This window comes from Mesosutterella faecium (assembly GCF_022809315.2).
Lineage (GTDB): Bacteria > Pseudomonadota > Gammaproteobacteria > Burkholderiales > Burkholderiaceae_F > Mesosutterella > Mesosutterella faecium.
Genome location: NZ_JAKZJU020000001.1, coordinates 1,862,499 through 2,093,184 on the forward strand (window position 1 = coordinate 1,862,499; position 230,686 = coordinate 2,093,184).

The following is a 230,686-nucleotide window of genomic DNA, read 5'->3' on the forward strand; positions in this document are numbered from 1 at the left end:
ATCTGGTAGATCGTGATGCCGATGAACACGAGAGCGAGCGGCGAGGAGATCTGGCCGATCATCTTCGTGGCGGCCGCGATCGGGCGCGGGACCGTGAGCCCGATCAGCACGACCGCGGCGCCCAGCAGGAAGCCGATGAGGGGCTTCGTGAAAATCATCTTCAGGCTTTTGACCGAGAAGAGCTTCGGGCGCGCCCCGCCGCGCTTCGTGACGCCGTCGAGCTGGATGCCGTAAAGGCCGATCGTCCAGATGAAGATCACGTTCGGGATGAAATAGACCAGGAGATAGGGAATGCCTTTCTCGCCGATCATCGCCAGTGTCACCGGAATGCCGACGAAAAGGAGCGACGCGCCCGAGAACTGCGCGATGAAGGTGCCCTGCCACTCTTTGCGCACGAGTCCCAGGCGGCAGAGGAGGACGGAGACCGCGATGAAGACGGCGAAGGCGAGGAAGGGCACCCCGGTGATCCCCAGCAGGTCGAGCAGCTCGCTGTGGGTGAAGCGCGAGGTGATGGTGGAAAAGAGGTAGAACGGGATGGTGATGCCGACGATTTTGGAGACGAGCTTCTTGCCCGACTCGTCGTACCAGCCCTGGGAGGCCGAATAGTAGCCGATCCCCGCCACGCAGCCCAGAATGAAGACGGCCGTCACCGCCTGAAGAAACGCTTCCAGCATAGATCCCTCTTACCGGCTTTTTCCTTTTCCCGCGGAGGGCGGGAAGGAATCCGTTTTATTTTTTTCGGGCTGCCCCGCGCCGCCTTCTGCCTTTCGGCTGATTCCGCGCGGCCCGGGCACCCTCCTTTGAGCCGAAAAATTATACTGCCCGGGCCCCTCCCTTCTCTCCGGGGCCCCGGATCTGCGCCCTTCCTCCCCCGCGCAGATACCTCTTAAGAGAAATAGAACTTCTGCGCATGCCGGGGTCTCCGCCCGGGCTGCGGGCTGCGCCTCGGGGGCCCTCCGGAGGCCGGCCCGCGCCCGGCCCCGCAGGCCCCGCCACAGCCTCCCGGCGGGATGTCCGGCCGCCTTCCGGGCCCGGTCTTTACTTTCTGATCTTAAGCAAGCCCCGGATAAAAAAATTTCTTTTTTGGCGCAAATCGGCCATAATACGCCGTATCCCAAACGGCTAGTCCGCTTCCGCATAAAGGATTAGGCAGCGTCGGGGCTTTTCGTTTTTCTTGCGACTACCTCCTGATAGGTAAAGCTCTTTCAATAGGAGAAAGACATGGAATTTCGCATTGAGCATGACTCCCTGGGTGAAGTGAAGGTCGACAATTCGAAATACTGGGCCGCGCAGACCCAGCGTTCGTATGAAAACTTCAAGATCGGCACGGAAAAGATGCCGCCGGAAATCACCCGGGCGTTCATGTATCTCAAGCGCTCCTGCGCCATTGTGAACAATGAGCTCGGCAACCTCGACGAGCGCCGCAAGAATGCGATCGTCCAGGCCTGCGACGAAGTCCTCGCCGGCAAGCTCGCCGACAACTTCCCGCTCGCCATCTGGCAGACCGGCTCGGGCACGCAGTCCAACATGAACATGAACGAGGTGATCGCCAACCGCGCCACCGAGATCCTGGGCGGGAACTTCCGCAACAAGGCCGCCGAAAGCAAGGACAAGCTCGTGCACCCGAACGACCACGTGAACCGCGGCCAGTCCTCGAACGACACCTTCCCGACCGCCCTGCACATCATGGCCGTCTACGAGGTCGAAAAGCTCCTCGTGCCGGCGATCGACCGCCTGCGCGCCTCCCTGCAGTCCCGTGTTGACGCCTTCAAGGACATCATCAAGTGCGGCCGCACCCACCTGCAGGACGCCACCCCGCTCACGCTGGGTCAGGAGTTCTCGGGCTATGTCTCCATGCTCGACCACAGCAAGGAGCAGATCCTGAAGGCCCTCGATTCCTGCCGCGAGCTGCCGATCGGCGGCACCGCGGTCGGCACGGGCCTGAACGCCCCGGCGGGCTTTGACAAGCTCGTGGCCGCTGAAATCTCCAAGGCGACCGGCCTCAAGTTCGTCTCCAACCCGAACAAGTTCCACGGCCTCACCTCCCACGACGCGGTGGTCTTCCTCGAGGGCGCCCTCAAGGGCCTCGCCGCCGACCTGATGAAGATCGCGAACGACATCCGCTGGCTCGCCTCCGGCCCGCGCTGCGGCCTGGGCGAACTGAACATTCCGGCCAACGAGCCGGGCTCCTCCATCATGCCGGGCAAGGTGAACCCGACGCAGTGCGAGGCGGTCACGATGGTGGCCGTGCAGGTGATGGGCAACGACGCCGCGATCGGCTTCGCCGCGAGCCAGGGCAACTTCGAGCTGAACGTCTTCAAGCCCGTGATCGCCTACAACCTGCTGCAGAGCATCCGCCTGCTCGCCGACGTCCAGGTCTCCTTCGCCACGCACTGCGTGAACGGCATCACCGCCAACAAGGAGAAGATCGACTACTTCCTTAAGCGCTCCCTGATGCTGGTCACCGCCCTCTCGCCCGTGATCGGCTACGAGAACGCCGCGAAGGTCGCCCACTACGCCCACGTGCACAACCTGTCGCTGCGCGAGGCGGCCCTCGAGCTCAAGGTCTGCACGCCTGAAGTGTTCGACGCGACCGTGGTGCCGGCCAACATGACCCACCCGCTCGAGAAGAAGTAATCTCTTCCTGACGCAGCGTCATTAGCAGAGGCGCCGGGGCGGAAGCTCCGGTGCCTTTTCTTTGCCCGCACGCCGCGCGAGCGGCCCAAGGGCCCCTCTTTCAGCGAAGCAGCTCCGCCATCCCAACGAGGTGAACGGACGGGTCCTTCGCTGCCGCCTCCTGCAGCGCGTCCTCAAATCCCGCGCGGGAGAAGATCCAGTAGTCGAACCGGGCGTCCTCCTCTACCGGCAGCTGGCTGCATTTGGCCTGGAGGGTACGCAGAACCTTCACGCCGGTTTTCTGGCTGCGGTATTTGCATTCTCCAGCGAGGCACTGGCGTCGTTCGTGGTCGGCGCCGACGATATCGATCTCTGTGCCGCCCTTCCACCACCGCCCCAGGGCGGCAGGCCTGAACGGGAGTCTCCCCTCCAGACGCTTCCGGTTCAGGTACTGGCGGCAGACTTCCTCAAACGTATCTGAAGCAAATTCAGCAAAAAAAGGCTCAACCGAAGCGTCCCATTCCGCAAGAGCCTCCTGTCTAGTCATGATGAGGGCGGGAGGGGTAGATAAAAATCGGAACCAGAATTTAAGGTAGGGATCGGAAATTCGGTAGATTCCCCGTGACGTATTGCCTAAATCACCATGTCCGGAAAAAACAGGAAATTCCTTCACGACAAAATCCATGTCCTCCAGGACAGACAGGTATTTGGTGAGGATACGCGGATCTACGAGGCTTTTCTGCGAGATCTCGCCTCGAGTTGTCGCACCAAACGCAATGGACCGCAGGATAGCGTTGTACGTCCCTGGATCCCGAAATTCCTGCCTGAGAACAGACTGCGCCTCATCATTGAGGAAGCCGTTGGAACGAAGAAGGTTCACTGCGAGGTTTTCCGTCATTGACTTGCGGGGATCCACGGCCTGCCAGAAATAAGGAATCCCGCCCAATGCAGCGTAACCCCTGAAGATGTCCTCAGCCGTATAAGCGGGGACGAACTCGGCCACTGTCTGAAAGGGCAGCGGACGAACTTTCATAAGTGTTCTGGCTCTTCCGTAAAGTGGATTTTTCTCGCCCAAAACTTCTTTAGCTATAAAAGAAACGGCGCTGCCGCAGAGAATAAGCAGGATATTTTCATGCGAAAGAACCTCATCCCACAGTACCTGCAGTTCCGACAGGATGCTCGGGCGCTCTTTGGCAATATACTGAAACTCATCAATGACAAGCACCTTGCGGTCTTTCTCAGGGCGGGTCGCGGCGGCCTTAAGCGCCGCAGCCCAGTTAAGAAAGACCAGCTGAGGATTTCCGCAGAAAATGCCGACAGCTCGGGAAAACTGCTCCAGCTGGTAGGAATCTTTCCAGGATTTGGCCGTATAAAAGAATACTGGCTTTCCTTCGCAAAATTTCTGGATAAGTGCGGTCTTGCCAATCCGCCGCCGGCCATAAATGATGGCCATTTCCGCCGACCTGCTCTCATAGGCATCCTGAAGGGATTCAAGTTCACCGGTTCGACCGAAAAAGGCAGGATCACTCATAGCAATTTCCTTGAAAATCTATCGAATACCTTTTAAAGCCAGTGATTTGTGAATAATCAATTTAGCTTTTCAGATTATAAGACTGTAAGATCGTAATATGTAAGATCATAATATGCCATATTATAATATGGCATATCATAATATGCAAGATCGTAATATGGCAGATTATGATCTTCTGATTTGGAAAACTAGTGCAGCACTAGAAAAAATCAGAAAAAGACTCTGTCCCGCTTTAAAAGAAAGTAACGAATCGAGGAACTCGGATCCATAAACCGGAGATTCCGAAGTGAAACCGTTCCTGATGCAATACGTGGTCAGCCCAAACTGTTGAGGCGTAGTTTCCCTAACGGGGCATGCGCAAGCATGCCCCAACTTTAAAAATCTCAATTAAAAAGCTCAAATCGAAGAATCAGCATCGAGCCGCCGCACCAGTGCGCGCATGATCAACACTTGCGCGCACCCATTATTGCGGCGGCGAGCGTCGAATTTCATCTGCCGCCACAACCTGATTCCCATAACCATTCCTGCCGATGCACTTGTAGCGCCAGCTCTTCGTGTGATGAGGAGGCTTCACAGCAATACGTCCGCGGTCGTCATGAGAAAGGTTTTCTCTTCCTCGCCGCCTAGTGATATTCGGGTGCGGCGGGAGCGCACTATAAAAAACGCAGTTTCATAGACTTGAACTATTGCATTTTCCTGCGTTTTCCCGCCGCCTTGAGCCGGATCGTCACTACAACATTGGCCTTCGTGGTCCTGAGAAAATATTCTTAGCTGCTCTCCGACTTAAGCCGCAGCCCTCGATCTGCCGGCTTTGATAGGCTGAGGCCTGTATTCCATGCCTTTCTCACAGAGTATTCTCCAGGCGATGCGGGCGAGCTTTGGCGCGATGGCGCAGACCTTGACGCCGTATTTCTTTCCGGACGCCTTGATCTTCCGGACCCATTCGCCAAGAGTTCCCTCGAGCCTGTCAGCCATGATCATCAAAGCCGCGGCCCCCTGAACTAACATGGATCTGGGGTGTTTCGGCCCTCTCTTCGTAATGTGGCCCAGGGTGTCCCTGTCTCCGGTCGAGTTCTGGCGGGGCACAAGGCCGAGAGACGCCGCAAACTGCCGACTGTCGCGGAAGCGGGAGGCTTCCCCGCAGTGCGTGAGGAGAGCGCCGGCGCATTTGGGGCCAATGCCCGGAATTGTCATCAGACGCTTCGAGTCCTCGTTTGCACGCACGAGTTCGTCATACTTTTGTCCGGCCTTTTTCTCCCATTCAGAGGCCTCGAGCCAGGAGTCCCGCAGCATCAGGAGGGCTTCCTCGGCCAAAGGCGTCAGATCTTTCGTATGCGTCTCTATGAACTCCGGAAGGTGTTCGGCTATGAACCGGCTGGTTTGAGGACTGCTTAAACCATATTCGAGCAGCAGGGCGTGAATTCTGTTTCCGAATTCTATGCGGGTCTTCATGTAGCCCTGATAGATGCGCTGCAGGGACTGGAGATCCTGCTGCGCCAGGGTTTTCGGGACCACATAGCTGAAGCTTGGAATGTACCAGGCCCAGGCGATGTAGGCGGCGTCAAGCATGTTGTTCTTCTGATGCCCGCATCGTATGCGCTTCACATCCCCGGGGTTCAGGAGGCGTCCGTCGTGCCCCAGCGCTTTCACCTTGCGGACGAAGCAGTGGCTTCCGCCGCAGGCCTCCATCAGAACGGAGGCCCGGGGCATGTTCGCAAGCTTTTCCAGCAGCTTTTCCTTCGAAATGCGGGGCAGCTTCAGGGCTATCTTCCGATCTTTGTCAAACCCAACAACATCACAGTGGGTTTTGGCAAGGTCGATGCCGATGACAACAGCGGGATTGTTTGAGAGGGTAGAATTCATGGCGGAGCGCTCCTTGGTTTTGGATACCTCAGTTATAACCCCGGGCGGGGTTGTGTTCTGAGAAGCAAGGGCGCTCTTTTTGTTTTCAGCTACAGTTTTCATGATGGATGGTCACCGCGAGTAAGGCCCCGCTGTAGGGGCTGACCATCTCATTAAAAACGCCTGGCCCTCAGGAGAGGAGCTTGACCGCGGGATTGAAGCTGCAGAGCTTTCTCCCACGCTGGAAGCCCTCGCCGCAAACGGATATTCCGCACACTCCTCACTGGCTGATCGAAGCCCGGCTTCGAGCATATTTTGGAGAGGGCCGGGAGGCCCTCCCCGAATGTCCCTTCACTCCGCTTTCAGCGGGGCAGCCTCGGGAAGAGAACCGAAGGCGTCCGGCAGGAGGCCTCGACCTCCGGGGTGAGGCGCGTCGCGATCTCGGAACCGCGGCCCGAGCGGATCAGCTCGCCCAGCTCCGGGTTCAGCATCAGGGCGCGGGCCGTGGCCGTGAAATCAACCCACCCGGTCGCAAGCGCCCGGGCAAAGTCCTCCGCGGTCATGAGGTTTCCCACCCCCATGAGCGCCGTGCGGCCGCGGATCACCCGCCGGATGATCTCAAGCCTCGAGAGCGCCGGGTCCGCACCGCGTCTGGCCTTGCGGAAGAAGTCCTTCTGAGAGACGTGGATGTACTGCAGGGGGCGGGCTGCGAGCTGCTCGACCAGCGCCGTCGTGTCCTCCATGGTGAGCCCGTTCTCATCGGGCTCCTCGGGCGAGAGCCTGTAGCCCACGACAAAGTCGGGCCGTCCGGCCTCCTCGCGGACCCTGAGCACCGCGTCCGTCACGACAAGCGGGAAGCGCATCCGCTTTTCGCGGCTTCCGCCCCACTCGTCCGTGCGGCGGTTGGTCTTCGCGGAGTAGAACTGCTGGATCAGGTACTGGTTCGCGCCGTGGATCTCGACCCCGTCATAGCCCGCCTCGAGGCAGAGCCGGGCCGCCCTGGCAAAGGCCTCGACAAGTTCCTTCACTTCGGAGCCCGACAGCGCCTCGGCGCCCTTTTCCTCATTGTCCGAGGGCCCCACGACGCGGTGCCCGGGCAGGAACTCGGCGCGCCCGAGGATCCCCGCGTGATGGATCTGCGCGATTGCGAGCGCCCCCTCCTTCTTTACGAGCTCGGCCCGCTCGCGCAGCGCCGGCAGGTCGGAGCGGCGGATGGCGCGGGGCTGGCCGGGAAAACCTGGCCGTTGTCCGCGACCAGCGTGGCCCCGAGCACGTAGATCCCGAAGCCCCTCGCGCGGCCCCTGAGAAACTGCCGCTCGGCCTCGCTCACCGACCCGTCGGGGTTCTGGCAGTAAAGCGTGATCGGCGCGGCGGCGAGCCGCCCCGGGGCCGTCACCCCGTTGTTGAGCAGAAAGGGCTCAAAAAGCGCGGAAGTCTTCTCTGGCATTTTCGCTTGCTCCTTAAAAAGAATGACTGTGACTCACGCCATCATAGGCTCGAAGCCCGCGCAGGAGAAAGGCCCGGGTGCCCCGGGGCGTTTCGCAATAGAATCCTGCCTTGAAAGCCCGCCGCCCTTATTTTTTCTACGGGGGCCGGAGGCTGCCTTTCTTCCCCCGCCGTGAGCGATGACTGAAAACATCACCCAAAAACTGATCTCGAGGATCCGCTCGGGCGGTTCCTTCACCCGCTCCGAAGAGCTCGCGCTTGTCGTGCGGCTCAGCCTCCCGGCGATCGTCGCCCAGATCGCAGCGGTCATGATGCAGTACATCGACGCCGCGATGGTGGGCAACCTCGGGGCGGTGGAAGCGGCCGCCGTGGGACTTGTCGCCTCGACCACGTGGCTGTTCTGGGGTCTGGGCAGCGCGGGGCTCACGGGCTACACGGTGCTCGCGAGCCACCGGATCGGAGCCCGGGACTACAGTGCGGCCCGCTCGCTGCTTCGCCAGGGCTTCGTCGTCGCGCTCGCGACCGGGCTCATCCTGGGCGGCGCGGGGCTTGCGATCTCGCCCTTCCTGCCGGAGTTCCTCGGCGCCTCGCCCGAGGTCGCCCCGGAGGCGCGCATTTACTTCGCGCTCTACACGGCCGCCTTCCCGATCTTCTTCCTCAGCGCTTTCGCGGGCGGGATGCTGCGCGCGAGCGGCAACATCCGGGTGCCCTCGCTGCTGAGCGTGCTCATGTGCCTCGAGGACGTCGTCTTCAACTTCCTTCTCATCTTCCCCACGCGCGAGGTACAGTTCGCGGGACTTTCCTTCACGGCCCCTGGCGCAGGGCTCGGGGTCGCGGGAGCGGCGGTCGGCACCGTGCTCGCCGAATTCCTCACGGCGCTTCCCATGCTCTGGTTCGTCTGCACGAAGTCGCCGGAACTGCGGATCCGCGGCGAGCGGGGGCGCTTCAGGCCCGAGGCGGCGCGGCTTAAGGAGGCCTTCCGGATCGGGATCCCGATCGGCTGCCAGCACACCGTCATGTGCTGCGCGCAGGTCGCCTCAACGATGATCGTCGCACCGCTTGGCACCGTCGCCCTCGCGGCGAACTCGCTTGCGATCACTGCCGAGGGCCTGTGCTACATGCCGGGCTACGGAATCGCCGACGCCGCCTCGTCGCTCACCGGCCAGTGCATCGGGGCGAGGCGGCCCGCGCTGGCCAGGCGCTTCGCCTACCTCACGGTGGGCTCGGGGATTGCCGTGATGACCCTGATGGGCGCCTTCATGTACGCAGCAGCGCCCTTCATGATGGGGCTCATGTCGAACGTGGACGCGATCATCGAGCTCGGCAGCACCGTGCTTCGGATCGAGGCGTTCGCCGAGCCGATGTTCGCCGCCTCGATCGTCGCCTACGGCGTCTTCATGGGCGCGGGCGACACGCTCGCGCCCTGCCTCATGAACCTGGGGAGCATGTGGCTCGTGAGGATCCCGGCCGCGTGGCTGCTTTCCCAGTCGATGGGGCTTCGGGGCGTGTGGATCGCGATGTGCGGCGAGCTCATCCTGCGCGGCCTCATCTTCCTCGCGAGGCTGCGCTTCGGGAACTGGCAGAAAGAGCCCCGGGGTTGAAACGTCCGTCCGGCCCCTCAGGCCTTTTCGACCGCGGCCCGGCCCGCGGCTTCCGGCCCGCTGTCCCCGCCCTTCGGGAGCGAACCCCTAAGGAGCTCCTCCGCCTCGGCCAGCCCCCGCTCGGAGGCGGCCCTGAGGCACCTCATGCCCCGCCTGAGGCCTGAAGCGCCGCCCCGGCCGGACAGCAGAAGCCGCCCCTGCTCGAGCAGCCCCTCCGCGCTTCCCTCCCGGGCCGCGAGCGCAAACCAGCGCAGGGCCTCGCGCCCGCTTTTCCGAACGAGCCGCCCCTCAAGCCTCATCCGCCCGAGCTCGAGCGCGGCCTGGGGGAACCCGTGCCGCGCGGCGCTCGTGAGCCACGCCATCCCCTTTTTCAGGTCGAGCGCGTAGCCCTCGTCGCCTTCAAGGCAGCGAAGCCCCGCCCGGTACTGGACCGAGGGCAGGCCGCAGGCGGCCGCGCGCTCAAAGCAGCGCAGCGCTTCGGCGCGGGAGACCTCGCAGCCGACGCCCTTCAGGCAGCACTCGCCTTTGAGCAGCAGGCAGACCGCGTCGCCCGTTCCAGCGCCGCGCTCGAGGAAGGCGATTCCCCGCGCGACGTCCCGCCGCCCCGCGAGCCCCTCGAGGCAGTAAAGCGCCGCCTTCGAGCAGGCCGGCCCGTAGCCCGCCTGAGCCGAGCGGCAGAACCACTCGAAGGCCTTCGCTCTGTCGGCCTCCACGCCGTCGCCGCGCTCAAGCCGCGAGCCCGCCTCGTACTGCGCCCTGCGGTCTCCCATCGCGGCGCGCCCGAGGCACTCGCGCGCCGCCTCCCTGCGGGTTCTGGGGTAGACGAACTCAAGGCCCTCCCCCGCCCGCCGCGCGCCCCTCGCGCGCCATTCTCCCTTTTCTGTTTTTGAAGTCATTTTCTTTTCTTCCATTCGTCTTGCTTCCATGACTTAATGATGCACCCGTTTCACCCCTGCCGGATCAAAATAAAAAACTGGAAAAAATAACCCTATAGTGATAGAAGACAGAGAAAACCCCGGATCTGCGGGGTTCTCGGCAAGGGATCTGCCGCGGGAAAAAGGAAAAAGAAGCGCCGCAGCCGCATCCGACGGGCCCGGGCTTCGCTCAGGGCGTGTTTTGAAAAAATCATTGGCTCTCAGGCGGGACGAAAACGCTTTTTTGAAGGAAGCGGGAAAAGACGGGGACTAGAAGGAAAGGGTGGCCGGCAGGGCGGGCGAAGGCCCTGGATGGCCCCGCCCGGAGCCCCCTGCCTCTGAAAAGGCCTCCGGATCCTTAAGGAGGCGGCCAGAGCCGCCCCCTTTGGATGCGGTTTCGATCCTTTTACATCCAGGGCTTCTGCGCCGCGGCCTGCTCTCCCGCGATGCGGCCGTAGATCAGGGCGTCGGCCGTGCCGCAGGAGCCCAGGCGCACCGCGCCGTGGACGCCGCCCGTCGCCTCGCCCGCCGCATAAAGCCCCGGGATGAGCCGCCCCATGACGTGGTAGACCTGAGCCTTGTTGTTCGTGTAGAGCCCGCCCATGCAGTGGTGGACCTTGGGCGACATCCGGGCCACGTACCAGGGGCCCTGGCCCAGGGGCTTTGCCTTCGCGTTGACAGGACGTCCGATAGGATCGCGCCGGGTCTTCACCGTCTCATTCATCTCCGCGATCGTCTGCTTCAGGGCCTCAAGCGGCACCTTCCGGGCCCGCGCGAGGTCCTCGAGCGTGTCGTACTTGAAAACGCAGCCGCGCTGCAGCTCCTTCTGGAGCATGCCGGGGCGGATTTCGGCAAAGCTCGCCGCGGTGCCCGCGTCCCCGATCGCGAGGCAGTCGTGCCCCTGGGAGAGGCGCTCGAGGATGGCGAGCGACCTCACCTTGCGGTTCGCCAGCTCGTTCACGAACCGCCGCCCCGTGACGGCGTCGATCCAGACGCCGAACATCGACACGTGGCCCGACCAGGCGAACCCGATGCCGAAGCCCTTCTCGTCGGGCGAGGTCTGGGGCAGGATCTGAATCTGGTCGTTCTGGATCATCTGCGCGCCGATGTCCATCGCGGCGCGCCACGAGTCCCCCGTGGCCCCGGGCTGGTTGGTGCTCTGGAACTTTTCCGTGAGCTTCGGGTCGTACATCTCGCGGAAGGCCGGGTCGGCGGCGAATCCCCCGTAGGCGAGCACGACGGCCCGCCGGGCGGCGATGCAGCGCACCCGCCCGGAGTTCCGGTCGGGGAAGCGGTAGCCCTCGCGGACCCGCAGCCCCACGACGCGCCCCGAGGGATCGACGATGATCGACTCCATCATCGCGCGAAGCCGCGGCTTCACGCCGAGCTTCTCAAGGGCCGCGAGCTCCTTCGTGACGATCTCGGAGCCCGAGCCGTTCGCGGTGAAGAGGCTTCTCGGGACGCTGTGGCCGCCCTCCTGCTTGATGTTCCTGCTCTGGAACTTCACGCCGATCTCTTCCACGGCCCAGTGGTAGGTCGGAAGCGCCTGCTCGCAGAGCGTGCGGACCTTCTCGACGTGGTTGAGGCCGTCGCCCGCCCGCATCATGTCCTTTTCCATGAGTTCGGGCGAGTCCTTGATGCCGAGCTTCTTCTGCTCGGGGGAGCCCGGAACCGCGAAAATGCCGCCGTTGATGATGGAGTTGCCCCCGGGCGTCCTCATTTTCTCGAGGATGAGCACGTCGCTGCCCGCCTTCTTCGCCTCATAAGCCGCTGCGAGCCCCGCAAACCCCGAGCCCACGACGATCACGTCGCGGACCTCGTCCCATTTTTCGGGCACCGCCGTGACGGCCGCCGCCCCGAGCGGGAAGGTTCCGGCCGCAGCCGCAAGCGCGCTCCAGGCCAGCAGCCGCCGCCTGGACAGTCTGAGTTCTGACATGGACATGTTTTTCTCTCCTTTTTGGTGCAGAAACGCTTTTGCTTTTCGTCCCCCGGGAAGCGCCACCCCGGGGGCTCACCGGCCACTTTAAGCGCGGCGGGACCCGGAGAGACTGCCGCGGAAATCAAACTTCATTGACTGAAAGGTCAACACGTCAGAGCTTCGACTCGTCAAGCCCGAGGAGCTCGAAGCCCCTGCGGCGCCGCTCCTCGATCTCCCGGGTGGCGCGCCTCGCGTACCAGGCGGCGAAGCGCCCGATCTGCGTGTCCGCTCCGTCCGCCTCGCGGGTGACGACGCTGTAGTACCAGAAGTCCCGGTGCCAGCCGTCCAGCACCTGCACGAGCCCGCCCGAGCGGATTTCCTCGAGCGCCATCCCGAGCGGCAGGTCGAGCGCGATCCCGTAGCCCTTCACGACCACGTCCTTGATGTTGAGCATGTCGGTGTGGCGCACCATGCGCTTCCAGAAGACGAGCCGCCGCTCGGTGCCGCGCACCAGGTGGTCTGCGGCGGGAAAGCCCTCGCCGCACTTCACGATCCCGGTGTGGGAGACGAGCTCCTCGGGGCTGCGGGGCAGGCCCCGCCGGGCGATGTAGCGCGGAGCGGCCAGCGGCATCGTGAACCCCGTCATCGCCGGGTAGACGGCAAGGCCGGGCTCGCGCGGAATGCAGGGCAGGAAGGCGACGTCCACCTTCCCCGCGAGCACGTCGCCCGCCCCCGCGTTCACCGAGGCCTCGATGGTCACGCCCGGGACCGCCTCGGCGTACTCCGCGATCTGGCGGTTGAGATAGAAGCGCCCGATCCCCACGGGGGTGGAAAGCCGGATCACCCGCCGTCCGCCCTCAGGGCTGAGCGCGAACCGCTCGAAGCCGTCCCACTGGGCAAGCAGCGGCCGCAGCCTCGAGATCACGGCCCGCCCTTCCGGCGTGGGGACGATGGGCCGGACCGCGCGGTCGAGCAGCCTCACGCCCAGGTCGCGCTCGAGCGAGGCGACCGTGCGGCTCACGTAGGCCGCGTCCGCGTCGAGCTCGAGCGAGGCGCAGCTCACGCTGCCGCAGTCCGCGACGCGCAGAAAGATGCGCCAGGGGCGAAGGGAGCTGAAGGGATCCGCCATGGATGCGCCAGAAATCCTTCCACTTGAAAGGAAGGGAGAAAGGGAAATACGCTTTGAGGCGATCTTAACGCCGGAAGCCGGGAGCCGAAGCGCCCTTTTTTCCCTTTTCGACTTCCCCCGCCGCGGCCCCGCCCCTTTCTCCTGCAGGAACTCTCAGAGCCGCAGCCTCTGCCCCGCCGCATGCACGCGCTCGAGGAAAAGAGCGTGGATGCGGGAGTCGCGCCCGAGCTCGGGGTGGAAGGCGAGCCCGATCTGGTTTCCGAAAGCGACGGCCGCGATCCGGCCGTTCACCGTGGCGAGCGTTTCCACTCCGGGCCCCGTCGAAACCACCTCGGGGGCGCGGATGAAGATCATTTCGACAGTGCCCAGCCCCTTGAAGGGGGCTTCCGCCGTAAAGCTCCCGAGCTGCCGCCCGTAGGCGTTCCTGCGGACCACCACGGGCATCGTCCCCAGCCACACCGCGGGGTCGTTCTCAAGCTTCTCTGCCAGGAGGATAAGGCCCGCGCAGGTCGCGAGCACCGGCAGGCCCGAGGCGACCGCCGCCTTAAGCGGCTCCATCATCCCGAGCTCCGTGAGGAGCTTGCCCTGCACGGTGCTCTCGCCCCCGGGCAGCACCAGGCCCTCGATCCCCTCGAGGTCCTTTCTCTCGCGCAGCTCCACGGGCTGCGCGCCGAGGCCGCGCAGCACCGCCTCGTGCTCCGCAAACGCCCCCTGAACCGCCAGAACGCCGATTTTCGACATCAGATGCCCCGCTTTTCCATGATGAGCTTGATCTCGTTCTCGTTGATGCCCACCATCGCCTCGCCCAGGTTCTTGGAGAGCTCGGCGATCATCTTCGCGTCGGTGTAGTTCGTGACCGCCTTCACGATCGCCGCGGCGCGCTTGGCGGGGTTTCCGGACTTGAAGATGCCCGAGCCCACGAAGACGCCCTCGGCACCCAGCTGCATCATGAGCGCCGCGTCGGCCGGGGTGGCGATGCCGCCGGCGGCGAAATTGACCACCGGGAGCCTGCCCTTCTCGTGGACGCTGCGCAGCAGCTCCACGGGCACCTGCAGCGCCTTGGCCGCCTCGAAGAGCTCGTCCTCGCGCATGGAGACGACGCGGGCGATCTCGGAGTTCATCTTCCTCATGTGGCGCACGGCCTGGATCACGTCGCCGGTGCCGGGCTCGCCCTTCGTGCGGATCATGGAGGCGCCCTCGGCGATGCGGCGCAGCGCCTCGCCCAGGTCTCTCGCGCCGCACACGAAAGGCACGCGGAACTTCGTCTTGTCGATGTGGTAGGTGTCGTCGGCGGGCGAGAGCACCTCCGACTCGTCGATGTAGTCGATCTCGATTGCCTCGAGCACCTGGGCCTCGACGAAGTGCCCGATGCGGCACTTCGCCATCACCGGGATCGAGACCGCCTTCTGGATGCCTTCGATCATGGCCGGGTCGCTCATGCGCGAGACGCCGCCCGCGGCACGGATGTCGGCCGGAATGCGCTCGAGCGCCATCACGGCGCACGCCCCGGCGTCCTCGGCGATCTTCGCCTGCTCGGGGGTCGTCACGTCCATGATCACGCCGCCCTTGAGCATCTGGGCGAGCCCGCGGTTCAGTTCAATGCGATTCTGCTCCATGACTTTCCTTCTTCAAATAAGATGAAAAAACGGTCGAATGAGGAAAATCCTAGGCGCACTCTGGCTATATTAAAATACTCAAAAAATATATTTTTAAAATGCCAGAAGAGGATGCGAAAGCCCCATGCTCACCTACAGCCTCGCGGGACAGGAGGGGCCGCTTTACGAGCGGCTCTACCGCGCGATCAAAAAGGACATCGAAGCCGGGACGCTCGCGGCCGGCGAGCGGCTGCCTTCGAAGCGCAGCTTCGCGCTCAACCTGGGCGTAAGCACCATCACGGTCGAGGGAGCTTATCGCCAGCTTGCGCTCGAAGGCTATATCCACTCCGAGGCGAAGCGCGGCTACTTCGTGGAGGCGCGGCTGCGGGTGAAGCCGCGCCCGGCCCTGCAGCCCGCGCCTCCGCCCCCCGCCCGGCCCCGCGCGGAGCGCCCCTGGCGCATCGAGCTCTCGGGCAACCACACGGACCCCGACTGCTTTCCCTTTTCCGTCTGGTCGCGGCTCATGCGCGAGACCGTCTCGGACCGCCGCTCCTTCCTGTCGCGCCCGCCCGCGGCCGGCGCTCCGGAGCTGCGCGAGGCGATCGCCTCGCACCTCGCCGCGTTCCGCGGCATGACGGTCTCCCCCTCACAGATCGTCGTGGGCGCGGGCTCGGAGAGCCTCTACGTCCGGCTCGTGCAGCTGCTCGGCCGCAGCCGCCGGATCTGCCTTGAGGACCCGGGCTACCGGACGCTTGAGCGCGTCTACGCGAGCCTCGGGATCACCTGCGCCTGCGCGGGCCTCGACGAGGCGGGCATGAAGGTCTCCGACCTGCGCGCGAGCGGCGCGGACACCGCCCACACGAGCCCTGCGCACCAGTTTCCGACCGGGATCACGATGCCCGCCGCGCGCCGCTACGAGCTGCTGGCCTGGGTGAGCGAGCAGCCCGGACGGCTTATCATCGAGGACGACTACGACAGCGAGTTCAGGCTCGAAGGGCGGCCCGTGCCGCCGCTGCAGAGCCTCGACAGCGAGGGCCGGGTGATTTACCTCAACACCTTCACGAAGTCGCTTGCGAGCACGGTGCGGCTCGCCTACATGGTGCTTCCGCCGGAGCTTGCTGAGCGGTTCGAGGAAAAGATGCGCTTTTCGGCCTGCCCGGTTTCCAACTTCGAGCAGTACGCGCTCGCGAAGTTCATCTCGAGGGGCTACTTCGAAAAGCACATCAACCGGATGCGAAGCCTCTACAGCAGGCGGCGCGAGGCGGTGCTGCGCGCCTTTGCGGAAAGCCCGCTCGCCGGCCGGTGCGAGACGATCGAAAACCGCTCGGGGCTGCATTTCCTGATCAGGCTCAGGACCGCCCGCAGCGACGGGGAGATCGTCCGCGCGCTGGAGGCGCAGGGGATCCACCTCGCGCCGCTCTCCTCGTTCTCCTCCGGGCGCGAGCCCGCTCCGCCCCACACTTTCCTTTTCTGCTATTCGAACATCAGGCTCGAGACCCTGCCCGAGGCGCTTTCGGCGATCGCGCAGTCCCTCGGGCCCGGGGCCTGAGCGGAAAACCGGTCCAAAATACTACCTTTAAGGAACTACCTCCATCCTCGCAAATTCTGAAGCATTCCTTCTTTAACATGTCCCCTCATTCACTATTTTGTTTATCTAATACAAGAAATATGCTTTTTTAGGCCATTATTGAAGCCATTCTGTTTATAAAAGGGACATACCTCCTTTTGCGACACTGATTACCTATATCCTCAGTGCCATAGATTTTGGCGCTTCGGCGAGAAAGAATGCATCCTGACCTGCCGCCCCTCAGCGGATTTCGCATTCTTCAGGGAAAAGACATGAAACTGCATCTGCTTCTCACCACCGCGGCGCTTGCCGCCGCGATCAGTCTCTCGGGCTGCTCGAAGGACGAGGCCGCGGCCGGCGCGGACAAAAACGAGATCCGCTACGCGAGCATGAAGGACATCCGCGACATCAACCCGCATCTTTATTCGGGCGAGATGGCCGCGCAGAACATGCTCTTCGAGTCGCTTGTGATCGACACCCCGGAAGGCGTCAAGCCGTGGCTTGCCGAGTCCTGGAGCATTTCGCCCGACGGAAAGGTCTACACGTTCCGCCTGAGGCAGGGCGTGAAGTACAGCGACGGCGAGCCCTTCACCGCCGAGTCCGTGAAGAAGAACTTCGACGCGGTGATCAGCAACAAAATGCGCCACGCCTGGCTCGACATGGTGAACGAGATCGAGAAGACCGAAGCGCCCGACCCCCGCACGTTCCGGCTCACGCTGAAGCACCCCTACTACCCGACCCTGATCGAGCTCGGGCTCACGCGGCCCTTCCGCTTCATCTCCCCCAAATGCATGAAGGACGGCGAAACGAAGAACGGCGTCAGCTGCCTTGCGGGCACCGGCCCCTGGGTGCTTGCCGAGCACAAGGACAACCAGTACGCGCTTTTCAAGCAGAACCCCTCCTACTGGGGTGAAAAGCCGAAGGCGCAAAGCGTGCGCTGGAAGGTGATGCCCGACGCGCAGACGTTGCTGCTCGCGCTGCAGAAAAACGAGATTGACCTCATCTTCGGCGCCGACGGCGACCAGATCAACCTCGACTCCTTCGAAAAACTGAAGAAGGACGGAAAGTACGTGACCGAGATCTCCAGCCCGATCGCCTCGCGCGCGATCCTGCTCAACGCCCACCAGCCGATCACGAAGGACCCCGTCATCCGCGAGGCGATCCAGCACGCGGTGAACAAGAAGTCGATCACCGAAGGAATTCTGAACGGCACCGAAACGGTGGCCGACACCCTGATGTCGCCCAGCGTTCAGTACTGCGACGTGGGACTCAAGCCCCGCGCCTACGACCCGGCCGCCTCCGAGGCGATGCTCGAAAAGGACGGCTGGAAGAAGGGCGCGGACGGCATCCGCGTGAAGGACGGCCGGCGCTGCTCGGTCACCCTCTACTTCAACTCCAGGAACGCCCAGGAAAAAACGATTTCCGAGTCCATCCAGAGCGACCTGAAGAAAATCGGCATCGAGATGAAGATTGTGGGCGAGGAGAAGCAGGCGTTCCTCGACCGCCAGAGGTCCGGGAACTTCGACCTGCAGTATTCGCTCTCCTGGGGCACGCCCTACGATCCCCAGAGCTACATTTCCTCCTGGCGCATCCCGGCCCACGGCGACTACCAGGCTCAGGTGGGGCTGCCGCGCAAGGCCTGGCTTGACAAGCAGATCACGGCCCTCATGATCGAGCCCTCGGAGGCGAAGCGCCGCGCGATGTACAGGGAGCTGCTCACCTATGTGCACGACAGCGGCGTCTACGTTCCGATCTCCTACTCGCGCACGAAAGCCGTGCACAATCCCCTTCTGAAGGGCGTGGGCTTCAGCCTCTCTCAGTACGAGATCCCGTTTGAGAAGATGTACTTCGAGAAGCAGAAAAGGTAACATCCCCGTCTTTCATCCCGCCGCCGGGCGCTTTAAAAAAAGCCCTGGGGCTTTGACAAGGAGTCCGAAACAGAGAGCATGGGCGCGTACGTTTTGCGAAGGCTGCTGCACATGGTGCCGATCCTGCTCGGCATCACCTTCCTCGCCTTCATCCTGATCAGCCTTTCGCCCTCGGACCCCGCCGAAGTGGCGCTGCGGCTGAACGACGTCGAGATCACCCCGGAGGTTCTCGAGCACACGAGGCACGAGCTCGGGCTCGACCGGCCGTTCCTCGAGCGCTACGCGAGCTGGCTCGGCGCGGCGCTGCAGGGCGACTTCGGCCGGCGCTACAGCGACGGGCACCTTGTATCCGCGGAAATCGCAGCCGCCTTCCCCGCGACGCTGAAGCTCGCCCTGGCCGCCCTCGCCATCATCGCCGCGGGCTCGGCCGCAGGCGGCTGGCTCTGCGCGAAGTACGAGGGCCGGGCGCTCGACCACTTCATCCGCGCCACGCTCTTTGCCTCCACCTCGATGCCCTCCTTCTGGGCGGGGCTGCTGCTCATGTGGCTCTTCTCCGTGAAGCTCGGGTGGCTGCCCACTTCCGGCATGGAGGGCCGCGGCTCCGTCATCCTGCCCGCGGTCACGCTCTCTCTTGCCTACATCGGCACCTACACGAGGCTCATCCGCGCCAACCTCATCGCGAACAAGACCGAGGGCTACGTGCTCTGGGAGCGCGCGATGGGGCTGCCCGCGCGCCGCGTCGGGATGCACATGCTCAAAAACTCGCTCCAGAGCTCGATCACGGCGCTCGGCATGAGCATCGCCAAGCTCATCGCCGGGGCCTTCGTCGTCGAGTCGATCTTCGCCTGGCCGGGACTCGGGCGGCTCGCGGTCACCGCGATCTTCAACCGCGACTACCCGGTGGTCCAGGCCTACGTGCTCATCATGGCCGTGCTGTTCGTGGGCCTCAACTTCCTCTCCGACCTCATCAACGCCTGGCTGGACCCCAGGCAGCGCGAGGAGAACTGATCATGTCGCCCGCCTGCCGGAAAATACTGCACAGCCGCTCGGCGATGGCCTGCATCGGGTTTCTCGCCTTCCTCTCCCTGCTCGGCCTTCTCGCCCCGGTCCTGCCGCTGCAAAGCCCGACCGAGGTGAACCTCGCCCAGAAGCTCGCCCCCTGGGGGTCCGGGCACCTTTTCGGCACGGACCAGCTCGGGCGCGACGTCTTCTCGCGCCTGATCTTCGGCATCCGCACCACGCTCTTCTGGTCGCTCGCGGCCATGGCGGGCACGCTCGCCGCTGGGGCCCTGTACGGAGCCGCGGCCGGCTTTTTCCGCGGCCGCACCGACTCCGTCATGATGCGGATCTGCGACGTCTTCATGTCGTTTCCGAGCGAGGTGCTCACCCTTGCGATCGTGGGCCTCATGGGCCCGGGCATCACGAACATGGTCCTCGCCTGCATTCTCGCCAAATGGGCCTGGTACGCCCGCATGACCCGCGGGATCGTGCGCCGCTACACCTCCTGCGGCTACACGGACTTCGCCCGCGTGGCGGGCGCGGGGCCGCTCGCGATCATCACCGGGCACCTGCTGCCCGGGGCGGCCGGGGAGCTGCTCGTGCTCTGCACGGTGGACGCGGGCAGCGTCATCCTGCTCATCTCGACGCTGTCGTTTCTCGGGCTCGGAGTCCAGCCGCCTGATCCCGAGTGGGGCATGATGCTCGCCGAGGCGAAGGAAGTGCTCTCGCTCTACCCCGGGCAGATGGTGCCCCCGGGACTCACCGTGATGGCCACGGTGGCCGCCTTCAACTACCTGGGCGACGCACTCCGCGACGCGCTCGACCCGAAGCACGTCTCAGGAGGAGCCTCTCATGACGCTGCTTGAAGTCCGGGGCCTCGGCGTCGCGCTCGAGCGCACGGGGCGGCCCCTCGTCGAGGACGTTTCCTACGACCTCTCCGAGCACGAGTGCCTGGGCGTCGTGGGCGAAAGCGGCAGCGGCAAGTCGCTCGCGTCGCTCGCGCTTCTGGGGCTGCTCCCCGCGGGGCTGCGCGCCTCGGGGCGCGCCCGGTTTGAAGGCCGGGAGATCCTTGAGGCGCCCGCGGCCGCCCGCGCGGCCCTGCGCGGCAGAGTGTTCGGCTACATCCCGCAGCAGGCCTCCGGGGCGTTCGACCCCCTCACCCGCGTGGGCCCGCAGCTCCTTGAGGCGGCGCGCTTCGCCTTTCCGGACAAAACCGAGGCGGAGCTGCGCGAAGAGGCCGAGTCGCTGCTTTCCCGCCTGAAGTTCAAGAATCCCAGGGAGACGCTCGCGCACTATCCCTTCGAGCTTTCGGGCGGCATGGCGCAGCGCGCGCTCATCGCCGCGGCGCTGCTGCTGCACCCCCGGGTCCTCGTGGCCGACGAACCCACCTCGGCGCTTGACGCCGTGAGCCAGAAGAGCGTGATCGACATCCTCGGGCGCGTCCGCGCGGAAACGGGCTGCGCGCTCGTCTTCATCTCCCACGACCTCGCGGCGGTCCAGGCGCTCGCTGACCGGGTGATCGTCATGGAAAAAGGCCGGGTTGTGGAGTCGGGCGGCGTCGAGCTCTTCGGCCATCCCTCGCATCCCTATACGCGGCGGCTTGTCGAAACCCGGCGGGCCCTGTCGCGGCATTTCCTGGAGGCCCTGCGATGAGCGCCTTCATTCAGGTCTCGCACCTTGCCAAGTCCCGGAGGCTGCCCGGAGGCTTTTTTTCCAACCGCCGCAGGCCCGTGCTCAGAGACGTGAGCTTTGAGATCGGCCGGGGCGAGGCCCTCGCGCTCCTCGGCCCCTCGGGAGAGGGCAAGAGCACCATCTCGCGGATTCTGCTCGGGCTCGAGGAGCACGACTCCGGCTCGATTCTGATCGAAGGCGTCGAGGCCCCGCGCTGGAGAAAGGAACACCCGGGCGAAATGAGCGCGGTCTTCCAGGACTACACCTCTTCGTCCGATCCCCGCTGGAGCATCGGGCGCATCATCGCCGAGCCGCTCGCCGTGCGGGGCGAAAAGGCGGACAAGGCCGTGCCCGGGCTCCTCGCCCGGGTGGGGCTGGCCGCGGAGATCGCCCGGCGCCGGCCCCACGAGCTCTCGGGCGGGCAGATGCAGCGCGTCTGCATCGCCCGCGCGATCTCGACGCGCCCCCGCTTCATCGTCTTCGACGAGGCGGTGAGCTCGCTCGACGCCTCGGTGCAGACCGACATCCTCGAGCTGATCGCGGGCCTCAAGGGCGACATGACGTTTCTCTTCATCACGCACGACATCCAGGCCGCGGCCTTCCTCTGCCCGAGGCTCCTTTTCCTCGAGGGCGGCTCGATCGCGGAGTCGCTCACGCTCTCCGAGCTCCGGAACGCCCGCAGCCGCTGCGCCCGTGAGCTGATCGACTCGGCCCTGCCCTTCAGGTGACCGGAGCCCTCCTTTCCCGCACAATCAGGCAAAAACCGCGCCGCTTTGCGCCGCCGGCCCCGGGCCGCAGCCCCTAGACTTCTTTTGAGTCAGCCGGCCGGGGCGCGCTCCGGCCGGCCTTCGCAATCCTTTTTCCGCCCGGGCAGGGGGCGGACAGACGCTGGGAGGCCCTTTCGGCATGGCAGTGAAACCGAGTTCCCGGACGGGGAGAAAATTTTCGCGGCGCGCGGCGGGCAGGCTCCTGCTGGCGGCGGCTGCAATTTTGGGAGGAGGAAGAGGCATGATGCAGGAAGCGGCGGCTTCACGCGCGGCAGCGCGCTGGAGGAGGTATTCCGGGACCGGACGCTCGGCCCCTATGCGGCGCTGCTCTTTCCCCCGGAAGGCTTTCGAAGCGGCCGCACGCTGGGCAGCCTGCAGCTGCTCTGGTACAGCGAAATCGACCCCGATGCGACGGTCGAGATCGTGAACACGCTGAAAAAGCGCGCCGCAGCGGGCGAACCCGTGTTCCTTCCCCTTTACTCCGAAGAGGAGATCCGGCGCGACCCCGCAAAGCGCGGCACCTCGCTCGTCTTTTTCAAGGGGCGTCCGGGAGCGCCCTTCGCCCTTTGCTGCGCGGGCGGGGGCTTTGCCTACGTGGGCGCGATGCACGACAGCTTCCCGCACGCCCTCGAGCTCTCGAAGAGGGGCTTCAACGCCTTCGCGATCATTTACAGGCCGGACGCCCGCAGGGCGATGGAAGACCTCGCCCGGGCGCTTTCCGTCATCTTCAGCCGCGCGAAGGAGCTCAGGGTCGACACCCGGGGCTACTCGCTCTGGGGCGGCTCGGCCGGGGCGCGCATGGCCGCCTGGGCCGGCACCTACGGCACGGCGCCCTTCGGGGGGCCGCAGCTGCCGCGCCCGGCCGCGGTGATCATGCAGTACACGGGGCTCTCGGGCGACGTGGACGGGCGCACCCCGCCCACCTACGCGAACGTGGGCGACGAGGACGCGATCGCGGACTGGCGCGTGATGAGGCTGCGGATCGAGTCTATCCGCGCGCTGGGGATCCCGGCGGTCCTGCGGGTCTACCGGGGCCTGAGGCACGGCTTCGGGCTCGGGCGCGGGACGGCCGCGGAGGGCTGGATCGACGAGGCGGCCGCCTTCTGGGAGCAGCAGCGAAAAACCGCACGGTCCTGAAGCGGACGCCCTCTATAATGCTTTGACAGCACAAAACCTCTTTTTTATCACCGGCCCCCTTTCTTCCGGGTCCGGCCTTTTTCTGAACAAGGAGAAGCCGATGGCTGAGCAGCTTCTGAGAGAAGGCGCGGCGGATTTCGCCCGCAAAGTGTTCGATGACGTGAGGGAGTTCTCTAAGGACCCCGTGATCGGCATCTCGCGCCAGGGCTACAGCGAGAAGGAAAACAAGGTCCACGAGTACGTGAAGGCCTGGGGCCGCAGCATGGGGCTTGAGGAGAAGGTGGACCGCTGCGGCAACCTCTTTCTCACGCTGCCCGGGCGCGACCGGTCGCTGCCCTGCTACATGACGGGCTCGCACGGCGACAGCGTCCCGCAGGGCGGGCACTACGACGGGCTCGCGGGCGTCGTGGCCGGCATGACCGTGATCTACTGGCTTAAAAAGAAGGGCGTGACGCTGAAGCGCGACCTCACGCTCGTCGTCTTCCGCATGGAGGAGAGCTCCTGGTTCGGCAAGGCCTACGTGGGGTCGCTTGCGATGACCGGGCAGCTCACCCGCGCCGACCTCGCGCTGCGGCACCGCAGCAAGGACCAGACGCTCGCCGACGCGGTGCGCGAGGCGGGCTTTGACCCCGAGGACATGGTGAAGACCGAGCCCTCGATCGACCTGTCGAGGATCGCCGCCTTCACGGAGCTGCACATCGAGCAGGGCCCGACCCTCGACTCGAACCCGAAGGCGCGCGTGGGGATCGTGACCGGAATCCGCGGCAACCTCCGCCACAAGCTCTGCCGCTGTCTTGGCGTCACGGCCCATTCCGGCGCGGTCGACAAGCGCTACCGCCACGACGCGGTCATGGCCACCGCGGAACTTCTGTCCCGGATGGAGCGGCACTGGGACGCCTGGCTCGCGCGCGGCGAGGACCTCGTCTTCACCACCGGGGTGCTCAGCACCGCAAAGTCCGCGGCTATCTCCGTGATCCCGGGCGAGGTGAGCTTCACGCTCGACATCCGCAGCCTCTCGATGGACACGCTCAAACGCTTCCTCGCGCTCTTTGAGGCCGAGGCGGCCGCCGTCGGGGCCGACCGGGGCGTGAAGTTCGAGTTCGACAAGACGCTTGCCACGCAGCCCTCGAAGCTCGACCCGGAGCTCGCCGCGCACCTCGAGGAGTCGGCCCGCAGGGCCGGGGTCGCCGTGGTGCGGCTGCCTTCCGGCGCGGGCCACGACACGGCCGTGCTCTCGAACAAGGGCATCCCCGCCTCGATGATCTTCGTCGCGAACCAGGACGGCTCGCACAACCCCTATGAAAAGATGAAGCTCGAGGACTTCATGCTGGGGGTCGAGGTGCTCTACGCCTCGATCGCCTCCTACGACGACTAAAGCCCTCTGGCTTTCAAGGGCTTCAGGCCCGGGTTCCGGATCGCTCCGGCCCGGGCCTTTCTGCGCTCCGGGCTTTTCATTGATATTTTTATTGTATTTTTCAAAAAAAGATTAATATAAGGATATCCGCGTTTTCTCCCAATGAGGAATTCAACATGGATGGAAAGCCAGACAACGCCCCCTCCCCTCGCGGGGGAAGCCGCCCGGGGGCCGGGCGCAAGAAAGGCGGGGGGCTGCACCTGACCGAGTCGATCCAGGTGAGCGTCACCCCGGAGCAGAAGAAGGTCTTCACGGCGCTCGGGGGCACCAAGTGGATCCGCTCGGTGATCGACCGGAGGCTCAACGCCCTGCCGCCCGGGGCGGCGAGGCTCTCGCGAAGCCCCACGAGGCTGCGCATCCGGCTCATGGACTCGCCCGTGCACGCGGGGTTCCCGTCGCCCGCGACCGACTACGTCCAGGACGAGATCGACCCGGTCTCGATGCTGACCGATCACGCCGAGAGCACCTTTTTCCTGCGCACCGAGGGCGAGTCCATGATCGGCGCGGGCATCTTCCCGGGCGACCTGCTCGTCGTGGACCGGGCGCTCGAGCCGCGCAGCGGCGACGTCGTGATCGCGAACGTGAACAACGAGTTCACGGTGAAGCGCTACTACCGCAGGGGCGGCGTCCTGGAGCTGCGGCCTGAGAACCCGGACTTCCCGGTGCTGCGGCCCCGGGAGGGCGACGAGTGGTCGATCGTGGGCGTGGTCACCCGCTCGGTGCACCCGTTCCGCAAATGAAGGAGGCGGGGCTGCGGCCCGTCTTCGCGCTCGTCGACGCGAACTCGTTTTACGCCTCCTGCGAGCGGGTGTTCAGGCCGGACCTCGCGGGCCGGCCGCTCGTGGTGCTCTCCAACAACGACGGGTGCGTCGTCACGCGCTCGGCGGAAGCCAAGAAGATGGGCATCAAAAACGGGACCCCGGCCTTCAGGCTCGCCGGCCTCATCCGCTCGGGGGCGCTGGTCGCCTTCTCCTCGAACTACGAGCTCTACGGCGACCTCTCGGCGCGGATGATGAGGACGGTGGCGGGGATGGTGCCGCGCATCGAGCCCTACTCGATCGACGAGTGCTTCGCCGACCTCACGGGGATGCCGGGCGACCTCGCGCCGCTGCTCGTGCAGATCAGGGCCCGGGTGCTCAAGTGGATCGGGATCCCCACCTGCGTGTCCTGCGCGCAGACCAAGACGCTCGCGAAGCTCGCCAACCACCTTGCGAAGACCTACCCGGCGCTTGGCGGCACGCTCGACTGGACGGCGCTTGCCGCCCCGCGGCGCGAAAAGGCGCTCTCGCTCGTGCCCGTGGGGGAGGTCTGGGGCGTGGGAGGCCGCAGCGCCGAGGCGCTGCGGCAGATGGGGGCCCGCACGGCGCTCGAGTTTGCGAGGCTTCCCGCCTCGGCCGTGCGCCGCAGGTTCGGGGTCGTGCTCGCGCGTACCCACGCGGAGCTCAACGGCCTGCCCTGCATCGAGCTCGAAAGCGCCCCGCCGCCGCGCCGGCAGATCATGCGCTCGCGCTCCTTCGCCCGCCCGTGCGGCGAGTTCCAGGACGTGGCGGCGGCTCTGGCCTCGCACACCGCGGCCGCCTGCCGGCAGCTGCGCTCCCAGCGGCTCGCCGCCCGCGCCGTGAGCGTCTTTTTCCAGACCAACGTCTTCGACCCGAAGGCTCGGCAGTGCTTCGCGGAGCAAAGCTGCGGGCTCTCGCGGCCTTCGGCCGACACGCTCGTGCTCACGGAGGCCGCGGTGAAGGCCGCGCGCCGGGCCTGGCGCGAGGGGTTCGCCTGGAAAAAGGCGGGCGTGATGCTCTCCGGGCTCGAGCCCGAGGACGAGGCCCAGCCGGACCTCTTCGAGGCGCAGTCCGACGCGCGCTCGAAAAGCCTCATGGCCACGCTCGACCGGCTCTCCGGGCGCTACGGGCGCGATGTGCTGCAGACCGGCACCGAGAGGGCCTCGAACGGCTGGGCCATGGCCCGCGCGCTCAAGTCGCCCTGCTACACCACGCGCCTTTCCGACCTTCCCCGGGTGAGCTAGGCGCGGGCCGCGATGCGCTTCTTCACGTCCCGCAGCGGCGGCTGGCCGAAGAGCCTCTTGTACTCGCGCACGAACTGCGTGGGGCTCTCGTAGCCCACCTCGTAGGCGGCGGAGGAGACGTTCGCGCGGCCGGCCATCAGGAGGCGCTGCGCCTCGTAGAGCCGCAGCCGCTTCACGTACTGCAGGGGCGAGAGCCCGGTGACCGACTTGAACTGGCGGCGGAAGGCCGAGGGCGACATGTGGACGCGCTCGGCGATCTCCTCGATCCTGTGCTCGCTTGCGAAGCTGCCGCGCAGCCACGAGAGCGCCGTGTACACCGCGTGGCTGCGGGTGCCCGCGGTGAGCAGCGACCGCAGCTGCGGGCCGCACTCCGAGCGGGTGAGCAGGTAGTGGATCTCGCGGCTGTAGACCGGGGCGAGCGCCCGGATGTCCCCGGGCCGCTCGATGAGCTCGAGCAGCCGCAGCGTCGCGTCAAGGAGCCGCTCCCCGGACTTGAAGACGAAAACGCCCGAGTCGACCGAGGCGGGCGGCGGCTGCAGGTCTTCGGAGCCCCCGAAATCGGCGAGCATCTGGGGGTCGAGCGCGAGGCTTGCCGCATAGAATGGCCGCCCGGCGCTCGCTCCCACCGCGTGGAAGGTCGAGGGAACGGCCGCCCCGCACACGAGGCACTCGCCCTCGCGGTAGCGGTAGACGCGGTCGCCCACGGTCGTCATCTTCTCGCCCTGGACCACCACGGAAAAGGAGACATAGCCCAGGCTGCTGCCCAGGGTGTTCGAGTTCTCCGCCCGGTAGACCGAAAGTCCCGGCACCGGCGAGGCCTTCGTCACCACCGCCTCCGGGCCGAAGTCCATGCGGCCGAGGATCTGCAGCATGGCGCGGATTTTCGGGCTCAAGGCGCTCTCTGTCATGGCTTTCTCCCCCTCCCCAGAAAAGGCGCGGCCTTTCCTCCTGCGCTTCCCGGGAAAGGCGGGAATGAGAAAAGAACCGCTTCAACCGGGTTCATTTTAGGCAGAATTCATAGGGGAAAGAAGCCTGAAACGATTTCATTTTTATCAAAAATGGCAAGCCCGGGGCCGGCCCGGGGCGACGGCGGCGCTGCGGCAGGACAGGCTTCCTCTGGATTTTCAGGCAAAACTCCCTTCCAAAAACGCTCACCTTTTCCCCCCGGCCCGCCTATAGTTCCAGTCACTCGCCCGGCGGGATCCGTCCCATCCGGACGCCGGGGACGGGCGGTGGATTCCGCTTCATGCCCTCCGCCCTGCGGTCTTTCAGTTGATTAAAAGGAAAGAAAACATGCATTCCTACAATCTTTACCTCCCCACGCGTCTCGTCTTCGGCGAGGGCGCGATTGAAAAGCTCCCCGAACTCACGAAGGGCTTCGGAAAGAAGGTTCTCATCGTCATGGGCGGCGGCAGCGTCAAAAGAAACGGGATTCTGGACCGCGCCAAAGAGCTCCTGAAAGACCGCAAGGTCTTCGAGCTCTCCGGGGTCGAGCCCAACCCCCGCATCACGACGATCCGGAAGGGGGTCGAGATCTGCAAAAAAGAGGGAATCGAGTGGCTGCTTCCGATCGGCGCGGGCAGCGTCATCGACTCCGCCAAGGCGATCGCGGCCGGAGCCTTCTACGAGGGCGACGCCTGGGACCTCGTGCTCGATTCCTCGAAGATCAAAAAGGCGCTCCCGATCTTCGTCGTCCTCACCAATGCCGCGACCGGCAGCGAATATGACGCGGGCGGCGTGATCTCCAACCTCGAGACCGACGAGAAGCTGCCCATCATGTCGCCGCTGCTCTTCCCCGTCGCCTCGATCATGGATCCGGCCTACACCTGCACGGTGCCCCCGAAGCACACCGCCGCGGGCGCGGCCGACATCTTCTCGCACACGATCGAGCAGTACATCGTGATGGACGGCAACATCCTCACCGACGCGATGTGCGAGGGGATGCTCAAGACCGTGATCGAGTGCACGCCGCGGGTGCTCAAAAACCCGAACGATCTTGACGCGCGCGGCCAGCTCATGATGGCGAGCTCCTTTGGCTGCTGCGGGCTGCTCTCGATCGGGCGCTCCCCCTCGCCCTGGCCCTGCCACGGCATCGAGCACGAAATCTCCGCCTGGCACGACATCACGCACGGCGAGGGGCTTGCCGTGATCACCCCGCACTGGATGCGCTGGAGCCTCACCGAAAAGACCGCTCCGCGGCTCGCCCAGTACGGCGTGCGCGTTTTCGGCCTTGACCCGAAGGCCCCCGCGATGGAAAACGCGGAAAAAGCGATCGAGAAGACAAGCGAATTCTTCCGCTCGATCGGCATTCCGGCGACCTTGTCCGAGCTCGGGGTCACCGACGAGCACTTCGAAGCGATGGCCGACCACGTGATCAGCCACTGGCATCCGCTCTCCGCCGCCTTCCGCCCGATCGACCGCGAGGGGATCCTTGCGATCCTGCGCGCCTCGCTTTAAAAAGCGCCTGAAAAAAGCGTCCTTCCGGGGCGCTTCTGACTCAAGGCCGCCCCCTGGGGAATCAGCCCCCGCGGGACGGCCTTTGGCGTTCTGGCGCTTTCTTTTTTCCTCTGGCAGCGTTCAAGGCAAAAAGGGCTGCGGCCTCAGACCGCCCGCCTGCCGCAAAGACATTTGCCCTATCATCACTTCCCGCAGGCCCGCCCCCAAAGAGAGAGAGGGGGCGGCGCCCTAAGACAGGCAGCCGGCCCTCCGGCCTTCATCGGATTCAGCCATTTAAGGAAAACGCTTTGCATCCCTACGGTCTTTACCTCCCCACGCGACTCGTTTTCGGCGAAAACGCGATTGAAAGGCTCCCCGAGCTCACGAAGGGCTTCGGAAAGAAGGTTCTCATCGTCACGGGCGGCGGGAGCGCCAGAAGAAACGGGATCCTCGGCCGCGCCAGAGAGCTGCTGCGGGACCGCGAGATCTTCGAGCTCTCCGGGGTCGAGCCCAACCCCAGGATCACGACGATCCGGAAAGGGGTTGAAATCTGCAAAAAGGAAGGCATCGAGTGGCTGCTTCCGATCGGAGGAGGCAGCGTCATCGACTCCGCCAAGGCGATCGCGGCCGGAGCCTTCTACGAGGGGGACGCCTGGGACCTCGTGCTCGACTCCTCGAAGATCAAAAAGGCGCTTCCGATTCTCGTCGTCCTCACCAACGCCGCGGCCGGCAGCGAATACGACGACTCGGGCGTGATCTCCTGCCTCGAAACCCATGAGAAGCTGCCGTTCGGCTCGCCCCTTCTCGCCCCGGCCGCCTCCGTGATGGACCCGGCCTACACCTGCACGGTGCCCGCAAAGCACACCGCCGCCGGGGCGGCCGACATCTTTTCGCACACGCTCGAGCAGTACCTCGTGGCAGACGGCAGCATCCTCACCGACGCTATGTGCGAGGGGATGCTGCGGACCGTGATCGAGTGCACGCGGCGGGTGCTCAAAAACCCGAACGACCTTGACGCGCGCGGGCAGCTCATGATGGCGAGCTCCTTTGGCTGCTGCGGGCTGCTCTCGATCGGGCGCACGCCCTCGCCCTGGCCCTGCCACGCGATTGAGCACGAGCTCTCCGCCTGGCACGACATCACGCACGGCGAGGGGCTTGCCGTGATCACCCCGCACTGGATGCGCTGGAGCCTTACCGAAAAGACCGCCCCGCGGCTCGCGCAGTACGGGGTGCGGGTCTTCGGGCTGGATCCCAAGGCCCCCGCGATGGAAAACGCGGGAAAAGCGATCGAAAAGACGAGCGGGTTCTTCCGCTCGATCGGCATGCCCGCGGCGCTTTCCGAGCTCGGGGTCACGGACGAGCACTTCGAAGCGATGGCTGACCACGCGGTCCTCCACAGGCCCCTTCTTTCCACAGCCTTCCGGCCGCTTGACCGCGGGGGGATCCTCGCGATCCTGCGCGCTTCGCTTTAAAACAATCCTTCAGGGCCGCGGCCCTGAACGGACGCCTGCGGGCGGCCGGGAAACCGGGGGCTTCTGCCGGGACGCCCGGCCGCCCGCGGTGTTTCAGCCGCTTTCCCTTCTCTTCGAAAAATATCCAAAAAAGTCGTTTCAGGCAGTTTTCAGCGCACAATCTGTCATTTTTAAGGCTCCGGCTCACCTATATTGTTCACATCGAAAAAAGAAGAGCGCCCCCTTTCCGGAGTGCGCCACGCACAGGAGCCCATTCCATGAAACACAGGTTCTCACCTTCCCGCAGAAGCCTTCTCAAGGCCGCCTGCGGCGCGCTTGCCGCCGCGGGACTCCCGGGCCTTGCCCAGGCCGCCCCGGGCAAAAGCATCGTCATCCTTTTCAGCCGCACGGGCAACACCGCGCTCCTCGCCGAGACCGTGGCGAAGGAAAAGGGCTTTCCGCTGCTGCGGCTGCAGCTCCAGAAGCCCTACGCCGCGAACTACGGCGACATGACCGACATCGCCCGCGAGGAGCTGCGAGTCGACGCGCGGCGCGAGATCGCGACCCGAATCCCGGACCTCTCGGGCTACAGGAACGTGTTCATCGCGACGCCGCTCTGGTGGGGGCACGCCTCGATCCCGATGAGGACGTTCCTCAAGGACCATCCGCTTGCGGGCAAGAACATCTACCCCATCATCACCTCCGGCAGCTCCACCCCGGAGGACGTGGTCTCCGACATCCGGCGCTTCTGCCCGAAAGCCTCCGTGCAGAAGGAGTTCTGGGTGCCGGGCTCGCAGGCCGCGGGCTCCCGAAAGGAGCTCCTTGCCTGGCTCAAGGCCGTGGGGTTCTGACTGAAGCCCCCCGGACTGCGGCCGCTCACACGATTCATTCGAAATTGATTTCATGAGGAAAAACACCATGCATCCCTATACGCTTCACCTTCCCACGCGGCTCGTCTTTGGCGAGGGCGCGATTGAAAAGCTTCCCGAGCTCACGAAGGACTTCGGAAAGAAGGTTCTCATCGTCATGGGCGGCGGCAGCGTCAAAAGAAACGGGATTCTGGGCCGCGCCAGAGAGCTGCTGCGGGACCGCAGGATCTTCGAGCTCTCCGGAGTCGAGCCCAACCCCCGCATCTCGACGATCCGGAAGGGGGTCGAGATCTGCAAAAAGGAAGGGATCGAGTGGCTGCTTCCGATCGGGGCGGGGAGCGTCATCGACTCCGCCAAGGCGATCGCGGCCGGAGCCTTCTACGAGGGCGACGCCTGGGGCCTCGTGCTCGACTCCTCGAAGATCAAAAAGGCGCTCCCGATCTTCGTCGTCCTCACCAACGCCGCGACCGGCAGCGAATACGACGACTCGGGCGTGATCTCGAACCTCGAGACCGACGAGAAGCTGCCGATCGGCTCGCCCCTTCTCGCCCCCGTCGCCTCGATCATGGACCCCGCCTACACCTGCACGGTGCCCCCGAAGCACACCGCCGCGGGCGCGGCCGACATCTTCTCGCACACGATCGAGCAGTACATCGTGGCGGACGGCAACATCCTCACCGACGCGATGTGCGAGGGGATGCTGAAGACCGTGATCGAGTGCACGCCGCGGGTGCTCAAAAACCCGAACGACCTCGACGCGCGCGGGCAGCTCATGATGGCTAGCTCCTTTGGCTGCTGCGGGCTGCTCACGATCGGGCGCACGCCCACGCCCTGGCCCTGCCACGCGATCGAGCACGAGATTTCCGCCTGGCACGACATCACGCACGGCGAGGGACTTGCGGTGATCACCCCGCACTGGATGCGCTGGAGCCTCACGGAAAAGACCGCCCCGAGGCTCGCCCAGTACGGGGTGCGCATCTTCGGGCTGGATCCAAGGGCCCCCGCGATGGAAAATGCGGAAAAAGCGATCGAGAAGACGAGCGGGTTCTTCCGCTCGATCGGAATCCCGGCGACGCTTTCCGAGCTCGGGGTCACCGACGAGCACTTCGAAGCGATGGCCGACCACGTGCTCAGCCACTGGTGGCCGCTTTCCGGGGCCTTCCGGCCGCTCGACCGCGAAGGAATTCTCGCGATCCTGCGCGCCTCGCTCTGAATCCGAAGGAGGAGCTCTTCCATGAAGCGCACGTTCTTCCTCCGCGCGGCGGCGGCCGCAGCCGCCGCGGCGCTCATTTCAGGAGCAGCCATGGCTGAAAACATACTGATGCAGACGGGCGGAAAGACTTATTCCATCGCCCTGCTTGATAACGACGCGGCGCGAAGCTTCGCCTCGCAGCTGCCCCTGAAGCTCCGGTTCGAGGACTACGGAGAGGTGGAGCGAGTCGCCTACCTCAAAGAAAAGCTTGCCACCGGTTCCGCGCCGAAAATCCACACCCCGAGCCGGGGCGAGCTCAACTACTACGCCCCCTGGGGCAACCTCTGCGCCTTCACCGGCCCCTTCAGGCGCTCGCCGGGCCTCGTGCCGCTCGGCCGCATGAGCGGGGAGGCGATCGAGGCGCTGCGCGGCAGCGGCAGCTCCGAAGTCGTGTTCAGAAAGCCCTGAAGCGCAGCCATTGAGAAAGGGAAGCGCCGCCAGCCAAGGCTCACGGGCTTTTCAAAACTGACGGCAGGCCGCCCGCATCCGGCAGGAAGGAGGACATCATGAACAGAAGCTTTGCGGAACAAAGAAGGGAGGTGCTTCGCGCGCTTCTCGCCCTGGGGCTGTCCGCTGCGTCCGCTCCGGCCGCGAGGGCCGCCTCTGCCCTTCGGAGCCCGGTGCGGGCGAAGCGAGGAATCATGGGAAAATTCAACTTTCAGACCCGCCGGGTTCTCCTGAACAGCGGCTGGGAAATGCCGATTCTGGGGCTCGGAACCTACGCCCTCTCGGACCGGGAGTGCGAGGCCTCTATCAACGCCCTGCTTGAAGCGGGCGGAAGGCTGATCGACACGGCCCACGCCTACGGCAACGAGGCGGCCGTCGGCCGCGCCGTGAGGCGCTCCTCCGTCCCCCGCGGCGAGATCTTCGTCACGACGAAGATCTACCCCGACCAGTTCAGCCGCCCCGGGCAGGCGATCAGGGAGGCCTTTGAGAAGACCGGGCTCGACTACATCGACATGATCCTGCTGCACCATCCGGGTCCCGGCGACCTCGAGGTCTACAAGGCTCTTGAAAAGGAGGTCGACGCCGGGCGCGTCCGCTCGATCGGGCTCTCGAACTGGTACGTGAAGGAGCTGAAGAGCTTCCTGCCGAAGGTGAGGATCCGCCCCGCCCTCGTGCAAAACGAAATCCATCCCTACTACCAGGAAAACGATGTGATCCCCTTCATCCAGCAGCAGGGCATCGTCGTGCAGGGCTGGTATCCGCTCGGCGGCCGGGGCTACGTGCATCAGCTCCTCGCCGACCCGGTCCTCACCGGGATCGCCAGGGCTCACGGCGTTTCGGCCGCCCAGGTGGTGCTGCGCTGGAACCTGCAGAAAGGCGTCATCGTGATCCCGGGCTCGAGAAAGCCCGCCAAAATCCGTGAGAACCTGGATCTTTTCGGCTTTTCGCTCAGCAGCGAAGAAATGGAGCGGATCCGGGGGCTCGACCGGGGCGAAAAGCACGACTGGTACTAAAGGTGCAGATAAAAAAAGGGCCGCGCCGAAAGGGCCTTCACGGGCCCGGAGCCCGGGCCGCGGCCTCCTTCGCTCTTAAACAAAGGGCGAAGCGGGCAGTCACAGCAGGGCGTAGCTGCCGCCGCCCATCACCATGAGGGCGAGGGCCATGCCGGCGTAAAGATAAGGAATTTCAGCCACGAAGCCGCCGTAGGCATCGCGCTTGACAAGGCTGTTCCTGTAAGCCACGAAGAGGATCGTCAGGGTGTTGCCGAGAATGACGAAGGCCGCAAGCGGCGTCAGGATGCCAAGGATCAGCATGACGGGGGCGGCGACTTCGCCCAGGTAGGCGCCGTAGGCCGCAAAGGCCGGAATGCCAAGCGGGGTGATCATCGACTTCACCGCGCCGACGCCGTGGCGGACCTTGGCAGCCCCGTGCATCAGCAGGCAGATGCCGAGCGCGAGGCGAAGGAAAAGAAGCCCGAGGTCGGGATTGAAGTAGTGGAGCATGATTGCTGTTCTCCTGAAAAGGGGCCCGGTGCGCGCGGAATGCGGGGCGCCCTCCGGGCGCCTTCTGGAGGGAAGAGCGGGCGGCGGGGGCCGGCAGCTTTCCCCGGACAGAGCCGGGGCATCCGCCGCCGGAGCCTTAGGCTTAAGAGATCCCCACGGTCAGACGGAGATCCCGGAAAAAAAGATGTTAGTCTCCGGCCCGGCAGGCCGTGAGGCCCGGCCCCTGGCCTCAGGAGAGTCTTCCCCTCGGAAACGCGGGCATAAAAAAGGCATCGCAGAACAATTCCGCGATGCCTCTTTCTCTCTCCATGCTGCGGCGGCCGCGCCGAAGGGCGGGCCGGGCCGCAGTCCTGCTGCCCGCGCCGCCAGAGACCTCCGGCGGCGCGGGGATGCTGCTGTTACTGAATCGCAATCATCTTGTGTTCAGGCTTCTGGGCCGCGACTTTCGGAACGTTGATCGTGAGGATGCCGTCCGCAAAGGAGGCGCTGCAGTCGCCCTGCTTCACGCCCTCGCCCACATAGAACGTCCTGCTGCAGGAGCCGGTGCTGCGCTCAGAGCGGATGAGCCGCCCTTCCTTCTTGTCCTCGTGCTTCTCGTCCTTCTTGGCCGAAACCGTGAGATAGCCGTCCTTCAGCTCCGCGCTGATCTCATCCTTCTTGAAGCCAGGCAGATCCATCAGCAGCGTGTAGCCCTTGTCGGTCTCGCGCACATCGGTCTTCATCAGACGGTCGGCGTGCTTGCCAAAGACCGCGGTGGAAGGATCCGGGAAGCGGATCCCGGAAAACACATCAAACGGATCGAAAACGCTGAACGGGGTTTCATCAAAGATAGTCGGAACATTAGCCATAATTCATACCTCCATTAAGGCCGTCGTCCGAGCGGTCTGTTCTTTTTCGGGAAGCCCTTGCTGCTGCCGGCTTCCCGAAGGGGGAAGCCGTCTGGTCTTCGTCCTTTCGGACTCTCCCGGGGGCTTTCCCCTTTGCTAACTTCTATATGGGGGCGGTTGACCGGTTTTCAAGGGCCGTCCTCCAAAAAATATTTTCCCCATTGAACGGGAGAGCCCCTGATTCCGGGGCTTCATTTCCGGCGGGCCGAGCACGCCCCGGCGGTCCCGCAAAAGCTTAGAAGCCGGAGGCAAAACGAGGAAAGCCGTTTTCAATCACCCGTCACTGCTGCCGGATCCAGGCCTTGATGAGACCGACCACATCCCTCTCGATTCCCGCAAAGCCGTGGTGCGAGAACGGCTGGCAGGCCGGCCCGTCGTCGGTGCCGCCGTCAACGGCGATGAAGTCCGTCCCGTATTTCTCAGCTGAGCGCCGGGCGGACTCAAAGTCCGTGGCTTCGCAGCCGTCCCTGCGGTGATGCACGATGAGCTGGCGGTTTTTCAGCTCCCGCGTGTCAAAATCCGCGATCATCGAAAGGCTCGAGGTATGGATCACGCCCTTCACAACGTCCTGGATGTCCGGGGCGAGACTCATCGTTGAGCGGGTTCCCCGGCTCGTGCCGACAAGGTAGAGGTCCGCGGCGGGAAAGCGGGCCTTCAGATCGGAGGCGAGGCACTTAAAGCGCCTCAGATTCGTGGTCGAGTCCGCGGCCGCGGCGGCGAACTCCTCATCCACCGCGGCAGGGCGGGCCCGAAGCAGAAAATTGTCCTTCTTGCGGTAGACGATCCGGCCTTCGCCGTCCCGGTGCGGGTTCACGATGCCGTCGCCGCCTGGGAAAAGGATCAGCACATAGCGGGGAGAGCCTTCCTCCGCGCGGTCCAGCACATAAGGAACTGTCAGGCCGGGGCAGGACGCGGTCTCGAGGGACTCCGACAGGCCCTGCGCGCCCGCCAGGGCGCAGGCCGACAGTCCCGCCAGCAGGAAAATCGCGCGCATAGAAAAAATCTCCGGCATCAGCCACAGAGGCCGGCCCGCTTTGCCGGTGGGCCGGCCTCCAGGGAGACCTTCAGGCCGCATTCCCCCGCGGCCTTGAGGCTACCTGATCAGTACTCGTCGAAGATCCTCTGGATTTCCTTCGGGTCATGCGTCCGGGTCAGGGCGAGCTGCAGCAGGATGCGGGCCTTCTGCGGGTTGAGCGTGCCGCCGTTCAGGAACCCCTCGTCGGTGTAGCGCTTCACGGAAACCGTGACGGGGCCGTTGCCCACGCGGGAAGAGCGCACGACGACCACGCCGTTCTTAATCGCCTCCGCGGCGCCCTTTTCCTCCCATTCGTGCAGCGAGCCGTTGCCCGAGCCCGCCATCACGAGCCCCCTGGCCCCGGCCTTCACAAAGGCGTCGACCGGAACGCGGTCCGCGTTCGCGTGCGAATAGACGATGTCGACCCTCGGCAGGGCGTCAAGCTTTGTGACATCGAATTCGCTCGCCGAGGTATGGCGGCGGGTGGACTGATTGAAGAAATAGTTCTTCCCGGCCGCGATGTAGCCCATCGCGCCAAGCTCCGGGGCCTTGAAGGTCGCGACGTTTGTTGTGTTGGTCTTCGTCGTGTCGCGCGCCCCGCCGATCGTGTCATTCATCGCGATCAGGACGCCCCGGCCTTTGGCCTGCGGGTCGGCGGCGAGCTTGACCGCATTGAGGAGGTTGAGCGGCCCGTCGGCGGAAATCGCGGTGGCCGGGCGCATCGCGCCCACCAGGACCACCGGCTTGTCGCTGTGGACCGTGAGGTTGAGGAAGTACGCCGTCTCTTCCAGCGTGTCGGTGCCGTGGGTAATCACGATGCCCGAAACCTTGGGATCCGCCAGGAGTTCATTGCACCGTTTCGCGAGCCGGAGCAGGACCGCGTCCGTCATGTTGTTCGAGCTGATTTTGACGATCTGCTCGCCGGACACCTCGGCGAAATCCTTCATCTGAGGGACGGCGTTGATGAGGACCTGGATTCCCAGGTCACCCGCCTTGTAGCCCGTCATCTGGGTCGAGCTCGAAGCGGTTCCGGCAATGGTGCCGCCTGTTGCCAGAATTTTCACCTGCGGCAGGGCCTGAGCTCCGGCGGCCAGAGCCAGACCAACGCCTAAAGTTATGATCCTGCGATACAAAGCTGACATTTTCTTCTCCTTGTTTGCCCCAAAATGGGGCAGAACTAATTAAAACTCCCTAGACAGTTTTTTGCAAGCATTGAATAGCCCAAGAGCCGGGGCAAGGCTGCTCCCCGGCTCTTTCACAGCCTCCTCCCGTTAAGGAGGAAAACTAGATTTTCCCCAGTGCAATCAATCGAGATAGGCTTTAAAGTCCTTGTCGAGCCTCGCGAGGGATTCGTTGATTTTCGCCGTTTCAGACTTCGTCCACTTCCTGTTCTGTTCAATGACGCCGTCCGTACGCGCCAGCGCCTTCTGGAGCTCTGCCTTCTGAGGGCCGCCGGCAGTCTTGCGGTTTGCAATGATGGCCGCAGGATCCAGCGCCTTCCTCAGGTCGGCTTCGCTCATCGGGCACTCGCGGGAGGCTGCCGGATATTCCTTGTCTATGACTTCGGCGTAAATCTGCTGCATCCTTGCGTAGGGGAATTCCGTCGGCTTGATATTGTGAGCCTTGGCGTAAGACACCATTTTGCTGGCGACATGGTGCCCGACGCGGAACGGCAGCTTGTAGTTGCGCATCAGCTCGTCTGCAATTTCCTGCGAAGCCGTCCAGTCGCTGTTGAGCTCTTCAAGAGAGCGCTGCGGGTCGATGCGAAGAGCCTTCAATACGCGCATGTACTGATCCAGCATCTTGATGGTGTCGTTCACCATCCGGGAATTCGGTGCAACGCGCTTCGGATCGATCATTCCCGGGACAATGTTGTGGGCGAGGATAACAGGCGACAGGCCCTCGCTGATGACGTTGCTCGCCGATTCGCGCACGTTGATCATCAGTCCGGGATTGCGTTTCTGCGGCATAGCCGACGAGACGTAGGTATTGTCGCCGCCCTCCTGAAGCAGAATCCAGGGGCGGGGCTGGGCGTACTGCACGGACACGTCCTGAATGAAGCTACCTACATGCAGGGCAATGGAAACAAGGATGGAGCCGAGCTCGACAGGCTTGATCTGCGCGGCGTCATAAGCATTGGGCACCGGAGCGCTGAAACCGAGGTAGTTCGACATGCGCTCGCGGTTCAGAGGCCAGCCCGTGCCGTTGAGCACCGTCGTGCCCATCGGGCAAAGGTTCAGGCGGGCATAAAACTGGCGCAGCCGTTCGGCATCGCGCGCAAAGCCGGACTGGAACCCCTGGAGGTAATGCGCGTAGCTGTTCGGCTGCGCCGCCACCCCGTTGGTGTAGTTGGGCACGATGGTGCCGACGTTGCTTTTGGCCAGTTCGTTGATCACCGCCATGGTGTCGGCGAGCTTGCCGGAAAGCCGCAGGACGTTGTCGCGCATGATGGCCGAATAATAAGTGGCGTGCATATCCTGGCTGGACCTGCCGACATGAAGCATTGTGGCGTCCATGCCCGCCTCTTTGATGAGATAGGGCTCGAATTTGATCACACGGTTCGGGCGCGGGCCGCCTTTCTTATTGCCATTGTCCAGCACCCTCTCTAGGCCGCCGGCTATTTTCCGGCTCACGTCTTTGGGCAGCAGTCCCTGCTCGGCATTGATGACAAGCGAGGCCTTGTTGATTTCACCAAGCCAAAAAAATTCATCACGCTGCTGCGCGGCTTCCGCAGCGTACCCCATCTGTGCGAACAGCGCCGCTGACACGGAAAAAGCAATAAGCCCGAGTTTCATCTGTCAATCTCCTTTTTTGGCCCCGCCGTCATCGACGGGCGTCTGCGCAGCATAGTAGCGGCCGGTCATAAGCCCATAAAAAGCATTTACAGCAATTATTTATTTGCTTTTTATGCAATAATCAAAGCGAATTTGATCCGTGCAGGAGAGCCTGAATCCTAAAACAAGATAGTTCCGGGGACAGCCGCCCCTCGGCCGTTCCCTGTTGCCCGGGATCTGCCCGGGGACAAGGTTCGAGAACATGAAACTTCAGAGCATTACCGCCTGGCGCTACCTGACAGCCTTTGGCTCTTTCGGCCGCATCAGCGATGTGGCGTCCCATTTCGACGTCAATGCATCCAGCGTGAGCCGCGCCCTCAGAGAGCTCGAAGCCTCCCTAGGCTATCCGCTGTTTCGCGCCGAAGGCAGGAATCTGCGCCTGACAGAGCGCGGGAAAGCCGCTGTCAAGCTAATGAAGCCTGCCATTGACATGTTTGACCGCCAGATCGCGCAGATTTCAAAACTTAACGCCGGCGTAAGCGGCCCTATCCGCCTTTCTGTCGCCGGCGGCTTCGCCGCCAGCTTTCTGCTGGACTACCTTGACCGCTTCAAGGCCCTGTACCCGGATATTGTTTTTGAAGTTTCATCCGGACGAAAAATTCCGGCCCTTCGCAGCGGCACCTGCGACATCGTCACAGTAACAGGCAGACCCGAGAACGAGCATGTGGTCTTTCTGCCGCGAGGCGTCAATCACTATGTGCCCGTTGCAAGCCCCGCCTTTCTCGACAGGAACAAACAGCTCTCCTCCCCTGATGACCTCCGCCGGGTCCGCGTCTTCGCCTACGGCGGAGCAGAAAGGACCCCCACCCGGGTTCTAGTGCGCGGAAGGGAAAAATGCGAGCTGGAGCTCAAGGAATACCTGCGCATCGACAGCGTCTCGGCCATCAAGCAGGCCGTCCTGCAGGGCAAGGGCATGGCCATCGACCTTCCTGTCCTGCACTGCGCCGCGGAACTTGCTGCAGGGAACCTCGTTCCGGTCCTCTCGGGCTGGCACCGTCCCGACGAAGAGCTTTACGTCGTAACGAGCCGGATTGGCTGGCAGGCTCCCCGGATCCGGATTTTTGCCCAGTGGTTTGCGGAGGAATCCCGGAAGGAATACGAGCGCTGTTGGAAAGAGATCGAGCCTGTCCTCAAACGCTGCAGACTGAAATCCGGCAGTCAGGGGCTCACGGACTCTCCATGAACGCCGGGCTCTCTTGAAGGCAGGCGCTTCATCACCGGCAGACCAGCTGAAAAGGGATCGCTTTTGATGACTTCATTCATAGCCTGCGCCGTGCAGTAAAGCAGGTCCCGAAACGCAGCAGGCGGGGAGATCCATCGATTTCCCCGCCTGCCTGCTTCATGCCCTAAGCGGCCCCCCAGAACTCAAGGAAGCCGCCCGGCCAAACACGCGTTACTTCAGCCCGAGAGCGGTCTTCGCAGCGATGCGGCCGAAGGTGGTCACATCAGCCGTGGCGTTGCCGCCCAGACGGTTGGAGCCGTGGATGCCGCCGGTCACTTCACCCGCGGCATAAAGGCCCGGGATCACGCGTCCCTTCGTGTCCAGCACCTGCGCGCGGCTGTTGATCGTGAGGCCGCCCATCGTGTGGTGGATGGACGGAGCGCGCGGCGTCGCGTAGAACGGGCCCTTCTCGATCTTCTTGTCGAAGAGCTTGCGTCCGAACTTCGGATCGTTCTTCGCCTCGACCTGCTTGTTGTACTCAGCCACAGTCGCCTCGAGGTTCTTCGGCGGGACGCCGATCTGCTTGGCGAGGTCCGCGAGCGTGTCGGCCTTATAGATGCGGCCGAGGCTCACGAGCGTATCCACGTCCTCGTTGAAGCTGTTCCTCTTCTGCACGATCTGGCTGTCGTTGATGTCGTAGCACATGGCGCCGGGCTGCTTCTTGATCGCGGCGACGAACTCGTCGCGGCGGGCGTCTTCCTTCACGAAGCGCTCGCCGTTCTTGTTCACGTCAATCACGTCGTCGAGGCCCGACATCTTGCGGGCGCGGCCCTGCAGGGTGCCCGAGCCAGGCGTGGCGAGCGGGTAGACCTGGACGTAGTTCATGCCGGTGGTGCCCGCGCCGATCTTCGTGGCCATGATGATGCCGTCGCCGGTCGCACCGGGCTGGTTCGTGGAGACCATGTCAGGCGTGAGGTTCGGGGCGGACTTCTGCCGCATCTGCTTGTTCTGGGAGTAGCCGCCGGTGGCGAGAATCACGCCGTGCCTGCTGTTGAAGACATACTTGTCGCCCAACGTATCGGTCGCCCGCACGCCCACCACCTTGCCGTTCTTCACGATGAGGCTCTGGGCGCGCATGCCGGTGACGATCTTCACGCCCTGCTTATTCGCCGCCTTGAGCAACGGCTCAATCAGGGCATTGCCCGCCGGGGCGTCAAACTGGTGGGTGCGCTGCCAGAGCGCGCCCGCGCCCTGGGAGACGCGGTCGAGAACCGGCGCGCCCAGGCTCTGCAGCCAGTCGAGCGTGCCCTTCACATTGGTCGCGTAAGTGCGGATCAGCGGAATCTTGCCCACTTTGTCGCCGCCGTTGTAGGTCTGAAGGGCGTGCCACTCGGGGCAGTCGAAGAGGCTCTTGGAGCCGGACTTGAGATAGGCCTCGTACTTCGCCTTCACGTCGGCCTGCAGCTTCGCGTGCTCCGGATTGGCGGGCTTCTCGTTGATCGCCTTGACGACCGCGTCCTTGAGGGTGTCGGTCATCGGCAGACGCGCCTGGCGCTCCGGGTCGGCCGCGTTGAAGGCCGAGGCGCAGCGCAGCGTGTTGCCGCCGATCACCGGCATCTTTTCGATCACGATCACGTGCCGGCCGCCCTTTTCAGTCGCGGTCACGGCCGCGGACAGGCCCGCGCCGCCCGAACCGACGATCACGAGGTCATAGGCCTCGGTCTTCGTGCCCTTGAACTTCTTCTTCATCGGCGGAACCGGAGTCTGCAGCAGGGCGAGGCCGCCGCCCGCCTTGCTCAGCGCTTCGCCCACCGCCTTCTTAAAGGCCGCGGAGGTGACCGTGGCGCCCGAGACGCTGTCGACGTTGAGCGTCTGGTAGCGCAGGATCTGGTCGGTGAGCTTTTCCACCGCCATGCCGCCCATCAGCCGGGTCTCGCGGAAGTCCGGAGTCTTAATGGATTTGATCCGATGCTCGTCGACCGTCACTTCGACGTTCACCCAGCCGTTCGAGCCATAGGCCCTGGCCGTATAGGTGCCGGGCTTGAAGGTGACCTTCTGGGCGCGGCCGCCGTTCTTATCTTTGGCAAGCGCTCCTTCGACCGCGGTCATGATCGCCTTCGAAGTCACCGTGGCGCCGCTCACCGCCTGCACTTTGGGGGAGCCCGCCTTTACGATCTCACCGGGAACCTTCGCGATCGCGCGGCTTCCGATGCCCTGGGTCTCCTTGTTCTCGGTGACCTGAACCGCAGTGACGCGCCCCTGGTCGACCGTGACCTTGACGGTCATGGGGCCGTTGTGGCCGGCCACCTTCTCGGTGTAAGTGGCGGCAGTCGCTGAGCCTGTCGCGAAGACTGCCGCGAGCACTACCGGCAGGATTGTCTTGAGTTTGAGCTGCATAGTTTTCCCTCCTATGCAAAGAAGCGGCAAAACGCCCTATCTGCAGTTTAAATGCCGCTATCTTCGTGCAGAAGAGGGTATTTACTACCTTTTTCAGCCCGGCCTGAGAGCCGGCTGAGCCTTTTCCTCAACCGCAGGCTTTCAAGAAGTAGAACCTAATCTATTGCTGTATTTTGTGAAAAATGCGCTGACGAACCGCGGAAAATCAACCCCGCCGAATAAATCCGTGCGCCCTCGGTTCAATCCACTTTCAAATGAATGCAGCGGCATTTATTGTTGCCTGAAAGCAACAGATGGCTCACGGCTGTGACGTAAATGCTGAATCTGGGCATGCGGCGGGATCTGTCGGTTTCAATTTCATGCGGCACAGCTTAGCCACAGCGCTGACCGGCGGCCTTGCCGGCCAAAAGTCTGATCTGGCCGGCATTGGGGATCAAAGCGGGGGCATTCTCGTCAAAAAGCGGCGCAAGACCGGGCTTTCAGGCCGGAAGCGGCCCGACTCCGCCGCTTCTAGTCCTTCCGGTCCGCAAGGAGCTTGCCCGGGTTCATGATTCCCCTCGGGTCGATCGCCCGGCTGATGCGTTCCATGATCTCGAGCTCCAGCGGATCCTTGAGTGCGAGGAAGTGCCCGCGCTTCAGCTGTCCGATGCCGTGCTCGGCGGAAATCGAGCCGTTTCTCTTCACCACTTCCTCGTAGGTGATCCTGCGGATCCCCTCTTCGTTTTCAAACGCGAGGTTCGAGGGAATGGAGCCGATGTTGAAGTGGATGTTCCCGTCCCCGAGGTGCCCGTAAAGCGAAGGGTCGAGCCACGGATAGGCCTCGTAGAGGCGCTTTACCGTCACTTCGAGGAATTCCGGGATAAGGGAAATCTTGAGCGACACGTCGTTGTGGAGGTTGTTGCCGACGCTCGCGTCGGCCTCCGGGATCGACTCCCGGATCCGCCAGAAGGCTTCGGAGTCGGAAAGCGACTGCGCGAGGTAGGCGTTCGCGACTTCGCCCGCTTCGAACGCCTCCGCCAGAATCGCCTCAAGCGAAGCGCCTTGTTCCGCCTGGCTCGAGAGCTCCGCGAGAATCCACCACGGGCAGTCGTCGACCGGCCCCGGAAGCTCGACGCCGGGCAGCTGCTCGGCCACCCGCTCGATGCACTTTCTCTGGATCAGCTCAAAGCCCGTGAGTTCGGAGCCCGCCGCGGCCTTCACGCGGTCCAGCAGCTTCACCGAGGACTCGAGGTCCGGAATCCCGACCAGGGCCGTCTGGCGGCCGCGCGGAATGGGAAAGAGCTTCAGCACGGCGCGCGTAATGACCCCGAGGGTGCCTTCCGACCCGATGAAAAGCTGCTTCAGGTCGTAGCCGGTGTTGTCCTTTCTCAGGCCGCGCAGCGCCGTCATCACGCGCCCGTCGGGCAGCACCACCTCAAGCCCGAGGCAGAGGTCGCGCATGTTGCCGTAGCGAAGCACCGCCGTGCCGCCCGCGTTCGTCGCGAGGGCCCCGCCGATCTGGGCCGATCCCTGGGCGCCGAAGGAAAGCGGGAAAAACCTCCCTTTCTCCTCCACCGCCCTGTGAAGCTGCTCCAGGATGAGCCCGGCCTGCACCGTGACGGTGTCGTTGCCGGTGTCGATTTCCTCGACCTTGTTCATCCGGCCCAGCGAAAGGAGGATGGCCCGGCCCGAATCATCCGGAATGGAGCCCCCGACCAGGGTCGTGCCGCCCGACTGCGGGACGACCGGCGTGCGGGTGTCGTAGGCGATCGCCATGACCCGGGAGACTTCCTCGGTGCTGCCCGGGCGGACGACGACCGCCCTGCCCCTGAAGCGCTTCGTCCAGTCAATGAGGAAGGGCCGCGCCTTTTCCTCGTCCGTGATCACATAGTCGCTTCCGACCGCTTCCTTCAGCCGGCTGATGATTTCGCTGTCCATTTCTTTTCCGCTCGACACTTAAAGACTGCACTGCAGGCCGCCCCCGGCTGCCTTAAGCCGGAGCCGCCGCGGCGGGCCCGGCTTAAAGGCGGGAGAAGCCCCCTTCCCTGCCGGAAGATCTCAGAACGCCGGGACGACGGCTCCCTTGTACTTCTTCAGGATGAAATTCTTTGTTTCCTTCGAAGTGAGCGCCTGCACGAGCTTCTGGATCTTCGGATTCTTCTCGTCGCCCTGGCGGGAGGCGACCACGACCGCATAGGGGCTCTCCTTGTTTTCAATCAAAATCGCGTCCTTCAGAGGATTGAGCCCCACGCCGAGCGCGTAGTTTGAATTGACGACGGCGAGATCCACGTCCCTGATGGAGCGCGGCACCTGGGCCGCGTCAAGCTCCACGAACTTCAGCTTCTTCGGATTTGAGGCCACGTCGAGCGGGGTCGCCTCGTAGCCCACCCCCGGACGCAGCTTGATCAGGCCCGCAGACTGCAGGAGCAGGAGCGCGCGGCCGCCGTTCGTCGGGTCGTTCGGGATCGATACGCGGCCGCCCTGCGGCACCTTCTTCACGTCCTTCAGGTTTTTGGAATAAACGGCAATCGGGAGGATGTGCACCGGAGCGACCTTCGCGATCTTCAGGCGGCGCTGCCGCACGGCGTTGTCGAGGAACGGGACGTGCTGGTAGAAGTTCGCGTCCACTTCCTTCGCATCAAGCGCCGCGTTCGGGGCGACAAAGTCCGTGAACTCCACGATTTGAAGGTCGATGCCCTGCTTCGCGAGAATGGGCTTCACGAATTTCAGAAGCTCGCCGGAAGGCACCGGGGTGCAGGCGACCCGAAGCTTCTGGGCGGGAGCGGCAAAAGCCGGAAGGGAGGCCGAGGCGAAAAGGGCGGCTGCGGCGGCGGAAGCGATGAAGGTGCGGCGGTTCATTTGTTTTTCCTTTTGTCTTTCAGTGAGAGAGTTCCCAGCGCCCGGAGGAATTCCCCTCGCAGCCGGATTTTTTTGTAAAAAGCGTAGGAAAAGCATATCTGGCGGAAGGAAAAAATGACGCCGCAAATGAAGGTTCGTTGAGGTATTACTTTCAGGGCCGGCGTTTTCCCCGGCTTTTTCCGGGGAAACGCGGGTGAACGCGCGCCCGGAGGGCTGCGGGCCGAAGCGGATCCTGAAGGATCGGGCGGGAGGGACGGGAAAAAAGGGGAAAAAGAAAAGGCGGCGGCACAGGAAAACCGGCGCTGCCGCCTGGATCGGAGAAGCAAAGAGAGCCTCCTCCCCGCCCTTTGGTCCTCCCGGAGACCTCCTTTAAGGGGGAGCTGCCAGGGAAGGACCGGCGGGGAGGCTCTCCGGGTCAGCCGAGAATCGCCTTCAGGTCGGCCTCGGGCGTGGTGACAAGCTTCAGGCCGTAGCGATCGGAGAGGACCTTCAGGATCGTCGGGCTGATGAAGGCAGGGAGCGACGGTCCGATGCGGACGTTCTTCACACCGAGGTAGAGGAGCGAGAGGAGAATGGCCGCGGCCTTCTGCTCGTACCAGGAGAGAACGAGGGAAAGCGGCAGGTCGTTCACCGTGCACTTCAGGGTCTCGGCAAGCTTCAGCGCAAGGACCACAGCGGCGTAGGCGTCGTTGCACTGGCCGACGTCAAGAAGACGGGGAAAGGGACCGATATTGCCGAGCTGCTTCTTGAAGAACTTGTACTTTCCGCAGCCCAGAGTCAGGATCAGCGTGTCCTTCGGGGTCTGCTCGACGAAGTCGGCGTAGTACTGGCGCTCCTTTTTGATGCCGTCGCAGCCGCCCACGAGGAAGACGTGCTTCACGGCGCCCGCCTTCACCGCGTCGATGATCGCGGGGACGGCATCAAGAAGAGTCTTGCGGCCGAAGCCCACCGTCACGCTCTGGCCTTCCTCGTCCTCGGCATAGCCCGGCATTTCGAGCGCCTTCCGGATGACAGGAGACCAGTCGCCGTTGGAAATGTGGACGCAGCCCGGCCACTGGACGACGCCCGAAGTGAAGACCTTGTCCTGGTAGAGGCCCGGGTACTGGATGCAGTTCGTCGTGAAGACGACCGGCCCGGGGAAGGCCGGAAGTTCGGCGATCTGGTTCTGCCAGGCGGTGCCGAAGTGGCCGGCGAAGTTCTTGAACGCGCGCAGCTTCGGGTACGCGTGCGTCGGGATCATCTCGCCGTGGGTGTAGACGTAGATGTCGGTGCCTTCAACGGCTTTGAGGATCTCGTAGAGATCCTTGAGGTCGTGGCCGGAAACGAGGATCGCATGGCCCTTCCTGTGCCCGAGGGAAACCGGCGTGGGCGTGGGGTCGCCGTAGGTCTTCGTGTTGCCTTCGTCCAGGAGCTGCATCGCGCGGACGTTAATGCGGCCCACTTCGAGGGCGAGAGCGAGCCAGTCCTCGAGCGAGCGCGAAACGCCGTCAGTCGCGGAGGCGGCAAGGCACTTCGCGGCGGAGACGACCATCGCGTGGTCGCGGCAGCCGAGCTCCTGCGCATGGTAGGCGTAGGCGGCGACGCCTTTCAGCCCGAAGAGAATCGTCTGCAGCGCCGAGCGGACGTCTTCGTTTTCCGCAAACGCATCGGGAGACGGGGCGGTGAGCAGCAGCTCGTCGGCCAGTGACGCGGCCGTGCGGCCGGACTTTTCGCAGCCCGCCTTCGCGCGCAGGTTCTCGGCGGTCTCAAGCACCCGCACCAGCATCGCCTTCAGGGCCGCGGAGTCAAAGTCCACGTTGGTGAGGGTCGAAAAGAGAGCCGAGAAAAGGAGGTCGTCCGCAGAGACGTCGACGACGCCCGCCTTGTCCGCGCAGAGGATCGCCTCGGCGAGCTTTCTCGCGCCCACCACCAGAGTGTCCTGCATGTGGGCGACGGCTTCCGTCTTCCCGCAGACCCCGCCCATCGTGCAGCCGGTGCCGTTCATCGTCTGCTCACACTGATTGCAAAACATGTATTCCTGTCTCCAAAAAAAGCGGCGGGTGCTCCCGCCTGTATAAGATGTATTTTAAATACATATTATCAGAAACTCCGGCGCTTTTCCTTAACAAGCGGACAGAAACGGGACAGACTCCGGCCTTATTCAAATAATTCAATGGACAACAAGCCGTCTTCAACCCGGCGCGAAGGCACGGTCCCCCCTCGCGCAGCCCACGGGCAGACAAGAAGGAGACCGCTGAAATGCAAAATCAGCTGCCCGCCCCGGCGGACAGGGCTGTTTCGAATGCGGCGGCAAGCACGATGTGACCTGCGCCAAATGAATCCCTGCCGCGGGACCGGCCGGTCCGGCAGACCGCCCGCCGGTGAGGAGGCAAAGCCTCCGGTCAGCGGCTCTTCACGGTGTCCGAAAAGCTTATGATGGGCCTTAAGCGCGGGGCACAGAGAAGCGTCCCTCACGAACCGCAAAAGAAACGCAAAACTCAAGGACTAAGGCCGTGCTCACTAATCCCACTGAGACCGCCCGGGCCGTCTCGAACTGGATCCGGGACTATTTCGACCAAAACTGCCCGAAGGGCCGGGCCGTCGTCGGCATTTCCGGCGGCAAGGACTCTGCCGTGACTGCGGCGCTTTGCGCGTGGGCCCTCGGGAAAGACCGGGTGGCGGGCGTGCTGATGCCCGACGGCGCGCAAAAGGACATCGCCGACAGCGAGGCGGTGGTGCGTCTGCTCGGCATTTCCTCGGTCACGATCAACATCGCCGGGATGCACCAGGCCTTCCGGGACGAGATCGCCGCAAACAGCGGCTTTGCGGCTCTCGCCGGCCGGGAGTCGCTTTCCCGCGACTCGGAGATCAACTTTCCTGCAAGGCTTCGCATGGCCACGCTCTATGCGGTCGCACAGTCTCTGCCGGGCGGAGCGCTTGTCATCAACACCTGCAACAAGTCCGAGGACTGGGTCGGCTACTCCACGAAGTTCGGCGACTCGGCCGGGGACCTGAGCCCGCTTGCCGTCTTCACGGTCACCGAGGTGCGGCAGCTTGGAAGCGCCCTGGGGCTGCCCGACTCGATCGTCCGCAAGACCCCCTCGGACGGCTTAAGCGGCCTGAGCGACGAGGCAAAACTCGGCTTCACCTATGAGCAGCTCGACCGGCTGATCGAGACCGGCGAATGCGAGGACCCGGCCCTGAAGGCGAAGATCGACCGGATGCATGCGGCGAACCTCCACAAGCTGCAGCCCATGCCGCATTTCCCGAGAAAAGACTAAAAGGGCCCAAAGACGCCAGAAGGGGCTCTTCCGGTTCGGGAGAGCCTTTTTTTAAGGCCGCCTGGGCGAGCACCGCAATCAGTGCTTCAGGAGGAAATGCGCCGTTCCTGAACTGCGCAGCCGAAGCGAAAAGCGCGCCGCACGGAAGAAGTCAGCGCGGCAGGAAGTCCCAGGCCGTCTTGAGGAACAGCACGGCGAGCACCGCGAGAATGATCGGGCGCACGACGCGACTGCCGTTTTTCATGACGAGCCCCGCGCCGATGTAGTGGCCCGCAATGCCGAAGGCGCCCGCGATGAGTCCGAGGATCCAGTCGACCTCGCCCGCAAGGGCGAACGTGGCCAGAGCGGCGATGCCGCTCGAGAAGTTGACGATCTTCATCTGGCCCGCGGCGTCCCTCACCCCGAGTCCTGCGGCCGCGGCGAACCCAAGCAGCATGAAGGTGCCGGCCCCCGGGCCGTAGAAGCCGTCGTAGGCTCCGCAGGCGAAACCGACGAGGGCGAGCATCCGGCGCCTTCTGCCCTCGTCCATCGGCCGGGAGTCGGGCGAGAGCGTGCGGCGCCGCATCACGAGAACGGCCGCCACCGGCAGGCAGAGCACCAGGAGAATCTGAAAGACCTGCGCGGGGACCATGAGCGCGATGCGGGCTCCCGCGAGACTCCCGGCAAAGGCCGCCGCGATCGGGACGAGGGCGAGCCGCAGGTCGATGAACCCGCCCCGGTAGAGCCTCACGGTCGAAATGCACATGCCCATGCCGCTTGAGAGTTTGTTGGTCCCGATCGCGAGGTGCGGCGGGACGCCGGCCAGAAGATAACCGGGCAGCGTGATGAGGCCGCCGCCTCCCGCGATGGCGTCTACAAGCCCCCCTAAGAAAACGAGCGGGCAGACGATGAGAAGCGTGGTGAAGTCAGGCAGCATGGGCTTTTCTTAAAAAAATCGGGTTCGGACCGCAAGCTCCCCGAAAGGGCGCGGTCCCGCGGCCTGCAGGCGGCAGGCCTGTCCCGAAAGCGGCGGCGCCTAAGGCTTCAGCCGCCGCGGGGCCAGGTCCCTTCCCCGGGGCCTGACCCGTATTGTAGTTAAAGAAAACCACGGCCCCTGCCCGGGCTCCCGGAAGTCCGGGGACAAAAAAGGGCGCCGGCCGATTGAGGCCTGTGCCCTGAGAGAAAAAAACGGGGCCGCCCGCCGGGCGGTCCCGCATCCGCTATTACCGCGGCCCGCAAGGGGTGCGCGCATCAGCGGATTTTCCAGTGCTCACTGGATTGAAATCATCTTGCGTTCAGGCTTCTGAGCCTCGGCTTTCGGAACGTTGATCGTGAGGATGCCGTCCGCGAAGGACGCGCTGCAGTCGCCCTGCTTCACGCCCTCGCCCACATAGAACGTCCTGCTGCAGGAGCCGGTGCTGCGCTCCGAGCGGATGAGCCGCCCCTCCTTCTTGTCCTCATGCTTCTCGTCCTTCCTGGCCGAAACCGTGAGGTAGCCGTCCTTCAGCTCCGCGCTGATCTCATCCTTCTTAAAGCCAGGCAGATCCATCAGCAGCGTGTAGCCCTTGTCGGTCTCGCGCACATCGGTCTTCATCAGACGGTCGGCATTTTTACCGAAAACACTGGCAGCCGGATCCGGGAAGCGGACGCCGGAGAAAACATCAAACGGATCGAAAACGCTGAACGGAGTTTCATCAAAGATAGTCGGAACATTAGCCATAATTCTTACCTCCATTAGGGCCGTCGTCCGAGCGGTCTGTTCTTTTCCGGGAAGCCCTCGCTGCAACCGGCTTCCCGAAGGGGGAAGCGCCTGGTCTTCGTCCTTTCGGACTCCCCCGGGGGCTTTCCCCTTTGCTAACTTTTATATGGGGGCTGACTTTCAATTTTCAAGAGCCCGCCTAAAATTTTTTTCCTCCTAAGCTCTGCCCAGAGCCGCAGCGGAAAGTCCGGCCTGATTCGGCGTGGAACGCTCCCAACCGCTGATCTCGTGCGGACGCTTCTTCCGGCTGCAGAATCCCGCCCGGACCCGCGCCCGCTGAAAATCTTCCTGATGTCCATCGGATCCTTCGTCCTGGTCAGGGCGCGGCGCTGCAGAATGCGGGCTTACGGCGGCTTGGCTGTGCCGCCGTAAGCCCCCTTGCCCGTGCAGCGCTTCATGAAAACCACAGCGCTCCGAGTCCTGGCACAGGATGAGCGGCTGACGGGAACCCCCGGGCGAAGAGCGCTCCCAGACGCCCAAGCGAAGTAAACAGGTGCCGGACGGCTCTTCCCGCTGGCCGCCGAAAGTGAGCCTTGTTATCCTTTACTGGCAGAACGGCAAAGCGTTCGGGCAGCACCGAGGGGAGGGGCGTTTTCAACGGCACCCCGGATTCGGGCGATGCTTTCCAAAAAATCAAATCGACAAAAGGAGTTTCTCAGGATGGCTAAGCCCTATATCGTCTGCCACATGATGATGTCCGCAGACGGCCGCATTGACTGCGCGATGACCTCGAAGATCAGAGGCGTCGATGAATATTACGGGACTCTCCGGGCGCTCGAGGCCGACAGCACCGTAAGCGGCCGGACCACCGCAGAGCTTGAAATGGCGCTGCCGGGAAAGTTTGAATCAAAGTCGGGCGAGCCCTACGGCCACTCGGGCTTTTCAAGGAACCGCAGCGCCGGAGGCTACGAGATCGTTGCGGACAGCGAGGGGACGCTTCTCTGGCCGGATCAGGTGAATGCGGCAAAGCCGCTTCTAGTTCTTACGAGCGAAAAAGTCGGGAAAGAGTACCTCGATTACCTGGACTCGCGGCGGATTTCCTGGATCGCCTGCGGGAAAAGCAAAGTCGATCTCGTCCACGCGATGGATATCCTCACCCGAGAATTCGCGGTCAGGCGGCTGGCCGTCGTAGGCGGCGGCACGATCAACGGAGCGTTCCTCGACGCTGGTCTTCTAGATGAAGTGAGCCTTCTCATCGGCCCCGCGATCGACGGGAGAAAAGGGATGGCCTCCGTGTTCGACGGCATTGCCGGGGACCGGGAGCCCTTCGGGCTCACGCTCAAGTCTCTCAAGCAGTATGGAGACGGCGCGGTCTGGCTTCGCTACGAAGTGGAGAAATGAAAACGAGAGAAGGCGCTCAGGCCTTCCCTTCCGGAGATGAGAAAAGCGCCGCGATTGCTCGCGGCGCTTTTTCCTTTCGGCTTTCCTCGAAAACCCGGGCGAACCCGGCTCCCCGGGGGAGCCTCAGCCGAACCTTTGAACTTACTGAATCGCGATCTTCTGGGTCTGAGGCTGCAGAGCAGAAGCCTTCGGGACATTGATCGTCAGGATGCCGTCTTCAAAGGAAGCGCTGCAGTCCTCCTGCTTCACGCCCTCGCCCACGTAGAACGTGCGGCTACAGGCGCCGGTGCTGCGCTCCGAGCGGATAAGCCGCCCTTCCATCTTTTCCTCGCGGCTCTTGTCTTTCTGAGCCGAGATCGTGAGATAGCCGTCCTTGAGCTCAGCGGAAATTTCGTCTTTCTTGAATCCGGGCAGATCCATCATGAGGGTATAGCCCTTGTCGGTCTCGCGAACATCCGTTTTCATCACGCGGTCAGCATGCTTGCCAAAAACGCTCTCGGCAGGATCCGGGAACCGAACGCCGGAGAAAACATCAAAGGGGTCAAAAGCGCCGAACGGAGAATCTTCAAAGATAGTCGGAACTGAAGCCATAATAGCTACTCCTCATTATGGACCGTCGTCCGAGCGGTCAGGAAATCTGGCGGCCGGGCGGAATCCCCGGCCTATCTGGGGAGAAAGTCCATCGCTCGCGGGGCTCTTTTCGAACCCCCCGGGCTTTCGCCCCTCACACTTTTCAATATGGGGGCCCTTTCGGAGATTTCAAGTCCCGGTCAGATTTTTTCCATCGCGATGAGAAAAAGCCGGGACACATGCCCCTTCGCCCCGGTGACGATCACCATCTGGTCAGGATCGCTCAGTCTGAGCGACAGATCCCGGTCCAGGGCGCGAAGCCTGAGTCCCGCCTTTTTAAGAACGCTGATGTCCCAGTCAGGACGATCCCGATCCGTGACGGGGAGACGCTCGGCGATGTCGTTTCGCTCGCGAAGCTGAGCGGCGGTCTGTCCCGGATGCACGGGCGGCTCTCCGGCCTGATCCGCCACCCGGAATGTCCTGCCGTAGTTTGCGTCGATGTTGACGAAGACGCCGCCGCGCTTCAGGACGCGCGCAACGCCTTCATAGGCGAGTTCAGGCCGCGGCAAGGTCCATGTCACGTTGCGCGAGAAGACGAAATCAAAGCTCTCGTCAGGAAAATCAAGCGCCTGCGCGTCCATCTGCCGAAACTCAATGGAAAGGCCACGCGCCCGGGCATTGCAGCGCGCCTGCTCGAGCATGGCCTCGGAATAGTCGACCCCGGTCACCCGCAGGCCTTTCTGCGCAAGAAGCAGCGCGAAAAATCCCGCGCCCGTGCCCAGGTCGAGCGCGAACTTCGCCCCGGAAGGAACAAGCGGCAGGATCACCTCCTCGTAGAGACCGCGCAGTCTTCCGCCGTACTCCTTCATGCGGGTCGAGCTGAACTCGCGGGCGCGGCCCGACCAGTAGGCGTCGATCCGACGCATGAGCCCGGACTGCGGGCCTTCGGGGTTCTTCATCTCACATCTCCTTTCCTTTTTTCCTCTTTCAAAGCTCCCCGGGCACGCAGGTCCTGCGGCTCGAGCCCGGAATTCCGACCACCGTCACGGGCAGCCCGTAGAGCGACGTGAGCCGCTCCGTGGTGATCGCCTCCGACGAGGGCCCGCAGAAGGCGAAGACCCCGTCCTTGAGCACAGCGGTCATGCCGCCCAGATAGAGCGCGTGGTCCGGAAAGTGGCTCGTCATGATGACGCCCATGCCTTCGTTGACCAGGCGCTGGAGCACCATGAGGAAGCGGTGCTGGTTGCCGAAGTCGAGGTGCGCGGTCGGCTCGTCAAGAAGCAGCAGCTTCGGCTCCTGGGTAAGAGCCGCGGCGAGCATCACGAGCTGCCGCTCGCCGCCCGAGATCTCGGTGTAGAGCTTCTTTTCAAGGTACCCGATCTTCAGGAACTCGAGCTTCTCGCGGGCGATCTCGAAATCGCGCGGCCCCGGGGTCGCAAACCGCGGCAGATAGGCCGCGCGCCCCATCACCGCGACGTCGAGCACGGAAAAGGGGAAGGTCGGGTTGTGCGACTGCGGAATGTAGGCCACGCGGCGCGCGAATTCGGCGACCGAAAACTCCCGGATCGGCCGGCCGTCGATCAGGACGCGGCCCGAGCCGGGCTTTTCCTGCCCGGCCATGCACTTTAAAAGCGTCGACTTGCCTGCGCCGTTCACGCCGAGGACGCAGCACTCGCCCGGGGTTTCGCACTGGAGGGAAAGCCCCTTCAGGATCTCCCGGCTGCTGCCGGGATAGGAAAAATGCAGATTCTCAACAGAAATTTTCATCGCCCGCTCCTACCAGTTCACCTTTTCCTTCACCATGAACCAGGCAAAGACCGGCGTGCCGATGAGCGCCGTCACGACGCCCAGCGGGATCTCCGCCGAGGAAAGCGTCCTGCAGAGGTCGTCGATCGTGAGCAGGTAGGCGCCGCCCAGCAGGATCGACACCGGCAGCAGCCGCCTGAAGTCCGGGCCGGTGAAGCAGCGCGACAGATGCGGGATCACGAGCCCGATCCAGCCGATCACGCCCGCCATTCCGACGGAGACCGCAGCGAGCACGCTGCAGCAGGCGATCACGATCGTGCGGTCCCGCGATACGTCGACGCCGTAGGAGCGCGCCTCGGCATCGCCCACGCAGAGGATGTTGAGCCTCCAGGCGTAGAGCATCAGAAGCGCCATCGCGATGAGCAGCACCGGAATCGAGGCGAGCAGCGCGGTGTTGTTCACCGCGGAGAGGCTGCCCATCAGCCAGAAGACGATCGCCGGGAGCTTGTCAAACGGGTCGGCCAGAAACTTGAGCAGCGAAATCAGCGCCGCAAAGAGGCTTCCCACCACGACGCCGGCGAGAATGAGAGTCACGGTGGAGTTGCGGGCGCGGCCGCCGAACTTAAGGGCGAGCCAGACCGCGAGCAGCGCGAAAAGCATCGCCGAGCCCTGCACGGCCACCGTGGTGCCCACCAGCATGATGGCAAGCGCCGCGCCAAAGCCCGCGCCGTTGGAGACCCCGAGCGTATAGGGGGAGGCCAGCGGGTTGCGGAAGATGCCCTGGAAGACCGCGCCTGCGGCCGAGAGCGCCCCGCCCACCACGATCGCGGCCACCGCCCGCGGCAGCCTCACCGAGACGATGACGTTGTGGTCGAGCTCGCTCCAGGTGGGATCGGGAAACGCGCTGGGGAAGACGCAGGAGGCGAGGATTTTGAAAACCTGGGAAACCGGCACGTGGTACTGGCCAACCGAAAGCGAGACGAGGAGCACCACGACCAGCAGCGCGGCAAAGACCGCGTTCATGAGTCCGGCGCCCCGCTTTGCTGTGGAAAAGCGTGAATTCTTCATATCAAGGGAAAACGGCCGGCCCGCAGAGGCCTGCGGCCGGCCAGGCTCAGAGGGTAAAGGAGCGCTTCAGGCTCCCGTCCGGGGGAAACAGCAGAAACCCCCGGCCCTGCCCGGCCGCCCTTTTTTAAGGGCGGGAAGGCATCAGTGCTTCTTGTAGGAAATGCCGTAGAACTTCTTGTAGAAGTCGTTCACCATCCGGTCGAGGTTCACGTCGCGGAAATGCTCCGGATAGAGCGTCTTCGCGAGCCACACCTCGCCCAGCGCCATGGACTCGGGCGCGGGATTGCCCCAGGGCTTGGTGTAGTCGGGGGCGAGCACGAGGCGGTTGTTCTTCACCGTGTCGATTCCCTTCCAGGCCGGGTCCCTGCGGATCTGGTCCAGGATCTCGCGGTAGCGGCTCTGCACGAAGATCACCTGCGGGTTCCAGGCCGCGACCTGCTCGGGGGTCACCTGCTTGTAGCCCTTGAGCGTCTCGGCCACGTTCTTCGCGCCGGCGCGGGCCATGGCGGCCCCGACGTACTTGCCGGTGCCGTAGGTGAAGCCCTTCTCGTTTGCCATGAAGACGCGGATGCGCTTGTTCTCGGGCACGCGCTTCAGGTGCGAGGTCACGATCCGGCGGTTGGTCTCAACCGTCTTCCAGAGCTCCGCGCCGCGCTTTTCGGTGCCGGTCGCGCGGGCGAGGAGTTCGATCGCCTGCTTGAGGCCCTCGGTGTAAGCCGCGTCCGGATTCACGAGACTCGGGTGGATGGTGGAGGCCTGCTCCTTGTCGGCGACGTAGAGCGTGATCGCCATCACGGGGATGCCAAGCGCGGTCAGGCGGTCGACCGTCTCCCTGGGCATCTGGTTGGAGACCACGACGAGGTCGGGCTTGAGGGCCGCCACCTGCTCGACGCTCGCGCTCTTGAGCGACCCGGGCTCGGGCAGCGTCTTGATCCGCGGCATGATGTCGGCGAAGCTCGAGTCGAGGAGGTTGTCCCACTTCTGCATGACGCCCACGACGCGGTCGGTCGCGCCAAGCTCCGCGAGGATGTCCAGGGAGTGGTGCTGCAGGACCACGATCCGGTTCACGCGGGCGGGGAGCTTCACCGTGCGGTGCATCTGGTCGACGAGCGTGCAGCTGCCGGCGGCCGGGGCCGCGGCGGCGGGAACGCCCGAGAAGGCGATCCCCAGGGAGAACGCGGCGGCAAGCCCGCTTAAAAGCACACGGCGCGAGATTTTAAGCGTCATAGTTTACATTTCCTTAAAAAAATTAAAGAGATATTTCGTTATTCTTAATATGAAGAACGATTATTGAATAGCGGATTGTACTCACTCGCCGGTGTTTTGGAACAGGGCTTCCCCCTAAAACAGGCTTTTCAGGGGCGAAGTGAGTCAACTCACTTTCGCTCTCCGGCCTCGAAGGCCGGTCTTTACCACTAAAGAGATAGATTGATGAGTCCATCCGCCCGGCCGTCCCGCCTGGGACAGAGAATCGCTCAAAAGGGGGATGGCCGGGCTGGACAAAAAGGCATCCTTCTGTTTTAATTTAAGTGTCAGGGCCATTGCTGTGGCTTTTACACGCTCCTTTAAGTGTTTCTTTCGCAGCCCGCGGCTTTTACCGCGGGCTTTTTTTGCCCCTGTTCTATACCTTTATGGGTATTTTTCTTATTTTTCTGCCTCAAGGGCCCTTCCTTTACAATGGGTCAAAAAACGGAGGTGCAGGCAATGAAGCGGCACTTTGGAACCACACTTGCGGCCGCCCTCGCGCTCCTTGCGGCGGGCTGCTCCAGCGTTTCGCTCGGAGGGGGCTACGGCGGCTGGGGCGGCAGCCACGGCGGCTGGGGCGGAGTCGGCGTCGGCATCAGCCTGGACGATCTCTTTTCGGGCCCGAAGGACGCGGCCCTGCCTGAGCTTCGGTCCGGAAAGGCTGAAATCACGGGCCTGAAGCTGCGGAAGGCCTCCGACGCCGAATACCGCCTCACCGGCACGGGCGGCAGCGGCGGGGACAAGGCGCTTCCCGCCCTCGTCTCCATTCCCTGCGGGGATCCGGCGCTTTCGGGCACCCCCGCCCTGCGCTTCAGCTTCCTGCTGCAGCCCGGGCGCGGGAGCCGCGTGGAGGCGGTGACGCGCGAGATCCCGCAGGGCTGCAGGCCCGATCCCTCCCGCGCCGCGCTTGAGATTCAGGCCGAAAGCGCGCCCCCCTCTAGCGCTGGGGACCGCTGAGGGCCCGCTCCCGCTTCTTTTCCGCAGGCGTCTCCTCCCGAAGCGCCTCCTGCTCCCGCTGCCTTGCGAGGCGCTCCACGGTCGCCTCCACGATCGAGCGCACGGGAGGCAGCGCTCTGTAGTATTCGGCGAGCCGCCCCGCGAGCTCCAGGTCCCCAGGGCTGCCGCTTTCCCGAAGCTCCCTGATGAACCCCGCGGCGTATCCCAGCACCTTCACTCTGTTGCGCCGCATCATATCGGCCACGGGATCGGGCTCGGGCCTGCCCTCAAGGGCCTCGCCCACCTGGCGCAGCACCTCCCTGCGGCCCGAAGGCGACATGTAAAATCCCCCGGACTTGTTCGCGGCGTAGGCCCGCCGCAGAAGAAACTGACGGCGCCTCCCCCGCGTGCAGGGCCGGGTTGCGTTCGCCTCGATCCCCCGCTCGATGAGCCTGGAGGCGAAGTCCTCCCGCAGCAGCCTCAGGCCGCCAGGACCCACTCTGAGGACCCGTCCCCCGCGCCAGCTGCGGTGTCGGCAGAGCAGGTGGGCGTGAGGCCTTCCCTCGTGGTCGTAGTGGAAGCACACGACCCAGGGCCGCTCCCGGATGTGCTCCCGGGCCCAGTCGAGCACGGCCGGCTCAAAGCGCTCGCGCGGCACCTCCCCTGATATTCCGAGAATCACCTGGTCCAGCGCCCGCTCTTCCGGGCGGAGCTTCGCGTCGCCGGAGCGCCAGGCGAGAATCGTCTTTTCAAGAGCCTCGCCCGTCCTGTAGACGCAGCCTTCCTCGTCATAGGCCGGGACCCGGCCGCTGCGCGAGATGTACCTCGTGTAGTGCAGGACCTGGGCTGCGCTCGAGCAGACCGGAACCGCGTAGGCGCTCGTAGGAATGTTGCAGAGCACAGAGACCTCGGGCCAGCCCTGCACCATGCCCCAGGCCTTCTGCCGGGCTGAAAGCCTTCTGAATTCACCCAGCCCGGCCGGAGCAGGGAGGACGGCGCGGTCGTCGAACTCGTTTTCGGGATCGCGCAAAGCGCCCCTCACCACTCCTTTTGCCCTTCTCATCACGCCTCCCTGCGCGGCAGAAGCCGCGCCCTGCTCTCCGCGGCCTCGGTCACGCGGCGCGCGGCCGCCGCGCAGGCTTCGAGCATCGCAAGCATGTTGGGCACCCCGGCCAGGCAGCGCTCGAACCCCCGCGGGGCCTGCCCGCAGTCCAGCGCCATGATCGCGGCGGCCGAGGTCTGCGTGAGGCCCGCCGCGCATTTGCTGAGCTCGAGCTGCACGGAGCGCAGGAGCGCCGCCTCCTCGCGCGTGAGGTACGGCCTCGAGAGGAAATACCCCCGCAGCACCCGAACGACAAGATCCGACCGGCTGATGCCATCCTCGTGCGCCCTCGACTTCAGAAGCTCATACTCGGAGCCGGTGAGCGTGAGCTTCAGCCTCACATGCTCCCGCGTGTGCTCGGGCGCTGAGCCAAGCCTCGCCGCGGGCTTGTCTCCCTTCATTTCCCTCATGGATTCAACTTCCTGCATTCCGGAATTCCTTCAAAGATTTCACAAAATCTGTCTAATTTTCTACACATAGAAAAGCTTCTTTTCTCCGGGCCGCCCCGCCCTGATCAGGCCCTTTTGGGCTTCGCTGCGGGCTGAACCGGCCCGGAAGGCTTTCGCCTGCGTCCTCACTTCGAGTCCCGGCCGCTTCCCGGCTCTTCAACGCGCGCGAGCAGCGCCTCGTTTCGGGAGGCAAGGGCCGCGAACTGCGCCTTCAGGTCCCGCAGCTCCACGGCCTGGTCCGCGAGCTTTTCGCGAAGCGAGGCCGCGCTCTCGGATTTGGCCGAGGGGCCGCCGAAGCGCCAGGACACGCCCAGGTTCACCATGTGGTTGTCGGACGCGGAGGCCGCGTAGCCCGCCGAAAACATCAGGTTTTCGGTCGGGCGCAGGAACGCCCCCACGGCGACCCCTTCCCGGCTCTTGAAGTGGCCGAGCCCCGCCGCGATGCTGAAGCGGTGGCTTTCGTCGTAGTCCTGGGGATGAAGGGCGGCCAGAGCCGCAGCCCCCGCTCCCACCTTGGCGAGGTCTTCCTGCAGCCCCGAGATGCTGTGCCGCAGGCCGCTCTGCGCTTCATAGAGCTGAGAGCCGTTCACCGCGTCGGTCGACCCGGGGGCGACGCGCCCCGCCCCCAGCCCGGTGATCCGGCCGCCGCCCGCGTCGATCCCCTCGCCCGTGATCACCACGGAGCGGCCCGAGCCGCCCACGGAAAGGCTCTGGAGCGAGAGGTTGGGATTCACGGCCAGGCCGTAGGCGCGGCCGCCTTTGCCGTTCACGCCTTCGCTCACGACAAGCGTGTCGTCCGCAGATTCAAGAGTCGTGTGCGCTTCGGCGACCTTTCGCACGCCTTCAAGCGCCGTATAGACCGTGCCGCCGCTCACGACTCCGGGGTTTTTATCCGCCACCTCGCCGTCCGTGACGACGGAGACCCGGTAGCTGTCGGGGGCGGCTCCCGCGCCCGCGGTCTTCTCGACCGAAATGTGGCTGCCCGGGGCCACTTCAACCGCGCTTCGGGCGATGTCCCGCACGGTCTGCGCGCTCTCGTCCGAAAGCTGCAGCCCGCCCTGAACCTCAAGGCCGCCCTTCACCGCGAGGTTTCCTGTTGCGGTGTCGCCCAGCGTCGACTTCCCCGCCTCAAGGCTTCCCGTCGTTGTTTTGCCCGCGGTCGTGGTGTTCCCCGAGACCGAGGCGTCGCCGTTTACTGCAAGGTTTCCGGTTGTGGTGTCGCCCAGCGTCGAATTCCCCGCTTCAAGGCTTCCCGTCGTGGTTTTGCCCGCGGTCGTGGTGTTCCCGGAGACCGAGGCGCCGCCGTTCACTGCAAGGTTTCCGGTCGTGGTGTCGCCCAGGGTCGAGTTCCCCGCCTCAAGCGTTCCCGTTGTGGTTTTGCCCGCGGTCGTGGTGTTCCCGGAGACCGAGGCGTCGCCGTTCACCGTGAGGTTTCCGGTCGCGGTGTCGCCGAGCGTCGAGTTCCCCGCCTCGAGGCTCCCCGTCGTGGTTTTGCCCGCGGTCGTGGTGTTCCCGGAGACGGAGGCGTCGCCGTTCACCGCGAAGTTTCCGGTCGTGGTGTCACCAAGGGTCGAGTTCCCCGCTTCAAGCGTTCCCGTCGTTGTTTTGCCCGCGGTCGTGGTGTTCCCCGAGACCGAGGCGTCGCCGTTGACCGTGAGGTTTCCGGTCGTGGTGTCGCCCAGCGTCGACTTCCCCGCCTCGAGGCTTCCCGTCGTCGTTTTGCCCGCGGTCGTGGTGCTGCCAGTGACCGTCTCATTGCCGTTCACCGTGAGGTTCCCGGTCGTGGTGTCGCCCAAGGTCGAATTCCCCGCCTCGAGGCTTCCCGTGGTGGTTTTCCCGCCGATCGAGGCGTCCCCGCTCACGCTGAGCGTCTGCCCTGAGAGGGCGCTCCCGCCCGAACCCGAGCCGGTGCCGAAGAGGGCCTGCGCCGACCCCAGCAGCTGCGCCGCCTCGTAGGTGACGCTGATGTTCTTCGTGTCGGTGCTGCCGCCCGTGTTCACGCTTTCCGTGTAGGTCTTGGAAAGGAGGTAGACGTTGCCGCCCTTGAGCGTGGTCGTGGTGCCGCCCGAGCGGTTGTCGCGCGGCGTCACCGTGATCGTCTTGTCATTGGCGAGGTAGACGAGGACGTTCTGCGTGCCGACGAGGTCCCCGTAGCCGCTCACCTCCATGTTTCCGCCAAGCGCGATGGAAAAGTCCTGCGAAAAGTCGGGGCCCGAGTCCGCGCTCCAGTGGCTCGAGATGTAGCTCGCAAGCTCGGACTGCTTCACGCTGCTGTTCACGAGCGAGGGCAGCGGATTGGCGGAGCTTAAGCCCCCGTCGTTGGAAATCTGGATCTGGGAGGCCTGCGCCGCGCCCGACAGCGCGATGGCCGCAGCGGCGGCTGCGGCGGCGGCAGACAGAATCGCTCGGGGGAGAGCAGCCTTGCGGCTTTTGTTTTTCTGCATGTTCGTCTCTTTTGTCTTCAGGGGCCGGGCCGGGGGAAATCAGGGCTTCACGCCCTCCCCTCCCGCACCCCGGGTGGTTGGTAAAAAAGCAGAGCTGGTATAACTCTGCAACGGAATTATGGTTTATTTTATACATATGCGGCGCAGTTTATAGTCATTGTTTGACTAAAATCAAATTAGAAAATATAGAAGCGCAGAGCGCACCCGCGGCCGGGCTGCGCGAAAAAAGGCTTTATCGGCTTTACCCGAAGAAAGCGCCGGGGGCGCAGCCCGCAGCTGCGCCCCCGGTTTTTGAGAAGTGAGTTCCCGGAGGAAACCGGGAGAAAAGAGACTGCTCTTTTTTTTCAGAAGACCCGCAGGCGGCTCACGGCGAGCACGGCCCCGAGCACCACAAGGCCTTTTTCAGCCATCGCGGCCGGGATCTGCTCGCGGGGAAAGCGCGTGTTTTCGTAGCTGATCGAAAGCGTGCCGTCGAGCAGCGTCTGCAGCCTGCAGCAGCGCAGCCGGCCGTTGTAGAGGACGGCATAGATGCCGCCCGCAAAGGGTCCCGCGGCGTCTTCCGCCGCCCGCTCGATCACCACCGCGTCGCCTTTTTGAATGAGGGGATCCATCGCGTCGTCTTCCGAGAGCGCCGCGACGCACCCCTCCGCGCTGATCCCGCGCTCGGCGGCCCAGGAGGCCTCGAGAAGCACGGACCGGGGCGCGGCCTGAGGGTCTTCGCTCCAGCCGGCCCTGCCGTCGGTGAGCGCGGGCCTGGAGATCGCAAGCCTCAGCACGCGCTCCTCGGGGGCCTTGTCGGCCCCGTGCTCGTGGTCCATCCAGCCGCGCTCGAGCCGCAGCTTGTCCTCGATCTCGCGCGCCACCGCATCGCCCATGAGCCTGATGTGCCCGTTCGAGAAGCGCGTCCCGCTCTTGATCTGCCTTAAGGTCGAATCCGCCCTCGGCCGCCCGATCGCGACATTGAGGTCTCCTACGCTCTTGAACTGCCGCAGCAGCTCCATCAGGTTTTCATAACGGATTTCAGAGGCGGTTTTCATTTTGGTCGCGGCCGCCGTTGGCAGGGGCGGCAAGAAAGTCCTGGTTGCCCGCATTTTAACAAAGCGCCGGCCTTTGTGTTTGAAAATCTACTTCTCACTCGTTTGACTTTGCGCGATCGAGATATATAATTTCTAACGATGAAAAGTTATAAATAGATTTTAAACTCGTCAAAAAACAACCCTCCGCAGGAGGAGCTGCCCCCGCGCGGAAGGAAGGAGGAAAAAAGCATGAAGTCAGTCGGATCAAAGGCGGCCTGGGCCGCCTCAGGGCTTCTCGCCCTCAGCGGGAGCGCCGGGGCGGCAGGCCCCGCAGAGCTGCTCACGGGCGAAGAGCGCTGGGGGTGCGAGGTGCTGCTCTGCCTCTCGGACCCGCGCGGGCCCGAGGCCGAAGCCGAGTGCCGGCCGCCTGTCGAAAGGCTCTACCGGTCGCTGCGGTCGCGGCACCCGCACTTTCCGAAGTGCCCCCAGGCGGGCGCAGGAAACTACGCCGAGCGGGTCTCGGACCCCTTCGACCCCTGCGGGCCCGAGGGGCTCGAGGACGCCCCCGAGGGCTATGTGGCCGAGGGCCGGCCCGAAGGCCGGGGGAAATGGATTTTGTCCTCCCCGCCCGCCTGGAACAGCGCGGGAGGCGGCCGCGGGGCGCTGCGCACCAAAGCCTGCGTCTCGGGACGCGAGGGGATTTACAGATGGAGCGAAGACAATGGAGACAGCCATGAAGAGAAAACAGCCGTCGTCTACCGGAAGGTCGTCTGGATGCGGGAGCAGTCCCCGCGCGCGATCGACCTCTACCGCGGGGGAGACCTTGTGCGGCGGCTCCGCTACTAGCCGCAGGCCGCCGCCCCGCGGCGGGCTCATAAGAGAAAAGGGATCCGCCCAGCCCGAAGCGTTCGCGCGCTTCGACACTCCCCCGAGCTTTTTTGGCCTGGCAGATCCCCGCCTCATTATGAAGCTTTTCGCGCCGGCCGTGGCCTGCGCGCTGCTCTGCTCAAACCCGGCCCCGGCCGCCCCGCGGCTTCAGGGCCCGGAGCTCTCGCGCCTCATCCGCTCCTGCGCCCCGGGGGCCGCCCCCGACACGATGGCGGCGCTCGTGCGGGTCGAGTCCGGCGGCCGCCCCTTCGCGGTGGGCGTGCGCGGGGCCCCGGTCCCGCAGCCCGAAAACCTGGGCGAGGCCCTCGCGGCCGCCTCGAGGCTCGCGCGCGAAGGACGGGTCTTCGCGCTGGGGATTGCCCAGATCAGCGCGCGGAACCTGAAGCGGCTGGGACTCGACTTCGAAGCCGCCTTCGACCCCTGCAGGAGCCTTGAGGCCGGCTCGCGGATCCTCTCGGAGTGCTTCGCGCGCTCGAAGGCGCCCACGCAGGCCCGCAGGCTCTCGGAGGCCTTCTCCTGCTACTACTCGGGCGACCTGAAGCGCGGCATTGCGCTGGGCTACAGCGAGCGGGTCGCCCGTGCGGCGGGCCTCGTCCCGGGCGCGGCCTGGAAACCCGCCCCGGCCGCCCCCGAGGCTCCGCCAGGCGCCGCGCTCCGGACCTCTGCGCCCCTTTTCTGAACTTTTTTTTCAGTCAGACAACACAAGGACTTTCCCATGAAAAACCGCATTGACGCGGTCCAAAGGACCGCACTCGCCCTTTTTTCGGCCGCGGCCGCCTCTCCGGCCTGGGCCGCGAGCGGCACGAACAACGTGAACACGCTCTTTACGACGATCCTCACCACGATGCAGGACGTCTCCTCGGTCATCGCGACGATCGCCTTCGTCTACGCCGGCATCAAGATCCTCTTCATCCAGGCGCCGCTGCGCGAGGTGGCGGGCCCCATCATCGGGGGCGTCGTGATCGGGGCCGCGGGCTGGCTTGCGAGCCTGCTGGTGTCGTGAAGGGAGGGCTGCGCCATGGACATCACCTCCCCCATCTTCAAGGGGGCGACCCGGCCCGCCTGCCTCTTTGGCGTGCCGATCAAACCCTTCATCGGGGTCACGCTCGGCTGCTTCATCGCCGGGATGTGGACCTGGATCCCGGCCGCGCTCGCCTGCGTGCCGCTCATCGCCCTCATGCGCGAGGTCACGCGCGAGGACGACCAGAAGTTCCGCGCGATCGCGATCCGGCTGCGGCTTTTCGGGCTGCGGAGCGGCATCGTGCGCTTTGCGCCTACGGCGCGAAGGAGGCTCCCGTGAAAAGCCTAAATCCGCACACGGGCCCCGCGCTCGAGGACTTCATCCCCTACTCCTCCCAGCCCGCCCCCGGGATCGTGATCGGGCGCGGGGGCGAGCTCTACGCCTCCTGGCAGCTCGAGGGCGTGCCCTTCGAGGGCGAGGACGACGCCGAGCTCGACCGGGGCGCCTCGGAGCTGAACCTCCTCTACCGGAGCCTCCCGCCGGGCAGCGCCGTCACCTGCCACAGGATCCGCCGCGCGTTCGAGGACGAGCTTTCGGCCCCCACCGAGCCGGGGTTCGCGCGCGACTTCGCCCGAAGCCTCGCGGCTGCGACCCGCAGCCTCATGAAGACCGAGCTCTTCGTCACGCTCGAGGGCCCCGCCCCGGCGGCCCCCGGCCGGACCCTGAGGCTCATCCCCGCACCCGTCCGCGCCGAGGCGCTGCGGGCCCGGATCGAGGCCTTTTCCGAGCTCGCCCGCGGGTTCGAGCGGGCGCTCTCGCGCTTCGGGCCGCGCCGCCTCACCGAATACCGCCGGGGAGGCCGCCTCTTTTCTTCCCAGCTCGGGCTCTACAACGCGCTTCTCACCCTCGAGCGCCAGCCGGTGAGAATCCCTCCGGGCCCGATATACGGCGCGCTCGGGAACGCGACGCTTTTTGCAGGCAGCGACCTCCTCGAAGTGGAGTCCGCCACCGGCCGGCGCTTCGCCTGCGGCCTTGAGATCAAGGACTTCTGCGAGGCCTCGGACCCGGGGCTGCTCGACGCGCTCCTTTTCCCCGCCGCAGGACCCGCGGGCTCCAGGAGCGGCTTTATCGAGACCCAGGCCTTCAGGATCCTCGGCCGCGCCGAGGGCGGGCGCTTCCTCAAGACCCAGCAGAGGCGCCTCATCGCCTCGTCGGATGCCGGGGTGACGCAGGTCTCGGAGCTCTCCGAGGCGATGGACGGGCTCGCCTGCGGCTCTTTCGTGATGGGCGAGTACGGCTACGGGCTGCTCCTTTTAGGCGAGAGCGCCGATGCGGCCCGGCGCGCCGCGCTCGACGCTGCCGAAAAGATGAAGGGCGAGGGGCTGCTGCCCTACCGCTCGACGCTCGCGCTTCCGGGGCTTTACTTCGCGGGGCTGCCCGGGAACTTCTCCCTCATGCCCCGCGCGGCCACCCTCACGTCGGTGAACTTCGCGCACCTCGCGCCCTTTCACCGGCTCAGCTCGGGCAAGCGCGACGGGAACCCCTGGGGCGAGGCGCTCATGCTGCTTCGGACGCCCTCCTGCGAGCCCTTTTACTTCAGCTTTCACGCGAGCCGCGCGGACCGCTCGAGCCTGGGCGAGAAGTCGCTCGGAAACACGGTCGTGATCGGCTCCTCGGGCAGCGGCAAGACCGTTTTTCTCAACGCCTGCGCGGCGCTCGCGCAGAAGTACAGAACCGAAAAAGAGCCTTTCTCCCTGGTCTTCTTCGACAAGGACCGCGGAGCGGAGGCGGCGGTCCGGGCGCTGCCCGAAAGCGCCTATCTCAGCTTCACAGCGGGCGAGCCCACGGGGCTCAACCCCTTTGCGATGGAGCCCACCGAGGAGAACCTGTCCTTTCTCTTCGAGCTCGTGCGGCAGCTGCTCGAGTCCGAGGGCGGGCCCTTAAGCCCCGCCGAAGGGGCGCTCTGCTCGCGCTCGATCCGGGCCGTGATGGCGCTGCCCGCGGGCTGCAGGCGTCTTGCCGCCGTGCGCCAGAGCCTGGTGAGCCGCAGCGGCTCGGGCGGAGAGGAGGACCTGGCGCTGCGGCTCGCGCCCTGGATCGAAGGCGGCGAATTCGCCTGGGTCTTCGACAACGACCGCGACACGCTCGACTTCACGGAGCACGAGAACATCGGGATCGACGGCACGGCCTTTCTCGACCGCCCGAAGATCTGCGGCCCGATCGCCTTCTATCTCCTTTACCGCATGGAGCAGGCCCTGGACGGCCGCCGCTTCGTGTTCTTCATGGACGAGTTCTGGAAGTGGCTTCGCTCCGAGTCCTTCTCGGGCTTTGCCGTGAACAAGCTCAAGACCGTCCGCAAGCAGAACGGGCTCGGGGTCTTCGCCACACAGTCGCCCGCCGACGTCCTCACCTCGAAGGCCGCCCGGGACGTGATCGAGCAGTCGGCGACCCAGGTGTTCCTGCCGAACCCCCGGGCGACGGAGGCCGACTACGTGGAGGGCTTCAAGGTGCCGCGCGACCAGTTCGAGATCATCCGGGGACTCCCGGAGAGCTCGCACCGGATGCTCGTACGGCAGGACGGGCGCGCATCGCTTTGCAGCTTCGACCTCTCGGATCTCCCCGAGGCGCTTTTCGTCCTCTCGGGGAGCACCCGCGGCGTGAAGACGCTCGAGGGTCTCATCGGGCGGGATCCGGTTTCGCCCGTTCCGGCCGAGAAGTGGCTCCCTGCATACCTGCGCGCCATGAAATCCCAAAAGGAGGAAGAGAAATGAAAAAAGCCTGGTTTTTACCGCTTCTTCTTGCGGCCTCGCTTGAAGCGCGCGCCTCCGGCATCCCGGTGGTGGACGCCGCGGCGCTCTCCCAGTCGCTGCAGAACTACCTGCAGCTCGCGCAGCAGTACCAGATGCTCGTGAGCCAGTACGAGCAGCAGCTGCGCGCCTACCGCTCCATGAACGGGACGCGGGCCCTGGGGCGGCTGCTCTGGAACCCGGCGCTGCAAAGCGCGCTGCCGGAGGACTTCCGGGAGACGCTGCGCGCGGCGGCGAGGTTGGGCGAGGCGGGACTCACCGCCTCGGCGCGCCGCCTCTACGACGAGTCGGGGGCGGGGCAGCGCTGCGAGGCCTACGCCGCGCGGGAGCGCCTCTCCTGCCTGCGCGAGGCCGCGGCCTCGGCCCAGGCGCTCGACCTCTTCGGCCGGGAGGCGGAGACGATGTCGCGCCGCGCAAAGACGATCGAGTCCCTGATGGACGCGATCAACGGGGCGCAGGACGCGAAGTCGACCGCGGACCTCACGGCCCGGATCGCCGCCGAATCGGCCGCGCTGCAGGCCGAAAAGCTCCGGGTAGACGCGCTTCGGGCAATCGCAGAGGAAACCCGGCTCGAGGCCGGCCGGGAGGCGCGCGAGGCCGCCCGCAGCCGCTTTGCCGTGCGCGCGGACTGGAAAAAGCATCTGGAGTGAAGCCATGGGAGCGTTCGAAAGCTTCGGACTCGCGGTCGAGTCCCAGATCTCGGGCTTTTCCGAGAGCGTCTCCACGCAGCTCATCGCGGGGCTCGGCCCCATCGCCGCCGCCTCGATCACGATCTACGTGACCGCGCGGGCCTGGGCGATCCTGATGGGGCGCGAAAACGGCGCGATCGGAGGCCTCATCCTCTCGGCGGCGCGCTGCGCGCTCGTCGCCTTCTTCGCGCTCAACGCCGGGAACTACGTCTCCTACGCGATTTCGGCCGTGCAGGGGCTGGAGGCCTGGCTCCTGCAGACGCTCCCCGGAGCTCCGAAGAGCGCCTGGGCCGCGATCGACGCGCTCTGGGCGGCCTGCGCGGGTGGGATCGAGTCGCTCTGGGGGCTGCTCGACGCCTACGGGATGACGCACCTGGGGGAGGAAATCCTCACCGCGCTCTGCGTGGTCGCGATGACGGTGCTCGGGGTGCTCCTCACCTCGGCCTCGCTCGGGGTGCTGCTCCTCGCGAAGATCGCGCTCGCCCTCACGCTGGGGTTCGGGCCGGCGTTCCTGTGCTGCCTCATGTTCCCCGCGGCCCGCGGCTGGTTCGACCCGTGGCTGCGCTCGACCCTCACCTACGTCTTCACCGTCGTGATGGCCGGGGCCGTGCTCCTCTTCTTTTCGGGGCTTTTCACCGAGCGGATCGCGCGCATCTCGGCCGCGGCCTCGGGCAGCGGCGGTCCCGACGTCTTCGGGGTCTGGCTCGAGCTCGGGGTGACGCTCGTGATCACGCTCACCGCGAGCTCGATCATCCGGCTCATTCCCTCGATCGCGGCCGGGCTCGCGGGCGGGGCCTCGATGCAGGCCGTGGGGCTGGGCTCGATGCTGGCCGGCGCCTTCGGGCCCGCCCGGGCGGCGGCCGGCGCCGCAGCAGCAGGCTTTGGATTCGCAGCCGGAAGCAGTTCAATCGCCGCTGCCGGCCGAATGATCCTCGGCCGTCGGGGGCTCGAGCAGACAGGGGCCCTTCCGATGGCGGCACTCGGCGCCGCGGCGGGCGGCGCGGGACGGCTCTCCGCCGCAGCGGCCAGACGCCTCTCGCGCACCCTCCGGGGCGCGGGAGGAGGCGGCCCGTGATTCCGCCCCCCTTTCCACCTCTTTCCCGCTTTTTTCAAAGACAAAAAGACACTTAAAGGAGAAACCCAATGAAATCGCCACTTCTTCACTTCGCCGCCGCGGCCCTCGCGGCAGTGCTCCTCGCGGGCTGCGCCTCAGGCGCCCCCGCGCTTCCGGAGCCTGCAGGCGAACGCATTCCCGTCAATGTTCCCTCGGGAGGCGCGTCATGAAGCTGCCCCGCATTTTCCAAAGAAAGGCCTGCGAGGAAAAGGCTGCCGCTGCGGCCTCTCCGCGCCCGTCCGGCGCCGAAGCCTTCACATTTGAAGCCGCCCGTGAGGACCTCGCCGCAAAAAGCGAAGCCCGGGCGTGGCGCTGCGCCGCGGGGCTCGGAGTGCTTCTCGCGCTCGAGGCGGCGGCGCTAATTGCGCTCCTCCCGCTTAAAAGCTCGGTGCCCTTCGTGGTCCAGGTCGACCGCAGCACAGGCGAGTCCGTGGTGCTGCCGATCGCGAACACGCGCGAGATCCCCGCCTCCGAAGCGCAGGACAAGTACTGGCTCGGCCAGTACGTGCTCGCCCGCGAGTCCTACGACTACCGGACGCTTGAAAACGACTACATCAAAACCCGTGAGCTTTCGACCCGCTCGGTCTTCGAGCCCTACGCCTCGCAGTTCGGGCAGAAGGAGGGGTCGCTTGAGAAGCTCTACGGCGACAGCCGGGAAATCCGCGTGAAGCTCCTCTCGGTGGTCCCCAACGGCAACGGCGTGGCCACCGTGCGGTTTTCCAAGACCCTGCGCAGCACCCGCAGCGGCCTCGAGGAAAAAGAGTCGCGCTGGACCGCGACCCTGGGCTACGAGTACCACCCCGAGTTCAAGGCGACCGAGGCCTCGAGGCTCGTGAACCCGTTCGGCTTCCGCGTGACCTCCTACCGGGTGGACGAGGAGGTGGGGCGCGAGCCCGAGGCCCCGAAGGAGGCGTCATGAAGCGCGCGCTTTTCCCGCTGCCCGCCGCCCTGGCGCTCGCTTTTTCGGCAGCCGGGGCGATGGCGGGGCCCCGGGTCGAGGAGCGGCTCTACGACCCGGGCGAAGTGGTCCCGCTTGTGGCCGCCGGGGGTGTTGTGACCACGGTGGTCTTCGAGCAGGGCGAAGTGATCCGGAGCTTTGTCTCGGGCTACAGCTCGGCCTGGTCGTTCGCGGCCGAGGGCAGCCGCCTCTACCTCAAGCCCAAAAGCCCGAAGGCCGCCACAAACCTCACGGTGGCAACCGACCGGCGCATCTACCTCTTCGACCTCCGGGTCGCGAAGAACCCCGCGAAGGCGCTCTACCGGCTCACCTTCCTCTACCCCGCGTCCAAGGCGAAGCGCGCCGCACAAGGCGCCGCAGGAGGTGCGGCCCGCCTACCCGCGCCGGGCGCGGCCCTCAACGGGAACTGGTCGATGCGCCTCGGGCGCGGCCCGCAGTCCCGGGCCATCGCCCCGGTCTGGATGGCGGACGACGGGCGCTTCACCTACCTCAGGTTCGCGCCGGGCGCGGATCTTCCCGCGGCCTTCTGCCGTCGGGGGGAAGAGGAGTCGATCGCGAACTTCCACCTCGAGGAGGACGGGACGCTCGTTATACACGGCGTGTGCAGCGAAATGAGGCTGAGGGCCGGCCAGGCCGTGGTCGGGCTCTATGCGGAGGGCGAGCACGGAATGAAGAGCCGGAAGCCGGCCGCGCTCAAAGCCGAAGCCTCGGAAAAAGCAAAGGAGGACGACGATGAAAGCGGAAGATGAAAAGGCGGGCAAGCCCCTGCCCGACCAGGCCGGAGTGACGCACCTTGACGCGCGGGCGAAAAACCTGAGGGCCGCGGCAGCGGCGGCGGCCGCCGTGGCGGTCCTCGGCGCGGCCGCAGGGCTCGTCTTCTGGAAATGGGCGGGAAGGAGCGGGGCCGCCGCGCAGGGCCCCTCCTCCGGCGCCGGGACCGGAGCGCTCGAGACCAGCAGCAGGACGCTGAAGCTCGAGCCCCTGCCGGAAAGCGCCCTCGCCCCGGGGAGGAACGCGCGGGTAAAGCCCGCTTCAAGTCCCGCGGCGGAGACTCCACCCTCAGGGGAAAAGCCCGCGCAGAGGGCTCCGGCGCACGCTTCGGTTCCCGCTCCGCTCCGCGTCCCCAGCATCCGCGGGGCCGCGGAGCGGGAGGCTTCGGAGGCCGGCCCTCGCTTTACCGATCCGCTCGAGGCCGGAAGGGGACAAGCCCCGGGCGGAGCGGCAGCCCCGGCTCTCAGGCCCGGGGGAAAGACCGCTTCGGCGGCCGCCCCGCGGGACGACGACGCGAGGTTGCAGGCCACGGCCGCGCCCGGAGCGAAAGCCGGGCTCGTGCGCGGCCGCAGCCTCAGGATCGCGCGCGGCACGGCAATCGAGTGCCTCCTCACCACCCGGATCGACACCACGGTGCCGGGGCCCGCGGCCTGCGTGATACCGCGCGACGTTTATTCGAAGGACGGCAGGACGCTGCTGCTCGAAAAAGGCTCGAAGGCCTTCGGCGAGTACCGCGGCGCGGTCCAGCACGGGCTGGCCCGCATCTTCCTCCTCTGGACCCGGATCGAGACCCCGCGCGGCGTCGCCGTGAACCTCAACTCGCCCGCGGCCGACGCGCTGGGCGGGGCGGGCCTTGACGGCACGGTCGACCGCCACTGGTGGGAGCGCTTCGGAAGCGCCCTGCTCTTTTCGCTCGTCTCCGACGCCTTCGACTTCGGGGTCGCGCGCGAGACGGACGCAAACGGAGGCGTCAACTACTACGCGAACACCTCGGAGAGCATGTCGGGGCTCATCGCCGAGGCGATGCGGCACGCGGGCGACATCCCGCCCACGCTCACGCGAGCCCAGGGCACGAGGCTCACGATCATCGCCGCGCGCGACCTCGACTTCAGCGGCGTGTATGCCGCAGCGGGGCCCCGGCCATGAGCCGCAGCCTTGCGCGCGACGCGACGCTCACCTTCGAGCTCGAGCCCCTCGCGCCCTTTCTCGAAGACCCGGCCGCAACCGAAATCTGCGTGAACGGCCCGGGCGCGGCCTTCGTTCTTGCGGGCGGCCTCTGGCGCGAAGAGCCCTGCCCCGGACTCACGTCCGGGCGGCTCTCGGACCTCGCCAACGCGGCCGCGGTCTACGCGGGCCGGCCCTTCGGGAGCCTCTCGCCGCTGCTTTCGATGACGCTGCCGGGCGGCGAGCGGGCGCAGTTCGCGGGGCCCCCGGCCGCGCCCGAAGGCCGGCTCTACGTCTCGATCCGCCGCCCCGCGGACCGGGTGCGCACCGTGGACGAATTCCTGCGCGAGGGCTTTTTCGACGCGCCGGAGCCGCTGAGTCGGGAGGATCCGGGAGAGCTCGGCCGGCTTTTCTCGCGCGCCGAGGCCGGAGGTCCCGGGGCGCCCGCGGCCCGGGCGCAGTTTCTCAAGCTTGCCGTGGCGCTTCAGAAAAACATCGTGATCGCGGGCGAGACGGGCTCGGGCAAGACCACCTTCATGAAGGCGCTCATGCAGGAGATCCCCGCCTCGGAGCGGATCCTCACGATCGAGGACGTCCCGGAGCTTCGCGCGGGGCTGCCGCGGCACCGCAACCAGGTGAACCTCTTCTACCCGCCGGAGGCGCGCGACGGCGACCCGCTTTCGGCCGGGCGGCTGCTGCGGGCCGCGCTTCGCATGAAGCCCGACCGGATTCTCATCGCGGAGCTGCGGGGCGCTGAGACCTACGAGTTCCTGAACGCCTGCCTCACCGGGCACGGGGGCTCGATCACCTCCTGCCACGCCGGAGGCTGCGAGGAGGCCCTCGAGTACCTGCTGCTCAAGGTGCTGCAGTCCGAGGCGGGCTCGAGGCTCACCGAGCCGGCGATCCGGCGCCTGATCGGCCTCACGGTGGACGTGATCGTGCACGTGAGCGCCCGCGGCCCCCGCCGCCGGGCCGACGAGATCTGGTACCGGAACGCGCCGGGAGGCGAAGGGAATTCCAAACAGGGCGCATCAATTTAATTCAACAAATTTTGTACATAAAAACGCTTTTAAAGGAGCTTCATCAATGCCAAACCACGTGAAAAACATCCTTGACTTCGAGGGAGATGAGGCCGAGATCGAGCGCCTCAAGTCCGAAACCCAGTCCCCGGGAGGCCCGGGGGAAGAGGACCTCGTGCTCGACTTCAACCGGCTCATCCCCATGCCCGCCTCGCTCGAGATGGAAGGCGACGGGGTGCCGGGGCTGTCGACCGCGGCGCTTCTGCTGATGAAAGGCAGCCCCGTCCCGGAGTCCCTGTCCTGGGACGCGGATCTCATCCTGAGGCGCTTCGGCGATGACGGCCCGAAGGCGGGGCTCGAGGGCCCCGGGGCGCTCCCCGAATTCATCCGGCGCGCGTCGCTCGACCACAGCTACGGGATCGATCTGCGGCTGGGCGAGGCCGGGCTCGAGAACCTCCGCCGCTACGGCGCCGTGAGCTGGTACGAGTGGCGGGTCGAGCACTGGGGGACGAAGTGGAACAGCTACATGCCCACCGAGGACGGCAGGAGGATCTCCTTTCTCACGGCCTGGACGCCGCCCGAGCCCGTCTACAAGGTGCTTTCCGAGCGCTTTCCGCGGGTCGCCTTCACGCTTCGGTGTGCGATCGAGGGCGAGGACCGCACGTACTGGGAGGGCCGCTACGAAAAAGGCGCCTGCCGCTCGATGCGCGCGATCGAGGACCCCGCGCGGCTCGAGGCGGTCTGGGCCGAAGCGGGCACGCCCTTTGTCTTTCGGGAGCGGACGCTCGAGAAATCGGCGGAGCCCTCCCCCGCCCCCCGCGGCGGCCGGGGCCGCTCGCGCTGAAATGAGGAGGAACCGGCCATGAAAGCAAGGCTTACGCGCGGGCAGATCCTCTTTGGGGCGCTCGGCGCGGCGGGCTCGGCCGCCGCGATCCTCACGATGCTCACCGTCTCGGGGGCGCTTTTCCTGCGCGCCTACGGGCTCGGCCCCCGGGCGGCCCGACCCGGCACGATTCCCGCCTACTGGCGGGCCTACGGGAACAGCGCGCCGCCGAGGCTTCGCGCCGCGATGGCGTTTTTCCTCCTTCTGCCCTGGGGCGCCGCGGCGGGGCTGGGGTGGCTTGCTGTCTCGGAGCGCCGGCGGCGGCCGCTGCACGGCGACGCGCGCTTTGCGGGCCGCGCGGAGATCCGCCGCGCGGGACTCCTGGGCAGCGCCTCGGACCCGCGCTCGATCCTCGTCGGGAAGTGGCGGGGCGAGTTTCTCGCCTTCGCCGGGAGCCAGTTCGCGCTGCTTGCCGCCCCGACCCGCTCGGGCAAGGGGGTCGGGGTAGTGATTCCCAACTGTCTGCACTACGGCGAGAGCCTCGTCGTGCTCGACATCAAGGAGGAGAACTTCGACCTCACCTCGCGCTACCGCCGCGACGTCCTGGGCGAGGAGGTCTATCTCTTCGCCCCCTTCGATGCCGAGGGACGCACCCACCAGTGGAACCCCCTCTCCTACGTCTCGGAGGATCCCGCGGACCGGATCGGGGACCTCGACTCGATCGCGGCCTCGCTTTTCTCCACCACCTCGGAAAAGGAGCGGTTCTGGTCCGAGAACGCGAAGGACCTCTTCCGCGGGCTCGCGCTTTTCGTGCTGGAGACCCCCGGGATCCCCCACACGATGGGCGAGATCCTGCGCCAGGCCTCGGGCTGCGGCAAACCCTTGAAGGAGCACGTCGAGGAGGAGGCGAAGCGGGCCGAGGAGGAGGGCCGGCCCCACAGCCGCGCCTGCCTTGACTCGCTCAACCGCGTGCTCCAGAACGGCGAGAACACGCTCACCTCGATCCTGTCGACCTTCAACGTGCCGATGCTCGCCTTCCAGAACCCGCGGGTCGACGCCGCCACCTCGGCCGACACCCCGGGGTTCGACCTGCGGGAGGTGAGGCGCCGCCGCATGACGGTCTACCTCGGGATCTCGCCCGACCGGCTCTCCCAGGCGCGCGTGATCGTGAACCTCTTTTTCGAGCAGCTGCTCAACCTCAACACGCGGCGGCTCCCCGCCCAGGACCCGGCGCTGCGCTACCAGTGCCTGCTCATCCTGGACGAGTTCACCTCGATCGGCCGGATCCCGATGATCGCGCAGGCGGTCGCCTACATGGCGGGCTACAACATGCGGCTGCTCACCGTGATCCAGAACAAGAGCCAGCTGGAGAGCGCCTACGGGCGGGCCCAGGCGGTCACCCTGATGGCAAACCACGCCCTGCAGGTGATCTACGCGCCTTCGCCCGTCGTGATGGACGACGCGCGCGAGTACAGCGAGATGCTGGGCTACAGCACGGTGCCCGCCCGCTCGAGGACGAGAAGCCTGGGCTCGCTCAAGGGCAGCCGCTCGGAGAGCACGTCCGAGCAGCGCCGCGCCCTGATGCTGCCCCAGGAGATGCGCGAGCTCGGGGCCGCGCGCGAGATCGTCGCCTGCGAGAACACGCGCCCGGTCCTCGCGCAAAAGATCCGCTACTACGAGGAGCCGCTCTTCAAGGCGAGGCTCATGGGCTCGATCCGAAGCGACATCCCGAGGATCGCGCCGCGCGCGGACCCGCCGCCCGCGCCGAAACCGGCCCCGCCCCCGAATCCCCCACCGCAGGCCCCGGAGACAACGGCCCCGGAGGCTTCCCGCGGGGAGGCCGCCGCCCGCAGCCCCGCGCGGGCCTACTGCGAAGGCCTCCGCGCGAAGGACGAGGAGATGGAGCGGGCGCTCTCCGACACGGCCTTTTCCTATTTCGAAGGCCTCCGGGGGAAGCCCCCTGCGGCCTCCGGGCCGGGCCCCGCGCAGGGCGCCGGATCCGCCCCGGAAAACCAAACACCTTAAAGGACGCAAAACATGGAAACCAAAGACCAGGGCGCGGCAACGCCCGCCCTTTTAAGCGCGCAGCTCACGGGCTCGCCCAAGAGGCTCCCCGCCGGGGAGGGGCTCGAGGCGGACGGCCGCGCGCTTCTCACTGACGGCACGGTGACCCCCTTCCGGGTCCGCGTGAGCCGCTACGAGGAGCGGGCGCTGCTGCTCGCCCCCGAAGACCTGCCCGCGGACCTGCGGCCCGAAGCGCTCGAAGAGGAGCTCATCGAGCGGGTGCAGGGCGACCTGCAGTGGCTGCGTCGCGCCGCGGTTCACGAAAGCCCCGGGCCCCTGCCCCCGCCCCGGGGGCCCGCCGCCGGGGTGAGGCTCTCCGGCATCGAGCTCGTGGAGGCGGCCGAGGAGCTTCGCGACGAGCTCGTGGCCCGCACCCTCGCCCTCGCCTCGGGGATCGAGGAAGAAGAGTCGGACGCCTGTTTCGACGAGCCCGCGGCCTGGGACGAGAACGACGCCGAGCAGGCGCTTGAGGCGGAGAAGGCCTACAGCAGGGAGGAGTAAAGCCATGGAAAACGGAAAGAATCGCAGTGAACCGGGCGACTTCCAGCTCGCCTACGCGCGCGAGACCGCGCGGCAGCTCATCGCCCAGTTCGAGCGGGGCACCTCGCCCTACCAGAAGAGCTGGGCCGGGGAGAGCCTTCGCCTGCCCTACAACCCGAAGACCGGCACGCGCTACCAGGGCATCAACGCGCTCAAGCTCCTGATGCAGGGACGAGCCGACAGCCGCTGGCTCACGCTGCGGCAGATCAACGAGCTCGGGGGCCGGGTGCGCCGCGGCGAGCACGGCGTGCGCTGCTTTTACTTCGCGCAGAAGATGGTCCCGCGCGGGGAGTGGCTGCGCGCCCGAGGCAGGACTGAGGAGGCGGCCGCGGCCGACCGCTCGGAGCGGGTGCGGGTGCTGATCCCCTGCCCCTTCACGGTCTTCAACGCCGAGCAGGCCGAGTCTCTGGAGCTTGGCGGCGCGGAAAAAGACGAGCGCGCGGGCTGGACCCCGGTCGAGCGGGCCGAGCAGCTGCTTCGCAACTCCGGCGCGGTGTTTCGCTGCGAAAAGGGCGACCGCGCCTGCTACAACGCCTCCGAGGACGTCATCGTGCTGCCGCTTCGCAGCCAGTTCGCGGCCCCCTCCGAGTTCTACGACGCGGCGCTGCACGAGCTCGGCCACTGGACGGGGCACGAGAGCCGGCTCAACCGCTTCTCGGGCGGCGCCCCGGTCGCCTTCGGCTCGCCCGAATACGCAAAGGAGGAGCTGCGGGCCGAAACCGCCTCGCTCATGGTGGCCGCGCAGATCGGCCTCCCCCACCACCTGAAGAACCACGCCTCCTACATCGCGGGCTGGGTGGGGGTGCTGCGCGACGACCCGAAGGAGCTGCTGCGCGCCTGCTCGGACGCCCAGCGCATCACCGACTACCTGCTGCAGTACGACCGCGAGCAGGTCTGGGTCGTGAACTACGACCGCAGGATCGCCTTCCGCGAGGACGCCGACCAAGCGATCCGGCGCTGCGAGGCCTTCATCAACGAACACGCGCTGCTGCCCGAGCGCTTCCGCGCATCGGTCGTGCGCCTGATGGGCGAGAGGTCGATCGTAAAGCGAGACGCCGAGTGGGAGGTGGCCCGAAAGGCGCTCTCGCCCGACACGAACGGCCCGATCCTCGAGCGCTCGGGGCTCAAAGGGATCGCGCTCGTGCGCGAGCCCCACCGCTTCATCTCGTGGGCGAGGGCGGCCGACCCGGAGCTGGGCGAGTACGCGCTGCGGCAGGTGCGCCGCGCACTCGGCCCCCGGAGGGCCGAGTCGGCCCTGCGCCGCTCGATGCTCCCTGAGGCGAGGACAGCGGAGGCGGGGCTCTCGGCCCGGCTGCGGCTGCACTTCGCGCGGGCCGCGCAAAACGCCCGCGACGCGCTCACGAAGCTTCGCGAGGCGCCGGCCGGGCAGCAGCGCGAGGCGCTCGGGAAGGCGCGCGAAAAAGCGGCCCGAAGCCTCGGGGTCGCGCCCGGGAAAGAGCGCCCGAAAGAGCCCGAAGCGCCTGAAGCGCCCCGGAAGAAGGCGCTGCAGAAGGAGATCACAAGATGAGGACCTACATCGCGGACAACGCCGCGGCCGCCGCCGCGATCGGCCGGCGGCTCGGCATCAGGCAGGAGCGGGACGGGCTGCTCCTTTGCGAAGGGGGCGAGGCCGTGTGCTGGTGCGCGGGCCCCCTTTTCAGGATCGCCCCGCCCGAGCGCTTCCTCGAAGCGGGCGAGCCCGAGGCGGTTCCGGGCACGGGGATCGTCTTTCCGCGCCGCTGGATCCTCGAGCCCGTGGAGGGCCGGGGAAGGGACATCCTGCGCGGGGCGCTCCGGAGCGCGCTCGAGCGCTCGGACGAGGCGGTCGTCGCGACCGCCGCCGGGCGCGAGGGCGCGAGAAAGGGCTGGGAGATCCTCGAAGCGCTCGGGTTCGGGGGACGGAGGCTGAGGCTCCTGCCCGAAGAGATCGAGGAGCGCTCAGGCCCCGGGCTCCCCGCGGCCCGGCCCCTCGCGGCGTCGGACCCGGAGCTTGCCGCGGGGCTCGCCCGCGCCCGCGCCGACTGGATTCTCGGCACGGGGCTCAGCCGCGCCGCGGGGCTTGCGGCCCGGACTTCCGACCCGGTCTTTCCCGACCGGATCGCGGCCGGGCGGCTCACCGCGCCGGTCCTCCAGGCGGTCGCAGACCGCGACGAGGACGTCGCGCGGCAGCGCGCTCACCCGCGGATCATCGTCACCGCCGGCATCCGTCACGCGCGCGGCGACTGGACGGCCGCTCTCATCCCCCCGGGCGGGGGCTTTTCGATCGGCTGCGCGGAGGACGTCGAGCGGCTCTGCTCGCGGGTGGAGCTGCACACCGGGGAGGTGACCGAGTGGTTTTCCTGCGAGCGGGAAGCCCCTCCCCCGCCTCCCGCGACCGCGGCCGAGGCCGCGCTCTGGGCGGAGAAAAAACTGCGGCTGATGCCGGAAGAGTCCCTGCGCTCGATCGCCTCCCTCGAAAAGAAGGGCCTGCTCACGCGGGGCGCGCCGCCCGGGCTCAGGGCCCCGCGCTGGGAGGGCGCGCAGGCAGCGCTGTCCGCCGCCTCGGAGTTCGAGCCCCGCCTGCGGCCGCTCCTTGCCCTGGCCGATTTCAGCCGCAGGCGCGCGGGCTTTGCCTCCTTTCCCTGGCGCGAGGGCGGCCTTTTCCCCACGGGGGCCGCGCCCGAAGAGCCTCTGGCGGAGCCGGAAAAGAGCCTCTTTTTCTTCGCTTCGAGACTCGTGCTCGCGCAGTTCTTCCCGGACTGCCGCTACCGCGAAAGCCGCGCCCGGGCGGCGATCCGGGGCTTCGCCTTCGAAGGGCGGACGAGAACCCTCGTGCGGGCTGGCTGGGCCGCGCTTTTCGATCATGGGCTCGCCCGCTCCGACGAGCGGGGGCTGCCTCCCATGGAGCGGGGCGACCGCGTCACGGCGCGGCGCCTCTCGGCCCGCTTCAGTCGCGGGCGCCCCCTCTACAGCTCGGCCGCCTCGGTCGCCCGAACCCTTCTCGAAACCTCGGGCGAACCCCGGCTTGCCTTCTGCGAGGCTAACCGGGCGGCCCTGCTTCTCGAGTTGCTTCGGGAGAAAAAGCTGGTCCTCAGGCTCACTTCGGGCCGCTACCGGGCGACCGACAGAGGCCGGGCTCTCCTTGCAGCGCTCCCCGAGGAGTTCCGCGAACCCCGCTTCTGCGCGCGCTTTGAAGCGACACTGCACGGGATCGAGTCGGGAAGGCAAAGCGAAACGGAGCTCGAGCAGGAAGCAAAGGAGATGGTCCTCCTGGCCGCCGGGCAGCTTCCCCGACCCGCTCCGGCGCTTTCCTGATCCCCCTCGGGAAAAAGCCTTTTTCCCGAGGGGCTCCGGACTTTCCGCTTCCGGCTTTTGCACAAGGTCTTCCCGACCCGTCGATTTTCGAGTCCGAATCAATAAGGGTTTCCCCTCCATTTTTTCGGTTACAATTTTCTTTGCCAATACCTTTTATACCTACGATATTTCACTTAAGATATTTTATCTATTCATAATCAAATATTAAAAGAAAACAAACCTTAGCCTGAACCGCATACGTCATAAAAAATCAACTAAGGAAAACACTGTAGGTATTTATACTTAAGAATGTTGACCTAGTTCCTGGAGTCGGGAAAACTGCGCCCGGGTACCTCCACCGATGCACCCGGAGGGCTGCCCTGTTTCTTTTGTCAAACCAAAAGGAAATACTCCAATGAATAAAATCTACAAGACCATCTGGAGCGACGCCCGTCGCTGCTTCATGGTTGTGAACGAAACACAAAAGGCGCATGTCAAAACCACGAGATCGGCGGTGTTCGCGGCGGTCGCTTCCGCCGTCCTCCTTCTGCCGGGAGCGGCAACAGCCGCCTATACGGAGCCCGGCCAGGTCGCCTCAAGCGCCCAGGCCGTGAGCGAGGCCGTCGCCTCCTGGGAAACCGACGAATACAAAAAGGACTGGGGCCTTGCGGCCATGCACGCCTCCAAGGCTTATGCGCTCGGCTTCCACGGCCAGGGCACGACCGTTGGAATCATGGACTCCGGGGCACTCATCCAGATTCACCCGCAGCTCACGGGTGACCGTTTTCACGCCTCGACGGCCGACGCCGAGTACGGCTCGAGCGGCGAGCGCTATCCGCAGCACTCCGAGGAGGATGGCCGCGGGGAGTACACGCCTGGCCTGGGCGCAGGCACGACCATCAGCGGCAGCTGGGTGAAGGGCGTGAACGACAGCCACGGCACCCATGTGACGGGCACGGTGGGCGCTAACCGCGACGGCGAGGAATTCCACGGCGTCGCCTGGGGCGCCGACCTCTGGATAGGCAACACCGGCGGCACCGACGACACAAACTACGGGCCGTTCCAGGACTATAAATTCTTCAAGTCGGGCTGGAGCGCCCTGGCCGACAACGTTGTGAAGGCAAACGGCGAGGAACGCGGGGGCTTCATCAACAACTCCTTCGGAACCAACACCCGCAGGGTCGTGACTGATCCCAACGCCAAAGGCCCGGACGGCGGCAACATTGCGGCCCATAACCCGACCAACACTGTGTCGGAAACCGAATACGAGTATTTCCTCTTCAACAACCGCTACGTCGGCACGGGCGGCACGGTAAGCTGGAACCAGTCCTTCGTCGACGCGGCCTATGAGGCGGTGAAGGACAAGAACGTCGTACAGGTGATCACCACAGGCAACCGCGACTTTGACAACCCGTTCTACCGTCCGCTCTACCCCTACTTCAACCCGGACGCGGAAAGCCGCTGGGTGGCCGTGGCCGGTCTGCAGCAAAGCCAGGAGGGAGGCTACGAGCTCATCGGCCGCTTCAACGAAGCGGGCAACGCCAAGTGGTGGACCGTGGCAGCTCCCGGCAGCAAGATTTACAGCTCAACGGTGTCCGATGACGGCGAGGCAGGCTATGCGAGCTGGGGCGGCACTTCAATGGCTGCGCCCCACGTCACGGGCGCACTCACGGTGCTCATGTCGCGCTACCAGGACATGAACGCGCTGCAGGTCCGCGACGTCATGTTCACGACTGCAAACCACAAGAACCCCGATGGCTCGAACATGAAGGGATGGGACAACCATGACGGGACCACGCCCGCGGACGGGCAGGTCTCCGACCGCATGGGCTGGGGCGTTCCGGACCTTGACAAGGGCATGTACGGCCCCGGGCAGTTCCTCGGGCACTTCGACTACAACATGGCCCGCACCCCGCTCGATGTCTGGACCAATGACATTACGCAGGCAGCCCTTGATCAAAGGAAAACCGAGGACGCCGCCTGGAAGGCTGCGGCCGAGAAGTGGTTGGCCAACCCGACTCTCACTCTGGGCGAAGAATACTCCGACGCTGAAAGAAGGCTCCTTGGCGACATTCTCCTCGAGACCGATGACGACATCGTGGGCATCAGCGATGAAAACGAGAAGATTGACAAGTCCGACGCCATTGCCTGGCGCAAGGCCTACTACGGCAAGCGGCTCGAGGCAATCAAGGCGAAGATCGAGCAGGGGCTCTACAACGGCTCGCTCACGAAGCGCGGCGAGGGCACGCTGGTCATGACCGGCAACAACACCTATCGCGGCGGCACGGTCATCGAGGCGGGCACGCTGCTCGGCTTCAATGACTCGTTCGGCGTCACCGAGCTCGAGTCTGGCGCGGCAGCCGGAAGCGCCGCGGCGCCCGCGGCAGCCGCCCCCGGCTACGGCAACGGCAAAGTCACGGTCAACGGCGGCACCTTCGGTCTGCTCAGCTCCTATGACGACGGCTTCACGAAGACCGGCGTGAACACCGACACGAACAGCGACCACTCCGTCGACGTCACCGTGAACAACGGCGGCACGCTGGGCGTGGCGGCCGGCCAGAGCGTCGAGGCGGGCAGCCTCACCTTTAATAAAGGCGCCAAGGTCTCTGTTATCTCCACGGACCGCGACACGGCGGCCGAGGCTCTGCGCGGCCAGGCTCAGAGCGGCACGATCAGCGCGGACTCCATCACGGGGGCCGCGAACCTCTCTGCCGCAACGGACTACGCTCTCCTCAAGACCGACGTGAAGGTCGAGGGAAGCACCCTGACGGCCACGCTCTCGCGTGACGAAACGAAGACCCTGGGCTCGTACGCGAGCACCGGCATCGGACGCTCCATTGCGAAGCAGATTGAAAGCGCGCCCGACAGCGTTGCGTTCAACGCTCTCGGCGTTTCGACCAAGAAGGAAGTGAGCAGCGTACTCGACGCCCTGGACAGCGACTTCTATCTGTCGGCCCGCAACGCGACCGTCACCAACGCGCTCACGCTCGCGCGCACGGTGAAGGACCAGGCCAACGGCATTGGCGACGCCCGCGTGGTGGAAATGAAGGACGGAACCGCCCGGATCTGGGCGACCGGCATGGGGGCCTGGGCTGACCTCGACTACAACGCCGACTTTGACTCCGACTACTACGTCGGGCTCGTGGGCGGCGAAGTCGACGTGGGCAGCACCACCAAGCTCGGCGCCTTCTTCGGCTACGGCCAGTCGAAGTACGACAGCAGCGAGGGCAAGATCGACAGCGACGACCTGCACCTCGGGCTCTACGGCGTCACGAACCTCGAGCCGGTGAAGCTCACCTACGGCGCGTCCTACACCTGGCAGGACCGCGACAACACCCGCAAGTTCCGCCTGGGCGACCTGCGCGAGGACAGCAAGCACAGCACCGACGCCCATGTCTTCCAGGTCTTCGGCGAGGCGGCCTGGACGGGCCTGAACACCGCCGGCTACGCGATCGAGCCCTACTTCGGCCTCTCCTACATGCGGGTCGACTCCGACCGGGTGAAGGACGAGGCCGCGGGACTGCCGCTTGCAACCGCGGTTGACGACTCGAACATCGGCATCACCACGCTCGGGCTGCGCGCAGCCGCGAACTTCAAGGCGGGCAGCGTCGACCTGCAGCTCAAGGGCGACGTCGCCTGGAACCACTTCTTCGGCGACAACCGCCCCGAGGCGCAGTTCCAGGTGCTCGATGCCGGCTGGACGAAGATCAAGGGCGAGAAGCTCTCCGACATGGCGACCGTGGGCGTGGGGCTCGAGGCGAAGTTCACGAAGAACGCGACCCTCGGGATCTTCTACACGGGAGCCTTCGACGGCGACGTGACCTCGCACGGAGCGGGTGCGCACCTGCGCATCAACTTCTAACCTCGTCTGCCGGGGCTTCTCTTCTCAGAGAACTCCGGCAGCGCCGGGCATGACAGGCATCGCGGACACCTTTGCGATGCCTGTTTTGACAGCCTCCGTCTGCCCGGGATGATCCGCCCTGCTCCGCAGCGATGCGGCAACAGGGGGACGGATCCCGGGTTTTCACATTCTTTTTATGATATAAGTAAATTATCTTAAGTATTTTTACGTACCATTCGTTGCTGTCCGAACGTTCAAAGCTGACCGCTGCACAGGCTCCCCATCCACAGCCCGTGCCGCTTTTTTCCAAGTAAGGAGAGACAGATGAAAGTTCGCACTACGCTGCTTGCGGCCGCCCTCACCGGCGCGCTCGCGGCTTTTTCCCTGCAGGCCCTCGCCTGCTCGACGGTGATCGTCGGCAAGGCGGCTTCCGCCACCGGCAACATCCTCATCGGCCACAACGAGGACAACGGCGGGCGCATCTTCAACCCGCAGTACTACGTTCCGCCCGCGACCCACAAGGCGGGAGAAATGATCACGTTCGAGCCCGCTGCGGCTCAAATCCCGCAGGTCGGGAAAACTCTCGGCTTCTACTGGTCGCAGACGCTTTCCTCGAAGGGTTCGTCCTTTTCTGACGGATTTGTAAACGACGCGGGCGTGATCATCGTCTCGAACGCCTGCACTGGCATCTACGACACCGACCAGAAGCTCACTGACGGGGGCGTGGGCTACGGCATTCGGCGCCTCATGGCCGAACGCGCGCATTCCGCCCGCGAGGCGGTCCAGATCGCAATCGACCTGCTCGGCAAATACGGCTACTTCTCCGAGGGCCGCACCTATACGGTGGCCGACGCGAAGGAAGCCTGGCAGATCGCCATCCATAAAGGCGACACCTGGGTCGCGCGCCGCGTGAAGGACAGCGAGGTGGTCTACATCCCCAACAACTTCATGATCGGAGTGGTGGACGCGACCGACAAGGACAACGTGATCGTGTCGCCGGGGCTGATCGAACGCTCGATCAAAAACGGCCGCTACAAGCCCGCAAAGCCCGGCGTCTACACCGACTTCAACTACCGGCTCGCCGTGCAGCCGCCGGAGCGCCGCGCAGCCCAGTACAACTTCAGCCGCAACCAGCTCGCCTGGAACTATATCCTCGGGCAGAAGATCACCGACCCGGAGTCCTTCCCCTATTCGGCCACGCCTTCGCGCAAGTTCACGCTCGACGACGTGAAGGCGATTCTGAGGCTGCACGAGGAGAAGTTCGGCGCCGAGGACGACGGCTGGCTGCACTACCGGGGATTCGGGACCTGCCGCGTCACCTCGCACGAATCGCTCGTGCTCGAGCAGAACAAGAACCCGAAGCTCATCTCGGGCTACCGCACTTACTCGCGTCCCTGCGAATCGCCCTACATCCCGTTCTTCCCGCTCGCGAAGCCTGATCGGAGTCTGTCCTACATGACGCCCGCCGAGGCCACCGCGGAGCAGTTCCACGCCCTTGACAAGCGCTTCGACTACCGGCCCTCCTACGGCGCGACCGCCTTTGTGAACAACGCGAATGCGGTCGACTATCTCGCGGGCAGCGCCTACGAGGCAAACCGGGAAATGATCGCGAAGCTTGAAAAACGCTGGGAAGGCGAGCGCGCCTCGATGCTCTCCAGAGCGCGGAAAGGCTTCGTGAAGAAGGACTCTTCGGCCACGATGAGGACGCTGCACCGCTTCAACAGCGCGAAGCTCCATGAGGCGCAGGCCGCCGTCAGGGAGCAGCTGCGCAGGATCACGCCCTGGCGCGTTCAGGCGATGAGCCGCGAACTCGATCCCGCGAGCGAAGGGCCCGTCACCTTCGTGCTCTTCAGCAGCAAAGGGTTCGACGCGAGGAAGATCGACAAGGACCACACCTGGGCAGGCCTGAGCCACGAGTCGATCACGAACGGCAGGACCCTCTCGGAGAGCACTGGAAAAGCGGTGGGATTTGAGGAAAAGGACGTGAACGGCGACGGGCTGCCCGACATGGCGATCACGTTCCGCCAGAAGGATGTCGCAAAGAACATGCTCCCGGGCGTGGCGTACGACACCTACCTCTACACCCGGGCGGGCGGCACGCGCATCACCGGCTTTGACGTCCTTCGGGTGAAGGGCGAGACCCGGACGAGCATCGAGAAGTAAGAAAGCGCAGGCCCCCGGCCGCTGCGCTCTTTTCTCACCTTCCGGGGTTCCCTGCCCTGGCGGCCCCCGGGAGAAAGAGTCCCGGCGGGCATCACGCCCCATCGCGATGCCCGCTTCTTTCTGCCTTTTGCCGCGTCTGGGACCGGGCCGCGCCGTCCGGACCGGCCGCTCTCCTTCTGGCGGCCTCAGGGACAGGTTCGAAAATGTGTCGGAGGCCCCTGGTCTGCCCGCCCGATTCTCCGCCTCCTTTCGCTTCCGGCGGACGCAGGGTCCCCGGCTGAACGCAAAAAGGCCTCGCGCTCCTGCCTTTTCAGGGTTCTTTTTTTCTAGAAGCCGCAGAATCTCTGCTTCAGGCCAGCATTATTTATTCACAAAAAACTATAGAACAAATAACAAATAAACGTTAAAATAATAATTAGGTAATAAATCCCATCCGGGCTCCGGCCCGCCGCCCTGTCGCGGGCCACGAGGCTGAGAGCCCTCTTCAAGATTAAGGGGGTGCATCATGAGAATCCTGCTTCCGGTCGACGGCAGCCTCTACAGTTCCTATGCCGCGGATTTCATCGCTTCCCGCACTTCGCTTCTTGCCGAAAAACCCGAAGTCGAAGTCTTCAATGTCCAGAAGCTGAGCTCCGGGCTCGTCACCGACCTCTGGAACACGAAGTCCTATGAAATGTTCTGCCGCACGGGCGCGGCCAAGGCCTTCTCGGCCGTGCGCCGGGCGCTCGAGTCCTGCGGCGTGAAGATCTCCGAGAAGTACGCCAAGGGCCCGGCCGTCGAGCTGATCGCAAAGGAGATCGAGACCTACAAGCCCGACCTCGTCGTGATGGGCACCAAGGGCAAGACCGACTTCGACCGCATCGCGCTCGGGTCGGTCACCACGGGCGTCATCGCCCGCAACTCCTGCCCGATCCTGCTCATCCGCTCCGAGCCCGGCGCGATTCCCGACGCGCTCAAGGTGGGGCTGCCGGTGGACGGCTCCTCCCACAGCCTCGCCGCGGCGAAGTTCGTCGCGAAACACTCGGTTTTCTTCGGCCGCAGCCCCGAGATCCTGCTCATCCACGTCGCGAACCTGGGCGAGGAGGTCTTCTACTGCGACCTCGACAACCCGCTGCCCGAGACGCCCGGCGAGCGCTTCGGCGCCGAGGCCTATTTCGACAAGGTGAACAAGGAGCGCATCGCCCTAGAGAAGATAGACGCCGAGAAAGCCTTCGAGTCCGTCCGCCCGGCGTTTGCGGGCAGCGGCCTGCTCGTGCGCGAAGTCCCGCTCACGGGCGAAGTGGCACCCGCGATCAGCCGCTGCGCCCGCACCGAGGGGCTGCATCTGCTCGTGATGGGCACGCGCGGCCTCGACAACGCCGCCTCCGTGACGCTGGGCTCGGTCACGAGCCGCGTGCTCGCGGAGGGCACGATCCCGGTTCTGGTGGTGAAGGGCTGAAAAAGGAGGGAGCCCTCCCCTCTCTCTATATATAAGACAAGGACAACCAAAAAAGCGGGAAAAAGCCGCAGCGGCGGGCCCAGGGGCCCCGCCCCGCAAGGCCGCTTCCCGCGAGGAGTTCGAAAACCATGAAAATCCTGCTACCCGTCGACGGCAGCCTCTACAGCGCCTACGCGGCCTCCTTTCTCAAGGCCTGCGCGCCATTCCTCAGCACCACGCCCGAAATCGAAGTCTTCAACGTCCAGCGCCTGAGCTCGGGCCTTTTGACCGATCTGTGGGACACGAAGGCCTACCAGAACTTCTGCCGCGCCGGAGCGGCCCGCGCCTTCGCGGGCGTGCGCCGCGCCTTTGACAGCCTGCACGTGCCGGTGCACGAGAAATACGCAACGGGCCCCGTGATCGAAACGATCCTCAAGGAGGCCGAGGCCTTCGGGCCGGACCTGATCGTGATGGGCACCAAGGGCAAGACCAACTTCGACCGGCTCGTGATGGGCTCGGTCACCACCGGGGTCATCGCCGGAGCGAAGTGCCCGTTGCTTCTCATCCGCAGCCCCTACCTTCCGAAGGGGCGCGACCTCAAGGTGGGGCTTGCCGTGGACGGCTCCGAGTACGGCGTCCAGGCGGCCCGGTTCCTCGCCCGCAGCGCGGACCGGCTCGGCGCCCAGACCAAGGTGAGCCTCATCCACGTCTCCGATGACGTGGACGACGTCTTCTACTACAACCTCGTGAATCCGGGCTACTTCAAGGCGGTGGAGACCGCGCCGGACAAAGGCGGGGACTTCTTCGAGCAGTTCAACGCGAAGCGCGTCGCCTTTGAAAAAGAGGAAAGCGACAAGGCCTTCGCCACGGTGCTGCCGGTGCTTGAGCCCACGGGGCTGCCGCTCGAGGAGGTGACGCTCTCGGGCGACGTGGGGCCGATCCTCGCGCGATACGCCGAGCAGATGGGACTCGACCTCCTCGTGATGGGCTCAAGGGGCCTCGATAACGGCGAGGCCGCGACCACGGGCTCGATCACGACCAGGGTGCTCGCCGAGGGGAAGATCCCGGTGCTCATCGTGAAATCCTGAAAAAATCTTCTGAAAGGACCATAGAAGCGGAAAGCGGGTCCGCGGCCCAAGCGCCGCGGGCCTTTTTTTCGCCCCCCCGCGCGGGGCCTCAGAGGACGTGCATCAGGAGCGCGTCCACGCCCACGGCGGCCGCCACCGAGAGGATGAGGCTCTTTTTCGCGGCAACCAGGAGCGCCGCGGCAAGCCCTCCCAGGTCCGGGATCGAGGTCGTCATGAAGCTCGGCGCGACCACCGAGACCATCACGCAGCAGGGCATCATCTCAAAAAGCTTCTTCACGTCGGGCGAGAAGCCCCGGCCCCGCAGGAACAGGTAGGAGAGGGCCCGGGTCGAGTAGGTCGCGGCCGCCATGCCGAGAATCGTGAGGAGCTGGAGCAGCGTTATTTCCATCTGAGGCCTCCCTTGATGAAGAACCAGGCCGAGGCGAGGCCCGCGATGATGCCCAGCATCACGGCAAGCGGCGTCGAGAGCGCGAGCGAGGAGAGGCCGGCCGCCGCACCGCTTACAAGAACCGGCATGCACCTCCTGCGGCCGGGCCACATCATCGCGGTGAGCGTGATGAAAAGCGCGGGGAAGGCCGCCTGGAAGCCCCACTGCCGAAGGTCTCCGAGCAGGCCGCTCAGTGCGCAGCCGATCACGGCAGAGGTCCACCAGGACAGCCAGAGCGAGCCGCCGACGCCCATGTAGAAGGGAAGCGAGAAGGCCTCATCCTCCGGCACGCCCGCCTTTTTCCTCTCGTAGCAGTCCCGGATCGAGAGCGACCAGCACTCGTCGCACATGAAGAAAAGCGCCGCGAGGGCGCGGCTCCGGGGCTGGCTTTGAAGCCAGGGGGTGAGCGCGGCGCTTAAGACGATGTGGCGCGAGTTGACGAGCCAGGCCGTGAGCACGATCGCCGCGGCCGGGGGCACCGAGGACCAGAGCGAGAGCGCCGCGAACTCCGAGCCGCCCGCGAAGTTAAGCCCTCCCATCAGGCCCGCGGCCAGGGGCGAGAGCCCCACGAAGGCGCAGGTCGCCCCCATGATGAGGCCCACCGGCACCATGCCGACCAAAATCGGCGAGACCGTCCTCACTCCCCGCAGAAACTCGGCCGCCGCCGAGGCTGGCGCCAGTGACATGAAAAACCTCTCTTCAGACTAAAAAAAGGCGGAGGCCCCGCCCTTCCCCCGCTTTCAGGGCCGCAGCCCCGGCTTCCCGCCCCTTCCCGTCCTCAAGTGGCGGCGGGGCGGAGGCGTCCGCCCATTCTAGACACTTTTCCCGACCCCCTTCTTTCTCAGGACGGGCGGCTCACGAGCACCCCGAGCCCGAGCAGCCAGTAGACGAGCCCGGAGCCGCGGACCGCGCGGAGCCGGGCCGAGGGGCTGCGGTTCAGGGCGGACAGCAGGCTCCCCGAGAGCACGGCAAGCAGCACGTTCCAGACCGTGCTCGTCGCGAGAAACGTGAGCCCGAGCAGCAGAAAGGGAACGGGGCTCGATTCCGCCCCGGGCGCGACGAAGGCGGGCAGGAAGGCTAAGAAAAAGAGAGCCACCTTGGGATTGAGCGCGTTGGTGAGCGCGCCGTCGCGCCAGGAGCGCAGGAGGCTTGCCGGGCGGGCGCGCCCCGCCGCGTCGCCCAGGGCGCTGCCGCTTTCGCGGAAAGCCTTCACGCCCAGATAAAAGAGATAGCCCACCCCCAGGCACTTCAGCGCGAAAAATGCGGAAGGGGCGCTCGCGAGCACCGCGGCGAGCCCCAGCGAGACGAGCGTCAGGTGAAAGAGGATGCCCGTTGAAATGCCCAGCGCCGAGGCCACGCCGACCCGTCTGCCTCCCGTGCAGGAGCGGGTGAGGATGTAAAGCGTGTCGACCCCGGGGGTGAGGTTGAGCAGGATCCCTGCCGTGATGAAAGCCCCGTAGTTCACAATGCCGGTCATGGCTGCGGCCTCCTTTGGAGAAATTGAAATTTTCAAAGCGATTCTAGGAACTGAGGGCCTTTGTTTTGGCAAAAACGCGGCATAAAATGTCACTATTCGCTTATCTTGAGGCTAAAAGGATGAAAAAGAGCCGCCCGGTCGACCCCATGAGCCTAGCCGCGGCCTTTCCGCCGCGGGTAGAAAGCGGCCGCGAGACCACCGAGCACGGCGGCGCGGACTTTCCGCTCGCCCTTTACCGCAGGGAGCCCGCTGCGCTGCCCTTCGGCCGCACGGGCTGGCACTGGCACGAGGAGCTGCAGGTCTGCGTCGTGGAGGAGGGATGCGTCCTTTTCCGGGTGGGGGAGGAAGAGCTCGAGGCGGGCAAAGGCAGCCTTCTTTTCATCAACTCGCGGATCCCGCACACCGCCCGCCCAAAACTGCCTGAGGGGAGCACCGGCCCCGCGCGGTACCTCTGCGTCGACTTCAAGCCGCGGCTTCTCGCGGGGCTGCCCTCGAGCCTGATCGGAAAGCGCTACGTGAGCCCCTTTGAGGGGGAGCGGGGGCCGGAGTCCGCGCTGCTGCCCCGGGCGCAGGCGGCCGCCGAACTCTCGCGCGCGGCCGACGCGAAGGAAAGGAAGCAGGCGGGCTGGGAGCTGCGGGCCCTCGGGGCCCTTCTCCTGCTCTGGGCAGAACTGCTCCCGGAGCTCTCGCGCAGGGCCCGCGCGGGAGGAAAGCGCGCGGCCTCCTCGGCCCGCGCGAGCCGGTGCGCCGCGGCCATGATCGACTTCATCGAGGCGCACGCCGGAGAACCCCTGAAGCTCTCCGCGGTCGCCCGGGCCGCAAACCTTTCGGAGTCCGAAGCGAGGCGGGTCTTCACCCGCACGACGGGCGAGAGCCCCATGGCGTACCTGCGCCGCAGGCGGCTCGAGCGGGCCGCTGCGCTTCTCGAGCAGCCGGGGCTTTCGGTGGAGGAGGCGGCCGCCGCCTGCGGCTTTTCATCCGCCTCCTACTTCGTGAGGGCCTTCAGGAAGGAAAAGGGGCTGCCTCCCCTCAGGTGGAGGCGTGCGGGCCGAGAGCCCTGAGGGGAAGCGAGGCCAGGGGTCAGGCCTCGAAGGTCCCCTTCACGATGATTTCGCCCGAGCGCATCATCTGGCGGCCCTTCGAGAAGACGTCGGTCAGGCTGAAGTCCTCGTCGAAAAGGAGGGCGTTCGCGACCGCGCCCTCTTCCACCCGGCCCTGGCCGGCGAGCCCGTGGGAGTCGGCGACGTTGCGGGTGATGAAGCCCAGCACCGTCGGGACCGGCAGCCGGTAGTCGCGGATCAGCTTCTGCACGGTCGAGAGGTTGCACTCGATGCCGCAGACCGCGAGCCCCACCATGTTGCCCTTGTCGTCAAAGCGCGGCTTCGAGCCGTGGCCGTCGGAGCTCATCGTGATCAGCTTCGGGTCGACGCCGGCCTCGAGCGCCTCGGCGAAGGCCTCGGCCGGGCCCTCCTTGAAGCAGCACGAGCCCCCGGTCGTGATGTCGATGTAGCCGCCCGCCTTCGCAAAGGCCACGGCCGAGTCGAACACGTGGCGGATGCGCGCGCAGTGGGTGGGGCGGATGTGCTTGATCGGGAAACCCCGCGAGACGATTTCCCTGTACATGTCGAAGGCCCCGGGGATGTTGCCCGAGTGGATGTGCAGGACCCCGACCTTGCCCGTGATCATGCCGGCAAGGCGGATGTCGGCAAGCAGGTGGATCACCTCGTCCACGGTCGGAAACGAGCTCCTGTGGTCCCCCAACGCAATCTTCACGCCGAGGCACTCGGGCACCATGAAGATGTCCTTCGCGGCCTCCCCGCTCATCGTGGTGGGCGGGAAGCGGTAGTTGCTCGTGTACATCCAGGCGTTCGCGCCCTCGGCCGAAAGAGCGCGCACCTTGGCGAGCAGGTTCTCGATCGAGCGGGTGATGAAGTCGGTTCCCGAGACCCCGACGAGGCTCGTGGTGCCGCAGGCGATGAGCTCCGAGAGCACGAGTTCCGGCGTCCTTGAGACCGGGCCGCCCTCGCCGCCGCCTCCGGTCACGTGGATGTGCTGGTCGAAAAAGCCGGGCGCGAGGATTTTGCCCTTCGCGTCGATCGTCTCGAGCCCGGGGAGGCTTACCGAGAGGTCCGGCCCCACCGCGAGGAAGCGGCCTGCGGCCATGAGGACGTCGTTCACGCCGAGGTCGTCGGGAGAGTAGACGCGGGCGTTCTTGATCAAAATGGGCTTCATGTTCATGTCTCCTTAGGGGAAGGGGCGCCCCCTTTTAAGCCCGGGGCGCCCGTCTGTCTGGTCGTCAGAGGAAAACGGCCGAGGCCGCGATGTTGGTGATCAGCGCGAGCACCATCACGGGAATCGTGCGCCGCACGAGCTGGAAGGGGCTGATGCCCGCAATCGAGGACACGGCGATTGTGACGCCCGCGATCGGGCACATCGTGCGGGCGATGCCCGCGGAGAGCTGCACCGGCACGGCGAGCACGGCCGCGTTCATGCCGACAGAGGCCGCGGCCTCGGGCAGCAGGGGCGAAAAGGCGAAGAAGGCGGCGTTGCCCGAGCCGGTGACGAGGGTCGCGATCACCATGATCGCGATCATCACGAGCAGCATCAGCCACACGCCCGCCGACTCCATGGAGGCCGCGGCCTGGATCATCGTGGTGATGCCCCCGACCTTGGTCATGCCGAGCGCGAAGAGCTCGGCGCAGCAGATGAGCGAGACCGTCGAGGTGAAGACCTTGCCCATGCCCTCGAAGACGGACTTCGTGCGAAGGATCGCCTCCTTCACCTGGCGGTGCGTCACGAGGTCCACCACGAAGGCGAGCAGGATCGAGAGGATGATCGCGGTCTGCAGCGACAGCTTCACGCCCTTGTAGACCATGGGCGAGAAGACGATGAGAAGCACAAGCGGCACCATCGGGAGCACCGCGTACCAGCCCGGGCCCGCGCCTTCGAAGGCCTTGGAGACATCGCGCTTTTCAGCGGGCCCGGCGGCCTCAGCGGCGCCGGCGGCCGCGTCCCTGCGGTCAAACCACCGCTGCACGAAGAAGTGCCCGACCGCGACCACCGCGATCACGCAGACCGCCACCGGGATCTGGTTCTGCACGAAGTAGGTGACCACGTCCGTGTTGAGGAGGTCGGCCGCCCGCATGGCGTTGGAGGACGAGGGCCCGAGGTCGAGGCAGCAGGTCGAGCCGATCACCGCCGCGGCCGAGGTCTTCGAGACCCCGAGCGCGATGAGCAGAGGATAGATCGAGGCCATCAGCAGCAGCCCCAGCCCCACCGCGGAGTTGATGAACAGCGCCATGAACTGCCCGATCACGTAGGTGACGGCCAGCAGCACGTAAGGCGAGCGGATCGCCGAGAGCGGCCGCACGCAGGCTTTCACGAGCGCCTTGGAGGCGCCGATCTTGTCCATGTAGTAGGAAAAGCCCGCGATCCACATGATGTTGAGGCCGAGCCCCGGGAGCCTGCCCTTCATCTTGTCGGTGAAGGCCTGCGCGAAGTCAAACCCGATGAAGTGCGTGGAGGCCTTGGGCGAGACCGGATCGACGCCGAAGCAGGCTGCGATCACTAGAAAGACCAGGCCCGCGAGGAGAAGGACCGTGGGGGATAGTAGCTTTTGAAGATGCACCAGGCGACGACCGCGATCACCGCCAGCGTGATGATGACTCCGAGCATAGAGACTCCTTTGGCGTGGGTAACCGGGGGGAGCCTGCGGCCGCAGGGAAGGCCGGCCCTCCCCTTCTCTTTTTTCTTTGAGCGGCGCGCAGACGGGACGTTCCGGGCGCGCCAGCCCTGATTATCGGCCGATGAAGGCAAAAAATCACTTGGAATCGTCAAGCGGCCATTTACGCGACATTGCCCGCTTTTGCAAAATAATTAGGGAAAAATGCATATTTTCCCGATAAGATCAAGGTTGCAGCACTCTTTGAAAAACAGCCTGAATTAGGTATTATTGCCTAGTATCCACCAGCGGCCGTCCCGACCCGGGCTCGCAAGGATGCCCTTTGAGGGAACAGAGAAGCCCGGAAGCGGGGCCGGTCCGCCATCCTGAGGAGAAATCATGACAATACTGTGCTGGGTCGCGGTCGCGGTGATCATCGCGACCATCTACGGCCTGATCAAACGCTGGGAGACGCGCCTGGTGCTGATCGCGGCGGGCTTCCTGCTCTGCTGCGTGAGCCTGCAGCCGATGGCCGCGCTCAACGCCTTTGCCAAATCGATGACGAACAACTCGCTCATCATGGCAATCTGCGGCTCGATGGGCTTTGCCTTCGTCGCGAGCTACACGAAGTGCGACCGCTCGCTCGTCTATTACCTGTCCTCCCCGATCAAGGGGCTCGGCATTTTCCTGATCCCGATCTGCACCCTGATCACGTTCCTCGTGAACATCGCGATCCCCTCGGCCGCGGGCTGCGCCGCGGCCGTGGGCTCGACCCTGATCCCGGTGATGCTGCGCGCGAGGATCAAGCCCGCGGCGGCCGCCGCCGCAGTGCTCGCCGGCACGATCGGCTCGTACCTGTCGCCCGGCACCTCGCACAACCCCTTCGTTGCCAAAATGGCCGGCATCAGCGTGATGGACTTCATCGGCACGCACATGTGGTACTCCATCATGTGCGGCGTGATCCTCATCGTGGGCACGGCGATCGTCTGCTTCATCCTGGGCGACGGCAAGGGCGATGAGAACGCCCAGGTTGACCAGAGCAAGCTCATGAGCAACGACGGCTTCAAGCCCAACCCGCTCGGCGCCCTGGTGATGATCGTCCCGATCGCGATCCTCGTGGTCGGCAACGTCTGGGTCCCGGCGATCAAGACCGGCGTCGCGCAGGCCATGCTGATCGGCGCGATCTGCGCCCTGCTGGTGGCCCGCGCCGACCCGCAGCAGTTCTCCCGCGAGTTCTTCAAGGGCATGGGCAAGGGCTACGCCGACGTGCTGGGCATCATCATCGCCGCGGGCGTCTTCGCCGCGGGCCTTCGCACCTCGGGCCTCATTGACGCGGGCATCGCCGCGCTGAAGGAATCGAACGAATTCGCCCGCTGGGGCGGCTCCCTCGGCCCCTGGATCATGGGCGTGCTCTCCGGCTCGGGCGACGCTGCGACCCTTGCCTTCAACGAGACCGTCACTCCGCACGCGAAGGAATTCGGCATGACGATCGAGAGCCTGGGCGGCCTCGCGTTCCTCTCGGGCGCCCTCGGTCGCACGATGTCCCCGATCGCGGGCGTCACGATCCTCGTGTCCGGCATCGCGATGGTGAATCCGCTTGAGGTCGTGAAGCGCACCTGCATCCCCTGCGTGATCGCGGTGATCGCCTGCGCGCTGCTCATGGTCTAGAGCCAGCCGATCCAAACAACTGATTCATCAGTGAAGCCGGCCGTTCAACTGAACGACCGGCTTTTCGTTTTAAAGCTTCTCCCGGACCACGGCCCCGACAGCATCTGCCGCTTTCATCTCTTCGCCGCTGCCCGAAAGCCGTGCGCTGCCCGCCTATAATCGACAGGCATCTGCCCGGCGGATCGATGAAACCGCGCAATCTGATGTTTCAACTGCTTATTTCATGATTCCATGATTCTTGAACCGCCGGGTCTCGCCGGACGAATCTTCCCGGCTTCATCAGATGAGCTCAGGATAAAAAATGAAGAATGAACCAGGGCTGAGGGCTGGAATTGTGGAGTCGGGGCAGGTTGAAAGCTCCTTTCCTGAACTTATTCCGTCCATTAGAAGAATCATTTTTGAGGACGGCGGGTTCTTTGGCGGCTACAGAAGGACGGCGGTTCACTTTTCCGGCGACAAGGCCCTCTTCGATGTGGAAAAAACAATAGGCACCGCGCCGGACGAGGCCCTGGGGCGATGCGCAGAAATGGCGAAATCCGAGTTTCTCGCCGAGGTTCGGCAGCTTCACATTGAACAATGGGCGAAAAACTACCGCTCCCCTGATTTGGACGGAGAACAATGGACACTGGAAATCCGCTTCTCCGGCGGGCGCAGGCCTCTGAAGATTGAGGGCAGCAACGCCTTCCCGCCGAACTTTGAAAACCTGCAGCGGCCCATGGCCCCTAAAAAGGACAGGGCCGGCAAGGCGTAAAGGGCGGCAGGCTGCGCTTGAATGAGCCGGCTTTAGGCCCCGGGGCTGCGGCTCCGCCCCCCCTGCTCCAGAAGAGCGCGGGAAGCGCCGGATCCTTTCCCAGAATGAACCAGCGCTTCGCCGGATGCGCAGAGGACGGCGCTCGGAATCACCCCGCAATTTCAGCTGCCGCCGCCGCGGAGCAGCAGGCGCGGGGATTTCCTTTGGCGGAGAGCTCCCGGGCCTCCATCTTCATGGACACCACCGTGAGAAGCACGGCCGCAGCGGCCATGCCGGCAGCGGCAAGCGGCGTGCAGGCAAGGCCCGCGTGGTCGATCACCAGGCCGCCCAGGGTGGCGCCGACGGTGATGCCGAGGCTGAAGGAAGCGATGTTCAGGGAAGACGCAAGGTCCACGGCCGAAGGAACATTCCGCTTGGCAAGAACCAGGATGTAGGACTGGAGGCTGGGAATGCTCATGAAGGCCATGATGCCCATCAGGCTGACGGCGGCAAGGGCGGGAACGGTGTGTGGAAGCGCAAAGTAGAGGCCGGCGAGCACCAGGGCCTGGACGATGAAAATGAAGAACAGGGCGTGAAGCTGGTTCCCGTTTCCGATTCTGCCGCCGGCGGTGTTTCCGATCGCCACGGTCACGCCGTAGAGGACGAGCACCGCGCTCACCATGGGGGCGTCAATGCCGGTGACTTCCGTGAGCAGCGGCGAGAGATAGGTGAAGGCGGCGAAGGTGGAGCCGTAGCCCAGGATGGTGACCGCCATCATGAGAAGAACGTGCGGGTGGGTGACGAGCCGGAGCTGATCCCTCGCCGAGGGCGGGTTGGACGAGGTCCGGATGTCGTCGGGAAGCGCGAGCTTATTGAGCGCCAGAGCGACGACGCCCACCAGCGCGATGCCGAAGAACGGAATCCGCCAGCCGGCCAGGCTGGAAATATAGGTGCCGAGCGGCGCTGCGAAGGCTGTGGCAACGGTAAAGCCGCTGAAGATGAAGGCCACGGCGCCGGCCGCCTTGCTGGGGGGCACCATGCTCACGGCCGCCGCCGAGGCGATCGAGAAGAAGAGGCCGTGGGCCGCGGCGGAGATGATACGGGCCGCCAGGAGCGTGAAGAAGGTGGGGGCGAGAGCCGTGAGCACGTGGCCCGCGATGAAAAGGACGATGGAGGCAAGGAGCACCTTTTTGCGCGCCTGCCGGGACGTCAGGGAGGTGAGCAGGATGCCGCCGATGCCCTGCCCCAGCGCATAAAGGGACACAATCAGGCCCGCGGTGGATGTGGAAACGGAAAACTCCTCGGAAATCTCCGGCAGGATCCCGACGCCGATGAACTCCGTAATGCCGATGCCGAAAAAGGTGGACGCCAGGGCGATCAGGGCAAAGGTTGTCTTTGACATGAACTTCACTTGAAACACCTCAATGAGTCAAAAAAGTCGTTGTGCTTGCAATGCCTGAAACGCCGCAAGTACCCGGGATCAGCGGCTTTCAGAACTTTCGATGGCGAAAATATACAGACGGACTTAAGCCCTGAAAAGTACGCACTTCATGGTGCTATAGGCACTAAAAAGTGCCAATTAAGGCAAAATAAGAAAAAACCAAGAGGAAAATTTTTTTGAAAAAAATTTATCATCTCGCGGTCGACGCCACCCTCGATGTCATCCGCGGCAAATGGAAGCTGCGGATCCTCTGCCATTTGGGAAACGGAACGCTCCGCACCGGGGAGCTCCGCCGCCTCATGCCCGGCATTTCGCAGAAAATGCTGACTCAGTCCTTAAAAGAGCTGGAAAACGCCCATATCGTGAGCCGCCGCTCCTATAACGAAGTGCCGCCCCGCGTCGAATACAGCCTCACGGAGCGGGGCATGAGCCTGCGCGACATCCTGGTGGAAATGTCCGACTGGGGCTCGGCCCTTGTGAAGGCGAGGCAGGAAGAAGGCGACGACGTCCGGATCCTGAATTCGGACGACGAGGGATTCAAGAATATGGGGAGTCAGGCCAATAAATAATGCGGGGCCGCGGGCTCGGACGCTTCGCTGGGAATCGCCCTCTGCCGCCTGTTCCGATGTCGCCAGGGCTGCGCCCCGAAAAAGAGCTCTCCGCAGGGAAAAGGAGCGCAAGTCTTTCCAAGGGCGGCTCCGGACCGCCCTGCTTTCTCTCTATCCGTCCTTTCCACTGGGCTTCAGTCTTTCAGACCGCGAGCTCCCAGTAGCCCACATCCAGATAGCGGCCCTTCTTGAAGCCCGCCTCGGTGATGGTGCCCGCGTACCGGAAGCCGAATTTTTTATGCAGCGCGATCGAGGCCTCGTTCGTCCCCGTGATGATGGAGACCACGCGGTGCGTGCGGGGGTCTTCCTTCGCGAGCGCGATGATCGCGCCCATCAGCTCCCGGCCCACGTGCCGGCCGCGGCACTCCGGGGCCACATAAATGGAAAGCTCCACGGTCGAATCGTAGGCGGCCTTGCTGTTGAAGGTGGAAAGCGTCGCGTAGCCCGCCGGAACCCCGTCCGCCTCTGCGACGATGAGGGGGTGGTTCCCGACGTTGTGGGCGTCGAACCACGCCTGGCGCTCTTTGAGCGTGAGGGGCTCCGTGTCGAAGGTGGCCACGCCGTTCACCACCTCGTAGTTATAGATTTCAAGCAACTTTGGCAGGTCGGCCTGCACCGCGCGTCTGATGTTCATTTTTTTTGCAGAAGAAGGCTGTGGCTGGATAAAAAAGCGGGCATTTGCTGAAAACGGTCCGGCAGTCCCCGCCTCCTGTTCCCTTCCAAAGGACGGACTCCGCTCATCGGAAGCAGCGCGGGAAGCGCCGATACAAGCTGAACGGTAAGCCTAATCCGAAGTTGCCGCAAGCGGGCTGCCGCCGGTCCATCATGGCCGCCGGAATTCCGGCTCCGCAGGACTTCTTCTCATCCGCGGCATCCCGGCCGCCTGAACGGCTGCATTTCAAGACAAATTGCAGGCTGTCCGCGTCTTACGTGTTGCAAGCCCCTGTCTGACAGGGCAGATTGTGTCTTAGCGCGTTTCATTAGAAATCGCAGTGATTCTAATTTAATTATTAAGTTAACGGTTTTTAACAATAAACAAAATGTTATTTTAGGTTAAGTATTATCATATTTATGTAAAAAAGGGGTGTGTTTTGCCTTAGCTTCCGCTCTCAAAAAATACGGTGGTCCAGGGTTTGATCCGCCCCCGTTGTCTGAAGCAAGAGAAAGGCTCAAGGCATGAGAGAAAATTCGCAAACGCTCGCTGCCGGCCGAGTCCGCCTGACGCTCTGCCTCCTGTGCACCCCGCCGCCGGCTCCCGCCCCGCGTTTTACGCCTGTTTTTTCCTCTGCCCCACTCCCTGCAGCCCCTTTCCTTCGTACTTCCCGACACAAGCGCCTAACGCGCTGCTTTCCGGCTTTTTCCCTCCGTCCCCTCCCCGGCAGCAGAGAAACACCAGCAAGCCCCGGTTGCGTGCCTTCCAAATTCCGCGGCAGCGCCCCGGCCGACTCTGCTTCAGAGCACGGCCTGAGGGCGCGAGGAGAGCGGCGAGTCCCGGCCCAAGGAAACTTTTATCAACAAGCCTGAGGAGATTTTGTAATGAACACGATCTACAAGGTCATCTGGGACGCTTCCAGAAGCATGTTCGTCGTCGCCAGCGAATTCGCGAGATCGCACCGGAAGGCTGCCCGCAGAGCAGCCTCTGCAGTCCTTCTTGGAGGAATCGCCGCAGCCGGGGCCGGGGGAGCGGCTTATGCCGCAGACGTGACCCAGACCTACGACTCCAGCCTGACTACATACGTGGTCAGCCCAAACTGTTGAGGCGTAGTTTCCCTAACGGGGCATGCGCAAGCATGCCCCAACTTTAAAAATCTCAATTAAAAAGCTCAAATCGAAGAATCAGCATCGAGCCGCCGCACCAGCGCGCGCATGATCAAAACACTTGCGCGCGCCCATTATTGCGGCGGCGAGCACCGAATTCCATCTGCCGCCACAACCTGATTCTCATAACCATCCCTGCCGATGCACTTGTAGCGCCAGCTCTTCGTGTGATGAGGAGGCTTCACAGCAATACGTCCGCGGTCGTCATGAGGAAGGTTTTCTCTTCCTCGCCGCCTAGTGATATTCGGGTGCGGCGGGATCGCACTATAAACGTCGCAGTTTCATAAACTTAAACTATTGTATTCACCTGCGTTTTCCCGCCGCCTTGAGCCGGATCGTCACTACATCATTGGCCTTCGTGGTCCTGAGAAAATATTCTTAGCTGTTCTCCGGTTTAAGCCGCAGCCCTCGATCTGCCGGCTTTGATGGGCTGAGGTCTGTATTCCATGCCTTTCTCACAGAGTATTCTCCAGGCGATGCGGGCGAGCTTTGCCGCGATGGCGCAGACCTTGACGCCGTATTTCTTTCCGGACGCCTTGATCTTCCGGACCCATTCGCCAAGAGCTCCCTCGAGCCTGTCAGCCATGATCATCAAAGCCGAGGCCCCCTGAACTAACATGGATCTGGGGTGTTTCGGTCCTCTCTTCGTAATGTGGCCCAGGGTGTCCCTGTCTCCAGTCGAGTTCTGGCGGGGCACAAGGCCGAGAGAAGCCGCAAACTGCCGGCTGTCGCGGAAGCGGGAGGCTTCCCCGCAGTGCGTGAGGAGAGCGCCGGCGCATTTGGGGCCAATGCCCGGAATTGTCATCAGACGCTTCGAGGCCTCGTTTGCACGCACGAGTTCGTCATATTTCTGTCCGGCCTTTTTCTCCCATTCAGAGGCCTCGAGCCAGGAGTCCCGTAGCATCAGGAGGGCTTCCCCTGCCAAAGGCGTCAGATCCTTCGTATGCGTCTCTATGAACTCCGGCAGCTGTTCGGCTATGAACCGGCTTGTTTGAGGACTGCTTAAACCATATTCGAGCAGCAGGGCGTGAATTCTGTTTCCGAATTCTATGCGGGTCTTCATGTAGCCCTGATAGATGCGCTGCAGGGACTGGAGATCCTGCTGCGCCTGGGTTTTCGGGACCACATAGCTGATGCCTGGAATGTACCAGGCCCAGGCGATGTAGGCGGCGTCAAGCATGTTGTTCTTCTGATGCCCGCACCGTATGCGCTTCACATCCCCGGGGTTCAGGAGGCGTCCGTCGTGCCCCAGCGCTTTCACCTTGCGGACGAAGCAGTGGCTTCCGCCGCAGGCCTCCATCAGAACGGAGGCCCGGGGCATGTTCGCAAGCCTTTCCAGCAGCTTTTCCTTCGAAATGCGGGGCAGCTTCAGGGCTATCTTCCGATCTTTGTCAAAACCAACAACATCACACTGAGTTTTGGCAAGGTCGATGCCGATGACAACAGCGGGATTGTTTGAGAGGGTAGAATTCATGGCGGAGCGCTCCTTGGTTGGGTATACCTCAGTTATAGCCCCGGGCGGGGTTATGTTCTGAGAAGCAAGGGCGCTCTTTTTGTTTTCAGCTACGGTTTTCATGATGGACGGTCACCGCGAGTAAGGCCCCGCTGTAGGGGGCTGACCATCTCATTAACATTGCCGGCACCCAGCGCAGCACGGTGGGCGGCGAGCTCTACGAGACGGTCACAAGCACCGTGCGCGAAACATACAAGCAAAACCAGGAAACCCACGTCGGGAAAAACCAGGTCAACGAGATCGGCAACCAGAGCAACACAATCCACGGTAACCAGAGCACCAGCATCGGCGGACAGGTTACGGAAACAGTCGGCGGCAACGTACACGAAACCTACAACGCTGATCAGGACACCTATGTCAAGGGAACACGGACCCTCCGGGCCGGAACCCAAAACAACCAGATCAGAGGCCAGCAGATCAACAACATCGGCACCCACTTGACCACCACTGTCGGAGGCCGGCTCACGGAAACCGTGACCGGGGGCGTCGCGGAGTACTACAACGGCGGCCAGGAGACTTCGGTTCAAGGCCATCAGAACAACCTTGTCTACGGCGAAGAGTACAACTATGTCGGCGGAAGGCTTCGTGAAACCGTCAAGGGGGACGTGCTTGAAAACTACGAGGGCGGCCAAAAGACTACGGTCAAAGGGCTTCAGACCAACCTCCTCGACCGCCAAAGCAACAAAATTGCACTCGACCAGTCCACAGAAGTCGGCCGCGACCAGAGCAATGTCGTTGGCGGCGAGCTCTATGAGAAGGTCACTGGCGATGTCCACGAAATCTACAAGGCCAACCAGGGCACCGACGTCACGGGCTCCCAGACTACTACTGCCGGCGGCCAGCTTTCGGAGACTGTAGCGGGCAACGTGGAAGAAGTTTACAAGGGGCACCAAAGGACTGCAGTCACTGGGAATCAAACTAACGTTGCAGGCGGCTTTCAGATCAACAATGTTGGCGGCTTCCTCACCGAGGAAGTTGGCGGCGACGTGGACGAAACCTACAAGAAAAATCAAAGAACCAAGGTCACGGGAGACCAGACCAATGTCGTCGGCGGCGTCCAGCGCAACACTGTCAACGGCTATGTCCAGGAGACTGTTGAGGGAGTCGTTGACGAAACCTACAAGGGCGGCCAAAGAACGACCGTCACCGGGCTGCAGACAACCATCACAGACAAACAGACCAACAAAATTGCACTCGACCAGTCCACAGAAGTCGGCCGCAACCAGAACAATACTGTTGGCGGCGAGCTCTATGAGAAGGTCACTGGCGACGTCCACGAAATATACAAGTCCAATCAGGCCACTGATGTCAAGGGCACTCAGATCAATACTGTCGGCGGCCAGCTTCAGGAGACTGTAACCGGGCTGGTCACCGAAAACTACAACGGAGGCCAGACGACCACGGTCAAGGGAACCCAGAACAATACTGCTGATGACCAGAACAACAAAACCACCGGTTATCAGCACAACATGGTCGGGGGATTCCTCCAGGAGGACGTCACCGGCAACGTAATTGAAAACTACCAAAGCAATCAGACAACCACGGTTAAAGGAACCCAGAGCAACAATATCGGCAGCCAGAACAATACGATCAGCGGTTATCAGCACAACACCGTTGGAGGCTGGCGCCTGGACGAAGTCACGGGCAATGTGACTGAAAATTACAAAGGCGGCCAGTCGACCACGGTCTACGGCGGCCAGAACAACACGGCCAACGGCTACCAGCACAACACTGTCAACGGCTTCCTTCTGGAGGATGTCACCGGCAACGTGACCGAAAACTACCAGGCCAATCAGACAACCACGGTCAAAGGAACCCAGAGCAACAATATCGGCAGCCAGAACAATACGATCAGCGATTATCAGCACAACACCGTTGGAGGCTGGCGCCTGGACGAAGTCACGGGCAAAGTGACTGAAAATTACAACGGGGGCCAGGAGACCAACGTCACCGGAGACCAGTCCAACAAAGTCACAGGAAACCAGAGCAATACGGTCACCGGAACTCTCAAGGAGACTGTGACCGGAAAGGTGACGGAGAACTACAACGGCGGGCAGGAGACGAAAGTCGAAGGCGACCGGGTCAGCACGGTCACGGGCGAACTCAAGGAAACGGTGGGGAAAGACGTGACCGAAGACTACCGTTCCAACCAAACCACTACCGTCGCCAAGGATCAGACTGTCAACGTCAAGGGTAATCAGACGAACAACGTCGAGGGCCAGCTCCAGGAGACCGTCAAGGGCGATGTGACTGAGGATTACAAGTCCAATCAGACCACTACCATCGCCAAGGATCAGACTGTCAACGTCAAGGGTAATCAGACGAACAACGTCGAGGGCCAGCTCCAGGAGACCGTCAAGGGCGATGTGACTGAGGATTACAAGTCCAATCAGACCACTACCGTCGCCAAGGATCAGACTGTCAACATCAAGGGCAGCCAGGCAACCACCGTAGCCCTGAACCAGTCCAACACGGTGAGCGGGAACCAGACCAATACGGTCGGAGGCACCCTCACAGAGACTGTAGCGGGGCTCGTGACTGAAAACTACAACGGCGGCCAGACGACGAACGTCGCCGGCGACCGGACGGTCTCCGTCACCGGCAGTCAAAGCTCCACGATCGGCGGCAATCTCGACACCCGGGTGAGCGGCGCCATGACGAACAGCGCCCGCTCGATCTCCAATACAACGACGGGCGACCTCACCAACACGGTGGGCGGCAGCCTCACCAGCAGCGTCACCGGAGCCTACGGCCTCAGCGCGGGATCCATCAGCACCGAGGCCGGCACGACGATTCTCCAGCAGGCCGGGCAGTCCATCACGCAAAGGGTGGGATCGACCAGCTTCGTGATGACCGAGGGCCGGCTCGACGCGGGCGGGGCCAAGTTCACCAACCTCGCCCCGGCCCGCATAGCCCCGGACTCCACGGACGCCGTGATCGGCAGCCAGCTCTGGGCGGCGAACAACCGCATCAACAACCTGAGCGAAGACATCGCGAAGTCCGGCGCCGCCGCGGCGGCCCTGGCCGCCCTGCACCCGCTTGACTTCGACCCGAACCACAGGTTCTCGATCTCCGCGGGCCTCGGCCACTACAAGAGCAGGGAAGGCGTTTCAGTCGGCGCCTTCCTGTACCCGACCGACACGGGCAACCTGCTCCTTTCGGCGGGCTACGCCGCATCGGCTTCCGACAGCCACATGGTGAACGTGGGCCTTTCCTACCGCTTCGGCGGCAGCTACACGCATCCGGCCGACTTAAAGGCGGAGCTCGCTGAAGAAAAAGCGAAGAACCGCGATCTCGCGGCCAGGCTTGACGCCCTGCAGACGAAGTTCGACGCTATCGCCGCAAGGCTCGACTCGCTCGAGGCCAGAAAGTAACCGCGGGGAAGAGCCGCTGCCGGCCCCGGCCGATCCGAAGCGATCGAATCCAGCCGCCCCGGCAGGGGCCGCGGTTCGGGAAGCCCTTCAGACAGCCCTGCCTGAAGGGCTTTTTTAAAGCGCCCGCGCGTGAAGCACGGCTCTGAAGCCTCTGAGGCGGGCCCCGGGCCCGTGCGGGGGCAAGGACCGGGCCGGGCGTCCGGCACCCGGCGGACCAAAAGAGGGAAGCCCGCTTCTACTGCCGCCTTACTTGCGGCCGATCAGGAGCTCGGAGCCCGAGAGGTTGAGCTTCCAGGATTCCTTTTTCGTGATGAACAGGCCGTCGGTCGTGTCGAGGAGCTCGACCTTCTCAAAGCCCGCCTTCTTCAGCTTTTCAACGTAGGCGTTCATGTCCCCGAACTTCTCCTTTCGGCCGAAGTAGTCGTGGAGCACGAAATGCCCGCCCTTTTTGAGCACCCGCATCGTCTCGTCGATCAGCTTTCCCTTGTTGAGGATGGAGGAGCTGCTGTAGAGGTAGTTGCTCACGACGAGATCGAAGGACTCGTCGGGATAAGGCAGCTTCGCGGCGTCGGCCTTTTCGAAAGTCACGTTGGGGACGTTCTCGGCTCGCGCGTTGGACTCGCAGAGCGCGAGGCTGCCGCTGCCGCCGGAAAACACCCGCGGCCAGGTGTCGATGCCCACCATGCTCGAGCGCGGGTGGCGCCGGGCGACCTCGATCGCGAGAGCGCCGGTTCCGGTCCCGAGGTCAAGCCCCTTTCCTCCCTCGGCCAGCTTCGCGCGGGCGGCGATGTCGTCGATGATCCGGCGCGCGTAAGAGCCTGAATCATTCAGGTCGAAGGCGCGGGTGAGCCTGATCATCACCGCACAGGCCCCGGCGAGAATCACCAGCGCAATGCCGAAAAAGAACAGGGAGAAGGTCCGAATCGCCCCGGGCGCGAGGCTCGAAAACGCCGTGACCACCCCGGTGAGCGAGACCGCGGTCGCAAAGCCGGTCGCGTAAAGAAGGCTGCGGGGGATCCAGTTTTTATAGTCGGGCTTCATCGCTTGCTCCGGTCGAAAATGAACCCTTTATTATCTCTCGGCCGGAGGAAACGGTCCCGCGGCCCCGGAAAGCGGGAAAAGCCCCCGGGCCTGGCCCGCCCCGGCCCCGTCCCAGGGAGAGAGAGTGAGACGCAGGCGGCGGGGCCGGGGTGCAGCCGGGAGTAAAGCCCCTTTCCCCGGGCTTACCGGGCGGCCGAGGCGATCCTGCCCACAATGAGCCCCGAGGCGACGACGTCGCAGAGCCTCGTGGAGATGGACCCGCAGGTGGAGCCCGCCGCATAGAGTCCGGGGATCGGGGCGTCGTCCGAGGCGCGCAGGGCCTGGAAGTCGGGGTTCACCTCGAGCCCGCCCTCCGTCTTGTAGGCCAGCGGCCAGTTCGCCGCCGTGATGTAGTACGGGGGAGTCATCGCGCGAAACAGCGGATCGGTGCGGCCGAACTCGGTGTCCCTGCCCGTCTTCCCGTCCCGGTTGATGCGGTCGATCGTCTCGCGCAGCCCCTTCGGGTCGACTCCCACTTTGGCCGCGAGCTCTTCGGGCGTGTCCGCCTTGAAAAGCCCGTGCCCCGCCAGCGCCTTGTCGAACTGCCAGCGGTCGCGGTTGGGGCCGCGGAAGGTCTTCTCGTCAAAGACCGCGTAGCCCACCTCGTTGTGCGTCGACAGGAGCTTGAGCGCGCAGCCCGAATAGCGCGACTCGTGCTCGTTGGTGATGCGCCGCCCGGCCTTCGTGACGAGAAAGGCCGTGTCCACGTCGAACATGATCCAGGAAACCCCGGGCGTGCCCTTCCTGGGGCCTGCGTAGAGCTTGGGCATCGACTCCATGTCTTCGATCGCGGCCCCTGCCCTGCGGCCCATCACGATGCCGTCGCCCGTGTGGTCCGTCGGCACTCCGTCGCCCACGGCGGTAAAGCCCGTCTGGATCCCGGACCAGAAGCGCTTGTAGCGCTTCATCATCGCCTTGTTGTTGAGGAATCCCCCGGTGGCGATCACGATCGAGCGGGCTCGGATCGCGACCGGGCTGCCGCCCGAGACCGGGCGGGCGATGACGCCCACCGCGCGGCCGCCGTCCATCACAATTTCCGAGGCCCTCGTGAGCGGGAGGATCTTTCCGCCGCGGCGCTCGATCTCGGAGACCATGCCTTCGGCGAATTTGCTCATCGAGCCGTTTTCAGTCGGGCACTGGAAGGGCTTCGCAGGGTTCATCCTGCGGAACTTGATCCCGTAGCTCTGCACGAAGGCGACCACCCGGGGCGAATATTCGGCCGAGCGGTGCAGGACCTCGGGGTTGTGCTTGTTCACGCCCGAGTAGATCACCGAGAGGCGCAGGTTGTCGCGGACCTTGGAAAGCGGCTCGTCGTCGACCCCGGACTCGATCTGCTTCCAGTAGTCCTCGACCTCGACGTGCTGCGTGATGCCGGCCGCGTCGTGCAGCGGCGTGCGGGCGCTGTAGAACTGGCCGGCCGAGAGCACCCCGTCGCCCCCGAACCAGGCGCGCTTGTCGATCAGCATCACCTTCGCGCCGGCCCTCAGAGCCGTGACGCCTGCCGTGAGGCCCGCAAGCCCCGCGCCTACGATGAGCACGTCGGTCGTGCGGTCCCAGCGCCGGGGCGACGAAGCCGAGGCGCTGCGAACCGGGAGGGCCGCCGCGGCGCCAAGGGCTGCGGCCGAGGCGAAGAAGCTCCTTCTGTTCATGATCTTAATGTTTTCTCTCCTTGATGGAAAAACGAAACGACAATCCCTGCGTGCCGGAGAAAATATAAAGAAAGAGATTAAAAAACAAATATATGAAATGCCTTTCGCTTCGTTAGCCAAAAGCTAGCGAACAAGCCCCCGGGGCCGCTTTCCCCGCTTTCCCGGTGGCGCAAATCCCGCGCGGGAGGCATCATGCAGGGAGGCGCCGCCCCAAGGCCGCCCGCCGATTACCGCCAGAAGGAAAAAGCCCATGACCCCTGCGAGCCCCCGCAGCCCCGGACGAACCCTCGCGCTTTTGTGCCTCATCGGCTTTTGCGCGGGCTCGATCTACGCCTGGAGCGTGCTCGCGGCCGCAAAGGCCGAAGCGCTTGCCGCAGCCGGCGCCGCGGCGGGCGCCTCGGGGCTCTCGCTCGCCTTCGGGATCGCAAACGGCATCGGCCCGGTCCCGATGATCGCGGGGGGCCTCGCGAACGACCGCTTCGGGCCCCGCCCGGTGATCATCGCGGGGGCGCTTCTCATCGGCTCGGGGCTTGCCGTCTGCGGGCTCGCGCAGGAGGCGGCCCAGGTCATCGCGGGCTACGGGGTCCTCTTTGGCCTGGGGCTCGGGCTCTCCTACGGGGCGGTGGTAAGCACCGCCGTCCGCCTTTTCCCCGGGCGCCGGGGACTCGCCTCCGGGCTCGTCACCGCCTCCTACGGCCTGAGCTCCGTGCTCGTGCCCCCGGCCGCCCAGGCGCTGATCGAATCGGTCGGCATTGCCGGCACGTTCTTCACGCTCGGGGCGGTCTTCGCCGCCGTGATGACCGCATGCGCCCTCGCCGCGGATCTTCCGGGGGCCCGAAGCGCCGCGGCCGGCCCCCGCTCCGGCGGGCTTTCCCCGCGGGAGATGCTCCGAGCCCCCGAGTTCCTCCCGATGATCCTGGTGCTTCTTACCGGAGCGCTCGCGGCGATGATGGTTCTCTCGCAGGCCGCCTCGATCGCGAGGGACCTGATCGGGGCCGGCGCGAAGGAGGCCGCGCTCGCGGTTTCCTTCATCGCCCTCTTCAACATGGCCTCGAGGCTCGCCGCCGGACACCTTTCCGACCGCCTCGGGCGCCTTCCGGTGCTCGCGGGCGCGCTGGCCGCGGCCTTCGCCGCGCTGGTTCTGCTACTTTTTGCCGGCCGCGGCGACTACGCCCTCTTTCTTCTCTCCGGGGCCCTCACCGGGGCGTCGCTTGGCAGCTTCATGGCCGTCTACCCGGGGCTTACCGTCGACCGGTTCGGTCCCGCCCACGCCGGGGTGAACTACGGGATCGTCTTCTGCGGCTTTTCCGCCGCGGGGCTGCTCGGCCCCGTGATCGCGGGGGCTTTCGGCGCGGCGGGGGCCGGCGGCCGCGCGGGCACCGCGCTCGCCCTGGCCGTCACGGCGGCGAGCTTTCCCTGCCTCGCGCTGCTTTCCCGGGCAATCCGGCGAAGCGGACGGCCGGTTTAAAGGGATCGGGTTCAGCCCCGGGACTTCGAAAAGTCCCGGGCGAGGGCGAGCTTTGCCTTCAGGTAGTCGGAAAGCGCCTTGTCCTCGCAGTAGACCCGGGCCCCGCGGATCCCGCGCGAAAGCAGCACCCGGTAGCAGCGCTGCACGTACTTGAGGACGAGGCCGCTTCTCAGGCGGCGCTTTTCTGCGCCCTTGAGGCCGCAGCCGCTTCCAAAGAGCCCTGCCTTTCCCGCCGAGTCCTTAAAGGAGTCGTAGTCCGCGAAGACTTCCTTTTTCACCGGGTCGTAGCGCAGGTCGCGCCCGATCAGGACCCCGACATAGTCGAATTCGAGCCCCTGACAGGTGTGCACGCAGCCCACCTGGCCGCGGGTGCTGTCGAGGATGGCCCACTCCGTGGAGCTTTTCCGGCTGTTCCAGGGCAGCGACACCGCCACCCGCCCCTCGTGGTCGTGAACCTCGACGTCGTTGACCTGGGCGTCCGGGTTCACGCCCTCAGGCGACCAGTCCCAGGCGTAGCCCGCGAGAAGCCTCGCGCCCTCGAGCACGCCGCCTTTCTGGAGGCTGTGCCCGGCGGGCAGCTTCGCATTGATGTCCTCGACCCAGCGCACGAGCTCCCGCGGATCGTCAAGGACATCGAAATCGAAAGCGCTCCTGTCCCACCCCTCCTCGTTTGCCGTGGCCCCGCTCCGGCGCGGCATCTGAAGCGCGTCCGAGAGCCAGTTGAGGAACCCTTCGGCTCCCTGGCAGCGAAACTGCGCCTCGAGCCTGAGCGGCCCCACGACCTCGGCCCCGTAGTGCGAGGCCACCTCGCGGATGCGCTCGACGCTGCCCTCGTCGACCGGCCGCAGGCTCTGCTCCTCGTCGAGGAAGAACACGCAGACCGCGGCCGCGCGGATCACGTCCTGCACCATGGAGCTGCCGCGGTACATGTTGGTCCGGGTGTTGAGCCTGTGGGCCTCGTCGACCACCAGCACCGAATAATCCGGAGCGATGAGCGCGGGGTCGAATCCGGGGCCGGAGTCGCTGCGCGACTCGGGCTTGAAGAAGGTGGTCGCCCCGCGGAAGAAGCAGTTCACGTCGCCCGCGCGCCGCAGGCTCTCGAACCGCTCGGAGGGCTTCACGCCCTTTAAGACCGCGAGCAGCGCGTTGCGGTACGAGGCGGTGGGCGAGACGAAGCGGATGTTGCGGGCGAAGGAGTCGGACGAGAGGCTTCGCAGCAGCTCCGCAAACACCGTGAGCGCCACCACGGACTTGCCCGTTCCAGGGCCCCCTTCAACGATGATGGCCTTCCGGGCGAAGCGCCGCTGCCCTTCTGGCTTTTCGAAGGCCTCGCAGTCGCGCTCGACCGTGAGCTTCGCCTGCGTGAGGATCCGCCGGTAGGCCACGTACTGGTCCTCGATCAGAACAAAGCCCTCGCGCTTAGTCTTTGAAAAGAGCCGGCCGACCTCTTCGATGAGGCGCGGGGAGGGCGTGAGGCGCCCGTTGAGGAGCTCCCAGGAGATCGCCCGGCCGCGGCCGGCTCCGACGGCCCGTTTCAGGTAGCCCGCAAGGCGCGACTGGTCCCGCGCGTCAAAAAGCGGGGCCTGCCTCACGTACACGTCGTTGGGCGGCGCGGACAGGCTCGCCTTGTCCGTGTAGTCGTTGTGCAGGTACGCGCAGGCGCGCGGGCGGATCTTCCCCTCGTAGACCGGCGCGCACATCGAGCGAAGGAACCGCTCGTAGGAAGAGGCCTGGAGGCTCGGGTGCGTGAGCACGCGGTCCCTTCCTCCCACCCGCGTCTCCACGAGCCCCGGATCCTCGGGCAGGGGCCTTGCGCTACTCCACTGCTTGAGCTCGATGATGACGAAGTTCGCAGCGCCCTTCTCGTCGTGCCCGGTCACGATCACGTCCACCCGGCGGCTCGTGCGCGGCAGCCGGTACTCGAGCAGCACCCCGCAGTCGTCCGGCAGAGCGCCCATGGCAAGGGCTTTCTCGACGTAGCCCAGGGAGTTGGACCAGGAACGGAACTCGCTCGTGCGGGTGCGCTGCGCCTCCTCGGGCGAGAGCGGCGCGCCCGAACGGAAGATGTCCGCGAGCATGAGCGGGATGAGGTGCGGATCGCGCATGTCGGCGCGGAACCGGCCAAGCGAATTGTGGTAGACGACGGGCATGCCGGGCTTCTCGCCTCCTTAAAAGGGGGCCCTGATTCCGAAAAAAAGGAAAAGGGAAAACAGAGTCCTATCATAGCCTGCGGAAAGCCGCTTTCCGCCCGAGGCCCGGGTGCTTCCTTCAGATCCCCGCTTTTCCCTGGCGCCTTCAGGCCGCGCCGCCCTTTTTCACGAGCTCCGCGCGGTCGAACTCTCGGCCGTCGGGCAGGAAGCACTTCACCGAGAGCCTTCCGCTGTCCGCCTCAAGGAGGAGGTAGTTGCCGAGCTCGGGGCGCGTCCCCCGGACAATGTCGAGCTTGTGCACGGCCGCGATGTCGTGGGGAAGGTTCCCCGCCACGCCGCAGACGAAGTAGCAGGGGCCGGAGGCCGCGCGGCGGAAATTTCGGATGTGCCCGCGGCGGCGGTAGGTGTGAAGGTGGCCGGCGAGGACCAGGTCCACCCCGCTGTCTTCGAAAAGCGGCATCAGCGCGCGGCCGGTCTTCGAGAAGCCCACCTTGAGGCCGGGCTTTTTCGCGCTCGGGTAGTGCATGATGTCCTTGTGCATGAGAACCACGGTCCAGGGGCGGTCGGTCTTCCTGCCCTTTTCGAGGAACCAGGCCTTCATCGAGGCGAGGAGCCCGGGCCTGAAGTCCTCCGCATCGAGCCACTGGGTGTTGAGGACCACGAAGTGCACGGGGCCGGAATCGAACGTGTAGAACCAGCGTTCGAGCCCCGGCACGCCGTTGCCGGGGACGGTGAAGAACTCAAGGTAGGGCGCGGGGAAGGTCCGGCTGAAATGCCGCTCGCCGGGCCGCATCCGGTAGCACTCGTGGTTGCCCATCACGGGGGCGATCGGCTGGCTCATCGCGCCGGGCCGCACCGCCGCGAACCAGTCCTCCCAGTAGCCGAGCTTCGAGCCCATGTCGACGAGATCCCCGAGGACGGTTGAAAAGTCGGCCCCGGGCTGCTGCTTCTGAGCCGCGCGGTAGATCTTCTTCCATGTTTTGAAGAGGTCCTTCGACTGGGTGTCGGTGAAGACAAGCGCCCGCACGGCCGAGTCCGACGCGGTCCGAAAACCGTGCCAGCGGCCGCTCTCCCCGATCCGGTACTCGTAGGAAGCCGCAGGATCCAGGCCCGTGAGCTGCACGGCGTGCAGCGGGAACCCGAGTCCCTCGAGCGTCACGCCGCGGGCGGGGCTCTCGATCGACTTGAGAAGCGTGCCGGAGCCCGCCGCCCGAAGCTCCAGCCGGTCGACTCCGGGGTTCACCCATTCGACCGTGACGCTGCGGGCCGTGTCCGCCCCCACCGTGAGATGGGGCGTGTGAAAGGCGCCAGCGAGCCCGCCCTTCTTCCCGTCCGGTTCCGCGCGGACTGCGCCTTCGCCCGAGGCACAGCCGGCAAGCAGCGCCGCGGAGCCCGCCGCCGCTCCCGTGAGGAGCCGGCGCCTCGTAATCGCCAAGAGCCCTTTGTCCATGTCCCTCTCCTTTAAGACGACGGCCTTTCTTCCTTTTCAAGGCCTGGGAGCGGTCGCGCGGAGATTCCGCTGGCGGCGGCAGGGCGCGCCCCGGGAGCTCATTTTAGATTTTTGGCCGAAAAATCCCATTTCAGAAAAAGCCCGCGGTTCCGGGCTGCGGCCCCGCTTTCGTCCTTGCCGCCTGCCCCGCCCGCCTGGGCGCTTGATCTGGCGCTCTTCCGGGCCTGGATGGTTCGGGGCCGCCATCCAGAGGCATCCTCCGGCTCCTGCTGCCCGCGGGGAAGAGGGGCGCGGCATTTCGCGAAGCGGCAGGCAGAAAATAAAAAACTGCGGGAATTCAACAGACATTGAATTCTTCCGCAGTTCCTTTTTAAAAAGGTCCACAAAACTTATTCATATTATCAAAAAATATTCGTTTTAAAAGAAAACACCCTCTTTTTATGGGATGGCTTTCTTAAATTGCTTAAAAAATAGGCAGTACGACAAATCACTGAATCCGAAACAGGATTTTCGAAAAAGGGCCGAGTTATCCAAAGGAGCTGTGGAAAAATCGAAAGGGGGTTTCCGGATTAAAAGCTTTAATTTAAATTTATTTTGCAATCTATTGATTTTTAACATTTTCATATTATTTTTATTTTCTCTTCGAAAAAGGGGCTCCCGGCCCCTTCCGGGGCTTTCCGGGGCCTGGCCCTGAAGTCCCTGATTTGCCGAAGCTTTCCTGAAAGAACGGGCGTGCGCAGCCTCCAGGGACTTAAGCATGCGGGGACCGCCTCCGCGGCCGGCGGGCCCGCCCCAGGTCCCGGACATATTCACCCCGTCTCTGGAACATAAGGCACGGGCCGGGAGAACGACAAAATTCGTCAACCGCAGTGAACGATTTTTACGAAAAATTCGTTCAACGGACTTTACGAATTTTTTAGGAGCGGAGCATGGAGACGGCCGAAACTGCTGAGGCTGATCCGGTTCCGCGGCCGCTCCTCCGCCCCAGGGCTCCTCCTGCCCGCCGCCAGCCAGGAGCACCGCGTTCAATACCTGACGCCCTCCGCCGAACCCGGGGAACAGGAAAATCAAAGGAATTCCTGGAACTAAAATTTTGGAAAAGCCTGACCATTCACCCTTTTTGAACTTTCCTTATGTCTTTCATTGAGCGCTCGGTTGCCGCGCTCCTGCAGAGCAGCAGGCCTTCCAAAGCCTGCGTGCTCCTGGGGCCCCGCCAGGCTGGGAAAACGACTCTGCTGAGCATGCTCTCCGGCCGGGGTTCTGCCGCCTGGTACAGCGGTGACGACTGCGCCTCTGCCGCTGCCCTCCTTGGCCTGCAGGCCTCCTCCGACATCAGGACCCTGCTGTTGAGCGCGGATACCGTCATTATTGATGAGGCGCAGCGCATACCGGGGATCGGGCTCCTCATCAAGCGCCTGGCAGACGCAGATGCCTGGCTAGAGAAACCTGTCAGACTGTTCGCTGCCGCCTCCTCCTCTCTGGAACTTTCTGCCGGCGTCAGAGAATCGGCGCTGGGTCGCATCGAAGAAATCTGCGTCTGGCCCCTGTCAACGGCAGAGCTCGCCGGCTCGAGCAGCTGGGGAACGACCCTGCAGAACCTGGGCACCCGCATTGTTTACGGAACTTACCCGGAAGTCTGCACTCACCCGGAAGACGCAAAGAAAATTCTCATCAACCACTGCGGAGCGATGCTTTACAAGGATCTGTTTGATCTTTCCGGCATCCGCTTCAGCATCAAATTTGAGAATCTGGTCCGGCTGCTTGCAAGGAGCATAGGCTCCGTCGTCACTTACGAAGGACTGGGCCGGGAAACCGGCCTGGCAAAAGCTACGGTCATGGACTACATCCGGCTGCTTGAGGAGTGCTTCATCATCAAGGTCTGCCCCTCTTTCTCAAAGAACCTGGGCAATGAAATGAAAAAAGGCAAAAAGATTTACTTCTGCGACACAGGAATCCGAAACGCCGTCATCCGGGACTTCTCCCCTCTGTCGTCCCGCGCCGATGCCGGCGCACTCTGGGAAAATTTCTTCTTCATGGAGCGGGTCAAGTACCACAGCCTGCAGCAGGACTTCTCAGAAATCTATTTTTGGAAAACAACCGGACACAAGCCGCAGACAGTCGACTTCATTGAACTGACGGATCAGAAAATGCGCGCCTTTGACTGCAGGCTGTCTCCAAAGGCCCGTGCTAAGTCTTCGGAAGCGTTTATCAAAACCTACCCAGACTGCCCGCTGGAAGTTGTCTCTCCCAATGATCTGATGCGGCTCTGGCAGCCCAAACTCCCATTTAACTGATCAAGAAAAAGGATGACGTAAGTCAAACAACCTCTTATTAAAGTTGATAACTCCGTGATTTCTTTGAAAAAGAAATTGTGGAGTTTTCTTTTATAATGTAAAATGATCCATATTTTATTAATAATGATCATAAAGGCTGTCCCATGCGCCGAAACAACCCTGACAGATGGCATTTCACTGTTGAAACAAACGCCCAAGGACTTTCTTACGTCTATGCCTATCAGACACGCTGGGATCCAGTGAAAAAGCAGTCCCGCCGCAGCGCGAAACGCTATGCGGGGCGGCTGCATGAGGATGGCAGAGTGTCGTTTGGGAAGCGCTTCCTGGCTGATTTTCCCGCCTATGCCGAAGGTGACTTCTTTTACGGAGTCGACAAAACCCTCGTGGATGAAGTGACCTACCGGCAGGACTTTCCGGCCGCACCCGGACCCAAGCCAGAGGAAGATCCGGAGCTGGATGAGACGCTCAGCGCCGGCGTGACCTGGGCGGCCGAGTCCATTGCCGATCAATCCGGGATGCGCAGCGATTTGAAAGCAGTCTTCGGAGACGATGCCAATGACCTGCTGGCGCTTGCCATTTACAAGCTTGACAACGGGGGATCAATGGCCGCCTGCGAGGACTGGCGGCGCAACGTTTACCTCCAGACCCGCAGCCGGCTCAGCTCCCAGCGCATCAGCGAACTGATGGAAAGCGTGAAGCAGAAGAATGTCGAGAGTTACTTTGCCCTGCGGCACCAGAGGATTCTCGAGCAGGCGAGAAGCCGGCAGGAGAAGACTTTTTACGCCTTGGACAACACTTCCGTCTCCACGTACTCGACTACCATCGATGATGCTGAATTCGGGCATGCCAAACGCGATCCAGAGCTCAGGCAGATCAACTACACCTTTGTCTGCGACCAGGCCACCGGCGACATTGCCTATGCGCATGCCTATGCGGGCTCCGTCAATGACGTCACCGCCCTGAGCGACATTCTTTACCGGATGAAAAGCGCCGGATTTGACCTTGAAGACACGGTTCTTGTGACGGACCGAGGCTATGGGAGCCTCTATAACGTGCAGAAGATGCTCGATCTCGAGCTGCGCTTCATTCAAGGCGTCCGCAGGGCCGAAGACTCAGTCCTGCGTGCGCTTGACCGCTACAGCGCGTCTCTGCGCGACGTGAGCTTCTACAACCCCAGGCTCGAGGTGTACGCAAGGACGATCAAGGAAGACTGGACCCGGAATACGGATTTCGGCCCCGTTGGAAAACCGGTCTACGTCCACCTTTACCGCTTTCCGGGAGGAGATGAGCTTGAGATGAAGCAGCTGGCGGCCAGAATCGAGGATCTGCTGGACATCCTCAATGAAGGCGGCAGGCGGCCCGATGACCTGTGGAGAAGCTGCGGGCGCTTTGTAGAAAAGGTCTCTGGCAGGAACGGAGCGCTGAGATGGGTCAGGAAAGATGACGCAATGCGGGACGCCTGCCGCTATGCCGGCATGTTTGTTCTGCGGACCAATGAGGAAGAGGATCCCTTCCGCGCTCTTTGGGCTTATCGCCTGAGGGGACGGGTCGAACTCGACTTCAACCAGTTCAAGAACCAGGTAGACGGAGACCGTCTGCGCTGCTCGCAGACCGGGTACATTGGAAAGCTGTTCATCTGCACTCTGGCCGCCGCCATCAGGCTCATGATGCTGAAGCGGGCCCGCGACTGTGCTGCTCCGGGAGTCTCTCTCCCGCACAACTCGATTGACTGCCTGCTGGCAAAGCTAAGGTGCATCAAGGCGGACAAACGCCCCAGCGGCAATGCCTGGGTGACGCGGCCCATAACGAAGAAGCAGCGGGATTTTCTCTCGCTGCTTCTGTCGGTGCCCTTCCCGCCTAAAGTCCTGCGTTAGGGATCAGTTAACCGGGAGTTTAGGTGGCAGGAAGCCTGACGCGTCCCCTCTTCACCCGGGGCTCTCACAAAAACTTCCCTGAGGTGCACTGCAGGAGGGCGGCCCCTTTGGCCGCCTCCATTCAGCCGCCTCTATTCAGCCGCTTCCGCAGCTTCGAATATCAGTGAGGGCCACGGCCTGTCGCTTTTGACCTGCGGGAAAACTCTCTGCTCCACCGAAAGTGCAATCAAACGCACAGAAGACAATACAATTTCACTAGACATCACCATCAGGAGGTCAAGGAAATGCCGGAAAGGAGCCTCTCTGAGGAAGAGAAAAATTTGTCGCGCACGGGAGCTGACTGCAGCAGAAATGACGCCGGCGGCCTCACTGTTCGAGATAAACTGGCGGTGCCTCCTGCTTCTTCTGAACGACACCGGTTAATGAAGAAAAGCGCCCTTAAAGGGGAACTGAAGCCGATATTTGATGAATTTGACTCGTTGTTCAAGGCCCTTTCGGAAAAATAACTCACGTTCTGCCTGCCGCTCGCTACGAGGTGTTGTGAATTAAACCTTCCAGGAACCCTTTGCCCTCCGGCGCATCGCAGGTCTGCCAGCCCCTGGAATCTTCATCAGCACCCCTAACAAGCGAAAGGCAGCCCGGCAAAGAAGTACTCAAGCGCCGACGTCACCCGAAAGAGTTTGTGCTGTGTGATTAGCAACATTTCCTGCCCCTGAGCCCCCTGCCGCAGTCCTCCGCAAGTCTGGCGCAAGATAAAACCACACCGGTTTGTATCATCCATCCCCCTTTTACCTTTAGGTTTTTAGGCCATCTTCTCCTTTTAAGCCAGCAGTTTTTCTTCCAGCATTTGCCTGCGAAGGAAGGAGGCATAGCCGGAAGCCTCTGCATCAGCAATTCGGTGTCCGGACACGGGCGTTTGTCCGCTCTTCCGGCCCATGCACTCATTTCCGTGCGCCGAGGGCGGCGCATGGCGGCCGGCCGCCTCCAAGAGAAAAGCCACCTTCCGGATTTGCAGGGAGAAAAATTCCCGGCCTCCTTCCCTTTTGGCTGCTCAAGCCGCGGGAAGAAAAGCAGGCCGGGAACCGATTCAGGAGACGAGCTGCCTCTGCGCCTTTCAGCGCCTGATCTCCTTAACGATCACATCGCTCACAGACTTGCCCGAGGTGATGCCCCAGCCAACGTTGGCGCCAGGAGCGGAATCGGTGCCATGGACGCTGTTGCCCACCTCGCCTGCCGCATACAGATGGGGAATAGGCCTGCCGGCCTTGTCGAGGACGTGCAGCGAGGTGTCCAGGACCACGCCGCCCATCGTCGTCGCAAACCGGGGCTTCTGCTCAACGATGTAATAGGGACCCTTCCCGGAGATCGTCTTCTTCATGAAGCGGACCGGACGGCTGAAGTCCTCGTCCTTTCCGTTCTTCACGAAAGAGTTGTACCGGGAGACCGTCTCTTCGAGCGCCCTGGAGTCGATGCCCGCCCGGTCGGCGGCCTCCTTGAGCGTCTCGCCGTGGATGAAGAGCGGGGCCTGGCTGCCGTTGTTCTTCAGCCACTGATCGATGTCCGTCTGGGAGATGCCGTTGTTCGCGCTCACGGACCTGAAAGCCTCGAAGCTCGGCTTGTCCATCAAGAGAAACAGGGTGTGCTTCGGCTGCTTCAGAAGCACGGACAGGATCGCGTGGCCCGTTCCCTTCTCGTTTACGACCCGCCTGCCTTTCAGGTCGACCAGGATGCCGCTGTTGTCATAGGCGGCGTTGTTGCCCTGAAGAGTGGATTTGGCGATGCCCGGAGAACTTTCAATTCCCTGCGGATAGATCTTCCCGTACTCCATCAGCTGCATGGCCGCGCCCGCTTTTTCAGCCATTTTGTGACCGTCCCCGGTAGAGGAAACCGGGCCGTAATAAAGGGCGCTCTTCAGGTCTCCCTGCAGCATCTCCTTGTTGTAGCCATAGCCGCCGGTCGCAAGGAGCACCGCCTTCGACTTGATGGTGTACGACGTCCCGTCGGAGGCCTTCGCCCGGACCCCGGTCACCGCCCCCTTCCGGGTGATCAGGTCCGTCGCCCTGGTGGAGAGCATGACCTTCGCCCTGGACCTGCCCAGGACCTCACGCAGGGTCTGTGCGTATCTCGGGCAGCCGCCCAAAAGCGGAATGACGCGGGGCGTCTTGTGCTCGGCACGGAAGGCAAATCCTTTTTTCATATCGAGCTGCACGCCCTGGCTCACCACCCAGTCAATGCTCCGGCCCAGATTTTCCGCATAAAAGGTAAGGCCCGACAGATCGTTCTTCTGCTGGCCGTTGGCCATCAGGTCAAAGGCGAACTTGGTCGGCGTGTCCGTCTTCTCGCCCAGCGCCCTCTGCGCGGCGGATCCTTCTGTGTCGACCACGCCCCCGCAGATGCTGGAGGCCCCGCCCAGGAATTCCTGCTTTTCAAGCAGAATGACCTTGAGGCCCTGCTGAGAGGCGTTGATGGCCGCGATCATGCCAGCAGCGCCTCCTCCGATCACGACAAGGTCAGAGGACAGCGTCTTCTTCGCGTTCACCTGCCTGGCCCGGACGGGCTTGAGCAGCGCATTCACGTCGCCGCCCGCCTGCTCCACGCAGTTCGCCACGGCCTGCAGAATCGCGACGCTTGAAACCGTCGCGCCGGAAACCCGGTCGACGCCAAGCGACTGATACTGCTGAATGCGTCCCGGGAGCTTCTTCACGGCCGTCTGGCCGATGCCTACAGTCTCCTTGTTTTCTCCGACAACGATTTTTTCGATCTTATTTTTGGAGAAAGTCACGGTAACGGGAACCATCCCGTTCTGCCCGGGGTACTCGGCCCTGTAGGTGCCCGGTGTATAAGCAAGAGCGGTTCCCGCAGCGGCCAGCAAAACAAACGGCAGCGTTCGATTGAGCTTCATCATGCAATCCTCTCCTTTAAGGTTGAACGTTCAGCAAGAACAAATCTATGAACGCCATCCTAAAAAGTGAACGAGGAATTGCGCCAATGGATTTACGACCTCTTTTCACAGCCAAACACTCCTTAACAGCGCTGTTGCCGCGTCTGCGGCCTCTTTCATCTGCCGCCTGAGGAATGAAGCGAAACTTTTGGCGTCCCTGCCAGGCCATCGGATCCATGACTGTTCTGAGACTTTCGTTCAGGTACAGGGCACCGGTTCTCATAAGATCCGCTAAAGCGTTCTTGAGTGCTTCGTTTTTTAATAAAATGGAATAAAAAATATCTTTTTAAAGAATTAATTTAAATCCAACCTTCGTCTTTTCTTGTGTCAAGAGATTTGAAGCGCCTTCGAGGCAGGGAACACAGAAAATGTGTGATTCATGGGTTCGGCTTACTTCCGTCCTCATTGAGCATTTCCGCAGCGTCGCTCATGGGGAGCTGTCCTTAGTGAACCGCAGGCGCGTCCATTCGGCCAGCGTCCTCGGGCTCTGCGGGCAGAACGGCTCCGGGAAGACCGCGCTGATAGCAGCACTACGGGTGCTGCAGCAGATCCTGTCCCGGCATTCTGTAGATGAAAATCTCACGGAATACATTCAGGCGGGAGAAAGATGCGCACGCCTGTCCTTTGATTTCTGCGTCCGCTTCGATTCAGGAGAAGTGCCTGTCTCTTATGAATTCAAAATCTTCAGAAGGCTCCGGCTTTCTACTGATGCGCCGGATGATGAAGCAGAACAGGGCGAGACGGTCAACCCGGTTATTCAGGATGAAAAGCTGTATGCCGCACTGCCGGAGAAAAACGGCGGCCTCAGGAGAACTCTTCTAATTGACACCTCGGGGAACCCTTTTATCCCGGTCTCCAAGTACAGGCAGCTGATCGGCCGCTCGCCTGAGGCCAGGGCGAATTTAACAGTCGCCAAAAAACTTGCGGAAGAAAGACGGCTGTCTTTTATTTGGAGCCCGGCGCTGCTGGAACAGATCAAACAGCGCATGGGAAGTTCGCCTGAAGCTCTGCCTTTGTCCGAGCAGGTCTGCAAAATACTGCAAAGGCTGAACCTGTATGGGACGGCGCAACTTTTTGTGTTCGGCCCTGCGGCGGGGATGCCGAAGCACCTCGATGTCCTTCCCCTGCGGATGAAATATGAAAGCAGCCAGGAGCACACGGCGCCTTTCGGGAGCGTTCCACTGACACTGAACGGCCCCGCTCTTTTACCGGAGCCGATGTTTCTTTCGGTCCAAAGGAATGTGCACCAGATCAGCCTGGTTTTAGAGAAACTGATCCCTGGCCTGGAAATTCAACTCAAAGATTTAGGCAATGAATTAAGTTCCGCGGGACAAATGTTAAAGCGGGTGGAGCTTGTGTCCGTCAAAAACAGAACGCCCATTCCTCTTCGATATGAATCCGAAGGCATCAGGAAAATCATTGCCGTACTGCCTTTGCTCATCGGCGTTTATAACCGGAAATCGGTTACCGCAGCCGTCGATAATCTGGATTCCGGCATTTTTGAATATCTGCTGGGTGAGCTGCTGAGAATTATTTCAGAACAGGGACGGGGGCAGCTGATCTTTACGTCACATAACTTCCGCCCGCTGGAAACCCTCGACAAAGGCTCCGTTGCGTTTACAACGGCAAATCCGCTCAATTGTCAATATTGAAAACTAAGCACCCCCCAAAAAAGTGAAAACTTGGGGACCACCCCGACGTACGATGATCAGCTGGTTTGAGTGTTTTCTGCCCCCACCTCCTTTGCTTTAGTTTTCTTAAATTTCCGCATCCTGCCTTCGTGGATCCTGTAGCTCTCGCCTTTAATTGCGATGGCGGTGCAGTGATGGAGCAGCCGATCCAGGATTGCGTTTGAGGCCGCTTTGTCCCCCATGAACAGCTCCCACTGGCCGGCTGGCCGGTTGCTGGTCACAATGACGCTCTTCTTTTCGTATCTCAGAGCCACCAGGTGGTACAGCAGCTGCGTCTGCACCGGCGACAGCGGCGTATAGCCGAGTTCATCGATGATCAGCAGCCTGGACTTGTTGATTTCCTTGAGTTTGTTTTCAAAAACGCCTTCGCTGTAGGCCTTTGAAAGAACTTCAATTAAATCCTTGGCACTGAAGAAACGAACCGTCATGCCGGCGCGAACGGCGCTGACTCCCAGACCGATGGCCAGATGCGTCTTCCCCACTCCCGGAGGCCCGACCAGGACGACATTTTCCCCGTTGCCGACCCATTCCAGGCTGCACATTTCACGAAAAAGGCCAGGGTCGATGGACGGCTGAAATGTCAGATCAAAATCCCTCAGTTCCTTAATGACCGGAAAATGAGCGCCGCTCATCCAGAGCGAGCAACGGTTGGCATTGCGCCGCCTGATTTCCTCTCCGAACAGAAACGCAAGGGCCTCCCTGACCGTCATTTTGTTTTCAGTGGCGGTCTTGAGCAGGTCTTCAAGATTGTCCCGAATGAACGTCAGCTTCAAGCGGGCCGCACAGGCCTTAAGCTCTTTGTCTGTTTCCCTCATGGCCGAACTCCTTCGGGTTCAGCCCCAACAAACAGCAGGTTGTATTGCGCAGAGTTTTCCGGCATGCCCGCACCAGCTGCCTGATACGCCTGATAAACGGGATCTTTCTGAAGGATTTTTTTTTCTTCCTCAAAGGCTTTTGCAGCGTTCCTCGGGGTTGACAACGGCTGCTGGCGAGGCGAATATGCATCTGCGGTTTTATCCAGGCAGATGATCCGTTTCTGTCCACAGTACACCTCGAGGTTTTGTGAGCTTACATGGAGTCGGACCTCTTGCAGCCGACAGGCATCGGGGAGTCGATAGCAGCGGTTTTCCAAATGGATGAAACCGCATTTGTCTGCCTTTCTCGTCACCCAGATCGCTGAATACTGAGGACCGCACGGCAGCGGCCTCAGCGCTTTCTTTTCTTCGGGCCAGCGTTCCAGGGGCGTGTGCTGGAAACTGGCCAGCACACGCCGGTCGGCCGTCTGGCCGCACCAGGCCCGCAGGTTCATGTTCAGCTGTTCAAAAGATTTATAGCGCACCCCCACCAGTGCATTGTGCTTGACGTATCCGACGCTGCGCTCAACCTTGCCTTTGGACCGGGGCTTGCGGACGGCAGTGGCGACAGGGGTGAAATCGTACTGGTCTGCCAGAAACTGGTACCGGTCAGTGAAGCGAACCTCACCCCGGCGTTGGTGGAAAGCCACCAGCGAGGCTGCGTTGTCGCTGATCACCTGCCTAGGAACTCCTTGAAAATAAATAAACGCCTGCTCTATGCCCTGCAGCCAGGCCTCCTGGGTCTCTCTTTCAAACGCCATGGCGAAAATGCGCCTCGAATAGCCCAAAATGGCGACAAAAACATGCACATGCGTCATCTGGCCTGCAATTTCAACGTCTTTTTCGCCAAAATCAATCTGCATCTGGTCGCCTGGCTGGGTCTCAAACCTGTCGGGCGAAGGCATGTTCTGAAGCTTGACCTGATGCCGGAAGCCTCTGATGAAGCGGTTGAAGACGTCCTGCCGCACTTCCACTCCATATTTTTCCTGGATCAGCCGGATGGTCACCGGGCCGCTGCATTCTGCCCTGAGAAAAAGTGCCTGGGCATCTTCAGTATGGGCCTGGAGGAAGGCAAGGCTGGGGCCGGGACGCCGGCCGACTTTCAGTGGAACAACGCCCTTGATGTACCGCCTGATGGCCTTGCGGGACACGCGCAGCGTGCGATGGATGTACCTGATGCTCTGCCCTTGCTCATGCAGAGCCAGAATGCTTTGCTGAATTGATTTTGAGAGCATGAAGTCGGACCTTTCATAATGTGACTTTCTGCTCTGATGTTTTAACGAATTGCGATCCACAACGGAACCCTCTCATAAAAAAAATTGGGAGGGGTGGTCTCTTGGTTCTGAATAATTTGGTGGGTACTTTATTTCAATTCACGACACGCTCAATCGTTACATTCGTCTTGTAAACATAAAAGAAACCAATAATTTACGAGACACCTACTACAGGCACCTCATGCTGGGCGCGAATGAGGAAACACTTTCCTCCCCGACGAACAACGCAGAGATAGCGCTGGCACTGAGGGATGCCGGGGATTAGCGGAATGCTTCTTCCGCCTGATGCCTCTTGCTGCATCCTTACGAATTCCGTTCCTCCCCGGCTTCCAGCGCTGCTTTCAGCCGGTCCGACAGCCCGCCCGAGCGCATCACCCGCCGCCCGACCGCAGCCGCGACCGCGCCCCGGCCCGCAAAGAGCGTGAGCCTTCCCTTGTCGGCCCCCCGGTCGGCGAGCCTCGTCACGGCTGTGTAAAGGAGCTCGCGAGACCCGATCTTCTCCCCGCCCCCTTCCGGCAGGCAGACCGCGAGATTGTGGTAGGCCGAACCCTGGCTCTTGTGGATCGTGATCGCGAAGGCGCTTTCATGCTGCGGCAGCAGCGCCACGGGAAGCGCAAGCCCCAGCGCCCCGAACCAGGCGACCAGACCTTTTTCCCCGTTCTGGAGCTCCACCGCGGTGTCGCCGTTCGAGAGCCCGAGCGCGCGGCTGTTCTTGGTCACGATGATGAGCCTGCCCGGGTAATGGATAGCTTCGGGCTCCGCGCCCGAAGCCTTCCGGACGCCCTTTTCCATGAAGGCATTCACGGCGTCCGTGCCGTTTTCCCCGACGTGCACCGAAGAGAGCACCCGCACGCTGTCGGCCTGAGCCCAGAGCCTGTCAACGCCTTCGGCGTCCCCGGCCAGAGGGAGCAGCGATCCATTTTTTCCCTGATGCAGGAGAAAGCCGTAGGCGTCCCTGAGCCACGCCTGAAGCCCCCGCGAAACGCCGCCCGAGGCCCGGCCGGAAGTTTTCTCCCAGTCGATCGCATTGTCGCCCGCCTGGTTTGGGGCTTCGAGGACGTCGAAGACCGCCTTTTCGTCGACCTCGCCTGACCTGGGAGTGATCGCCCGGGCGAGCCGGTAGAGCCTCGAGTCATCGCCGAAGCGGTGGTTTTTCGTGAACCCGAAGATGCAGGGAGCAAGAGGTCCCGCCTTGTCCGAGAGATCTGCAAAGACGGAGCCCGGGCCCACGGCCGCGAGCTGGTCCTTGTCGCCCAGGAGCAGCACCCGCGTGCGGGCGGGGTCGAGGGCGTCAAAGAGCCTCGAGGCGAGGTCGATGTCCATCATCGAGCATTCGTCGACCACGAGGACGTCGGCATCGATCCGGCGCTGTTCGGAGAGCCAGCGGTGCAGGGTCTGGCAGCGGATGCCCGCGCCCCGCACGAGGCCCGCGAGCCGCTCGAGCTCCCCGCCGCCCTTTTCCATCCAGGGCAGAGCCTCGAGGATCGAGCCGGCGAGGTTCGAGGCGGCCTTGCCGGTCGGCGCGGCCCCCGCGATGACAAGGCCGGGATTTTTCGCGAGGAGGCAGGCGATGATCCTCACCACCACCGTGGTCTTTCCCGTGCCGGGGCCTCCGGTGATGACCGTGAGCCGGTTTCGAAGGGCGCCTTTCACCGCCCGGTCGTGGTCCGGGTCGTCGCGGCCGCTTTGGCGGTCGCTCTCGATGAAGGCCTCGGCCGCCCGCCGCATCTCATCGTCGAGCGGGCTCTTTTTCCCGCGGGCAAACGAGGCGACCGCATCCGCGAGCCGCTTCTCCTCGGAAAAGCGCCTTTCGAGGTACAGCCTTTCGCCCGCCTCATCCCAGACCAGGGGAGAAAGGAGGCCACCCTCCCCCGAGGCCTGCGCCATCGGGCGCGCGAGGCCCGAGTCGGACAGCTGCCTGGCCGCCGCGGCCTTCTCGAGCGAATCCACGGGCAGGCACACGCCGCCGCTTGTCTGGGGGTCGGACTCCATCGCCGCGAACCCGTCCATCACGGCCTCGAGCGCCTCAGGCGTTCCCGGCCGGAGCTCCCCCGTGCGCTCGAGCGGCCGCAGCAGCGCGCGGCCCAAAGCCCGCCACGCCTCGCGCTCGAAGCGCTCCTCACTGGTTTCCTCGATCTTGTCCGTCGCCGTCATTTCGTCCTTTCTCCGCCCAGCAGCCTGCCCGATTCAAGGATGAGCCGGGGGTCGGGCCTGAGCACCACCGCGGCCGGCTCCGGGGCGGGCGCTGCGGCCGAGAACCCCCTCACGAACACGTAGGCCATGCCGCCGATCCTTTTAACCGCCTTTTCCGGCTCAAGCCCCCAGGCCTCGGAAATCATCCGGGAGAGCGCCGTGAGATAGAAAAGCGCCTGCCAGCCGTACTTCGCCTCGAGCATGACCTCCAGCATCTCCCGCCTGACGTAGGAGCGCGAGCTCCGGTCGCCCGGCTGATCCGTCTTCCAGTCGGCCAGCCAGAAGCGCCCCGAGGCGTCCTGCACGAGCAGATCGATGCGGCCTTCGAGATAGCCCCGAAGCTGCGTCCTCGCCGCCGAGGGCTCGAGGTCCGCAAGCGGCAGCCGCGCCTCGGCCGGCACTTTCCGGTTGAGCTCGAGAATCTTCCGCGCAAAGCCCTCGGCCGTGACGCCCTCCCCCACCGTGAGGGCGAAGGGCAGCTCCGGGGCCGCGCAGCCTTCCGGCACGTCGGCGATCCTGAGGGCTCCGGGCCCGGCCCAGAGCGGCGTCGAAAAGACGCCGCGGATGCGGTCCGAGAGCCACGAAACCGCGTCCTCGCGGTCCTTCTTCGGGTCAGACTCCGCACCCTCCCCGCGCCTGACCTTGCGGGCAAGGAGCGAAGCCCCTTTCGTCGCCTCGAAAACCCTGCGGAAGCCCCTTCCCGACTCGAGGAACCCGGGGCTTCTGTGCAGCCCCGCGCGGATCCCGGCCTCCAGAAGGTTGTGGACCGCGTCGCCCGTGTCCTTGCCGCCTGAGAGGAAGGCGGGATTATGGAGGGGATCGGGGCCGGACGGCTCTTCCTCCCCTTCGGGCTCCTCCTCATAGGATTCGTCGGGCTCGCGCTCGTCGGCAGGGCCCGGCAGCGACAGTTCAAACCCCCGCGCGATGCTCGAGTAGCTCGAGCTCCTCCAGGGGCGGAAAAGAGGCCCCGCGGCCTGGACTCCCGCGAGGGTGTCCTCCGGATCGGAAGGCTTCCCGACGGGGGAGGAGGCCCGGGCGGCCGGCGCCGGGGCGGCCGGCTCCTTCGGGCAGAGCACCGCGGCGAGCGGCTCGCCCTGCGGGCAGCGCTCGAGGCTTTCCGCCGCCTCTTCAAGAAGCGCCGATCGGGGGTCGTCCCCGGTCTTTCCTTTTCTCAGCGCCTGCGCCATCCCGGCGCGCACCCCGGGATCGTTCGCGAACGTGGATTCGTTCTGAAGGCGGGACTGGAAGAGCTCGAGGCCGCGCGTCATCGCTTCAGCCAGCAGTGCGTCCTCCTCCGTGGCGTCGGGGCGGGCCTTCCCCTTTTTCTTCCGGCTCCCGGGGCTGCCGGGCTCCGGCTGCGGCAGCGGATCCGCCTTGAGCAGGTCGGTCCAGACGGAACGGGGTTTGGCGAAGTGAAACACCCCCCTCACCGCCCTGTAGACCACGGGCAGCGGCAGAACCACGCGGGCCGAGCCCCGGGTCGCCCCGACATAGGCGATCCGCACGAGCTCCTCGCGGATCTCCCGGATCGTCTCGGCCTTGCGGCCGCCGTCGCGGGGCTTGAGCAGGTATTCCCAGCCGCCTTCTGCGCCGCGCACGAGGAGCGGATTCTGTTTACTCCCCTCCCTGTAGGAAAAGGCGCCTGCTAGGTAGACGACCGGGTACTCGAGCCCCTTCGAGCCGAAGACGGTTTCGACCCGGACCAGGGAGTCGTCGCTTTCCACCCGCAGCTGCCGCTCGTCGGGAGGAATCTTTTTCTCCTGAGAGTACGGATTCGCGCTTTTCGGCTTCAGATCGTCCAGCGTCCGCTCGAATTCCTGCACGAGGGAGGGCAGGCTCTTCACGCGCTCGTACTGCGCGTGCAGGAGCTCGACCACCTGGCCCCAGTTCGTGAGGCTGCGCTCGCCCCCGGGCGAGGCAAGCGCCCGGCCCACCGTGCCGAAGGCGGTGAAGAGGTAGGAAAAGGCCGCGGCGAATCCGTAGCGATCGCAGCGGGCCCGGGCGTTGCGGAAGCGCTCCAGGTCCTCGAGATAGAGGTCCTCGATCCGCTTTTCCTCTTCCTGCCTTTCCTCTCCCGCCCCGGGCTCGGGTGCGGCGAGCTCCGAGAGCTTCCGGCCGCAGACCGGGGTGGCCCGCGCGGCGTTGACCACCGCGCGGTCGACCGGGTCGCTCACGGCCCGCATCACGGCGAGGATGTCCTGCGCCTCGGGCGTGAGATAGACGTCGTCGCGGGTCACGTGCAGGGTCCCGATCCCCCGCTCGGAAAGCTCCCGCTCGAGATCGGCGGAGTTCGAGTGGCTGCGCACGAGGACCGCGATGTCGCCCGGCCTCAGGCGGGCCTGTTCAAGCGTGAGGCGTGGATCGGCCAGCCTCGCGCCCACATAGGTCTCGGAGGACAGCAGGGAGGCGATGTCGGAGGCAATGGCGCGCCCTTCCGCCTGGCGCGCCAGATCCGCATTGAGCAGCCTTCCCGCGCCGTCCCCGTCCTTCCAGGCGGCGGGCGCCTCCCAGCGCCCGGTCCAAAGCTCGAAGGCACGCACGGGCTCGAGCCTGCCGCTTTCGGGATTTTTCCTGAAGAGCGGCAGCCTCGAGGCGCTGCTTTTCACGGGTAAATAGCCGATTCCTTCGGAAAAACGGGATTTCTTCTCCGGGGTCGAAAAAAGGACGTTCACGGCGTCGACCGCGGGAGGCGTGCTCCGGTAGTTCGTCCCGAGGCTCCAGGGGGCGCTGCCCCCGCGCGCGGCCTCGTCGCGCGCCCCGAGGTAGACCTCGATCTGGGCCCCGCGGAAGCGGTAGATCGACTGCTTCGGGTCGCCCACGAACACGGCCAGCGCGTCCTTGTCTTCCGGGTCGAGAAAGAGCTTCTTGAAAACGGCGTACTGGATCTCGTCGGTGTCCTGGAACTCGTCGACCAGGACCGCCCTGAACTGCCGCCTCACCGTGCCCCGGAAGGCCGCGCTTGATTCGGCCGACCGCAGCATGTCCTGCAGGATGTCGTCAAAGGACATGACGCCCTCGCGGCGCTTCGCCTCCCGCACGAGCCCGGGGACCTGGTCCGCAAACTCGGAAAGCGTCGCCCGCAGCCCCGGGCTCGCGTCCGGAAATGCCAGGCCTGCCTGACTTCCCGGGTGCTGCTGCAGCTGCCTGAGCAGCTCCGCGCCGTCAAACCCGATGAGCTCCTGCTGCGCCTGCGGGGAGCCCTTGAGGGCCTCGCCCGCAAGCCGGCTGCGCTTGAAATCCTCGATCACGCGGGCCGTGATCGACGGGTCTTCGTCCAGGGTCGTCTCGAAGGCCGTGCCGCCGGAAAAGGCAAAGGACTGGAGCATCTTCTGGCAGAAGCTGTGGATCGTGTAGACCGCGGCCTCGTCGAAATTCTCGAGCGCGGCCGCGATCCGGCCCCGGGCCCGCCCGAAGCCGATGCCATCCTCCCCGCGCCATTTCTCGTAGAGCTGCAGAAGGCTGGAATCCGCGGGCTCCCCGGAGGATTTCCCCGCGGGCGCAAAGCCCCCGCTCCCGTCAGGCTCGAGCACGGCCAGGGCTTCGGTCAGAATCGCGCGCAGCCGCTCCTTGAGCTCCCCGGTCGCGGCCCGGGTGAAGGTGACGATGAGGATCTCGTCGAGCGGCATCGCCTTTTCCACGAGAAGCCTCAGCACGAGCCGCTGCAGCGTGTAGGTTTTCCCGGTCCCGGCCGAGGCCTCGATGAAGTTCACCCGGTCGAGCCTGCTCTCGCGGCAGTCAAACTCCCTGTTGCCCTGGGTCATTTCCCGGCCCCTCCCTGAGTCTCTCCGGCGCTGCCGCCCCGAATCATCCCGAGCATGTCCTGCGCGAGCCGCAGCACCGCGCCGGGTCCTCCGCCTGCCCTTAAAAAGGCCGAAAGCTCATCCTTGAGCGCCCTGCCCGCATCGGCGAGGGCCCTTCCCCTCGCCTCCTCCGACCTGAAAAAGGCCGAGTCCGTATAGGGCGACTTGAGCACCCGGCCTTCGGATGCCGCCGCTTCAAAGAGGGCCGTGAGCGCGCAAAGCACCTCCCGGGCCTCCTGCACTGGAACTGAAAGCCTTTCCTTTGCCGCAGCCGCGGCAGTTTCGCTCTTTTTCTGGGAGCGGCCGCCGTCTTTTTTCTTCGGCATCGTGACCAGCGTGAGCGCAGCAGGCTCATCCTGCGCGTTCAGGAACAGGGCGAGCATCCGCGCGGAAAACTCCTCCCTGCCGCTTAAGGCCGCGCAGAACGCCTCGGGCTTGCCCGATTCGCCGCAGTAGAGCTTCTGCGGCCCGGCGGTGAGGGTCCAGCTCCCGCGAAGCCCCCCGGAGCCTGCGGGGAGCGCGAGCGAAAGCGGCGGCGTGATCTGCTCCACGCGCCCCTGCACCTGCATCTGCGCGTCCTCGAGGAAACCGAAGACCTCATCCACCTTTTCCTTCAGCTGCCAGCTGCGCACGGGCTTCGCGCCAAAGAGGGGGTCGAGCATTCGAACCCGCAGGAACCGCTCCCGGTCCACGCCTTCCTCGAGCGAATCGCGCGCCTCGCGCCTGAAAGCCCGGTCAAGAAGGTAATTTTTGTCGCTGAACTCAAGCTCGGGCTTCGGATCCCGGCGGACGCCCGCCACGTCGAATCCCGCGAACCGCGAGGCCTCGCGCTCCGGGTCGTAGAGGTAGGCGCAGAGGGTGGAAAGCGGCAGCTCCCGGCGCTTGAATTCCGCGGGCGCGAGCGGCGTCGGCCGGTCGGCAAAGGGCCCGGGGGCGGGCGCGGTGCCGTCGCGCCTCGCCTTCAGGGCCGCGAATGCTTCCGAGAGCGACCCCGCCTCGCAGCGCTCGAGCGCCCCGCGGGTAAAGCAGCGCGGCGAATAGGCGGTCTGGGGGACGGAGAACCTCCAGAAAGGCTGCTGCCCGCCCCGCGCCTTGTTGAGCTCCTCGAGAAAGAGGTCGAAGTCCGTCACCACCTCCGAGGGCGGCAGGCGCTTCTCCCGGTTCTCCCCCTCTTTATAAAAGACCGCGAAATAGTCACGCGCGGCTATCACGAGGTCGAAGAACACGTTCCTGTTGTCGCGGCGGCTGTCGCGGTCGCCCCGGCGTTTGAGCTTTTCAAAGCCCATGAGGTCGAACTCGTCGAGCTTCGGCGTGCCGGGGAACCCCGAGTCGGAGTCAAGGCCCAGCGCCGCAATCGCGCGAAAAGGTATGCCGCGCATCTCCTCCATCGAGGTGAAGACGACCCGCCCGTCGGGCCGGGCCGCGCGCGAGGCGGTCTCCATGCGGCTTTTGAAAGCGCGGCGCAGCACCGCAAAGGGCACGGAGGCGGCCTCGCCGCCGGCGCCGGAGAGCGCCCTCGAAGCCGTGCGGCAGATGCCCGAAATTTCGCGCTTAAGCTCCTCGGTCTCGGGCGAGCTCCACCAGCCCCCCTTTTCCGGGAACAGTTCCTCTTCGGTCTGAAGGAGCGCCTCCTCCCAGAGCTCCGGCGAGCCGCCCTGAGACTCGGTGTCGAAAATCCGCGCCTGCGCCCGGTCGAGCGCCTCGGAGAGAAGCAGCAGCTTCTTAAAGAGCGCGGGCCGGGCCGCGGGCGTCTCCCAGGCGCGCTCCGAGCCCTGGACGGGCCGCACGTCCTCCCAGAAGCCTTCGCCGCCCTTCGCCGCATCGGCCGCAAAGCCCAGCGCAAGGCGCTCGGCCGCCCGCGCCAGCGTCCCCTCGGCCCTCGAGCCCTCGCCCTCGTCCACCGCGAGCCCGGCCTGAAGGAGACGCGCGACGTGGCTCTCAGAAATGCCGTAGCGGTAGCCCGCCCGGGAGAGCCAGGCGCGAAGCAGCTGCTGGTCCTCGCCCGAAAAGCCCCAGAGCCGGGAGATGAGCGGCGCCGACGCGAGCGCGTAGAAAGCCTCGGCCGCGCCCCGGCCGTAGAGGAAGCCGCAGAGCTCTCCGAAGGCCTCGGCCGCGCTCGAGCTCTCGAGCACCGAGCGGCCCGAGACCGCGTAGTCGATCCGCTCGGGCAGGGCCGAGAAGACCGAGTCGATCACAGGCGCGGCCGCGCTGATGTCGGGGGTGGCAACGAGGATCTCGGAGGCCTTCACGCCGCGCTCGCGAAGCGCGTAGATCCAGTCGGCCAGGGCCTCGACCTCGCGCTTTAGGGACGAGGCCGCGGCGATCCGCACTGAAGGGAGCCCCTTTTCCGGCTCCCTGTAGGCCGCAGCCTCGGCGGGGGCGAGCGACCCGTCGGTGAGGAAGTCCCCGTTGTTTCTGAACACAGCCTCGTGCACCGCGTCAAGCAGCGTCCTCTTTTCCGGGCTCTCCGGGCCCCCGCGGCCGGAGAGCGCCGCGAGGTCGACCCTCACCGTGGTCTCCGGGTCCTCGACCGAAACCACGAGGTCCTGCAGAGGCCGGGCCGGGTCCCAGCGGAAGTCCTTCGCGCCGGGGCGCTCCTGCGGCGGAGGGCCTTCCGGGTCCTCGCCCGCCTCCTCGGGCGCCTCGGCGGTGGTGAGCCGCCAGACGCGGTCGACGAGCGCCCGGGTCTGAAGGGCGTTCCGCAGGAGCCAGGCGCAGCGCGGGGCGGCGGGAGAGGCCGCGCTCCCCGCCTCCTGCTGCGGCTCCTCCCCCCGCAGGGGCCGCAGGTCCGCGGGATCGAACCAGTACTCGGGCGAGGGGTTGAGGAGGTAGAGGTAGACCGGGTCCCGGAGGCTCTTGGCGTAAAGGAAGGGCAGCACCAGGGGCGGCAGCCCCGTGGGCGCGAAGATGTGCAGCGGCAGCCCCGGGTCCGGAAGGTCCGCGGACAGGGGGTCGTCCATCATCCGCGCGAGCCGCACGAGATCGTCCATCCCCCTCCAGCGGGCCCCTCCGCCCTCTTCTGGGGCGGCGGCAAGCCACTGCCAGAGGGACCTCTGCCAGCCCAGCACCGGAGCGGCCTCCTTAAAGCCCTCCTCCTCGCGCTTCGCGCGCTCGGTCGGAGCCGGGCGGAGGCTTTTCCCGCTCCAGCGCTCGATCCAGTCGAAGCGGTACGTCGAGTACTTGGTGAAGGCCGCCGCGATCCGAAGCGCGAGCTCATAGCGCGCGGGGTCCGAATCGGGCCTGCGGGCGCCGGCCCCGCCGGGGCTGAGGTACGAGAGGAGCCCCGCGCACTCGGGCTCGGCGAGGAAGGCCTCATCGCGCAGGCGCTCCCAGATCAGCCACTCGAGCTCGTTCGCGCGGGAGCTGCGCCCGAGCGGGGTCCCGCTCACGGGCGAAAACCAGTCGCCGATCAGCTCGAAGGCGGCAAAGGAGGCGACCCCGCGGCGCGAGCGGTCCGCGAAATAGTGCGTGAGGTCGGCCTCGACCGCGCGCGAGGGCACGATCACCGGGATGCGGCGGAAAAAGCCCGGGGCGGGGGCCGAGGGCCCCGCGCCCTTCAGGCCCTGATGCCACTCCGAGTCCGTGAGCCGCGCGAGCAGGTCGCGCAGCGCCTCGTAGCTGTTGCTGTAGAAAGTATGGAACTGAGAGTCGCTGTCCTGCGCCATCGCCCGCCGCCCGAGTGGAAAGAAAAAGGTCGTGGGCTTAATGATGCCCCTTTCCCCGGCTTTCCGCGAGAAGGACAAATTTGCGCTCCCGCGGGCCCCACCGGCCCTCAGGCGGGGACGGGCCGCCAGGGGACGCGCCCCTCGAAGAGGTCCGAGAGCTCCTTCTGGTGGGTGACCGCGATCACGCTGCAGCCCGGGAGGTTCTTTTTGAGGAGACTGAGGATCTCCCGCGCGGAGGCTTCGTCCAGCTGATTCGTCATCTCGTCGATGAAGAGGATCCGGGGCTTCATGAGGAGAATCCGGGCCGCGGCGACGCGCTGCTGCTCGCCGCCCGAGAGCACCGAGCCCCAGTCGAGCTCCAGGTCCAGCGAATCGGAGAGCCGCCCGAGCCCCACGGTCCGAAGCGCCGCCCGCAGCCGCCCGTCGTCCGCGCCGCCGCTTTTCGGGTACAGCAGCACGGCGCGCAGCGTGTCGTGCGGCAGGTAGGGCTTCTGCGGCACGAAAAGCGCCTCACCGGGCCCCAGGGCGAAGCTGCCGCTGAAAGACGGCCAGAGCCCGGACAGCGTCCGCAGCAGCGTCGACTTCCCCGTGCCGCTGGGTCCTGAGAGCATCCACCAGGCGCCCTGCGGGACGCGCATCGAAAGCGGGCTTGAGAGCACGCGGCCCTGCGGGGTCTCGAGCACCAGGCCGCGGACGTCGAGCGCGTCGCCCGGGGCGGCGCCCTGCCCGCCTCCCGAGCGCGGCAGCCTCACCGCCCCGAGCGCCTCCTCGAAGCGCCCGAGACGCTGCACCACCGCGGCCCAGGCCATGATCCGCTTGTAGTAGTCCATGAACCAGCCGAAGCCGTCCTGGACGTTCATGAAGGCCGAGCGCGCCTGCATCATGTCGCCGAAGGTCATGGTGCGGGCGAGGTAAAGCGGCAGCACCGCGATGATCGGGATGAACATCGTGATGCGCAGGTACGAGGCCGTGAAGCACTCGAGCCGCAGCTCGCGCGCGATGAGCGCCTTCCAGTTTTTCGCGATCGCGAGGAAGCTGCGGCCCATGCGGCCGAACTCGGCACGCTCGCCGCCCAAGCTCGCGATCTGCTCGGCGTTTTCGCGCACCCCGAGCAGCACCGCGCGGAAATCAGCCTCGCGGTGCTGCTGCTCGACGTAAAGGCTCTGCAGGTGCCGGCCCACGAGGTGCGTGAGCAGCGTGCAGAAGGCCGACCAGACCAGGGCGATCCAGACCAGATAGCCCGTCACCGCGAAGGACCGGCCCGCGAGCGTGAACTCCAGCATGCCCGACATCTCCCAGAGGATCGCCACGAAGGTGAAGAGCTTGAAGAGGTTCATCAGGAAGTACTTCACCAGATTGATCGTCTGGTCGGCGAGCTGCAGCGCGTCCTCGGCGATGCGCTGGTCGGGGTTGTCGACCTTGCCGCCGAAGCGCAGCAGGTAGTGGCGGTGCCCCGAGAGCCACCGCCGCTCGAAGTCGCGGGTGAGGAAGGTGCGCCAGTCAAAGAGCAGCTTCTTGCGGATCCAGTTCCCGGTCACCACGAAGAACACGATGACGGCGATGTAAAGGAGGTACTGGGCGATGAGGCCCGGAACAGCCTCGGCGTTGTAATTTGCGAGCGCGTCGTAGAAGGCCTTGTTCCAGCGGGCGATCTTCGCCCCCACCTCGATGATGCCCATGGCAAAGCCCACCACGGCGGCAAGCGCCGCCCAGGCGTACCAGCGCGAGGGGCTCCCCCAGTACGGGGCGGCGAGACGGAAGAAATACCGAAGCGTTTTCATGGCGGCCTCAGGAAATCAAGGGCGGAAAGGAAAGGGAGGAAAAGGCAGGAGGGCGTCCGGGGATCCATGGCAAAACCCCGGGCGCCCTCCGCCCCTTCCGCGAAGGAAAAAGGATCGTCAGTACTTCAGGTCCACCTTGAGCCAGAGGCTGCGCGGCTCGCCGTAGTAGTTGTTCATGCCGCTCGTGCTCACGCGCTGGTTGTAGTAGTACTTCCGGTCGGTGAGGTTGCTGCCGATCAGGCTCACCCTGCAGTGCTTGTTCAGGTCGTACTGCACGTTCGCGTTGTAGATCGCGTAGCCGCCCCTCTTCACGCCGTAGAGGCTGCTCGTGTTGGTCTGAGCGGAGACGCCCCCGCCCAGGGTCCAGGCGTGGGCGGCGCCCGGAAGCCTGTAGCTCGTGTAGAGCCGGAACATGTGCTTCGGGGTGTGCAGGCTGAAGTTCCCGCCCTTCTGGTAGCGCCGGCCCTCGGTTTCGCGGTACTCGCTCTTGTTGAAGGTGTAGCCGAGGAAGACGTTCCAGTCCTTCAGGACCTCGCCCGAGATCTCGAAGTCGACGCCGCGGCTGCGCACGAGTCCTTCGGCGTGGTAGGCGTTCACGTCCGAGTCGTAGATCGGGCGGTTCTTCTGCGTGATGCGGAAAAGCGCGACCGAGGTGTTCAGCCGCCGGTCAAACCAGGTCTGCTTGAGGCCCGCCTCGTAGTTCGTCCCGGTCACCGGGTCGAGCGTGCGGTGGTTCTCGTCCCTGTAGCTTTGGGGCTTGAAGATCTCGGTGTAGCTTGCGTAGAGCGAGCTCTCGGGCATCACGTCCCAGGTGAGGCCCAGATACGGGACGACCTTGCCGCGGTGGGTCTTGGTCGAGGTGAGCCAGGAGCGGCTGCGGCGCAGGTTGTGCTCGTCGGCGAGGTTGTAGTGGGTGAAGTTCGTGTAGCGGCCGCCCGCGATCAGGTGCCACTTGTCGGTGAAGTTGTAGCGGGTGCCCAGCTGCAGCGCGCGCTGGAAGAAGCTGTTCCTGTAGTTCGCCCTCCAGTAGGGGCTCTCCCAGTCGGGCTGCGCGATCATCCAGGGCCTGAAGGTGTAGCCGTTGTAGAACGCATCGCTCGCGTCGTAGTAGCCCTCGGTTGAGCTCATGTGCTCCTTGGAGAGCGAGAGCGTGCCGAAGAGGTCGTGGCTGCGCCCGAAGAGATGGTACTTGCCGGTGAGGTTCACGCTCCCCGCGATCTGATAGCCGCCGTTGTCGAAGCGGTCGCTGATGTGTCCCGCGATGTTCGGGCTCGAGGGCGAGAGCACGGTGCTCGTGCTCGAGGCGCCGCCCATCCGCGTCATGACCGAGTTGCTCGTGTAGCTGAACTTCCCGGTCACCTTCCAGTCATCGTTGAAGTAGTGCTCGAGCTCGGTGAAGACGCTCCTCTTCCTGAGCACGGTCTAGTTCCAGCTCGCGCCGAAGAACGTGTGGCGGGGCAGGTGCGCGTCGGAGCTGCCGGGCCCCATCGGGACGCCCCAGGGATCCGGCACGTAGCTCTCGTCCTGGTAGAGCCCGCCCAGGGTGAGCTTCGTGCTGTCGTTTAAGTCCGCCTCGAAGACGGCGTAGAGGGTGCCGCGGTGCTCGTCGACGTCATCCTTCCAGGAGCCCTGCTTGTTCTGCACGGCCACGACGCGTCCGCGGAAGGTTTTCGCCTTGTTGAGCGGCCCGGAGATGTCGGCCATCACGCGGTGCGAGGCCCAGCTGCCGTAGGAGAGCGAGGCCTGCGCCTGGAAGTCGGAGGTCGGGCGCTTCCTCACCGCGTTGATCGTGCCGCCCGGCTCGCCGTTGGCCTGCGTGAGGCCGGTGGGGCCGCGGACCACCTCGATGTGGTCGTAGATCCCGAGGTCCGACATGCTCTGGGGATCGTTGTAGGGGTTGGTGGAGGAGCCCGGAACCGTGGAGGCGATGCCGTCCTCCTCGATCTGGTCGATGTAGAAGCCGCGCGACTGGTAGCGCCAGCGACCGGAGTCCGGCAGCACGTTCACGCCGGTCGTGGTGCGAAGCGCGTCCTCCATCGTGGTGATGTTCTGGTCGTCGAGCTGCTTTTTGGTGATGACGCTCACCGACTGGGGCGTCTCCTTCTGCGAGAGCGCGAGCCCGGTGGTGGTGCGCATGGCCGAGCTCGTGTACGAGTCGGAATTCTCGGTCGTGGTGCTGCGGCTCACGCCGGTCACCTCGACCGTCTCGAGCTGCGCCTCGGCGGCGACGGCCTCGGCCTGCATGAATCCGAGGGCGAGCGCCGCGGCCGCGGCGACCCTGCTGAAGCGAAATGGCATTTTCTGTTTTTCCCTTGAATGCGGCCGGTTCCGGCATCCTGCGCTTTTTCTCCCGGCGGGGCGGCCCGCCGCCCGCCGTTGACGGAGCAAAGCCCGCAGGCCTGACTCAAAAGCGGCACTGTTTTCTTTTCTTCCGGGCGGAAATATACATTTATTGATAATTATTCTCAATTGAATCATTATTATCGTTTTCACGTACATTTTTTTACTTTCATCGTCTTTAAATCAATGATTTTTTCAATTATTCATTTATAAATAAATAATTAAAATTTTATTATTATGTAATAATTTTCCGGTGGCACCGTTTGTGGATATGAATGATAATTATTCCTATCGGCATAAAATGCCGGCACGCCCCTCCCTTTCAACCCAAGGCCGGGGCCCCTGAAGCGCCCGGAAAACGGGCGCAGACACAAGAGAAATTCAAATGGAACTTTTCAAGCAGACTGTCGACATCCTGATTTTCGCGATCCTCGGATTCATGGGCTTCCTCGCCCTGTGGATCACGATCGAGCGGCTCCTGTTCCTGAAGAAGGCCGACCCCGCCCGATACGCGAGCCAGGACTCCTGGGACGAGGCGCTCACCAACAACCTCACGACGCTCTACATCATCTACTCGAACGCCCCCTACATCGGACTGCTGGGCACCGTCTCCGGGATCATGATCACGTTCTACGACATGGGCTCCTCCGGGAACATCGACGCGGGCGGCATCATGACGGGGCTCTCGCTCGCGCTGAAGGCGACCGCGCTGGGCCTGGCGGTCGCGATCCCGACCCTCATCGCCTACAACGCGCTGCAGCGGAAGGTGAACGTCCTCTCCACCCGCTGGAAGAGGCAGGAGGCGGCGTCATGATCGAAATTCCGAAGAAGGAGCCCCTCAACATCGTCCCCTTCATCGACATCATGCTGGTGCTGCTCGCGATGGTGCTCTCGATCTCCACCTTCATCGCGAAGGGGGAGATCGCGATCAACCTCCCGGAGGCCGAGACGGCCGCCCCGGCGCCGAAAACGCCGCCCCGGGAAATGAAGCTGCAGGTGAACGCCGCGGGGAAGGTCTTCATCGACGGGGCCGAGGCCTCCCCTTCGGAGCTTGAGCGGCTCATCTCCGGCCTCACCGACGCGGACCACGTGACGCTCAGCGTGGACCGGGACGCGAAATTCGAGAATTTCGTCTCGCTCGTCGATCTTTTGAAGAAGCACCACCATGAGAACTTCACCATCGCCACTGCCCGCAAATCCGGATCCTGACCGCGGGCGCCGGATCAAGCGCTCCTTCGGCTCGGCCTGCGCGGTCTATGCGGCGATCGCGGCCGCGCTCTGGGGCGCGGCGCACTCTGGTTTGCTGCGGCACGAGGCGGCCGCTCCACAGTCCGTGACGCTGTCGTTCGCGCAGATGGGAGGCGCGGGGGCGCCGGCCGCCCCCTCCACCGGCCCCGCCCGGCCCGAGCCCGCGGCTGCGCCGGCCGGGAAGGCGCCGCAAAGCGCCCCGAAGAAAAACACGCGGCAGCCCCCGGCTCCCGTTCCGGCCCCTGCCCCCGCTCCGACTCCCGCACCTGAGCCCAGACCCAGATCCGCCCCGGTCCCGGCTCCGGTCCCAGCTCCCGCTCCAGCCCCGGCGCCCCGGCCCGCAGCCACCGCGCCAGCCGCTCCCGCGCCCCGCGCGTCCGAGTCTCAGGGCGCCCCCGAGCCGGGAGCCCGCGAAGGAGGCGCCGCGGCCGCTTCTTCCGGAGAGCCCCGCCGCGGCGCATCAGGCGCCAGAACTGGCTCTGGCAGCGGCAGCACCGCTGCCCAGGCCGCCCCGCAGTCCGGGCCCGAGACCCTCGTCTACGGCGAGTCAAAGGACCCGTTCCTCGCAGCGGTCCTCGCCGCGATCCGCTCTTCGCTCCGCTACCCCCCGAGGGCCGCGGAAAACGGCTGGCAGGGCGTTGCGATGATGGAGTTCTCGGTCTCCTCCGACGGCAGGATCCAGTCGCTGCGGGTCATCGGGAGCTCGGGCCGCGCGATCCTCGACCGGGCGGCGCAAAGCGCGGTCGAGAAGGCCGCCCCGCAGTGGGGCGCGCCCAGAAGGCCCGTGAAAATCCGGGTGCCGGTGCGCTTCAGCCTGAAGCGCTAGACCCGGGGAGACCGCCCCCCAAAAAAGCGGAAAAAAGAAACCGGCGCGCCTTTCTCTTCCGGGAAAAGCGCGCCGGCCTTTTTTTCTCTGAGCCGCCCGTTCTTCAGGGCAGCTTTCCTTATTTACGCCTTCGGCTCGGACTTTTCGGACGCGGCCGTCTCAGCCGGGCGGGCCTCTTCGGAGGCGCCCTCCTCCGGGCGGGGTACGCGGCGCAGTCCCGCGAAGCGGCGGCGCTTTTTCTGGCCGTGCAGCCGCTGCTCGGGTTCGGGCACGAACTTCACGGGATGCTCGGCGAGCTCCCCGTAGACCGGGGTGAGGCCCATCGAGTAGTTGTTCTCGTAGTCGTCAAGCGCCTTGCCGACCAGCTTCGAGAGGCCGATCAGGGCGATGAGGTTCGGGATCACCATGAGGCCGTTGAAGAGGTCGGCAAGCTCCCAGACGAGCGTCACCTGCAGGAACGAGCCCAGCATGAGGAACGCGAGCACGATCACGCGGTAGACGGGCACGAGCCTCTGGCCGAAGAGGTACTTCACGTTCTGCTCGGCAAAGAAGTACCAGCCCACGATGGTGGAGAAGGCGAAAAAGAGCAGGCACACCGCCACAAAGCCGTTGCCGATCTCGCCCAGCCCCGTGCTGAAGGCCTTCTGGGTGAGCGCGATGCCGGTGGTCGTGCCGTCGATTGCGCCCGTGCAGAGAATCACGAACGCGGTCATGTTGAGCACGACGAAGGTGTCGATGAAAAGCCCCACGATCGCGGCGAAGCCCTGCTGCACCGGGTGCTTCACCCGGGCCACGGCGTGCGCGTGCGGGGTGGAGCCCATGCCGGCCTCGTTGGAGAAGAGTCCGCGGGCGACGCCGTAGCGGACCGCCTCCTTCACGGTCGCGCCGATCACGCCGCCGGTGGCGGCGCTCGGGTTGAAGGCCCCGACGAAGATCATCTCAAAGGCCTTCGCGATCATGTCCCAGTGGCCGAAGATCACGGTGACCGAGCCGATGATGTAGACGATCGCCATGAGGGGAACCATCTTCTCGGTGACCGAGGCGATGCGGCGGATGCCGCCGATGAAGATGAAGCCCGCGAGCATGAACACCGCGATGCCGGTCGCCCAGGTCGGGATGTTGAAGGCGGTCTTGAAGGCGTCGGCAATCGAATTGGCCTGCACCATGTTGCCGATGAAGCCGAGCGCGATGATGATCGCCACCGAGAAGAAGGCGGCAAGCGTCTTGCTGCCGAGGCCGTAGCGGATGTAGTAGGCGGGCCCTCCGGTCACGTGCCCCGAGGCGTCGCGGTTGCGGAAGAGCTGCGCGAGCACCGCCTCGGAAAAGATGGTGGCCATGCCGAAGAAGGCGGCGAGCCACATCCAGAAGATGGCGCCCGGGCCGCCCATCGCAATGGCGGTGGCGACGCCGGCGAGGTTGCCGGTGCCGATCTGAGCGGCGATCGCAGTGGCGAGCGACTGGAAGGAGGACATGCCCTCCTTGCCCGCCTTGCTGCCAAAGAGGCTGAAGGAGCCGAAGACCTGGCGGACGGCGCGGCCGAAGCGGCGCACCTGGACGAACCGAAGCTTGAAGGTGAAGTAAATGCCCGTTCCGACAAGGAGCGGGATGAGGCAGTAGATGCCCCAGAGCAGGCTGTTGATGCCCTGCACGATCTGAGTGGCTTGATCCACGGGATTCTCCCAGGAAAAAGAATATCTTCCGGCTTTTCGCTGCTGGGGGATGTTGCTTTTCTTGTGGCCCGGCGGCTCCGCCCCGGAGTCGAAGGCGGAAAGCGCGCTCGCGGAAAGCCCCGGGAAGGGGCGGCCTCACCCATTGCAAAAGGGCGGCCCGGTGCGCGAGGGCTTGTAAATCATTGTAAGAAATGGCCTCCGGGCGCCCATCACGCATCGGAGCTAAGAGAATCTGCGTAGAAAAAGGCCGGGGATGGAAGGCCCCAAAAGAGGAGGCGGATGTTTTCCCTTCATTTCCATCGGTCTTTTCCGGGCCGGAGAAAACCGCAGGCGGGAGCGGCGGAAAGGGAAATTTTTATGCAGGTCATATTGACATATTCATAAAAATAGATATATTTACCTTATGAACGAAATCGACATATTCAAGGCGCTTGCCAACGGGACCCGGCTCGATATCCTGAAATGGCTCAGGGAGCCGGAAAAGAACTTCCCTCCGCAGGGGCTTCACATCCCTGAGGGCGACAGTTTTGAAAATTCGGTCTGCGTGGGCAGCATCTGCGACCGCGCCGGACTTTCCCAGTCTGTCATCTCCAAGTATCTCGGAATGATGGAGAGCGCCGGACTTCTGGAGTCCGCCCGGTTCGGGAAATGGACCTACTACCGGCGGAACGAAGAAAACATCCGGAAATTCGCCCTGTATGTCGCGCAAGAGCTGTAGCGGAGAAGGGAACACCTTCTTTTGCTTTGCTTTAATAAATCTACAATTTTGACTATGTATATATAACGAGAGGCATGCCATGAAATTTCACGGTCCCATTGTCCGTCCCTATACCGACGCGGACAGTCTTTTCATCGAAGTGACCGCCGGATGCACGCACAACAGCTGCACGTTCTGCAATTTCTACAAGGACACGCCGTTCCGGGCAGCGCCCGTCGAGCAGGTGGAAAAGGACCTTCAGGAAGCCTCCAGGGCCGTTCCCTTCGCCACCAGGATCTGGGCCAGCGGAGGCAATCCCTTCTGCCTTTCCACCCGCAGGCTTGTCCAGCTCGGGGGACTCTTCAAAAAATATTTTCCGAAGGCCCGCGTCTCCACCTACGCACGCATCGACGACCTCTTTCGCAAGAGCGTCGAGGATATCCGGGAAATCAGGGAGCATGGCATTGACGATGTCCTCATCGGCGTTGAGTCCGGCGACGACGATGTGCTCAAAGCCGTGAACAAAGGCTACCGCGCCGAGGATGTCATCAGGGAATGCCAGAAGATCGAGCAGGCAGGCCTGCCGTTTCGCATCATCTACCTTGGCGGGCTGGCCGGAGCCGGCCGGCTCGAGGAAAGCGCCAGGAAGAGCGCTGCCGTCTTCAATCAAATTCATCCCTACTACATGTACCTGACCAATGTGTCTGTTCTTCCCGGGACAAAGCTGTTCGGCCAGATGATGCGGGGAGAGTTCTCGGAGGCCACGGAAAAGGAGCGGCTGCAGGAGATCAGGACGCTGCTCGCGGAAATGCGGAACCCGATTGTCGTGGACACGGAGTCAGCCGCGAGCAGCATTTACCTCAAGGCGAGGCTTCCTGAGGAAAAGGCTTCGGTTCTGCGTGAGCTGGACGCGTTCATCGCCCGCTTCTCCCCGGAGCAGGAAAGAGTCCTGCACGCGCGCCGCGCCCGCATGCTTTCTGTATAACACCAGAGGTGAAGGCGGAAAAATGCGGGAGCCGCACGGGGAAAAACTGACGCGGCAATGTCTGCCCGCCCTTCCCTGCGGATTTATTCGCCTGGGGAAGGAGCCTGGCGGACGCACCGCGCACCGGCACCAGGCTGACCGCAGAAGGAAAGAAAAGCTTCGTGCGCAAAACCCGGGGCTTCATGAAGCCGGGCGGATCGAGCCGCGGCTGCAGTGAGAGAGCAGCTTCCTTCCCGCCCTCCCCGGGGAAGAATTAGACTCTAGCCTTTCTCCCCGGCGCGGCCCTCCGCCGACCGCCAGAGCCCTGGCTGAGCCCCGGCTCCCCTTTTAAAAAAAAGGAAAACTCCGCCTTGCCCGCTTCCAGAAACACCCGCCGCCGCAGCCCCGCAGGCCGCAGGCGCCTTTCCTCCTCCCCGGCCCTCGGAAAACTGAAGAAGGCTGCGGCCGCGGCCCTCGCCGCAGTCCTCTGCTTCGCGGCCGGGACCCAGTTCTCAGGCAGCACGGCCGAGCGTCTCGAAGGGGCTCTCCAGGCGGGGCTCGAAGCCGCGGAGCGGGTTCTCAGGCCCGGCGCCGCCGCCTCAGCGCCCAAGGCTCCCGCGCCCGCCTCCCGCGACGGCGGGCAGCAGCAGACCCTCACGGGGAAGGTGGTGCGCGTGGCCGACGGCGACACGATCACGATCGAGGCCGCAGGCGGCACCCGCCGGGTGCGCTTTCTCGGCATCGACGCCCCGGAGCACGACCAGGCGGGCGGCCAGGCCTCTCACCTGCACCTCGTGTCGCTTGTCATGGGCAAGACCGTGACCGTGCGTGTCTCCACGACCGACCAGTACGGGCGGGTCGTGGGCAAGGTGCTAGTCGACGGCACGGACGCGAACCTCTCGCAGCTTAAGACCGGGAACGCCTGGTTCTACCGCGCCTACGCGAAGAGCATGTTCCCGGAGGACCGCGCCCCCTACCAGCAGGCCGAGCTCGAGGCGAGGAAGGCCCGGCGCGGTCTCTGGAAGGAGGCGGACCCCACCCCGCCCTGGGACTTCCGAAGAAACCGCGGGAAAACGAACCTCGGGGACTTCGGCGAGCGCGCGGCCCCGCCGCAGCCCGAAAAAGGGCTCCTCGAGCGCGTGAAGGACAGGCTCTGAGGCCCCTCCCTCATCCATGAGAGAAAAAGCGCCTTTTCCGCAGCCTCTTTCAAACAGGAATGATGATCATTCCTGTCTGCGGCTAAAATGAGGCCTCGAGGATTCTCTTTGCCCCCCCTTTTTCCACGCGGGATGCCGCCATGACCGAGGACGAATACAAGGCGAAATCGATTGCGGAGTTCACGCGCGCTGCCCGGCGCTTCGACACGACGCGGGCGGGCGTCTACCGGATCTGCCGCCTGAGCTACGCGCAGGCCGCCCAAGAGCTTGCGCGCGAGCCCTTCGGGACGCTGCTTGACTGCGGCTGCGGCACAGGGCTGCTCCTTGAGCGCCTTCTCAGGCGCTTTCCCGGGATCGAGTGCACGGGGCTTGACCTCACCCCCGCGATGCTCGAAGCCGCCCGCAGGAAAAACCTCCCCCGCACCCGCTTCGTCCTGGGCGACGCCGAAGACATGCCGCAGGGCCTCGGGCTCTTTGACGCGGTGATCTGCGTGAACAGCCCGCACCACTACCCCTCCCCGGGCCGCTTCTTTAAGAGCGCCGCGCGGGTCCTGAAGCCCGGCAGGAGGCTCATCATCGAGGACTTCACGGCCGAGGGGGCGGCGCTTTTCTGGGTGAACCGGGTGGAGCTGCCGCTTGCGCGGCTCTTCGGGAAAGGCGACGTGAGGGTCTTAAGGCGGATCGAGATCTGCCGCTTCTGCGGCGAGGCGGGCCTGCGGCCCGAGAAGATGCTGCGCGGTCCGCTGCTGCGGCTGCACTGCCTCATCCGAAAGCCCGGGGGCCGCGCGGCCTGAAAGCCCCCTCGGGGCGGCCAACGGGGCCTTCAGTCCCCGAGGTCGTTGACGAGCGTCTTAAGGGGACGCGCCGGCACGCCGCCCACGAGCGTGTTGTCGGGGACGTCTTTCGTCACGACAGCGCCGGCGGCCACCACCACGTTGCTGCCGATCGTGACTCCGGGGAGAATCACGGCGTTGCCGCCGATCCAGACGTCGCTGCCGATTCGCACGGGGCTTGCGATTCCCAGGTGGGCGCGCCGGCCCTTGGGCGAGAGCGGGTGGTTCACGGTCGCGATCAGCACGCCCGGCCCGATCATCACGTTGTCGCCGATGTCGACCCGCGCGATGTCGAGGATCGTCACGTTGTAGTTCGCGAGGAAATTGTCCCCCGCGCGGATGTTCCGGCCGTTGTCGCAGCTGAAGGTCGGCAGCACCGTGGGGTGCGCCCCGACCGCGCCGAAGAGCCGGCCGATCAGCGCCGTGCGCTTCTCCCCGTCCTCCATCGGCGTCGCGTTGAGCTCCCGGCAGAGCCGCACGGCGTGCAGTTTCCTCGCGTCGACCTCCGGGTCCCAGAAATTGTAGGGAAGCCCCGCGTCGAGCTTCTGAGCTTCAGTCATCATGATGCAGTGCGCCTCCTTTAAAAAAGAAACAGATGCGGGCGGGCCGCCCGCCCCCTTTGCGCAGGGGAGAGGGCGGCCCGCGCCGCGGCAGGCTTCACAGGCCCCGGGGATTACCGGTAGGCCGCCTCGTAGATCGCGAGGTAGTCGGCGTCAGAGAGCGGCAGGGGATCGGCCGTGATGTCGCCGCCCAGCACTTCGTGGACCTTCTTCGGGAAGCCCTTCAGCTCCTCGCGGGTGATGCCCGCCTCGCTCATCTTCAGATCCGAGCAGTCGAGGGAGGCGATGAGGTCGTCCAGCGCCCGGATGAAGTCCATGCTGGAGGCGGGGTGCTCCACCCCCATCGCGCGGGCCATCTTCTTCATCGGCTCCTCGGCCGCCTTCCTCTCGGCGAAGAAGCTGTAGTAGCTGTGGGCGATCATGATGAGGCCCGCGCCGTGCACGAGGCTGTCATGGGCGCTGCCCATCAAGTGCTCCATCGTGTGCGCGCTCGTGCACATCATGTAGTAGCCCGCAAAGGTGTTCGCGAGAGCCATGTACTCGCGGGCCTCGCGGTTGGAGCCGTTCCGGTAGGCGGCCGGGAGGTACTTCGCCACGAACTCGATCGTCTTCAGGGCGAACATCTCGGCCATCGGGTGGACGTTGCGGTTGATCACGGTTTCCGAGGCGTGGAAGAAGGCGTCCATGCCCTGGTAGGCGGTGAATTTCGGCGGCACGCTCATCATGAGGTCGGCGTCGACCACGGAGAGCTTCGGGAACATCGAGGGGAAGAAGATCCCGGTCTTCTCGCCCGCCTCGTCGTTGCTGATCACCGAGGCGATGTCCACCTCGCTGCCGGTGCCAGCCGAGGTCGTGATGCAGACGATCGGGGCGGCCGCGTTAGGGGCGGCTTTCTTGCCGCCCTTCGCGCTCAAGGAATAATCCCAGATGTCGCCCGGGTTCGTCATCATGAGGGCGATGCACTTCGCGCAGTCCATGACGGAGCCCCCGCCCAGGGCCACCACGAAGTCGCAGCCTTCGGCCTTCGCGCGGGCCGCCCCGTCCATCACGTTCTTAGAAGACGGGTTGGCGCGCACTTCGTCAAACAGGGCGTGGGCGACGCCCGCCTCGTCAAGCTCCTTTTCCACGCGGCCGAGGTAGCCGAACTTCTTCACCGAGGTGCCGTTCGAGGTGACGACAAGGGCCTTGCGGCCGGGAAGCGCCTCGCGGTGCAGGTTGGAAAGCTGCCCGGAACCGAAGAGGACGCGGGTCGGCATGTCAAACACAAACTGTCTCATGATTTTTTCCTCCAGCAAGCGCTGTTTTGTTTTCTGACGGAGTGAAATTCTATTTTTCGGGCCCCCTCCGCGCAGCGCCCAATCTTAAGTAAAAGTATGTTATTTTCTCATATTCCGTATAATGGGCGCAGGGCCCTGCGGCAGCTCTCTGCGCCGCGGCGGCAAAAGGAGGAAGCGATGAGAAACAGACGGGTTGAGGAGGCGATCGAGCGGCTTTCCGAGCGGTTCCGCGCCATTTCCTGGCGCTACGCGAAAACGCCGCTCGCGCTGCCCCGCGAGAAAATCCAGCTCTGGCCCGGGCGGGCCGACGAGGACGTGATGCTCTGCATCTACAAGGGGCGGGAATACATCGAGGCCTTTCACCGCCAGGACTACTTTTTCTTCAACTTCGCCTTCCGCGGGCAGTACGAGGCGCTGAGCGAGCGCTTCGACCACCGGATCACGATCCGCGAGAACGAGTGCTACATCAGCCAGCCCTTCACGGGCTACGCGATCCAGAGCAGGAGCGAGACCGACACCGTGATCGCCGGCGTCCTGATCCAGAAAATCCCTTTCTTCCGGACCTATTTCCACGTGCTCTCGGCCAACCGGCGGCTCTTCCGCTTTTTCCTCGAGCCGCAGACGCGGCGCTACTCCGACGAGTACATTCACCTTCGGTTCGAGGACGATTTCGCGGTGAGGCGGCTGCTCGAGCTCATGATGGTGGAGTACGCGGAGGGCCGGGAGAACGCCCAGTCGGTCCTGCAGTCTCTCACGCTCGCCCTTCTCATGCAGATCGCCCGCGAATACGAGAAGACCGTGCGCAGCCGCAGCGGCAACCCGATCCCCGAGCAGATCCTGCTCTACATCGGCTCGCACCTCGACACGGTCACGCTCTCCGGGCTCGCGAGGCACTTCGGCTACCACCCGAACTACCTCTCGGCCCTGATTCCGAAGGAATTCGGGAAAACCTTCTCCGAGCTGCTGCTCGAGCAGCGCATGGAGCGGGCCGAGGCGCTGCTGCGGGGCACCGCCCTGCCGGTCTCCGAGGTGGCCTGGATGCTGGGCTACAAAAGCCCGAGCCATTTCTACAAGGCCTACCGCGCCTTCTTCCACGCCTCGCCCCGGGGTGAAAAGAAAGAACCTTCCGGCGGCCCCCGCGCCCCTTCGGACGGGCTCCGGACCCTGCCCCGGTGAGATAAATGGAAGGGCTCCCGGAAAAAGCCTGAGGGACAATAGACCCTGCCGCTCATCCTGCTGGGCCGCGGGACGGTTCCCCTCAGGGCGCTCATAGGTCAACCGGCGCGGGCGCTTTTCAGCGGCCCGGCCCTGATGGGCGGCCGGGAGTTCTGTTTTTTCCGGGCCTCTCCCGCCCACTCTTTGGCCTAGAGCGGCTCCCCGCCCGCTTCTTTTTCAGGCGGCCCTTTTCTCCGGCACCGCCTCCTTCCTGGCCAGCCCGGCCGCAAAACCCGCCGCGGCAAAGGGCAGCCACCCCAGCCCGCAGGCATAAAGCGGCACCGCGGAGCTCAGAATCTTCTCAAGCCCCCCCAGAGGCGCTCCGGCCGCCCGAAGCAGGTAGACGAAGGCCATGAGCGAGGTGCAGCCGATCGTCCAGGCGTAGACGCAGCGCCGCCCGCCGAAGAAGTCGTTTAAGAGCAGCAGCACGCCCAGCGCCACGGCCAGCGGATAGATGAACATAAGGACCGGAATCGCCGCGGCGATGATCGCCCGAAGCCCCAGGAGCCCGATCAGGCAGGAGACGAGCGCGAAAACCGCGGCCCAGGCCCGGTAGGGAACCTGCGGCAGCAGCGTGATCGCGTAGCCCGCGCAGCAGGTGATGAGCCCGACCGCGGTCGACAGGCAGGCGAGCAGGATGATCACCGAGAGGATCGCCGCACCCGTGTGCCCGAGCAGCAGCTTCGCGCTTTCGGCGAGCACCGGGGCGCCCGTGTCCTGCATCCCGATCGCCGTGACGCTCTCGGCCCCGAGCCTCGCGATGAAGACATAGACGAGCGCGAGGCAGCACACCGCGGTCAGGCCGGCCCGGAAGACCGAGCGGGCGACCTCCTTTCGGCCTGCGGCGCCGCTTTCCTTCACGACGCGCACGACAAAGGCGGCGTAGATGAAGGCGACGACGGCGTCGAGCGTGTTGTAGCCGTCAAGCAGCCCCTGCCCGGCGGCCTTCAAGGGCGTCGCGTAGGCGGGCTCGGGCGCGGTCGGCAGCCCCAGCGGAGTGAGATAGGACTGCAGCAGCAAAGCCGCGAGCCCGGCCAGCAGCGCCGGGGTGAACACCTTGCCGATCCGGTCGACCAGCTTCCGGGGCGAAGCCGCGAACCACCAGGCGGCGAGGAAAAACGCCGCGAGGAACGCGGGCTGCGCCAGCGCGGGATCGATCCCGCCCAGGAAGGGCCGGACCGCGATCTCAAAGGAGACGGTTCCCGCGCGGGGCAGCGCATAGCAGGGCCCGATCGCGAGATAGGCGAGCACCGTAAAGAAAAGCCCGTACAAAGGGTGGACGCGGGAGGCCGCCTCCTGCAGCGTCCCGCAGCCCGAGCGGGCCATCGCCGCCACCCCCAGGAGCGGCAGCCCCGCGCCGGTCACGCAGAAGCCCGCCACCGCGCTCGTGACGTTGAGCCCGGCGCTCTGCCCCAGCGCCGCGGGAAAAATCAGGTTCCCGGCGCCAAAGAAAAGGGCGAAAAGCATGAAGCCGATCGCAAGGACGCGGCCGCTCGTGAGCTGCATGGAAAATCCTTTTGTCTTACGCCTGCCGGGGCGGAGGGAAAGCGGCGGGGCGCTGAAGGCTCCCTGTTGCACGGATGCGGCCCCGGGGCGCGGTCTGCTCCCGCGCCCTCCCAGGCATGAAAAAAGCTTCCCCGCCCGCAATCAGGCAGGGAAGCTTGAGATTATATAAGGAAAACAGCCTAGACAGAGCCCTTTAGGCCGCCTTCTTTTCCGGAACGAGCTTCTTCCAGATGAGCCCGATCACGAAGCCCACGATGGCAAACGGGATCCAGCCCAGCCCGAGCGCGTGCAGGGGCACATAGTCCCTGAGGATCGCCTCGAGCCCGCCCAGCGAAATCTTCGCGGTCTCGAGCAGGTTGATCGAGGCCATGATGAAGGTGGCCCCGATCGTCCAGGCGTAGACGCACTGCCGGCCGCCGAAGAGATTGTTCAGGAAGAGCAGGCAGCCCAGCGCCACGATGAGCGGGTAGATGAACATCAGCACCGGGATCGTGGAGACGATGATGGTCTTCAGGCCGAAGAGCCCGATCAGGTAGGAGACGATGGTGAAGATCACGGTCCAGGTCTTGTAGGTGAACTTCGAGCACAGCCTCAGGGCGTAGCCCGCGCAGCAGGTGATGAGCCCGATCGCGGTCGAAAGGCAGGCGAGCAGCACGATCACCGAGAGGATCGCCGCTCCCGCGTGGCCGAGCAGGATCTTCGCGCTTTCGGCGAGCACCGGGGCCCCGGTCTCCTGCAGCCCGATCATCGGGACGCTCTCGGCCCCGAGCTTCGCGATGAAGATGTAGACGAATCCGAGGCAGGCGGCGGCGATCGCGCCCGCCTTGTAGACCTCGTGCGTGAGCTCGGTGCGCTTCGTGCAGCCGCTTTCGCGCACGGCGTCAACGACGAGCGTTGCAAAAACGAAGGCGGCAATCGCGTCGAGCGTGTTGTAGCCGTCGAGCAGCCCCTGCACCGAGGCGGTGAGCGGCGCGGCGTACGCCGCGGTGGGAGCGGCGGGCGACCCCATCGGCGTGAGGACCGACTTCGCGATGAGGATCAGGAGTACGAAAAGCAGCGCCGGCGTGAGCACCTTGCCAATGCGGTCGACCAACTTTGAAGGCGTGGCCGCGAACCACCAGGCGATGAGGAAAAACACCGCGAGGAAGATGGGGAGCGCCGCCGGGCCGTCGATGCCGCCCAGGAACGGACGCACCGCGATCTCAAAGGCCACCGTGCCGGTTCTCGGGATGGCAAAGCACGGGCCGATCGACAGATAGGCGATCACGGTGTAGAAAAGGCCGTAGAGCGGATGCACGCGCGAGGCCGCGTCATGCAGGCCCTCGCAGCCCGAGTAGGCGATCGCCGCGACGCCGAAAAGCGGCAGGCCGACGCCCGTGATGAGAAAGCCCGCCACCGCGTACCAGACGTTGGTGCCGGCGTTCTGCCCCATGGCGGCCGGGAAAATCAGGTTGCCCGCGCCGAAAAAGAGCGCGAAAAGCATGAAGCCGATCGCAAGGGTGCGATTCTTGTTCTGCTGCACGAGAACTCTCCTCTCCGAAAAAAGTCCGGAGCCGGAATCCGGGGCGGGTGGCCGCGGACGGTGCTGCGCCCTGTCCCTCCCGGTAGGAGGCAGGGGGCTCCGGCGCGTTTCTTTGTTAAGAAATGAAAAAATCCTGTGAAAACAGAAAACGCTCCCGCCTCCGCACCAGGAGGCCGGCAGCTTTCTGCTTAAAGGTAAACAGCACCATTGTAGGGCGAAGGGGAACTTTTTTGCCCCGAAAAAGGGAGTTTTTCATCCCGCCAAAGGGCGATGGTCCGAAAGGGGGAGCGCACGAGGGGGAAAAAGCCTCGGCCGAAAGGCGGCGTCTCAGCTGCATAAGAAGCAGATTTTCAGCCCTTTAGATCAAACTTTCCGTCCCACGCCCGCCCTGCCCCTCCCCGCTAAAATGGACGCAGCAGCAAGCCTTTGCAAAGAAAGGAGGACGCCTATGAAAAAAGCGCTCGTTTTGACGGCCCTCACCGCGGCCCTTGCCGCCGGGGCCGCCCGGGCCTCCGACACGATCAGCCTGCCCGCGGCGCAGACGAAGGGCGGGATGCCCCTCATGGAGGCGCTTGCCAGCCGGCACAGCAGCCGCAGTTTCGCCCCCGGGGATCTCTCGGCCCAGGAGCTCTCGAACCTGCTGTGGGCCGCCTGGGGCGTGAACCGTAGCGACGGCCGCCGCACCATCCCCACGGCGATGAACCGCCAGGAGCTGGAGGTCTACGTGAACCGCAGGGACGGCGTGTGGCGCTACGAGGCGGCCGGGCAGAGGCTCGTGCGCGCGGCCCCCAGGGCGCTGCCCTCCCCGATGAACGACGCGCCCGAGGTGCTCATCTTCGCGATCCCCGCGGGTGAGGAGTACGGGCCCTACCACGCGGGGCTCGCGGCCCAGAGCGCGGGGCTTTACTGCGCGGGCGCGAAGCTCGCCTGCGTGGTGCGGGCAAGCCCCGTGAAGGCGGCCGAAAAAGCCGACCCGAAGGCCTTCGGCTTCCTGCCGAAAGGCTGGAAGCCCAGCCTCACGCTGCACGCGGGACACCCCGCGAAGTAGACCGGGCAAAAAAAAAACGCTTCTAAAGGGCGGGGGCCTTAAGGCGCTCCGGGGCGGGCGGCGTCCTTTCCCTTTTCCGCTTCCGGCCCCGCCGCTTCCGAGAAGCTGCGCAGCAGCTCCTCGGCCGTCATAAAGAAGCGGCGGGAGGCCCGCGGCAGCTCGGAGGCGAGGCGCGACATCGAGCGGGCCGCCGCGCGGCACTGCCTCGGGGCAGCGGCCGCCGCTACCGCGAAGGCCAGAACGGCGGCGGAAAGCGCGAACAGAAGGGCCGCGGCCGCTCCGATCAGGAGCGCCGTCCCCAGCACCGCGGCCGCGAGCGCGACGGCGAACCGCGTGAACTTACCCATGGCTTTCCCTCCGCAGGACGATCCTAGAAGACCGTCTTACGATACCGGATCATGTGCCAGAGGAGAAGGGCCGTGAAGAAAACGCCGGAGCCAACGTGCAGGGCCGCCATCCGGCCTCTCATCCCCGGAAGGATCGAAAGGAGGACCGCGGCGTAGGACACCGCCATCCCGCGGTTCACCATCCGGTTCACCGAGGCCGAGGCGTGAAAGGGGCTGAGGCCGCAGGAGCGGCGTTTCACTGCGGGCGCGGCCGGCAGCGCGGGCAGCGCCGCCTGGGCCAGGGCCCGCAGCGTCCCGAGGTCGAGCTTTTCCGGGTCCCAGAGGAGCAGGAGGCTGCCCACGCGGCGGTTGACGTCGGCTGCAATGACGCCCTCCATCCCGCGCAGGAACGTCTCGAGCCCCGAGGCGGCCTCTTCCCCGCGCAGCGCCGGGTGCCGCAGCCGCAGCCTCCCGGGAGCGAGGCTTCGGATATAGGGGGCAAGGGGATCGTTCTCGTTCATGGCTCGGTTCCTGAGTCGATGTAGCCGCCGCGGATCGCGTTCAGGCAGACCGCCATCGTGGTGCCGTTGTGCAGCACCGCGTTCATGGCGGGCGGGATCATGTTCATGAGGCCGCCGGCGAGGAACCCGGTGTTGAGTCCCACGCTTGCGGCGAAGTTAAAGCGGACGCGCCCGAGCGTGGCCCGCGAGAGCCGGATCGCCCGGGGAAGGTCCTCGAGGTTGTTGCTGGCGAGCACGACGTCGGCCACCTGCTGGGCGATGTCGGTGCTGTCTCTCATCGACACGCCGACGTCGGCCGAGGACAGCCCCGGGGTGTCGTTGATGCCGTCGCCCACCATGATGACGCGGTGGCCTCCCGCGCGCAGCTCCTCGACCGCGCGGGCCTTGCCCTCGGGGAGCATCTGGGCCCGGAACTCGTCGACCCCGAGCCTCGCGGCGATGCTGGTCGCGGTCCGGGGGTCGTCGCCGGTGAGCATGACGATCCGCCGGATGCCCATCGAGCGGAGCTCCCCGATCACCGCGCGGGCGTTCTCCTTGGGCGGGTCCTCAATTCCGAAGATCCCGATCAGCTCTCCGCCCTGGGCCATGTAGAGGATGCTCTTGCCCTGGGCGGCAAGCCGCGAGATCTCAGAGTCCATCGCGGAGATGTCGACGCCCTCGTCCTCCTCGACGAAATGCCGGGAGCCGAGCACGACCTCCTTGCCCTTCACGCGCGAGCGGATCCCGTGGGCGGCCACGTAGACCACCTCGGCGTCGTGCTCCTCGATCGCGTGGTCGAGGCCCTTCTCGCGGGCCGCGAGCACGATGCTGCGCGACACCGGGTGCGGGAAGTGCTCCTCGAGGCAGGCGGCGACCTTGAGCAGATCGTCCCGGTCCCAGCCGCCGTGGGGCACCACGTCGGTGAGCTTCGGGGCGGCGTTGGTGAGGGTCCCGGTCTTGTCGAAGACCACGGTGTCGGCCTCGGCGAGCGCCTCAAGCGCACGCCCGCCCTTGATGAGGATGTTCGCGCGCACGCCTTCCTTCATCGCGGTGAGGACCGACAAGGGCGTGGAGAGCCGCAGCGCGCAGCTGTAGTCAACGAGCAGCACCGAGGCGGTCCGGGCGAGGCTTCTCGTAAAGAAGAAGACCAGGCCCGCCAGCAGGAAGTTGAAAGGCACGATCGCGTCTGCGAGGTGCGACATCCGGGCCTCGAGCCCGGACTTGCGCCGCTCGCTCTCGTCCACGAAGCGCGCGATCTGGTTGAGCCTCGAGTCCTCCTGGCTGCCGGTCGGGCGGATGTCGATCTCGCCCTCCTCCACCACGGTTCCCGCGAACACCGCGCCGCCCGCGGCCTTGCGGACCGGAAGCGGCTCGCCGGTGAGCGCGGCCTGGTTCACGAAGGCCTCGCCCGCGACCACGGCGGCGTCGACCGGAATGGCCGTGCCCGCGCGCACCACGATCGCCTCGCCGGGGGCGAGCTCCTGGATGGGCTTCTGCACGAGGCCGCCGTCCGCGCCGCGCACCCAGACGCGGTCGACCCGCACGGAGAGCTCGCTCGCGAGCGAGTCGAGCGACTTCTTCTTCGTCACCCGCTCGAGCATGTCCCCGAGCCCCAGAAGGAGCACGATGAGGCCGGCCGTCCGGAAGTCGCGCATCAGCAGCGAGATGCCGACCGCCGAGGCGTCGAGCACCTCGACGTTCACCCGCCCGCGCACGAGGTTTGCGAGCCCGCGGACGAAAAACGGCACCGCGTGCACGACCGTGTGGACCGCGTTCCAGAGGAAAGGCAGCAGCGGCCGCACGAACACATAGCGCTCAAGCGGCCACCAGTCGTAGTCCGAGGCGGCCGCGCGGCGGCGCTGCTCCCGGATCTGGGCGGCGGTGGGCAGGCTTTGCGATGAAGCCCGCCTCGTGCGGATCGAGGCGAGCAGCGCCGCGGCCGCGTCCAGCGCCGAGGCGCTGCTGTAAACGACAAGAATCGAGCCCGAGCGCGGGCTCACGCGGACGCCCTCGACCCCCGCGACCGACTGCAGCCGGTCGGCGAGCGTCACGGCGAAAGCGTCGGTGAAGCGAAAGGCCGAGCGCCAGCGGATGCGCCCGGGAATGTGGTGAGCAACGGTAAGATTCATGGAACCCCGAAGCTAAAAAAGAAGACGGAGAAGCGGGCCGCAGAGGGCCGAAGCTCAAAAAAAAGCGGGGGGTCAGGCCGCGGAGGTGCCCGGGGCCTTCTTCAGCAGCGCGGCCTCCTCCACTTCGGGGGACGCGGCGCTGCGGCGGGCTTTGGACTTCGCCTCGGCTTCGGCAAAGACGTCGGCCACGTCCTCGCGGGCTCCGTCGACCGTCTCGAGGACCTTGTCGCGGATGTCGTAGCCGTGGGAGAGGACGTCGGAGGCGAGGGGCTTCAGGCCCTTCAGCTTCCCGCGCGAGACGGCCGTGGCGCCGAGCGCTCCGATCACGATTCCGCCAAGCAGGAACAGACCGCATTTCACAGTTTCATTCGTCATTTTTGTTTACCTTTTTTCCTTCGTGCTTAAAGACCTGACTTCTCACCTGCCATTCACAAATGGTAATGAGAAATACTTCTATTTATTTTACCCCCGTTTGGACCCGCCTCGAGCGCCGGATGAGCGCATTCAGGGCATAATTTAGCCGATAAAAATAAAATAATCCAATGGATAGATATAACTGTTAGAGCAACGCGATAATGTCACGGAAAACTACGGGACTATGTCATGGTCCGGCAACGCGACTCTGTCATAAGCCGGCAATCTGCATGACAGCCCCCGGCAAAGCGATTTTGTCACACAATCACTTCAGAGAGCCTGTTTTTTAGGAGTCGCACATGAAAAACTCGCTTCCTGAAAGAGCCCCGAAGTCCCAGACCGGCACAGAGGAGATTTTCGAACAGGTCGCCTACGGCCTGCTCTCGGTGCCGGAGGCAGCCAAAGCGATGAAGCTGAGCATTCGCCAGTTCTATCGCAGGCTGGCCGCCTGGAAAAGGGGCGAAGCCGCAGATCCGCCCCATGGCAACAAAGGGCGGCCCCCGAGCAACCGCCTGCCAGACGATATTCGTTTAAAAATCATAGAACTGGCAGTTACAAAATATCAGGATTTCCCTCCGACGCTCCTGACTCAGTACCTTGTGAAAAACGAAGGGATCAAAGTGTCGAAGGAAACTGTTCGAAAGATTCTGAGAGAACTCAGCCCTCAGGCCTCAGAGCAGGGGCTCAGAAGAGCCGGTCATTTTCTGAGGCGCAGAAGGTCAAGGTTCGGCGAGCTGGTTCAGATCGACGGCAGCCCGCACAGATGGTTCGGCCCCGGTCAGAAAGAGTGCTCATTAATCGCGTTCATTGACGATGCGACCGGCAGAATCGCCGCTGCCGGGTTCTTTCCCTCGGAGACCGCGGCGGGCTATATGACCGTGCTGCTCCAATACATCAGGGCGCACGGAATCCCCCTTGCGCTATACAGCGATCGGCACGGCACTTTCCGCGCGTTGGCTCAGGGCCGGTCCAAAAATGTAGAGGGCACACAGTTTCAGAGAGTCTGCGACAAGCTTCAGATCGAGCAGATATTCGCTCAGAGCCCGCAGGCAAAAGGCCGGATAGAACGCCTGTTCAAGACGCTGCAGGGGCGCTGGCCGCATGAGTTCAGGGTCATGGGAATCGAAGACATGGCCACCGCCAATCAGCGCATGGACGAACTGATCAGGGATTTCAATCAGCGGTTTGGAATCGACCCAAGAGAACCCCTGAGCGCAAACTGTGCGGTGGCTGAAGAAAGTATGCCCGAGATTGAACGCATATGCGCCTGGTGGCACGAACGCGTTCTGAGCAAATCTCTGAGCGTCTCCTTCGGGGGGTCGATCCTGCAGCTCAAGAATGCGAGCGCTCGGAAGTTTGAGCTGATGGGCAAGAAAGTCAGCGTCATCGAGTACCCGGATGGCCGTGCGCCGGAAATGGTCTACCGGGATGCACGGGGCAAAGAACATCTGCTCTGCTTTGAAGCCCGGAAAAGAAAAACGCTCGAGCGCACGGAATACCTTGAGTCATCGAAGACCATAGACGCATGCCTGGATCGAATCATTGAGAAGGAAGATTTGCGACCCAACGGCTTCGTCATGAAGCTGGAATGCGAAATGGCTGAAGCGAAGCAACGGCAGGCCCAGAGAAAAGAGCGTGACCAAAAGGCCCGTGAACTCGAAGAAAAGCTGAAGCAGCGGAAAAACAGATCTGGCAAATAATGAAATCAACACAGGCTCTCAGAAGATCTTTTTTCCCAACCTGCCCACAGCCCGCACGGGCTTCAGCCCATTTGAGGCGAGCGCCCGACAGAGCGTGGGCAGGGTGTTCTCCATGAAGACGATAAAGGGCCCCAGGGGGCTCTCAATTTCTGTCTTTGGCGGAGAATTTTTGGTGTCATAATCGCTTTGCTAGGGTGTGACATAGTCCCGTTGTGCTGGCATGTGACATTTTCCCTTTGCTCTAACACAATGGATAGATATAACAAAAATGAGGCCCCGGGGGCAGCGGGTCTCTCTATTAGATAGGCACAGACTAAAAGCGCCCCTTCCGGAAGAACCGGAAGGGGCGCTCGGGTCCGGCCGGGGAGAGAGTCCGAGCTGGGCCCGCGTCCTACTTCTGGGGGCGATCAGAGCCTTTTGGCGGCCTGCGCCGCGCTCTGGCCCGCGACGCGGCCGTAGGTGAAGATGTCGGCCATGGCGTTGCCGCCCACGCGGTTCGTGCCGTGCACGACGCCGGTCACCTCACCCGCGGCCCACAGGCCCGGAATCACGCGGCCCTCGCGGTCGATCACCTCGGCGTTCGTGTTGATCACGACGCCGCCCATGGTGTGGTGGCGCTTCATCGTCACCTCGCCCGCGTAGAACGGAGCCTTGATGATCTTGTGCGAGAGCATGCGCGGAGCGCGCCCGAACGGATCCTTCTTCGTGTCGACCGCGCGGTTGTAGACGTCGATCGTGTCGCGGAGCACCCTGGGATCGACCTTGATCTTCGAGGCGAGCTCTTCGATCGTGTTGCCGACATAAAGCGTGCCCGCCTTTCTCGCGGCCTCGTTCTCCGGCCCCTTCGAGTTCTTCTGCAGCTCGAACCCGTCGGCGTCGACGATCGTCCAGGCGAGCATCTTCGGCTGCGCGAGCATCGCGTCGCGCAGCACGTCGCGGCGGGCGTCCTCGTGGATGAAGCGGCGGCCTTCGATGTTGGTGAAGACGAAGCGGTCGACGTGCGTGAAGAGGTTGGGATAGGGCTTTCCGCCCGGCAGTCCTCCCGGGATGCACTGGATGTAGTCGAGGCACGTGGTCTCGGCCCCGAGGTTGATGAGGTCGGTGAGCACTTCGCCGGTCGCTCCCGGCTGGTTCGTGGTCCCGAGCTTTTCAAGCCTCGGGTCGTGGATGCCGCAGAGCCTCGCGTTCGCGGCGAAACCCCCGGAGCAGACCACGACGCCCGCCCGCGCCCGGATGGTGCGCGTGCCCTCGGGCCCCGAGACCCTCACGCCCAGCACCCGGCCTGAGAAGGGCTTCTCGCGGATCACGTCCTCCACCTTCGTGCTGAGGTGAACGGGAATCCCCTCCTTTTCGCACACGGCGTAGAGCGCCTGGATGTAGGCCGAGCCGCGGGGGCCGAGCGGGTTTCTCGCGCGCGGGTAGATGCCGCCGTAGATCTGGTAGATGTGATCCTGGAACTTCACGCCGTGGTCCTTGAGCCACTGGACGCTTTCCGGGGCGAGATGCGTGAGCTTCTCCACGATCGCCGGGTTGCCGCGGTAGTCGCCCGCCGCGAGGGTCTGCTTCGCGTGCAGCTCGGGCGAGTCCTTGATGCCCGCCTTCTCGTAGTCGGCCTTAATCGCCGCGTTGAAGCCCCCGCCCGCGCGCACCGTGTTGCCGCCCGGGAAGGCCATCTTCTCAACGATCTCGACGTCCTTCACGCCGGCCTCCTTCGCGGTGATCGCGGCCTAGAGCCCCGCCCCGCCCGCGCCGATCACGAGAACGTCAACTGTTTTATCCCAGCGAGCAGGAACTCTAAAGGGATCTTCCATAGCCCAGGCCGGAACGGCACCGACGAGGCCCGCAACTCCGAGTCCAGAAACAAATCTGCGTCTTGTCAAAGGCATTTTCTTCTCTCCTCGATTTCGTAACGACAAAACGGGAGTATTGTGCCTTTCGTAAACAATAAATACAATTGATATTTTTTTATTAATTAATGAATGTTTTTCATAGACAAAAATGAAACCTCTGTCTGATGTCAACCTAGAGTTGCTGCGAGTGTTCAGGAAAACTGCGCAAGTTGGCAGCATGACGGAGGCCGCCCGGCACTTATTCATCACGCAAAGCGCGGTCTCGCACGCCGTGGCTGATCTGGAGGCCTTCACGGGCTGCCGTCTTTTCCTGCGCGCACACAGGCGGCTCACCCTCACGGCGGAAGGCCGCGCGGTACTCGAGACGGCTGAGTCCATTTTCTCTGCACTGGAGGGAGGCGAGGAAAAGTTGAAGGTGCTAAGAGCGCAGAAAACAGGACTGCTGCGAATCGGGTGCCCCTTTCTCATCTTGCAGACGATACTTACCCCGCAGCTTGCTCGCTTTCACCGCAGGCACCCGGAGGTCGAGGTGCGACTCACGATTGAAAACCGGATGCAGCCGATGCTGGAACTCCTTCGTTCTAACCGCATCGACCTGCTATTTCTGGCCACGCCCGCGCCCGCCCTCCTCGATCCGCAGCTTGTCGAGCACTGCCTCGGTTACTACCGCTACGGCTTTTTTGCGAGCCGCGAAAATTTCGGAGCTCTCGAGGGTCGGGTCCTTTCGCTCAAAGAGCTGAGCGAGCTGCCCGTGGTGATTCTCAGGCCCGGGAACAACACGCGCGACTGCTTGGAAAAGAAATTCGCTGAAGCCGGACTGCGGCTACGAGTAAGCGTTGAAACGGACACCATGGCCTTCACGAAGGAGTACACCCGAGCGGGCTTTGGAATCGGAGCGGGGCTCATTCCCGAACCGCCTCTGCGGATTGAGGACGAGCCGGATCTGTTCAGACTACAGGTAGATCCGCCCCTGCCCTCGGGGCGCTATGTCGCGCTTTTCCGAAATGACCTGGAGCTGCCGCAAACGGCAGAGGTTTTTCTCGCTCAGTTCCAGGCCTGATCCCCAGAAAGAATTGCGCCCTCCCCTTAGGGCGGGCGCACCAAAAGCACTGCGCAGGCGAGGGCTGCCCTGCCCCCTTGCTTCACCCGCGTTTAGCCCTGAGCTCAGGGCTTAGAAGTGGTAGTCAAGCCCCATAAAGACCTGCGTAGCCTCTAGGCTATAGCCACCCTTCTTCCTCGCGAGCTTTTCGGCCTCGCCCGAAGTGAAGGACTGAGTGGCTGCGACGTAGCCGATCACCTTCTTGCTGAACCAGTACTCCCAGGCCGCCGCGAGTACGGTGCGGTCGAAGTCGACGTCATGGTCGCGAGCGAGCTTGCCGGTAAAGTACTGAGCATCGGCGATGAACTTGTTCTTGCCCATCGTGTAGGTCGCGCCAAGGAGGAAGCTCTCGCCGTTGAAGCCGCCGTTCGCCACCGAGCTCTTCACGCCCGAGAGGTTGGAGGCGGAGAGTTTGCCGCCGGTCGAGAAGTTCGACTGGTAGCCCGCGCCGGCGAAAATCTTAAGCGATGGCGTGGCCGCCCACCAGCCGCCCAGCTGATACATGCGCGCATCGGGCTTGCGGCCGTTCGCGGCGTGCAGCGAATCGACGTTTGCGAAGGTGAGCGAGAGATAGAGGTCCTTCGACTGGTAGTTGCCGGCCAGGGCGAAGGTGTGGTTCTTGTCGTTCCACTCGACCGCGTCATTGTCGGCGTCGCCCAGCGAGTAGGAGGCCCCGAGCCTGAAGCCGCCCAAGGAGGGTGAACGGTAGTGCAGACCGTTGCTCACGCGCGAGGTGTTCGCGAAGGTCGAGCCGATCGAGGCGTTGCCGTAGGACGTCCCGAACGGGTCGTAGCGCAGCAGGCCCATCGAGTAGGGGGCCACGGTGGACTGCACGGTGCCCGCGCGTCCAGCGCCCAGCTCGCCGTAGGGGCCGTCCACGGCGAGGATCGAGCGGCGGTCGAAGAGCTTGCCGTTCGTCGTGCTCGCGCCGGTATCGATGTAGTAGCCCGCCTCGAGGTAGCCCTTCACCTTCCAGCCGTTTCCGATGTCCTCGCTGATGTTGAAGCCCCAGCGCGGGGTGGAGCGGCCGTTTTTCATCTCCAGGGTGTCGTCGCCGCCCTTCACATGGGTGTAGACGAGGCCCGTGTCCGCACGGCCGTACATCTCGACCTTCGCCTCGGCCTGAGCCGCCTGGGGGATCGTCAGGGCGGCCGCCGTGACGGCGGCAAGCGCCGCAGTGAGTTTTGACAGTTTCATTTACTCTCCTTCCTGTCTTCGTTTTGAGTCAAAAACGCGCAGCCATGCCGTCACCCGGCACGCCTGCCCTCTGGTTCCGCCGCCGGGGTCCCTGCGGGCGGCGCGTACTGCCTGAATGCCGAGAGCGCCTCGTCGAGCCCCTTCATCGCGATCTGCCAGAAGGCCGGATCCGAGCAGTCGGCCCCGAAATGAGCGCGCACAAGCGCGTCGACCGTCATGCGGCCGGTGTCGCGGAGCATCCGGACATAGAAGGGATAGAAGTCCGCTCCCATGCTCTTCCACTTCTGCAACAGGATCTGCGAGAGGAGGAACCCCACGGTGTAGGGATAGTTGTAGATGAGCTGATCGGTCTTGTAGTAATGCAGCTTGTAGGCCCAGAGGCTCACGTCGGGCAGCGCGCAGTCTCCGTACCAGCGCTTCCAGGCCCCGGCCATCAGCTCGCGGCAGCGCCCGGCGCTCACCTCGCCCTCCTTGCGCTCGCGCAGGAACGCGAGCTCGAAGCTGCAACGCGCGGGCACGTTCATCATAAAGTTCGCCCAGCTCTTCAAGTCCTGCCAGAGCATCGCAAAGCGCCCGTCGAAATCGGAGCGGCGGAAGAGGAAGTCGCGCACCACTGCCTCGTCGAAGGTGCTTGCCATCTCGGTGAGCGTCATGGGGAACTCTGTCTGCACCGCGGGCAGGTCCCGCATCACCCAGTAGTGGAAGGCGTGCCCCATCTCGTGGGACTGCTGGATCACGGAGGCGAGGCTGCCCTGATAGGTCGAGAAGACCCGCGGCATCCGAAACTCCTCGAAGCGCGAGTAGAAGGCTCCCCCGATCTTGCGGTCCGAGGGCTTCGCGTCCACCCAGCGCTTTTCTCTCATCATCCGGAAGAACGCCTCGATCTCCGGGCTCACGCCGCGGAGCGCCTCGCAGACCGTCTCAAAGCCCTCCGGGTAGGGAATCGGGGGCGGCAGGGCCCGGGCGCGTCCCTGCGGGGCGGGGGCCATGAGATCCCAGAAGGGCAGCGTCTGCCGCCCGAGCCACGGGGCCCGGAGCGTGACGCAGCTGCGAATCTCGGGCAGGCGTCCGCGGATCGCCTCGAACATCGCCTCAAACCCTTCGCGGGAGAGCCGGTTCTGGTGCAGGGAGACCTCAAGCGGGCTGACGCCCGCCTGGCCGAAGAATTCGAGCCTGAAGCCGTGCAGGGCGTTAAGGAGCTTCGCATAGGCCTCGCCCCTTGCTTCGTAGTGCCGCTCGATCCCCCGGCCCGTGGTCTCGCGCAGCACCGGATCGGGGTCCCCCTTGAGGATCGCGATCATGCGGGCCGCGCGGACCGTGACCGGGGTGCCGTCCGAGCGGCGGGCTTCGATCGCCACTTCCTTCTGCAACCGCTTGAAACAGCCCCCGAGGGGCTTGAACTCCGAGGCCTCGCGCCGCTCCTCCTCGGCCCGCACCGGCGCGGAGAGCCGGTGCTTCCAGTTCCCCGCGCGGCGGGAAATCTCAAAGCGCCAGTGCGCGAGGGGCTCGCGCTCCCAGAGGGGATCCTCCGGCGCGAGGGCCTCGATCGAGGCGAAAAGCGGAGCGGAGGCCCCGGCAAGCGCCGCCTCGGCCTGGGCGAGCGCGGCGTTTTCCGGATCGATCCGCACGTCGGTCGAATCCTTCGCCCCAAGGCACTTCACGAAGGCCTTAAGGGAAGAGAGCCGCATGTGCGCCTCCTCGTAGAGGGCGAGAGCGGAAAGGAGCGCCCCGCCCGCGGGGCGGCCCGCGGCGGAAAGCTCGTCCGTGAGCTCCCTGACCCGCCGGGCGGACGCCTTCCAGCGCTCCGATCCGATGTCGCCGTAGGCGTCCTCCATCTGCCACTCGGGAGCCTGCAGCGCGTTTTCTTCAACAGCCTCAGCCATGATTCGTTTCTCCCTCCCGGCTTAAAGCGTAAACAGGAAGACGATGATCTGGTGCGCCACCAGCGCCACGATGCAGGGCACCGAGGCGCGCTTCACGAGCTCAAGGGGATTCATCTTGAGCATCGCGGAGATCGCGACCACCACGCCCGCGACCGGGGAGAGAGGCCTGGCGATGGTCGAGGCCTGGTGCATCGGCAGCACGAGGGCTACCGGGTTCACGCCCATGTCCTTCGCGATCTTGGGCACCATCTCGACGATCGGGTAGAAGGAAGCGCCGTTGCTGCCCGCGATGATCGCAACCGCAGTCGTGATGAGCACGAAGAGGATCGACATCCCGAGCGCGCCGAAGCCCGCGGTGTTCGCAAGCCCCACGATCGCGTCGAGCATCCCGAGCGACTTGAAGCCCTGGGCAAAGACGCCCGCCGCGATCACGAGCGAGACCACACCCGACATCGAACGGCCCATCGCCTGGAGGAACACCTTGCAGCCCGCGCCGATCTTCTCAAAGTTGAACTTCCAGCGGAAGGTCTCGATCACCATGCTCACGATCACGCAGAGGAACATGAGCGTGATGATGTCGAGCTTGATGCTGCTCACCACATAGGGCGAGAAGACCACGACGAGAATCATCGGCAGGAACGGCAGCACCGCGTAGAACTTCGGGGCGTTGCCCGAGGGCTTTTTCACCTCCTCGTCGAAGACGAGCGTATCGCCCCGATGCTCGGCGCAGTTCCAGCCTTCCTTTCGGTCAAGGTAGCGCTGCCAGAAGAAGTGCGTGACCGCCATGATCGCGATCACGGGCAGCCCTGCCGGGATCTTGTAGAAGAAGACGTAGTCGAGGATCGGTATCGAGCAGGCCTTGGAGGCCGCGGCGGTCGATCCCCCGATCAGCACGAGCGAGACCGCGCTCGAGGTGACGAAGATCGCGCCGATCGCCTTTTTGTTGAGCCCGATCGCGGCGAGCGCCGGTCCCATGAGCGCCATGCACAGCACTCCGAGTCCCACCGCGGAGGTGATCACCATGGAGACGGCCTTGCCCAGCAAGAATCCCACCATAAGCACGATGTACGGGTTCTTGAAGAGCGAGAGCGGGCGGATCGCGATCCGCACGAACGCATCGTTCGCGCCGATGTGCGTCATGTAGGAGGCGAAGCCCACCATCGTCATGATGAGCAGTCCCAGGCTCGAGAGCCGGTTGGAGAACATGTACCGGATGAACTCCACCACGTCCAGAAGGTCGCTGCCGGTTGGCGCGGCCCCCTTTTTAGGCAGGAACGTCCCGATGTCGAACACCGCGGCGCAAAGCAGCATGAAAGCGCCGCTTGCAAAGAGCACGAGCGGGGCGTACTTGCCCTTCAAAATGGCCCAGCCCACGACAATGAGCGTGGCGCAGCCGATCAAAATGCCCAGCATGATTTCCCCTTTTGGAAGAAGACATCATCAATCCTAGGAAACGGCCTCCCCCTGCGGAAGAACCCGGGGGGTTATTGGCCTGCCGATAGGATTTAACCCTTAGATCTTTTCCCTAGAGCGATCCCGTTTTCCCGCTCGTGGTGCGTAAGGAGAAGAAACATAGCGCAAGAGAATAAGGGTTATCTCCATGATCATTAAGTATTAACACCTATAATGCTTTGCCTTCTCTCCCTCGGTCGGGCCGCGGTGCGACAATTTTCCGGTCATACGGATGGCCGCAGAGCGGGTGGAAACCCTCTGCAAGGGAGCTCAAGCATGGAAAGAGGCGGTGCGAAGGCGCTTCCCGGCTGGGACAAGGACGGGATTTTCGACGTTGCGGGGAGGCAGTTCCGCGCGGGCAAGGAGCGGCTCGCGGCGCTGCTCACGATGGCCGAGGCGCTCGAGGCGGCCCCGGGCGGAGGACCGACGCTCACCGAGCTGGCGCGGGTGACGGACGAGGCGCGAAGCCTTGCCTGGACGCTGCTCACCGCCACGCGCGGCGCGCTCAGCATCTCCTCCTCCGACGTCCTCGCCTCGGCCGAGCGGCGTGAGGTGCTGCGGCTCTCGGGCCGGGTCGAGCGCGCGGCGCTCCGGCTCCGCGGAAAGCTCCTCGCCCTGCCCCCGGACACGCCCGAGCTCGCGGAGCCGGCGCTCTCTGCCCAGATGAGCCCCTTTGCCCTGCCCGATCCCTTTTACGGGGAGAAGGAGTCGCTGCGCGAGCGGGTCTACGAGCCGCTCTCGCTCCTATACCGGCAGCTTCGCAGCCGGATGCTGCTCACGCTCGACCCCGAAGCCCCGGGCGAGGCTCCCCGGCGCTTCAGCTTTTCACAGGCGATCTCGATTCTCAAGAACTCGGACGATCCGAGGCTGCGCCGGGCGGTCTTCTGCTCGATGAACGCCTGGATCGCCGAGCGGGGCGAGCTCTTCGCGGACCTGCAGAACGCGGTGGAGGGCTGCCGAGAGGAGGCGCAGTCGAGGGCCCGCCTCACGAGCTTCGGCTACACCTTCAGCTCCGAGAGGATCGACCCCGGGACCTACGCGGCGCTTTTTTCCGCGATCCGGAAGTCGCTGCCGGAGCTGCGACTCGCGGTCTCGGCCCGCGCCCCGGTCTTCGGGCGCGGCAGGCTCCACGCCAGTCTCCTTTTCGCGCCGCCTCCCGCGGGCTACGCGGGCGAGGACTTCTCGCGCGGTCCCGAAAGCATCATGACGATGCAGGGGCTGCTGCTCACGATCCGCCGGGCGCTCACCCCAGCGATCCCTTTTTTCGACCAGTTCGTGGCCGACGAGCTGCGAGGGCACTGGATCGAGGCGCGGCGCTTTTCGAACCGCACGGGCGGGGGCTGGTGCGACAACCTCCCATCGCTGCGGGCGGTGGCGGTCTTCGCAGACGTTTCGCCGGGGATGCCCTCGGCCTTCTGGCTCTCGCACCTTCTTGGAGTGGCGGGCCTGCACCGGCTGCTGCTGCAGGCCCCGGCGCCCTTGAGGCACGTGCCGCTCACCGTGGTCGAAACCGCGGGGATGCTTGCCGTCACCGCCCTTGAGCAGTACTTCTACCGAAGGTTCGAGGGCGGAGCCTCGGAGCGCGCCGCGCTCTGGTTTTCGATGATGACGATCACCAACGAGCTCATCACGATTCCCTTTCGTCACGAGCTCGCGGTCCGAATCCAAGCCGAGCAGTCGCGCCGAAGACTCGCCGCCCGGGACTTCAACCGCCTCACCTCGGAGGTCTGGGGCGAGTACTTCGGGGACACCACCGAGAGCCTCGACGAGTACATCTGGGCCTACAAGCACCACTTCTACCAGATGCGCCCCTTCTACGACTTCCAGTACAGCTTCGGGTTCCTCGCCGCGCGGCAGCTGCTTGCGCACTTCGAGTCGGGCAGGGGCGGGGATCACCTGATCGAGCGCTTCTTCCTCGCCCTCTCCCGCGGCACCTGGGAGGAAGCCTGCGCGAAGGTCCTGGGCGAGGACATCCGCCGCCCCGCCTTCTGGGAGGAGGCGATCGGGATGGCAATCGCGCCGCTGCGAAGGCTTGAAGCCTCCCCGCAGCTTCTCGCGCACTTCCAGGGCAGGCTCTAGGGAGGAGAAAAAGGGGCCGGGCCTCCCAAAGGCTCCGCCCCGCAGAGCCCTGCCTCCCCCTGCGGCCTCCAGTCCCGGGCCGAAGATTTAAGATGGGATTTTCCGGTCACGCGCCTTTTTTCCCATGCTGAGACTTCCTCCTTCATGGCTGGTCTTTTCCGCCTCGGCCGCCGCGCCCTTCTGCGATGCCTTCGCGATCGCGGCCACGGGGCTCATGCTGCTTGACCTGCGGCCCGAGCCCGGGTTCGCGGGCGGCATTGCGGCCGCCTACATGCTGGGGGCGCTGCTCGGAAGCGCTCTCTTCGGGGCGCTCTCCGACCGCCTGGGGCGCAGGCCCCTCATGCGCTTTGCCTCGGCCGCCGCGCTTCTCACGCTTTTCGCGCTTTCCTCGCTCTCGCCGCTGGAACTGCCGGGCGACGCGGGGCTCGCGCTCGCGGGCCGCTTCCTGCTCGGCTTCTTCTTAGGAGGCGACTATCCGGCCGCCCAGGCGTTCCTCTCCGAAGAGCTCGAGGGGCGGGCCCGGGAGCGGGGCCTGTCGCTTCTCATGGGCGCGTGGTACTCGGGGGCCCTGGCCGCCGTGGCCGCAGGCACGCTCTTTGTCCCGCACGCGGGCTGGTCGGGCTGGACGCTGCTGCCCGCGCCCCTTATCGCCGCGGCGCTTGCGATCCGGCTTTTCATGCCGGAGTCGAGCGGCTGGAGCGCGCAGCGCACCGAGCACGGCACTTCGAGCCTGCGCGACTTCACGCGTGAGGACTGGAGAAAGCTCGCCTTCGTGAGCGGGTTCTGGCTCTGCCAGATCGTGCCTTCGACCGCCCTTTTCTTCTTTGGGCCCGAGATCCTCGAAGCAGCGGGACTCGCGGGACTGCCGCTGCCGCCCCTGCTCGCGCTCCTTTACCTGTCGATCCTGATCGGGACGCTGCCCGCGCCCGCCCTCCTGCCTCGCGCGAGCCGCAGGGCGCTCCTTGCCTCAACCTTCGCCCTCATGGCCGCGGGCCTGGCCGCGATGGCCTCGCCCGAGCCGGTCCCGACGCTGCTGGGGTTCGTGCTTTTCTCGTTCTCCTACGGGCTGCAGAGCGTGCTCGACTACGTCTATCCCGCGGAACTCTTCAGGAGCGCGATCCGCGGCAGCGCCATCGGCTGCATCACGACGCTCACCCGAATCGGAGCCGCTGCGACGGCCTGGCTCTACCCGATCGGAGCCGCCCGGACAGGCACGGAGGCGATGCTGCTGGCAGGCAGCGCAATCTGCGCGGCGGGGATTCTCTTTTCGCTTCGGTTCGCGCCGCGCGGCGCTCCCCGGCTCTAAAGCGCCAGGCGTCCAGCCCGCCCTTTTCTCTGCCCTTCAGGAGTCCTTGCGGGCCGCGGCGCTTGGGCAGAGCTCCCCGGTGAGGAACGAGAGGATCTCCTGCTTCTGCTCTTCGGAGAAGACGTCAAGACCGAACTTGTGCACGAAAAAGAGGCCTTCAAGCGCCATCACGGCGGTGAGCACCCGGGGCTGCCTTTCCTTCGGGAAGGCCTCGGCCCGGCGCGCAACCTCCGCGTACCACTCGCGCACCGGGCGCACGAGCTCCGGGTCCTTCACCTGCTGGGAGAGCAGATGGACGCCGAGCTGCGCCCAGCCGTGGCTCGAGCGGTCGAAGTCCCGGAACCAGTCCGCGTAGGCGGGCACGAGCGTATCCTCGGGGCCTCCGATGTAGTTGTCCTCATGGCTTTTGAGGCCGCTTCTCAGGTGCTCGGCGTAGTCTTCAAGCAGTGCCCGGTTGAGCTCCCGCTTGCTTTTGAAGTGGTAGGTCACCGCCCCCTTCGACATGTGGGCCACCTGCGCGAGGTGATCCATGCTGAGCGCGTCGACGCCCTCCTTCTGGACAATGAATCGGGCCGCCTCGAGGATCGCCTCCCGGGTGTGCAGAGCTTTTTTTGTTGCCATTCGTTCGTCCCCTGTTGTTTTTTTTTCAGGTGGCCTGAAGCCTCATCAGGGACCCCGGAAAGGGCGGAGATCCCGCCCCCGATTCTAGCGCGGGCGCCCCGCTCCCTTTTCCCCGTCCGATGCTCCCCGCGGGGGCCCGAAGCCCGCAGAGCAAAAAGCGCGAGCCCCTCCGGCTTTGCCTGCCGGGAGGGCTCGCAGACAAGCCCCCAGGCCTTTAGAACCAGTGCGTGACGCCTACGGTCGTCACGACCCGGTTCGTTTCGGTCGTGTTGGTGTCAAGCAGCCCCGTGCCCTTCGCGTAGGAGACGACGCCGTAGCCCATCGTGCGCTTGCTGAAGTAGTAGTGCACGCCGAGCGACCCCACGTAGCGCTTGTAGTCGTCCTCATCGCCCTTCACGGCGCCCTTGTTCTTGCCCGTGAGGAACTGGAACTGCCCGAGAAAGCTCGCGGCTCCAACGCTGTAGCGGCCGCCCAGGAAGAAGGCATGTCCCTCGAGCCCGCGGCCGCTGCCGTCATAGACCACCTTGTAGTCGTCGTCCCAGGTCGAGTCGGTGAAGCGGTTCTGGTTCTTGTAATAGTTGTAGCCCGCAAACAGCGTCACCGGGCCCGCGTTCGGGGTCCAGGCGCCGGCAAGCTTCGCCGACCACCTCGTCTTGTTCGGGTCGGTGTCCCGGTAGTCGTGGCCGATGAAGTCGGCCTCAACCCCGGCGATCACCCGCGCATTCTTTCCGTCCCAGCGCGCGTAGATGTTCCCGAAGTGGCTGTCGCGGGCCATCCCGTTCGTCTCTTTGTCGGACGTGCTACCCGTGAACGAATACTGGCCGCCGAACTCAAAGCCGTTCATCTTCGGGGAGACGTAGTAGAGGGTGTTGCTGTTGAGCCTCCAGACGTTCACCTGCGTGCCCTGCAGCCCCGCGTCGTAGTACCCGGTCTCGAAGGGCTCAAAGTCCCAGTAGCGGGAAAGGGACGAAGAGCCCGAGGTGAAGGCCCCGACCCGGCCCGCGCCGATCCGGCCCCAGGAGCCCTTCACATAGATCTGGGACTCGCGGTTGAAGATGCTGCCGCTTTTGCCCTGCGCGCCCGTATCGCTTGCGAAGCCCGACTCCAGAATGAAGCCCACGCTGGAGGAGCCGATTTTCTCCTCGCCCTTCACGCCCCAGCGCGAGCCCGCGTAGTTGCCGGAGTTCATCTCGAGCGTGTCAACGCCGCGGTTTGAGACGTGGGTGTACTGCAGGCCCGTGTCGACGACCCCGTACATCGTGATGGAAGGGGCGGCTGCGGCCGCCCCGGACAGGGCCACGGCGGCAAGCGCTGCGGCGAGCTTCATGGGTTTCATTTTTTTGCGAGTCCTTTGAATGGAAAAGACGATAAGGGACAGGGCGGCCGGGCCTAGCCCTCAAGGGGAGAAACCCGGCCGCCCTGCAGGAGAGAAAAGGGTTTGAAAGGGAGAGGACGGGGCTCTGCCCCCGTCTTCTTATTCGGATTTAGTTTTTGTTCCTGTAGGAGGCAGACAGCGCGTCCCAGGCCGCCGCTTCGCCCGCGATGCGGCCGAAGACCAGGATGTCGGTATAGGCGTTGCCGCCCAGACGGTTCGTGCCGTGAGTGACGCCGGTCGCCTCGCCCGCAGCGTAAAGCCCCGGAATCGGCTCGCCCTTGGCGTTCAGGGCCTGCGCCTTCGGATTAATGCGGATGCCGCCCATCGTGTGGTGGATGGAGGGCACGGCCTTCACGACGTAGTAGCGGCCCTGCGAGAGGTCGACCAGACCCGCACGGTGGTGGAAGTCGCGGTCATTGCCCTTGCCGGTCATGGAGTCGACGCGGTCAACGGTCGCCTTGAGGTTCTTGTATGGGATCTTCGTGAAGTCGGCGACGCACTTCAGGTCATCGCAGGTCTTCATGGTGCCGTTCTTCGTGAACGCGGCGTACTCGTCAGGGTGCGCCTCGACGGTCTTCGAGACGCTGCCGATCTTGTCGTTCCAGAGTACCCAGGTGTAGGCCCCGGGCTGCCTGAGGATCGCGTGCGAGATCACGTCGCGGCGCTCGAGTTCCTCGACGAAGCGCTCGCCCTTCTGGTTCAGGAGGATCGCGCCGTCAAATCGCGCGTCGGCGATGAGCTCGATCGTGCCCGAGACCGGGTCGCAGATCGGGTAGGTCTGGATGTACTGCATGTTCACGAGGCTCGCCCCTGCGCGCTCGGCCATGTAGAGGGCTTCGCCGGTCGCGCTCGGGGAGTCGGTCGACTTGAAGCGCTCGTCAAGCGACGGGTTGTACTTCTTCACCATCGCGGCGTTGTGGCCGAAGCCGCCGGTCGCGAGCACCACGCCGCCCTTCGCGTCGAACTCATAGGGGCGGCCGTCCATTTCAGCCTTGACGCCGGTCACGCGCCCCGTGGAATCGCGCAGCAGTTCCACGGCCTTCATGTTCGTAATCACGGGGATGCCGAGCGAGTCGGCCTTCGCCGAGAGCTTCGTGATGAACTCCGTCCCGGTCTGGCCCACGGGGATCAGGGCGCGCTTTCTCGTATGCCCGCCGAACATGAAGAGGTTGTCCGGCTCGAACCTCACCCCCACGTAGTCGCGGGCCCACTTCGCAGTTTCAAGCGCGTGCCCGGTGAGAGTGCGGATCACTGAGAGGTCGCCCTTCTTGTCGCCGCCGATATAGGTGTCCTGCGCGTGGCGCTCGGGCGAGTCGTCGAGAACGCCCAGCTTCGGCTGCACCCAGTTGCGGGCAACGTTCATCTCACCGCCTGAAATGAGGGAGTTGCCGCCGACCGAAGGCATCTTCTCCAGCACCACGACGCTCGCCCCGGTCCTCTTCGCCTCGATCGCGGCGGCAAAGCCCGCGCCGCCCGCGCCCACGACGACCACGTCATAGCCGCTCTTCGCGGGGATCGCCTTCGAGACCTTCTTCAGGGACTTCTGACCGTCCTTCGAGAGGGTGACGCCCGCCTTCTTCGCCGCGTCCTTCACCGCAGCGAGAAGGCCGCGCGAGGAGAAGGAGGCGCCGGAGACCACGTCGAGGTCGGCGGAATTGGTCTTTACGACATTGTCCTTCAGGTCCGTGAACACCTTCTTCGAGAGGACCGGGTTCTCCTGCTGGGAGAGGACCTTGATCGACTGGATGCGGTTCGCATCGAACGTGACCTCGACCTTGATCTCGCCGTCCTTGCCAACGCCGGTTCCGGTGGTGGTCACGGGGGAGGCGAAGGCCTGCAGGGCGAAGACGCTCATGACGGCAGCGGCCACTGCCATGGAAGCTTTGTTAAAACGCATTTTCTTTCCTTTAAACCGACTGGACGGTCTTTTTTATGACAGGCTCATTTAACCACCGCGGACCCACCAAAGCAAGTCTTTGCGGTTAGGTATTAACCCGTATTATCTAAGATGAACACCGCAGATCTCCATTATTAAAGCGGCGTTGGAACTAAGTCGGAAGAACTACTAATGTCGAAAACCCTCATAAACATACCGTCCGGTCGGTTTAATCCTATACTACGACCTCGTCGCACCCGGCGGGCTGAAGTGCCCCGACCCGGACAAGCGCCAAACACTCTATTGGAGAGATAAGATGATGAAGTTCAAACCCGCAGCCCTTGCCATAGGACTTGCCATGACCGCTACCAGCGCATTTGCCACCGTGACCCTGGACGGCCACTCGCTCACCCAGGCCGACGCCTGGAAGATCGCCGAAGGCGAGCCCGTCGCCATTTCGGACAAGGCCATGAAGTTCATGTCCGACTCGAACAAGCTCGTGCTGCTCGCCGCCCGTCAGGGCAAGGAAATCTACGGCCTCACCGTGGGCGTGGGCCTCAACAAGGACCATCACCTCTTTGACAAGACCGGGCGCCTCACCGAGCAGGCCCGCCAGGCCTCGATCGCCTTCAACCGCAACATCATCCGCTCGCACTCCGCCGGCTTCGGCCCGATGCTGGACAAGAAGATCGCAAGGCTCGCGATGGTGGTGCGCCTCAATACGCTTTTGACCGGCCGCTCCGGAGCCCAGCCGCGCGTGGCCGAGCTCTACCGCGACTTCCTCAACAAGGGCATCACCCCGATGATCCCTTCGCGCGGCTCGATCGGCGACGCTGACATCACGCTCGCCTCCCACGTGGGCTCGGTGATGATCGGCGAATGGAAGGCCGACGTCGACGGCAGGGAAATGACGGGCGCCGAAGCCCTGAAGGCGAAGGGCCTCCAGCCCCTCGTCCCGGAAGGCAAGGACGGCCTGGCGATCCTCTCCTCCAACTGCGTGGGCACGGCGCTCACCATGGAAGCCGCCCGCACGATGCACCAGGTGCTCAAGGTCTCGCCCGTGGTCTACGGACTTTCGCTTGAAGGCCTGAACGGCAACGTCACGCCGTTCCTCGCCCAGAGCGCAGCCTCGCACCCGCTGAAGGGCTTCCCCGAGATGGCGAAGACCCTGCGGCTTACCCTGAAGGGCTCCTACCTCTGGGACCTCGACAAGACCCGCAACCTGCAGGATCCCCTCTCCTTCCGCACGAGCGTCTACACGATGTCCGAGGCGAAGGTCGCACTCGATGAGCTCGACGGCCTGCTCAACACCCAGATCAACTCTTCCGACGACAACCCGGGCGTGATCCTCAATGCCACGCAGGAAGACCGCAGCACCCCTTACGTGAACCAGTGGTTCGTGGAGGGCGACGGGCTGAAGGGCGCCATCATCCCGAGCGCGAACTTCGAGCCGCTGCCGATCGCGATTGCCGCCCAGAAGGCCGCGATCGCCCTCACCCACGTCGCGCACAACAGCGCGAACCGCATGATGAGGCTTGACGACGACAACTTCTCGGGACTCTCGCGCTACCTCGCCTCCAAGGAGAACGTGTTCGGCCACGCCTTCGGCGCGACCGAGGACTCGATGGTCTCGCTCTACGCCGAAACGATCGACCTCGCCAACCCGATCTCCGTGCACGGCGCTGCGGTTGAAGGCACGATCGAGGACACGCACTCCAACCTGCCGCGCGTCGCCCAGCGCCTGAACCGCTCCGCGAACACGGTGCTTGACATGTACTCGATGGAGCTGCTGCACGCCGCCCAGGCCATCGACCTGCGCAAGATGAAGCAGACGAACGTCCGCCTCTCCGACAAGACCGGCGCTCTTTACAACGCCTACCGCAAGCAGGTTCCGTTCGTCGGCATGGACCGCGTCTACAGCGGCAACCTCCAGGCCGGCCGCAAGATCCTCGAGCAGTACTGATTTCGGCTGAGGTCTTTTCCTTCGGGAACGGAGGGTGGAAACAGGTTTTCCACCCTTCTCCCGCCAGGGGACATTCAAAGCGCGCGGGGCTTTTCCATTAAGCCTCTGCGCGCTTTTTCACTTCCCTTTCCTTTTGCCGGAAGACGCGGCCCCGGCCTTTCAGGAGCCCCGGGCCTCTTCAAGAAGAGGCTTCAGCTTCTGCACAGCCTCGACGTCGGCCGGCAGCCACGCCACGGTGTCCAGCTCGTCCTTCCCCAGCCACTTCGCTGCCTCGTGCTCGAGCAGCGTGATGCTGCCCTCCGCCACGGAGGCGAGAAAGCAGTGCATCGTGAGGTGAAACTTCGGGTAGTCGCACTCCACGGTGGTCACAAGCCGCTCGGGCCTGATCGTCACCTCTAGCTCCTCGCGGATCTCGCGCACGATCGCCTCCTGCGGGGTCTCGCCCGGCTCCACTTTGCCGCCGGGAAATTCCCAGCCGTCCTTGAAATCGCCGTAGCCGCGCTGGGTGGCGAGTATCTTCCCCTCGTGGTGGATGATGGCTGCCACGACTTCAATTCTCTTCATTGCTGCTCTCAAAATCATTGGTTAAATAATCATAAATGTCTTCGCGAACCGGGTGTTCCAGCTCATAGCGGATCTCGAAGGCCGCGTCGCCGGTCTGCAGCCTCACGGGCGCAGGATCCCCCACGGCGTTCATTTCGCCCAGGAAATAGAATGACTTCGCCTCCTTGTCGTCCTTGTTCTTGCGTACGAACAGATAGATCCGGTTGCCCCGATCCTCCGGCGTGCGCTTGAACATATGATCCGCGTCCGGCGAATCCACCCTCCTCTTCGTCTTCGAAAGCGCAATCAGGATGCGCTCGGACTCGAAGCGGTCCTCATAGGCGATCGCCTCTTCGGACTTCTCATAGTTCACGAACACCGGCAACGTTTTCGTTTCCTCGTCGTAGAAATAGCCGCCGATATTCTGGGCGGGCATGTTATGCGACCAATTGAGTAGCCGGCCCACGTCTTCGTAGGTGTACTTGCTGTAAAGCGCGAAATCAGTGTCTTTATAGCGGTCCCGGTACTCGCTGTTGTAGCGCCGCTTCATGTACTGCACGAGCTCTAAGAGCAGGCCGCGAAACTCAGGGTTCGCCTGGAGAGCGGCTTTGAACCGGGTCGAAATCCGATAGTCACCGCCTTCGGGCTCAAGAAAAACGCACGCCGAAGTCCGCTCCTGATCCAAGCTGTTCTTGCAGAACCGATTGGTAAGCACCAAACCGACGTTCTTCAAGTGCTGACCAGAAGCATTGATCCCGTAACTCTTCCAAAGCATCTCGCGAAGGCGGGCCATCACATGGTCGCGGCCTTGCAGAAGGTCCTCCAGGACGAGTGCTTCAGAAACTCGCTTGCTGTTTCCGAGCTTCGAGCACCAGAAGGTGAGCATCTGCTCGGCCTCGGGCGAGAGCCTCACTTTGTAATCGTTGTCATAAGCCTTCAAAAAGGCGTAATAGGACCCCAGGCTTTTGTTTTCAAAGAATTTCTGAACGTCGACCGCATTGTGCAGCTCGAAATCGACGAGCCTCGGGATCCGCCCAAGCTTGAACTTGAGCGTCCTGTAGGACTCTTTGAGGATCTGGATGCTGTTGGTTTGGGCTGAATCAATCGAAGAGAAGATGCGCCGCTCCACAATCCGGTCGAAATGGATGGTGGATGCTCCCGGCAGGTATTTTCTCGTTTCCGCCACAAAACGCCGAAGGTTGTCCTTGTTGTAGCTGCGGTCGCCCGAAAGCGCGATGGGGATCAGATAGTTGGTCTTATAGCGCCCGATGAAGTCGAGCACGACCACATAGTCCTTCCCTTTGGCCTTGCGAAGCCCGCGACCCAGCTGCTGAATGAAGATGATCGGGCTTTCGGTCGGGCGCAGCAAAAGCACCTGGTTCACTTCCGGGATGTCAACGCCTTCGTTGAAGATGTCGACTGTGAAGATGTAGTCGAGCCGAGCGGGCCCCTCGCCGTGCTCGAGGCGCTCGACCATGGCGGCGCGCTCTTCCTGAGAATCCTCCCCCGACAAAGCCTCGGAAGGAACGCCCCGCTCGGTGAACTTTCGGGCGAGCTCCTCGCATTCGCGGTTGGTCGAGCAGAAAGCCAAACCCTTCACCCGCTCGCCGCTGAACCTGAAGTAGCGGGCCTCGCGCAGCACGTGCTCCACCCGGACGTCGCTCGTGAGGAGATTGAAGCTCCGCTCATCCTCGATTTTTTCACCGTCCACTTCCAAGTCCGTGATGCCGTAGTAGTGGAAGGGACAGAGCAGATCGTTTTCGAGCGCCGTCTGCAGGTGGATCTCGTAGGCGATGTTGTTGTCGAAGAGCTTGTAGATATCAAAGCCGTCGGGGCGGTCGGGGCTCGCGGTCATGCCAAACCAAAACCGGGGCTTGAAAAAGCTCATGATTTTCTGGTAGCTTGCCGCTCCCGCCCGGTGCACCTCGTCGATGATGATGAAGTCGAACGCCTCCGGCCCGAAAGCCGCGAGGTTTTCGTCTTTCGACATCGTCTGCATGGTGGCGAAAGTGTATTTCGCGCCGCTGTCATGGCGGTGGCCGCTGTAGAGCCCGAAGTCGCCGAAGCCGCCGCCCAGCACCCGCTTGAAGCTAGCCATGGCTTGCCGCGCAATCTGCTCGCGGTGCACGAGGAAAAGGACGCACCGTGGAGCGATTTTCTTCACTGTGAAGGCGGAGGCATAAGTCTTGCCGGTCCCGGTCGCGGAAATGAGCAGCGCCCGTTTCTTGCCTTCGCGGTAAAGCTGATAGACGCTGTCCACCACACGGCGCTGCATGTCGTTGGGTTCGATCGCGGCCTGCTCGGGAGCTGGAGTCTTCTGCGGCCTCGGCACGAAGATCGGCCGCTTCTCCTCCCAGTCTTTTTCATAGCGCGGCAGCTCGGTCTTGAGGCTAAAGCTTAGAGGACTCGCCCAGAGGGACTCGAACTCCGAGACCAGGCGTTCAGTCACCTCCCCTTCGCGCTTTCCCACGAGCCTCACGTTCCATTCTCGGTTTTCCGTAAGCGCGGGGCTCGTGAGGTTTGAGCTTCCGACAATCATCCGGTAGAGGCCGCCCGCCTTGAAGACATAGCCCTTCGTGTGAAAGCCTTCTTCAGAGGAACAGCGAAAGAGCTTCGCCTCAATCGCGGGAGAGACGCTACCCTCCTGGTTCTTTTCGCGCGCGAAAGCGTTGAGCGACTCCACCATTTCCAGAAGCCGCCTTAAATCCTTGGGCTTGTTGAAATAGTTGAAGTCCGAAACCAGGATGCGGCCTCGACCGCCTCGGCAGACGAAGTCCTGCAGGTCCCCTTTGAGGAAGCTCAGTCCCGCCTCGGTGAAAAAGGCGACGCTGAAGAAGAACTCGCTGCTTCGCCGCAGCTCGTCCTGGAGCGCGACGTAGACATGAATGTTTCTCCGAGGCTCGTTGGAAAGAAACTTCGCACGATACGCGGGGTCGGAATAAACCGCCGATTCGTTGAGAAAGGACGTGCTGAAGCCTTCGAGCAGGCGCTTGTCCACACCGTCTACAGAATCATGTCTTTCAGTCATCGGGGCTCGTCGTCGTTTTGAACCGCTAGCTAATGGTCACCCCTGCAGCTTACCTCTTTTCCCGTCTTTCCTGGCCGAAGCCCTCTTTACGAGGAGCGAGAGCGCAGGCGGAGCACAGCAAAAACAGCCTTGCGGAACTGGCTTACGTCAGTTTGCAGATATTTCGTATACGAAAATAATTTCGTATACAATATTCAGCAAAGGGATCACGAAGAGTCGTTCATCATGGCAAAACCTAAATCCACAGCCCCAGCCCAAGAAAAGAAGCCGACAGGCCGCCCCCGCGTTGCAGCCGAGCTTCTAGAAACCAATCTGCAGGTGCGCGTGACGAAGAAGCTCGCTCAAAGCTGCCGGGAGCTGGGCGGCGCGAAGTTCATGCGCCCGCTCCTTGAATCGGCGGTGCGGCGCGCGGCAGCGCTCCAAAAGCTCGCGGCCTCAAAGCCCGCGGCGGACGACGCGGGCGACCCAAAGCTTCTGGCCATGACCGTTCAATGCGGGCTGCCCACGCCCGCAGGGGATTACTCGGAGCGCACCCTGTCGCTCACGGACTATTTCGTGAGGCACAAAGAGTCGACCATCATCATCGAGGCCCGGGGGGACTCCATGGTCGACGCCGGCATATTCGACGGGGACCTTCTCATTATTGATCGGTCCATCGAGCCTCGCAGCGGCGACATCGTCCTCGCCTTCCTTCAGGGCGACTTCACCCTCAAGCAGCTGCAGATCGTGAACGGCAAGCCAGAACTCCATCCCCAGAACAGCTCAGGGGCCTATCCGATCATCCGCCCCGGCGAATACGACGACTTCATGATCGAAGGCGTCCTCGTTGGTTCCGGCCGTAAATATCGGCACTAAGGAGAAAAAACATGGAAACGCAAAAGCAGCCGGAAAGCCAAATCGAAAAAGAGCCCATCAGAACAACGCGCTTCGGCAGGCACAGAGGCGAAGAAGACATCACGATCGAGTTCAGCGCGGACGGACACGCCTTTTCCGTCAAGGGCAAGAATATCGGCGGCCGAATCGTCCAGGCGATGGACGACGCCCTGGCCCCCGAGATACCCAAGGGATCCCTGCTGCTGGTGGACGAGAAGACGACTTCGATTGAGAAGGACGGCCTCTTTGTCTTCGACCAGTCAGTCCTTGGGGGCTACGACATCGCCTTTGTGGGAAAACTCAAAGACGGCAGATACCGCTACACCTCGGACTACAAAGCGCCCAAAATTCTCAGCGATCTCTCTAGCCTCAAACTGATCGGCCGCGTCTGGGAGGTTGAGGGGCGGGTGCCCTTCAAAACCTTGAGCGGCGAAAAGACGGAAGACGGCGGCATCAAAGTGAGGGAAGTCAAAGTCTCGATGATCTGGCTGCCGATCTGGCCGCGCGAGCACATGTTCTGGTGCCACGAAGACAAGAAATTTTCAAAGCCCGCCGCCCAGAGAGCGCTTTAAGACGCAAAGAGCGCAAGCACCATTAAAAATTGCGCGCGGGCGCACCAAGATGCGCCCGCATTCAAAATTCCTCTTCGAAAAACGGCCGGCTTTTACCGTTTTGCCAGTTGAGCCGCGTTTTGCCCTGCTATCCGGCCGAACGTCAGGCACTGAGCGAGGATTCCGCCTCCGTGATAGTCGTGGTAGTAGAGGTTCACCGTTTCGCCGGCTGCGTAAAGCCCCCGGATCGGCGTCCCGTCCTGCTCCGTGACCTGCGTCTTCGTGTTGATCGTGAGCCCGCCGTAGTCCATCGTGATGGAAGGCGTGAGCGGGAAGAAGGCGTAAAGCTTTCCGTTCAAATCCAGCTTCGAGGCGAGGCTCCTGCGGGGCGGATCAGCCTCCAGGGCCGAACCGTCCGCCTTCACCGCACGGTTGAAGGCTTCGAGCGTCGAGCGAAGGGCCGCCGCTGGAACGCCGAGCTTTCGGGCAAGCTCTTCGCACCCGTTGGCTTCGATCAGCCCGCCCTTGGCTTTTTCAAAAAGGGCGATGGACATCCCGATTCTCTTTTCCTTCTTTCTGAGCGCCTCGTCAAAAACAAGGGCGACGGTCTGGCGGGTCTGCTGCAGCGTCGCCTTGCCAAAGGACGCGTAGCCCTGGGATTCGTCCACAAACCGCCGGCCCTGCAGATTGATGCCCACGCAGTATGGTAGCGCCCTGGTCGGAGAGCCCCGTCCGCTGGGGCCGTTGTAGACCACCGGAAGATGAAGCGACTCTACGCCGGCCATGCCACGGGTCCCCGCGCCGATTTCCTGCGCGAGCGCGATCCCATCGCCCGTGATCCATTTGTTGCCGCGAATCAAAATGTTTGCTCCGCCCGGGTGCGCCGCTTCAAGCATCGCCCTGTTGGCTGAATAGCCGCCGGTGCCGAGGATGAGGGCCTTGCAGCGGATCTCTAGAAGCCCGGCCTTCGTCTGGCAGATCACGCCCGCAATTTCTCCCTTGGAGCCTAAGAGAATGCGCTTGGCCTTGGTCTCAAACAAGGCTGCGCCGCCCAGCCTGCGGTATTCCGAGTAAAGAGCGGAAAGGAGCTTTGGCATTCCCTGGTACTGACCGGGAGAGGCAAGCCTCACCCCAAGCCTCCAGGGGGCGGACTGCAGCCAGGGATTGAATTTCGCCCCGTGGCCCTCAGCCCATTGGACTGCGTCCAAGACGTTGTCGGCGAGCAAGCGGTAAAGATCCTTCCTGCCGCCACCGAGCGATTTCTTTGAGACATCTTCGACAAAAGCCTGGCGGGAGGCTTCCGAGCCATCGCGCGGCATCAGAAACGAGCCCATGCAGACCCGGGAATTGCCGCCTCGGAATTCCTCCTTCGCCTTGTCGATCATGAGGACCTTGGCGCCGGACTCGCGCGCCGAGAGAGCGGAAACGGTGCCCGAGAGGCCGCTGCCGATGACGAGAACGTCAGTCTCCAGGGTTTTCTCCGGCCTCCCCGTCACCCAGGCCAGGGCGGGTTCGGCCGCAAGCGCTCCAAGCGTAAGGCCCGCGGAGCTTAGAAAGAAGCTTCTTCTTGAAATATTCATGGATCCCTCCTTTCCCCGCATTGAGGTGATGCTCTGATGGGGCATCATCCCTGCTATGCCGAATCAAACCGCGCCCTTTCCTTCGGGAGAAAAGAAGGAAAGGGCGCTGAATCAAGCCTTAGAAGCTCGTGCAGAGCCCGGACACAAGGCTGAATTCGCTCGGCTTCGTCTCAGAGCGGCCGAAATCCATCTTGTCGCGAATGTAGCTCGCGCCTGCATAGAGGTAGGTCCGCTTGGAGAGGTTGTACTGATAGGCCAGAGAAGCGGAAATGCGCTTCGCCTCGTAATCCGAGTCGTTCACGAGTTCGGCATCGCGGTAGCCCAGCGAGGCCTTGAAGCTCCCGGCTAGAGCCGGGAACATCGCGCCCGCGAGCACGCCCCAGCCCTTCGTGATGGCGTCCGTCCCTTTCTTGAGCCTCGTGAGCTCATAGGGCGCGGGCAGCCCGTTCATGTTGTCGAAGTACTGCCCCGCGAGGAACACCGTGACCGGGGCGAACTTGTAGTTGCCGCCCAGCGTGAAGGCGTAGCCGTCGTCGGCCTTGCGGGTGGCCGCGGCGGTGTTGCTCCAGGCGATCCACTCGGCCGAGCCAAAGAGCGTGAGTGCGCTGTGCTTCCAGGTCGCCGCAAGGCCGCCGTAGCGGTCCGAGGAGGACTTGTTCTCGACGCCGGCCGCGTTCTTCAGGTCGTCGGTCTTTCCGGAATAGGCGGCGTAAAGGGTGGCGCCTCCAAAAGTGGGCGTCTTGTAGGCGAGGGCGTTGTCGGTCCGGCCCGAGTTGAAGCCGAAGACCGTCTTGTAGCCGCCCAGGTATCCGCCGCCCCAGCCGTGCGCGAACGGGCTGATGATTTTCGCTGCGATGCCCCAGGAGCCGAAGCCCGCCGTGAGGTGCTGGAGGCGCCCTGCGGCGATCTCTCCGTAGCGTCCCGACGCATAAACGGAGGCCTCGCGGCCGAAGAGCCGGTTGCCGACCGCAGAAGCGTAAGCGCCGTTGTCGGTGTCAAAGCCGCTTTCAAGCACGAAGCCCACTTTCGCGCCGTTGATGTCTTCCGAGCCTTTGAGCCCCCAGCGGCTGCCCTTGCTGATGCCCGAGCCCATGGACAAGGTGTCGGTGGAGTCCGCGCCGTTGTCGAGGTTCAGGTGCGTGTAGACGAGCCCTGTGTCGAGAACGCCGTAAATCGTGGTGGTGGGAGCCGCAAGCGCTGTTCCGGCGGCAAGCATCGAAGCGATCGCCGTCGCCTTGAAAATTGCATTCAATCCTTTTTTCATGGCTTAGGCGGAGGATCTTTGAACGACCCTCCGCTCCTTCAAGGTTATTTGTTGAATTCGATCGTCTGGCGGGTCGCGATGCCGCAGACGTTGTTCGGATGAAGCACAAACCAACGGTTCCAGTTGGGAAGATCGACGCGATAGGCCTTGCCGTTGGAGTCGCGGCCCGTATAGGTCACCATGTAGCGGTCCGGCATCGAGGCGCGCTTGCTCTCGTCCACCCAGAAGTAGGTCTTCTTCTTGCCCTCGGAAGCCTTCACGGCCTGGTCGACCTCGGCCTTCGTGCTCATCTGGCCCTTGTTGTTGTACTGGTTTTCGACCAGCATCTGGCCCTCGGAGGTGGGCTTCGCACCATTCTCGGGCTTGGCCGTTCCAAAGACGGCCTTGTTCTTGTAAGCGCTCAGGCGGTTGAGGAGGTTCAGGGGCGAAGTCCTCGGATAGCGCTGATCGAAGAAGGTGTAGCGGCTGCGCTCAGGCTCGAGCATGACGTTCGCGCAGTTCGTGTCACGCAGAGCCGCCTTGTAGCCCTTGCTCTTCAAGAGGTTGAAGCCCTTTTCGTTCGAATTGATCGCGTACTGCTTGTAAACGAAGGCGTTGTTCGGGTTCACCATGAGCGGACGCGCGAAGTAGTCAATCACGATCATCGAGGTCGGAATGACTTCGTAGACGTCCTCATAGGTGAGGAAGTCGCGGATCTCGCGGTCCTTCGCGTCCTGGAGGTCCTTGCCCTTGAGCGTCGGGCTGAATTTCCAAATGAGGCTCCACTCCTTGATCGTGGTGAGGCTGCGGTCCATGACGTGCGAGAGATGGTCGAGAATCGGGCGATCGTGTGCCTCGTCGCCCGTCAGGTCGCGACCGCGGTAGACCTTGAGGTCGCCCTTGAAGGAAATGCCGTAGGAGTCGTAGTAGTTCCAGCCGTAGTTCTTGAGCTCGTTGGGACGCAGCTGCTTCACCCAGGCGACCGAAAGACCAGTCCCGGAGCGGGAGGCGCGAAGGATTTTCCCGGAATCCTTGGCCGTGGTGCCGTAAAAGACGAACTTGCCTGTCGCCTCGTCGTAGTCCGGCGTGAGCTCCGCGGTGATCACTTCAGGCGTGTTGAGATCTGCGGTGCCGATCGCGAACATCTGCCGGCCGCCCTTCACCTTGTGCCCGTCAAAGACCGTGTCCCCGGTGTAGATGAAGTCCCTCACCATTTCGCGAAGCAGTTTCTGGCCCTCGGCTGTTTCGGTGAGCTTGATCGCCCCCGAATGAGACTCTCTTTTCTTCGTGGCCCCGGAAATCGCGTCGGGTTTTTCAGCCAGGGCCTGCTTCGTGGCAGCGGACACGCTGTCGGGTTTATTCTGCGCGTCAGCTGCGACGGCATTAAGGCTCAGCAGGCCAGCCGCAGCTGCGGCAAGGCAGGCGCTGCAATGCGGGTGATTTGCTTCATGTTTTCCTCTCCTTTAGAAGTAAATACCTAGCTCTTTTTACTTAAGTGATCCTAGTCCAAAGAAGCGGGTTGCTTTTACAATTTATTGAATGTATTGATTAAAAAGAAAGGCGAAAGGCTTCTGGTGCGATTTATGCATCAAAGGCAGGAAGGTCCGGCCGCGCTTTTTCTCCGGCCTACAGAGCGAGCCTTGTGATCTCCCGTCCTGCGGAAGCCATGACGTCTATTAACTGAAGAACCAACGAATCTGGTGACTTAGACTCGACAAGAGAGGTGTAGGCGTAGCCGCGAAGCTCCGGAAGCTCCCAGTCTTGAAGAATGACCTTGAGCCTTCCGTCTCTGATGTACTCCGATGCTAAAGTTGCAGGGCATCCGACAAAAATCCCGTTTCCCGCGGCCGCCCAGTCCGCAAGCAGAAGCGAATTGTCGGACAAGATTTTGAAGCTGAGCTCTCCCTTGTAGGTTGCGCCGGTCCTTTTCTGCCGAAAAGAGATGCCCTGAAGGAAATGGGCGTTCCCCGCGAGGGAAAATGGCCTTAAATCATCAGGATGATTGAGAGAGCCGTGCCTTTGAACAAAACCGGGAGAGGCGCAGCACAGCTTTTTATGCCGGGACACCACCCGCATCGCCACCCCGGGAATATCGGCCTTGTAGGCGGTAACGATGAGATCGACTCCTTTCCCCAGCCGCTCGAAGTAGGACTCGCTCGAGCTTAGGGATTCGTGCACGAAGCTGCATTCCGGATGGCTCTCGGAAAAAAGCGTGATGGCCCTTCTCAAAAAGACATTTGAAAAGCCGGTCGAGGCGAGAATGTGAAGCTTCTGCCCCGGCAGCGGCACGCCTTCCTTTATCTCCTCAATCGTCTTCCCAGAGACGTAAAGGAGCTGCCGCGCGTGGCCAAGCGCTGTCCGACCCATGGCCGTAAGCGAAGGCTCTTTCCCCTCCCTACTGAAAAGCTGAAAGCCCAGCCCCAACTCGAGTTTTCCGATTTTCCGACCCACGCTGGTCGCATCCAACCCCAGCTTCCGGCCCGCCTCATGAAAGGTGCGCGATCCGGCCGCCGTGACGAAAACCTTCCAAAGGTCGAGGTTGAAAAGCGGATCGTCTGCCATTGCGTTGCTCCTAAACACGCCTCCCGGCAAAGACCGGTGGAATCTCTAAAGCATCCCAGTCGGCCTGATTTGGTTCTTGAGCCAGCGGTATCGCAAGGCTGCAAGATTCCACAGCTTCCCTTACCGTCATTGCGGCTTTTTCTCCTGACTTTTACGTAAAAAGCCGTCCTTAACAAGGATAAATATCAATACAAACACAAACATGTGATACGTTGATGCTTATCAAGCTTTGTCGTAATTGCGTAGTTAGATTAGTGTTAATCATGATATGATTTAAATGTCTGATAGGAGCTTTCCCATGGCCATTTCCGTTTCAATCCGTAACGGTTTCAATTTAGGGACGCGATAATCGCGTCCCTTATCTTTCAGAATTTTCCCTAAAGCCCGCACCACCGGGCGTTTACCTCTATTTCTCAAACCTTGAAATTCGGGCCTGTATATGTCATAATTGGTATACCTAATAGGGTGGTTATAAAGACAGCTATGGCTACGACGGAAAAACCGGATTATGTGATTCAATTTCAGAAGTCCAAACCCAGGCAGACCGAGATCAAGAAAATCGGCGGCCGCTGGTATCTTTATGAGCGCTTCAGCAAATACGATCCGGAAATAAAGCGCAGCCGGAAAATATCCGGGAAATGCCTCGGAGCCATCACTCCCGAGGGGCTGGTGAAAACCACCCGCAGGCTCGCCGAGCCCAAGCCCGCTGTTCTGAACGATGTGGTTGCCGTGGGCAATGAAGTGTATTTCTGGGAAAACACGGCTCCCATGCGTCGGCGCCTCAGGAAATATTTTCCTGATCTTTGGCGGCAGATTTACACGGCCGTGTATGTCCGTTCGGCGCTGGATCCCCGATTCCGAAGGCTGCAGTCTCACTACGAAAACAGCCTGTTCTCCTACCTCTGCCCGGGCCTGTCCTTCCAAAGGCCGTGCATCAGGGATCTGCTCGAGCAGCTGGGCAGGAGCCGGGAGGCCATCCGAGGCTACATGCGGGAAGACCTTGAAGATCGGGAAGCCTTCATCCTTTTTGACGGGCACAGAATCCTGTCTGCCTCCCAGACCATGACGACGGCTGAACTGGGCTACGACTCCAAGTGCAGATTCAAGCCCCAGATCAATCTGGTGTACGTATTTTCGTTGGGCGAAGACACCGGGATGCCTTTGTATTACAAGCAGTATGCCGGGAGCACCCCCGACGTGAGCTGCTTCTCCGACCTGCTGCGCGAGACCTCGATGAACGGGAAAAACTACACCGTCATCGCCGACAAAGGCTTTGCGAGCGAGGATGGCTTCTGCCAGCTTGAGGACGATGGCCTGAAGTACCTGCTGCCCCTCAGGCGGAACTGCGCGGCAGCGGCGGATCTGATACCTGAGTCGCCCAGAGGCTACCAGAAGGGCTTCACGTATCACTCCCGCTCGATTCAGTACAGTTCCTTTGACTGCCAGGACAAAGCTTCACGGCTCCACATCTATTTCGATCCAGAGCTGTACTCCGATGAGATGGCTACGGCCACCGCCCGAATGGAAGCACAGAACCGCACCGTCGGACAGGCTCGCCAGGCGGAAGAAAACAGAAGAAAAAAGGGCAAGGGAAGACTGACCGACGCCGAACTGGAGGCTCTCAGGCCTGTGGAGCTCTCTGACATTCATGACGCCCATCCGGCGATGGGCGTCATCATCATTAAGACCAATCGGCTGGACCTGGAAGGCGAGGCTGTTTATTACATCTACAAGCAGCGCCAGAACATCGAGCAGTTCTTCAAAACCTATTCAGAGACCCTGGACTTCGAAGCCTCGTATATGCGCGGAGCAACCCAGGAGGAAGCGTGGCTGTTCCTGAACCATCTTGCGGCCGGCTTCTGCGTCAAAACCATCGAGGACATTTATTCCATCGGCGAAGGCAAAAACATTTCGTACAAGGACCTGACCAGCGGCCTGGAGAAAATCAGGGCGGCAAGATTGGGAAAATCGTGGCAGATGCCGCCCATTAAGAGGTCTACTGCCAGGCTGTGCGAAAAACTTGGCATTAACGTCACTGCCGAGAAAATCGAAAAATTGGTCGCCGGAACTGAGTAACGTACCTAAATTGAAACCGTTACGGTTCAATCAAGAAGTTCAAGGGTGTGGAATACGTTTACATTTGCGAAAGCTTCCGAGACCCGCTTACCCGCAAACCCACCAGCCGTGTGCTGACCAGCTACGGAAACAAAAAGAAGCTTCTTGAAAAAGACCCGGACGCCATGGAGAAGATCCAGAAACACGCCGAGCAGCTCAGGGCGGATTCTTCGCTGTACAGCCAGACGATCCAGGAAACCGTCTTGTCGCGGGTCGCCGCGCCAAGCGCGGCAAACCGGCGGCCCGACTGCAGGACCTGTACGCCGGCACCCTACAGGCTTCTGTGGGAGCAGCTGGGAATTTCAAATTATTTTCAGAACTATCGTCACAACTACCGGATCGGCTGGGACGTGGACAAGACGATTTTCTTTTCCGTCGTTTCACGGCTGATCGCCCCTTCCTCGAAGCGCTCCTCCTGGCTCAACAAGGAAAGATTCGTCTTTGACTTCAGTGACCTGCGCCTCGATCGGATTTACGACAGCCTGGACATTCTGGCCGACCGCAAGGAGGCCATCGTCAAAAAGCTCAATGACGGCATTGGGCGGCTCTACAAGCGCGACCTGACAATTGCGCTTTATGACGTGACCACACTGTATTTCGAGAGTTTTATTGAAGACGGCCTGCGCCGCCGGGGGATGAGCAAGGAGCATCGGACCCAGGAGACCCAGGTGGTGCTGGGGCTTCTGGTGGATGCAGAAGGCATTCCGTTCAATTACGAAATCTTCCCCGGAAACACAGCCGAAGTGCACACCCTGATGGAGGTCGTGAAGAAATTCAGCCGGGATTACGGAGTCCAGAATGTCACGGTGGTTGCAGACAGCGGGCTGAACCAGTACATCAATCTCGAGGCGCTGCAGGAATCCAATTTCAACTTCATTGTGGGCTTCCCTCCCTACATCAAGCTGTCTGTGTCGGACCAGCAGAAATTACTGGACTGCGACGGCTGGCACTGGAGCTCCAGTCCGGATGACCCTCGGTGGGGAATCAAGGAAATGCCTTTGTCCATTGAGCGCACGGTCGTGGACAAAAGCTCCGGCCAGCGAAGACCGGTCAGCCTCAAGGCCACCTGCATAGCCACCTATTCCGCCAAACGCTTTGAACACGACAGCCAGGAGCTTGAACTCAAGTGGCAGCGTGCTTCCGACCTTGTGGCAAGAGGCCCCGCCGCTGTGAAAGCGGCGGGGCGAAGCGGCTACAAAGCTTTTATCAAGCCGGGGACCACTAAAGTTGAGCTGAACTCAGCCCTTTACGACAAACGCCGCAAGTGGTGTGGATACATGGCGCTGCTCACCAATCTTGATTTGCAGAAGCACAAGCCCGCCGAAATCTACGGCCTTCTGCGGCAGCTCTGGCGCATTGAGAACAACTTTCGGATGCTCAAGACCGATCTTAGGGCCAGACCTGTGTTCGTTTGGACAGACCAGCATATCCGTGGGCATTTCGTCCTCAACTACATCGGCCTGGTTCTCCAGCGGCTTTTAATGAAGAAGCTGCGCGAGTCCGGTCTTGATGTTTCAGGCGCGGAACTCATTCGGGCGCTGGAATCAATGAAGATCAGCAGGCTGAAGGGGCTGAAGAAGGCTCAGTCTTTCCTCTACTGTTGCAGCAATGAGAACGCGGAGTCGCTCAGCGTCAGGAATGAAAAAGGAGATCTTCTCTCTTTACAGGAAGTTTGCGACAAGATCCTTAACGCCTGCGGGATCGAGCCTCTGAAAGACCTTGAGACGGCTGAAAGCATCCGCAGGAAATTCCATTCTCGCCTGCCTATGGCTTAAAAATTTACCTACATCGCTGGATAGATTTAAAAAGAGCCGAAAGCCTTGAGTACCAGGCTTCCGCACAAGGTTTGATAAAGAAATCACGGAAAAAGTCAGGAAAAAAACCGAGGGAAGCAAACCCTCGGTTTTTCGAGTTGCGTCTTAATCCTTATTTTTATTGTTCCTGAAGAACACCTTTTCCTGGATTTCACCGGTCAAAGTCGTAAACGCTTCATTCAGGAGCCGCTCAGCAAGCTCCTCCGCCTCGGCCAGAATCCGGAGATTGAAGCTGTTGAGAAGGTCGTCCGCACGCTTGGGATCCACCTTGGCGAGCTTCAGATATTCCTCCTCCATCGCCGTCTGACGGATGGCAGTCGTCTTTTCAAAATCCCTGAACGCTGCCTTCACTGCGGGCGCAAGCTTCGTGTAATCCGTCATCACCAGCGTCTGCAGCTTCCGGTACTTCCAGTACACGGAAAGGCTGTCAGCGTGGTCGGTGCCAAGGCCGTAGTGTAGCGGGACAGCCTTAAGACCCTGGTAATAAGGCACGAAGACGGAAAGGTCTGCCATGCCGAAAGCCATGTACTGCACGCAGCCGATCGCCCGAGGGAGCCAGGGCCTTACCTGCAGCACGTGCGCTTCGTAGGTCCGGAACACGCTGATCGGGCGCCAGGGCTCCTCGCCGCGCAGGCCCGGATCATAGGGATCGTGCTCGGTGCCCTCGTAGTGGTCGCGCATCACGGCCTTCAAGTCTTCGAGCGTGATTTTCCGCTCGGGTTTGAGATAAACGGGGAAGCTGCGCCCCGCCGCCGGATCCTGCACGAGCGACGGATTGAAGCGCTTCTGCATGATCCAGACCCGGGGATCGTTGTAGATGCGGTCGCGCCCATCGTCTCGGGTATAGGCGCGGGAAAAATCAAAAGCGCCGTCCTTTTCCGGACTCCAGAGGCCGTTCTTCCTCGCAAATTCCATCAGGCTGGGAGAAGCCATCTGGTCGTCGCGCTTTGGGTCATATTCCCGCAGCCGCCCCTGGTTCGCGGAGGCGAAATAGGAGTCCGCCGGAGTCCTTTGGGCCATCCACTGGTGTCCTGTGCCGGTTTCAAGGTACCAGGAGTCGTGGTCGTCGATGAAGCCCACCCCAAAGCCTTCGCCGCAGCCCTTCTCCTCAATGATGCGGCCAAGGAGCGCGCAGGCCTCGCGGGCGCTGCGGGCCTGCATGAGAAGGACGTCGGCGATGTCGTCTTCCGTGACGCCGGACTCGGTGTTGTAAGGATCAAAGGCCAGGGCGTCGTCGCGCGCGAAGATCGATTCCGTGCCGGTGAGGCCCACGCCCTCGCTGTTGAACCCGGCAGCCCCGTGCAGACCCGTCTGCCAGTTGGGGACCGTCGTGTAGCGAAGCGTCTCAAAGGGATAGGGATACTCGAAGGCGGTGGCACCGTGATGGTCCTTCGTTCGGTACATGGAGCCCGAGGGATGCTGCGCCGCCTCGTGAATCACAAAGTGCTGGGCCTTGAGCGCGCTGCTGTCGGCGCTGCGAGCCAGAAGGAAAGAGCCGTCAGCCGAAGCCTTTTCGCCCACAATAATCGTCGTACACATAAATTCGTCCCTTCCAAAAAATAAGGTCCAACGGAAATAAATGCTATGGCCTTACGAACAATTGTCAAGAAATATTTAAAATCCGCACCTCCACCTATTTCAGGAAACAGCATTCTGTGCATTTTGATTTTCATTTAGTTGCCCTATTTCGACGGCTTTATTTTCTTCAATTTGCACATTGGCAAGAGTATTTGGACTTTCATCCTTATTGTCCAGAAGGCTGACCGCAGCTTTAATACGTTCCAAAAGCTCAGTCGTTTGGGCAGGCTGCTTTATCTCATGGAACGGGAAAATTTCCTGTTCGTTTAACTGATTACATACCCGGTCAATTGCTGCTTTAGGATCTCTGTAAAACTCACCGCCCCTCAAGCGGATGAATTTCCAGCCCATGCGCTCCAAAATTGCCTGACGCTTCAGGTCATTTTCTATCTGGTCTTCATCCGAATGCCACGCATCTCCGTCACATTCAAGCGCGATCTTTTTCCCTCCGCAACGGACAACAATATCAATGAAGAAATTCCCTGCGTGATGCTGCTGCTCGACGGAGTAACCACGCTTCAACAGGGCTTTGACAACATCTATTTCGAATTGAGAATCTGCTTTTGTCTCAATGCTGGAGGAAATCCTCTCATCCCATGGTGCCGAGGCCCACTCAAATAACTTCCTGCGGATATCCTTTTGAGACAATTGCGTATTGGGGTCAAAAGAATGCACCAGCCAAAGCTGGTCCCGAGCACGTGAAACAGCTACGTTCCAACGCTGCTTCTGCGAATTGTTTGCCCCATCACTCACAGTTCTTAGCGCAGCGCCGTCACTGGCAGGGCTATCCACTAAGGACAGCAAAATGACATCTCTCTCATCGCCCTGAAAGTCTGCGGACAATCCCACTCGAATATGGCGCTCTTTCATGACCCCTGCGCCCACCGTTTCAAGCAGGCAGTCGTTGACGCAGGCAACCTGGCCTTTGGAAGGCCGAGCACCTGAGATCATGACTATGACCCCAAACGTTTTCCCGTCATATTCAGGCTGCTGAATACAAGCCTGGATGATCTTTGAAATGGCATGGGCTTCTGCAATATTGGAGTCGTCCGGGCGGCGCTCCCCATCCACTCGCCATGGGACAATAGCCGGCTTGAGCCTGGACATTGAGGCATCCCGAAGCGGAAGAACATTCCCGCCATATGAAAGCTGATTGCAGAAACCAATGATTTCCGGAACACACCTGAAATGCTCTCTCAACATCAAGGGTTTGCAGGTAGTCTTCGCTAAATCGTATAACGAGGTCTGAGGGAAATAACTCCTCCAGTTAATAACCCGCCCTTTGAGGAACTGGTCCACCAGCCCTTTAAACGATTCCTCTTTCACCCCAATGGACAGAGGTGAAACCTGTTCATCATCACCGACAATAAGCACTTTTTTACCTAGGACGAGTACAGGAGCTGTAGTGATGTCGCTTTGGCTGGCCTCGTCCACTATGACCACATCAAACTGATTTTTTAAGGTAAAAGCATTTAGTGCCTTTCCAATCGGCATAATCCAGACAGGGACCGCATCCCCACAGTCTTTGATAGTTTCCCTCGCGCAAGCCCGATACCTCTCAGCATTTTTTCCCGTCCCCTTCCCAATTTTTTTCACGATCTGCAGCCAAGCGACAAGCTTCTGCATTTTTTTGGTCCCGCTAACTTCACCGACGGTATGGGACCACGCCATCTCGCTGACTAACTTAGAAGTCAGCTGCCTGAACCGATCCGACAAAGTTTCTATATCCCGTTGGAGCACATCGGGATTTTGAAGCAAGTACTGCTTAAAAATGTTATTCAGCTTCAACCATTTCCAAGCATCCTGGATTTGTTCAGGACATTCACTATTTTCGTCGAATCCTGGACGGCGTTCACGCAGTGCCGAGGCCCATTCGGGCACGCATTGCTCAAGCTTCACTAGCAATGATTTTCGCCTTTCCGCCACAGGAACTAGTTGAGCAAGGCTACGGACACGGCTAACTGTTTTCAGGTATGCATTGGCGTCATGGAGGATGCCATCCGCTAAGGCAGGCAACAGAGGACTCTGCGAAGAGTTTTTTAAAACACTGTCAGCGGCATGATTTAATTGCGCGCGAAATTCCCGTTCTTTAGAACGACACTCTTCTATTTCAACAATGATAGATAGAGATTTAAATACAAAATCGTCAAATTGGACAACGAATCTGTCCGGTTCCAGTATCAGGCTCTGCGATTCGGACAGAATATCTGCCTTCAGGCCTAATGAAAGTAATTTTTTTGCCAGAGGGACTACTTGGTCAGGCCACCATTTTATGGCTTGGTCCAACAGAGGGAGAACCTGGGAATAAATAACAAACTCAGGATATTCAGCTCCGAAGTCGTCATAAGCGGGACCGTCCCCTCCCTTTTCTATCAGCAAAGACCACAGCCTCCTGGCAGACTCTCTCTTGCTCATGAGATCTGCATATAGACGGACCGCCTCAAATTCCTGATTCGTCCTTGGCGACTTTTTGTTCACCTTGACTGCATCAAGAGCTGCATAGGCGCTCCTATGCAGCAGCTTATTCAGAAAATTGGGCTCCCCTTCCAACCCAGCTTGAGACAGTTCATCCATAGCCTTCAGGATTACTGGCAACTGAGACGAGTCATGGATTTGAACAGGCAGTGTGTTGGCGACCAGACTGTATTGGGTCGCAGCTTCGCATACCTTTTTCAAAGCGCCCGACAGACTTTCCCATTGTGCAGCCATACCACCACCCATAATTCCGGCAGCAGCTGCTTTTCGGGCCCAATGATCAGGAGGCAGACGTAAAGCAGGGTTTGAAATTACCGGCTTCAGCCGAATAAGAGCCTGCAGCGCCCTTGAAGGCACGCAAACAGAGAAACCCGGAAAATCATATTTGTTAACTGCTTCCTCGCTTAGGGCATCACTTCCCTCCACAGCCAGCCTGACATTTAAGCTATTTATTTTTTCAGCTATGACCTTCAGGCGCTGGTGCAAGGTAAAAATGCTTTGCGTGGCGGGGAGATCTGCTTCTTGGGGCAACGGCCTGCACAATAATTTTTCTGCTTCCCGAGGCAATTGAGAAGCCGTTCCATACAGCTCTTTTAATTCATTATCCGTTAACGGGAAATGGTCCGATGTTCCGACAGCCTGAAAAGGGATCTTATTTGCCAGATTTTCATTTTCATGAAGCCATTTTCCTAGGTCTGAAATTGACCAGCTCTCTCCATCAAAAACCTGAGTGCCTACTTCCTGGTGAGCCAATGCGAATAATTTTTTTTGTTTTTCCCTCAGCTCCTGTATTAGATCGTGTCGGGCAGACAGGTCTTGCTGGATCTTTTTTTCCAGCAGGGAAGGAACGCTTTCCAGTTCAGAAACTCTATTCGTAAAATCGCGGACAGTATCCTGTATGTCATTTTTGTCTCCGGTATCAGAAATACACAGGGGGCGCAAAGCTTCTGGCAATTTACTTTTCAGTACAGCAAGAGCCTGCGGCTTCTGGCTTGTGACGAGAACTTTTTTTCCTGTTGCCAGAAGATGCCCGATTACATTGGCAATGGTGTGGGTCTTTCCTGTTCCCGGCGGCCCTTGAACAAGCACACCTGGGCTGCGTTCGAGCAACCTGGCAATTCTCAGCTGCTCAGCGTTGGCCGGTTTGGTTAGGAAGATTTTCTCGTCAAAACCCGAGTCTTCGCACCATGTCTTATCTTCGTCTGCAACTCCGGTTTGCTCTTCAGACTGTTTACGTTCACTTAAGCCTGAAGTCAAATCAATTAAAAATTGCGGGATTTCCGCCCGTCCCTTATCAAATCCATCAAGAAAGCCCCGGACGGCTTCTTCAACTCCGGAGGGGCGATTTTGGACCCAAATCGCAGGGCGGTGCATCAAACCATAAAAAATGTTCGATTGGAAATCCGGATCTTTTTCCATCCAAGCACTGTTTTTGGAAAAAGAGTTGGCAAACTTTTTAAAATCATTGATAAATTCACCTGGATCAAATGGATGTATGAGGCCATCTTGGAGGGCAGCCCTCAGACCAGCGCAGCCATCCAGGTGAAAATCTGCATTCTCTATGGCACTGAAAATATCAGTCCTAAAAACCGGCTTTTCTTCTGTGCTCCGTGTTAAAAAGATGCGTGGGTTTTTCCCACTCGTATCGAGATGAAAATTAACCGCCTGGACATCAATCGGATGGTAAATTGAACCATGTGCGTCATCAGACACAAATAGTATCGAACCGGCACAGGCCATTAACCTCATACCGCTTGATTCTATAAGCTGGGCAACAGAATAGAGCCGATCGAAATACTTGTTAGCCTCGGAGGCACGCAGGTAATTGCACTGCCATACCGAATAAGCCTTCAGCCATTTATCCCGTTCTTCCACACGTGAAGGATTTTCCTCAAAAGAGACTTCATCCTTCGAGGGTTTAAAAGTCTTCTTCCAGTTTGGACTGCGCCAGTCTCCATCTATCCAGTTCTCAAGTTCAACGGATGGAGACGGGGGCTTCGGAAACTGTTGTCGTTCAACGGACAGCAGCACATCGTCATCCTCCCTGCCAGACCATAACTTTATTCCCTGCAAAGAAGGATCAATTTTATCGGGATAAAGCGACCATTCATACTTATCCAGCCGTAAAACGGCGTGTTCCCGTAATTTTGAAAATTCGCCGGCAAAAGACAAAAAGGACTTGACAGCCTGTTTTTTTTCTTGGATGGATGGCTCTTCCGTTTTCATTTCAGAGATCCTTGAAACTTATGCAGCTGGCGCAATCAACGTATTTCATATTTATAAAAGCCATGTTCTATCTGGTGTCTGGCCTTTACAGCCGAGTCTGAATCAGGGATCCGATTGCGCAGCCGCACAAAATACCGGCACGCCTGACCTTCATCCGCCGTTTTGGAATATTGGAGTATGCGTTCTTCTATAGGCAGGAACCTGCCCATCGGAATCGGCTCGCCAAACAAGGGTTTCAACGCTTCAATTGAAGGAATCCGATCAACCTGCTGCTGCCTTTCTTCCGGCCAGGCCCTGTTAATGACCACCTTGTTTTCAGGCAGAAGCGTGACTTCAAACAGATACTGCGGCCGCCCCTCCTGGGTAAGCCAGCAGGGAGGAACATCCAGGCCTGCCCGCTTGCAGTATTTCAGTTTGGAATTAACCCCCTCCAGAGTCTTTTTGCATTCGCTCAGAGTTTGCGGAACCTTTGAATCATCCTGAGGAGCGGGAGTTGATTCCTTTTGAAGGGTTTTAGCCCGAATTTTGACATAGTCGATTACATCAGTCCTGAACCTTTCAAATTCGGGGCCGGCGATGCCCTCTTTATGCGTACTTTGCCAGGCCGCCAGAATATTTTTTCCTAAATCAATAATCTGGTGAGATTCTTCTGGCGAAGTACCCAATACCACAGACACGCATTTCTCGCAATGGCTTAAGGGGTCAATAGCTTCATCTCCCGGTTTGGTTGGGCAGACGCAAGAAAAAGCGCTGCCAACGCATCTGTCAAGCTGCTCCGACTTATTTAAAAGCAGCACCCCCAGCAGCATGACTAGCAAAAGCAAAAGCGTGAAAGCTATTTCCGTCAGGGACAGAGAAAAAGTCGAGTCTTTCTTTCGGATATCCATCTTTTAGTTAAAGAATCTGCGAAAAAACGGTTTATGAAGCTCTTCAGCAACTTTGTCTGCACTGGAGGCTATCGCCTGCGCCTTATCTTCAAAACCATTCAAACTCTCATTGATCGTCCGTGTCTGATCCTTAAGGGCCTGCGCCTCTTGGGTTACCGCCTGCAAGGAATGTTTGATGTCTTCGGAATAATTGGACAGCTGTTCCAGCGACTTTGCTCTTTCCAGTGAAGCGGTAAATTTATCTATAGCATCAGCCAGCCCCTGTGAGCTTGCGCGGATGGACATGCCGGCCGCCTGGGCGGATTTTTCAATTGGGCTCAGGTCTACCCTGGTGTTGGAAACTTCCGTTGAAAATGCCTTGGCAGCCTTCGATGCTTCCAGAGTTCCCTGTCCCAAGGTAGAAGTCAGTTTTGAAATAGCCTCAGAAACGGCGTCAGAATTCATTTTTTGAGCTAAGCCATCAGCCGCATTCAACAAGCTGTCTGCTGCCTTTCCCATGTTTTCATCACTTCTCTTCACCTGCCTAGCCAGTTGGGAAATCTGAGCAGAAAGAGCCGCCCGAGTCTCAGCAAAGGATTCCACCATCCCTGCCGCACTGCTTTCTATAGTCTTTTTAACGCCCGAAGAAAACTCCTGCTGCTGTTCCATCAACTTTTTGTTATTTTCACTGCTAGCCTCAAATTGGCTGTCAAGATTATCTTGAAAAGCCTGCGAAGTCTCACCCATCAATTTTTCGACCTGCTGCTTCATGCTTTTGAGAGCAGCCAAGGTTTCGGCATTTGACTGCTTAAGGCTGCCCTGAATGTTTCCAGACAAAGAAAGCATGTCTGCTCTTGTCCTGTTGAACGCATTTACCGATTCCACAAGCACTGCATTGAGTTCCCTCAAATTATGGGCGGTTGCTTGTATCACTATGGTCGTGGGGTCAGAAGAGGAGACTTCCACAGGCTCTGGTTTCCTGAATTCTGTTTTCTCCCCTAGGCTTTCAGATAAAAATCCGGCAAGCTTGTCCTCTTCTTGACCAAAGGTGACGTAATAGATCCTAAAGGCCATGCCCACACCAGTGGTAACCATTGCTGCCGCAAAACGTATGGCAATGCTCCCTATGTCAACATGGACTGAATCGAAATCAGCCATTGCAAGGATGATGGAAGCAATGGTGAATACAAAGCCCAGGTAGTAGCAGCTATCACCAAAAACTGTCTTGACTTGGTAGCTTTTGTTTCTGACTGCTAAAGCGCCATAAACCAAATAAACAGACATGAATCCCAAAGGAACCCAGAAACCCAGGCTCCAAGGTTCATTTAAAAACCAGGCAAGTATGGCCGAGCCTATTTTCAGGGCAAGGATGACCATAAAAACCCATTTTAAAAATGGAGGCAATAGGTTTGGGTTATTATCCTCTGTTTTTTTTGGTAATTTAATTTTCATTTTTATTTTCCGACAGGAATTACTGAATCAACAGTTGCGCCATCTTTTAAAAAGTATTGCTCCCAAAATGCCAGATTGCTTTTGGTCTGCAGTCTAGGATCATTGACAAAGTAATAAAGCTGCACCCCCACATTTGGGAGATAAGCTTTTGTTTCTGAAGCATAGGGGCTCCCTTCAAAAGCCGTAAAAGATGGAGTTCCCCGGTAAAGTGAAAAGCCTTCTGTATTTTGTAGCATATCTGAAAAAATCAAAAGCTTGCGCTCTCCTCTCACATTCCATTTTCTTAGAGAATTTACAGAAGCAAATTGTATCGTTTCCATAATAGGGGATATTTTTTCTGGTTCTTTTTTACTGGTCAATTTCTCAATGAGTTTGTCTATCGGCTTGGCAAATTTTTCGTAAAACCGTTTTTTCATCAGTTTTTCGTTTTCATTTAAAGGGTTGGCATCAGAACCGTCGCGCGGCTTGCAGACTTCGATCAGAGGTCGGCGATTGCTGTTGGGATCTCCGCTGATGCTATAAAGGCTCAACAACTCCCCGTCCTTCATTTGTTTTCTGACGAGTTGCTCCATTTGGACTTTAAAAAAATCTGCCTGTATTGGGCTTAAAGGATCAGTTTCATCTACGAGAACTATCGTATGCCCGACCGGCGTCGGCTCTCCATTGACCACAGGGCAACCGAACGTGGAATCAACGGTTTTATGGGAAAAATAAAGATATACAGCAGCGACTACTAAAATGCATGTGATTGTCAGTAATAAAACAATGGCAAATGTTTTGTTGTTGGATTGGTTATCGTCAATTGATTCAAACGGATCATTTTCATTGCTCATGGTATTCAAGCCCCTTTCAATGCTAATTTGTTTTATTTAAGCAAAAGCTGATATTTTTCCAAAAGCTCCTGCTTTATAGCCGGCAAGTCATCATCCAAGGATTTCGACATCGCCTGGCATTCCGCATAAATTTTGTAATCTAAATTCATGTCAGGAGCTTGCACTTCATTGGCCTTTAAAAGGATCCCGTCGGTTGAAGAAAAATAAACGGGAGGTTTTGTTTTTCGTTCACTTGCATTTACAGCCCTGAATTTTTGAATCAATGCTATGACAGCGGCCCTGGCAGAAGCTAAAGCAGACTGATATTGAGTAAATATCAATTCTTTATCTTGAATGCACAAGCGAAGGTTCCCGGTCGCCCCAGAAACAGTAGAACAATAATTTTGCAGTTTGTTTGAATACTCATTAAATTTATTTTCTATAAGATTATGACGTTTTGAAGCAAATTTATTCCACTTTTGCAAGGCTCTATTTCTCTTTTCAGACAATTCTGAATACCCTGGGAAAGGGTCTGCGTTTGATTTAAAGCCATCGTATGCCGCACAAAATCCCACAATAATTGTGAGGAAACATAAAAGAAAACTAAAAATATCTGACAATTGGAATGGGGACGAAGCCAACGCATTTAACGCCACCACTTCCGGCCTGTCTATATCCATCTGGAGGCAGTCCCTATAATGCCCAACCATCAACGAATAAAAAAGTAAAGCAGCAATCCACGCAACCGTGAACAGCGGGGTTATATATTTCCAGGGGCCGGTCTTTATATTAAAATGCGGAACAATAAACTTTCCAAATCCAAATGAAACACCTACATTAAATATAGAAAAAAAGCAAGCCATGGCTGCGCCGGCAACCAAGCCGCCTTCTAAGTTTGTTGAAAAAAGGCTTGCGTTAAAAAAAGACTCTATTACGACCAGAAATGCAGATATTGCAAAGGTAAGCAATCCATCCTTCAAATTGCGAGATTTTCCAGCAGGCCTTGTAATATGATATTTTTCTCTGAAATCATAGAATTGTTTTTCAGCGGCCTCTAATTCTTTTTTTTCCTTATCAAAGAAGTGTTCATATTGATCTAATATCTTTTGGCCTTCAATATCAAACATTTTTGGAATGTTTCTGGCATTGTTGTCATTTTGTTTGATATCATCCGCAAGCTTTTCAATTTCTTTTGTTTTATTATCTATCCCAGCTTTCAAAATCTGATTGTATTTAGCCACTGCATCAGGATAGTAATTGTCAATTTGCAATTCCTGAACAGACCTTAATTTAGAATCCGAGGGCGGTTCTTCTTTCCACGCCAAATTCTTAGCTACATAAACAAGAGCGAGCTTTTTAATTATTTCATCAGTTGCCAATGGCGGGAAAGGCGAAATAGAGACATCTAATTTGATGTTGTTTTGGTGGGAAATATTTCTTGGGCTTTTATCCACTGTGACTTCAATTTTGGCGCCGCCCTTAACCATAGCCATTTTCACTCCCTTCTTGCCAAGCCCAATACCAATATGAGAGGCATTCTACAAAAAAATACAACTTATCTAAACAGAACATACCGGATCGTGAGATCCTGTGAGCAGACTGGTTCCTGGTTTAGCAGCTATTCGCCAAGGCTTTTCCGTCCGGGGCACTGCCAGGTCTTTAACTGCCCGACTCTTCAGCAGAGACATGGAAAAGGCCCCGTTCCTGAATAGGAGTGGGGCCTAGCCAAGGACTTGACTTGAAGCCTGGCTACCGCCAGGCGCTGTCCTTAGATTACCTGATCACGCGGTCAGGCTGGTTGTAGACCGTAACCGGCGGAACCGCGCCCTTCCAGAGCGAGACCTGTACGTTCGCGGTGGAAGCGAGGTTGCCGCGGGCGAGCTTCGACGTGGGCTTGTCGAGCACGAGGGTGTTCGAGTTGCCGCGCACGTCGACTTCGCCTTGGGCGGTCTGCGTCGGGTTGTACCAAGCGCCGTGGTGCAGCACCACAACGCCCGGGATGATGCGCTCGGTGATCAGAGCGCCCACGAGCACCTTGCCGCGGCGGCTCTGCACCAGCACGAGGTCGCCGTTCTTGATCCCGCGGGCCTTCGCGTCCTTCGGATTGATCCAGAGCGGCTCGCGGTCCTCGATCGCGGCGCGCGAGCGGGTGTTCGTGCAGTCGAGCTGGCTGTGCATGCGGTAGCGGCTCTTGCAGGCCATGAGGGCGAGCGGGTAGTCGCGGGTCGCGTGCGCAACGCCTTCGGTCGCGACGAAGTAGGTCGGATGCGGCTTGCAGTCGTCGTACTTGTAGGAGGCGATCTTGGGCGAGTAGAGCTGGATCTTGCCGGACTCGGTCGAGAGCCTGTTCTTCTCAGGATCCTTCCTGAAGTCCTCGAACATCACGTAGTTGCGGTTCTTCTCCGACACGTCGAAGAGCAGGTAGCCCTTCTTCCAGAAGGTGTCGAAGTCGGGCATCGGCGAGCCGATCGCGTCGCCCGTCTTCTTCGTGTCGTTGTAGACCTTGCGGATCCAGCCCATCACCGTGCGGCCTTCGGTGTACTCCTTTTCGATCCCGAGCTTCTTCGCGAGGAGCGAATAGATCTCATAGTCGTTCTTCGCTTCCCACTGCGGTTCGATCGTCTGGTGCATCGCGACGAAGCCGTCGTTCGAGTACGTGCCGATGTTCGTGATGTCCGGATGCTCGAAAGCCGTGCAGGCCGGGAAGACGATGTCGGCGTGGCGCGCGGTCGCGGTCCAGACGTAGTCGGTCACGATCACGGTGTCGGGCTTCCTGAAGGCGCGGGCCACCTGGTTCGTGTCGGGGTGGTGGGCAAACGGGTTGCCGCCGCCCCACATCACGAGGTGGACCTCAGGATAGGTCACCTTCTTGCCGTCGTAGTCGACGGTCTTGCCCGGGTGCAGCAGGCAGTCGGAAATCGCGGCGACCGGAAGCACCTTGCTGCCCTTCCAGGGCAGCTTCGAGGGATGCACGGGCTTCACGTTGCTCGGAATCTGCGGCATGAAGGGGGCGTTCGAAAGCGGAGAGCCGTCGGAGCTGTAATGGTAGTTGGTGCCGAAGCCCCCGCCGGGCAGGCCGATCTGGCCCAGCACCGAGGCGAGCGCCACCATCATCCAGTGGGGCTGCTCGCCGAAGTCCTCGCGCTGGATGCCCCAGCCGAACATCAGCATCGTGCGGTGCTCCTGCAGCTCGTGGGCGAAGGCGCGGATCTTCGCGGCCGGCACGCCGCAGATCTTCTCGGCCCACTCCGGAGTCTTCTTCACGCCGTCTTCCGCCCCGAAGATGTAGGCGCGTAGCTGCGGCCAGCCGTAGGTGTACTTCTCGAGGAAGGCGTGATCGGCCTTGCCGGTCGACTCGAGCTCGTAGATCATCGCGGCCATCATCGCGACGTCGGTGCCGGGATTCGGGGCGATCCATTCGGAGCCCAGGTACTCGGCCGTGTCGGTCATGATCGGGTTCACGGAGAAGGTCTTCGTGCCCTTCTTCTTCAGCGCCCGGAAGTAGCCCGCGTAGTTGTGAATGGTCGTGAACCAGTCGATGTCGTTCGTCACCAGCGGATCGCAGCCCCAGAGCACCACGCGCTCGGAGTTCTTCACCACGACGTCCCAGGACGTGCAGCGCGGGTCGCCCGTGCCCACGACGTAGGGCATGATCGTGTTGATGGCGGCGGTGGAGTAGCTGTTCCTCTTGCCGATGTAGCCGCCCATCAGGTTGAGGAGCCTCTGCATGCAGGGGACGGAGGCGACGATCTTGCCGGTGCTGTACCAGCCGTAGGAGGAGCCGTACACGGCGGAGGGGCCGTAGGTGTCGTAAACGCGCCTGATTTCTTTGGCGGCGAGGTCCAGGGCCTGGTCCCAGGAGACGCGCACCCACTTGTCGCGGCCACGCTGTTCACGCGAGGCCGAGCCGTTCTTCAGATAGCCTTCGCGCACCATCGGGTAGCGGATGCGGGCGGAGGAGTACGGGAGCTCGGCCAGGCCCTGCAGGTTCACGGAGGGCGCGTAGTCATGCTCGAACGGCATGCAGGCGACGATCTTGCCGCCCTTCACCACCGGGCGCACGACGCCCCAGCGGAAGGCGGTGATCGAGGTGCCGTCGTTCAGCTGCGACTTGCCGAGGTTGAAGGTGCCGGTGAGGCCGAGGTTGGACTCCGGAAGCTCCTCGGGCCAGAGGGCCGCGCTCTTTGCGGCGGCGGGATAGCCCTCGTGGACGGGGCGGGCGGCCGGAGCCGCGTGGACCGCCGGAGCGGCGGCAGCCGCTGCGCCCGTGAGGGCAGCGGTCTTGAACAGGTTGCGACGAGAAATCCCAGTCATTTTTATACCTTAAAGGTTTCTGGTGTTTTTATTAACTGCTACAAAAGACTGCGCCCATCATACCCACTTCTGACGATGAGATCCAGTAAAAAGTGAGTAAATAATCAGCCCTCATCGCTATTCATTAATGTAATAACGATGTCTTTTTAAAGAACTTTTTTCTTTTCAGGTGGATTAATACTCACTCTCATTCAGTACGGTTTTCCCAATTATTCAAAGAGAAGCAGGCCTAAATTATTTGACAGTAATTTATGACAGTAATATGATGCTTTTCAGAGGAGGCTGCCATGCAGAGGAAATTTTCACTGGACGAACTCTCGCAGCTCACGCTGATCCCGAAGCGGACCATCCGCTTCTACATCCAGATCGAGCTGGTTTCGCGCCCCTGCGGCGAAAAGCGGGGGGCCTGGTACACCGCGAGGCACCTGGAGGAGCTGCTGCAGGTCCAGAGGCTCGCCTCTGAGGGGCTCTCGCTTGAAAAAATCAAGCTCCGGATGGAGGCCGGGCAAGGCGGGGGCGAATCCGCAGACCCCGCGCCCGGCACCGTGTCTCTTATTTCCAAGGTGGCTGTGGGCCGCGGCCTTTCGATCCTTCGCGACCCGAAGGCCTGCGAGCTCTCGGGCGAAGCCTTCCGGGGCTTCGTCCAGGCGGTGGTGAAGGCCTATGAATCGGCGCTGGCCGCGAGCGCCCCGCGGGAGGCGGAGAAACCCTGCACCCCCGCCGCAAAAGAGGAAGAAGGGAGCGAGCCCCCCGCGGCAGTCCGCGCAATGAAGGAGAACTCAAGATGATGGATGAAATGAAACCCGGCCTTGTCACAAGAGAAGGGACTCCGGTCCCCCTTACGAGCCTCGCCTGGGAGGCGGAAAACACGGGGCTCCTCCTTCATCTCAAGTGCACGCAGCGCTACAGAAACGAGGGCCGCGGGCCGATTGAGGCGGTCTACACCTTTCCTGTGCCGATCGAGGCGGCCGTCGTGAGCTTTTCCGCCACTCTTGGCGGCATCCGCAGGACGGCCCGGGCGATGAAGCGCTCCAAAGCCGAGGAAACCTACGAAAACGCCGTGGAAAACGGCGACTCGGCCGCGATGGTGGAGTACGCCGACGACGGCCTTCTGACGGCGAACCTCGGCAACATCGCCCCGGGCGAAGACGCGCTCGTGGAAATCGAGGCCGTGCTGCCGCTTCACTGGCTGTCCGGCACGGTGCGTATTGCGATCCCCACCGTGGTCGCGCCCCGCTACAGCAGGGACGGCAGTGAGGAACCGCTCCTTCCGCACCAGCAGGTGGAGACGAACGTCCTCGCCTCCTACCGGGCGGAGGCGCGCTTTACGCTCACCGGACCCCTTGCCGCGGCGACCATCGCCGCACCCGGCCACCGGATGGCGGTCTCCCCGGGCAAAGACTCAACCGTCGTGAGGATCACCGGCGCGAAGGCGGACAGCGACTTGATCCTCCTGCTATCTGACGTCCCGCCCGTGAACGGGGCCTGGTTCGCGGCGGATGGGGACGGGTGCGCCGCCTGCGTGACCCTCACCCCCGCCTCCGGAAAGCTCGTTTCGCAGCCCGCCGCCTTCAGCATCTTGGCCGACTGCTCGGGCTCCATGGAAGGCGTCTCGATCCTCAAGGCGCAGGAGGCGCTCGCCGCCCTCACCGAGTGCCTGTCGGATCGCGACAGTGTGACGTTGAGCCGCTTCGGGAGCGCCACGGAAGTCCTGATTCCGAAGCCCTCGCGCTTTACGTCTGTCTTTTCAAGGCGGGACTACCTTCCCGCCGTGCGCTCGATCGAGGCGGACCTGGGCGGCACCGAGATGGAGGCCGCGCTCGAGCGCGTGCAGGAGCTCGGCCCCCGGGACGTGCTGCTCATCACCGACGGCGAAGTCTGGGACAGCGACAAACTCAAGGCCCTCGCCGACCGCTCCGGGATGAGGATATTCGCGCTCGGGATCGGGGCTGCCCCGGCGGAGTCCGTCTTGAGAAGCCTCGCCCTCTCTTCCGGCGGCTCTTATGAAGCGGCCTCGCCCACTGAAGACATGCGGGAGCCTGTGCGAAGGCTCGTCGCCCGCATGCGGCTTCCCGCGGCGGGAAAGCCCTCCCTTTCCTGGCGCGACCCCGCGCTCGTGTGGGCCTCGCCCCCCCAGGGACTCTTCTTAAACGACAGCGTCACGCTGTTTGGGTGGCTTTCTGACCGGCCCACGGCGCTGCCCAGCCTTGCCTGGCGTGACTCTGAAGGCAAAAAGCAGAGCGCGCGCCCCGAGGCCTGGGCGGAAGCCACAGGCCCGGAGCTTCGGCGGGCCGCGGCCCGCGTCCGCTTCGAGGAGATCACCGACTCCGAAGAGCAGGAGGCGTTTGCCGAACAGGAGAGCCTTCTCACGCCCTGCACGAGCCTCGTGCTCGTTCGGGAGCGCACGGAAGAGGAAAAGCGCGCCTCCGGCGGGGCGCTCCCGGAAATGATCCGCGTGCCCCAGATGGAAGTGTCCGAGAGGCCGGAAGCTGAGATGCGGGGAATCCTCACGAGCGAACCCCGCGGGGCGACGCTGCTGAGACAGAGGGCGCTGCTTGATACCGCCGAAATCGAAGCAGAACTTGCCTCCCCCTGCGAAGACCGTTCCTCGGAGAACCCGTCCGATCAGAGAAGCTTTCCGGACGATGCCCTCGAGGAGGGCTGGGAGCGTGAGCTCGCCCAAAGCCTCCAGTCCGCAGAGGACCTGGAGATCTGGCTTAAGAGCCGGGGGGCGGGCGTCCCGGAAGCCTTCTGGAAGAAGGCCCTCGAGATCTGCGAAAGGGACGGCGCGGGCAATCCCGAAGAAGCGGCCTGCCTCCTCTGCCTCATTTGGGCTTTGATCAGGATCGCAGACCAGGGCGAGAGCAGGCTTGCTTTCTTTGTCCTTCTTCGGCTCCTGCTCCTCAGGCCCTGATTGGAAAAGAGCTGGCTCAAGGAGCTCGATCAATTCGCAGGCCGCGAAGCGTAAAAGAGAAGCCTCGCAAAAAGCGGAAACTCCCGCGATCCTAGCTCCAGAAGGGGTTGACGCAGGACAAACTCAGGCCAAATTAATTTCAAATATCCCGGAAATTCAATGATTTGAATTTGCCGGGGTATTTATTTTATGGTATCATAGTCTATAATTAATAAAAACATGCTATCGCCATGGATTCTTCTGAAAACGCCTCCGGCAAAATGAACTTTTCCACTTACACGGACAAACAGGGAAGGACCTATGTCTACACCTACCGCAACAAGTGGGATCCAAAGAAACATCAGTCGCGCATTGCGGAGCGGCATCATGTCGGCAGGCTGGATCCGCAGACCCGCCAAGTCCGTGTGGGAAAAGCCTTTCTTGCCCTTCATCCGGAATACGCTGGCAGGGACTGGTACTGGGCTGGAAACTCACTGGTCAGCGCACAGGACGTCGGAGAAGCGGAGCCGCAGGAACCGGCTTCCGATGAAGGCTGGGAGCAGAACGAGACCGTTTCCATGGGCTGCACCTGGGCGGCCCGGGAATACTGCATTCTCCACGGCATCAGGGATGACCTGAAGTCCGTGTTTGGCGCGGATCTTGCTGAAAAGCTCATGGATCTGGCCATCTTCCAGTTCGACGCCGGCCAGGCCATGATGCTCTACAGCGACTGGCTCTCAGGGGTTTATCTGCCGGGGGCCCGGCCTTTGTCCAGCCAGAGAATTTCCGAAGTTCTGGAACAGGTGGACCGCGACAAGCTCAAGGCCTATTTCAAGCTCCGCTTCAAACGCTCTGCCGAGGAAGCCCGGCAGCGCAGCGCCCTGATCAAAGCCTCGCTCAAGCCCGGCAGCTATGTCCCGCCGCAAATGCTGGCGCTGGACAGCACGAGCATCTCCACCTACTCCGAGACGATCAGAGACGCCGCCTACGGTCATGCCAAACAGAACCCGGAACTCAGGCAGGTCAATCTCGCCTTCGTCTGCGACTACGTCACCGGAGAGGCAGTCTTCGCCCACATTTACGAGGGGTCCATCAATGACGCGGCCTCTTTCCGTGAAATCCTTTTTCAGATGCGGGACGAAGGCATTGAACTGGACAAGATGCTCCTTGTCACGGACCGCGGCTACAGCAGCATCATGAACACCCAGAAATCCCTGGAGCTGAACCTGCGGTTCGTCCAGGGCGTGCGGGTCGTCGAGGACTCGGTCAAACGAAAGTTTGACAAACACAGGAAGGATTTTGAAAAACCTGCCTGCCAGTCCGGCCTGCTGGAGGTTGCCGCCGTCACCGCGCCTGACGCCGAATGGCGCTCCAACCGCCAGGACGTCAAGGTTGCCCTCCATCTCTACAGAAACAACATCCGGGCAGCAAAGGAATCTTTTGACCTGCTCAAGGCCATCGAGAAAGCCTTGAAAAAGAAGAATGAAGGGCGTTCTGTCGACAGCCAGGCCTGGCAGGACGTTAAAAATTTTCTGACCTGCACAAAGGATGACTCAGGACGTCCGGTATGGAAGCCTGACTACGAAGCAATCGAAAAGGAAACGCGCTATTACGGCTGCTTTGTCATCCGCACCAATGAGATTGCGGATCCTTTCGCCGCTTTGGAAATTTATCGGGAAAGGAATGTGGTCGAGCAGTCCTTTGACCAGTTTAAAAACGAAATCCACGGCGACAGGATCCGCTCGACGGACAGCACCTACATCGGCCGGCTGTTCATTTACATCCTCGCGCAGACCCTCAGGACCAGGATGTCCTTCAGTGCGAGGGCTCAGACTCAAAGCAATTCTGATCTGAAGCTCCCGGGCAATTCCCTGACCCTCGCACTGGCCAAACTCAGGAACGTCCAGGCCACGAAGTTGAAGACTCACAACAAATGGGTCAGCCAGCAGTTAGCAAAAAAGCATCGTGATTTGTTCACGATGCTTGGTCTGCCCGTTCCTCCCAGGGTTCTTAAACCCAAACTCCCATTTAACTGATCAAGAAAAAGGATGACGTAAGTCAAACAACCTCTTATTAAAGTTGATAACTCCGTGATTTCTTTGAAAAAGAAATTGTGGAGTTTTCTTTTATAATGTAAAATGATCCATATTTTATTAATAATGATCATAAAGGCTGTCCCATGCGCCGAAACAACCCTGACAGATGGCATTTCACTGTTGAAACAAACGCCCAAGGACTTTCTTACGTCTATGCCTATCAGACACGCTGGGATCCAGTGAAAAAGCAGTCCCGCCGCAGCGCGAAACGCTATGCGGGGCGGCTGCATGAGGATGGCAGAGTGTCGTTTGGGAAGCGCTTCCTGGCTGATTTTCCCGCCTATGCCGAAGGTGACTTCTTTTACGGAGTCGACAAAACCCTCGTGGATGAAGTGACCTACCGGCAGGACTTTCCGGCCGCACCCGGACCCAAGCCAGAGGAAGATCCGGAGCTGGATGAGACGCTCAGCGCCGGCGTGACCTGGGCGGCCGAGTCCATTGCCGATCAATCCGGGATGCGCAGCGATTTGAAAGCAGTCTTCGGAGACGATGCCAATGACCTGCTGGCGCTTGCCATTTACAAGCTTGACAACGGGGGATCAATGGCCGCCTGCGAGGACTGGCGGCGCAACGTTTACCTCCAGACCCGCAGCCGGCTCAGCTCCCAGCGCATCAGCGAACTGATGGAAAGCGTGAAGCAGAAGAATGTCGAGAGTTACTTTGCCCTGCGGCACCAGAGGATTCTCGAGCAGGCGAGAAGCCGGCAGGAGAAGACTTTTTACGCCTTGGACAACACTTCCGTCTCCACGTACTCGACTACCATCGATGATGCTGAATTCGGGCATGCCAAACGCGATCCAGAGCTCAGGCAGATCAACTACACCTTTGTCTGCGACCAGGCCACCGGCGACATTGCCTATGCGCATGCCTATGCGGGCTCCGTCAATGACGTCACCGCCCTGAGCGACATTCTTTACCGGATGAAAAGCGCCGGATTTGACCTTGAAGACACGGTTCTTGTGACGGACCGAGGCTATGGGAGCCTCTATAACGTGCAGAAGATGCTCGATCTCGAGCTGCGCTTCATTCAAGGCGTCCGCAGGGCCGAAGACTCAGTCCTGCGTGCGCTTGACCGCTACAGCGCGTCTCTGCGCGACGTGAGCTTCTACAACCCCAGGCTCGAGGTGTACGCAAGGACGATCAAGGAAGACTGGACCCGGAATACGGATTTCGGCCCCGTTGGAAAACCGGTCTACGTCCACCTTTACCGCTTTCCGGGAGGAGATGAGCTTGAGATGAAGCAGCTGGCGGCCAGAATCGAGGATCTGCTGGACATCCTCAATGAAGGCGGCAGGCGGCCCGATGACCTGTGGAGAAGCTGCGGGCGCTTTGTAGAAAAGGTCTCTGGCAGGAACGGAGCGCTGAGATGGGTCAGGAAAGATGACGCAATGCGGGACGCCTGCCGCTATGCCGGCATGTTTGTTCTGCGGACCAATGAGGAAGAGGATCCCTTCCGCGCTCTTTGGGCTTATCGCCTGAGGGGACGGGTCGAACTCGACTTCAACCAGTTCAAGAACCAGGTAGACGGAGACCGTCTGCGCTGCTCGCAGACCGGGTACATTGGAAAGCTGTTCATCTGCACTCTGGCCGCCGCCATCAGGCTCATGATGCTGAAGCGGGCCCGCGACTGTGCTGCTCCGGGAGTCTCTCTCCCGCACAACTCGATTGACTGCCTGCTGGCAAAGCTAAGGTGCATCAAGGCGGACAAACGCCCCAGCGGCAATGCCTGGGTGACGCGGCCCATAACGAAGAAGCAGCGGGATTTTCTCTCGCTGCTTCTGTCGGTGCCCTTCCCGCCTAAAGTCCTGCGTTAGGGATCAGTTAACCGGGAGTTTAGGTCTTAAAGACTAGAAACCCCGGGAGTTCAGGAAAAAGGCTCCCGGCTCTTCCCCCCTGCAAGGGGAAGTGCCGGGAGCCCTTCATTCACAAATCCAAATCCCTCAGATCGCTTTGCCGAAGTGGGCCTTCAATTTCGCCAGATCCGTCGAATCGCTTTCGGCCGCGAGCTCGAGCAGCTTCTTCATCTGCTCGATGTTCTTCTTCGTCTCTTCGTTCGGCTCCGGGAAGCGGGGGTTGATCGCCTCGAGCGCTTCGAGCGTGATGAGGGAGACCACGTAGCGCGTGTACCACTTGTCGTCGGCCGGCACGATGTACCAGGGGGCCTCCTTCGTGGAGGTGGCCTCGATCGCTTCCGCATAGTCCTTCTGGTAGTCGTTCCAGTAGAGCCGTTCGGTGAGGTCCGACATCGAGAACTTCCAGTTCTTGTCGTCGCGCAGGATCCGCTCGGCGAGCCGCCGCTGCTGCTCGGTGCGCGAAACGTGCAGGAAGATCTTCACCATCGGAAAGCCGTTGTGGGCGAGGTGCTTCTCCCAGGCGGCGATGTCGGCGTAGCGCTGCTTCCAGATGTCTTCGTTCACGAGCTCGGGCGGCAGGCCGCTGTCCTTGAGGAGCTGGTGGATCCTCACGGTCACCACGTCCTCGTACTGCGAGCGGTTGAAGATCCCGATTTCGCCGCGCGAGGGAAGGTTCACGTTGAAGCGCCAGAGGTAGTCGTGGTCCTTTTCAAGGCTCGTGGGCTGCTTGAAGGAAACCACCTTCACGCCCGCCGGGTTCAGGGGCCCGAAGACGTGCTTCACCGTCCCGTCCTTGCCCGCGGCGTCCATCGCCTGCAGCGCCAGAATGAGCCCGTAGGTGTTCTGAGCGAAAAGCTTTTCCTGATAGTCCTGGAGCTTCAGAATCACTTTCGGGAAAAGCTCCTTTTCAACCTTCGCCCGGTCGATCTTCACGTCGCACGCGGTCGGCCGCTTCGTGAGGTCGACCCGGGTTCCGGGCTCGATCCTGTAGCGGTCGACATCCACGAGACACTTTGACTTGTCCATCGGTTACCTCCTTCAATTGTTTTTAAGCAAAGGCGCTTTCGCCCTCTGCTGATGAGATTACCCTTTTCTGCTGAGGCCGTACGCCGTGAAATTGAGGTGAACCTATAAGGAAACCGGCCCCTTAGGTCATTTTTTTTCAGGGGCAGGAGGCCGGGGCGCGCCTCTTGCCGAGCAGCGACATCTCGCAGGGCCCGCAGTGAAAGACGGCCTTGAGCTCAATGTCCCCCGAGCGCAGGTAAAGCGGCTCCGGCCGGATCTTCTCGCCTCTTTTCTTCGCTTCCTTGGGGCAAAGCCCCAGCGCGTAGCGCACGCAGTGCCTGCAGCGCATGAGCTCCACCTCGCCCGTGACTCCGCCCTTCTCGAAGGCCATCTGCGTGACGCGAGCGCCGTGCAGCCCGTAAAAGCGCACCGCCTGCTCGTTTTCGACGTTGGCGTGGTAGTCGAGCTCGGGCTCGGGAAAGCGCGCTCCGGGCTCGGGCCGGGCCCGCTCGGGCCGCCTGTAGGCTTCGCGGCGCTTTTGCTCGAGGAGCCCTGCCGCCTCGCGGCGCAGCCCGTTCAGGATCGAGACGGGCAGAAACCGCGGCGCGTCCCACTCGATGTCGACCGAGGCCGCGCAAAAGCCCGTGCCCCCGAATTTAGCAAGAGACGCTTTCGCCTGGGCGGCTGCGCGCTCCGGGTTCTTCGCGGGCTCGAACCGCCCGGAGGCCAGGGCCTCCGCTTCGATCCCCTCGGGATCGGCAAGATGCAGCCGCACGGCCTTTTCGGTCACGGTCGCCTTCACGGCAAGCGGGACGTCCCTCGAAGCGGTGTCGCCCGCCATCAGCTTCGACCAGGCGGTGTCGCGGTTGCGCATCAGGTCGAGCCCTGCCTTGAGGCCCCTGATGCCCTTTGGCCGCTCCCGCGTGAACACCTCCCAGAGGCCGCTTTGCAGCTCCTCAGCCCTGTTCACGAGCAGCCCCGAGAGCTCGCCGTTTTCAAGCCAGAAGGTGAGTCCGTCGCCGTTGTGCAGCGCCTCGCGCGTCTTCACGGTGAAGCTCTTTTCGCCTACGCGCCTGACGCGCCCGATCGGCTGTCCCGCGTTTTTGGGCGTCTCGAAGTCCCAGATGCGGCCCCTCGTCCCGTGGATGAAATAATCGGTCCCGCCGCGGTTGAAGCTTCGGGCCGGATCCGGTTCGAAGGAGAAGACCGCCCTCCCCTCGCTTTCCCGCGCGTATTCCGGGTGCTTGTCAAGGAGCGCGTCAAAAAGCTTCCGGTAATAGGCGGTCACGTTCTTCACATAGGCCATGTCTTTGAGCCGCCCCTCGATCTTGAAGCTGCGGACCCCCGCGGCGGCGAGGGCCTCCAGGTTCGACCTCTGGTCGTTGTCCTTCAGGGAAAGCACGTGCGAGCGCTCGGCGAGCACTTCGCCCGACTCGGTCCGCACTTCGAAGGGCAGGCGGCAGATCTGGGCGCAGGAGCCGCGGTTGGCACTGCGGCCCCGCATCGCCTCGCTGGCGTAGCACTGGCCGCTGTAGCTCACGCAAAGCGCCCCGTGGATGAAGTATTCGATCCGGGCGCTCGTAAGGGCCCGGTGGATCGCTTCGATCTGGGCAAGCGAGAGCTCCCGCGCGGGCACGATCTGGGAAAAGCCCGCCGCCTCCAGAAACCTCGCCTTCTCGGGCGTGCGGATGTCGCACTGCGTGGAAGCGTGCAGCTGGATCGGGGGCAGATCGCACTCGAGAAGCCCCATGTCCTGCACGATGAGCGCGTCAACCCCGGCGTCCCAGGCCTGCCAGGCGAGCCTTGAGGCCGCCTCGAGCTCGCTGTCGCGAAGGATGGTGTTGAGGGCCATCATGACCCTCGCCCGGTAATGGTGGGCGAACTCGCAGAGCCGGGCGATGTCGGCGATCGAATTCGCGGCCGCGCTGCGGGCGCTGAACAGGGGGCCGCCGATGTAAACGGCGTCCGCTCCGTGCCGGATCGCCTCGATGCCGATGTCGGCCGTCCTGGCCGGCGAAAGAAGTTCCAGTTTCTCCGCTTTCATCACCGAGCTGCTCCCCGGCGGCGGCCATCCCTCCCCGCCTTCCTGAAATCTAAAATGTGCGAACCAGGCTTCTTTCCGTTGAAAGAGGCTTCCGCTTCGCGATAAATTAAACTAATTTTGTTTAATTTAATAATCATATAAAAGCCATATAAATATACTTATAGGCTCAAAAGAGCCGCCCCTTTCCCTGCAATTCGGCCAAACACGACCGCATCGGTCAGGCCGTTGGCTCCGAGCCTGTTGCTGCCGTGCACGCCCCCGGTGATGGTTCCCGCCGCATAAAGCCCGGGGATGGGCTTTCCCGCGGCGTCAAGGCAGCGCGCCCGCTCGTCAATGTCGAGCCCGCCCTCCGTGTAGTGAATCGTCATGCCGGCGTAGCAGGCCCAGAAGGGAGGGTGGCTCAGAGTGTAGCGAAGCTCGCGCGGAGACTTCCCCAGGGGATCGCGGCGGGTTCTGACCGCGCGGTTGTACTGGGCTATGGTCTGGGCGAGCGCCGGGGCGGGAACGCCCATTTTCTGAGCGAGTTCCCGTACGCTTCCCGCTTTCCAGGCCTCACCGGCCTCGAGCGCCTCAACCGCCTCCTTCTGGATCAGGATCCCGTAATCTCTGAAGCCCGCGTCGTCAAGCACTGAGTAGGCCAGCTGATGGGGCTGCGCGAGCACTGTATCACGCAGAACGTCCCTGGGGCCGTCCTCGCGGATGAAACGCCTCCCTTCGGTGTTGACGAAAATGAATCTCGACACCACGGAGTGAAACCTCACCCGGTGCGATTTCCCCGGAGGGCAGCCCGGAAGGCACTGAATGTACTGCATGTCGCGCAGGGCCGCGCCGTGCCTGTGAGCCGCGAGCATCACCTCGCCGGTCGAAGACGGGACGTTGTCGGTCGTGAGCCCCTGCAGCCGCGGGGCGTACTGCCCGATCAGCCGGGCGTTGGCCGCAAAGCTGCCGGCCGCGAGCACCACGGCTTTCCGCGCCTGCAGCGTCCTAGTTCGCGCTCCGTCCTGCACCACCACGCCGGCGGCCCGCCCGTCCCGGAACACCAGGTCGACCACCGGCGCGGACGTAGCGATTTTCACGCCGAGGCGGACCGCCTCGGCCGAAAGCGCCCTGATGTAGCCCTGCCCCAGAGGAAGGACAGGACAGTGGCAGCGGGCCCAGTGCCCGCCGTAGAGCTCGATCACCTCGGGCTTGAAGCGCATACCGAGTCCCTCAAGCCAGCGAAGGCTTTCCGTCGAATTCTCAACCAGGCGCCGGACGAGCGCGGGCTTAGCCTTCCGGCCTCCGTACTCAAACGTCTGCCGGTAAAAGAAATCCGGCGAATCGGAGATGCCCTGCCGCCTCTGCCGCACGGGATCGAGAGCCGCAAAATAACCGCCCGAGATCAGCGTGTTCCCGCCTATTTCCGGCGCTTTCTCAAGCACGGTTACCCGCGCGCCGGCCGAAGCCGCCTCGACCGCAGCTGACAGGCCGGCCGCGCCCGAACCGACCACAATAACGTCCGCTCCGCCCCTCAGCCAGTCCCGCAGGCTGGCGCCAAGCGAAAAGGCCTCAGAAACTCCGGGCAGAGCGAGTAGCCCGGACGTGGCAGCGCCCAGAGCCTGCCTCCTGTTCATCATCATGGCTGCTCCTGCGGTATTTCGCCGATGAACCGGAGAAAAGCGTGCGCATCAACCGCCGTCCGGATCCCCAGCTTGTGCAGAGCGTTCGCCCGGTGGATCTTGACCGTCTGCTCCGCAATCCCCAGGTCTATTGCGATCTGTTTGTTGAGCGCTCCCTGAGCCACCTGCCTCAGCACCATCTTTTCCCGGTCGGTGAGCGTGTCGAAAAGCGCCCTGCGCCTGATTTTTTGCGCCCTGCCGGCCCGCTGCCTGAGGTTGTCCTCGATCAGGCGGCACACGATCGACTGGAGCTTTTCCGGCCTTACGGGCTTTTCCAGGAAATCCGCCGCCCCGCGCTTGAGCGCCAGCACTGCGGACTGGACGGTGCCGTGCCCGCTCAGGAACAAAATTGGAAGATCGCATCCCCTGTCGAGCAGCTTCTTCTGCAGCTCAAGCCCGCTCATGCCTCCCATGCGGATGTCAAGGACAATGCACCCGGGGCGGGAAAAATCGCCCCGCTCGAGCATCTCCTCGGCGCTTTCGAAAGCTTCGGACTCCAGCCCGATGATTTTCAGGATGAAACGTTCCGAATTCCTCACGGTTTCTTCATCGTCGACGATCCTGACCAGTGGAACTGAACTCTCTGACATGTGCGTCACTCCTTGCCTGCCTCCTCGGGCTGCGGCAGATACAGCTCCGCCGCGAGCCCGCGAGGCGTAAGGCGCCTGAAGCTCAGGTGCCCGCCGTGCCCCTCCGCGATCACCCTGCAGATCGACAGTCCCAGCCCAAGTCCGTCGCTGCGGGCGCTGCGGGTCGGTGCGGCCAGGCTCTTCAGGGTCTCGTCCGAAATGGGCGGGCCGTTGTCTGAAACCGTCAGCCTCCAGAACCCGTCTTCGCCAGCCAGATCCAGGGCGATCGCCGGACCATCGATTTTTTGGATCGCAGCGCCCGCATTCCGAAGAAGATTGACCACCACGAGCTCGATTTCAAGGGGATCAATGAGGCAGAGAGCCGGGCTCCCGCGCCGCCTTGCGATGCGCACGCCCCGGGAATACGTGCTGTGGGAAAAGGCCTCAAGAGCCTTGTCCACGACACTCTCCAGGTCCTCGAGCCGCCTCACCCGGGCCTCGTTCCTCGCGTAGGAGCAGACGCGCCCGACGATTGCGGAAACCCGCTCCGACTGAGCCGTGATCTCCCTGAGCGCCTCGGCCACCATCGGGTCGGCATCGCGGCCCTTCAGATACATCCGCAGGCCTCCTGCATAATTGATGAGCGAGGCAACGGGCTGCCTCACCTCGTGGGCGAACATCGAGGAGAGCCCGCTCACGACGCCCGCCTTTTCAAGCGCGAAAAGCCTCTCACGGCTTTTTCTCTCGTTTTCCTGCGCGCGATCCTTTTCTTTCAGCGCCACCTGCAGGGCATGGGTGCGGATCTTCACGATCCGCCTGACCGAGACCACGTAGAACAAACCGAAGGCGAGCAGCGCGGCAGCGGCGAGCAGGATAAACCGGTAGCGCCGAAGAAGAGCCCGCGGAGAGTTTTCCCTCAGGTAAGCATATGGACCGATCTGCAGATTCCGGTACAGGCTGCGCACCTGGCTGAAATCGCTCGCGAAGCCCCAGCTGTTGCCCTCGGGCGTTTCCGGCATCGTGAGCAGGGCGACGGACACGGATTTGACAAGGTCAGACGAAGCGCGCGGCAGAGAGGCGAAAACCACCCCGGGATAGAGATCCGTGGACACCCGGCAGGCGAGGCCTCCCGAGGGCTTTTCGTTCAGGATACGGAAGTCCCTGGCGTTAATAAGTCCGGCCTGGGTCATCATTTCAAAGTCGCAGGCCTTGAGGATTCCCACGTCCGCGTCCCTAGAAAGCACCAGAGCTGCGACATCGGGCAGCCCGTAGCCGGTGAACTCCGTGCGGCTGAAAAATCTCTGGGGATCAAAGCCAGCGCTGAAGAGCTCCCCCAGGGCAATGATCCAGCCGTCAAAGGACTGGGGGTCGGTCGCAACGGACCTCGCACCCTTCAGGTCCGAGAGTCCGCGCAGGGCCGAGTCGGCCCGCACGAGGAACACTGATCCCATGGACCGGGCGGGATCCCGGGCACCCCGGGGATGATGAGTTGCCAGATGTCTTGCGCCGCTTTCTTCCTCAATGCTCGCAAAAGAACCGCTCGGAGCCATGAAAAAATCGATCCTCCCCTCCTTCGCCTCCCTGCGAAGCGCCTCGGGAGAAAGCTCCACCGACTGAAACCGGATCCAGGGCATCCTTGCCCTGAGCCTTTCCATGGTGGGCTCGAAGGTCTGCACATAAAACCACGGGCCGACGTTGGTTGAAACAGCGACCACAACCGGTTCTTCCCGCGCCAGGGCAGCCTGGGGCCGGGCAAGGAGAAACGCGGCGGCAATCAGCATCAGCACTCTTTTCATGTCTGGGACGAATCGAAAACCCGCCGCCCCATCTTAGCGGCGCGCGCGCCGTGATTCCACTTTGCTGCCCCCCCCGAAAAGCCTCAGGCCCGGACGCTAAGCCCTAGGTCTTAGAACCAAGAGGTATTCCTGAGGGCGGCGGCCCATTTCTACAATTTTTCTCAGGAACCGGAAGGAAAGAGTTCCTGACTTCATTTAAGGAGAGAATCCATGACAGCCCTCAACAGACGCCGTTTTCTCGGATCCGCCGTCGCCGGCACCGTTGGCCTTGCCGCGGCTCCGGCCTTTGCCGTCGAGAACCCCTGCAAACTGCCGCGCAAATGGGATGAAACCTTTGACGTGGTGGTCGTAGGCTCGGGCGGCGCAGGCCTCTCTTCCGCAGTCTCGGCCGCCCAGCACGGCGTTAAAAACATCCTCATTCTGGAAAAGATGTCGTTTGTCGGGGGCAACACCTCCATTTCGGGCGGCGGCTTCAACACCTACGATCCGCCCCGGCAGAAGGCCCAGGGCATCGTCGACAGCCCCGAGAACCATTTCAAGAACACCATGGCCGGGGGCGACTACCGCGCCAACCCCGAGCTCGTGAAGACGATGACGGAAAACTCCTACGCGGCCCTGCAGTGGCTCGAGTCGATGGGCATGAAGTTCAAGCCTAAGGTCTACCAGATCTACGGCGGGCTTTATCCCCGCGCCCACGGGCCCTACGGCTCGCTTGGCAGCGACTACATCAAGGTGCTCGAGCCTGAGGCCCTGAAGCTCGGAGTGAAGATCCGCACGAACTCCCGGGTCGTCCGGGTGGTCCGCGAGCAGCCGCTGGCGGGCCAGGTCCTCGGCATCGAATACAAGGACAAGGCCGGAAAGTCTCATTTCATCCGCGCCCGCAAGTCCGTGATCTGCGCGACCGGCGGCTTCGGCGCGAACCCCAAGATGCGCGCCAAGTACGATCCCCGGTTCCTGAACCTCACGACCACGAACCTGCCCTGCTCGACCGGCGACCTGATCCCGATCCTCGAGGACATCGGCGCGGACACCGTCGGCATGGACTTCATCCAGTGCAACCCCGGCTGCCCTCCGGGACGCAGCCACCGCGTCATCATGCACCTGAACGCCGCGAACTTCATCATGGTGGGCAAGGACGCGAAGCGGTTTGTGGCTGAGGACGAGCGCCGTGACGTGATCCGCGACGCGGTGCTCGCGCTGCCCGGCCAGACAGGATTTTCCATCATCGACAGCCGCGGATTCTCCGAGCTGAACCTCGGGCACCAGAACGGCGCAAAGAAAGGCCTCGAGACGGGAGACGCGTGGACCGCCGACACGATCGAGGAGCTCGCGAAAAAAATGGGCGTGGATCCCGTGCAGCTCAAGAAGACCGTGGACGAATACAACAAGGGCTGCGACGAGAAGAAGGACGCCTTCGGGAAGAAGCCGCGCAACCTCCGCAAAATCGAAAAGGCTCCCTTCTGGGCCTGCTACGCCGGCATGTCGGTGCACCACACGATGGGCGGCATTGTGATCAACAAGTACACCCAGGTGATCGACCGCTACGGCAACGTGATCCCGCACCTGCACGCCGTGGGCGAGCTCACCGGCGGCATCCACGGAACGAACCGCCTGGGCGGGAACGCAATCTGCGATATCTTCACCTTCGGGCGGCTCACGGGCATCGCCGTGGCCGAGGGCAAGTAGCCCTTTTCTCCGGCTGCGCCCGTCCCCGGCCAGTGCCGGGGCGGGCCGCCGGTGCTCCGGACCCCCGTTTTCCGGTTCGGAAGCGGGGGCCCTTTTTTACTGCGGCTTTAAAGCCTGCGCCTTGCGTCAGCGCATGTTGAGCCTGGCCTTGATGGCGCGGATTTCCTCGGTGAGGCTGTCGATCCGGGCCGCCGCGGCCTCAAGCTTCGTGCTGGAGCTCGCGAGCCTCGCCGACAGGTCCCGGTTCTCGGCGGTGAGCGCGCTCACTTTCTCCGCCATACCCTGCGGGCTCGCCGAGGCCTGGCTGCCGCCGAAGCGGTAGGTGAGGCCCGCGTTCACCATGTGGTTGTCGGAGGCCGAGGAAGCGTATCCGACGGACATGAGGAGATTGCCCGTGTCGGTCGGGTACCAGAAGGCCCCCACCGCAACGCCCTCCCGGCTCTTGTAGTGGCCGAGCCCCACGGACATCTGGAAGCGGTGGCTGGGATCGAAGTCGACCGGATGGAGGGCCGCGAGCGCCGCGGAGGCGGCACCGACCTTGTCGATCTGGCCGTCGAGATCGTTCACCCGGTGCGTGAGATCTCCGATCCCCGCGGCGTTTTTGTTAATCCCCTGCTGCACCTGGTAGAGCTGGCTGCCGTTCACCGCGTCCGTGGAGGAAGAGGAGACCTCGCCCGCGGCCACGTTCGTCATTTTCAGGCCTCCGGCCTGGATGCCCGACTGGCTGATCGAGACTCCTCCCACGGCGACGGAAGAAAAGACGACGTCCTCAGCGGTCGCCACGGTGTATTCGATCCCACCCTGGGCGTTGGCCTGGGAGGTCACCTGAATGTTCTTTCCGGCAGAGACGGTGCTGTGCTTCTTCGCCTCGGCGACAGCCTCGGTGGCATCGGCCTTCACGGCCTTGAGCTGCGCCACGTTCACGGCATCGGTGTCAAGGCTGCCCGCCGCGAGCCCCGTGATCTGGCGGGTGATGCCCTGCGAGGCGTCGCCGATCGAGACGGCCCCGCGGGTGGACAGCCAGGCGCTGTCCGTGCTGGTCGAGGCGGCCTTCGTCCCCGGATCGTAGCCCGCCCTGCCCGCCTCCGTTGAGGCGACGGATTCGGACCCCAGCGCCACGCCTCCCTCGACCGTGGCGTTCGCCTTGTAGCCCACGGAGACGACATTAGCCTTGTCCGTCGCAAGCGTCGTGTCCGAAGAGCCGATCACGACGGCGTTATTCGCTCCGGAGAGGCTGCGGCGGTCGCCCACCACCACCGCGCCTGTGGTGTCCTTCACTGTGTTCTCAGAGCCCAGGACGCTGACGTGCTGGACATTTTCCGCGGTGTTTTTGTAGCCGTCGAGAAGGTTGTACCGGCTCACGGACCCCGAGGACCCCTTGAGGGTGTTGTTGACGCCGATGAGCTGCGAGGCCTGGGTGTAGTCAGCGGTGTTGCCGCCGCCGATCGCCAGGGTGGAGCCGCCGCCTTCCGAGCTCCTGATCACGCTTCGCAGCGTGTCGGCCAGCTCTTTGGCAGAGTCGCCTCCGCTCGACGGGGCCCGGATCGCGGCCACTGAATTGGTGACCTCGTTGCCCGCGCCGAAAATGAGGGAGCCGTTGGCGTTGGCCGTCCGGTTGGCCACGCCGACAATGCTGCTGGCGACGCCGGAGTAGTAGCTGCCCGACATCGACTCGATGCTGTTCAGGGATCCGGTCACAGTCGCGCCGAAATTCTTCACCGCATTGGAGAGCCGTCCCCCGTTGTAATCGCTCGAAATGATGTTGAAGGCGCCGGTGGAGGTCGCGAATGCGCCGTTCGTGAAGCTGTTCGCGCCCAGCGTCGTCTCGTAGACGTTCAGGGCGTAGGTGCGGGTGGAGGCCGTGTCGACAGTGGTGTCGCCCAGGGCCCCGGAATAATTGTGGGACCCGATCATGGTGCTGCCCGTCCGGGCGAACGTGTTGTCGCCGATGGCAACGCTGCCCACCACCTTTGAAGGATCCTCAGGAATCCGGGCGGAAGAAAAGATGGATCCTGAGAACTTCGTCTGCCCCAGGGCGAAGCTTGCCTCCGCGCCGCCCGCCATGTTCTCCACACGGGCATTTTTGCCGATCGCTATGCTGCCGCCCTGGCTCGCATAGTTGTTGATGTTCGCGCCTGCGCCGACCGCGATGTCCCCGGTCGCGCTGCTCGCGCCGTTGGAATAGCTGATGCCCGCCCCTTTCCCGATCGCGACGTTTTCCGCTTTCGGGGCGCTGCTGCCGGTGCCGAGGGCCACGCCGCTGCCGGAGCCCGGGGTCGTGTCCGCGGCCTGCGCAAAGGGCGCCGAGAGAATCAGGGCCGCGGCCACCGCCGCAGCGGCTGCGCTCCTTTTGATGCCTAAGGCAGGATCACGCGGGTTTATGGGGGGGGGGTAGTCATAAAGTGGTAGTTACCAAACTGCATGAGAAGCTCCTGTGACAGGGGTAAAAATGGACAAAAGACACCGGAAAAATAGAAAAAAGCTATTTGAAGCAGCCAGGCGCAGCACGAGGGGAGCTCCTTCTCCCTCCGGCTGAACGCCTGTAACTTTGACAAAAGTAAAGAAAATCCGGCCTTTGTAAGGAAGACACCTTATCAGATCGCCGCGCCTTTTGAAGCGGGCTTTACCCTTATGGACTTATAGAAAAAAAGCAATCCGCCGCGTCCTTTTTCCAAGCCGGAGGCGGCCCGAAACGAGGAAGGCCGGAGGCTGCGGGCCCCGCCCCGGGGCTTCCCTTTCTCAAGGCTTTTTCAGGCCGAACGCCCCGGCCGGCTTTTCGAGAGCCGCCCGGGAGAAGTGCCTCAGGAGAGCCAGCATCGCCGCCGCAGCAAGGACGAGCGCCGCATCCGCCCCCTGCCAGAACGCCACGGCGCCCGCGTTAAAGCCGGTTCCGGGGAAAACGCCCGAGAACACGCACCCCAGCGCGAGCCCGACACCGCAGAGCAGGAGGCTGCTCACCGCCATCGGCAGAAACGTGACCTGATAGCCCCTCAGGATGTTGGAGCAGGAGCACTGGAGGCTGTCCATCACGTGATAGAGCGGCACCCAGGCGAGAAAGGCCACGGTGACGCCGCGGATCGCGGTGTCCGAGGTGTAGAAGGCCGCAATTTCAGCCCGGAAACTCCAGGTGAGCGCCGCGATCACCAGGGCGCAGCCGAGAGAGAAGCAGACGCCGAGCCAGGCCGCCTCGCGCGCCCGCGCGGGCTTTCCCTCCCCGAGGGACTGCGCGACGAGGACGCTGCCCGCCACGCCCACGGCCAGAGGCAGCACGTAGTAGAGCCAGACGAGGTTCGCCACGATCTGATGCGCGGACAGGGCCTCGACCCCGAGCCTCGCGATGAAAATGGCCATCAGGGTGTAGGAGGACATCTCGAAGAAGCTCGAAAGCCCGATGGGAACGCCAAGCCTCAGCAGCCTCGCGAGCACTGCAGGGCGGAGCCCGGCGCGGGCCCCGGCGCGCATGCGCGCGAAGCGGGGGTGCAGCAGCCACACGAGCGCATAGGCCGCAAGCGAAAAAGAGCAGGAAACGGAGCTCGCAAGCCCCGCACCCGCCCCGCCCATCGCAGGCAGCCCCAGGCCTCCGTAGATAAAGTGCAGGTTGAGCGGGATTTTGAGGGCGACCGAGGCCAGCATCACGCCCATCGTGATCACCGGCATGGAGACCGCGGAGTTCACCGCGACGAAGCTGCGGGCGAAAATCACCGCGGGGATGCTGGCAAGCGCCGCATGGATATAGTCCCGGGCCACGCCCGCCGCGGGCCCGGTCATGCCGGCAAGCTCCAGCCAGAACGCCGTTCTCGAGCCCAGAAAAACGGCGAGGACCGACAGCGGAAGGCCGAGCCAGAGCCCCTGCACGAGGCTCTGCCCGATCTTCGGATAGTCCTTTGCGCCGAAAAGGTAGCCCGCAATCGGCGAGAGCCCCTGGATCACGCCGGCAAAGGATACGAGGATCCAGTTGATCACCGTGGCGCCCAGCGCCACGCCCGCGAGCTGCTCGGCCGAGAGATGCCCCACCATGACCGTATCCAGCGTCCCGGTGAGCACGATGGCGAGATTCGCGACAAAAATGGGGCCGGCAAGCGACGCGATCTGCCGCAAAAGCGAAGGGGCGGGCGAACTGGGATTCTGGGGCATGCCGAAACAGGGGAAGGCGGCGCTGAAAGCAGGCGGTCAGTCGATCCGGGCTCTTCCAAACGGAAAAAGCCCCGCCGGCCTCCTGAGCGTCAGGGATTTCAGTATACCTGCCTGCCGCCCCCGTCCTCAGGGCGGGCTCCGGTCCGCCTGCCGCAGGGCCTGCCCCGCGGAAGGGCGGCCTGCGTGATTCATCACGGCAACGAGCGCAGGGTCATAGAAAACCGGAGGCCTCTTTGCCCCTTGGCGCCTTGCAGCAGCCGATGGATGTGCACTGCAAATTCAGGCGTAATTGCGCCCAAATTTGCAGTACAAAAAATACCTGAAATATCTTTTCAGAACAAAGCATTGAAATGATGCTCCCGCAGCATGACTGCAAAAATGGGCGCAATTGCGCCCATTTTTGCAGCAGAGGGCGGAGGACAGCCTCATGCCCGGCGCTGCCGCCGCGCTTCGCCCCGCCCGGGCTTCCGGCTTGAGTCCGCCTGGGCCCGCGGTTTGTCCGTGTCAGCGGAGCGCCTTTCAATAATCCGCCTTCTGCCTTTCTTCGGCCTGCGCGCAGAAGATGGCGCCAGAGGCGAGGGCGGAAAGCCCGGCCGCCTAGTCCAGCCCCTTCAGGTGCTTGAGAATCCGGGCCCTTGAGTAGCGGATGTCGCTGCTGTAAAGGGCAAGGGGCTCAGTGACCCGGGCCCCGGGCGCGAGCCGCCCGAGAGCCTTCAGGCTCTCCCCCGCGCCGCTCCCGCCGTGCGTCACGATGGGCACGATCCGCTTGCCCGCAAAGCTGTGGGCCGTAAGCCAGGAGGCGACAGGGCGCGGCACCGTCCCCCACCAGAGGGGATAGACGAGAATCACGGTGTCGAAGGCCCCGGGGTCCTCCGTTCCCTCGCGAAGGACCGGGAGAGCCCCCACTTCGAGCTCCTTTCTGGCCCGGGCGGTCGTTTTCCCGTACTGTGCGGAATAGGCTTCCCCGGCCCGGATCGAGGAGAGGCTGCCGCCCGCGATCGACTGCGCGATCAGGGCAACCATTCGCGAGTTTCCAATGAGCTCCCTGCCGTCGCGCATAAGCGAGGCTCCCGAGACCGCGTCGGCCCCGGGAGACACCGGGGCGTTCTCGGGCCAGGTGAAGTACACGGTGAGCACGCGTCCCGGCAGTGGCGCTTTGTCTCCCACGAGAAGCTCGGCCTGCTTCACTTCGACCGTGTTGAACCAGCGGTCGAGGTACGGGAGCCCGAAGACCGCGGCAGCCGCGAGCATGAAGGCTCCCGCTCCGGCCGCATAGGCCGCGCGGCTGCGGCGCAGCAGCCCCGACATCTGGAGCACATGCCCGAAAAGCGCGAGAAGTGCCGCCCCGGCGGCAAGGAGGTGCGCCGAGCGCCAGTTGAAGTCCCCGGCCTCCCCCAGCCAGCCCGTGAGCACGACGCCGGAGACGAGAAGGAGCAGGAGCGAGCCGGCGAGAAAAAGCGTGATCAGCGCGGTCTTCAGCGGGGCCTTCCTCTTCGAGCGGAAAAAGGGAAGCGCGTGCCAGAGCACGAGCGCGAAAAACGCGAGCCCCAGCACCTCGTGCAGGATCCGGGGGAGGAGCAGCCCCGCAAGCCCGAGAAAAAAAAGCGCGAGAAGCAGCGCTGGAAGCGCCCGGGGCCTCCCGTTCGTGATTGCCGCCATCTTGGGTCCGTTCTCCTTTTTATTGCCGCCCCGCGCCTTCGCCCGAAAGCCCGGGGCTTTTGCTTTTTGCGAACGCTGTCCCCCAATCTAGCATCCGGGGCCGCCTCCCGTCAGGAGCCGGGGGGGGGGGGGGGGGGGGGAAAGCGCCCCGGGGCTGCGGCGAAAGCCCGAAGCGGCAGCCCCCTTCTCTCCCGATTTTCCGGGGCCCCTGCCCGTTTTTTATATATAAAACAAATAATAAAAATATTAAATATATATTTTACATTTATGTTCCCCGGGCCTAGATTTTCTCCTCGTCTGCGGCTTTGCCCCTCTTTCTGAAGAGGCCGCAGCCCAGAATTCAAAGGAGAAAAAGCATGAAAATGAAAGCGATCGCCCTTTGCCTGCCCGCGCTTTTGACCGCCGCGGGGGCCGGTGCCGCCGTGAAGGACGGCACCTACGAGGCCCGGGTGCTCGGCCACAACGCGCCGATCAACGTGCTCGTCACGCTCGAGCACGGCCGCATGACCGACATCAACGTCACCCACAACCTCGAAAGCCCCGGCGTCGGAAAGACCGCGATCGACCTCCTGATCCCGAAGATGCTCGCGGGGCAGACGACTGAAGTCGACGCCGTGACCGGCGCGACCTTCTCGAGCTTCGCCCTGAAGCAGGGCGTGCGCGAGGCTCTCAAAAAGGCCGGGGCCTCGGACTCGGACTTCGCGTCCAAAGCCGCGCCGAGCGCCGCGGCCGCGCCGCTTCGGACCCGCAGCGAAGTGGTCGTGATCGGGGGCGGCGGCGCGGGGCTGGCTGCTGCGGTGAGCGCCCTGCAGAACGGGGCCACCGTCACCATCATCGAGAAGATGGGCTACCTCGGGGGCTCGACCAACGTCTGCGGAGGCGCCTTCAACGCCTCCGACACGTCCTTCCAGCGCGCGATGGGGATCAAGGACAGCCCGCAGAAGCACTTCGAGAACACGATGAAGGGCGGGCACATGACAAACAACCAGGTGCTCGTGCACAACCTCGCTGACCACGCGAAGGAAACGCTCATGTGGCTTGAGACCATGGGGCTTGAGGTGAACCCGAAGGTGGGCGCGGCGACCGGGGCTCTCTTCCAGCGCTCGCACTACCCGAACCCCGCGGGCGGCCACACCTACGTGGCGGTCCTCGAGCACAAGCTCCACGAGTACGGGCCGGACCGCGTGAAGGTGCTCCTTGAGACGAAGGCGACCGACCTCATCGTGCAGGACGGGCGGGTCGTGGGCGTGAAGGCGCAGGGCAAAAACGGCCCCGTCATCGCCTCGGCCACGAAGGGCGTCATTGTGTCCACGGGCGGCTTCGGCGCGAACGTCGCCTTCCGCCAGAAGGTGAACACCGGGATCTGGAAGGAGGCGAAGTTAGACGACCGGATCGGCTGCTCCAACATCTCGGTCGCGGCCCAGGGCGACGGCCTCATGATGGCGCAGAAGGCCGGAGCGGAGTTGATCGGCCTCGCCGACATCCAGATCCACCCGAACGGCACCCCCGGCACCGGCCTCATGCTCGACATCAAGACTTCGGGCAGAAACCGCCTCTTCATTAACGAGAACGGCGACCGGTTCGTGAACGAGGGCGCGGCCCGCGACGTCCTTTCGAAGGCGGTCTTCGCGCAGCCCCACTCCTCCTACTGGCTCGTGCAGAACTACCTGCGCTACCCCGACGAGCACGCGATCGACCTGCTCTCGGGCCGCCGGATGAGCGATATGCTCGAGCAGGGCCGGGTGAAGAAGGCGAAGGACCTCGAGGAGCTCTCGCGCATGACCGGGATGCCGCTCGACCACCTGAAGGCCTCGATCGAGGAATACAACAAGGCCGTGCGGAACAAGGGCACGCCCGACAAGTACGGCTTTGTCGCGAACCACACCGACGACCGCGAAATGACGAAGGGCCCCTGGTACTTCGCAAAGAAGGTGCCCACCATCCACCACACGATGGGCGGGATCCGCGTCGACGTGAAGGCCCACGCGCTGGATAAAAACGGCCGCTGGGTGAAGGGCCTCTACGCCGCGGGCGAGACGACCGGCGGGCTGCACGGCGAAAACCGCCTGGGCGGCAACGCCGTGGCCGACTGCATGGTGAACGGGCGGATTGCGGGCAGGAACGCCGCGAACGCGCTCTGACCTCAGCCACCCGGAACCTGGCCTCCCCGCTTAATTTTCACCGGGCGGGGCCGGGCACCGGAAGTGAAAGGCCTGATCTTTTCCCCCCGGAGGCCTGGCATGGCAGCCCCGGGGGGCTTTTTTGCCCTCACGGGGCCCCTTCCCCAGCCGCTTAAAGGCCCTCGAGGTAGCGCTTCGCCTCGGCGACAGCCGGCGAGTCCTCGCCCTTTCGCGTGATGCACTTGAGTTCGAGATAGACCTTCTCCTTGAGCTCCCGGTAGCGCACATTGGGCGGCAGGGTCTCGAGGCACGCCCTCGGAACAAGCGCGATCCCCATGCCGCAGTTCACGTAGCAGAGCTGCGAAAAGACGCTGCCCGCGATGGTCGAGATCTTGAGCGAGAGGCCCTTTTCCAGGCACTGCGAGACGACCGCGTCGTGGTACTCCGGGGCGTTTTTCCAGTCGGTGATCACGTAGTCCTCGTTTTTGAGGCTCGCAAGCGACACCTGCTGGTACTGCGTGAGCGGGTGCCAGGAGGGCATCACGACCACGAGCTCGTACTTCCGGACCAGGGCGAGGTCGAGGTCGTCCCGCGTGGCCTCGCTCAGGTAGCCCAGGCACAGGTCGACCTCGCGGGCGAGCAGCTCGCCCGGCATCTGATTGCTCACGAGCTGCTTCACCCTGATCTGCATCCCCGGGTAGAGGAGCCTCAAGTGGCTCACGAGCCCGGGGAGCACGGACTGCGTGATCCAGGGGATCGCCCCGATCCGGATCGTGCCGGAGACGCCCTGCACCACCCCGGCGAGCGACCCCTCGAACCCCTCGATCTGGCGAAAGAGCTTTTCGCACAGGGGCAGCAGCCCCTTGCCCTGCTGCGTGAGCCGCACGCCGCGGGGCGTGCGCTCGAAAAGCTTCACGCCGAGCTCCTCCTCGAGCTCCGCGATCTGCATGGAAAGGGGCGGCTGCGTCATGTGCAGCGTGCGGGCCGCGACCGAGAAGCTGCCCTCGCGCGCGACCACGAAGAAAAGCCAGTAACTGCGAAGCCTTCGTATATTCATATATAAAACAAATAACAAAAATATTTAATATATATTTTACATTTATTCCCGGCCCGTCTAAAGTTCTCTGCAAACGCGCCCCGGGGCCCTTTCGCCCCGCCGCACCCATTTGAAGGAGAACAAAGCATGAGATTCACGAGAATCATCCTCGCCCTTGCCGCCGCCTCGACGGCCTTCTCGGCGAGCGCCGCCTTAAAGGACGGCACCTACGAGGCCCGCGTGAACGGGCACAACGCGCCGCTTACGGTGAAGGTCACGGTCGCAGGCGGCAGGATCACCGCGATCGACACCTCGAAGAATCTCGAGTCCAACGGCATCGGACGGGTGGCGCTGCCCGCGCTTTCGAAGAAGATCATCGACCGGCAGTCGATCGGGATCGACGCGATGACCGGGGCCACCATCTCGAGCGGCGCCCTGGTCGAAGGCGTGCAGAAGTGCCTCGAGCAGGCGGGCGCGACGAAAAAGGATCTCGAGCAGTGGAATAAGAACTCTGAAAAGTACGCGACCGCCCCGGTGAAGGCTTCGGGCGACGTGATCGTGATCGGTGGCGGCGGCTCCGGGATGGCCGCGGCGCTTTCCGCGCTGGAAAGCGGCGCGCAGAAGGTTGTGATCCTCGAGAAGCTCGGCTATCTGGGCGGCTCCACCCAGGTCTCGGGCGGCGCCTTCAACGCCGTGGACGACAAGCGCCAGAAGGCCCAGGGCATCGTCGACTCCTTCCCGATCTTCTTTGAGGCCACCATGCGCGGCGGCCACTACAAGGGCAACCCCGAGCTCGTGCACTACCTCACGTACAACTCGATCCACGCCCTTGAGTGGCTCGAAAAGGAAGGGGTCGTGTTCCGCGACAAGATCGGCGCCGCGACCGGCTCCCTCGGGCAGCGGAGCCACTACGGCGTGAAGCCCGCCGGCTGGGCCTACACCTCCGTGTTCGAGAGCAGACTCAAGAGCTTCGGCGACCGCGTCCAGATCCTCACCGACACGCAGGCGAAGTCGCTCATCATGAAAAACGGGGCGGTCGCGGGCGTGAAGGCGCTGCGCCATGGAAAACAAAGCGTCACCGTGACGGGCCCGAGCGTTGTGATCGCAACGGGCGGCTTCGGGGCCAACATCCCCTTCCGCCAGAAGGTGAACACCGGGGTGTGGAAGGAAGTGAAGCTCGACTCGCGCATCGGCACCACGAACGTGAACAAGGCCGCCCAGGGCGACGGGCTTAAGATCGCGCAGCAGGCCGGGGCCGACATCATCGGGCTTTCCGACATCCAGCTGCACCCGAACGGAACGCCCGGCACCGGCCTCATGCAGGACATCGCCACCTCGGGCCGCAACCGCCTCTTCATCAACAAGAACGGCGACCGGTTCGTGAGCGAAGGCGCGGCGCGCGACACGCTCTGCAAGGCGATCTTCAAGCAGCCGGGCGGCACCTACTACCTCCTCATGAATAAGCTGCGCTACCCCGACGAGAACAAGCCCGACCGCATGGGCGTCACCATGAAGGACATGCTCGCGCTCGGGCGCGTGAAGAAGGCGCAGACGCTGGACGAAATGGCGAAGATCCTCAACGTCCCGGCCGACCACCTGAAGGCTGCGGTCGAGGAGTACAACAAGGCCGCCCGCAACAAGGGCACGCCCGACAAGTTCGGGTTCGTCGCCACCAACACCGACGACGCCCCGATGACCGAGGGCCCCTGGTACGCCTGCCGCAAGGTCCCGACCGTGCACCACACGATGGGCGGCATCCGCATCAACGTGAACGGCCAGGTTCTCAATAAGAAGGGCGACCCGATCAAGGGCCTCTACGCCGCGGGCGAGGTGACGGGCGGCATCCACGGCGCGAACCGCCTGGGCGGAAACGCCATTGCCGACGTCTACACCTTCGGCAAGAAGGCGGGCGAGTCGGCCGCGAAGAAGCTTTAAGCGCTGTTTTTCCTGTTTGTTTCACCTTCCGGCGCGCGCCCGGCCCTCTCTCCCCGGGCGTGCGCCGGATTTTTTTCCCGAGTTTATCAGCTTAAAAATGAATAAACCCTTGTATTGCAAGGGCTTATTCATTAATTATTTTTCATCTCTGGTAGTACAACTTTTCGGTCGGGCAATGTCTTTGAGCCGCAGCTTCTTGCATAGTGACTGTGCCGTCTCATAGTGGCAGGGCGGCTCCAGGCTGAATGCCCTGAGGATCGAGTCAAAGCGGCCCTCCTTTGGATAAAGCCTCAGGTACAGGGGCATTTGGGGATTGCCGTCATCGAGGGCAACTTCGGCACCGCGCAGCGCCGCGTTGATTTCGTCACAGGTGATGTCCCTGATCTTCTGTTTGAGGACATGCTGCATGTACTTTTCGATCACGAGGCTGATGAAGCAACTCGCAAAATGTCCTCTGACATGACTGTCTGTCCAGACAAAGCAGGGGCGGGCTTCGAGCGTGGTCTTGCTTACCCAGAAGCAATCCTCGATGCGCCAGAGATTGCGGTAAATCTTCATGATGTCCTGAGAGGACTTCGTCTTCAGATTCGTGCAGACGGCGTAATAGCCGGCCCACCGCCTCGCCTCTTCGATTTTCTTCATATCCAGTGACGGCTCGCCTTCGCCTTTCGGCACCTTGATCAAAGACCTGTATCCGCGGCTGGAGGTCAGCGATCCCCTGCTGCGCAGGGCTTTTTTCGCCTTCTCAACGGCACGGTCGATGTCGCTATTGTCCTTGTTGGCCCGGGACTGCGAATGCGAGACGATCCAGCGGACATCCAGAGAATCCACTTTCTTCGACGACTGATACTTGCGCCCTGTGGTTTTGCTGATTTTGGTTACGAAAACCGTCTTTGACAGATCCATTGTCTTGTAGCGGCAGACAATCTCGTCGCCGTCCATGACGGTCTCATCCCAATTTACGTCGTCAAGGATCTGTTTGCGCAGCTCCTTCGTGCTGTTGTTAGAGCAACGCGATAATGTCACGGAAAACTACGGGACTATGTCATGGTCCGGCAACGCGACTCTGTCATAAGCCGGCAATCTGCATGACAGCCCCCGGCAAAGCGATTTTGTCACACAATCACTTCAGAGAGCCTGTTTTTTAGGAGTCGCACATGAAAAACTCGCTTCCTGAAAGAGCCCCGAAGTCCCAGACCGGCACAGAGGAGATTTTCGAACAGGTCGCCTACGGCCTGCTCTCGGTGCCGGAGGCAGCCAAAGCGATGAAGCTGAGCATTCGCCAGTTCTATCGCAGGCTGGCCGCCTGGAAAAGGGGCGAAGCCGCAGATCCGCCCCATGGCAACAAAGGGCGGCCCCCGAGCAACCGCCTGCCAGACGATATTCGTTTAAAAATCATAGAACTGGCAGTTACAAAATATCAGGATTTCCCTCCGACGCTCCTGACTCAGTACCTTGTGAAAAACGAAGGGATCAAAGTGTCGAAGGAAACTGTTCGAAAGATTCTGAGAGAACTCAGCCCTCAGGCCTCAGAGCAGGGGCTCAGAAGAGCCGGTCATTTTCTGAGGCGCAGAAGGTCAAGGTTCGGCGAGCTGGTTCAGATCGACGGCAGCCCGCACAGATGGTTCGGCCCCGGTCAGAAAGAGTGCTCATTAATCGCGTTCATTGACGATGCGACCGGCAGAATCGCCGCTGCCGGGTTCTTTCCCTCGGAGACCGCGGCGGGCTATATGACCGTGCTGCTCCAATACATCAGGGCGCACGGAATCCCCCTTGCGCTATACAGCGATCGGCACGGCACTTTCCGCGCGTTGGCTCAGGGCCGGTCCAAAAATGTAGAGGGCACACAGTTTCAGAGAGTCTGCGACAAGCTTCAGATCGAGCAGATATTCGCTCAGAGCCCGCAGGCAAAAGGCCGGATAGAACGCCTGTTCAAGACGCTGCAGGGGCGCTGGCCGCATGAGTTCAGGGTCATGGGAATCGAAGACATGGCCACCGCCAATCAGCGCATGGACGAACTGATCAGGGATTTCAATCAGCGGTTTGGAATCGACCCAAGAGAACCCCTGAGCGCAAACTGTGCGGTGGCTGAAGAAAGTATGCCCGAGATTGAACGCATATGCGCCTGGTGGCACGAACGCGTTCTGAGCAAATCTCTGAGCGTCTCCTTCGGGGGGTCGATCCTGCAGCTCAAGAATGCGAGCGCTCGGAAGTTTGAGCTGATGGGCAAGAAAGTCAGCGTCATCGAGTACCCGGATGGCCGTGCGCCGGAAATGGTCTACCGGGATGCACGGGGCAAAGAACATCTGCTCTGCTTTGAAGCCCGGAAAAGAAAAACGCTCGAGCGCACGGAATACCTTGAGTCATCGAAGACCATAGACGCATGCCTGGATCGAATCATTGAGAAGGAAGATTTGCGACCCAACGGCTTCGTCATGAAGCTGGAATGCGAAATGGCTGAAGCGAAGCAACGGCAGGCCCAGAGAAAAGAGCGTGACCAAAAGGCCCGTGAACTCGAAGAAAAGCTGAAGCAGCGGAAAAACAGATCTGGCAAATAATGAAATCAACACAGGCTCTCAGAAGATCTTTTTTCCCAACCTGCCCACAGCCCGCACGGGCTTCAGCCCATTTGAGGCGAGCGCCCGACAGAGCGTGGGCAGGGTGTTCTCCATGAAGACGATAAAGGGCCCCAGGGGGCTCTCAATTTCTGTCTTTGGCGGAGAATTTTTGGTGTCATAATCGCTTTGCTAGGGTGTGACATAGTCCCGTTGTGCTGGCATGTGACATTTTCCCTTTGCTCTAACACAGCTCCTTCGTGCTGTTCTTAACCTTCTGCGCGAGGACAAAGTCGCAGCCGATGTCCTTGAGCCCGAGCAGGTTCTCGTTTGAATTGAGCCCCCTGTCGGCAACGACAATGAGCGTCTGCAGGTCATAAGCCGTTTTGATCCGCCTGATCATGGGGAGCATCGTGCCGAACTCTGAGGTGCTGCCGGGGAAAAGCTCGTAATCAATGGGGATGCCGAACGCATCCAT

172 protein-coding genes (2 of these 172 only partly in view) are annotated in these 230,686 nt (G+C 62.9%); 80 read left to right on the forward strand and 92 right to left on the reverse strand.

The window, feature by feature from the left end; all coding sequences use genetic code 11:
* Positions 1-674, reverse strand: the 5' portion of a protein-coding gene (locus MUN46_RS08535) for an AEC family transporter (RefSeq protein ID WP_243376428.1). It extends 292 nt beyond the left edge of the window; only the first 674 of its 966 coding nucleotides appear in the window; its start codon is at positions 672-674; its stop codon lies beyond the left edge, outside the window.
* Between the two features lie 547 nt (positions 675-1,221).
* Between MUN46_RS08535 and fumC the strand changes: the two genes are divergently transcribed.
* The gene (fumC, locus tag MUN46_RS08540; RefSeq protein WP_243376429.1) at positions 1,222-2,637 is read left to right on the forward strand and encodes a class II fumarate hydratase; all 1,416 of its coding nucleotides are present in this window, start codon (positions 1,222-1,224) and stop codon (positions 2,635-2,637) included.
* A 100-nt stretch (positions 2,638-2,737) separates the two neighbouring features.
* Here the strand turns inward: fumC and MUN46_RS08545 are convergent, their stop codons facing one another.
* The 4 genes from MUN46_RS08545 to MUN46_RS08560 form a co-directional block, all read right to left on the reverse strand.
* Positions 2,738-4,147, reverse strand: a complete 1,410-nt coding sequence (locus MUN46_RS08545) for an ATP-binding protein (RefSeq protein WP_243376430.1) — start codon at positions 4,145-4,147, stop codon at positions 2,738-2,740.
* 783 nt (positions 4,148-4,930) lie between these two features.
* Positions 4,931-6,010: an IS110 family RNA-guided transposase gene (locus MUN46_RS08550; protein WP_285230593.1), complete on the reverse strand. Its 1,080-nt coding sequence runs from the start codon at positions 6,008-6,010 to the stop codon at positions 4,931-4,933.
* A 341-nt stretch (positions 6,011-6,351) separates the two neighbouring features.
* On the reverse strand, positions 6,352-7,203 hold the full coding sequence (locus MUN46_RS08555) for an oxidoreductase (RefSeq protein WP_340309688.1): 852 nt from the start codon (positions 7,201-7,203) through the stop codon (positions 6,352-6,354).
* The gene (locus MUN46_RS08560; RefSeq protein ID WP_243376279.1) at positions 7,155-7,436 is read right to left on the reverse strand and encodes a hypothetical protein; all 282 of its coding nucleotides are present in this window, start codon (positions 7,434-7,436) and stop codon (positions 7,155-7,157) included. Before MUN46_RS08560 ends, MUN46_RS08555 begins: the two co-directional genes overlap by 49 nt.
* A 178-nt stretch (positions 7,437-7,614) precedes the next feature.
* On the opposite strand from MUN46_RS08560, the gene MUN46_RS08565 reads away from it, so the two are divergent.
* A complete protein-coding gene (locus tag MUN46_RS08565; protein ID WP_243376280.1) occupies positions 7,615-9,036 on the forward strand; it encodes an MATE family efflux transporter in 1,422 nt (473 codons plus the stop codon).
* 17 nt (positions 9,037-9,053) lie between these two features.
* On the opposite strand, the gene MUN46_RS08570 is transcribed toward MUN46_RS08565, so the two are convergent.
* From MUN46_RS08570 to pdxS, 5 genes are all read right to left on the reverse strand, one after another.
* A complete protein-coding gene (locus MUN46_RS08570) occupies positions 9,054-9,932 on the reverse strand; it encodes a tetratricopeptide repeat protein (protein ID WP_243376281.1) in 879 nt (292 codons plus the stop codon).
* Between the two features lie 424 nt (positions 9,933-10,356).
* Complete coding sequence (locus MUN46_RS08575; protein WP_243376282.1) at positions 10,357-11,886, reverse strand: flavocytochrome c; 1,530 nt, start codon at positions 11,884-11,886, stop codon at positions 10,357-10,359.
* Between the two features lie 154 nt (positions 11,887-12,040).
* A complete protein-coding gene (locus MUN46_RS08580) occupies positions 12,041-12,997 on the reverse strand; it encodes a LysR family transcriptional regulator (protein ID WP_243376283.1) in 957 nt (318 codons plus the stop codon).
* Positions 12,998-13,150: 153 nt separating this feature from the next.
* Entirely contained in the window at positions 13,151-13,738 is a 588-nt protein-coding gene (gene pdxT, locus MUN46_RS08585; protein WP_243376284.1) for a pyridoxal 5'-phosphate synthase glutaminase subunit PdxT, read from the reverse strand.
* On the reverse strand, positions 13,738-14,613 hold the full coding sequence (pdxS, locus tag MUN46_RS08590; protein WP_243376285.1) for a pyridoxal 5'-phosphate synthase lyase subunit PdxS: 876 nt from the start codon (positions 14,611-14,613) through the stop codon (positions 13,738-13,740). The genes pdxT and pdxS overlap by 1 nt, the downstream gene beginning before the upstream one ends.
* A 124-nt stretch (positions 14,614-14,737) precedes the next feature.
* Between pdxS and pdxR the strand changes: the two genes are divergently transcribed.
* The 10 genes from pdxR to MUN46_RS08640 all read left to right on the forward strand — a co-directional run bounded on the left by pdxR (position 14,738) and on the right by MUN46_RS08640 (position 26,038).
* Positions 14,738-16,141: a MocR-like pyridoxine biosynthesis transcription factor PdxR gene (gene pdxR, locus MUN46_RS08595; protein ID WP_243376286.1), complete on the forward strand. Its 1,404-nt coding sequence runs from the start codon at positions 14,738-14,740 to the stop codon at positions 16,139-16,141.
* A gap of 290 nt (positions 16,142-16,431) precedes the next feature.
* The gene (gene nikA, locus MUN46_RS08600; protein ID WP_243376287.1) at positions 16,432-18,027 is read left to right on the forward strand and encodes a nickel ABC transporter substrate-binding protein; all 1,596 of its coding nucleotides are present in this window, start codon (positions 16,432-16,434) and stop codon (positions 18,025-18,027) included.
* A gap of 78 nt (positions 18,028-18,105) precedes the next feature.
* A complete protein-coding gene (opp1B, locus tag MUN46_RS08605; protein ID WP_243376288.1) occupies positions 18,106-19,035 on the forward strand; it encodes a nickel/cobalt ABC transporter permease in 930 nt (309 codons plus the stop codon).
* 2 nt (positions 19,036-19,037) lie between these two features.
* Positions 19,038-19,892, forward strand: a complete 855-nt coding sequence (locus tag MUN46_RS08610) for an ABC transporter permease (protein ID WP_243376289.1) — start codon at positions 19,038-19,040, stop codon at positions 19,890-19,892.
* Positions 19,879-20,679 carry an ATP-binding cassette domain-containing protein gene (locus MUN46_RS08615; RefSeq protein ID WP_243376290.1) on the forward strand — a complete coding sequence of 267 codons (801 nt, stop codon included), beginning with the start codon at positions 19,879-19,881 and terminating at the stop codon, positions 20,677-20,679. The genes MUN46_RS08610 and MUN46_RS08615 overlap by 14 nt, the downstream gene beginning before the upstream one ends.
* Positions 20,676-21,425, forward strand: coding sequence for an ABC transporter ATP-binding protein (locus tag MUN46_RS08620; RefSeq protein ID WP_243376291.1), 750 nt, complete (start codon positions 20,676-20,678; stop codon positions 21,423-21,425). Before MUN46_RS08615 ends, MUN46_RS08620 begins: the two co-directional genes overlap by 4 nt.
* An 84-nt stretch (positions 21,426-21,509) precedes the next feature.
* Positions 21,510-22,601: an alpha/beta hydrolase gene (locus tag MUN46_RS08625; RefSeq protein ID WP_243376292.1), complete on the forward strand. Its 1,092-nt coding sequence runs from the start codon at positions 21,510-21,512 to the stop codon at positions 22,599-22,601.
* Positions 22,602-22,701: 100 nt separating this feature from the next.
* A complete protein-coding gene (locus MUN46_RS08630) occupies positions 22,702-23,976 on the forward strand; it encodes a Zn-dependent hydrolase (RefSeq protein WP_243376293.1) in 1,275 nt (424 codons plus the stop codon).
* Between the two features lie 155 nt (positions 23,977-24,131).
* Positions 24,132-24,755: a LexA family protein gene (locus MUN46_RS08635; protein WP_243376294.1), complete on the forward strand. Its 624-nt coding sequence runs from the start codon at positions 24,132-24,134 to the stop codon at positions 24,753-24,755.
* Positions 24,704-26,038, forward strand: a complete 1,335-nt coding sequence (locus tag MUN46_RS08640) for a Y-family DNA polymerase (RefSeq protein ID WP_243376295.1) — start codon at positions 24,704-24,706, stop codon at positions 26,036-26,038. Before MUN46_RS08635 ends, MUN46_RS08640 begins: the two co-directional genes overlap by 52 nt.
* Here MUN46_RS08640 and MUN46_RS08645 read toward each other — a convergent pair.
* The gene (locus MUN46_RS08645; RefSeq protein WP_243376296.1) at positions 26,035-26,946 is read right to left on the reverse strand and encodes an AraC family transcriptional regulator; all 912 of its coding nucleotides are present in this window, start codon (positions 26,944-26,946) and stop codon (positions 26,035-26,037) included. The two genes, MUN46_RS08640 and MUN46_RS08645, sit on opposite strands and share 4 nt — an antisense overlap.
* A gap of 385 nt (positions 26,947-27,331) precedes the next feature.
* On the opposite strand from MUN46_RS08645, the gene MUN46_RS08650 reads away from it, so the two are divergent.
* The 6 genes from MUN46_RS08650 (at position 27,332) to MUN46_RS08675 (ending at position 33,506) form a co-directional block, all read left to right on the forward strand.
* Positions 27,332-28,495 (forward strand): iron-containing alcohol dehydrogenase, encoded by a 1,164-nt coding sequence (locus MUN46_RS08650; protein WP_243376297.1) that lies wholly within the window; start codon positions 27,332-27,334, stop codon positions 28,493-28,495.
* A 287-nt stretch (positions 28,496-28,782) separates the two neighbouring features.
* On the forward strand, positions 28,783-29,946 hold the full coding sequence (locus tag MUN46_RS08655) for an iron-containing alcohol dehydrogenase (RefSeq protein ID WP_243376298.1): 1,164 nt from the start codon (positions 28,783-28,785) through the stop codon (positions 29,944-29,946).
* Positions 29,947-30,203: 257 nt separating this feature from the next.
* Complete coding sequence (locus MUN46_RS08660) at positions 30,204-30,776, forward strand: flavodoxin (RefSeq protein WP_243376299.1); 573 nt, start codon at positions 30,204-30,206, stop codon at positions 30,774-30,776.
* A gap of 67 nt (positions 30,777-30,843) precedes the next feature.
* A complete protein-coding gene (locus tag MUN46_RS08665; RefSeq protein WP_243376300.1) occupies positions 30,844-32,007 on the forward strand; it encodes an iron-containing alcohol dehydrogenase in 1,164 nt (387 codons plus the stop codon).
* 21 nt (positions 32,008-32,028) lie between these two features.
* On the forward strand, positions 32,029-32,454 hold the full coding sequence (locus MUN46_RS08670) for a cyclophilin-like fold protein (RefSeq protein WP_243376301.1): 426 nt from the start codon (positions 32,029-32,031) through the stop codon (positions 32,452-32,454).
* Between the two features lie 98 nt (positions 32,455-32,552).
* Positions 32,553-33,506 (forward strand): aldo/keto reductase, encoded by a 954-nt coding sequence (locus MUN46_RS08675; RefSeq protein WP_243376302.1) that lies wholly within the window; start codon positions 32,553-32,555, stop codon positions 33,504-33,506.
* Positions 33,507-33,605: 99 nt separating this feature from the next.
* Here the strand turns inward: MUN46_RS08675 and MUN46_RS08680 are convergent, their stop codons facing one another.
* The 5 genes from MUN46_RS08680 to MUN46_RS08700 form a co-directional block, all read right to left on the reverse strand.
* The gene (locus MUN46_RS08680) at positions 33,606-33,995 is read right to left on the reverse strand and encodes a DoxX family protein (protein ID WP_243376303.1); all 390 of its coding nucleotides are present in this window, start codon (positions 33,993-33,995) and stop codon (positions 33,606-33,608) included.
* A gap of 398 nt (positions 33,996-34,393) precedes the next feature.
* Positions 34,394-34,843 (reverse strand): Hsp20/alpha crystallin family protein, encoded by a 450-nt coding sequence (locus tag MUN46_RS08685; protein WP_243376304.1) that lies wholly within the window; start codon positions 34,841-34,843, stop codon positions 34,394-34,396.
* Between the two features lie 319 nt (positions 34,844-35,162).
* Positions 35,163-35,876: a hypothetical protein gene (locus tag MUN46_RS08690; protein WP_243376305.1), complete on the reverse strand. Its 714-nt coding sequence runs from the start codon at positions 35,874-35,876 to the stop codon at positions 35,163-35,165.
* A 107-nt stretch (positions 35,877-35,983) separates the two neighbouring features.
* A complete protein-coding gene (locus tag MUN46_RS08695; RefSeq protein ID WP_243376306.1) occupies positions 35,984-37,039 on the reverse strand; it encodes a type II asparaginase in 1,056 nt (351 codons plus the stop codon).
* 162 nt (positions 37,040-37,201) lie between these two features.
* Positions 37,202-38,692 (reverse strand): lyase family protein, encoded by a 1,491-nt coding sequence (locus MUN46_RS08700; RefSeq protein WP_243376307.1) that lies wholly within the window; start codon positions 38,690-38,692, stop codon positions 37,202-37,204.
* A gap of 241 nt (positions 38,693-38,933) precedes the next feature.
* Between MUN46_RS08700 and MUN46_RS08705 the strand changes: the two genes are divergently transcribed.
* Complete coding sequence (locus tag MUN46_RS08705; protein ID WP_243376308.1) at positions 38,934-39,914, forward strand: LysR family transcriptional regulator; 981 nt, start codon at positions 38,934-38,936, stop codon at positions 39,912-39,914.
* A 210-nt stretch (positions 39,915-40,124) separates the two neighbouring features.
* Here the strand turns inward: MUN46_RS08705 and MUN46_RS08710 are convergent, their stop codons facing one another.
* The 4 genes from MUN46_RS08710 to hcp form a co-directional block, all read right to left on the reverse strand.
* Entirely contained in the window at positions 40,125-42,290 is a 2,166-nt protein-coding gene (locus tag MUN46_RS08710; protein WP_243376309.1) for a flavocytochrome c, read from the reverse strand.
* Between the two features lie 510 nt (positions 42,291-42,800).
* Entirely contained in the window at positions 42,801-44,207 is a 1,407-nt protein-coding gene (locus MUN46_RS08715; protein ID WP_243376310.1) for an FAD-binding oxidoreductase, read from the reverse strand.
* Positions 44,208-44,327: 120 nt separating this feature from the next.
* Positions 44,328-45,128 carry a MetQ/NlpA family ABC transporter substrate-binding protein gene (locus MUN46_RS08720; RefSeq protein WP_243376311.1) on the reverse strand — a complete coding sequence of 267 codons (801 nt, stop codon included), beginning with the start codon at positions 45,126-45,128 and terminating at the stop codon, positions 44,328-44,330.
* A 415-nt stretch (positions 45,129-45,543) separates the two neighbouring features.
* The gene (gene hcp, locus MUN46_RS08725; RefSeq protein ID WP_243376312.1) at positions 45,544-47,139 is read right to left on the reverse strand and encodes a hydroxylamine reductase; all 1,596 of its coding nucleotides are present in this window, start codon (positions 47,137-47,139) and stop codon (positions 45,544-45,546) included.
* Between the two features lie 481 nt (positions 47,140-47,620).
* Between hcp and nadE the strand changes: the two genes are divergently transcribed.
* On the forward strand, positions 47,621-48,388 hold the full coding sequence (nadE, locus tag MUN46_RS08730; RefSeq protein WP_243376313.1) for an NAD(+) synthase: 768 nt from the start codon (positions 47,621-47,623) through the stop codon (positions 48,386-48,388).
* 151 nt (positions 48,389-48,539) lie between these two features.
* Here nadE and MUN46_RS08735 read toward each other — a convergent pair whose 3' ends face one another.
* A complete protein-coding gene (locus MUN46_RS08735; RefSeq protein WP_243376314.1) occupies positions 48,540-49,304 on the reverse strand; it encodes a sulfite exporter TauE/SafE family protein in 765 nt (254 codons plus the stop codon).
* A gap of 333 nt (positions 49,305-49,637) precedes the next feature.
* Positions 49,638-50,087, reverse strand: coding sequence for an Hsp20/alpha crystallin family protein (locus MUN46_RS08740; protein ID WP_237977725.1), 450 nt, complete (start codon positions 50,085-50,087; stop codon positions 49,638-49,640).
* Between the two features lie 699 nt (positions 50,088-50,786).
* Between MUN46_RS08740 and MUN46_RS08745 the strand changes: the two genes are divergently transcribed.
* Complete coding sequence (locus MUN46_RS08745; RefSeq protein WP_243376315.1) at positions 50,787-51,467, forward strand: RibD family protein; 681 nt, start codon at positions 50,787-50,789, stop codon at positions 51,465-51,467.
* Between the two features lie 141 nt (positions 51,468-51,608).
* Here MUN46_RS08745 and MUN46_RS08750 read toward each other — a convergent pair whose 3' ends face one another.
* The 5 genes from MUN46_RS08750 to MUN46_RS08770 form a co-directional block, all read right to left on the reverse strand.
* Complete coding sequence (locus MUN46_RS08750; RefSeq protein WP_237977727.1) at positions 51,609-52,058, reverse strand: Hsp20/alpha crystallin family protein; 450 nt, start codon at positions 52,056-52,058, stop codon at positions 51,609-51,611.
* Positions 52,059-52,237: 179 nt separating this feature from the next.
* Positions 52,238-52,996 carry a class I SAM-dependent methyltransferase gene (locus MUN46_RS08755; protein WP_243376316.1) on the reverse strand — a complete coding sequence of 253 codons (759 nt, stop codon included), beginning with the start codon at positions 52,994-52,996 and terminating at the stop codon, positions 52,238-52,240.
* 28 nt (positions 52,997-53,024) lie between these two features.
* Positions 53,025-53,804: an ABC transporter ATP-binding protein gene (locus tag MUN46_RS08760; RefSeq protein ID WP_243376317.1), complete on the reverse strand. Its 780-nt coding sequence runs from the start codon at positions 53,802-53,804 to the stop codon at positions 53,025-53,027.
* A 9-nt stretch (positions 53,805-53,813) separates the two neighbouring features.
* Entirely contained in the window at positions 53,814-54,851 is a 1,038-nt protein-coding gene (locus MUN46_RS08765; RefSeq protein ID WP_285230594.1) for a FecCD family ABC transporter permease, read from the reverse strand.
* 141 nt (positions 54,852-54,992) lie between these two features.
* Entirely contained in the window at positions 54,993-56,078 is a 1,086-nt protein-coding gene (locus MUN46_RS08770) for an ABC transporter substrate-binding protein (protein WP_243376319.1), read from the reverse strand.
* A gap of 450 nt (positions 56,079-56,528) precedes the next feature.
* On the opposite strand from MUN46_RS08770, the gene MUN46_RS08775 reads away from it, so the two are divergent.
* On the forward strand, positions 56,529-57,053 hold the full coding sequence (locus MUN46_RS08775; RefSeq protein WP_285230595.1) for a hypothetical protein: 525 nt from the start codon (positions 56,529-56,531) through the stop codon (positions 57,051-57,053).
* On the opposite strand, the gene MUN46_RS08780 is transcribed toward MUN46_RS08775, so the two are convergent.
* The 4 genes from MUN46_RS08780 to MUN46_RS08795 all read right to left on the reverse strand — a co-directional run bounded on the left by MUN46_RS08780 (position 57,034) and on the right by MUN46_RS08795 (position 62,064).
* Complete coding sequence (locus MUN46_RS08780; protein WP_243376321.1) at positions 57,034-58,095, reverse strand: hypothetical protein; 1,062 nt, start codon at positions 58,093-58,095, stop codon at positions 57,034-57,036. The two genes, MUN46_RS08775 and MUN46_RS08780, sit on opposite strands and share 20 nt — an antisense overlap.
* Positions 58,095-58,562, reverse strand: coding sequence for a hypothetical protein (locus MUN46_RS08785; protein WP_243376322.1), 468 nt, complete (start codon positions 58,560-58,562; stop codon positions 58,095-58,097). The genes MUN46_RS08780 and MUN46_RS08785 overlap by 1 nt, the downstream gene beginning before the upstream one ends.
* Before the next feature lie 146 nt (positions 58,563-58,708).
* A complete protein-coding gene (locus tag MUN46_RS08790) occupies positions 58,709-61,027 on the reverse strand; it encodes a YadA C-terminal domain-containing protein (RefSeq protein ID WP_243376323.1) in 2,319 nt (772 codons plus the stop codon).
* A gap of 344 nt (positions 61,028-61,371) precedes the next feature.
* Positions 61,372-62,064 (reverse strand): S24 family peptidase, encoded by a 693-nt coding sequence (locus MUN46_RS08795; RefSeq protein WP_243376324.1) that lies wholly within the window; start codon positions 62,062-62,064, stop codon positions 61,372-61,374.
* A 228-nt stretch (positions 62,065-62,292) separates the two neighbouring features.
* On the opposite strand from MUN46_RS08795, the gene MUN46_RS08800 reads away from it, so the two are divergent.
* The 21 genes from MUN46_RS08800 (at position 62,293) to MUN46_RS08900 (ending at position 87,623) form a co-directional block, all read left to right on the forward strand.
* Entirely contained in the window at positions 62,293-62,889 is a 597-nt protein-coding gene (locus tag MUN46_RS08800) for a hypothetical protein (protein ID WP_243376325.1), read from the forward strand.
* A gap of 118 nt (positions 62,890-63,007) precedes the next feature.
* Positions 63,008-63,610 (forward strand): lytic transglycosylase domain-containing protein, encoded by a 603-nt coding sequence (locus MUN46_RS08805; RefSeq protein ID WP_243376326.1) that lies wholly within the window; start codon positions 63,008-63,010, stop codon positions 63,608-63,610.
* A gap of 36 nt (positions 63,611-63,646) precedes the next feature.
* Positions 63,647-63,934 (forward strand): TrbC/VirB2 family protein, encoded by a 288-nt coding sequence (locus MUN46_RS08810; protein WP_243376327.1) that lies wholly within the window; start codon positions 63,647-63,649, stop codon positions 63,932-63,934.
* A 15-nt stretch (positions 63,935-63,949) separates the two neighbouring features.
* A complete protein-coding gene (locus MUN46_RS08815) occupies positions 63,950-64,231 on the forward strand; it encodes a VirB3 family type IV secretion system protein (RefSeq protein WP_243376328.1) in 282 nt (93 codons plus the stop codon).
* Positions 64,228-66,663: a VirB4 family type IV secretion/conjugal transfer ATPase gene (locus MUN46_RS08820; RefSeq protein ID WP_243376329.1), complete on the forward strand. Its 2,436-nt coding sequence runs from the start codon at positions 64,228-64,230 to the stop codon at positions 66,661-66,663. The genes MUN46_RS08815 and MUN46_RS08820 overlap by 4 nt, the downstream gene beginning before the upstream one ends.
* On the forward strand, positions 66,660-67,349 hold the full coding sequence (locus MUN46_RS08825) for a TrbJ/VirB5 family protein (RefSeq protein WP_243376330.1): 690 nt from the start codon (positions 66,660-66,662) through the stop codon (positions 67,347-67,349). The genes MUN46_RS08820 and MUN46_RS08825 overlap by 4 nt, the downstream gene beginning before the upstream one ends.
* A gap of 4 nt (positions 67,350-67,353) precedes the next feature.
* The gene (locus tag MUN46_RS08830; protein ID WP_243376331.1) at positions 67,354-68,463 is read left to right on the forward strand and encodes a TrbL/VirB6 family protein; all 1,110 of its coding nucleotides are present in this window, start codon (positions 67,354-67,356) and stop codon (positions 68,461-68,463) included.
* A gap of 68 nt (positions 68,464-68,531) precedes the next feature.
* Positions 68,532-68,672, forward strand: coding sequence for a hypothetical protein (locus MUN46_RS08835; protein ID WP_243376332.1), 141 nt, complete (start codon positions 68,532-68,534; stop codon positions 68,670-68,672).
* Positions 68,669-69,421: a VirB8 family type IV secretion system protein gene (locus tag MUN46_RS08840; RefSeq protein WP_243376333.1), complete on the forward strand. Its 753-nt coding sequence runs from the start codon at positions 68,669-68,671 to the stop codon at positions 69,419-69,421. The genes MUN46_RS08835 and MUN46_RS08840 overlap by 4 nt, the downstream gene beginning before the upstream one ends.
* Positions 69,418-70,209, forward strand: a complete 792-nt coding sequence (locus tag MUN46_RS08845; protein ID WP_243376334.1) for a TrbG/VirB9 family P-type conjugative transfer protein — start codon at positions 69,418-69,420, stop codon at positions 70,207-70,209. The genes MUN46_RS08840 and MUN46_RS08845 overlap by 4 nt, the downstream gene beginning before the upstream one ends.
* Positions 70,193-71,377, forward strand: coding sequence for a type IV secretion system protein VirB10 (virB10, locus tag MUN46_RS08850; RefSeq protein ID WP_243376335.1), 1,185 nt, complete (start codon positions 70,193-70,195; stop codon positions 71,375-71,377). The genes MUN46_RS08845 and virB10 overlap by 17 nt, the downstream gene beginning before the upstream one ends.
* Positions 71,374-72,435, forward strand: coding sequence for a P-type DNA transfer ATPase VirB11 (gene virB11 / locus MUN46_RS08855; protein ID WP_243376336.1), 1,062 nt, complete (start codon positions 71,374-71,376; stop codon positions 72,433-72,435). Before virB10 ends, virB11 begins: the two co-directional genes overlap by 4 nt.
* 46 nt (positions 72,436-72,481) lie before the next feature.
* Positions 72,482-73,258: a DUF1281 family ferredoxin-like fold protein gene (locus MUN46_RS08860; RefSeq protein WP_243376337.1), complete on the forward strand. Its 777-nt coding sequence runs from the start codon at positions 72,482-72,484 to the stop codon at positions 73,256-73,258.
* An 18-nt stretch (positions 73,259-73,276) separates the two neighbouring features.
* Positions 73,277-75,262, forward strand: coding sequence for a type IV secretory system conjugative DNA transfer family protein (locus tag MUN46_RS08865; protein ID WP_243376338.1), 1,986 nt, complete (start codon positions 73,277-73,279; stop codon positions 75,260-75,262).
* Between the two features lie 12 nt (positions 75,263-75,274).
* Positions 75,275-75,802 (forward strand): hypothetical protein, encoded by a 528-nt coding sequence (locus MUN46_RS08870; RefSeq protein ID WP_243376339.1) that lies wholly within the window; start codon positions 75,275-75,277, stop codon positions 75,800-75,802.
* A 4-nt stretch (positions 75,803-75,806) separates the two neighbouring features.
* Positions 75,807-77,369, forward strand: coding sequence for an ArdC family protein (locus MUN46_RS08875; protein WP_243376340.1), 1,563 nt, complete (start codon positions 75,807-75,809; stop codon positions 77,367-77,369).
* Positions 77,366-79,135 carry a DNA topoisomerase gene (locus MUN46_RS08880; RefSeq protein ID WP_243376341.1) on the forward strand — a complete coding sequence of 590 codons (1,770 nt, stop codon included), beginning with the start codon at positions 77,366-77,368 and terminating at the stop codon, positions 79,133-79,135. The genes MUN46_RS08875 and MUN46_RS08880 overlap by 4 nt, the downstream gene beginning before the upstream one ends.
* A 394-nt stretch (positions 79,136-79,529) precedes the next feature.
* On the forward strand, positions 79,530-82,976 hold the full coding sequence (locus tag MUN46_RS08885; protein WP_243376342.1) for an autotransporter domain-containing protein: 3,447 nt from the start codon (positions 79,530-79,532) through the stop codon (positions 82,974-82,976).
* Positions 82,977-83,279: 303 nt separating this feature from the next.
* A complete protein-coding gene (locus MUN46_RS08890) occupies positions 83,280-85,118 on the forward strand; it encodes a C69 family dipeptidase (RefSeq protein ID WP_243376343.1) in 1,839 nt (612 codons plus the stop codon).
* 505 nt (positions 85,119-85,623) lie between these two features.
* Positions 85,624-86,556 carry a universal stress protein gene (locus MUN46_RS08895; RefSeq protein WP_243376344.1) on the forward strand — a complete coding sequence of 311 codons (933 nt, stop codon included), beginning with the start codon at positions 85,624-85,626 and terminating at the stop codon, positions 86,554-86,556.
* Between the two features lie 128 nt (positions 86,557-86,684).
* The gene (locus MUN46_RS08900) at positions 86,685-87,623 is read left to right on the forward strand and encodes a universal stress protein (RefSeq protein WP_243376345.1); all 939 of its coding nucleotides are present in this window, start codon (positions 86,685-86,687) and stop codon (positions 87,621-87,623) included.
* Positions 87,624-87,711: 88 nt separating this feature from the next.
* Here MUN46_RS08900 and MUN46_RS08905 read toward each other — a convergent pair whose 3' ends face one another.
* From MUN46_RS08905 to MUN46_RS08915, 3 genes are all read right to left on the reverse strand, one after another.
* On the reverse strand, positions 87,712-88,011 hold the full coding sequence (locus MUN46_RS08905) for an AzlD family protein (RefSeq protein ID WP_243376346.1): 300 nt from the start codon (positions 88,009-88,011) through the stop codon (positions 87,712-87,714).
* Positions 88,002-88,736 (reverse strand): AzlC family ABC transporter permease, encoded by a 735-nt coding sequence (locus MUN46_RS08910; RefSeq protein WP_243376347.1) that lies wholly within the window; start codon positions 88,734-88,736, stop codon positions 88,002-88,004. The genes MUN46_RS08905 and MUN46_RS08910 overlap by 10 nt, the downstream gene beginning before the upstream one ends.
* A 155-nt stretch (positions 88,737-88,891) precedes the next feature.
* Entirely contained in the window at positions 88,892-89,527 is a 636-nt protein-coding gene (locus MUN46_RS08915; protein WP_243376348.1) for a LysE family translocator, read from the reverse strand.
* A 119-nt stretch (positions 89,528-89,646) separates the two neighbouring features.
* On the opposite strand from MUN46_RS08915, the gene MUN46_RS08920 reads away from it, so the two are divergent.
* The gene (locus MUN46_RS08920; RefSeq protein WP_243376349.1) at positions 89,647-90,588 is read left to right on the forward strand and encodes an AraC family transcriptional regulator; all 942 of its coding nucleotides are present in this window, start codon (positions 89,647-89,649) and stop codon (positions 90,586-90,588) included.
* A gap of 19 nt (positions 90,589-90,607) precedes the next feature.
* Here MUN46_RS08920 and iadA read toward each other — a convergent pair whose 3' ends face one another.
* Positions 90,608-91,759, reverse strand: coding sequence for a beta-aspartyl-peptidase (gene iadA, locus MUN46_RS08925; RefSeq protein WP_243376350.1), 1,152 nt, complete (start codon positions 91,757-91,759; stop codon positions 90,608-90,610).
* 64 nt (positions 91,760-91,823) lie between these two features.
* Positions 91,824-93,095: a C4-dicarboxylate transporter DcuC gene (dcuC, locus tag MUN46_RS08930; protein WP_243376351.1), complete on the reverse strand. Its 1,272-nt coding sequence runs from the start codon at positions 93,093-93,095 to the stop codon at positions 91,824-91,826.
* Between the two features lie 492 nt (positions 93,096-93,587).
* Here dcuC (MUN46_RS08930) and dcuC (MUN46_RS08935) point away from each other — a divergent pair, with 492 nt between their 5' ends.
* Complete coding sequence (gene dcuC, locus MUN46_RS08935; RefSeq protein WP_243376352.1) at positions 93,588-94,856, forward strand: C4-dicarboxylate transporter DcuC; 1,269 nt, start codon at positions 93,588-93,590, stop codon at positions 94,854-94,856.
* 301 nt (positions 94,857-95,157) lie between these two features.
* Positions 95,158-95,607 (forward strand): hypothetical protein, encoded by a 450-nt coding sequence (locus MUN46_RS08940; RefSeq protein ID WP_243376353.1) that lies wholly within the window; start codon positions 95,158-95,160, stop codon positions 95,605-95,607.
* A 148-nt stretch (positions 95,608-95,755) separates the two neighbouring features.
* Here the strand turns inward: MUN46_RS08940 and MUN46_RS08945 are convergent, their stop codons facing one another.
* A complete protein-coding gene (locus MUN46_RS08945) occupies positions 95,756-96,988 on the reverse strand; it encodes an MFS transporter (RefSeq protein WP_243376354.1) in 1,233 nt (410 codons plus the stop codon).
* 215 nt (positions 96,989-97,203) lie between these two features.
* Between MUN46_RS08945 and MUN46_RS08950 the strand changes: the two genes are divergently transcribed.
* Complete coding sequence (locus tag MUN46_RS08950; protein WP_243376355.1) at positions 97,204-97,596, forward strand: winged helix-turn-helix transcriptional regulator; 393 nt, start codon at positions 97,204-97,206, stop codon at positions 97,594-97,596.
* A 181-nt stretch (positions 97,597-97,777) separates the two neighbouring features.
* Here the strand turns inward: MUN46_RS08950 and MUN46_RS08955 are convergent, their stop codons facing one another.
* Entirely contained in the window at positions 97,778-98,269 is a 492-nt protein-coding gene (locus MUN46_RS08955; protein WP_243376356.1) for a GNAT family N-acetyltransferase, read from the reverse strand.
* A 902-nt stretch (positions 98,270-99,171) separates the two neighbouring features.
* On the opposite strand from MUN46_RS08955, the gene MUN46_RS08960 reads away from it, so the two are divergent.
* Entirely contained in the window at positions 99,172-99,393 is a 222-nt protein-coding gene (locus MUN46_RS08960) for an ESPR domain-containing protein (RefSeq protein ID WP_243376357.1), read from the forward strand.
* A 454-nt stretch (positions 99,394-99,847) separates the two neighbouring features.
* Here MUN46_RS08960 and MUN46_RS08965 read toward each other — a convergent pair whose 3' ends face one another.
* A complete protein-coding gene (locus MUN46_RS08965) occupies positions 99,848-100,927 on the reverse strand; it encodes an IS110 family RNA-guided transposase (RefSeq protein ID WP_285230548.1) in 1,080 nt (359 codons plus the stop codon).
* Positions 100,928-101,109: 182 nt separating this feature from the next.
* Here MUN46_RS08965 and MUN46_RS08970 point away from each other — a divergent pair, with 182 nt between their 5' ends.
* Positions 101,110-104,340, forward strand: coding sequence for a bacteriophage T4 gp5 trimerisation domain-containing protein (locus MUN46_RS08970; RefSeq protein ID WP_285230596.1), 3,231 nt, complete (start codon positions 101,110-101,112; stop codon positions 104,338-104,340).
* 246 nt (positions 104,341-104,586) lie between these two features.
* Here MUN46_RS08970 and MUN46_RS08975 read toward each other — a convergent pair whose 3' ends face one another.
* Both MUN46_RS08975 and MUN46_RS08980 read right to left on the reverse strand, forming a co-directional pair.
* Complete coding sequence (locus MUN46_RS08975; RefSeq protein WP_243377702.1) at positions 104,587-105,381, reverse strand: class I SAM-dependent methyltransferase; 795 nt, start codon at positions 105,379-105,381, stop codon at positions 104,587-104,589.
* Between the two features lie 182 nt (positions 105,382-105,563).
* The gene (locus tag MUN46_RS08980; protein ID WP_243377703.1) at positions 105,564-107,069 is read right to left on the reverse strand and encodes an FAD-dependent oxidoreductase; all 1,506 of its coding nucleotides are present in this window, start codon (positions 107,067-107,069) and stop codon (positions 105,564-105,566) included.
* A gap of 250 nt (positions 107,070-107,319) precedes the next feature.
* Between MUN46_RS08980 and MUN46_RS08985 the strand changes: the two genes are divergently transcribed.
* Entirely contained in the window at positions 107,320-108,537 is a 1,218-nt protein-coding gene (locus MUN46_RS08985; RefSeq protein WP_243377704.1) for an MFS transporter, read from the forward strand.
* Positions 108,538-108,548: 11 nt separating this feature from the next.
* Here MUN46_RS08985 and MUN46_RS08990 read toward each other — a convergent pair whose 3' ends face one another.
* Together MUN46_RS08990 and MUN46_RS08995 are read right to left on the reverse strand one after the other, a co-directional pair.
* A complete protein-coding gene (locus tag MUN46_RS08990; protein WP_243377705.1) occupies positions 108,549-110,687 on the reverse strand; it encodes a DNA/RNA helicase domain-containing protein in 2,139 nt (712 codons plus the stop codon).
* 145 nt (positions 110,688-110,832) lie between these two features.
* Positions 110,833-112,137, reverse strand: a complete 1,305-nt coding sequence (locus tag MUN46_RS08995; protein ID WP_243377706.1) for a purple acid phosphatase family protein — start codon at positions 112,135-112,137, stop codon at positions 110,833-110,835.
* A gap of 1,133 nt (positions 112,138-113,270) precedes the next feature.
* Here MUN46_RS08995 and MUN46_RS09000 point away from each other — a divergent pair.
* From MUN46_RS09000 to MUN46_RS09010, 3 genes are all read left to right on the forward strand, one after another.
* Positions 113,271-114,431: an ATP-binding protein gene (locus MUN46_RS09000; RefSeq protein WP_243377707.1), complete on the forward strand. Its 1,161-nt coding sequence runs from the start codon at positions 113,271-113,273 to the stop codon at positions 114,429-114,431.
* Positions 114,432-114,574: 143 nt separating this feature from the next.
* On the forward strand, positions 114,575-116,305 hold the full coding sequence (locus MUN46_RS09005) for an IS1634 family transposase (RefSeq protein ID WP_285230558.1): 1,731 nt from the start codon (positions 114,575-114,577) through the stop codon (positions 116,303-116,305).
* Between the two features lie 284 nt (positions 116,306-116,589).
* Entirely contained in the window at positions 116,590-116,811 is a 222-nt protein-coding gene (locus tag MUN46_RS09010) for a hypothetical protein (RefSeq protein WP_243377758.1), read from the forward strand.
* A gap of 608 nt (positions 116,812-117,419) precedes the next feature.
* Here the strand turns inward: MUN46_RS09010 and MUN46_RS09015 are convergent.
* Positions 117,420-119,210: an FAD-dependent oxidoreductase gene (locus tag MUN46_RS09015; RefSeq protein ID WP_243377757.1), complete on the reverse strand. Its 1,791-nt coding sequence runs from the start codon at positions 119,208-119,210 to the stop codon at positions 117,420-117,422.
* A 404-nt stretch (positions 119,211-119,614) separates the two neighbouring features.
* On the opposite strand from MUN46_RS09015, the gene MUN46_RS09020 reads away from it, so the two are divergent.
* The gene (locus MUN46_RS09020; protein ID WP_243377756.1) at positions 119,615-120,898 is read left to right on the forward strand and encodes an AAA family ATPase; all 1,284 of its coding nucleotides are present in this window, start codon (positions 119,615-119,617) and stop codon (positions 120,896-120,898) included.
* A gap of 56 nt (positions 120,899-120,954) precedes the next feature.
* Here the strand turns inward: MUN46_RS09020 and istB are convergent, their stop codons facing one another.
* The 8 genes from istB to MUN46_RS09060 form a co-directional block, all read right to left on the reverse strand.
* Positions 120,955-121,752, reverse strand: coding sequence for an IS21-like element helper ATPase IstB (gene istB, locus MUN46_RS09025; RefSeq protein ID WP_285230597.1), 798 nt, complete (start codon positions 121,750-121,752; stop codon positions 120,955-120,957).
* Positions 121,749-123,086, reverse strand: coding sequence for an IS21 family transposase (istA, locus tag MUN46_RS09030; RefSeq protein ID WP_285230598.1), 1,338 nt, complete (start codon positions 123,084-123,086; stop codon positions 121,749-121,751). Before istA ends, istB begins: the two co-directional genes overlap by 4 nt.
* A 282-nt stretch (positions 123,087-123,368) precedes the next feature.
* The gene (locus MUN46_RS09035) at positions 123,369-125,219 is read right to left on the reverse strand and encodes an AAA family ATPase (RefSeq protein WP_243377218.1); all 1,851 of its coding nucleotides are present in this window, start codon (positions 125,217-125,219) and stop codon (positions 123,369-123,371) included.
* A complete protein-coding gene (locus MUN46_RS09040) occupies positions 125,216-129,019 on the reverse strand; it encodes a UvrD-helicase domain-containing protein (RefSeq protein ID WP_243377219.1) in 3,804 nt (1,267 codons plus the stop codon). The genes MUN46_RS09035 and MUN46_RS09040 overlap by 4 nt, the downstream gene beginning before the upstream one ends.
* Positions 129,016-132,723, reverse strand: a complete 3,708-nt coding sequence (locus tag MUN46_RS09045) for an exodeoxyribonuclease V subunit gamma (protein ID WP_243377220.1) — start codon at positions 132,721-132,723, stop codon at positions 129,016-129,018. The genes MUN46_RS09040 and MUN46_RS09045 overlap by 4 nt, the downstream gene beginning before the upstream one ends.
* Before the next feature lie 107 nt (positions 132,724-132,830).
* Positions 132,831-134,504 (reverse strand): ABC transporter ATP-binding protein/permease, encoded by a 1,674-nt coding sequence (locus tag MUN46_RS09050; protein ID WP_243377221.1) that lies wholly within the window; start codon positions 134,502-134,504, stop codon positions 132,831-132,833.
* 117 nt (positions 134,505-134,621) lie between these two features.
* Positions 134,622-135,923, reverse strand: a complete 1,302-nt coding sequence (locus tag MUN46_RS09055) for a TonB-dependent siderophore receptor (RefSeq protein ID WP_243377222.1) — start codon at positions 135,921-135,923, stop codon at positions 134,622-134,624.
* 3 nt (positions 135,924-135,926) lie between these two features.
* The gene (locus MUN46_RS09060) at positions 135,927-136,802 is read right to left on the reverse strand and encodes a TonB-dependent siderophore receptor (RefSeq protein ID WP_243377223.1); all 876 of its coding nucleotides are present in this window, start codon (positions 136,800-136,802) and stop codon (positions 135,927-135,929) included.
* A 427-nt stretch (positions 136,803-137,229) separates the two neighbouring features.
* On the opposite strand from MUN46_RS09060, the gene exbB reads away from it, so the two are divergent.
* Genes exbB through MUN46_RS09075 form a run of 3 tightly spaced genes read left to right on the forward strand, consistent with a single transcriptional unit; the run spans position 137,230 to position 138,918 of the window.
* Entirely contained in the window at positions 137,230-137,658 is a 429-nt protein-coding gene (gene exbB, locus MUN46_RS09065) for a TonB-system energizer ExbB (protein ID WP_243377224.1), read from the forward strand.
* On the forward strand, positions 137,655-138,053 hold the full coding sequence (exbD, locus tag MUN46_RS09070) for a TonB system transport protein ExbD (RefSeq protein ID WP_243377225.1): 399 nt from the start codon (positions 137,655-137,657) through the stop codon (positions 138,051-138,053). Before exbB ends, exbD begins: the two co-directional genes overlap by 4 nt.
* Positions 138,010-138,918 (forward strand): energy transducer TonB, encoded by a 909-nt coding sequence (locus MUN46_RS09075; RefSeq protein WP_243377226.1) that lies wholly within the window; start codon positions 138,010-138,012, stop codon positions 138,916-138,918. The genes exbD and MUN46_RS09075 overlap by 44 nt, the downstream gene beginning before the upstream one ends.
* Positions 138,919-139,040: 122 nt before the next feature.
* On the opposite strand, the gene MUN46_RS09080 is transcribed toward MUN46_RS09075, so the two are convergent.
* The gene (locus MUN46_RS09080) at positions 139,041-140,588 is read right to left on the reverse strand and encodes an alanine/glycine:cation symporter family protein (protein ID WP_243377227.1); all 1,548 of its coding nucleotides are present in this window, start codon (positions 140,586-140,588) and stop codon (positions 139,041-139,043) included.
* 403 nt (positions 140,589-140,991) lie between these two features.
* Here MUN46_RS09080 and MUN46_RS09085 point away from each other — a divergent pair, with 403 nt between their 5' ends.
* From MUN46_RS09085 to MUN46_RS09100, 4 genes are all read left to right on the forward strand, one after another.
* Positions 140,992-141,306, forward strand: a complete 315-nt coding sequence (locus tag MUN46_RS09085) for an ArsR/SmtB family transcription factor (RefSeq protein ID WP_243377228.1) — start codon at positions 140,992-140,994, stop codon at positions 141,304-141,306.
* Between the two features lie 79 nt (positions 141,307-141,385).
* The gene (locus MUN46_RS09090) at positions 141,386-142,270 is read left to right on the forward strand and encodes a radical SAM protein (RefSeq protein ID WP_243377229.1); all 885 of its coding nucleotides are present in this window, start codon (positions 141,386-141,388) and stop codon (positions 142,268-142,270) included.
* A 350-nt stretch (positions 142,271-142,620) separates the two neighbouring features.
* On the forward strand, positions 142,621-143,406 hold the full coding sequence (locus MUN46_RS09095) for a thermonuclease family protein (protein WP_243377230.1): 786 nt from the start codon (positions 142,621-142,623) through the stop codon (positions 143,404-143,406).
* 140 nt (positions 143,407-143,546) lie between these two features.
* Positions 143,547-144,200 carry a class I SAM-dependent methyltransferase gene (locus tag MUN46_RS09100; RefSeq protein WP_243377231.1) on the forward strand — a complete coding sequence of 218 codons (654 nt, stop codon included), beginning with the start codon at positions 143,547-143,549 and terminating at the stop codon, positions 144,198-144,200.
* A 29-nt stretch (positions 144,201-144,229) separates the two neighbouring features.
* On the opposite strand, the gene MUN46_RS09105 is transcribed toward MUN46_RS09100, so the two are convergent.
* Both MUN46_RS09105 and MUN46_RS09110 read right to left on the reverse strand, forming a co-directional pair.
* Positions 144,230-144,802 (reverse strand): sugar O-acetyltransferase, encoded by a 573-nt coding sequence (locus MUN46_RS09105; protein WP_243377232.1) that lies wholly within the window; start codon positions 144,800-144,802, stop codon positions 144,230-144,232.
* A gap of 110 nt (positions 144,803-144,912) precedes the next feature.
* Entirely contained in the window at positions 144,913-146,076 is a 1,164-nt protein-coding gene (locus tag MUN46_RS09110; RefSeq protein ID WP_243377233.1) for an iron-containing alcohol dehydrogenase, read from the reverse strand.
* A gap of 177 nt (positions 146,077-146,253) precedes the next feature.
* Between MUN46_RS09110 and MUN46_RS09115 the strand changes: the two genes are divergently transcribed.
* Complete coding sequence (locus tag MUN46_RS09115; RefSeq protein ID WP_243377234.1) at positions 146,254-147,252, forward strand: helix-turn-helix transcriptional regulator; 999 nt, start codon at positions 146,254-146,256, stop codon at positions 147,250-147,252.
* Positions 147,253-147,468: 216 nt separating this feature from the next.
* Here MUN46_RS09115 and brnQ (MUN46_RS09120) read toward each other — a convergent pair whose 3' ends face one another.
* Together brnQ (MUN46_RS09120) and brnQ (MUN46_RS09125) are read right to left on the reverse strand one after the other, a co-directional pair.
* The gene (gene brnQ, locus MUN46_RS09120; protein WP_243377235.1) at positions 147,469-148,797 is read right to left on the reverse strand and encodes a branched-chain amino acid transport system II carrier protein; all 1,329 of its coding nucleotides are present in this window, start codon (positions 148,795-148,797) and stop codon (positions 147,469-147,471) included.
* 193 nt (positions 148,798-148,990) lie between these two features.
* Positions 148,991-150,319, reverse strand: coding sequence for a branched-chain amino acid transport system II carrier protein (brnQ, locus tag MUN46_RS09125; RefSeq protein WP_243377236.1), 1,329 nt, complete (start codon positions 150,317-150,319; stop codon positions 148,991-148,993).
* Between the two features lie 448 nt (positions 150,320-150,767).
* On the opposite strand from brnQ (MUN46_RS09125), the gene MUN46_RS09130 reads away from it, so the two are divergent.
* Positions 150,768-151,367 (forward strand): nitroreductase family protein, encoded by a 600-nt coding sequence (locus MUN46_RS09130; protein WP_243377237.1) that lies wholly within the window; start codon positions 150,768-150,770, stop codon positions 151,365-151,367.
* 38 nt (positions 151,368-151,405) lie between these two features.
* On the opposite strand, the gene MUN46_RS09135 is transcribed toward MUN46_RS09130, so the two are convergent.
* From MUN46_RS09135 to MUN46_RS09150, 4 genes are all read right to left on the reverse strand, one after another.
* Positions 151,406-151,714: a hypothetical protein gene (locus tag MUN46_RS09135; RefSeq protein ID WP_243377238.1), complete on the reverse strand. Its 309-nt coding sequence runs from the start codon at positions 151,712-151,714 to the stop codon at positions 151,406-151,408.
* Between the two features lie 23 nt (positions 151,715-151,737).
* On the reverse strand, positions 151,738-152,214 hold the full coding sequence (locus MUN46_RS09140) for an HMA2 domain-containing protein (RefSeq protein WP_243377239.1): 477 nt from the start codon (positions 152,212-152,214) through the stop codon (positions 151,738-151,740).
* Positions 152,211-154,322 carry a heavy metal translocating P-type ATPase gene (locus MUN46_RS09145; RefSeq protein ID WP_243377240.1) on the reverse strand — a complete coding sequence of 704 codons (2,112 nt, stop codon included), beginning with the start codon at positions 154,320-154,322 and terminating at the stop codon, positions 152,211-152,213. The genes MUN46_RS09140 and MUN46_RS09145 overlap by 4 nt, the downstream gene beginning before the upstream one ends.
* Positions 154,323-154,394: 72 nt before the next feature.
* On the reverse strand, positions 154,395-154,697 hold the full coding sequence (locus MUN46_RS09150; protein WP_237977781.1) for a hypothetical protein: 303 nt from the start codon (positions 154,695-154,697) through the stop codon (positions 154,395-154,397).
* A gap of 338 nt (positions 154,698-155,035) precedes the next feature.
* Between MUN46_RS09150 and MUN46_RS09155 the strand changes: the two genes are divergently transcribed.
* The gene (locus MUN46_RS09155; RefSeq protein ID WP_285230533.1) at positions 155,036-156,436 is read left to right on the forward strand and encodes an ISNCY family transposase; all 1,401 of its coding nucleotides are present in this window, start codon (positions 155,036-155,038) and stop codon (positions 156,434-156,436) included.
* Between the two features lie 407 nt (positions 156,437-156,843).
* Here the strand turns inward: MUN46_RS09155 and MUN46_RS09160 are convergent, their stop codons facing one another.
* On the reverse strand, positions 156,844-158,157 hold the full coding sequence (locus MUN46_RS09160) for an FAD-dependent oxidoreductase (RefSeq protein ID WP_285230630.1): 1,314 nt from the start codon (positions 158,155-158,157) through the stop codon (positions 156,844-156,846).
* A 277-nt stretch (positions 158,158-158,434) separates the two neighbouring features.
* On the opposite strand from MUN46_RS09160, the gene MUN46_RS09165 reads away from it, so the two are divergent.
* A complete protein-coding gene (locus MUN46_RS09165; RefSeq protein WP_281069904.1) occupies positions 158,435-159,346 on the forward strand; it encodes a LysR family transcriptional regulator in 912 nt (303 codons plus the stop codon).
* Positions 159,347-159,457: 111 nt separating this feature from the next.
* Here MUN46_RS09165 and MUN46_RS09170 read toward each other — a convergent pair whose 3' ends face one another.
* From MUN46_RS09170 to dcuC (MUN46_RS09180), 3 genes are read right to left on the reverse strand one after another with little or no spacing between them, the layout of a single operon-like run.
* The gene (locus tag MUN46_RS09170) at positions 159,458-160,582 is read right to left on the reverse strand and encodes a porin (protein ID WP_243377711.1); all 1,125 of its coding nucleotides are present in this window, start codon (positions 160,580-160,582) and stop codon (positions 159,458-159,460) included.
* Between the two features lie 50 nt (positions 160,583-160,632).
* Entirely contained in the window at positions 160,633-162,465 is a 1,833-nt protein-coding gene (locus tag MUN46_RS09175) for a M3 family metallopeptidase (protein ID WP_243377712.1), read from the reverse strand.
* A 21-nt stretch (positions 162,466-162,486) separates the two neighbouring features.
* Entirely contained in the window at positions 162,487-163,878 is a 1,392-nt protein-coding gene (gene dcuC, locus MUN46_RS09180; protein WP_243377713.1) for a C4-dicarboxylate transporter DcuC, read from the reverse strand.
* A gap of 315 nt (positions 163,879-164,193) precedes the next feature.
* On the opposite strand from dcuC (MUN46_RS09180), the gene MUN46_RS09185 reads away from it, so the two are divergent.
* On the forward strand, positions 164,194-165,996 hold the full coding sequence (locus MUN46_RS09185) for a hypothetical protein (protein WP_243377714.1): 1,803 nt from the start codon (positions 164,194-164,196) through the stop codon (positions 165,994-165,996).
* Between the two features lie 124 nt (positions 165,997-166,120).
* Positions 166,121-167,302, forward strand: coding sequence for an MFS transporter (locus MUN46_RS09190; protein ID WP_243377716.1), 1,182 nt, complete (start codon positions 166,121-166,123; stop codon positions 167,300-167,302).
* 36 nt (positions 167,303-167,338) lie between these two features.
* Here the strand turns inward: MUN46_RS09190 and MUN46_RS09195 are convergent, their stop codons facing one another.
* The 3 genes from MUN46_RS09195 to MUN46_RS09205 all read right to left on the reverse strand — a co-directional run bounded on the left by MUN46_RS09195 (position 167,339) and on the right by MUN46_RS09205 (position 171,174).
* A complete protein-coding gene (locus MUN46_RS09195) occupies positions 167,339-167,923 on the reverse strand; it encodes a TetR/AcrR family transcriptional regulator (protein WP_243377717.1) in 585 nt (194 codons plus the stop codon).
* Between the two features lie 214 nt (positions 167,924-168,137).
* A complete protein-coding gene (locus MUN46_RS09200; protein WP_285230599.1) occupies positions 168,138-169,259 on the reverse strand; it encodes a porin in 1,122 nt (373 codons plus the stop codon).
* Positions 169,260-169,407: 148 nt separating this feature from the next.
* A complete protein-coding gene (locus tag MUN46_RS09205) occupies positions 169,408-171,174 on the reverse strand; it encodes a flavocytochrome c (RefSeq protein WP_422732593.1) in 1,767 nt (588 codons plus the stop codon).
* Positions 171,175-171,490: 316 nt separating this feature from the next.
* Between MUN46_RS09205 and MUN46_RS09210 the strand changes: the two genes are divergently transcribed.
* The gene (locus MUN46_RS09210; protein ID WP_243377678.1) at positions 171,491-173,137 is read left to right on the forward strand and encodes an HAL/PAL/TAL family ammonia-lyase; all 1,647 of its coding nucleotides are present in this window, start codon (positions 171,491-171,493) and stop codon (positions 173,135-173,137) included.
* Between the two features lie 159 nt (positions 173,138-173,296).
* On the opposite strand, the gene MUN46_RS09215 is transcribed toward MUN46_RS09210, so the two are convergent.
* Complete coding sequence (locus MUN46_RS09215) at positions 173,297-173,701, reverse strand: (deoxy)nucleoside triphosphate pyrophosphohydrolase (protein ID WP_243377679.1); 405 nt, start codon at positions 173,699-173,701, stop codon at positions 173,297-173,299.
* The gene (locus MUN46_RS09220; protein WP_243377680.1) at positions 173,688-176,708 is read right to left on the reverse strand and encodes a DUF3427 domain-containing protein; all 3,021 of its coding nucleotides are present in this window, start codon (positions 176,706-176,708) and stop codon (positions 173,688-173,690) included. The genes MUN46_RS09215 and MUN46_RS09220 overlap by 14 nt, the downstream gene beginning before the upstream one ends.
* Before the next feature lie 225 nt (positions 176,709-176,933).
* Here MUN46_RS09220 and MUN46_RS09225 point away from each other — a divergent pair, with 225 nt between their 5' ends.
* Together MUN46_RS09225 and MUN46_RS09230 are read left to right on the forward strand one after the other, a co-directional pair.
* Positions 176,934-177,563 (forward strand): LexA family protein, encoded by a 630-nt coding sequence (locus MUN46_RS09225; protein ID WP_243377681.1) that lies wholly within the window; start codon positions 176,934-176,936, stop codon positions 177,561-177,563.
* Between the two features lie 11 nt (positions 177,564-177,574).
* A complete protein-coding gene (locus MUN46_RS09230) occupies positions 177,575-178,153 on the forward strand; it encodes a hypothetical protein (RefSeq protein ID WP_243377682.1) in 579 nt (192 codons plus the stop codon).
* Between the two features lie 92 nt (positions 178,154-178,245).
* Here the strand turns inward: MUN46_RS09230 and MUN46_RS09235 are convergent, their stop codons facing one another.
* The 4 genes from MUN46_RS09235 to MUN46_RS09250 all read right to left on the reverse strand — a co-directional run bounded on the left by MUN46_RS09235 (position 178,246) and on the right by MUN46_RS09250 (position 183,517).
* Positions 178,246-179,712: an FAD-dependent oxidoreductase gene (locus MUN46_RS09235; protein ID WP_243377683.1), complete on the reverse strand. Its 1,467-nt coding sequence runs from the start codon at positions 179,710-179,712 to the stop codon at positions 178,246-178,248.
* Between the two features lie 118 nt (positions 179,713-179,830).
* Positions 179,831-180,976, reverse strand: coding sequence for a porin (locus tag MUN46_RS09240; RefSeq protein WP_285230600.1), 1,146 nt, complete (start codon positions 180,974-180,976; stop codon positions 179,831-179,833).
* A 44-nt stretch (positions 180,977-181,020) separates the two neighbouring features.
* A complete protein-coding gene (locus tag MUN46_RS09245; protein ID WP_243377685.1) occupies positions 181,021-182,301 on the reverse strand; it encodes a hypothetical protein in 1,281 nt (426 codons plus the stop codon).
* A gap of 280 nt (positions 182,302-182,581) precedes the next feature.
* Positions 182,582-183,517 carry a LysR family transcriptional regulator gene (locus tag MUN46_RS09250; protein WP_243377686.1) on the reverse strand — a complete coding sequence of 312 codons (936 nt, stop codon included), beginning with the start codon at positions 183,515-183,517 and terminating at the stop codon, positions 182,582-182,584.
* A gap of 483 nt (positions 183,518-184,000) precedes the next feature.
* On the opposite strand from MUN46_RS09250, the gene MUN46_RS09255 reads away from it, so the two are divergent.
* Positions 184,001-185,593, forward strand: a complete 1,593-nt coding sequence (locus tag MUN46_RS09255; protein WP_285230601.1) for an IS1634 family transposase — start codon at positions 184,001-184,003, stop codon at positions 185,591-185,593.
* Between the two features lie 47 nt (positions 185,594-185,640).
* The gene (locus tag MUN46_RS09260; RefSeq protein ID WP_285230602.1) at positions 185,641-187,407 is read left to right on the forward strand and encodes an IS1634 family transposase; all 1,767 of its coding nucleotides are present in this window, start codon (positions 185,641-185,643) and stop codon (positions 187,405-187,407) included.
* A gap of 144 nt (positions 187,408-187,551) precedes the next feature.
* On the opposite strand, the gene MUN46_RS09265 is transcribed toward MUN46_RS09260, so the two are convergent.
* The 7 genes from MUN46_RS09265 to MUN46_RS09295 all read right to left on the reverse strand — a co-directional run bounded on the left by MUN46_RS09265 (position 187,552) and on the right by MUN46_RS09295 (position 201,169).
* Complete coding sequence (locus tag MUN46_RS09265; protein WP_243377654.1) at positions 187,552-188,985, reverse strand: C69 family dipeptidase; 1,434 nt, start codon at positions 188,983-188,985, stop codon at positions 187,552-187,554.
* 99 nt (positions 188,986-189,084) lie between these two features.
* Positions 189,085-193,725 (reverse strand): AAA domain-containing protein, encoded by a 4,641-nt coding sequence (locus MUN46_RS09270; protein ID WP_243377655.1) that lies wholly within the window; start codon positions 193,723-193,725, stop codon positions 189,085-189,087.
* Positions 193,726-193,760: 35 nt separating this feature from the next.
* Positions 193,761-194,612, reverse strand: a complete 852-nt coding sequence (locus MUN46_RS09275; RefSeq protein ID WP_243377656.1) for a hypothetical protein — start codon at positions 194,610-194,612, stop codon at positions 193,761-193,763.
* Positions 194,613-194,615: 3 nt separating this feature from the next.
* Entirely contained in the window at positions 194,616-196,043 is a 1,428-nt protein-coding gene (locus MUN46_RS09280; RefSeq protein ID WP_243377657.1) for a methyl-accepting chemotaxis protein, read from the reverse strand.
* Positions 196,044-196,045: 2 nt separating this feature from the next.
* Entirely contained in the window at positions 196,046-196,876 is an 831-nt protein-coding gene (locus MUN46_RS09285; protein WP_243377658.1) for a hypothetical protein, read from the reverse strand.
* Between the two features lie 32 nt (positions 196,877-196,908).
* Complete coding sequence (locus MUN46_RS09290; RefSeq protein ID WP_243377659.1) at positions 196,909-198,348, reverse strand: hypothetical protein; 1,440 nt, start codon at positions 198,346-198,348, stop codon at positions 196,909-196,911.
* A gap of 280 nt (positions 198,349-198,628) precedes the next feature.
* Positions 198,629-201,169 (reverse strand): molybdopterin-dependent oxidoreductase, encoded by a 2,541-nt coding sequence (locus MUN46_RS09295; RefSeq protein ID WP_243377660.1) that lies wholly within the window; start codon positions 201,167-201,169, stop codon positions 198,629-198,631.
* Positions 201,170-201,456: 287 nt separating this feature from the next.
* On the opposite strand from MUN46_RS09295, the gene MUN46_RS09300 reads away from it, so the two are divergent.
* From MUN46_RS09300 to MUN46_RS09315, 4 genes are all read left to right on the forward strand, one after another.
* Complete coding sequence (locus MUN46_RS09300) at positions 201,457-201,957, forward strand: MerR family transcriptional regulator (protein WP_243377661.1); 501 nt, start codon at positions 201,457-201,459, stop codon at positions 201,955-201,957.
* Entirely contained in the window at positions 201,954-204,083 is a 2,130-nt protein-coding gene (locus tag MUN46_RS09305; RefSeq protein ID WP_243377662.1) for a VIT and vWA domain-containing protein, read from the forward strand. Before MUN46_RS09300 ends, MUN46_RS09305 begins: the two co-directional genes overlap by 4 nt.
* Before the next feature lie 230 nt (positions 204,084-204,313).
* Positions 204,314-206,098, forward strand: a complete 1,785-nt coding sequence (locus tag MUN46_RS09310; protein ID WP_285230603.1) for an IS1634 family transposase — start codon at positions 204,314-204,316, stop codon at positions 206,096-206,098.
* Between the two features lie 143 nt (positions 206,099-206,241).
* Positions 206,242-207,972, forward strand: a complete 1,731-nt coding sequence (locus tag MUN46_RS09315; protein ID WP_285230558.1) for an IS1634 family transposase — start codon at positions 206,242-206,244, stop codon at positions 207,970-207,972.
* A 126-nt stretch (positions 207,973-208,098) separates the two neighbouring features.
* On the opposite strand, the gene MUN46_RS09320 is transcribed toward MUN46_RS09315, so the two are convergent.
* The 5 genes from MUN46_RS09320 to MUN46_RS09340 form a co-directional block, all read right to left on the reverse strand.
* Entirely contained in the window at positions 208,099-209,037 is a 939-nt protein-coding gene (locus MUN46_RS09320) for a PPK2 family polyphosphate kinase (protein WP_243377538.1), read from the reverse strand.
* A gap of 136 nt (positions 209,038-209,173) precedes the next feature.
* Entirely contained in the window at positions 209,174-211,060 is a 1,887-nt protein-coding gene (locus MUN46_RS09325) for a peptidase U32 family protein (RefSeq protein WP_243377536.1), read from the reverse strand.
* A 158-nt stretch (positions 211,061-211,218) separates the two neighbouring features.
* Positions 211,219-212,679, reverse strand: coding sequence for an FAD-dependent oxidoreductase (locus MUN46_RS09330; protein ID WP_281069897.1), 1,461 nt, complete (start codon positions 212,677-212,679; stop codon positions 211,219-211,221).
* Positions 212,676-213,308 carry a response regulator transcription factor gene (locus MUN46_RS09335; RefSeq protein ID WP_243377535.1) on the reverse strand — a complete coding sequence of 211 codons (633 nt, stop codon included), beginning with the start codon at positions 213,306-213,308 and terminating at the stop codon, positions 212,676-212,678. The genes MUN46_RS09330 and MUN46_RS09335 overlap by 4 nt, the downstream gene beginning before the upstream one ends.
* Positions 213,309-213,313: 5 nt before the next feature.
* Entirely contained in the window at positions 213,314-215,083 is a 1,770-nt protein-coding gene (locus MUN46_RS09340) for a sensor histidine kinase (protein ID WP_243377533.1), read from the reverse strand.
* A 210-nt stretch (positions 215,084-215,293) separates the two neighbouring features.
* Here MUN46_RS09340 and MUN46_RS09345 point away from each other — a divergent pair, with 210 nt between their 5' ends.
* Complete coding sequence (locus MUN46_RS09345) at positions 215,294-216,769, forward strand: FAD-dependent oxidoreductase (protein ID WP_243377532.1); 1,476 nt, start codon at positions 215,294-215,296, stop codon at positions 216,767-216,769.
* Positions 216,770-216,895: 126 nt separating this feature from the next.
* Here MUN46_RS09345 and MUN46_RS09350 read toward each other — a convergent pair whose 3' ends face one another.
* From MUN46_RS09350 to MUN46_RS09360, 3 genes are all read right to left on the reverse strand, one after another.
* Complete coding sequence (locus tag MUN46_RS09350; RefSeq protein ID WP_243377531.1) at positions 216,896-219,097, reverse strand: YadA-like family protein; 2,202 nt, start codon at positions 219,095-219,097, stop codon at positions 216,896-216,898.
* Positions 219,098-219,508: 411 nt separating this feature from the next.
* Positions 219,509-220,903: an MATE family efflux transporter gene (locus MUN46_RS09355; RefSeq protein WP_243377529.1), complete on the reverse strand. Its 1,395-nt coding sequence runs from the start codon at positions 220,901-220,903 to the stop codon at positions 219,509-219,511.
* Positions 220,904-221,500: 597 nt separating this feature from the next.
* A complete protein-coding gene (locus tag MUN46_RS09360) occupies positions 221,501-222,562 on the reverse strand; it encodes a flavodoxin (protein WP_243377527.1) in 1,062 nt (353 codons plus the stop codon).
* Between the two features lie 356 nt (positions 222,563-222,918).
* Between MUN46_RS09360 and MUN46_RS09365 the strand changes: the two genes are divergently transcribed.
* A complete protein-coding gene (locus MUN46_RS09365; RefSeq protein WP_243377526.1) occupies positions 222,919-224,703 on the forward strand; it encodes a flavocytochrome c in 1,785 nt (594 codons plus the stop codon).
* Between the two features lie 151 nt (positions 224,704-224,854).
* On the opposite strand, the gene MUN46_RS09370 is transcribed toward MUN46_RS09365, so the two are convergent.
* Positions 224,855-225,739, reverse strand: coding sequence for a LysR family transcriptional regulator (locus MUN46_RS09370; RefSeq protein ID WP_243377525.1), 885 nt, complete (start codon positions 225,737-225,739; stop codon positions 224,855-224,857).
* A 126-nt stretch (positions 225,740-225,865) separates the two neighbouring features.
* On the opposite strand from MUN46_RS09370, the gene MUN46_RS09375 reads away from it, so the two are divergent.
* The gene (locus tag MUN46_RS09375; protein WP_243377524.1) at positions 225,866-227,653 is read left to right on the forward strand and encodes a flavocytochrome c; all 1,788 of its coding nucleotides are present in this window, start codon (positions 225,866-225,868) and stop codon (positions 227,651-227,653) included.
* Positions 227,654-227,788: 135 nt separating this feature from the next.
* On the opposite strand, the gene MUN46_RS09380 is transcribed toward MUN46_RS09375, so the two are convergent.
* Positions 227,789-228,679, reverse strand: a complete 891-nt coding sequence (locus MUN46_RS09380; RefSeq protein ID WP_285230604.1) for an IS1634 family transposase — start codon at positions 228,677-228,679, stop codon at positions 227,789-227,791.
* 131 nt (positions 228,680-228,810) lie between these two features.
* Here MUN46_RS09380 and MUN46_RS09385 point away from each other — a divergent pair, with 131 nt between their 5' ends.
* Positions 228,811-230,211, forward strand: a complete 1,401-nt coding sequence (locus MUN46_RS09385; protein ID WP_285230533.1) for an ISNCY family transposase — start codon at positions 228,811-228,813, stop codon at positions 230,209-230,211.
* 241 nt (positions 230,212-230,452) lie between these two features.
* Here the strand turns inward: MUN46_RS09385 and MUN46_RS09390 are convergent, their stop codons facing one another.
* Positions 230,453-230,686: the 3' end of an IS1634 family transposase gene (locus tag MUN46_RS09390; RefSeq protein ID WP_285230605.1), read on the reverse strand. It continues 735 nt past the right edge of the window; only the last 234 of its 969 coding nucleotides appear in the window; its start codon lies off the right edge, out of view; its stop codon occupies positions 230,453-230,455.

Bases quoted from the DNA above. Each gene is read 5' to 3' on its own strand.
- MUN46_RS08830 (WP_243376331.1), top strand. From the start codon at position 67,354: ATGGGAGCGTTCGAAAGCTTCGGACTCGCGGTCGAGTCCCAGATCTCG.
- MUN46_RS08765 (WP_285230594.1), bottom strand. From the start codon at position 54,851: ATGAAGAATTCACGCTTTTCCACAGCAAAGCGGGGCGCCGGACTCATG.
- MUN46_RS09385 (WP_285230533.1), top strand. From the start codon at position 228,811: ATGAAAAACTCGCTTCCTGAAAGAGCCCCGAAGTCCCAGACCGGCACA.
- MUN46_RS08895 (WP_243376344.1), top strand. From the start codon at position 85,624: ATGAGAATCCTGCTTCCGGTCGACGGCAGCCTCTACAGTTCCTATGCC.
- MUN46_RS09115 (WP_243377234.1), top strand. From the start codon at position 146,254: ATGAGAAACAGACGGGTTGAGGAGGCGATCGAGCGGCTTTCCGAGCGG.
- MUN46_RS09130 (WP_243377237.1), top strand. From the start codon at position 150,768: ATGAAAAAAGCGCTCGTTTTGACGGCCCTCACCGCGGCCCTTGCCGCC.
- MUN46_RS09345 (WP_243377532.1), top strand. From the start codon at position 215,294: ATGACAGCCCTCAACAGACGCCGTTTTCTCGGATCCGCCGTCGCCGGC.
- MUN46_RS09335 (WP_243377535.1), bottom strand. From the start codon at position 213,308: ATGTCAGAGAGTTCAGTTCCACTGGTCAGGATCGTCGACGATGAAGAA.
- istB (WP_285230597.1), bottom strand. From the start codon at position 121,752: ATGAGGGAAACAGACAAAGAGCTTAAGGCCTGTGCGGCCCGCTTGAAG.
- MUN46_RS09285 (WP_243377658.1), bottom strand. From the start codon at position 196,876: ATGAGCAATGAAAATGATCCGTTTGAATCAATTGACGATAACCAATCC.
- MUN46_RS09205 (WP_422732593.1), bottom strand. From the start codon at position 171,174: ATGGCAGTGGCCGCTGCCGTCATGAGCGTCTTCGCCCTGCAGGCCTTC.
- MUN46_RS09150 (WP_237977781.1), bottom strand. From the start codon at position 154,697: ATGACGAATGAAACTGTGAAATGCGGTCTGTTCCTGCTTGGCGGAATC.
- opp1B (WP_243376288.1), top strand. From the start codon at position 18,106: ATGGGCGCGTACGTTTTGCGAAGGCTGCTGCACATGGTGCCGATCCTG.
- MUN46_RS08645 (WP_243376296.1), bottom strand. From the start codon at position 26,946: ATGACAGAGAGCGCCTTGAGCCCGAAAATCCGCGCCATGCTGCAGATC.
- MUN46_RS09210 (WP_243377678.1), top strand. From the start codon at position 171,491: ATGATGAAGTTCAAACCCGCAGCCCTTGCCATAGGACTTGCCATGACC.
- exbD (WP_243377225.1), top strand. From the start codon at position 137,655: ATGATCGAAATTCCGAAGAAGGAGCCCCTCAACATCGTCCCCTTCATC.
- iadA (WP_243376350.1), bottom strand. From the start codon at position 91,759: ATGAAGCCCATTTTGATCAAGAACGCCCGCGTCTACTCTCCCGACGAC.
- MUN46_RS08670 (WP_243376301.1), top strand. From the start codon at position 32,029: ATGAAGCGCACGTTCTTCCTCCGCGCGGCGGCGGCCGCAGCCGCCGCG.
- MUN46_RS08975 (WP_243377702.1), bottom strand. From the start codon at position 105,381: ATGAAGCCCGACTATAAAAACTGGATCCCCCGCAGCCTTCTTTACGCG.
- MUN46_RS08985 (WP_243377704.1), top strand. From the start codon at position 107,320: ATGACCCCTGCGAGCCCCCGCAGCCCCGGACGAACCCTCGCGCTTTTG.
- MUN46_RS08870 (WP_243376339.1), top strand. From the start codon at position 75,275: ATGGAAACCAAAGACCAGGGCGCGGCAACGCCCGCCCTTTTAAGCGCG.
- MUN46_RS08990 (WP_243377705.1), bottom strand. From the start codon at position 110,687: ATGCCCGTCGTCTACCACAATTCGCTTGGCCGGTTCCGCGCCGACATG.
- MUN46_RS09305 (WP_243377662.1), top strand. From the start codon at position 201,954: ATGATGGATGAAATGAAACCCGGCCTTGTCACAAGAGAAGGGACTCCG.
- MUN46_RS08845 (WP_243376334.1), top strand. From the start codon at position 69,418: ATGAAGCGCGCGCTTTTCCCGCTGCCCGCCGCCCTGGCGCTCGCTTTT.
- virB10 (WP_243376335.1), top strand. From the start codon at position 70,193: ATGAAAGCGGAAGATGAAAAGGCGGGCAAGCCCCTGCCCGACCAGGCC.
- MUN46_RS08965 (WP_285230548.1), bottom strand. From the start codon at position 100,927: ATGAATTCTACCCTCTCAAACAATCCCGCTGTTGTCATCGGCATCGAC.
- MUN46_RS09370 (WP_243377525.1), bottom strand. From the start codon at position 225,739: ATGAATATACGAAGGCTTCGCAGTTACTGGCTTTTCTTCGTGGTCGCG.
- MUN46_RS08735 (WP_243376314.1), bottom strand. From the start codon at position 49,304: ATGCTGCCTGACTTCACCACGCTTCTCATCGTCTGCCCGCTCGTTTTC.
- MUN46_RS09100 (WP_243377231.1), top strand. From the start codon at position 143,547: ATGACCGAGGACGAATACAAGGCGAAATCGATTGCGGAGTTCACGCGC.
- MUN46_RS08745 (WP_243376315.1), top strand. From the start codon at position 50,787: ATGGCTAAGCCCTATATCGTCTGCCACATGATGATGTCCGCAGACGGC.
- MUN46_RS08865 (WP_243376338.1), top strand. From the start codon at position 73,277: ATGAAAGCAAGGCTTACGCGCGGGCAGATCCTCTTTGGGGCGCTCGGC.
- MUN46_RS08565 (WP_243376280.1), top strand. From the start codon at position 7,615: ATGACTGAAAACATCACCCAAAAACTGATCTCGAGGATCCGCTCGGGC.
- MUN46_RS08675 (WP_243376302.1), top strand. From the start codon at position 32,553: ATGAACAGAAGCTTTGCGGAACAAAGAAGGGAGGTGCTTCGCGCGCTT.
- MUN46_RS09035 (WP_243377218.1), bottom strand. From the start codon at position 125,219: ATGACGGCGACGGACAAGATCGAGGAAACCAGTGAGGAGCGCTTCGAG.
- MUN46_RS09135 (WP_243377238.1), bottom strand. From the start codon at position 151,714: ATGGGTAAGTTCACGCGGTTCGCCGTCGCGCTCGCGGCCGCGGTGCTG.
- MUN46_RS08720 (WP_243376311.1), bottom strand. From the start codon at position 45,128: ATGAACCGCCGCACCTTCATCGCTTCCGCCGCCGCAGCCGCCCTTTTC.
- MUN46_RS08885 (WP_243376342.1), top strand. From the start codon at position 79,530: ATGAATAAAATCTACAAGACCATCTGGAGCGACGCCCGTCGCTGCTTC.
- MUN46_RS09185 (WP_243377714.1), top strand. From the start codon at position 164,194: ATGGAAAGAGGCGGTGCGAAGGCGCTTCCCGGCTGGGACAAGGACGGG.
- MUN46_RS09050 (WP_243377221.1), bottom strand. From the start codon at position 134,504: ATGAAAACGCTTCGGTATTTCTTCCGTCTCGCCGCCCCGTACTGGGGG.
- MUN46_RS09320 (WP_243377538.1), bottom strand. From the start codon at position 209,037: ATGGACAAGTCAAAGTGTCTCGTGGATGTCGACCGCTACAGGATCGAG.
- dcuC (WP_243376352.1), top strand. From the start codon at position 93,588: ATGACAATACTGTGCTGGGTCGCGGTCGCGGTGATCATCGCGACCATC.
- MUN46_RS08940 (WP_243376353.1), top strand. From the start codon at position 95,158: ATGAAGAATGAACCAGGGCTGAGGGCTGGAATTGTGGAGTCGGGGCAG.
- MUN46_RS08805 (WP_243376326.1), top strand. From the start codon at position 63,008: ATGAAGCTTTTCGCGCCGGCCGTGGCCTGCGCGCTGCTCTGCTCAAAC.
- MUN46_RS08715 (WP_243376310.1), bottom strand. From the start codon at position 44,207: ATGGACAGCGAAATCATCAGCCGGCTGAAGGAAGCGGTCGGAAGCGAC.
- MUN46_RS09225 (WP_243377681.1), top strand. From the start codon at position 176,934: ATGGCAAAACCTAAATCCACAGCCCCAGCCCAAGAAAAGAAGCCGACA.
- MUN46_RS09000 (WP_243377707.1), top strand. From the start codon at position 113,271: ATGTCTTTCATTGAGCGCTCGGTTGCCGCGCTCCTGCAGAGCAGCAGG.
- MUN46_RS09140 (WP_243377239.1), bottom strand. From the start codon at position 152,214: ATGAACGAGAACGATCCCCTTGCCCCCTATATCCGAAGCCTCGCTCCC.
- MUN46_RS08890 (WP_243376343.1), top strand. From the start codon at position 83,280: ATGAAAGTTCGCACTACGCTGCTTGCGGCCGCCCTCACCGGCGCGCTC.
- MUN46_RS08810 (WP_243376327.1), top strand. From the start codon at position 63,647: ATGAAAAACCGCATTGACGCGGTCCAAAGGACCGCACTCGCCCTTTTT.
- pdxR (WP_243376286.1), top strand. From the start codon at position 14,738: ATGCTCACCTACAGCCTCGCGGGACAGGAGGGGCCGCTTTACGAGCGG.
- MUN46_RS08700 (WP_243376307.1), bottom strand. From the start codon at position 38,692: ATGAAACTCGGGCTTATTGCTTTTTCCGTGTCAGCGGCGCTGTTCGCA.
- exbB (WP_243377224.1), top strand. From the start codon at position 137,230: ATGGAACTTTTCAAGCAGACTGTCGACATCCTGATTTTCGCGATCCTC.
- MUN46_RS08760 (WP_243376317.1), bottom strand. From the start codon at position 53,804: ATGAAAATTTCTGTTGAGAATCTGCATTTTTCCTATCCCGGCAGCAGC.
- MUN46_RS09110 (WP_243377233.1), bottom strand. From the start codon at position 146,076: ATGAGACAGTTTGTGTTTGACATGCCGACCCGCGTCCTCTTCGGTTCC.
- MUN46_RS09280 (WP_243377657.1), bottom strand. From the start codon at position 196,043: ATGAAAATTAAATTACCAAAAAAAACAGAGGATAATAACCCAAACCTA.
- MUN46_RS08740 (WP_237977725.1), bottom strand. From the start codon at position 50,087: ATGGCTAATGTTCCGACTATCTTTGATGAAACTCCGTTCAGCGTTTTC.
- MUN46_RS08910 (WP_243376347.1), bottom strand. From the start codon at position 88,736: ATGTCACTGGCGCCAGCCTCGGCGGCGGCCGAGTTTCTGCGGGGAGTG.
- MUN46_RS08780 (WP_243376321.1), bottom strand. From the start codon at position 58,095: ATGAGAAGGGCAAAAGGAGTGGTGAGGGGCGCTTTGCGCGATCCCGAA.
- MUN46_RS08755 (WP_243376316.1), bottom strand. From the start codon at position 52,996: ATGAAGAACCCCGAAGGCCCGCAGTCCGGGCTCATGCGTCGGATCGAC.
- MUN46_RS09340 (WP_243377533.1), bottom strand. From the start codon at position 215,083: ATGAAAAGAGTGCTGATGCTGATTGCCGCCGCGTTTCTCCTTGCCCGG.
- MUN46_RS09170 (WP_243377711.1), bottom strand. From the start codon at position 160,582: ATGAAACTGTCAAAACTCACTGCGGCGCTTGCCGCCGTCACGGCGGCC.
- MUN46_RS08635 (WP_243376294.1), top strand. From the start codon at position 24,132: ATGGATGGAAAGCCAGACAACGCCCCCTCCCCTCGCGGGGGAAGCCGC.
- MUN46_RS08610 (WP_243376289.1), top strand. From the start codon at position 19,038: ATGTCGCCCGCCTGCCGGAAAATACTGCACAGCCGCTCGGCGATGGCC.
- MUN46_RS09040 (WP_243377219.1), bottom strand. From the start codon at position 129,019: ATGACCCAGGGCAACAGGGAGTTTGACTGCCGCGAGAGCAGGCTCGAC.
- MUN46_RS08900 (WP_243376345.1), top strand. From the start codon at position 86,685: ATGAAAATCCTGCTACCCGTCGACGGCAGCCTCTACAGCGCCTACGCG.
- MUN46_RS08710 (WP_243376309.1), bottom strand. From the start codon at position 42,290: ATGCAGCTCAAACTCAAGACAATCCTGCCGGTAGTGCTCGCGGCAGTC.
- MUN46_RS09295 (WP_243377660.1), bottom strand. From the start codon at position 201,169: ATGACTGGGATTTCTCGTCGCAACCTGTTCAAGACCGCTGCCCTCACG.
- MUN46_RS08880 (WP_243376341.1), top strand. From the start codon at position 77,366: ATGAGGACCTACATCGCGGACAACGCCGCGGCCGCCGCCGCGATCGGC.
- MUN46_RS08665 (WP_243376300.1), top strand. From the start codon at position 30,844: ATGCATCCCTATACGCTTCACCTTCCCACGCGGCTCGTCTTTGGCGAG.
- MUN46_RS08680 (WP_243376303.1), bottom strand. From the start codon at position 33,995: ATGCTCCACTACTTCAATCCCGACCTCGGGCTTCTTTTCCTTCGCCTC.
- MUN46_RS08570 (WP_243376281.1), bottom strand. From the start codon at position 9,932: ATGACTTCAAAAACAGAAAAGGGAGAATGGCGCGCGAGGGGCGCGCGG.
- MUN46_RS09255 (WP_285230601.1), top strand. From the start codon at position 184,001: ATGGCTACGACGGAAAAACCGGATTATGTGATTCAATTTCAGAAGTCC.
- MUN46_RS08790 (WP_243376323.1), bottom strand. From the start codon at position 61,027: ATGCAGAAAAACAAAAGCCGCAAGGCTGCTCTCCCCCGAGCGATTCTG.
- dcuC (WP_243377713.1), bottom strand. From the start codon at position 163,878: ATGCTGGGCATTTTGATCGGCTGCGCCACGCTCATTGTCGTGGGCTGG.
- MUN46_RS09165 (WP_281069904.1), top strand. From the start codon at position 158,435: ATGAAACCTCTGTCTGATGTCAACCTAGAGTTGCTGCGAGTGTTCAGG.
- MUN46_RS09290 (WP_243377659.1), bottom strand. From the start codon at position 198,348: ATGGCTATGGTTAAGGGCGGCGCCAAAATTGAAGTCACAGTGGATAAA.
- MUN46_RS08685 (WP_243376304.1), bottom strand. From the start codon at position 34,843: ATGGCTAATGTTCCGACTATCTTTGATGAAACCCCGTTCAGCGTTTTC.
- MUN46_RS08575 (WP_243376282.1), bottom strand. From the start codon at position 11,886: ATGTCAGAACTCAGACTGTCCAGGCGGCGGCTGCTGGCCTGGAGCGCG.
- MUN46_RS09015 (WP_243377757.1), bottom strand. From the start codon at position 119,210: ATGATGAAGCTCAATCGAACGCTGCCGTTTGTTTTGCTGGCCGCTGCG.
- MUN46_RS08750 (WP_237977727.1), bottom strand. From the start codon at position 52,058: ATGGCTTCAGTTCCGACTATCTTTGAAGATTCTCCGTTCGGCGCTTTT.
- MUN46_RS09045 (WP_243377220.1), bottom strand. From the start codon at position 132,723: ATGGCGCAGGACAGCGACTCTCAGTTCCATACTTTCTACAGCAACAGC.
- MUN46_RS09275 (WP_243377656.1), bottom strand. From the start codon at position 194,612: ATGGATATCCGAAAGAAAGACTCGACTTTTTCTCTGTCCCTGACGGAA.
- MUN46_RS09315 (WP_285230558.1), top strand. From the start codon at position 206,242: ATGCGCCGAAACAACCCTGACAGATGGCATTTCACTGTTGAAACAAAC.
- MUN46_RS09195 (WP_243377717.1), bottom strand. From the start codon at position 167,923: ATGGCAACAAAAAAAGCTCTGCACACCCGGGAGGCGATCCTCGAGGCG.
- MUN46_RS09310 (WP_285230603.1), top strand. From the start codon at position 204,314: ATGGATTCTTCTGAAAACGCCTCCGGCAAAATGAACTTTTCCACTTAC.
- MUN46_RS08550 (WP_285230593.1), bottom strand. From the start codon at position 6,010: ATGAATTCTACCCTCTCAAACAATCCCGCTGTTGTCATCGGCATCGAC.
- MUN46_RS09215 (WP_243377679.1), bottom strand. From the start codon at position 173,701: ATGAAGAGAATTGAAGTCGTGGCAGCCATCATCCACCACGAGGGGAAG.
- MUN46_RS09005 (WP_285230558.1), top strand. From the start codon at position 114,575: ATGCGCCGAAACAACCCTGACAGATGGCATTTCACTGTTGAAACAAAC.
- MUN46_RS09235 (WP_243377683.1), bottom strand. From the start codon at position 179,712: ATGAATATTTCAAGAAGAAGCTTCTTTCTAAGCTCCGCGGGCCTTACG.
- fumC (WP_243376429.1), top strand. From the start codon at position 1,222: ATGGAATTTCGCATTGAGCATGACTCCCTGGGTGAAGTGAAGGTCGAC.
- MUN46_RS09240 (WP_285230600.1), bottom strand. From the start codon at position 180,976: ATGAAAAAAGGATTGAATGCAATTTTCAAGGCGACGGCGATCGCTTCG.
- MUN46_RS08690 (WP_243376305.1), bottom strand. From the start codon at position 35,876: ATGCGCGCGATTTTCCTGCTGGCGGGACTGTCGGCCTGCGCCCTGGCG.
- MUN46_RS09085 (WP_243377228.1), top strand. From the start codon at position 140,992: ATGAACGAAATCGACATATTCAAGGCGCTTGCCAACGGGACCCGGCTC.
- MUN46_RS08875 (WP_243376340.1), top strand. From the start codon at position 75,807: ATGGAAAACGGAAAGAATCGCAGTGAACCGGGCGACTTCCAGCTCGCC.
- MUN46_RS09020 (WP_243377756.1), top strand. From the start codon at position 119,615: ATGTGTGATTCATGGGTTCGGCTTACTTCCGTCCTCATTGAGCATTTC.
- MUN46_RS09190 (WP_243377716.1), top strand. From the start codon at position 166,121: ATGCTGAGACTTCCTCCTTCATGGCTGGTCTTTTCCGCCTCGGCCGCC.
- MUN46_RS09175 (WP_243377712.1), bottom strand. From the start codon at position 162,465: ATGGCTGAGGCTGTTGAAGAAAACGCGCTGCAGGCTCCCGAGTGGCAG.
- MUN46_RS08630 (WP_243376293.1), top strand. From the start codon at position 22,702: ATGGCTGAGCAGCTTCTGAGAGAAGGCGCGGCGGATTTCGCCCGCAAA.
- MUN46_RS09220 (WP_243377680.1), bottom strand. From the start codon at position 176,708: ATGACTGAAAGACATGATTCTGTAGACGGTGTGGACAAGCGCCTGCTC.
- MUN46_RS09270 (WP_243377655.1), bottom strand. From the start codon at position 193,725: ATGAAAACGGAAGAGCCATCCATCCAAGAAAAAAAACAGGCTGTCAAG.
- MUN46_RS08545 (WP_243376430.1), bottom strand. From the start codon at position 4,147: ATGAGTGATCCTGCCTTTTTCGGTCGAACCGGTGAACTTGAATCCCTT.
- MUN46_RS08980 (WP_243377703.1), bottom strand. From the start codon at position 107,069: ATGAACAGAAGGAGCTTCTTCGCCTCGGCCGCAGCCCTTGGCGCCGCG.
- MUN46_RS08815 (WP_243376328.1), top strand. From the start codon at position 63,950: ATGGACATCACCTCCCCCATCTTCAAGGGGGCGACCCGGCCCGCCTGC.
- MUN46_RS09145 (WP_243377240.1), bottom strand. From the start codon at position 154,322: ATGAATCTTACCGTTGCTCACCACATTCCCGGGCGCATCCGCTGGCGC.
- MUN46_RS09325 (WP_243377536.1), bottom strand. From the start codon at position 211,060: ATGAAAGCGGAGAAACTGGAACTTCTTTCGCCGGCCAGGACGGCCGAC.
- MUN46_RS09155 (WP_285230533.1), top strand. From the start codon at position 155,036: ATGAAAAACTCGCTTCCTGAAAGAGCCCCGAAGTCCCAGACCGGCACA.
- MUN46_RS09230 (WP_243377682.1), top strand. From the start codon at position 177,575: ATGGAAACGCAAAAGCAGCCGGAAAGCCAAATCGAAAAAGAGCCCATC.
- MUN46_RS09365 (WP_243377526.1), top strand. From the start codon at position 222,919: ATGAAAATGAAAGCGATCGCCCTTTGCCTGCCCGCGCTTTTGACCGCC.
- MUN46_RS09300 (WP_243377661.1), top strand. From the start codon at position 201,457: ATGCAGAGGAAATTTTCACTGGACGAACTCTCGCAGCTCACGCTGATC.
- brnQ (WP_243377235.1), bottom strand. From the start codon at position 148,797: ATGCAGCTCACGAGCGGCCGCGTCCTTGCGATCGGCTTCATGCTTTTC.
- MUN46_RS08580 (WP_243376283.1), bottom strand. From the start codon at position 12,997: ATGGCGGATCCCTTCAGCTCCCTTCGCCCCTGGCGCATCTTTCTGCGC.
- virB11 (WP_243376336.1), top strand. From the start codon at position 71,374: ATGAGCCGCAGCCTTGCGCGCGACGCGACGCTCACCTTCGAGCTCGAG.
- hcp (WP_243376312.1), bottom strand. From the start codon at position 47,139: ATGTTTTGCAATCAGTGTGAGCAGACGATGAACGGCACCGGCTGCACG.
- MUN46_RS08795 (WP_243376324.1), bottom strand. From the start codon at position 62,064: ATGAAAACCGCCTCTGAAATCCGTTATGAAAACCTGATGGAGCTGCTG.
- MUN46_RS08920 (WP_243376349.1), top strand. From the start codon at position 89,647: ATGAAAAAGAGCCGCCCGGTCGACCCCATGAGCCTAGCCGCGGCCTTT.
- MUN46_RS09250 (WP_243377686.1), bottom strand. From the start codon at position 183,517: ATGGCAGACGATCCGCTTTTCAACCTCGACCTTTGGAAGGTTTTCGTC.
- MUN46_RS08620 (WP_243376291.1), top strand. From the start codon at position 20,676: ATGAGCGCCTTCATTCAGGTCTCGCACCTTGCCAAGTCCCGGAGGCTG.
- MUN46_RS08800 (WP_243376325.1), top strand. From the start codon at position 62,293: ATGAAGTCAGTCGGATCAAAGGCGGCCTGGGCCGCCTCAGGGCTTCTC.
- nikA (WP_243376287.1), top strand. From the start codon at position 16,432: ATGAAACTGCATCTGCTTCTCACCACCGCGGCGCTTGCCGCCGCGATC.
- MUN46_RS08840 (WP_243376333.1), top strand. From the start codon at position 68,669: ATGAAGCTGCCCCGCATTTTCCAAAGAAAGGCCTGCGAGGAAAAGGCT.
- MUN46_RS09075 (WP_243377226.1), top strand. From the start codon at position 138,010: ATGAGAACTTCACCATCGCCACTGCCCGCAAATCCGGATCCTGACCGC.
- MUN46_RS08650 (WP_243376297.1), top strand. From the start codon at position 27,332: ATGCATTCCTACAATCTTTACCTCCCCACGCGTCTCGTCTTCGGCGAG.
- MUN46_RS08915 (WP_243376348.1), bottom strand. From the start codon at position 89,527: ATGACCGGCATTGTGAACTACGGGGCTTTCATCACGGCAGGGATCCTG.
- MUN46_RS08905 (WP_243376346.1), bottom strand. From the start codon at position 88,011: ATGGAAATAACGCTGCTCCAGCTCCTCACGATTCTCGGCATGGCGGCC.
- MUN46_RS08785 (WP_243376322.1), bottom strand. From the start codon at position 58,562: ATGCAGGAAGTTGAATCCATGAGGGAAATGAAGGGAGACAAGCCCGCG.
- MUN46_RS08995 (WP_243377706.1), bottom strand. From the start codon at position 112,137: ATGGACAAAGGGCTCTTGGCGATTACGAGGCGCCGGCTCCTCACGGGA.
- pdxS (WP_243376285.1), bottom strand. From the start codon at position 14,613: ATGGAGCAGAATCGCATTGAACTGAACCGCGGGCTCGCCCAGATGCTC.
- MUN46_RS09060 (WP_243377223.1), bottom strand. From the start codon at position 136,802: ATGCCATTTCGCTTCAGCAGGGTCGCCGCGGCCGCGGCGCTCGCCCTC.
- MUN46_RS08770 (WP_243376319.1), bottom strand. From the start codon at position 56,078: ATGACGCTTAAAATCTCGCGCCGTGTGCTTTTAAGCGGGCTTGCCGCC.
- MUN46_RS08955 (WP_243376356.1), bottom strand. From the start codon at position 98,269: ATGAACATCAGACGCGCGGTGCAGGCCGACCTGCCAAAGTTGCTTGAA.
- MUN46_RS09375 (WP_243377524.1), top strand. From the start codon at position 225,866: ATGAGATTCACGAGAATCATCCTCGCCCTTGCCGCCGCCTCGACGGCC.
- MUN46_RS08825 (WP_243376330.1), top strand. From the start codon at position 66,660: ATGAAAAAAGCCTGGTTTTTACCGCTTCTTCTTGCGGCCTCGCTTGAA.
- MUN46_RS08705 (WP_243376308.1), top strand. From the start codon at position 38,934: ATGAAACTTCAGAGCATTACCGCCTGGCGCTACCTGACAGCCTTTGGC.
- MUN46_RS08775 (WP_285230595.1), top strand. From the start codon at position 56,529: ATGGGTCAAAAAACGGAGGTGCAGGCAATGAAGCGGCACTTTGGAACC.
- MUN46_RS08560 (WP_243376279.1), bottom strand. From the start codon at position 7,436: ATGCCAGAGAAGACTTCCGCGCTTTTTGAGCCCTTTCTGCTCAACAAC.
- MUN46_RS08615 (WP_243376290.1), top strand. From the start codon at position 19,879: ATGACGCTGCTTGAAGTCCGGGGCCTCGGCGTCGCGCTCGAGCGCACG.
- MUN46_RS09090 (WP_243377229.1), top strand. From the start codon at position 141,386: ATGAAATTTCACGGTCCCATTGTCCGTCCCTATACCGACGCGGACAGT.
- MUN46_RS09265 (WP_243377654.1), bottom strand. From the start codon at position 188,985: ATGTGTACGACGATTATTGTGGGCGAAAAGGCTTCGGCTGACGGCTCT.
- MUN46_RS08960 (WP_243376357.1), top strand. From the start codon at position 99,172: ATGAACACGATCTACAAGGTCATCTGGGACGCTTCCAGAAGCATGTTC.
- MUN46_RS09105 (WP_243377232.1), bottom strand. From the start codon at position 144,802: ATGATGACTGAAGCTCAGAAGCTCGACGCGGGGCTTCCCTACAATTTC.
- MUN46_RS08860 (WP_243376337.1), top strand. From the start codon at position 72,482: ATGCCAAACCACGTGAAAAACATCCTTGACTTCGAGGGAGATGAGGCC.
- MUN46_RS08695 (WP_243376306.1), bottom strand. From the start codon at position 37,039: ATGTCAGCTTTGTATCGCAGGATCATAACTTTAGGCGTTGGTCTGGCT.
- MUN46_RS09360 (WP_243377527.1), bottom strand. From the start codon at position 222,562: ATGGCGGCAATCACGAACGGGAGGCCCCGGGCGCTTCCAGCGCTGCTT.
- pdxT (WP_243376284.1), bottom strand. From the start codon at position 13,738: ATGTCGAAAATCGGCGTTCTGGCGGTTCAGGGGGCGTTTGCGGAGCAC.
- MUN46_RS09010 (WP_243377758.1), top strand. From the start codon at position 116,590: ATGCCGGAAAGGAGCCTCTCTGAGGAAGAGAAAAATTTGTCGCGCACG.
- MUN46_RS08945 (WP_243376354.1), bottom strand. From the start codon at position 96,988: ATGTCAAAGACAACCTTTGCCCTGATCGCCCTGGCGTCCACCTTTTTC.
- MUN46_RS08835 (WP_243376332.1), top strand. From the start codon at position 68,532: ATGAAATCGCCACTTCTTCACTTCGCCGCCGCGGCCCTCGCGGCAGTG.
- MUN46_RS08660 (WP_243376299.1), top strand. From the start codon at position 30,204: ATGAAACACAGGTTCTCACCTTCCCGCAGAAGCCTTCTCAAGGCCGCC.
- MUN46_RS09355 (WP_243377529.1), bottom strand. From the start codon at position 220,903: ATGCCCCAGAATCCCAGTTCGCCCGCCCCTTCGCTTTTGCGGCAGATC.
- MUN46_RS09200 (WP_285230599.1), bottom strand. From the start codon at position 169,259: ATGAAACCCATGAAGCTCGCCGCAGCGCTTGCCGCCGTGGCCCTGTCC.
- MUN46_RS09330 (WP_281069897.1), bottom strand. From the start codon at position 212,679: ATGATGATGAACAGGAGGCAGGCTCTGGGCGCTGCCACGTCCGGGCTA.